Below are 219,918 nucleotides of genomic sequence, written 5' to 3'. Positions count from 1 at the left end.
CTATACAGTAGATCTAACCACACCATTAACCAATGGTGAAGTGGTCGATGTGACTGCAAAAGATGTTGCTGGCAATGAATCTGAACCTACTCAAGCAACAGCTGATGATACAACGGCACCAGATGCACCAACTGCTGAATTTAATCATGATGGCTCGGATTTAAGTGGAACGGCAGAACCAGGTTCAACAGTGACGGTTAAAGACCAAGGCGGCAACGTATTGGGTACAGCGGTTACCGATGAAAATGGTAATTATACTGTCGTGTTTACGGATTCGTTAAATGATGGAGAAGTTGTAGATGTGACTGCAAAAGATGTTGCTGGCAACGAATCTACTCCAACAGAAGTTACAGCACCAAATATTCCAGTTGATGCAGTAGACAATCTCGTAGAAGCAGGGGTTGATTTTGAGTATCCTGTTACAGAAACGACCTTAGACAACGCAATCTCTTATAATTGGCTCATTGGTTTCCTTGGAATAGTCATTGGTACAACGAGTGGTTCAACCCAATTCAGTGTTCAAGAAAATCAGATAGCTGATGTTACATTAGAAATCAAGTCAGGATCATGGGCATCATTCTTCGATAGTGTTGCAGTTAAAGTGTCTAAATTTGAGAATGGTTCATGGGTTGAAATTGGTAACAGTTCATCAGGCGGAATCTTTGACTTTATTGGAGTTTTTGGTCAAGTCGCTAAACTTGAATTACCTGGATTAGCAAGTGGACAATATAAAATAGATATGAGTAGCTTTAATGCTATCACTCTACCTGGTTTTATTGAGACTGATATTATTATCAAGTCTTATGACACTGCTCAGGATCCTATCATAACCAATGTAACTTCAGTTGGTGGTAATGTGATTACTGATACTGATGGTATTCATGGTCAGGATAATGTGCCTGCTGGTGCAATTATATCTGAAGTAGCTGGTCAAGCTATAACAGGTGAAACAACCATTGTTGGTAATTATGGCACACTAGTGATTAAACCAGATGGTAGTTACACGTATACACCAAACAGTGATGTTACAGTAATTGGTAAGACAGAAATGTTTGAATATACTGTGATAGATCCAGTAACGGGTAAATCTGATAATGCTAATTTAACTATTCAAATTGGTACAAATAGTAATGATGAAGCTATCTCAAAATTAGCTATTAATGCTGATGAATATTATGAGACAAGTGCCGGTGATGATATCTCTACAGCGAGTATTGGTGATGAAAACATTACGAGTACTGCTAGCCATGATGTTATTACGACTGGAGCTGGAGCAGATACCGTTATCTATAACTTACTGAACGTTGCAGATGCAACGGGTGGTAATGGTAAGGATGAGTGGACTGACTTCAATCTGGCACAAGGAGATAAAGTGGATGTTAGTGCACTATTAGATGGCGCTAATGCAGACAATATCGCTAATTATGTGTCTGTTACTTCTGATGGCGAGGGTAATACTTTGATTAGTATTGATCGTGATGGCACTGGAAATAACTATAACTCAACTGACCTTATTGTATTGAAAAATACAGATACAACACTGGATGAGTTATTAAATAATAATCAGCTTCTGTTCTAATTGATTGTTATTGATATAAGTATACAAATTGGAGAGAAGGCATAAGTGCCTTCTCTTTTTTGTTTTCTAAAAATGGTTGTCTTGTTTTGAAATGGATTAATCGTTATTTCACACAAAAGCCAATAAGTTTTATCTGTCTTTTAATATTGTATTCTATAGAAGTACTCGATTTACGAATATCATAAAGTTCTATAGATTCTGCAACTATTGGTCTAATAGCTTTAAGATATTTGGCTTTATAAAGTAAATTTTTACTTTTAGTATGCTATTTACCTGTTGGACTAAAGCATGTCTAAATTATTATATGAAAATCCATTATTTTATAGGTTGGATTTGACTTAATCGAAAAAAATAATACGAAAAACTAATCAGTTATCTCAGTGGATTATTATAACTAGGCATACTATCCAAGTTTAATTTAGAAGGTGTCAACTTAATTCTGTGCGGCATTGATTTAAATAATTATCACAATGAAAATAAGTCTTTTAATTAAGGTTCTTATCTTTAATTACTTTTCTTAACAAGATCTGAAATTCTTTTTTTTCTGCATTACTTTTATTTGATTTTTCTAGCGTTTCTAACAAAGTTTCTAATACCTGTGGGTCAAAATGAGAAGATCTTTGCTGACTTTCCTTCCAGCGGTACAGTTTCCAATTATTTAGATTAGAAATTCGTCGATCACTATTGCCAAGGTTCTCAAGAAAAGTACGCATAAAAAGTGTACCTTTTAGAAATTGATCATGAAAAACAAATTGACCGTCAGTATACTTTGTTTGTAGCAGCATAGGTGGTAGATCAAGTTGCCCATTAGATATATCAATAAGTGTAGTGAGTCGGCTCCATAATTGAGAAGTTTTATAGGTACGATTCAATATAAATTTGTCAAAGTTTTCTGGATTTTTAGGTAAACTTCTCTCTCCATAAGCGCCAACTTTTCCTTTTCTAATCAATCCTTCTGACCATGCCGCTAGGCTTTCTGTAAGCCAAGGCTGCTTAAACATTGTATATCCATAGCTGTAAAGATGAAATAGTTCATGGGCAACTGTAGAAGAGTTTGTAGTTAGATTCGGAATATTATTGCTAATTAATATAACTAATGCACATGCATTCTGCTTTAATGGATTATTGATATGTTGATGTGGCTCGTCATAAGCTAGACCGAGACCATTTAATTTTTGTATTTGTATATCAATATATCGGACTCTTTCTTTATAACGCGGGCTTTTTAACGGATCTTGATAACCTAGCAACGTCCAAGCTTTACGTATTGAATTTGCTTGAATCGCAATATTTTCAATATAATCGGGTACATTATTTTTGTTTTGATCTTCAGGAAATTCAAGGGCGTTTTCTCCAGATATTGTATAAAAAATGCGGAGATTTTTATTGCCATAATAGACATTGTCAAGTTGACTTACTGCAGAAGGACGACTAGCGCCGCAATCGGCTTTTGCACTGATGCAAAAGCCTAAATGAAGCATAGAGAATAATAAAATCAGACCTTTATTTGATGAAAGTTGCTTTATCATCGAATTGCTTCAAAAAGAGCTTGCCATTTTTGAGCAAATTGTTCTTGGTCTGTTAGCTGAGTACATGCATATGCAGCTTCACTAAAGTTTTGTCTCATTTGTTCATCTTTAAGTAAAGAAATAATTTTTTGAGCAAATAATGTTTCATTTTCAAATGGAATTAAGAAACCATTGATACCATCATTAATCATATCTGATGGGCCATAATCAATATTGTAACTAACAACTGGGCAGCCATGACATAAAGCTTCTAAAACTGCCATGCCAAAACCTTCTGACCGGCTTGAAAAAAGAAATAAACTTGCTTGATCGTATAAACTATCTGTATTTTCGTTATAGCCCATTAATTTAACATGATTATTTAACTGATAACTATCTATTTCATTTTGCAGAAAGGTCTGTTCGCCACCAAAACCATAAATATTTAAATACGCATTCGGTATTTCCTTTATAACCTCTTTAAATACTCGAATAAGGCTATCCAAGTTTTTTGCTTTGTCATAACGTGCTATGGTTAAACAGGATAAGGGATTGCGATCAGTAAATTTTACGTGCTTGATAGACTTCTCATAAATATGTGGAATAACGAATAATTTTTCATGTATCTCAAATCGTTGTTGAATATGTTCTTTTTGCCGTTCAGTTAAAATAACCAATGCATCCAGTTCATCGCTATGTTCAAAATAGCTACGGTAATGACGATTAATACTGGCTCGATAAATATCTGCCCCATTTAAATGAGTCGCATGGATTGTGCCAATAAAACGCATATTTTTTTGCTTGATGTGCCTCAGGGGTTCATAAAAATGAATGGCACGATCAATTAGAATATACATGAGATCATTTATATAGTTTTTCGATATTTTTGAAAACCAGTATTGAATGAGTTGGGACTCTAGATCAAATACCTCAGTGATAACACCATTTTCATCTAATAAAAAAATGTTTAAAAGGATATTCTTCTTTTTCTCATTTAATTGGTAATTCTTAATAATTACTGGATAGCCTTTAATATGAAAATATGTTTCGGTTATAACTGTTTGAGTTTCTAAACTTATAGTTTGAATACAACTAAGATGGCCATAGCTATCATAAATGAGCCGACCATTTTTTATACCTTGTTGAAATGTATTTACATAACGTAAAGTAGGTGAGTCCTTTTGTCTTATTTCATAAAGATAATTTTTATTATTTTTGTCATGAAGTCTTTGATTAAAAGTATCAAAAATCTGTGTGTTTGATATATTTTCATTGAACATTTTTTTATCATTTTTATGATATTTTTTTTCAGCTAGTCGTAAGGGGGTTCCTTGTAAATCTCCATATAAATTAAGGTAACCAATAGAGGATGGGGCAAGGTTGCTGGAAACTAAGTTCCAATAGTTTTGTGCCAAAGAACGATCATAATCAGTTGTAATAATGATTGGATCGATACCAAGTTTTTCATGAAGTATTTTTGCACGTTTTAATAGGGCAAAAACCAATCCATTTTTTTTTTCATCAATTTTAGGAAATAAAAAGAAATAATGATTTTTCATAATAGAATATTCTGTAATTTTTTGATTAATATCATATGTTTTCAATGTGGGTCGATTTTAATAAATCATTTTTTGTGAAAATTGGAGGAGTGTATTCCTTTAGCCCTACTAATTCGATTTTTTCTCTAAGAGAATCTATAAAAAAGTAAGGATGGTCAAACATTAATTCTTTTAAATCCTTTTTATGGAATCTCCACCATTTTAAAGTTTTTAATTTTTCAACAATATCATCACTAAATCTGGGTCTAATTATTCTTGCTGGATTTCCACCGACTATCATATAAGGTGCAACATCCTTAGTTACTACACTGTTAGATGCAATAATAGCACCATCACCGATGCTAATATTGCTCTTCAAAACGACATCAGCACCTATCCATACATCATTTCCAATAGTAACATTTCGTTTGGTTCGTTGAAGATGGGTTACCTTTAGAGGATCAGTACTATGATAATCTTCAGCATAAAAGTGAGGTGAAGTAGATATCCATTCGGGGAAATGGTGTGCTCCCATAATTTTAATATTGGTAGCTAGACTTGAGTAACGTCCAATAGAAACACCATAACCTAAATTTGAAGAAGAATAAGAAAATGCACCAATAGTACATAAATTTAAGATATTGCTGTAAAAATTATTATGCCCTTCAATTCTTAAATCATTGTTTAAGTTAATAAGCCTATTTGGATTTCTTTTTAAGAAGAGCATATTAATATTTAATGTCTGAAGTAATTTTTCTACTTTAAAAAATTCAATTTGAGTGGTTTCATTTGATAAAGCATCTTTATAATTTTTCATAGTTAATCCTTAAAGTGTAAGTAATAAGCAATATAACCAGACAAGTTATGTTCGTTGTCATCAATCCTTGTGCGAAAATTTTCTTGTCTAACAAAAAAACTATTTAAAATAATATTTGGCTTTTTGAAATACATCGCAATTTCTGGATAGAAATAACCAATTACCCGTTGATATTCTAATCTCGTATTTATAACATCACATAATTCAGAGAATTTTGATTTCTCGAATAGCTCATTACCTTCCTGATGAGGGAGTCGAGAAACCATTTTGTAAGAGGCCATAAGCATTTCGAGAAAAGTTCCTCTAGCCGTTCTTCGATTTTTATATCTTTTTAAATATGGTAAATAGTTTTGAATTCCAAATTCAAAATATTTTTTTTCAGGACATAATAGACTAAGCTCATTTGTACAATAGCTAAGCCAATGGTCATTATATTTCCAATAATCATTATCAATAAAATGCTCATACATAATTTTAACTGTTTTTAGTAATTCTTGATCATTATTTAATTGATATAGTCTCAAAAGGGCTAAAGCAGCTTCACCATCATAGTAAATTACTCTATATTCTTCTTTTACTTCTAATGAAGGATAATCTAAAATATGTATGGTCTTACCATTTGGCTTTATCATTTTTTTTATGCCATTGGCTAGCTTTTCGGTAAGTAATAAAAATTCAGTACTTCCTGTAACTTCCTGGTATTTAGTGAACATTAAAATTGCAGCTGCATTTGCACCTAATTTAATTTCAATGTTAGATTTATTTTGCTCGATAATAAATGCTGAAGATTGGTCCGTGGGGTATTTAATAAGATTTTTAATAGTATAGTTAATTCCTTTTTTGATTTTATCATAATTTATAAATTTTTCTGAAACTTCAAATGCTTCTAGTAAAGAGTATAAGGAAGTACAATGTCGAATACTATTATAACTGGTTAATCTTTCATTATTAGCAGGGATATATCCATAAATAAATTTTCCTGTTTCTTGATCAATTTGCGAATTTAAATATATACAATTATCTTTAATTATCTCCAATATACTTTGTCTTTTTTCACTATCATCAATAGTTCTAATACCATTATTTATATAGTCATAGTTTAATTCATAAAAATCTAAATTTTTAAAAAAAATACCTTTACTTCTAAATGTATAAATTAAATCTTGGTCTTTGATTTTTCTTCTAGAACTTATATTATATTTGTGCTTTAAATATTTATTTAAATTAATCTCATTAAATGAACTTGCTTTATCCCAAGTTTTCCCTTGAATAATTGCATTTCCATAAATTTCTTGTTCTAATAAAGCAATACTGAAATTTTCATCAAATGCAATGCCTTTTCTAAAGTAATTATTTAATTTTTCATCACTAATGATTTGTAAAAGATCTTTGAATTTTATTTTTTTTAAGTCGTGAACAATGTCAATTTTTAAGTAATTGGATATTTTGTTATTTTTTTCATAGATATTTTTTATATAATTTAGAGTTTTCTTAATTGCAATATCTGCATTTAATGGTGCAGTATTCCATACCTTAGCTCTGATATCATTTGATCCATAAGAAATAAAAACAATAATTTTATTATCCCTCTCTTCTTCCGTTAAGATTGTATCATTGTTATTAATTGTTTTTTTTAAAAAATAAGAAATTTTAGCACTAATTTGGTTTAGGTTATCTAGATGTGTGCTCATTTTAATCCTATATAAATTGTTTTCTAATTTGATGACTTTGTGAAATACAAATAATTATTGTATGCTTTATTTTTTTTTTCAATATGTTGTAAATTATAAATTTTTTATATTTCATATTGGTTTTAAAATTTATTTAAATCAATGTCTTAGTTTTAAAGTTGTATGTTGCTGATGATTGTTATTAAATTTTTTATGGTATGTTTTTAACCTATATATGATTAAAAGCATAGTTTTTATATTCTTAATTAAATATGGTTTTTAAGTTGGTATTAAGGTTCTCTTAATTAAGCTTATTTCTCTACACTTATATTGGATTATTTTAAAGAGGCTTTGTTACAAAAACTGATCTTCAAAGCATATTCATTAATATAATTATTCAGATGGATAAGCCTATACCTAAATCTATCGAATGATCAATTTTCTTTCTTATAGCTAAACTTTGCTAAAGAGATGAAATTTCTCGATCTGATTTGTTCGCAAAATTAGTGGTGTGCGCAACCAAAAGGCAGCAAGAACAAATTAAATCTACTCAAATATTGCTACTCTGTGCTGTCTTAATGATTAAATTATTATTCAAGTTATCTTGAGAAATGACCACGGGATTAGATAAAAGTATCATTCATTTTTTGTGGATTAAATTGGTTAGTCAGAAATTATTTTATCATCATGAAAATGATAAAGTAATATTGATATTGGTCACCCCAAAAGCATTGATTGACTTCATTAAAACTCATAGGTGATGGCGAAAGAAGACTAAGAAATAATAACCAGAATATCATCGGTAATGGCATAAAATCCATATGGGTATTGATGCTGAAAACCTGCAAATACTTATTGCTTAGCTTTGGACAAATAATCTTAGTGATTAACAGGCGCTCGGTAATCAACTTGATCCAATTCCATGAGATGATCGAATTGATTCAGACTATATAGATGGAGTTCATGATACATAACACTGTAGACAAGCAATTTTAGATGGCATGCTTCTGCTGTAATTTCACCCAAAAAAATGCCAAGCCTTAGGAAGACTTACATTAAGTGCAATGATCTACTCAAAACAGTCAAATACTTGAATCGAATAATATGGAATATTGTTGGGTACTATTATTTAAATTGGTCGAAACCAAGATGCAATGTATTAAATTATTTTAGCGATAAATTGTCAGCAAAGCATTTTTAAAGTTAGGTCAACGAAGTGCATGCTCCTATAACCATACTGAATAAATCTTCTGAATTAAGAATCTCATACCAAATTTTCAATTTATGTCTCAGGGCAACTTTAACTTTTAATTTTTTAATAATAGGATGATAATTAGTGGTGTTTACTTCTTTTTCTATATTTTGCAAAGTTTTAAGTTACTTTAAACTGTTTTAATTTTCTGTTAAGTAATTTTTAATGTTGTTTTTAGTATACTTTATTAAAGTATTTTAAAATTATATTTTAAATAATCGAGTATTTTTGTTCGAGTGTTTAAATAAATCTAATTAAACATTGTGTATTTAAAGATTTTTTTAATTTTGGCGTTGATTTTTAGTCAGTGTTAAAGTGTTTTTTTATTTAAATTATTTATTTTTAATGTGATTTATTTTTATCTTTGCAGTTTTTTTATATTGCTCTGATATTATATTTTTTAAGTTTTACACTATCTGAGCGTATTTTTGGGTAAAGGTAAAGACATTTCTTTTGTTTTATTTATATGTTTTAAAAAACATTAGATTTAATTCATATATTTAATATATTGCATCTTTAGAGAACTTTAGAATGTCCTTTCTTACGCCTCGTAAATTTTAATTATTCATCATGGTTAAAAATAAGCTAATAATATTATTGACTTATATGTTGTTTTTGTTTTTTTCTTAAGGGTTTTTTTGGTTTTTTTTGGTTTTTTTTTGATTGCTTTTGAAAATAATTTCGTCAGTTTTATACATTGTTTAAAAGAATAGTGTGATTTGTATCATGTTTTTTAAAAAACTTATATGCTAGTTTTATTGCGTTTATTTTTGTTACTTTTTGGTGTATTAATATGCGTACGTATGCCTATGTTAGAATTGAACCCAATGCAGAGTTTGAATCAGGTAAATTTCTTTCATTTTTTAACGAATATGGTTATAAAATCCAAAAAAATCGATTGGTTTTTGAGGAAGTTTCAGTTAATAAGTCAATAATTTTTAGAGATAAATTATTAAATTTGATTGATTATTCCTTAGAGGATGATGATTTGTTGGTAATAAAAAGTATTGATTGTTTAGGTAGCAGCTTTGAAGAAATCTTATCTATAACAGATAAAATTCATCAAAAAAAAATAAGATTAATTTGTTTAGACTACTCAAAAAGTGAGATCAATGGAGACATGAAAATTTTTTTTCTTCATTTCTTAAGGTTATGTTTTGAATTCGAAAAATTATTTAATTTTAATACTGAAAAACAAAATAAAATCGTTAAAAAAGTTGGAAGACCAGAAATTTTGACAAATGATCAAAAAAAACAAGTGCTTGAGCTATTTAAAAGAGGTGAGAGCGTTTATTCCCTTGCTAAACGGTTTACAGTGACTCGCACAGTTATACAAAGGATTTTAGATAAAGCAGCAAAAAAATAAATTTATTAAAAATATAGCCTTAATTATACCCGGTTTAAAAATAACGGGCTAATTAAATTTATGTTATTTAAAAATTTAAGCTCGTTATTCTATAATTTATAAACTTAATTTAAAAAGTATTTTCAGTAAAATAATATGATTTACAAAAAAGCAGAGTGATGGAGAGGAACTTATAATGATACAAACTAAAATGGATTCAGTGAACAAAGATTTTTTTTGGGAAAAATTCAAATTTTTGATTCACTATTGGCGCTTTACTTATTAGGAATGAGATGATGTGACATGTAACTAAAAAAGTAGCTATAAATTATTGCTCTACTATTTTGTAGTGGGTTAGCTTATGCAAATGATAATAATAGTGTTAAGAATCACTTTGATTTTGGTATCTATTCCTATGAGGAAAACTTTAAAATTCTGGATATAAACGATTGTAAAAAAGTATTGTGGCCAATTATTTTGGTCGCAATATTGGAAAATAATATTTTTCTGCAGATCTTATTGGATAAATTCAAGAGAGTGAAAACGAGTCGCAGATTTTTGTCTGCTTGCCTATAGGTTGGGCTTATGTCATTGACTTTGCGCTGTTAGATGTTACTTAGTTAGATCGCTTAAAGGGCTAATCCGAAAAGTAAGATGCTAACTGATTTAAATCAATTCCCATCTGAGATTTTTGCTAAAGAATATAGTCTTAATTGATTTATAAGGCTACTTTGTTTTATCTTCAGACTAATCACGAAATAGTTAGTATAAATGACGTGCTGTATTACTTTTAGGTCTGTATGTCTAATTCCATTTCAGAATTTTTTTCAGAAATATGCTCCATCAAAGTGCTTAATGATATAGCAACAACCGTTAAAAACGACGCTAAATCTGATACAATATCGCCAATTTTTGAATTCCCATTTTCCAGTTCAAGTACATATTTATAAATGTGTACATAACTGTGTACATATTGTAGATTTTTTATGTTTAAAGATGAATTAGCAGCGCAAGTCGCTCAGCGACGTACCTTCGCTATTATTTCCCACCCCGATGCTGGTAAAACCACAATGACAGAAAAACTGTTGTTGTGGGGTAAAGCAATCCAAGTTGCAGGTATGGTTAAAAGTCGAAAGTCTGACCGTTCTGCGACATCTGACTGGATGGAAATGGAAAAAGAGCGTGGTATTTCGATTACCACCTCAGTCATGCAGTTCCCTTATAAAAATCATGTCATCAATTTACTTGATACTCCAGGGCATGAAGATTTCTCTGAAGATACCTATCGTACTTTAACTGCCGTTGACTCAGCGTTGATGGTGATTGATGGTGCAAAAGGGGTCGAGGAACGGACCATCAAATTGATGGAAGTGTGTCGTATGCGCGATACCCCGATCATTTCTTTCGTCAACAAAATGGACCGTGAAATCCGTGAGCCATTAGAATTGCTTGATGAAATTGAAAGCGTGCTTAAAATCCGTTGTGTGCCGATTACTTGGCCATTGGGTATGGGGCGTGACTTCGCTGGTGTATATAACATCATTGAAAATAAGCTTTATGTATATAAAGCGGGTTTTGGTTCGACCATTACAGATATTGAAATCCGTGATGGATATGACTATCCAGACATTCGTGAAAAAGTCGGTGATCTGGCCTTTGCTTCATTTGAAGAGTCTTTAGAACTGGTGCAAATGGCGAATGATCCACTTGATCCAGCGGAGTTTTTAGCAGGGCGTCAAACCCCAGTACTGTTTGGTACCGCTTTGGGTAACTTTGCGGTTGACCATGTATTAAATGCATTTATTCAGTGGGCACCACAACCGAAAGCGCATCCAACACATGAACGTACTGTTGAAGCAACGGAAGAAGGCTTCAGTGGATTTGTATTTAAAATCCAAGCCAATATGGACCCAAAACACCGCGACCGTATTGCCTTCATGCGTATCTGTTCAGGTAAGTATGAGAAAGGTTTAAAGATGAATCATGTACGTCTTGGTAAAGATGTACGTATCAGTGATGCATTGACATTCCTTGCGGGTGAACGTGAGCAACTTGAAGAAGCTTGGCCTGGTGATATCATTGGTTTACATAACCACGGTACGATTCAGATTGGTGATACATTCACTTCTGGTGAAAAACTTCATTTTACGGGGATTCCACACTTTGCACCTGAAATGTTCCGCCGTGTACGCTTAAAAGATCCATTGAAATCTAAACAATTGCAAAAGGGTTTAAAAGAGCTTTCAGAAGAAGGTGCAACGCAGGTGTTTATGCCGCAAATCAACAATGACTTGATTGTTGGGGCTGTAGGTGTACTTCAGTTTGATGTAGTGGCATACCGTTTGAAAGAAGAATACAAAGTAGATTGTATTTATGAGCCAGTGAACATCAACACAGTGCGTTGGGTTTCTTGTGATGATGAAAAGAAATTTAATGAATTTAAGAAAAAGGCACATGACCAACTTTCTGTCGATGGTGGTGGGCATTTAACTTATCTCGCACCAAGCCGAGTAAATCTACAATTAATGCAAGAGCGTTATCCAGATATTCAATTCCGTTCTACACGTGAGCATTAAGTTCAGCTAACTTATTGCAAAATGTAAAAACAGCTTCCTTGTGAAGCTGTTTTTGTATCAAAATACAATGCTTTTTGTCCAAAGGGATTTATGCAGTGCAATTTTCAAAAAAAATAATTTCAGTGCTTTGCTTAAGTACAATGGTTTTGGTTGCATGTGATTCTAAAAAAGATCAGGACAAAGATGGTTCTGTATTCCAACCCAAACAAGAAGCCGCTGAAGTCTTACCTTATTTAAATATTCAAGAAACCAAAGCTGATTATGCCTTACCGTTTTGTGAAAAAAATAATTGCATTGAAATCGATATTCAAACCATTAAGACTCAAGACAACTGGTTAAATCAGTGGATTGCAAATAGTCAGTCCAACGTGATTCAGGCACAGATTGATTTAAAACAGAACATGACCTTACAACAGGCCATTAATGCTTTTGTCAAAAAATCAGATACTTGGCAAGAAGAATTCCCGAAAAATAAAGCGTTTGAACTGCATATGCAAACGCGTATGGCTTCACAACGTAATCAGTATGTTTTGTTGCAAGTTTCAGTCAATAGTTTACAAGCAGATGTCAGTATCAAAGAACGACAATACTTTTTTGTTGCTGACCGGAAATTGAAGAAAAGCTTAAGTATTTTAGATGTGATTGATGCCAAACATCAGAACCAACTGAATACTTGGGTCCAAGAAAAATATGCAGAATGGTTGGAAAAGCAAAATAGCGATGTGAAAAAGAATGCGCCTAAAAAGTTATATTGGGGACAAGCCGATTGGTTCTTTGATGGTGAAGGTGTTGGATTGCATTATCGCGCCAATGAAATTGTCGAAGATGGTACCCAGCTGGATATTTATTTGAGCAAAGAACAGACGCAAAAAATACTTAAGCCTGAAGTGTATCAACATATGTTCTAAGGTGTATCTTGATCATTCTGCCAATTTTAGCGGGATTTTAAAGCAGAGCGGTTAAGATTAGTTAGTCCTTGTTGAATTGACTCAGCGATCAATAAACTTGAGCCACTTATTGCATAACGCTTCAATTTTCATACAAATTTTGATTGAGGATTTGTATAGAGAAGAATAGGCTAATGAATATAGAGATTAAAAAATCTTGGCTTGATTCATTGGATAGGTTTGTGAAATGTTAAATCAAAAAAGTACTTTAGCGCTTTCAATTCTGGTGATCACTTTAGGGTTAACTGCATGTCAAAAATCTGACTCGAAAAAAGCAGAGCCAAAAGTTGATCAAAGTGCTGCATCTCAAGTGCCTGATACTTCAATGTTATTACAGGGCGATACAGAAAAAGTAAAATTGACATTACCTGAGTGTAATGGCAATACATGCCCTGAGTTTTCTATAGAAAGACTAAAAAGTAATCAGGCTTTTGTTGATGAAACGATTGATCAAGCGATTTTAGATAATCTGGATAAAATGCTGGATATCGCGCAATTGAGTAAAGCGAAAAAAGACGCAGATCAGCAACAAACGGCTTCACAAGCTTCAGCAAGTGAAGTGCAAGTCAATAAAACCCCTGTTCAGCAATTGCAAGAGCGTGTACAACCTTATGCAAATTCATTCCTTGAGATGGATAAAGAGCTTAAAACATTAGGGGCAAGTGGCCAGATCACGATTAGTTTAAGTCCTAAAATTTTAAACTCAGATAAACCTTTAGCGACGGTGGTATTAAATACTAGTAGTTATTTAGGCGGCGCACATGGGGCATCTGCGCAAACCTATTTTAACTTTGATTTGGTGAGTAAAAAACAAGTTGGCTTGGATCAAATCATTGAAGCCAATCAAAAAGCTAAATTTGAAAAATTGGCACATGATGCATTTAAAACTTGGGTTATCGATTCAAAACTTGCTGAAAGCGTCAATGAATATGAACAGGCGTGGAAGTTTACATTATCAGACAATTTCTATTTGGGTAAACAAGGTCTGATTTTACAATATGGTGAATATGATATCGGGCCTTATGTTGTTGGCTTACCGCGCTTGATGATTCCTTACGATCAGTTAAAAGGCGTGTTGAAAAGTCAATATTTCCCAGCGGAGATGCAAGTTGATCAGCCAAGCAGTTCTGCACCTGTTGCAAGTGGGAAAGCGAAATCCTAATGCCTTGGCCTTTGTTTGATACACATACACATTTTGATGTTCCTGATTTTGATCTGGATCGAGAACAATTGGCCTATCAAGCAAAAAAGGTAGGTGTAGAACATTTGATTTTGATTGGGTTTTTATATGAACGCTTTCAAGATTTGATTGACACTCAACAATTTTTAAATCAGTTAAATAATGCACCCCGAAGCCATCTTGCACCGGGGTTGCATCCCTTTTATATCGAACAACACCGCCTAGAGCATTTAAATGCTTTGGAAAATATACTGAAAACTGAAGCTTGTATTGCGGTTGGTGAAATAGGCTTGGACACGTTTCTTAAACAGCATAAACAAGCTGAAATTTTTCAAAAACAACAAGATTTTTTTTCAGCCCAAATTGAACTCGCCCAGCAATACGATAAGCCAATTCTTCTACATATTCGTAAGTCACATGCTGAAGTTCTTGCAATGTTGAAACAGCACCAGTTTAAACATGGTGGTATTGCACATGCTTTTAGTGGGGGGGTAGAAGAGGCGAAAGCCTTTATTAAATTAGGCTTTAAACTCGGTATCACAGGGCAAATTACCAATCCAAATGCGAAAAAACTGCATACAGTTGTACAAGCGGTTGGTGCGGAACATTTAGTACTAGAAACCGATTGTCCAGATATGACACCGTTGTGTTGCCAGACATCTGACCAGCAGCATACCCGTAATACGCCGGTGAATTTGCCTTTTGTCTTGACGGGTTTAGCTGAAAGCTTGGCAATTGAACGAACAACACTTGCAGGTGTATTGTGGAAAAACTCATATGAATGCTTACATTTACCGATGTAAATTTGAATAAAAATAACCAATCAACAACACCTAAAATAATTATTTGTCTTAGATTTAAAGAAGTACTCCAAGTAGCCAATAAGAAAGTCAACGCCAAGCTGGAGGTTTAACCAATGGCAAAATATGGTCATATCAATAGTTTAAATTCTTTGCAAAACTTAACTGTAGGGAATACAAATTATAAAATTTTTAGTTTAAATCAGGTTCAAGCGAGTTTAGGTGATATTTCAAAATTGCCTAAATCACTCAAAGTACTGCTGGAAAACTTACTCAGATTTGAAGATGATGTAACAGTGAGGCAAAGCGATATTCAAGCGATTGTCGATTGGCAGAACAATAAAACTTCAGATCAAGAAATCCAGTATCGCCCTGCACGAGTATTGATGCAAGATTTTACTGGTGTACCTGCTGTTGTAGATTTGGCTGCGATGCGTGCAGCTGTACAAAAAGCCAATAAAGATCCCAATTTAATTAATCCTTTATCTCCAGTAGATTTGGTCATTGATCACTCTGTGATGGTGGATCATTTTGGGACAGATCATGCGTTCGAAGAAAATGTTGAAATTGAGATGCAACGCAATGGAGAACGTTATCAATTCCTCCGTTGGGGGCAGTCTTCATTTAATAATTTTAGTGTGGTACCACCTGGAACAGGGATTTGTCACCAAGTCAATTTAGAATACCTAGCTCAAGCAGTGTGGCTGGGTGAAAGTGAGGGTGAGGTATTTGCATTTCCCGATACCTTAGTTGGTACAGATTCACACACCACGATGATTAATGGCTTAGGTGTATTGGGTTGGGGCGTGGGGGGGATTGAAGCCGAAGCGGCCATGCTTGGACAGCCGATTTCAATGCTGATTCCAGAAGTGATTGGTTTTAAATTGACAGGAAAATTGCGTGAAGGAATTACCGCAACGGATTTAGTTTTAACTATTACTCAGATGCTACGTAAAAAAGGCGTGGTGGGTAAATTTGTTGAATTTTATGGTGATGGGCTCGCATTTCTACCGCTTGCAGACCGTGCAACCATTGCCAATATGGCGCCCGAATATGGTGCAACATGTGGCTTTTTTCCGATTGATGAAATCACTCTAGGGTATATGCGTTTAACGGGTCGTAAAGAAGATCGTATTGCATTGGTTGAGGCTTATTGTAAAGAACAAGGCTTATGGCGTCATACTGGGGATGAACCTGTATTTACCGATGTGCTTGCATTGGATATGGGAACCGTTGTAGCAAGTGTTGCTGGCCCGAAACGTCCGCAAGATCGAGTGGCATTGCCTGATATCCCACAAACTTTTAGTGACTTAATGGCGCTGGATCTTAAGCCAGCTAAAGGTGAGGAAAAAGAACGTTTAGCCAATGAGGGTGGGGCCGGTAACGCCATTGATTCAAAACAATCTGCATTACAAAATGAAGAACCACATTGTGTGATTGACGGTAAACGCTACCCATTGACGGATGGGGATGTGGTGATTTCTGCGATTACCTCATGTACCAATACTTCTAATCCAAGTGTGATGTTGGCTGCGGGTTTGTTGGCAAAAAAAGCCATCGAAAAAGGCATTCAACGTAAGCCATGGGTGAAAAGCTCTCTAGCACCAGGCTCTAAAGTCGTAACCGATTATTTAGAAGCGGCAGGTTTGATGTCTTATTTAGACCAGTTGGGCTATAACCTGGTTGGTTATGGTTGTACCACATGTATTGGTAATTCAGGGCCATTACCCCAACCGATTGAAGATGCTATTCAGTGCCACGACCTGAATGTTGCATCGGTACTTTCAGGCAACCGAAACTTTGAAGGGCGGGTACATCCTTTGGTAAAAACCAATTGGCTAGCATCACCGCCTTTAGTGGTTGCATTTGGCTTATTGGGCACCATTCGTAGTGACATTACCAGCACAGCATTGGGGCATGATCAGCAAGGACAACCAGTATATTTAAAAGATATTTGGCCGAGTCAAATCGAGATTGATGAGGTGCTGCAAAAAGTCAATACAGCGATGTTCCATAAAGAATATGCGGCAGTTTTTGATGGTGATGAAAAATGGCAAGCAATTCAAATCCCTGACTCTGAAACCTATGAATGGGATGAAAACTCAACGTATATTCGTCATCCTCCATTCTTTGAAGGCATTGATCAACCCGCGAAACCAATTAAAAATATTCTCAATGCAAATATCTTGGCCGTTCTTGGCGACTCAGTCACAACAGATCATATTTCTCCTGCGGGGAATATCAAGAAAGACAGTCCAGCAGGTCGTTATCTAGAAGCGCAGGGTGTCGATCAAAAGGACTTTAACTCTTATGGATCTCGTCGTGGCAATCATGAAGTGATGATGCGAGGAACCTTTGCCAACATTCGTATCAAGAATGAAATGCTCAATGGTGAAGAGGGCGGCAATACCCTCTATATCCCGACAGATGAGAAGTTAGCCATTTACGATGCTGCGATGAAGTATCAGCAAGATGGTACGCCGTTGGTCATCATTGCAGGTAAGGAATATGGTACAGGCTCATCACGTGACTGGGCGGCGAAAGGCACCAATCTTTTAGGAGTAAAAGCGGTAATTACTGAAAGTTTTGAACGAATCCATCGTTCAAATCTTGTTGGTATGGGGGTTTTACCGTTGCAATTTGTGGATGGTCAAACTCGTCAATCACTCAACTTAACTGGGCGTGAGCAACTGTCGATTTATGGACTTTCTGATGACATACAACCACATGAAAGTTTAGATGTGGAGGTTAAACGTGTTGATGGTTCAATAGATCGTTTCAAAGTGTTATGCCGTATTGATACTTTGAATGAAGTGGAATATTTTAAAGCAGGTGGTATCTTGCATTATGTGCTGCGTAATTTAATCGCTTCATAGCCTAATCAATAAATCACGATTTATTTCAGTTCTCCAAGCCCTGTATAGAATGCAGGGCTTTTTTTATTTGTTTAAAAGAGAACTTGATGTTGATTTTTAAGGAAGTAGTGAATTTAATTGCCATATACCGAAGGAGTTAAAATAAAGTGAATCTGCTTCAAAAAACTCAGATGAGGAGCGTTTAGAGAGTTTGAATTTTTCCATATCCTCTTCAGCCCTGAATGTATCACCTTTTTTAAAATCAGGATCTTCGGCTAAAATATAAAGTAGAAATTGATTTAAGGTGAAACTGGCTTCATTGACACTAGACGAAATACAGCCATCTAGTTTTCCAAACTGATGCATGCCGCACGAATAAAGATATTCTTGATCAGAAACAACTGGTATAAATGCCTTAAAAATATCCAATAAATTCGTTGCAGAAAATTCGAGCCATTGTTTTTTGCTATGTGTAAGCCCTGCTGTTTCTATTTTTATACCTAATCCACCTGCCTTTAATAACGCTTGTCCAAGCTTAAAGGCATCTTGTACACTTTGAAAATGACCACCTTTGCATATGAGGTAGAGCACCATATTGTGCTGATCGATTTGATCGAGCTCATGGTCTGAAAAGCGTTGCATACTGAATAATCTGAATATACGACTTACTTCAGGATCATGATTATGTTCTTCAACTTCAACAAAATGATCAGAATACTGTGATGTCATGATCATCCCCGCATAAATATACCCAGTGTCGCATTCAAGCATGGCATGAACTAATTCCTGATGATTTTTCCATACCCCAGGAATGCATAAAATAATCTGTTGTGAATTTTGCATTGTTCGAACTTTTATATTTGTAAAGTTTGATCTTAGCATTGCAAATTTAATTTTTCATTTTCACTGCTTATTTTTGATAAAATGAGCTTGATTTTTTGAGCCTAGATTTGAACCATGACTGAACTTTTCCAAAATGATGAATATGAGCGCCGTTTTGCAGGTGTAGCCAAAATTTATGGAGAAGAGACATTCAATCACTATGAAAAAAGTCATGTCATGGTGATCGGTATTGGTGGGGTCGGCTCATGGGCGGTCGAAGCCTTAGCACGTACAGGGGTTGGCGAGTTAACACTGGTCGATATGGATTCAGTGGCTGCTTCAAATATCAACCGACAGCTGCCTGCAATGACTTCTACATTAGGTCATGAGAAAATTCAAGTGATGGCTGAACGTTGCCGTTCAATTAATCCTCGGATCAAGATCAATTTGATTGATGATTATCTCAGCCCTGAAAATGTGAAAGAAATTTTAGAAAATATTCCCGATATTATTTTAGATTGCATCGATGACGTTAAAGCAAAATTTGCACTCATGCTACATTGTCGTTTTAATAAAATTCCTTTGATTGTTTCGGGTGGGGCAGGTGGTAAGCTTGATCCTCTAAAAATTCGTGTTGCTGATTTATCTAAAACAGAACAAGATCCGATGCTTGCTAAATTGCGGAGTCAGTTGCGCGCCAAAGGCATTTGTAAGAAACCAAAAGAAAAATTTGGCATTACTTGTGTGTATTCAATTGATAATCCTTTTTCTAGTGCTGATGTGTGTGCAAGTGCAGGCTTGCGTTGTGGTGGATATGGCTCGGCTGTAGTGGTGACTTCTAGTTTTGCGATGGTCGCCGTTGCAGAAGTGTTGAAAAAGTTAGATCGGATCAAATTAAGTGCTTAGTATTTTTAAGTAAAAGTTTAGGTTCATTTAAAAATCATAAAAATTCAGTTAAATTAATCTGAAATAAACGCAATAACAGAGAACAATCAAAATGAGTTTTTTCAAAAAGTTATTTGGAAAGAAACAACAACAAATACAAATCAATCGAAACCGCTATGCTGAATTTTGGCAATGGTTTGAACAGCATCAAGAGGATTTTCACCGTATTGTGGATGAGTTAAATCAAGATACGATTCAGGCGGATTTCTTTGATAAATTATCGCCTGAATTGGCCAAAGTTCATGGTGGAATTTTTTTCCTTACCGGGATGCTTGATTCACAAACAGCTGAATTAATTTTAACGCCAGATGGTGTTGTGGCAAACATTGTATTTGTAGAGGAATTGGTGGCAGCAGCCCCTGAAATTCCCGGCTGGAAATTTACCGCACTTAAACCCGCAAGTGATATTCAGCAAACCAGTATTGGTATGCATGGTCATGAGTTTAGTCAAAAAACGCTATCGTTTTATTTAAAAGACCATGAAGAATATCCAGATGAAATTGATCTCGTGGTTGTGCATGATCAATATAATGAAGCTCAAAAAGCTGAATTCTTACAAGCAGTTTATATCTTTTTGGATAATTATTTGGGCGAATATGATTCGATTACAAAACTAGATCAAGTTTCGCTGCAATTCAGACAAGATGCTGAAAAAGAATTAATGCCTATCGATCGTTTAAAGAATATTTTAATTTTAAAGAACGGTGAAATTTCTCGCTTAGACAAAATAACTCGTTCAAGTACTGATGAAGATGAATATATCAGTTTGGAGGGGGAGACCAATGAAAGTTTGCCTTTGGTGGCGATCTTAAATAGTACCCTTTTAACATGGGATCAAAAGGCTTCTCACCCTTGGATGATGCTGGTTGAAATACCTTATGCTGGTCAGAACTCCAGTGGTATGCCATCTGCTACAGATTATGAGTTGCTTAACACGATTGAAGAAGAATTATTAAATGAGCTAAAAGATTTTGAAGGGTATTTAAATATTGGACGCGAAACGGGTAATAACTTAAGAACTATGTATTTTGCTTGTAAAGAGTTTAGAAAACCCGCCAAAGTTATAGATCAGGTGGTTGAAAAATATCAGAACAATTTTGAAATCGATGTCAGCCTATTTAAAGATAAATATTGGCGTTGTTTAAATAAGTTTGGTTGTTAACTATGCTGAAAAGTCGCTTGAAATGCTCTATAGCATTCAGACCATAAACATGGACAGCTTAGAGAATGAAATGGCTTTTTAATCGACCTATCCTCGATCTTAAAATAACCCTATTGGCGATCTTGTTGATTGGCGGGATTGCATATTACCTTTATTCAACGGTTCGTCATTTTCAGGCGGTCAACCAATTGGATGAAGCTAAAACAATAATGCGTGATATACAGAACTTGCTGGGCTGGTCAATCCTTCAACCTCAAGCAAATGCAATTCAAGTCTGTAATTTGCAAAATATCCAACAGATCAGCAAACAGGAAGAGTTTCAAAAGATCAAGCAACTGTTGGGCTGGGAGGTCAATATTCAACAACACAGCAAATATGTTGAAAGTATAAACATGTATGCAGCACCTGATTTACACGGCTGTATTATACGTGCTCATTTTCGAAAAGACGCCTTTGTGAGTGATGATCTTGCTGGCAAATATATTACTTACCAATATGATTTTAAAAAAAGCACCACAACATGCGTCACCAATATAAAAAAGTATGCTTTGGTGAAATCTTGCACGCGTTTGTAAAAAACATACTTTATCTGTTCAGCTCAATCAGTCCTGCAAATAAATAAACTCATGCTGTTGGGGCACTTTGCCTGTTTGTTTTGCGATAAAACCATCATAAAGATTGAGTAAAACAACAGCGCAAATAATACAAATAAAAACCAGTAATTGTTTGGATGTCCTCATACTATTTCTCTCTGATGTAAGTCGCTTTAAGTAAAGTCTAGTGAAATCAAACAATCTAATCTAATATAGAAAAAAGCAGAATTGATCTAATTTTGAGATGGATATGGCGACATTCAAACAATTTAATTATTTAATTAGAATTGTGGAAGAAGGTGGTTTTATTGCGGCTTCTGAAAAGTTGTTTATTGCCCAATCTGCTTTAAGTCGCCAGATTAAGCTTTTGGAGGACGAAGTAGGATTTGAAATTTTTGACCGCAGTGATAAAAAAATAAAACTCACCCAAGCCGGACAGTTCTTTTATGCTCAAATTAAAAATAATTTGCTTAACTTAGATCATATTATTGAAAATGCTAAAGATATTGCAGATGGAAAAAATCGACTCATCAAAATTGCACACTCAAGTAGCATTAGCATGAGCTTAGAAAAAGTCAAAATATTTGATCAAACCGCAAAGCATCTCAATGTTAATTTCGAAATCAACACCTTGTCATCTGAAGACCAAATTCTTGCACTGATGAAAGGAAATATTGATGTTGGTTTTATTCGCCCACCTGTTTTAAATCGCCTAGATGAGTTATATACAACCACGCTCTACCCTGAACCTTTATACGTTGCACTACATCAAAATCATATTTTAGCTTCAGAACGCAGTATCAAAATCCAACAGTTAAAGCATGAAAATTTTGTTTCTACACCACATGCAGAACGGGGAGGTTTAAGTTATTTGGTTGCAAACCTTTGCTTAAGTGCTGGTTTTTCTCCAAAGAAAGCGGCGGTTCAGTCCCGTAAAGTTTCACAATTGCAATTGGTGGCTGCTGAAATTGGAATTTGTATTGTTCCTGAAGAATTTAGACATATTCTACCTAAACAGGTACGACTGATTGCTTTGGATGCTGAAAATGCATGGTCTGCTGTTGTGATGGTCTGGAGTAAAAATGCAGATGGTGTCATTCAGCGATGTAATGAATACATGATCAAACAGTTTCAACGATTTTAAAGACCATCGTTTGATTGAAAAGATAGCTGTGGATTAAGACTGTATTGAATCGTAGAAATTTTCAGTCGTGATCAGACAGACTGTTCTCGAATATAATCTTCTGTTCGCTTCATGGCTTCTTTAATATTGATAATGGCATTTTCAACATCTGCAAATGTTTTGGCATTACCGCCACTTAAAGCTTGACGCCATTTACGAGCACCGGGAAGGTTTTGAAATAAGCCTAAAATATGGCGCGTAATAATCGATAGAGGTGCGCCTTCTTGCATACGTTTGGCAATATAAGGCAGCATTTGATCGATAATTTCAAAGCGATCAGGTAAGTCTAAGTTCCAGAGTTGACCTAATTCTGCCAAGAGGTAAGGGTTGTGATAAGCCTCACGCCCAATCATGACCCCATCAACATGCTTTAAATGTGCTTGAGTTTCAGCAAAAGTCTTAACCCCACCATTGATCTCAATCAGCAACTCAGGACGCTCTTGTTTTAAACGATAAACATCTTCGTAGCGTAGTGGTGGAACATCGCGGTTTTCTTTTGGTGATAAACCTTTAAGCAAGGCAATACGGGCATGTACGATAAAATTATCACATCCAGTTTTCGCAACTGTATCGACAAAATGTAGCATCTCTTCATAAGATTGCATGTCATCAATACCGATGCGGTGTTTTACAGTAACTGGAATATCAACTGCATTACGCATTTCAGCAATACATTCTGCAACCAAATCAGGCTCTGCCATTAAGCAGGCACCAATCTTATTGTTTTGCACGCGGTCACTTGGACAGCCCACATTTAAATTGATTTCGTCATAACCCCAGTCTTGAGCCATTTTGCTACACGTTGCAAGATCTTTAGGATTTGAACCACCGAGCTGTAGAACAATTGGATGTTCTTCATGGTTATAGTCCAAATGACGATTTGCTCCGCCATAGATGATGGCACCTGTGGTGACCATTTCTGTATAGAGGATAATATTGGGGTTAAACAAACGTGCAAAGAAACGATAGTCACGAGTTGTCCAATCCATCATCGGGGCGACCGAAATACGAGGCGTTAAAGATTGGAGCTCAGACATACAGTCAACCTGAAAAAGATAGAAAAAAAGCAAGTGCGGATTATACGTGCTTTATTTTAAAATCAATAGCCATACTCAAAAGATAGAATTTGTAAAACGAATTAAAATTTTGATTATGATGGTGATTTTTAAATGTGAGAAAGTAAGATTTATGGGGCTTGATTAAAGCGTTATCAACTTGGTGAAACCGCTTAAAAATAAAATTAGTGTGTTGGTAGAGCATATTGGTTGAACAAAATACGGTGTGGCTTAGCACTACAAGTACGCAATAACATGAGCTATAAATGCCCTAAATCTCTTGAACTCTCTATCATTTCATACAAAATACTGACGGAATAAAGCTGCTGCCAATATTCCTGCTGCAATCGCCAACAGCGGGTTTTTAAGCAGTAGCATAACGATCAATGTCGTCAGTAATGCTAATCGAGCGCCATGATCACCTTCAACCGCAATGGGGGCCAAAAGTGCAACCAATACAGATCCTGACATTGCGTTAATAAATCGCTGTAAACGATCACTAATAGGAACATAAGACATAATTAAAACACCACCCCAGCGAGTGGCTAATGTCACAACGGCCATAATAAAAATAATAATCAAGGGATAAGTAGTGCTAATTTCTAGGTTCATACCCGTTTCTCTTTCCAGAAAATTCCGACAATTCCGCCAAATAAGGCACCCACAACGACATGACTATTTTCTGGTAAGTACCAATAGGCTAGTAATGAACTACAGGCAGCGATTGCCCAGATGATGAGTATTCTGAGATTTTTTTGTCCACCCACAACCATCGCCAGTAGAAAACAAGCCATGACCATATCTAATCCCAGTAGTGCAGGATGATGAATGACATTACCAAAATAGAAACCCAGTCCTGTGCCTAAAACCCACGCGAGCCAAAGCGCAATGCCCCCTCCAAACAATAAGCCCATCCCTGATTCACCACGATTAAATGCTTGTAGTGAGAGTGCCCAATTGGCATCAGAAATAACCAGCAAGATACTGTATCGTTTGATGGGAGGCAGGTGACGTAACCAAGGATAAAGAGATGCGCCCATTAAAAGATGCCGAGCATTGATAAAGAAAACTGTGACTATTAAGGGAATCAGTGATATTTGCGCACCCCATAGTTCTAAAGTCGCAAATTGAGATGCTCCTGCAAAAACAAAGCTACTCATTAACATGATAGAGCTATTGTCTAGTCCAGTTTGCGTTGCAGCTAAGCCGAAAGCAGCCCCAAAAATCACCACGAAAGATGAAATTGGAAGAAGGCTTTTAAAGCCTGACCAAACTTGGGAATAACTTAAACTGTAAATATCTGGGTCAACATTCGACAAAATAATTTCCTTATCTTTTTAAATTTTCTAGTGAGCTATATACCTAATGATCGCTGATGAAAATTAGGGGAAATTCCTTCTTTTCTTAATAAATTATGGACTTAGAAAGTTAGAATGAAAAGCGCATAATTCTTACATATACTATTCGAAAATCGAATAATTTGGGGGTGATCATGAATCTACAAAATCTACAGATTGATTGGTTAAAATGTTTTGTCGCAGTTGTTGATACAGGTTCTCTTTCAAATGCAGCACCTGAGCTATACCGTTCACAGTCTGCTGTCAGTATGCAGTTAAAAAAACTGGAATGCGCTTTAAAATGCCAACTTTTAGTTCGAACGCATAGACAAATTCAACTCACTTCTGAAGGACAACTTCTTTTAGGTTATGCAAGACGGATACTTGATCTACACCATGAAACACAAATGGCTTTTAATGGAGAAGAGTTAACTGGTCGGATTAGACTTGGTGTACCCGATGATTATGCTGCTAAATATCTAACGCCTGTGCTTAAGCGTTTTGCACCACGTCATAGCGGCGTTGAAATAGAATTTATTTGTGAACAATCGACTTCATTGATCCCACGTATAGAAAATGGCGAGATTGATTTAGCTTTGATTTCAAGGGATAACCCCCGTCAAGGCACTTTATTGTTTCATGAGCCAATGGTGTGGGTAGGTTCTCCCCAATTTGAATTATGGCGTGAAGATCCGATACCTATTGCTGTTTATGAAAGTACCAGTTTAGCCAAAAAAAGTGCGATCAATTCGCTTGCATTGCAAGGTCGCCGTTATCGTGTGGTTTATAATAGTTCAAGTTTAATCGGGCAAATTGCAGCAGTTGAAAGTGGTTTGGCCGTCGCAGTTTTCACACAATGTAGCGCCCCTCAGCATTTAGAAATTTTGGGAGCGGAGCATAGACTAGGCCCATTAGCACCCATGGAAGCATCTGTATATAGAAGTAGAGCCTCGCTTAATTCAAAAGCGGTCGATCATTTATATGAACTGTTAATTAAGACATTAAGGCAATCCATTACCTATTAAGAAGGTTTTTATTTAGATATTTCACATAAACTTGAAAAAATCTATTTATAAAATTAATTTTTAAGTCTTGCCAATATTGGGGGGTAGTAATTTTAAAAGATACATTAAAAGCAATAGAGGAAAGCTTTTCTATTTGCAATCTTCGTTCATTGCAAGCAAGCCCATGCTTATCGCATGGGCATTTTTAATGTAAATGATCAGGGGCAGAACCCCCTGACCAACAACTCAGAACAGAAGTTCCGAGCTACTTTCAGCATGTTTTGACAATGAGCGTAGATCTGAACCAGAAGGCGCTTGATAAATTTTTAGCCCAAACTCAGGGATAATTGCCATCAGATGGTCAAATATATCAGACTGGATTGCCTCATAATCATTCCATACCGTTGTATTGGCAAATGCATAGATTTCCAGTGGTAATCCCTCACTCGTCGGTTGTAACTGACGGATAATTAAGGATTGGTTTTTAGCAATACCAGCATGTTGTTTTAAGTAGAACTCCACATAGGCCCGAAATGTTCCAATATTGGTTAAGCGGCGCTGGTTATAGACTGACTGATCTTCAAACTGCTGATTAAAGCTGTCCAGTTCAGATTGTTTATTATCCAAATACTGATCCAGTAACAGGAAAGCTTTTAATTTCTGTTGTTCTTCATGGGTAATAAAATGAATGCTGGTTTGATCAATAAAGATTGAGCGCTTGATTCGTCTCGCCCCCAACAATTTCATCCCACGCCAGTTTTTAAAGGTATCCGTGACCAACTTATTGGTGGGAATTGTGGTAAAGGTTTTATCAAAATTCTGTACAGTAATGGTATGTAAGGACATATCAATAACATCACCATCTGCATTTAATGTTGGCATTTCAATCCAATCACCGATACGAACCATATCGTAGGAAGAGATTTGCACCGACGCTACCAAGGACAGAATCGTATTTTGAAAAACTAGTAACAATACCGCTGCCATCGCACCAAAACCAGCAAGCAGGGTAAAAACATCTTTCTTTAAGAAAGTACCCAAGATTAGCAGACCACAAACGATAAACAGAATCAGCTTGATCAGTTGAAGATAGCCTTTGATGGGCTTATTCAGTGATTTTGGATTACGTTGATAAAGCAGATTGAAAACATTTAAAAGTTCACTGATGGCCAGTGCAATGGTCAGGAAGATAAAAGCCTGTGCAGCCATTTGTATCAGGCCAACCGCTTTTAAGGACAAATGTGGAACTGTGGAAATACCATTTAAAATAACAATGGCAGGAACAATATTCGCCACTCTGCGGATAACACTATGCTGAGAAAAAATTTCACTATGTGCAAACTTCATTTTTGAAATAAGTTTACGTATCCCACGAACAACAACTTGTTTTGCAATATAATTTGCGACAAAAGCGAAAAAAATTAGAATGAATAATGATGTTAGCATCTCTAGCCATGGATACTGATCAGACCATTCCTGAATATTCTTTAAGAAGGCAAATTTATCCAAAAGTACAACCTCAAAATAGCAGATACGCTATTGTATTGATTGTGAATGACAATAATTTATAAAAATACTTTTTAGCTACATTCGGGCATCAATTACTTACTCAACAAGATTGACAGACTCTCAGAAAGTCCAAGTGAGTAGGTGAAGATAAGTATGCAACCGTTGGGCATAGGTAAGCCCAGTTTCACGGATTACAATATGCCAATCAACAGTACTTTATTGAATACGATGGGATGCTCAGTTTTAATTTGTGAGACTCAATAGTGGCTGATTTTATCCGCAAGATTGGCAATACGGTTGAGACGGCAAGACTGTGCATCTAACATTTGTCCTTGTCCTTCGGTTTTTGGATCCCAATTACAATACTTGTCGGTATTTTCCCACCATGCTGCGATTTCATCCATCTGCCGGTCTTTTTTCACACTGTCTGGACGACTGATGATTTTGGCAAAGGCCTGTTGAACGCGGTTCTTATGTTGAGCATATTCTTGGTCCATACAGCTTTGCATTTCAAATGTTACTGCACCACTTTGTTTTATACATTGGCCATAACTGCTGCTTAATTTGGCATGAATATAAGAATCATCTGGAAGGGGACGAGACATTTCATCATCGGCAAAAGTTGCAAAAGGCAGAAGAAAGATGAACAACAATGTAATACTTTTAATTTTTTTCATATATTTAACCTTTAGTTTTATATTGATCTCGCTATGTGTTCTTGAATATCTCTATGCTTTAATTCGCATTATTGAAGTAAATTCAGATAGCGTTGCAATTGTGCAGTACGGCCTGCGATACGCTGTATATCATTAAGTTCAGTTTGCAAGTTGTCTGGCTGTGATTGACCATACAGCGTTGTTTCCAGTTCAGCATCACTTTGACGTGATTGTAGCCAAATGCGTTGCGATGCAACCAGTTTTGTTTTCTGGTTAGCATTCAAATGCGATTGTAATTTTTTATAGGTACTATTCAATCGCGCATCTTGACGTTTAGCCTCATCTTTTAGACAAGTTGCCTGTTCAATGATACCTTGGGCACTGTTGTCACAGTTTATAAAAGCTTGGCTTAATAAGTTTTCATTACCTATTGGCGCAGCGAAGACCAAACTTGAAAAAGTACATAAAAAACTAATCGGTAAGCATGCTAATCGTATTTTTTTCATAAGGGATAAGCTCTTGGTTGATCTATCAGGATGTATGTTATAGGCAAACTATTGTGCTGTATGATTGATTGAGGATCAATGTTCGCTACTGTGCGAGCTAAATAAAACTTTGCTTGAGTATCGTCAATCACGCTTTAGCAAAGACAAACAGGGTTATCATTTTGACCAAAGTGTACCAATTTTAAACTTGAATAATCATGGATATTTTTTCCAAAAAACATAGATTGCCCTGTACAAATTTCTTTAAAGCTCTAAAATTTATCTTCCGTATAATTCTGCTCCTCAACTATTTATTCATATAGCTTCAAGATAGTAACCCGTATATCCATTTAAATTAAAATTGTATACATCGCATTTTTTGAATTTTATAGAATAACCTGAGTTCGATATAAAAGTCTTGATGAAATATGATACTCGGAAACGTCATCCGCAACTGTCTGAGGCAGGATTTCATTCATAAAGTATTGTTTCTGTGATTTATTAAATGCATTGCTGGTCGTCGACGAGTTTTGCGGGTGACAATGGTTTTGCCTAGTTTTCCCAAAAGAAAAGTAGGGCAAGCCGCAGGCTGATCCTGAAATTCGATGAGAGTTAAACAAGACTCCGCCAAGATCATTTTTTTCAATAAGTTAAAGATATAGCTAGGTCAAACCCACGTTAGAATATTATTTGTATGAATATATTATGATCGGTTTTTTCACACAATAGTTACAGTGAATATTATTCAAATAGAATGATTTGGGTATCCGTTTTTTTATTAAAATAATAAGTCTCTTAAAAAATCAAAATCCCTCAAATTTTGAAGGATTGTGATTTTAGAATGCTTTAAATGGTCTGTGCTCTATTGAGATATAGACGATCTAGCAGAGAAAATAGTGCAGACCCCATAACCAGACATACACCAACAAGACAAGTCATGGTCCAACCTCCATGATGCCATGCATAAACCCCTAAAGCAGAACCACATGCACCACCTGTGAAATAGGCTGTCATATAGATAGAGTTAATCCGAGATTTCGCATCTGGGCGTAAACGGAAAATGATATTTTGATTGCTGGTATGAACCACAGCGAGTCCAAAGCTAATCAGGCCATACCCTAAAATATAACTGGTGAGGTACTTTCCACCGAAATAAAGCAGCGCCCAACTGATGATCATCAACGCTACCCCAATCCATGTCAGGATACTGGTATGTCCACGGTCTGCAATTTTACCAATTTTTGCAGTGGCTAAAGCACCAAATACCCCAATGATCGTTGCAACACCAACCAAAACATCAGGTAATTTAAACGGTTCAGAAGTTAGTAAAACAGCAATCGTTGAAAATAAAATACTCATGGCTGCAAATGCAAAGCCACCAATAATTGCACGATAGACTAAACGACGTTCTTCTTTTAACAGCACACCCATCGAGTAGAAAATTTTGCCATAACTCATTTTAAACACAGGTACATGCGGCAGACGTTTTTTCAATAAATAGGCAAGTATTAACATCAATACCGCACTAACAAAGTAAATCAGTTTCCAGTTAAACAGGTTAGACAACAAACCTGCAAGACTGGTGGAAAGCAATAACCCGACTAAAAGCCCACTCATTAAAAAGCCAACCACTTCACCTGTTTTTTCAGGTTTAACTGCCATTGTTGCAAGTGGGATCAAAACTTGAGCCGCAACTGAAAATAGACCTGTAATAATTGTGCCAACCCAAAGCATGGGTAAATTGACTGCAAAAGCACACATCAATAAACCAATCGCGGCACAAAACATTAACCAAGGAATAAATTTAATTTTATTGACAATGTCACCCATGGGTACAATGAATAAAAGACCAAGCGCATAAGACACTTGGGCAAAGGTCACTGTAAGCGCCACTTGTGATTCTGGCATGTTGAAATAGAGTTGAATCGAGTGAATCAGAGGCTGACTATAATAGTTTGCTCCTGCGCATAAACCACAGGCAATCGCCATCAGCCAAAGTAATGCTTTATTTTGGCTAATATCGAGTTGAGCATTCATAAAAATATCCTAGTTCTTGGAGTTACATACAATAGGCAGTTGCTTCAATTTCAATGAGCATTCCTTGTAAAGCAAGACACGGGACAGGAATCAGTGTACACGCAGGGAAAGGTTGATCTTTCCAAAGTTGTTGCATTTCCTGAATTAAAAACTGATGTTTTTTGGTACTGTGATCGACCACAAGCACTCTTAAAACAGCAATATCCAATAATGATGCATCAGCCGCTTGTAGGGCATGTTGCAGATTGACAAAAGCTTGATGAACTTGTTGTGCAAAATCTTGGGATAATTGTCCTTGTTGGTTTTCACCACCTTGTCCAGATATATGCAAAATACGCAAATAATGGCGTACTTCAGCCACATGACTATACGCAAATGCTGTTGGATTATAAAGTGTATTTGGGTTAATCATTTGGAACGATTTGATCTGCGTGGATTCTGATCTGGAATGCATAGATGACTCTTTTGATTGACTGGAAATTTCCGTCAGTATCAAAGCTCAAGTTAACTTAAGGTCAAGTAAAAAGACCAAGAAAAAACCGGAGCAACTGATCGTATTTATGAATGAACAGTCAAGGGGCTGTTAAACAAGAAAACTGTCATATAGAAAAGTGATCAGAAGAGAGGGCATGCAAGTGAAATATTGCTCAGTATTAAAAGTATATAGGTTGTTTATCTTTGCTTTGATACTCTTAGAAAATCCCAGTAAGCACTGACTAGGATTCGATAGAGGCATATCTTGTGCAATTTATTGGCTATTTTTTATATTCAATGTGCTGAAATGGCACTGTACTTTAAATAACTCAGTCATTAAATAACCTAGCCGTTAAATAATGAGTTGTGAATCTACAATCTTGCCCGTTTTCCCTAACCAAAATGGACGGTTGACTTCACCATGACCAAACCAGTCACATTGGTAAAGTGGGATGTGCAGTGGATCGAGATGTTCTTTCACAATCTCAACAATACTTTGCGGGACATTTTTTTGTGGGCATTGATAAAAATCACCCAAGACCAAAGCCTTTAAGTTTGAAGTATCAATACTTTGTAGGAGCTGAGTCAATGAACGTTCAATTCGATAATACGGTTCGCCTACATCTTCAATCAGTAAAACACTCGGCTGATTCAGTTTTAACGCAGACGGTGTGCCTTGTAAAGTACACAGTACAGTAAGATTCCCGCCTAAGATTTTAACATCTTCAATGTGCTGATCTTGAGCAAAACCATTTGCGCTGGATAAGGGATAATGACCGTGTTGGTTTATATCCGCTGATAACAGGCTAATGGTTTTTAAAGCATCATACGACAGGGAGCTATTGTCTAAATTTTTTACGGCAATTTCCTGAAATACAGGCGCATGTAAAGATTGTCCATGATGCATCGCGATATAGTTTAATAACACGGTGGTATCTGAATAGCCAATAATGGGTTTATTTAAAATCCACTCATCTAAAAATGGCAATAACATGGCAGCACCAGTACCACCACGACCACACCAAATTGCATCAATGTCTGGATCTATACATGCTTGTTTTAAATCTTGAATACGTTGTTCAACTGTACCTGCCAAATAGCGATGTTGTGAAAATACATGTTCACTTAAGCTGACTGTATGACCTAACTGTTCCAAATGCGACTGTGCCAACTGGATATTTTCAACATCTACACAGGCACTCGGCGATACAATTTTAAAATGCATATTCCTTCCAAGTTTCTGCACAATTTAGTGTGCAAGTTTCTTTTTAGACAAAGTAATCATCATGACACCGATGATATTCAGTAAACAACCAAACCATTGTATCGCATTCATATGCTCACCGAGCAAAGCCACAGCCAAAATAATGGTTAGGATCGGGCCAATCGAACCAATCATAGCTGCTTGTGCAGCACCTAAACGAGAAATACTTTGCGCGACCAAAATCGTCGGTAAAACCGTCACCAATAAGCCTAAGGCGATACCATACCAAATGACTTGTGTCGGAAGTTGAATTAGCAGTTGAATCGGCTGGGGAGTTGCAATGATAAAATGGGTTAGCGTACCAAAACATGCAATGCTTAATGCCAAACCAGTGTAATTCCATGAACCAAATTTTTGAATTAAACGCGGGGTCATGAGCAAATACGTCGCAAAACAGACCGCACTGGCAAAGACTAAACTCACGCCTAGCCAGAAATTTCCTTCATGGGGTACTGTACTTTGCTCTTGCAGCATCACAATCACTGTACCACCATAGCTTAATGCAATCGCTAGGATGGTTCTAAAGTTGAGTTTTTGCTTATAAATAAAGCTTGTGGCAATCACTGTCAGTGTTGGATAGAGAAATAAAATAATACGTTCTAACGAAGCACTGATATACATCAGACCAGCGAAGTCGAGCCAACTTGAAAGGTAATAGCCCATCAAACCAGCAGCAACTAAGAAGGCCCAGTCTTTTCCTGTCATATTTTTATTGTGATGGCGATTGAACCAACACAATAAAAGGAAAAAAGGCAGGGCACTTGCCATTCTCAATGCCATGAGCACGGTGCTGTCGACTAATGGCGATAATGCGTAAGCCTGTTTAATAAAAATAGCTTTGGTACTAAATAAGAAAGCCGCACCAAGTGCGAAAATCGAACCGAGTTGAGTACTGGATAACGAAAGTTTCATGAATTTGACTGCATTGACAATGTCGCTATACGACATGTAAATTTGAACAAGCAGTATAAATGTTGTTTTCAATCAGTGGAAATACAAAAAAAGAATGAATTGGCGCAATAAAAGGAATATAAAGCACAATTGCTTACTTAATTCTTTGTGGATTTAAGTGTCATTTAAAGAGATGTAAACAAAAAATGTATAAAAATCAATCTTGAAATTCTTGTTTATAAATTACTCAAATTCTATATGTTATTTTTTTGCACAAAAAAGGTGCAATATCACCATGACTGGTTCAAGCTGTTCGAGTATTATTAACTGACAAAATGGCAAATAAAAAAAAACTAAAATTTTTTGTAATTGCTTTAGGCTCGGGTCTAGTGTAATTCTAATGGTTATCCCAAGTACTTTTTTTTATTAATGAAATTAAAAAATGTTATAAAAACCGACTTACATTTTTGACGGAAAAAATGATAGAAAAGGCCAATATAAGCTGATAAAAAAACCATGTAATTTGTCAGAAAGGTCAATAGGGATGTTCTTTTTTGTGCTAAATCTATTGTTTTATGGAGTATTTAAACAGCAAGTTGGAATGCTTAAAAGTGAATCATACTGCTGTAAATGCCAATCGGTAGGGTAGGGTAAGCAGCTTAAAACATCCAGATAAGCTTAAAAAAACATCGTTTTTAAAAATTGGAGACAGGATATGTCAAAAAAACTGAGCAGGATAATGCAAGAAAAATACAGTAAATTAAATATAGGGTATGTCGCACAATTATATTTATGAATCATCAGTTCAAAATATGGGTATTTATTAAATAAATATTGGGTGGTATTTTAAAAAAGTTCAATTAGAATCCAAAAATTCATAACAACGCATCTGGGGGAAACATCGGGTTATTTACGATGTTTACTTGAAGAAAAATTAGCTTGAGGAACGCTCATGCAGATTGGAATCCCAAAAGAATCTGTCGTCGGTGAAAACCGCGTAGCCGCTACGCCAGAGACAGTAAAAAAGTTGATTAGTGCTGGTCATAGTATTGTCATTGAACGAGGCGCTGGTAAAAATGCGGCTTATATTGACAGTGCTTATGAACAAGTCGGCGCTAAAATTACAGATGATGCCTATACAGGTAGTCAAATTATTTTGAAAGTTCGTGCACCACAAGGTGAGGAAATTCAAAAGCTTGCCGCAGGAACAGCTGTGGTAGCAATGTTTGACCCATACCGTAATACTGAACTTGACCAATTTGCGTCACAACAAGTGTCTGCATTTGCGTTAGAGCTTTTGCCACGAACACTGTCTCGTGCGCAAAATATGGATGTATTGTCTTCTCAAGCCAACCTTGCAGGTTATAAGTCGGTGTTACTGGCCGCTGCGGAATATCAACGTATGTTCCCAATGCTGATGACCGCTGCAGGTACTGTAAAACCCGCTCGTATCGTGATTATGGGCGTGGGTGTCGCAGGTCTTCAAGCCATTGCAACTGCAAAACGCTTAGGCGCAGTTGTTGAAGCAACAGATTTACGCCCAACTGCACGTGACCAAGTCGAATCGCTTGGTGGTAAGTGGTTAGATGTACCGATGTCTGATGAAGAAAAACAAAAAGCTGCTGATGCCGCTAAAAATGGCTATGGCTGGATGCCAGGTGAGCAATATATTCAAGACCAAGCCATCATCGTAGATAAAGCCGTGTCAAATGCAGACATCGTGATTACCACTGCGTTGTTGCCAGGTCGTGATGCACCTCGCTTAATCAAAGCTGAAACTGTTGCCAAAATGAAACCGGGTTCAATCATCCTAGATATGGCGGTTGAATCAGGCGGGAACGTTGAAGGCTCTAAGAATGGTGAAAATGTTGTCACTGACAATGGCGTGACGATTTTAGGTATTCCAAATATTCCTTCTACAGTATCGACAGAAGCTTCGGCACTGTATGCACGTAATGTTTTCAATTTCGTAGAAACTTTGTTTAATCAAGAGAAAAACTTTGCGATCAATCAACAAGACGAAATTCAAAAAGCACTTCTAGTAACTCATGGCGGTCAAGTACTGCTGAAGCGTGGTTAAGGAGAGTCATCATGGTTGAAACTATTACTATTTTCGTCTTAGCCATCTTTGTTGGTTACTACGTGGTTTGGGGTGTAACACCTGCATTGCATACGCCGTTAATGGCAGTAACCAATGCATTGTCCTCAATTATCGTTGTGGGTGCGATGATACAAACTGTTGGAATTCCTGGTGTTGTAGAGGCAAGTGTACAATTCCAGTCCGTGAATGTTGTTAGTGTACTTGGTGCAATTGCAGTGTTCTTGGCAAGTATTAACATTTTTGGTGGCTTCGCAGTGACTGCACGTATGCTTGAAATGTTTAAGCCAAAACAAAAGAAAAAAGAGGGCTAATCTATGGAATTTATTCGAGAATATGCGGATTGGTTCTACCTTGTAGGTGCTGTCCTTTTCATCTTAACTTTACGTGGTCTTTCAGGTCCTAAAACTGCGATTGCTGGTAACCGTTACGGTATGATTGCCATGGCGATTGCAGTAATCACCACATTCTTTGTCGCAGATCATCCTGTTGTATGGATGATAGGTGGTGCCATGGTGTTGGGTGCAATTGTGGGTATTGCTCGTGCACGTACAGTTCCAATGACACAAATGCCAGAAACAGTGGCATTGATGCACTCACTTGTCGGTTTGGCTGCGGTACTGATTGCAATTGCTGCAATTTTACATAATAACCAACTGACTGCTTTGTTTGCTCAAAATGAATCTGCTTTAACGGCTGCTGGTGTACAGCATGCACATATGAGTAAAGTTCATTTATTTGAATTATTCGTCGGTTGTTTCGTAGGTGCGATTACCTTTACTGCATCTGTATTTGCTTATGGTAAGTTAGCTGCAAAGAAATGGGCAAAAACCATTTCAGGTGCTTGGGTTAAACCCGTTCAAGCGATTATTTTCCTCGCTATGCTGGCGTGTGGTGTGTACTTCTTTACCACAGGCAACATGCAAGCATTCTGGGCGATGACTGCACTGGCGCTGGCATTTGGTTGGGTTTGGATTGCACCAGTCGGTGGCGGTGATATGCCAGTTGTGGTTTCACTACTGAACTCATTCTCTGGTTGGGCTGCGGCAGGTATTGGTTTCACACTTGAAAACAACATGTTGATTGTTGCTGGTTCATTAGTGGGTTCATCAGGTGCGATTCTGTCTTACATCATGTGTAAAGCAATGAACCGTTCAATCATCAATGTATTGTTTGGTGGTGCGATGGGTGGTACGGCTGTAGCATCGGTTGATAAAGGTGAGCAAGTTCAACGTAATTACCGTTCTGGTTCTGCGGATGATGCGGGTTTCTTGATGTCAAATGCTGACAGCGTTGTGATTGTACCGGGTTATGGTATGGCGCAAGGTCGTGCACAAAACGCAGTGAAAGAATTGTGTGAAATCTTGAAAGAGCAAGGTGTAACAGTTCGTTTTGCAATCCATCCAGTTGCGGGTCGTATGCCTGGTCATATGAACGTATTGTTGGCGGAAGCTGATGTTGCTTATGAAGACATCTTGGAAATGGACGAGATCAACTCTGATTTCCCAGCGACTGATGTTGTACTGGTAATTGGTGCAAATGACGTTGTTAACCCTGCAGCTAAAGATGATCCAAGCTCACCAATTTATGGTATGCCGATTCTTGAAGCACATAAAGCACGTACCATTATGGTGATCAAGCGCTCTATGGCAACAGGTTATGCGGGTCTAGACAATGACTTATTCTACAATGATAAAACCATGATGATCTTTGGTGATGCCAAGAAAGTTGTTGAAGAGATGACGAAAGCAATCAATGGTGGTGGGCACTAAGCTGCTCTTGGATTAAATCCACCCCAACCCTCCTTTGAGAAAGGAGGGAGCCTAACCGCCTTCGGGCGGTTTTTTATTATTCACAGTTTGATGTTATGATTTTGATAAAAATCGACTGAATAAAAAATGATGAATCAACCATTTAAAATAATCTGTAACAGCTTAGGCATCTATTTGGCATTTTCCTTGTCTATAACGAATGCAGAAGTTTTTGAAATTCAAGATGGTTCGAAACACTATGATGCCGTAATTGATATTGCATGTGAAAAAGATGAATGTGGGGCTAAGGCCGAAGTAAAGCTATTAAAAAAGGGCAGTAAAGCGGTATTTCAAACATTTCACTCTGATGAGTTGACTATGTATTTAGACGAAAAGTTTAAACCGAGTGTCAATGTTATACAGCTTTATGGTGAACAAAGTCCTTTGATTTTTGATGATTTTAACTTCGATGGAACAGAAGACCTCGCGATTAGAAACGGTAATTATGGTTCTTATGGCGGTCCTGTGTATGACATTTATGTATTTAATCAAAGCAAGAATAAATTTGTTTTGAGTCAGGAACTGTCTGCACTCACTCAAGAAAATTTAGGCATGTTCGAGCTAGACAAAAAGCGCAAACGCATCATCGCCTTTAATAAAAGTGGCTGTTGCTACCATATTCGTTCTGAGTATCAAGTTGTACCTAGAAAAGGTTTATTGCTGGTTCGAGAGTTTATTGAGGATGCTACTTCACCAAGAGGTGATCAAGTTGAAGTCACAGATCGCAATCTGGTCAATGGAAAATGGAAGGAAAAGACCAAGTATTATCCAACTGCAAAATATTATGCTCAGTAGTCACAATTTACCTCGTATCGCTATTTTGTATTGACCTATAGCCAAACTCTACCTAATTGTTCATACACGTGACTTGCATCGAGTCATTGATCAGAAATGAAGCTTATATTTTTGTATGAACTTTTAGAAACTATTGGTTATCAATTGGTTTTTTGTGCTTTTGGATCCTAGATGGTTATCCTACCGTGGGGCGACATGGATGTCGTCGTTGGGTGAGGGTATATGAGCAAAAATAAAGCACTGCTTTGTTTGCAGCGCAAGAGCCCTGTTAAACGAAAGATTTTTGTCATCTTTGAAAAGTGAGGCATCGCCTGCACAAAGGTATTTAAACTTTGAATGTAAGATGTGGCATTGCAAGCTTTTTTATAATCAAAAAATTATTCTTCCATGCAATTGATTTAATTAAAAATATTAAATAAGAGATATTATATTCTTATGTATGAGTTTTTTGCTAGGTTGACTATAGCGTGATGCTAAATTGTGGGGCAGAGTAAGGTTTTATGAATAGAATGACTTCTTTTCGGTGTGATGTTAAATTTTAAGCATAAAAAAGCCCATCCAAAGATGAGCTTTTTCAATTAAAACTGAAACTTAATGAGGAATATGCTCTTCATCTTCAAATTCAGGTTTAACTTGTACGATAAAGTCTTGACGGTTAAGACCACGCCACAATGCAAATGCAGTACCGATATAGATTGAAGAATACGTACCTACAAATACACCAATAAACATAGCAACTGAGAACCAGTGTAGACCATCACCACCCAAGAACATCATTGCAAGTACAACCAGCAATAATGTCATCGAGGTATGAATGGTACGTTTTAAGGTTTCAGTTAACGCAATATTCACAATTTCTAACGGTGTCGCGCCACGAATCTTACGGAAGTTTTCACGGATACGATCCGATACAACAATGTTATCGTTTAACGAGAAGCCGATTAAGGCAAGAATAGCCGCTAAAACAGTAAGGTCAAATGGCCATTGCATCATTGCAAAAATACCAATCGTTACGATCACATCGTGCAGTAATGAAAGCACTGCACCAACTGCAAGTTTAAACTCGAAGCGAATGGTCACGTAGATCAGCATAAGTAGCATTGCAAGCGCTACAGCACCTGCAGAGCGTAAATATAGCTCATTACCGACTTGACCACCGACAGAGTCAACCTTATGAACAACGGCAGTGTTATTCGGCAGTTGAACCGCTTTGGTGATGGTATTACTTAAGTCTTCAACTTTAAGGTCTTGCGCTGGCATACGTACAATTAAGTCTTTATTTGAACCTAATGTTTGTACAACTGCATCTTTAAAGCCAGCTTTATCCAAATTGGAAATCACGTCTGCTGGTTTTGCCGCATATTGATAGTTCAATTCTGCAGAAACACCACCAGTAAAATCTAAACCAAGATTTAAGCCTTTGGTTGCAATAAAGAAGATACTTGCAATGGTCAAAAGGATTGAGATGATTGCCGCTGGTTTGGCAATCTTCATGAAATTAATTACATGCTCATCATCAGGGCGACCATATTTCTTTTTCGGTTGAGTCACATCAGTCATCTTCGATCTCCTATATGCTCAACTTATTCAAGTTACGTTTTCTGCCATACACCAATTGAACAATTGCACGTGTTACTGTAATTGCAGTAAACATTGAGCAAATAATACCAATCATCAGCGTTACAGCGAAGCCTTTGATCGGACCTGTACCAATTGCAAACAGAATAAATGCAACCAAGAATGTGGTTAAGTTTGAGTCGAGAATGGTGTTATAGGCTCGATCATAACCGGCAATAATGGCCTGTTTGGGCGAGGCCCCCCAGCGCATTTCTTCTCGTATTCGCTCACAGATCAGTACGTTGGCATCGACCGCCATACCAATGGTGATGACGATACCCGCAATACCTGGTAGGGTAAGTGAAGCCCCGATCCAAGACATGATGGTGAGAAGCATTGCCAAGTTAATCACTAATGCTACATCAGCAATTAAACCAAATAGACGGAAGAACACGATCATCCAGATTGCAACAAGCAGGAAACCAACTTGAGTTGATAATACGCCTTTGTCGATGTTCTCTTGTCCCAAACTTGGACCAACAACACGTTCTTCTACAAAGTACATTGGGGCAGCTAAAGCACCAGCACGTAGCATCAATGCAAGTTCAGCCGCTTCTTGAGGAGAATCTAAACCAGTAATACGGAAAGATGAACCTAAAACCGCTTGAATATTTGCAGCATTGATTACCACAGATTCAGTATATGGTGTACGAACTTCTGTCATAGCACCTGTAACTGGATCAGCAACAGAGGTGATTTTTTGTTTATTTTCAATAAACAAAACCGCCATACGTTTGCCAACAGCAGTACGGGTTGCATCTGACATCAACTTACCACCAGCAGTATCTAAAGTAATATTTACTTCAGCACCACCACTATCTTGGCTAAAACCACTTGATGCATTTTGTACACGTTCACCGGTAAGGATGCGACTGCGATTTAATAATAGTTCACGACCACTGTCCAAAGATTCGTAAGCAAAAACTTCAGTACCAGGCGGTAACGGTTGACCATTATATTTACCTGAGAAACGGTCAATATATTGATCATTTAAATCGGACACTAAACGGAATTCTAGGTTTGCAGTACGCCCTAAGACACGTTTAGCTTCAGCAGTATCTTGTACACCAGGCAGTTCAACCACAATACGATTGCTACCTTGACTTTGTACCAAAGCTTCAGCCACACCTAACTCATTAATACGGTTACGTAAGGTGGTTAAGTTTTGATTGAGTGCATAAGATTGAATGTCTTGCTTGGTCGCATCATTATAGGTCAACTTAAGCGTAGAACCTGTATCTGTTGCTAGAGCTTGTTGATTGAACTTATTCCCATCACGACGTAAAAAGTCCATTACCGCTGCACGGTCATCATTATTTGCAAACTGAATCGTAATGGTATTGTTGTTCAATGAAAGACTATTAAATTTAATCTTATTGTCACGGAACTCACGACGTAAGTCTGTTGCTGAGGTTTCCATACGTTGTGCAATAGCTTTGTCCATATCTACTTCAAGTAAGAAATGAACACCACCACGTAAGTCCAAACCAAGCTTCATTGGCTTAGCGCCAATTTTTTGCAACCACTCAGGTGTGGTTGGTGCAAGGTTTAATGCAACGGTATAGTTATCACCCAAACCTTTGCTGAGGACATCTTTTGCTTTTAACTGTGCTTCAGACGTATTTAAACGCAGAAGGGCAGCATTGTTAGTGAAGGTATTATCATGACTGCTAATATTTTCACTTTTTAAAATTTGCTCTGCTTTTTGTATGACAGACTGATCAATTGTGGTACCAGCCTTGGCACCAGAAATTTGAACAGCAGGTTCGTCAGGATACAAACTCGGCAGCGCATATAATGTACTGATTACTAGGACCACTAGAATCAATATATATTTCCATGCAGGGTAACGCATTCGCTTTCTTCTTAAAATGAAAAAGTCGTGCTAAGTGCACGACCGTTTTATGATTAAAGGTTATTTAATGTGCCTTCAGGGAGTACTGAAATAACACTTGCACGTTGAACTTTGACTTCATTGCCTTTACTTAATTCAACCACTGCAAAGTCGCCATCAATTTTTAGGATACGACCCATTAATCCACCTGCAAATACAACTTCACTGCCAACACCTAAGCTCTCGATTAACGTACGGTGTTCTTTTGCACGCTTAGCTTGAGGACGCCAGATCAGAAAATAAAAGATGGCAACAAATACCACAATCATTAATATGTTTGCCATCATGCCTGGGCCTTGTGCAGGCGCTGCTGCAGCGTGAGCAGAAGAAATAAATAAGCTCATTCTAATTTCCTAATGTTAAAAATTATCTGCCATTTTCATGGCTTTTAAATTGACTTGTTCAGCAATTTACCTTGTCTTGGGTTTCAGCGCAAATACTGTTGAATTAATCTTCAATTCAACTTTACATTGGGGCACTAATCAGCAGGACAAGCTGGAACTTCTAAACCGCGACGTTGATAGAAATCAGTCACGTATTCATCAAAAGTTCCCTGATCTAAAGCATCACGAATATCTTGGGTAAAACGTTGGTAATAACGTAAATTGTGGATCGTGCCCAACATAGAACCAAGCATTTCACCGCATTTTTCTAAATGGAATAAATAAGCACGGGTGAAGTTGCTACAGGTATAACAGTCACAATGTGGATCCAGTGGACTTTGATCATGACGATATTGGCTGTTACGAATTCGGACCAGACCATCAGTAACAAAATAATGACCATTACGTGCATTTCGAGTTGGCATCACACAGTCGAACATATCGACACCGCGACGAATTGCTTCAACGATATCTTCTGGTTTACCCACACCCATCAAATAACGTGGTTTATCTTCTGGCATTTTTGCAGGCAGGTAATCCAAAACTTTGATCATTTCTTCTTTGGGTTCACCTACAGATAAACCACCAATCGCAAAGCCATCAAAATCAATTTCTTTAAGACCGTTTAAAGACTCTTCACGAAGGTCTTCATACATTCCGCCTTGAATGATTCCAAACAATGCGTTTCTATTTTTTAAAACATCGTGATGCTGTGTTTTACAACGCTTCGCCCAACGTAATGACAGTTGAAGCGATTTCTGTGCTTCTTCATGGGTTGCTGGGTATGGCGTACATTCATCAAAAATCATCACAATATCTGAGTTCAATGTATGTTGAATGTCCATTGAAATTTCAGGAGATAAAAAGACTTTTGAACCATCGATAGGTGAGCGGAAAGTAACCCCTTCTTCTTTGATTTTACGCATAGCACCCAGACTGAATACTTGGAAGCCGCCTGAATCAGTAAGAATCGGTTTGCCCCATTTCATAAACTCATGCAAACCGCCGTGTTCACGGATAACATCTAGTCCAGGACGTAAGTAAAGGTGGAAGGTATTGCCTAAAATAATTTGTGCTTTGATATCTTCGATATCGCGTGGCAACATGCCTTTAACTGTGCCATAAGTTCCCACAGGCATGAACACAGGTGTTTCAATTACACCATGTTCTAAAGTTAAACGACCACGACGAGCACGCCCCGACTGACCTAATTTTTCAAACTTCATAAATAACCTAAATCTGGCGAAAAAACAGTTCGCTGATTGATAATTGCAAAAGGGGGCTATTTTCCCTGATTTTATGGTCGAATACCAGTCATGTTGTTTTTCATAATGTTAAATTTAAAATTATTGATTTAGCGCTGTGAACATCAATAGATTAATGCAAGAATCATTTTTTATAGTTGAATAATTATTGTTTGAATATCAAGGTATTATTTTTATGCAGTTAAAAAGCGAAGAGTGGTTCGCTTTTTTAACTTAGATTTGGACAAGATAGAAAATTAGTCTTTTGCCTTACGACCGATAATAATCAAGGCGATAATTCCCAGAATCATGATAAATATCCCATAATGATTCCAAAAATTACGTTGCATTTTATTTTCTTGGTATTCAGGATTTTTACCTAATGTTGCAATGACATCATCAGGCAATTCATAAAAAGTATCTGGCTCTGCATCAGTCATGCCGACCAAGGTGCAGTCCCAAGTTTTGACATCTGCCCATAAGACTCCAAAGTGACTACATTTATATCCTGCATTTAAACTTTTAAGATCATCATATTGACTTAATATTTCTTGTGGAAATGGTCCAACCTTAAACATTTCATCGCCTGTATTGAAAACTAACAGGCCTTTCGCTTGAGCAGGCGCTTGCCAGAGAAAACACAGACATAATATCATGAATAATTTTTTTAACATTTGATTTACTCCAATCTTTAGATTGTCTTTTTATTAAGTTGATCATTTTTAGTTGATCGTTTTGTTCTAAAAATAGTCATTTTTTAGCGGTTTGAAAATATCAGAAAATGATCGAAATGTCATTTTTTATGTTGAAAATAAACACAATTATGGCTAAATTTTTATTCAAATTTCCCTGTAGTGATTTAGGTAATATGTTTCGAGTCAACTATGCTCAATCGCCATAATCTATTCCTGATCATGGCTTTAAAGCTGACCCAAAAAAATTATTGAATTTATCAAACTGATTTAACACTTGTTCAACCTTGGCAATCCTTTGTTCTAAACTTCCTGTTAAAGCGATGTATGGAATCCGACGTTGTTTGAGATCTGCAATAATTTGTTGATGAAAAATAGCTCTTTTTTGTGGGCCACTACGATCCCAGGTGTCGTCATAAGCAATATCATCTTCACATAAGAAAAATAAGTCATAGCGCTGTGCATTTTCGAGTGCAAGTTGTTTGAGGTGCTCCGGTAGTCGGCCATGATAATCCATACAAAACATCGCTGTGGTTATCGCGTTGGTGTCTACAAATAAATAACAGTTTGCATCTAAAGTGGCCTGATCTTCGTAGGCGATATGACGATCTGCAATAATGTTGAAATCCTCAAAACCGATACGACGATCAACTTGGTAAGTTTCCCAATATTCACGCCCATATTCTGGGGCAAAAGTTGTTGCATACTTTTTCGCAAGTGCTTCAACTAAGGTAGACTTGCCTGTAGACATGGCACCAACAAAGACGACTTTGCTAATCAAATCTGCATAGACACAGTTGGGAATAAACTTCCGATTTTGGAAGGCATTTGCTCGAATCATTGTAGCGGAGATCGGCACCTGTAGACGTGGCTCATCCACTCTACGATCAATTGCATTGAGTGCCCTGCTGACATGCGTACCATAAAATTCACTACTATAAAAATGCGAAATTTTCACACCATTGAGCTTTTGAATGATGTAATTTTCTTGTTCTATTTCAAAAGCCCGATCATTGGAATAACCCTCAGGCCCATCCCATGCCTCAATCACATAAATTTGAGGAAATAAATCTCTGATCCATTGGGCGCGAATGTTCAAGGGAATGGTTGTAATTGAACTTTGATAGATCAATACATATAGCTCATCCACTTCCTGTAATGCTGTTTCAAATACATGTACATGCCCTGCATGTAAGGGGGCATATTTACCAAGTGTCAGTCCGATTTTTTTCATAGTTGTTAAATTCAATAGAATGAGTTTGAATGGTTTTGTGCAAGTTTATTCCAATTATAGTAACCATAGATGGCATTGATCAGAAAGGCCGACCACATCAATAACATCATTGCACCATCACCACTCCCATCAAGGGTTCGGATCGCCCACATTAAAATACTGAATATATTTAATGCAATATAGAACCACCATTGCTCTTTAAAACGCAGCAGCATCAAAATCGTTGCCGAGATTGCAAGAATATTGGTGGTTGCATCTATATAAGGCGTATTTTGAGTGGAAATTTGGGCAAGTAGGTAACCGAGTATAGCAATACAACCTATATTGCTCAGGATGATCAAAATCAAATAAGCATGCCGAAGGACATACGCCTGCTGTAATTGTTTTTCTTTGGTATGTTTCTGCCAAAGTAGCATGCCGATCAAAGCAGTTGGGACAAAGAACAAGAGATTCAGTCCCATTTCGCCATAAAGCCCGTTGTTATAGCAAATCCATGCATAAGCACAGCTATTGAATAAACCAAAACTATAATTGAGAATATTGCCTTTTGCTGCCAATACCACACAGAGAATTCCGCTGAGTAATACCACGAAATTAAACCATGTATCCTGTTGAACTAAGGTAATGATACAGCCGATGAAAATAAAACTAAAAAGCCAAACAATTTCAAATACATTCCAATTTTTGAAAAGAAGCCGAAAGGGTGAGGGAAAAAAGAGTTTCAACATAGGGTTTGTAATTCTAACGAATGCTGCTGGTGTTATTTGCTGGTAATTTATACCGGATTTAAATCTTACAGACAATTTGAAATTTCAGTTTAATCGTATGCAAGGACTGGATTGTTGCCTATTGTTTTTTACCAAGCCTTTTATATATGCATTATCATGATTCATTTTTATGTAGTTAATCAAGGGATGTTTGATCAAAGAATCTTCCCAACATTTCTTTGAGACTAGCATGTTTTTACCGCTACGTATTACCTTGCGAAACGATATTTTTCATCATTTAGAATAACTAAATTTCGTATTTCGTATTTCGTATTTCGTAGCTAGTATTGCTTAAAAAACACACGTAGTCGCAAACTTCGACGAATTGTCTACAGACCTTAGTTAAAATTAGGTTTGTAATCAAAATTCTGAGTGACCACATTGTCTGAAAATGGACGAATTGTTTTCTTTGCCAAAGTAATGGTATTGATCATATTGTTTGGAAAAATTTCGATGGTGTTATTAAATTCTTCAACATTACGGTTAAAGATGGTGATTGCTGCACCGACATTTTCATTTTGTTCTTGAATATCATCCATCATTTTTGCATACAAGGTATCCGCTTTGAGTTCAGGATAATTTTCAACCACCACATTTAAACTTTTCATTAAATCTTGATTGAGTTTTTCAACATGTTGCAGTTGAGAAACATCGGTATTGTTTAGATTTAGATTCAAAATTTGCTGACGTAACTCGGTCACTTTTTCTAAAGTTGATTTTTCAAACTGTGTATATTGCACCAAAGTTTGCTCTAAAGTTTCCAGTGTTTTTACTTTCTGGCGTTCAAAATTGGCAACCTCAGCCCATGCACGTTGTGTCGCATTGAAATAACGCACAATGTTATTTCTAACCAGAATACCCCAAACGATCAGAACAATAAAAATCCCAATAAATATGATTAAACCCATTTTGATTATTCCTTTTAATTTATGAAATCAAGTTTAGCATGCACTGTTTAAATTTTTCATATTCAGGCATGGTTAATGTTCTTAAATGTCCACGAAGTGCTGAAATATCCTGAAGCTTTTGTTTTTTACGACGAATGCGAAAGAGATCTTGATCTCCCATATAGCACAGCATATTTTCTTCAAAATGATAAACAATATCACCTGAATAGTGTTGAAAAAAATCACTTAATTTTAAGGTGATACTTGGACTAATGGTACGGGCAAGTTGATGTTGATCATAGCCAAAAATATATAAATTTTGATTGACCAGAATATCCGCAGTTTTCCATATTTGGGTATAGGGCGGAATAAATTCATGGTGTTTATTACTGGCAGCAAAGCCGAGGGCGGGTAATTGAAAAATAAAAGCGCCCCAGTGGTTTTTATGGGTTTCCTTAATTTTCTGTTTTTCACCCTGAGTATTGGGCAGTGAAAACTCATCGACATAATGATACTGAAACAACATCACATGATGTTCTTGTTCACCATCAAACCATTTGGTGGATGCAAATTGTTCAATCTCGTTCAACACATTGCCTTGCGAAAACAATGGAAAACTTTGTTTTAACTTGCTCATGACCAAAAAGGTATTGCTTGTTGTGGAGATATGACTTGGAGTTTTATTGAAATCTAATTCGTAGCGGAGAAACATCATGCGCTGTTCTAAAAAATTGATGACTTCATCAATTGGATCGCTTTGCTCATAAATTAAATAAGCACCAAAACAGCATAACAAGGCTGCTAATAGGCTCAGTGGATAGGGAATATAGTGATGAATCAGCCAACCAAAAAGTGCAGTCATTACCCCAATCATAAATAGCAGTCTGGGGATGAGGTTATGAAAAAATAATTCTCTACATTCTCCCCACGGATGTAACCCATCTAAAATATCTTGTGCAGATTGAGCCTGTTGTCCAATTTCCCAAAGCCGAGCGATATTGCGCATCACATGTTTATTTTTTCTTGTACGTAGGTGAAGTAATCGCTCAACGGTTTCTATAGGCATGGCAAATCATCATGATTAAAGGATATTAAAGTTCAAATTCCAGATTGATAAGTATGCGATAAATTATTGTATCGACAAAGTAAATTGTTTATTGTTCAACTTTATTTGTCTCATAATGGGGTTGGATTTCTTGTAGAATTGTGATCATTGAATCTTTTAGCTGTTCATAATTAGGCATGTTCATACTTTCAAGTTGTGCAGCTAAATCATGTACAGTTTGAACTTTATCGACTTGCATCTGCGGTTTGGTAATATCCGTTTTAAACAGCCAGCACAAAGTAGGGCGCTGGACTTGAACATAAAAATCACCTTTAAAATAAGTCATGGCTTGTTCAAGCATTAATACATGATTTGGTGTGAAAAATTTGGCAAGTTGCATTTCATTTGTACCACTTAATTGGTACTGATTGTCGAAACGAATATCCCCACTCGACCATTTTACGCCAAGACGGCAGGCTCGATTTTGTTTAGATGAAATGCTGATACCTTGAGCAGGGAAGTTCTCTAGGATGATCCCCCATAAATCATAATGACGATATTCAATCTTTTTCTTACCGTCTGAATCACGAGTTTCGACTTCATCCACATAATGATAATTAAACAGCATATATGGATAGTTGATACTGTTGATCTGCCAAGCGCCATAAATGCAATGACCAATGGTATTTTCATGATCCCCTAAACCAAATAACGGGAAATTATAGGGAGACTCAATATTTTCATCAAAGGCATTGGGATAGAAGCGAATTTGATATTTCACTTCTAGGTTCTTTTGATGAGTATCCTCAATCAATTGATTGAGGGCTTTTGTCGAAGTGCGCTTATAGAAAGCAAAAGCCACACTAGCGACTGTTGCTAGTAAGAGTATCGGGTGGGTAAAAATAGCCAGTACAAATAAGCCAATCGCAATCGCGATAAAAAGCCAAAAAGTATAATTTTGAATAGACAGACTCGGATCATCTTGCCAATTCTTTAAGCTTGTAATGATCTGTTCAAAATCTTGATTTGATGAGAGTAACTGATTGATCGCATGTATATTGTGCTGAGTCTTGCCATTGTTGGCGTGTTGTTGGCTAAAAGCATTTTGAATTTTTGTGAGTAAATCATTCATCTTTATTCATTATTGTGGCAAGTGCTTAGATGCCTGATTGTAACGAAAAAATGATTTTGAATGCAAAGTGTCGTGTTTAAACCACACTTTGCATATTGGTAGTCTGACTAAGCAATAACTTTTAAATAGGTTGCGCTTCGTTAGACCTTAGCCATTTGCGTTTTCAATCAACATTGCATCGCCATAACTAAAGAAACGATATTTGCTTGCAACAGCATGTTGATATGCGTTCATAATATTGTCACGGTTGGATAATGCAGATACCAACATTAACAAGGTAGATTCTGGTAAATGAAAGTTGGTGATCAAGCGATCAACCACACAGAACTGATACCCTGGATAGATAAAGATTTGTGTATCGCCTGTCCATGCGGCAATTTTTCCCCCAGACGCTTGCGCTGCACTTTCTAAGGCACGTGTTGCTGTCGTTCCGACGGCAATTACTTTGTTGCCACGTGCTTTGGTTTCTTGAATCAATTTTGCAGTTGCTTCAGGCACATCACACCATTCACTGTGCATGATGTGATTTTCGATCTGATCTGTGCGTACTGGTAAGAATGTTCCAGCACCCACATGCAAGGTTACAAAAGCTTTATTTACGCCTTTTTGCTCTAATTTTTCTAATAGGGCTTGGTCGAAATGCAAACTTGCTGTCGGTGCTGCTACGCTTGCCAATTTGGTTGGATCGTTAAACACGGTTTGATAGCGTTCTGTGTCAATGGCTTCTGCTTCACGGTTAAAGTAAGGCGGAATAGGTAGTTGTCCGTATAAATCTAAAACTTGCAAAATAGGCTGAGAAAATTCCACCACAAATAAGTTTTCATGACGCCCTGTTACCGTCACTTTAACTTCATCTTTGCCAATAAATAACTCAGCACCTGCTTTAGGCGAATTACTGGCTTTGATATGACAATGTGCAATGGTCTGATCAAAAATACGTTCAACCAAAACTTCAATAGCACCACCAGAGGCGCGTTTACCTTTTAAACGTGCTTTCATCACTTTGGTATCATTGAGTACCAATAAATCACCTTCATTGAATAAATCAAAAACATCGGTGAAGTGAAGATCTTGGTATGAACCCTCTGCATTGAGATGTAAAAGGCGAGAAGCGCTACGTGTTTCAAGTGGGTAGCGCGCAATGAGTTCGTCGGGAAGTTCGAAATTAAAATCGGAGAGTTGCATCATGAGGAAGAAAAACTGACATTTGGGATTTAAAAACTGCCGCTAGTATAGTCGTTTTTCAAATTAATGGCTGAAATTGATGTTTTATAATCCAAAAAAACCAGATCTGCCTTAAAATTAAACAAATGTGAAAACTTGTCGTTGACAAGAAAATGAAACGCGCTATTATACGCACACAACCTCTCCCGAGGTGGTGAAATTGGTAGACGCGGTGGACTCAAAATCCACTGTCAGCGATGACGTGTCGGTTCGAGTCCGACCCTCGGGACCATATATTATGAAAAGCCTTCAAGCATATTTAGACTTGAGGGCTTTTTTTATTGTTTGAAATTGGTGCTATCAGAACTTAAGAAATCAAATAAGAACATGAGTGCTTTAAAAAGAAAAAAACTGATTTTGATCAGTATGGACCAATTAATAGATTGGCATTTAAATGATGGTTTCGATGTTTAATTAAAATTACGTAATTTCTAGTGTTCCATCGCTCCCTCTTTAATGACGCATTTTTATAACAAGTATCAGTATGCGAGAAATAGCGCCTGATCACTTAACAACAACAGTTAAAATTTTTAATTTCAATCATTTAAAACTTAACCAAAGGTGTACATATTTCTTGCCTATAAGAAAATTAATTAATTATAGTTAAAAGTATTTTAAATAATTTGAAACTATTTTATTTTTTCTCGCTATTTCGAAAAATATCTAAATGATCTTTATGCAGGTTGTTCAGCAAAGAAGATTGGCTTTATTTAAGGAAAATCAAGGACACATCATGGGGATTCAGAAATCATAATCGGAGTAAAATTATAATGAATCTAAGTATTATGATCATCATTGGTTTAATCGTGTATTCGATAGCAGCCATGACTTATGTATACCGTTGGCGAGGAAATGTACGTTATGACTCACTCTCACAATATTTAAGAAAAAGTTGGCCTATATTTGCACCATTTAATTGTGTTCTGTATATGACGACACGCAGCTTTGCAAAAAAGCCAATATTAGATGCTGACTTTTTAGAAAATATTGAAGTACTTAGAGCCAATTGGATAATTATTAGAGATGAAGCAATAGCATTAGAGTCATCGGGTATATTTGAAGTGATCAAGACACCTGGAGCAGACGGTTATTATGATGTTGGTTTTCGCACTTTTTACAAACGTGGTTGGAGTAAATTTTACTTAAAATGGTACGGAACAACGCATGTTTCTGCGCAAAGATTATGTCCTAAGACATTGGAGTTACTTAATCAAGTTCCTGCTATTCGAGGTGCCATGTTTTCACTGTTACCGGCGGGTTCTGAACTGAGCTTACACGCTGATCCGATTGCTAGTAGCTTTAGGTATCATCTCGGTTTGGTGACGCCTAACTCTGAAACTTGTCAAATTAATATTGATGGACAAACTAGTACTTGGTTCAATGGTAAAGACTTTGTCTTTGATGAAACATATCCACATTTTGCATATAATACAGCGAATTCAGCGCGATTGATTCTGATGTGTGATGTTGATCGTCCAATGAACATATTTGGACGAATTTTTAACAGCGCTTATCGTATTCTTGTTAAAGGTACTGTTGTTCCAAATACACCTGAAGATAAAAGAGGGGTGTATAGTGCTATTTTTAAATTTTTTGCACCATTTAGACAGTATTCAATACAATTTCGTGAAAAGCATTTCAAAACTTATAAAATACTCAAATTCATTTTAAATATGAGCCTGCTATCCATCATTTTTATCGTCTTGTATGGGATGATCTATTTTTTCGAAATGCTTTTTTAAGGGATTAAAATAACTCATTTCCTCAATCATTTGAGAGATAACTTTAGTAAAGTTGTTGCTGAATTTCGCTATTTTGTCTTTGATCTTTGCAACCTCTCTGTCACTTATACATGCCAATAGCTTGATAAATACTTTATGGTTTGATTGCGATGATTTAAATTAGAGGTTTTTATCAAAAGCTTGGTTTTTTCTATTTAAATCATAAAAATATATAAAGCAGTAACTGATTGTGCATGTTAAATAAAATGTGAAATTTATCGAAAATTTCATCCCATTGTTTTTATTTGATTGTATTGCTGTTATATTGTTTTATGTGAACATTTGTAAGTGTTTCTCTAAAGCGATGTTTTCAAGTTTGTATGTGTTTGGAAGAAGTTGATATTTAAACGTTGGCGATTTAAATAACTAGCGTGTTAACTGAAAGTGCAAATGAGGTAAACATGAAATTAGAATTCTTAGAAGCTCATCAGACTGAACAGCTTAGTGCTTGTCAACTATCGTTGATTTTAGGTGTTTATACCACAGACAATAAAATTGAACGTTATTTACGTGTAGCTCGTGCTGTTCTCAATGTAGAAAATGCTTTTTTTACTTTTCATAATGAACCTTATATTTGGGTTGCCGATGAAAGTAGTGATTTTAAAGCAGCATCTATTGCTTGTAAATTGAGCTTATCACCATATTTTGGCAATCAGTGCATCATTTCAGAAATGCATAAAAATTATGAAAAATTCTCACAATATATGGTTGAAATTGGGATAAAACACCAACGTTTATTGTGCTACGATTTTAAGTTAGAAGATAACGACTCTATTGCACATGTTTATTTCTATGATAATAAAAAAACAACATTTACAAGCAAGCAACAGGCTTTATTAGAAGAACTTAGCTTAGGTTTGGTGACGATCTTAGAGCGTAAATCTGAATCCCAAGATTACTATGAGTTATATGAACAAGAACGCGCTTTAAATTTTAGTAAAACTAAGTTTTTCCAAGTTATTGCTCATGATTTACGTGCGCCTTTTCATGGATTGATTGGCTTCTCAGATGTCTTAGCAAACGAGCGTGAAACTTTGAGTGAAGAAGGTGTACAGGATATTGCAGATTATTTGCACGATACCTTGCAATCGACCTATTCCTTACTTGAAAACTTACTCAATTGGGCGATGGCAGAAGGTGGGCGCTTTGTTTATCACCCAATTAATTTTAAATTAAAACAGACCACAAAGATTGTTTACGATGTGCTTAAGCCTTTGGCAGTGAATAAAAATATACAACTGATTGAAAATGTTGCTGAAGATTTAAGTGTTTTTGCAGATATGAATATGGTGACCTCGGTGATTCAGAATTTGGTTTCGAATGCCTTGAAGTTTACCCGTACTGATGGTTCTGGAAAAGTTTCCATTGTTGCGCACCCAATAGGAAAAGATATAGAAATTATTATTCATGATACTGGTTTGGGAATGACTCAGTCGCAAATTGAGCAGCTGTTTGAACCACAGATCAAAGCCAGTATAAAAGGTACGATTGGGGAGCGAGGAACAGGATTAGGGCTGGTTCTATGTAAACGGTTTGTGGATCTCAATCATGGAAAAATCTCAGTAAGCTCTAAAACAGGTGAGGGAACGACTTTTATTGTTGCTTTACCTGCTGCAAAAAATACCCATCAAGCTTTGGTTTGTCCTGAAATCAAGCAAGATAAAATAAAAATTTCATAATTTTATATTTGAATAATTTAGATTGATTGTGAGTGGTGGTTTTTTGAGCTTTGTTTTTTAAGAAAAGTACAAAAACCTCCCTAAATGTAAAGCAAACTGCTATAAATAAGCTGATAAAACATAAGTACAGGCTTTTCAATGAACATTGAGCAATTGCAAAAAACATTACATGCAAGTCAGTATGCAGAACAAGTATTAAGTCTACATCAAGCCACTTTAGAACATGATTATGCAATTGATCAATTTCAACAATCGCTCAGTACAGCACAAATTCAACAACTCGTTTACGATCATTTAGTCAATATTCAAGATGAAAATACGTGGATGAAAGTCTTACGTATTCTTCGTGCACGCTTAATGTTTCGTTGGATTTGGCAAGATGCTAACCAACTGACCAATGTGGTGAAGTTGACACGAGAACTGTCTGATTTTGCAGATGCCTGTATCATTGCAGCAAAAGATTTTGCTCGGATTCCTTTGCTGGCAAAACATGGCGAACCGATAGGTTATAACGGCAAGCTTCAAGATTTGATCGTCATTGGGATGGGCAAGCTTGGGGCACAAGAGCTGAACTTATCTAGTGATATTGACCTGATTTTTGCCTTTGATGAGCAAGGAGAAAGCAATGGTCGTAAGTGTATTGATGTACAGCAATTTTGCATCTTGTGGGGGCAAAAGCTGATCTATTTATTAGATCATATTACTGCAGATGGTTTTGTATTTCGTGTGGATATGCGTCTACGTCCTTGGGGGGATGGTTCAGCACTGGCAATAAGTCATGTGGCTTTAGAAAAATATTTAAGTCAGCATGGGCGCGAGTGGGAACGTTATGCATGGATTAAGGCGCGTATTATCACAGGTGGACAAGACGGTGATAGTTTATTGGATATGACCCGCCCATTCGTTTTTCGTAAATATGTAGATTACACCGCTTTTGAAGCCATGCGTGAAATGAAAGCCATGATTGAACGTGAGGTGGCTCGGCGTAACATTGCAGACGATATTAAGCTGGGCGCAGGTGGTATTCGTGAAGTTGAATTTATTGTGCAGGTTTTTCAGCTGATTTATGGCGGAGCAAAATTAGAGTTACAAGACCGCCAATGCCTTGTTAGCCTAAAACATTTGGGTGAGGCGGGATTACTCGATCATCAATCCGTTGAGGATCTTGAAGAGGCTTATCTATTTTTACGACGTGTAGAGCATGCTATTCAAGCCTTGAATGACCAGCAAACACAATCTTTACCTACAGAACCTGAACTTCGTCAGCGAATAATTGATACCTTGGGTTTTGATGATTGGGCTGCTTTTATTGATTTTCTCAACCAAAAGCGCAGCAAGGTGACTTTCCAATTTGAGCATTTGATTAAAGAAAAAGGACTTGATTCTCCGATTGAAAGTTTTAGTCAGTTGGAAAGCCAGCTCAATGAGATCTTAGACCGTAATGCACAAAATCTGATTCATGAGTTTTGGTATGGTCATGCAATCAAGAAACTGCCTGCTAAAGCTGTACAGCGTTTAAAAGAATTTTGGCCGCATTTGGTTGAAGCAGTCCTACAGTCGAATAGTCCGCAAGTGGCTTTAATGCGATTGATGCCGTTGGTCGAATCTGTAATGCGCCGTACCGTGTATTTGGTGATGTTGATTGAAAGCAAAGGGGCGTTGCAACGTTTGGTCAAAATGGCGACAGTTAGTCCGTGGATTTGTGAGGAGTTGACTCATTATCCTGTTCTTCTGGATGAGTTTTTATCCATGGATTTTGAACTGCCTCGACGAGATTATTTGGAAGATTCGCTCCGCCAGCAATTACTGCGTATTGAAATCGATCAAGTTGAAGATCAAATGCGAGTATTGCGCTTATTTAAAAAATCCAATGTGCTTACCGTTGCTGCAAGCGATGTGCTGGCAGAAAGCCCGTTGATGAAAGTTTCGGATGCTTTAACAGATATTGCAGAAGTTTCTGTGATTGCAACATTAAACTTGGCTTATCAGACAGTTGCTAAGCGTCATGGTTATCCTGTCGATGCAGAAGGCCTGCGTTGTTCATTAGACCATATGGCCTATGCTGTGATTGGTTATGGCAAAGTAGGGGGCATTGAGCTAGGCTATGGTTCAGACCTCGATCTAGTTTTTATTCATTATATGGATGAACAAGCAGATACTGATGGTCAAAAGGCCATTAGTGGCTTTGAATTTGCCATGCGTGTTGCGCAAAAATTTATGTCTCTGATGACCACACAAACTTTAGATGGTCGAGTCTATGAAATTGATACCCGTTTACGCCCTTCTGGTGAAGCAGGCTTATTGGTCACCAGTTTAAAGGCATTTGAACAGTATCAACTCAAAAGTGCCTGGTTGTGGGAACATCAAGCAATTGTTCGAGCACGCTCAATTGCAGGTGAGCAAAGCTTAAGAGCAAAATTTGAAGAATTACGTTGTAGGGTTCTCACATTACCAAGAGAAGAAGAGACAGTTCGCAAAGAAGTCCTGAACATGCGTCAGAAGATGAAAGATCATTTGGGTTCCTCAAAAGATCAGAAAAAAGATGGAATTTTTCATCTAAAACAGGATGCAGGAGGTATCGTTGACATCGAATTTATGGCACAGTATGTCGTATTAGCCTGGAGTGGGACGAATCCTGATCTCGCCCATTATTCCGACAACGTACGAATCCTTGAAGATGCCGCAAAGGCAGGTTGCTTATCCAGCGACGATGTATCCGCATTGATTCAAGCTTATCTCAGTGAACGCGCCGAGAGCCACCGTTTGGCACTTGCAAATCATAATATGCAAGTGAGTGCTGCGGATTGGCACGATACCCGAGAGGTCGTTTGCAAGTTATGGCAAAGATTAATTGATCCAACAGCGAGTTTCGCTTTGGAAAGTGAATAATTGTGTAAAAATTTGGAGTGTGCGCCATGAATTTGGCTGATCGTGATGGTTTTATTTGGCAAGATGGACAAATGGTTGATTGGCGTGAAGCTAAAATTCACGTCTTAACTCATACATTACATTATAGTATGGGTGTTTTTGAGGGTGTCCGTGCTTATGAAACACCTAACGGTACTGCGATTTTCCGTCTCCAAGACCATACAAAACGTTTGTTAAATTCTGCAAAAATTTATCAAATGAAAGTTCCATTTGATCAAGCAACTCTTGAACAAGCTCAAATTGATGTTGTCCGTGAAAATAAATTGGCGTCATGCTATTTACGCCCAATTATTTTCATTGGTTCGGAAAAATTAGGTATCGCTGCAACTGATAATACCATTCATGCGACAGTTGCTGCATGGAGCTGGGGTGCTTACCTTGGCGATGAAGCAATGGCGAAAGGTATTCGTGTTAAAACCTCATCATTTACGCACCATCACCCTAACGTGACCATGTGTAAAGCCAAGGCTTCAGGTAACTATACTTTGTCTATTCTTGCACACCAAGAAGTGGCACATTCTGGTTATGATGAAGCAATGCTTATGGACCCTCAAGGGTATGTATGCCAAGGTTCAGGTGAAAATGTATTCTTAGTAAAAGATGGTGTATTACATACACCAGATATTGCTGGCGGGGCATTGGATGGGATTACGCGTCAAACGATTATCACCATTGCGAAAGATATGGGGATTGAAGTTGTTGAACGTCGTATTACCCGTGATGAATTCTATATTGGTGATGAAGCATTCTTTACTGGGACTGCTGCTGAAGTGACGCCGATCCGTGAATATGATGATCGTGAAATTGGTTCAGGCGCTCGTGGTCCGATTACTGAGAAGATTCAGAAAGCATTCTTTGATGCTGTTCAAGGTAAAGATCCAAAATATGCACATTGGCTGACTTATGTAAAATAAGTGGCTGCATGCAAAAAAAGGATTCCTAGAGGAATCCTTTTTTTGCTTAGATCTGGCTGTTGTAATAATTGAAAAAAAATTCCAAGGCTAAAATTTAGCTTTAAACTAAATAAAAGCCTTAATTAAACTTGATAAAAATCTCGATACCAATCTACGAATTGTTTAACACCATCTTCAACAGAGACCGATGGTTTGTATCCGACCATCTGTTCTAAAGCACTGCTATCCGCAAAAGTATCCGGCACATCACCTGGTTGTAATGGAAGTAATTCTAAAATTGCTTCTTTGCCTAAGGCTTTTTCAATAGCATGAATATATTCAATCAATTTTACTGGATTGTTGTTGCCGATATTGAAAATACGGAAAGGCGCATAACTGGTCGATGGATCAGGATTTTTGCTGTTCCAATTTGGATCAGGTTGCGCAATTTGATCACTTGAACGAATCACACCTTCCACAATATCTGAAATAAAAGTGAAGTCACGGGTATGGTTGCCGTGATTGAAAACAGGAATAGGTTGGTCTTCAATAATGTTCTTGGTGAACTTAAACAAAGCCATGTCTGGACGGCCCCAAGGACCATAGACAGTAAAAAAGCGTAAGCCTGTTGTTGGTAAATTGAAGAGATGGCTATAACTGTGCGCCATGAGTTCATTGGCACGTTTCGTTGCAGCATAGAACTGTACAGGATGGTTAACGCCATGTTTTTCACTAAATGGCATGGTGGTATTTGCACCATAAACACTACTGGTACTGGCATAAGTTAAATGTGGTGTTTTGGCATAACGGCATGCTTCAATAATATTGGTAAAGCCAATTAAATTACTTTCGACATAGCTCAATGGATTTTCTAATGAGTAACGGACACCAGCTTGTGCAGCCAAATGAATCACCCGATCAAATTGATGATCTTGAAAACATTGATCAACGATTGCTTTATCGGCAAGATTGGCATGAATAAAAGTGAATATTTGCTGGGTTTGTGCCGCCGTATCTTTGAGAACCGCTAATCGGGCTTGTTTTAATGCGGGGTCATAGTAATCATTCATATTGTCAAAGCCAACAACATCATCACCACGTTCTAAAAGTTTTTTTGCAACATTGAAGCCAATAAAACCTGCTGCACCTGTGACGAGGACTTTCATTCATCTGCTCCGAAAATATCTCGTGTATAGACTTTATCTAATACATCACTTAAGTCATTAGAAACCCGATTGGCAATAATCACGTCACTTTGCTGTTTAAATTGTACTAAATCATTGACGACTTTGGACTTAAAGAACTGGTCCTCTTGTAAAGTCGGTTCATAGACAATCACTTCAATACCCTTGGCTTTGATGCGTTTCATCACACCTTGGATTGCGGACGCTCTAAAATTATCTGAACCACTTTTCATCACTAGGCGATAAATACCAACTTTATTGGGGTTACGTGCAATCACCGAGTCTGCAATAAAGTCTTTACGCGTGCTGTTTGAGTCAACAATGGCTTGAATCAAATTACTTGGAACGTGATTATAGTTGGCTAAAAGTTGTTTGGTGTCTTTGGGTAGGCAATAGCCACCATAACCAAATGATGGATTATTATAGTGATTACCAATACGTTGATCTAAACAAACACCATCAATAATTTGATGAGTGTCTAAGCCAAAAATTTGCGCATAGGTATCCAGTTCATTGAAATAGGCAACGCGCATAGCGAGATAGGTATTGGCAAATAACTTAATTGCTTCAGCTTCAGTTGAATCGGTAAATAAAACAGGGCTGTCTTTTTTGATGGCCCCTTCGATCAATAAGTCAGCAAACAGTTTTGCCCGATCAGATTTTTCCCCAACAATAATGCGGGAAGGGTATAAATTGTCATGCAATGCCTTTCCTTCCCGTAAAAATTCTGGAGAAAAAATAATATTTTCAGTGTGAAATTTTTCTTTTAAACTCTTGGTGAAGCCGACAGGGACAGTTGATTTAATCACCATCACTGCATTGGGGTTGACCTCTAAGACTTGCTGAACTACGCTTTCGACACTTTGCGTATTAAAATAATTGGTTTTGGTGTCGTAATCCGTTGGTGTTGCAATAATCACAAAATCTGCATTGCAATACGCTGCTTGGTAATTTGTCGTAGCTGTAAAATTTAATGATTTTTCTTTTAAAAATAATGAAATATCCGCATCTTGAATGGGCGATATTTTATTGTTGAGCAAGTTAACCTTAGATTCTAAAATATCTACTGCAACAACTTCATGATGTTGTGCAAATATCATTGAATTGGATAAGCCAACGTAACCTGTTCCAGCGACTGCTATTTTCATAAAAACCTAATATAGAAAATGTGCTTGCAAAAGTTGTATTCAATTTCACAGCGCATTCATTCAAAAAAGATTGCTCAATAAAATATCGAACAATTAAAATGATCATGCTCAATGTGAATTGTTAACGCATCATAGCATATTCTCATGAAACAAATTGTTCAGCATATGCAATCGAATACAGTAACTTGGCGAGGGTAATGGTATGATATGGCGATTGCTCAGGTGGAAGATTGATGCATGCAGGTCAATGAATCAAATTTACAGTCGAATTTAGTTGAATCAGAACAGAATATCGTTTTGTGTATGAAGTGGGGCAGCAAGTATGGTGCTGAGTATGTCAATCGCCTATATAACATGGTGAAACGACATACCACAATTGATTTCCAAATGGTGTGTTTGACTGATCGTACGGAAGGTATTAATCCCGAAGTTCAATGCTTTCCAATTCCGCCATTAGCATTACCTGAAGGAAGTCCTGAGCGAGGATGGAATAAACTATCTACTTTTGAACCCAATTTATATGGTTTAAAAGGCAATTTATTATTTCTAGATCTTGATGTGGTCATTGTAGACAATATTGATGATTTCTTTACTTATCCCGGTGAATTTCTAATTATTCACGATTGGAAACGTCCTTGGCGTGTGACCGGAAATAGCTCAGTTTATCGTTTTAAGTTGGGCACCTTTCCTGAAATTTTGCCGTATTTTCGTGAAAACTTTAAAGAAATTAGTCATAAATTCCGAAATGAACAAGAGTATTTATCGTGGTATGTCGATCAGCAGCAAAAACTAAGCTACTGGCCAAAAGATTGGTGTAAGAGTTATAAATACCATTGCTTGCAAAAATTACCATTGGCTTATTTTAAGCCACCAGTAAAGCCACAAGATGCCAAAATTATTATTTTCCATGGGGAAATTAATCCACCTGATGCTGTGACTGGCGGTGGTGGTAAATGGTATCGTTATGTGTTGCCTTCAGACTGGATTAAAGACGCTTGGCAGTAATTTTATTTAGATCATTAGAAAATTTGAGAACAATATAGATGCAAAACCTTGATATCGTGATTGCTTGGGTCGATGGCAATGATGTTGAGTTAAAACGTAAACGTCATCAATACCTCACAGGTGGAGATGCCTCAGATGCTGTGAGCGATACACGTTTTGCTAGTAATGATGAGATCTATTACAACATTGCATCTATATTGAAGTATGTACCTTTTTGCCGTCATATTTTCATTGTTACAGATAATCAGCAGCCTGAATTTTTAAATGAATTTGCAACACAAGGTCTTTGTGATGCAAATAAAATTCGTGTCGTTGATCATCGTGAGATTTTTGCTGGTTATACGCAATTTCTACCCACGTTTAACACCCGGTCAATTGAAAGCATGTTATGGAATATTAACGGGCTTTCAGATTATTTTATCTACTTAAATGATGACTTCTTTTTCAATTCACCTGCTCAAATTGAAGATTTTCTTGAAGCCAATAAAATCGTCACCTATGGACACTGGAAAAGTTGTTTTAGTTACAAGGCTAAGCTGAAATATCGTCAGTTTTTAAATCGAAAATTTAATAAACCGATTCAACCTGGTCATGTGATTGCACAAATGCTGGGTGCTGATATTCTAGGCTTTAAAGAATTTTTTGAAATCCACCATTATCCACATTGCGTAGATCGTAAAATTTTAAGTGAATACTTATTGCATCATCCAGACCTATTAGAAACACAGATTAAATATAAATTTAGAAGTGTCGAACAGCTAAATCCGATTTCATTGATGAATCATTTAAAGATTCAAAAAAATGAAGCAGTTTTAAAATCTGATTTAGCTTTGGCTTATTTGAAGAATGCTGAAAGCTTACCTGAGTTTGTAGAAGCATTGAATCAAGGCAATATTAAATATGGTTGTATCCAAAGTTTAGATCAACTAAATTCTGAGAATGCTGAACAGGTACGTCTTAAAATGATCGATAAATTATATGATTATTTACCTAAATCAGTTATTTCAGCCAAAGTTTTATCGTAGGAAGCCCATCATGAAAGTTAAAACATATCTGATAAATTTAGATGGTAGTGATGAGCGACTTGCTCGCGCAACAGAACAGTTACAGGCGGTAAACTGGGAGTTTGAGCGTTTTTCTGCTTACGATGGACGTGGCAAAGGATTGTCATCTTTTCAGGATTATGATGATGCGTTGACGCAGCAAACTTTAGGAAGACGGTTACTCAATTCTGAGCTAGGGTGTTATCTCAGTCATTATGGCTGTGCTCAGAAATTTTTAGCAAGTGATGCAGATTATCTTGTTGTCCTAGAAGATGATATGAAAATTACAGCTGATTTCAAACAGTCTATGGATCAAGTTTTAAATTATTTAGATACGCATCCAGACTTAGACTGGTATCTGATTAATTTAGCCGCGAAGAAGAAAAAGTTAGCCAAAGACATTACTCAGTTTGATCACTATTCATTGTGGCACGCTTATTATTTTCCTATTCGTGGTTTGGGGTTAATTTGGTCACGAAAGGGTGCTGAGGCGTTTATTGCACAAGGTAAAACAATTGCGATGCCTGTTGATATCTTTTTCCAAACTTGGTTGAGTAAGAATGGAAAAGGATTAGGTGTTTGGCCTGCTTTTGTTCGTCCAGCAGGTTTGGACAGCGATATTTTAGGTACAGTTGCAACACAGGGAATATCTCGTAAAGAGAAAGAAAATCGTGACCATTCTTATGGTTTTAAGAAGCAAAAACGTATGTGGCGTGATCGGGTATATGCTCTTAAACATCTTTATTTTTAATTGTATTAAGATGTAATTGGATAATTGTTGGTTAAATATACTGTGTAAAATGTATTTTTATCAGTATTGCTTTAGGTAAACGTTGTGGATCTATTATATGAAAATTTTTAAAAAATTATTTTATTTAGCTAAATTTCATATGATGTACTATTATAAAATTAGACTTACCAATAAAAAAATTGATAATTATGCAGGACAGCTCATTTTTAATCCTGTTACTACTTCTATTGAGTTACCTAAAAAAATTTGGATTTATTGGGAAGGACGTTTCCCAGAGTTTGTAGAAAAATGTGTCGAAAATATTCGTGAAAAAAACCCATCTTATCAAGTATATGTACTTAACCCAAAAAATGTAAGTGAGTACAGTGATATTGATTTTTCTTTATTGAAGGATGCGACGCCTCAACAAAAGGCTGATCTACTCAGATTTGATCTTTTATATCAGCATGGTGGGATCTGGTTAGATGCCAGTATAATTCTTTATGATAATTTGGATTGGATTACTGAACTGATGCAAAATAATCAGACAGAATGTTTTTCTTATTACCGAAAAAAAAATACTACGAATATCGATTATCCAGTATTGGAGAATTGGTTATTGGCAAGTGTTAAAAAAAATGTTTTCTTTAAGCATTGGTATGATGAATTATATTTAGCAATTCAACAAACGCCTAAATGCTATGTACAAAATATTCAAAAAACTGAAAAAAATAGCAAAGATATTTTTCAAAGAATTAGTAATTTGGAATATTTAGTGGCTTATGTCGCATGTCAGAAAGTGCTCAGACGATCTTTCCCAAGCATTACTTTAATCGATTGTGATGAAAATGCCTTTTACTACCAAGTGAAAAATCGCTGGGTAAAAGAAAAGATTTTGATTGATATGGCAATTAATTATCCAGCTGAAGAATATCCTAAGTTAATAAAACTTGCAGGAAAAGAGCGTAATTATTTATGCCAATATTATGATAAAGGAATGTATTTTAAAGGATCTTTTATTGATTTTTAACTTAGAACTCATTCAATCATGTTAAAAAATAAGCTTTGATCTCTTTTCTGAAATCAAAGCTTATTTAGACTAAAATCCTAGCTGACCCAAATTTTTAACTAGTTTGAAGTAGATAAAAACTGTTTAAGTACTTTATATTTAGGCTGTTGAGTAAAATACTCTTCAGAGGACAATGAACCAAAAACAGATAAATGGCGACCATCCAAAGAGTAAGGAATACTTTCTTTTGCCATATGATTTGGTTTAAACAAATCTGCTTGAGTGAGCAATAACGTATTTGGATAGTGCTGAGTCGTATCTGTAATGAGCCGTGAAGCATTTTTTTGCTGTTTAGCTTTAACATTATCAAAATAACTATTTAGATTGAAATTTCGATGTAACCACAATGACCGTTTGTATAACATGCTAATGTTTGCATCAAATGCATAAGGCTCAGACATTACAATCACTTTCTTATGTGATTGATTCGCTAGTTCGAGCAAATTTTTAAAACTTTGTTCTTGATGCTGTTGCACAATATCGGACCAGCGACCTGCAAAAATTAATACACTATATCGATCTATATTGTTTTTTAAGTAATTTCGATTAATCATACATTGCTGGTAGGCCGTTGAATTCTTATCCCCTGTGAATTGATCATCCGTACTTGGATAACACCAATTTGTAGTAATTGCATGGATATTTAAGTTGAGTTTTTTACCCAGATAATGCCAAAAGGGAATATTATGTCCAGCAAAAGAATCACCAAATAAAAGTACTTTTTGAGCATCAGTTTGTTTCGATCCAATATGACATTCAAGTCCTTGTTGACCTACCTTAAGGCTGTGATCATCTTTAATATTATAAAAACACCAGCCATTGGAAACCTTTGGCATTTCAAGTTTTTCATTGTGTTTTAAATAGAGTGAATCGGCACGATTTTTTAAACCGTCTTTATTTATATATGAATAGAGTGTGGATGAAGAGATCAGGATGATAAAGAATAATAAATAGCAGTAATATACCTTAATACTGACTAAATATTTTCTTGAACTTTCAATATATTTATAGCTTAACCAGCCTAAAATAAAAGAGATCAGAATCCCTAGACTAATATTGACTATGTTTTTTTCAAAGAAAAAATATCCAAGTAAAAAGGCAACTGGCCAATGCCACAAATAAATAGAGTAAGAAGCACTGCCTATATTTTGAATAAATTTAAATTTGGTGAAAACTGAATTTTGTTGGTTAGCAATAAGAATAAGCATCGTTCCAATTACAGGAACTAATGCGTTATAACTTGGCCAGATTGTATCTTGACCAAACAGGACTAAGCTTAGTGCAATGAATGAAAAACCAACAAGTTCAAAAAAATATTTTATGGGTTGAGTTGGCGTATATGTTCTAAAATAATAATAAGCCAAGCCACCCGCAAGCAACTCCCAAGCACGAGAGGTGAGCTTAAAAAAAGCATAGATTGAGTCTTTAGAAGAGATATAAATTGAGAAGCTTAAAGATGAAATACATAATAAAATTAAAAATATTCCTAAGAATTTTTTATTTTGAATAATTTTAAAATATAAATAAACAAGAATAGGAAATAATATATAAAATTGCCATTCTACTGATAAAGACCATGTATGAAGTAAGGCCTTATCATGAGAACTTACTGCAAAATAATCACCTGCTTGACGATAATATAAGTCATTAGATAAAAAACTTAGACTATATTTTGCATCTTTAGCAAACAGTTTGAAGTCTTCTGGGATGAAAAAAAACCATCCGCAAATTGTCATGATTAAGATGACAAAGAAAAGTGCAGGAAAAATTCGTGTGATTCTTGCTAAATAAAAGTTTATAAAAGAAAAACTATTTTTTTCAAGGTTCTCAATAATGATTTTGGTCATTAGATAACCAGAAATAACAAAGAAAACATCGACACCTAAGAATCCAGCAGAAAATCCTGAAACCCCAAAATGGAATAGAACAACAAGTATTACAGCATAGGCGCGAAGCCCGTTGATATCATCACGGAAATTTTTGGTTTGCATATTAAAAACAAATTAAGAGCTAAGGTGAATCCAAAACTTTATAAAAGCTTTGGATCTAATTTCTCAAAAGACTCTATCGCACTTTTCAGTGAAAGATTGTAAACTTTAATATTCTGCTTGTTTAAATAGTGAGAAGCGGCCTCAAATGCTGGAAATATTTCCGTTAAGTATTGGTCAAGCATCGTTGGTTGTTTGTTACCGCTTTTTTCATAAAAACGTGGTTGATTAAAGTTATTCATATCTAAACCTGCTAAATAAATTTCTTCATAAGACAGAGAATAAATAATTTGTAATGCGACATATGACACTGTGAAATAATCAAAAATAGAATCACGAATATGCAGAGAGAATCCTTTACCATCTTCTAAATAAAAATAGTCTTGATGGGGATTAATAGTGAGACGGGGACCTAAAAATCGTTCAGTTACACCATCCGTAATCGTTTCAATGACTTTGATCTGACATTTAATTTGGTCAGGATTGATTCTTCTTAGAATGATGTCTAGACAGCGATGAGTGGTGAAAAAAGTACATTGACTTTGAAGTACTTTGAGTACTAAATCAAAACGATTTTTAGTAAAATTAAAGTCGATAATGACATAATATTTAAATTGAACATAGTCCAATGAGATTGAACCATTAATTCCGATATAATCTATATCTTGTCTTTTAAAAACATCTTCTGGGCATTTTTGAACGGAAGGACCAGTTGCAACCAGCATGCTTTTTTTACAAGAGCGTGTAGGCATAACTGAATTGTCAGCAATGAGTTTCTTACGAAAATACACCTGATCAATTCCACCAAGTTCATTCCTTTTAACGGAATAATAAGGCCAGTATTTACGATTATGTCGATGTGTTTTAGGATGGCTATGTTTATAAATAAATTTATAGATATTTCTTAAAACAAAATTTGAAAAGAATAATTGAATCGATTTTGGTGTTTTATGGTTCATATAGAGTCGTAATGAGAAAAGGATTGAAGATGGATAAAATGTCTATTCGACAATTTATCCATCTAAAGTAAATGTGGGCTTTTTAAATTTAGCTTTAATTTTTCGGATTTGCTTACTCAACCAATTGGTTTCTTGGTCTGGGCGAGTCACTTTATTCCCTTGGTAGTTAATTTGAGTTGCTTTTGAAAAAGTTCCAAAAGGTTCAATTAAATAATTTTCAGGTTTATAGCCAAGCTCTAGTGCTTCCGCATAATATTGATCAAATAACTCAACTAAATCTTGGCGAGGATGAGGCATTATTTTGCCATCAAACCAATGTTTTTGATTCGCTTTGGCAAGACGTGGAATTGCATATTTATGACTAAATTGAGTTCCCATGTCCGAGTAGTGTAATACTTTAATTTGTTCGATCGCTAAGTCTTCACCATCAATATTATTATAAGAATCTTGATAAGGTTCAACTAATTGAGGCTTGTCTTTGATAAGACGCATTAAATTTTTATGACTCTCTGGATTCGTGCGGATTTCATCAAGTGGTGGGAGGTATTGTTTGGCTTTCTCACAATCCCATACACAAGTACATAAACGCGCTGTACTTTTCCCGCCTTTAGCGATAACGATTGCATCATTATTCATAGGGTGTGACCAAAGTTCTGCAATATCACAGAGTACGACCACATCAGCATCCATATAAATTGCGCGACCTGTGAAATTACATAACTCAGGTATTGCCCAACGGAAACCAGAAAAAGGTGTTGCCCATTTTTCTGTAGACCATCCATTACCTGTTTCTTGGTCGCTATACCACGGACTATTTATGTCATGACTAAGTTGCATCCAAATAAATTCAACATTATGCTGTGTATGTTTACGAACACTATGTTCTAATACCATGAGTTGTTCAAGATCACAGTTATTTGGATCGCAACCTACAAAAATTTTAATGTTTTCACTAATCATTATTTATAGCCCCTAAATCACATTTATTAGAGTGGTGCCGTATAGTATATCGCTAAATGCGATTAATTTAAATGAACATTGATCTTTATCGTGGAGTCGATCTCAAAATTAAATTTATGAGTAATTGTTGTAAGAGTTTTTATGAAAAAATTTGTCATTAGTTTATCAACTGCTCAAGAGCGCCGTAAGCATATTGTAGCTGAATTTACAAAACAAGAAGTAGATTTTGAATTTTTTGATGCGATTACGCCTGTGAATATAGACATCGCGACATCTAAACTTGGCCTGGTCGGGTATACAACAGCTTTACACCAAAATGAAGTCGGTTGCTTGCTGAGCCATATGCTGTTATGGAAAAAAGCAATAGATGAGCAACTCGATTATATTGCAATATTTGAAGATGATATCTATTTAGGTGATCATGCAAAAGATTTTTTATTGGATGATGTATGGATTCCAAAAGAATGTTCTGTGATTAAGTTAGAGGTCTTTTATAAAAAAATTGGTGTAGCGTTAAAACAACATAATCTCTCGGCTCCCGATGCCCGTAAGCTATTGTTATTACGTGAAGCGCATATGGGATGTGGCGGATATATCATATCGCAAGATGTAGCAAAAAAATTGCTGAATTTTATTGTTGAATCGAAAGCATTAATCCCTGTGGATCATTTTTTGTTTAGAGAGTGCCCAGAGCTAGAAGTGTATCAGCTTAGCCCCGCATTGTGTATTCAGGATATGATATTGACGAATGGTAATACACAGTTTCCAAGTGCCTTGGAAGAAGTTAGAAATATTAGAAAAGGGAAGTATCTAAAAAAGAAAAAATTGAAATTTAGTGATAAATTGAAAAAAGAATGTTCAAGAGTTATTAGACAAATTCAAAAAATGATGATTAAGCTGGCAAAATTTAGACAAGGCATTCGGACTGTGAAAATAAAATTTCGTTGAAACTAATGTTTTAGCTGTTAATTTTTGAAGTTCTGTTTGGTGGACATGAATTTGCTTATTTATACAAATTCCTGCCACCCTCTAATTTCCTAAATCGTTTATAGCCCCATAAATACTGTTCAGGAGCAATACTAATCATTCGTTCCATTTCTTTATTCAAGGTATCGACTGAAAGCTGTAAATCTTTAGAATTAATATTTTGTGATAGTGCGGTAAAATGTAAATCAAAACCTGAGAAATCAGAGCGGCGAACACAAGTTAAACCCACGACGGAACATTGGGTTTTTGCAGCAAGCTTTGAAAGTAAAGTTGATGAAAATGCTTTTTGCCCATAAAACTCAGAATAAATACCGCCAGACTCTTTGGGGATATGGTCGGGAAGGATGGCAGTAAATCCACCTTGTTTTAAATGTTTAAATAAGGCCCGTACACCAGTATCATCAGTGGGTACTAATGTTGCATTTAAGCGTTGGCGAGACTCTAACATAAATCGATCTAAGTCTTTATCTCTACTTGGTTTATACATGATAACAGGATGAGTATGTTGGTTGATCCACGCATTCATGAGCTCCCATGCTCCAAAATGGGGTACCACACCAATACAGCCATTGGGATTCTTCAAGGCATTGAGAAAAATATCAGCATTATAAACCTGTTTAATTTGGGCTAAGGCGAATTCTGGAGAAGATCCCCAAATTTTAATTGACTCTGCATAAGTCATACATTGGCTTTTTAAACTGGCCTTAATCAGTTGATTGCGTTGTTGTTCATCAAGCTCGGGATACGCTGCTGTTAAATTCAATGCAGTGGTACGTTTTGCTGAAGAATTACTCATAAACAATAAATTCCCCACACCTCTAGCAATACTTTGTATCATCCCTAGAGGTAATCGAGAGAAAGTTTTAAGTAGCTTATACATTTAATTAATATTAGTCGCGATCAGCATTGCCTTTCAACACCAAATAAATTAGTGCTGAAATAATAAAGAAACCAGCAATAAAACTGCTCATGCTGAAATATAGAATACGTTGATAAGTATCTAAATTAAACAACTGATGGCTTAGGATATAACGCATAAATCCCCATTGAACCACTGAAAATACAATGATAATAATTGTATGACGAAGTACATTAGGTCGCATAGCCATAGGTTTTCACCTCAAAAGTTAACAGCGATAGTATGCCATTTATGAGAACTTATCTCAATTAGAACCTATCGAAATAAAATGCATATGAAAAACAGAAAACCCTGCATAAAGCAGGGTTTTTGATGAAACAATTAAAAATTATTTAGATTCTTCAGCTTTCGGTTTTTCGCGTAAACGAATACCCAAGTCACGCAATTGATTTGGTTCAACTGGTGCAGGTGCTTGAGTTAATGGACACTCAGCAGTTTTGGTTTTCGGGAAAGCAATCACGTCACGGATAGATGATGAACCTGTCATCAACATCACTAAACGGTCTAGACCGAATGCTAAACCACCATGAGGCGGTGCACCGAATTTTAAAGCATTTAATAAGAAACTGAATTTTTCTTCAGCTTCTTCTTCGCCAATACCTAAAGCTTCAAAAATTGCTTTTTGCATTTCTAAAGTGTAGATACGCAATGAACCACCACCGATTTCGGTACCATTCAATACCATATCGTAAGCAACAGAAAGTGCTGCACCAGGATTGCTTTTCACTTCTTCAACACTTGATTTTGGAAGTGTGAACGGGTGGTGAACAGATGTCCATTTACCATCATCAGTTTCTTCGAACATTGGGAAGTCTACGACCCAAAGTGGCGCCCACTCGGTTGTTGACATGTTCATGTCATGACCGATCTTGATACGTAAAGCACCCATTGCATCATTTACAACTTTGGCTTTATCTGCACCAAAGAATACGATGTCACCGTTTTCAGCACCAACACGCTTTAACAAATCAAGCACGATTGGTTCGATGAATTTAACGATTGGAGATTGAAGACCTTCGATGCCTTTTTCAAGTTCGTTGACTTTAATATAAGCTAAGCCTTTCGCCCCATAAATTCCAACGAATTTAGTGTATTCATCGATTTGGCTACGTGGCAATGAGCCTGCACCAGGTACACGAAGTGCCACAATACGACCTTTAGGATCTTTTGCTGGGCCTGCAAATACTTTGAACTCAACGTCTTGCATCATGTCCGCAACGTCTACAAGTTTCAAAGGAATACGTAAGTCTGGTTTGTCAGATGCATAATCACGCATTGCATCAGCATAAGTCATGCGTTGGAATTTGTCGAATTTCACACCAAGAAGTTCATTGAACATCTTAACGGTCATGCCTTCCATCAAATCCATAATATCGTCATCGTTTAAGAACGATGTTTCGATGTCGATTTGAGTAAATTCAGGTTGACGATCGGCACGTAAGTCTTCGTCACGGAAACATTTTGCGATTTGGTAATAACGATCTACACCACCAACCATCAACAATTGTTTAAACAATTGTGGTGATTGAGGGAGCGCATAAAAGCTACCATTTGAAACACGGCTAGGCACTAAATAGTCACGCGCACCTTCAGGTGTTGCACGTGTCAAAATGGGTGTTTCAACATCCAAGAAGCCGTTTTCATCTAAGTAGTTACGAATTAACGTGGTCACTTTAGAGCGGAAACGTAAACGGTCAATCATTTCTGGACGACGAATATCGAGGAAACGATATTTCAGACGGATTTCTTCAGAAATATTGGCATTTTCATCATTCAATGGGAATGGTGGAGTTTCAGATGCAGCAAGAACTTCGATTTCTTTACCTAAAACTTCGATTTGACCACTCACCATATTGGCATTTTCGGTGCCTTCATAGCGACGACGTACACGTCCTACAATTTTTAATACATATTCTGAACGTGCTTTATCCGCAGTTGCAAATGCTTCTGGAGTATCAGGATCGATGACGACTTGAACGAGACCATCACGATCACGCATATCAAGGAAAATCACTCCACCGTGGTCACGACGACGATGTACCCAGCCACAAAGCGTTACAGTCTGGTCAATTTGAGCTTCGGTTAAAGAACCGCAATAATGAGTTCGCATCATAGCGTTAAAAATCCAACTATATGGGTTAAGGAAGCGAGTACGTAAACAGCGCATCGCCTAAAAATGTAATGTGAGATTATGCCTCTTTGAGAGGTGAGTCACAAGGACTTGGGGCAAAAACTACCACATTGCAGAATAAATTTAAGCTAATTCCGAGAAAGTTTAAGTGACTCAATCGGCAAATAGAGCATCATTAAAAATATTTTTTATAATTTAAATAATGAAATAGTAGACAGCCAAAAGTAAAACAAAGAACAGAAGCTTGAGTAAAGGTTTTCATAAAGAAACCAATCAGTACATACAAATCAGTGTCTTGAGGAGCTAATCCTGTGATTTTGGCAATGTAAACATAATAAATGCAACCGCTAAAAAAAGAGGTTGTAAATAAGGCTATACAGAATATTTGTATTTTAGGATTTCGTATTTGATTGACTTTATATTTAAAAAAGTAATGTAACCCCATCCACATTAAAAACGGTAAAGCCACAACAGAACAGCCGATTTGTAGGACTTTATGCATAGGATAAATACGATCAAACATACTGACAGGTTGGGCTAAAAACTCTTTAAAAGCGAAAGTTCGAAAATCTAAATGGGTTAAACCGTCCCAAATAATATGAGTTGCTGTACCTAAGATAATCGCCAACACTATCCAAATTAGAAATTGAAAAAAATTTGAAAAAGAAGCAATGTTTAATGGTTTTTGAATGGCTAAAAACTTAAATAATAATGGGCGATATAAACTATACCAAAGCAAGCAGAACAATAATCCCACCAATAAATCTGGATAGATGATTCCTTTGAATTGATGATTTAAATAAATTTCAGTTTTAACCAATACTCTATACAAATCTGGTGTCATTGTGCCAATTGCGAGTGCAGCAATCGGTAAGCGATTTCCTGAAAGTTTGGACAAAGGCGGCGCTAAAATAGCATGTGAAAGTGTGAAGGGCATTAGGATATTAAAAAGTTAAGCAATGGTTTTGATCTGATTCTATATAAAAAGCCAAAGAGCAAATGTTTTTTATTGCAAAAATATTGAAATGTTATAATATAACGTAATCCAAAAATACTGAGCTTTGAGAGCATCCCATGTCTTTTACCAAAAGCGCCCTAACACTTTCCATTTCTGCAGTTATTTCAACTTCTATTTGGGCGGAAGATCAAATCAATACTGAAAAAAATCCACAACAATTAGAGACCATTACAGTTGTTGGGCATCCCTTGGTCCGTTCAAGCCAAGATTTTGGTGTTGCAGATGAAACTGTTTCACGTGAAAAACTACAACAGGCTGGCACGACCTTAGGCGAAGCACTCAAAGATGAACTAGGGATTTATTCCAATACATTTGGGGCTGGCTCAAGTCGTCCTGTAATTCGTGGGCAAGAGGGTGCGCGGGTTAAAGTGACTCAGAATGCAACAGAAACCATGGATGTTTCAAGTTTGTCACCAGATCATGCTGTCACTGTAGATCCGCAACTTGCACAAAAAATTGAAGTTATTCGTGGACCATCAACATTATTATATGGGGCTGGGTCTGTGGGTGGCTTAGTCAATGTGGTTGACAGCAAGATTCCGACAGCGATGCCTGAAAATGGTTATGAAGGCAATGTTGGTCTGCGTTATAACACGGGCAACGATGAAAAAATGGCAAATGCTGGGGTGACTGTTGGATTAGGTTCAAATGTTGCATTACGTGTAGAAGGTTTAAAACGTGATGCCAATGATTACATTACCCCGAACTATATCGTAACAGAAGAACATGGTGATCATGCACATAGTACAAAAGAGCGTCGAGTTGGCAATACATTTTCAGAGTCTGAAAATGTAAATGTGGGCTTATCTTGGATCGGTGAACGTGGTTTTGCGGGTGTGTCTTATAGCAACCGCCAAGATCAATACGGTTTACCTGGACATAGTCATGAATATGAGTCATGCCATTTACATGGTTTATCACTCCACTGTGGTGGGCACGATGATGATCATGCAGGCCATGACCATGATGAAGGACATGGACATGGGCATGGTGAGGAAGAGCATGATCATGCTGAAGCAGGGCCATGGATTGATATGAAAACAGAACGTTATGATTTTCGTTCTGAGCTCAATGAACCTTTTGCTGGCTTTAAAAAACTTCGTGCACAAGCAAGTTATACCGACTATCAACATGATGAAATTGAAGGAAGTACAGCAATGACAACCTTCAAGAGCAAAGGTTATGAAGGTCGTGTTGAGTTGTTACACAATCCGATTGCTGCTTGGGAAGGCGTGTGGGGTGTTCAAGCCAGCCAGCAAAAATTAGATATCACAGGTGAAGAAGCGGTTCTTGCGCCAAATAAAACCCAAAAATATAGTGTATTTGGCTTAGAGCATCGCCAATTTGGTGATTTTCATGTGGAATTAGGGACTCGTTTTGATCATCAAACAGTGGATGTTGATTCAGCTCAAAAAGACTTTGATGGTAATGCATTCTCATATTCTGGTGCTGTGAATTGGGCATTTGCACCAAATTACACGCTCTCTTTAACGGGTTCTCATCAAGAGCGATTGCCTTTAGCACAAGAACTTTATGCTGATGGAAAGCATTATGCGACCAATACTTATGAACTGGGCAATCAAGACTTAAATAAAGAGAAGTCAAACAATGTGGAATTAGGTCTTCATTATGACAATGACAAGTTGAGCTATCATGTACATGTCTATCAAAATTGGTTTGATAACTATATTTATGCCAAAACTTTGGATCAATACGAAAACTTCCGTTTGATCAAATACAGTCAAGATAAAGCCAAGTTCTACGGGACAGAAGGTGAAGTCGCTTATCAGTGGAATGATGTGTATAAAACCAGCCTGTTTGGTGACTATGTACGCGGTAAAATTGAAGATGAAAATGCACCACGTGTTCCTGCTGGTCGTTTAGGCGCTCGTGTAAATGCTGAGTTTGATGAGCGTTGGTCTGGTTTAGCAGAATATTCACATGTGTTTAACCAAGATAAATTTGCGTCTTATGAACAAGAAACCAAAGGTTATAACATGGTGAACCTAGGTGTTGCTTATCAATATCCTTTGGCCAACAAACAAGAAGCGAAAGTATTCTTTAAAGCCAACAACCTGTTGGACGAGAAGATTTATGAACACACTTCTTTCTTATCGAATATTCCACAAATTGGACGTAACTTTGTCATAGGTATGGACTATAAGTTCTAATTATTTGCAATCATTCACCAAATCGTTATTGAAAAATAAAGGAATTCGACCTAGGCTCTAAGGGTCTGCCAATACTTCATCTGTATTTGCGACAACGAGTGTTTTTTAGAGGATACAAGGCATGATCTATGAAATTTAGTGATCTAAATGAGTAGGTCATAACGATGTAGCATCAAAAAACACTCTAGTCCCTCAAGGGTTGTTGTTAAAATTATCTCAAACATCGTTATGAAACTTGAAAATAGTCTCGCTATTCTCTTCATTTCATGCCTCGTTTGCTCAATTTTAGCCGACAAAGCAAGTTATATATGAAATGTTGATAGATCCTAAATTGGTCTAGGTCTTTTCTTATGCGTATCTTCAATAAAATTCAAAACAAACTGAATTGGTCAAAACGTCGCTATTTCGGCATTATTATCGGCATATTGGCCTTAGGATATCTCTCATCTGCGATTTATCATGTTTATAAACCGCTTCCTAAAGGGCTGAATTTTACCGGACCATTGCGTCATGCCAATGTAAAATTTATTGCCGATGAAACTTATATTGATGCGCAAGGGAAGCAGCAACTTGATCAACATATCTTTGATCAAGTGTTACAGCTGATTAAGCAAGCCAAGACCACCATTGTGATCGATATGTTTCTATTTAACAGTGAAGTCGGCGATTCTAAAGTTCAGCAACGAGAATTAACCAAGCAATTAACCCAAGCCTTGATTAACGAAAAAATTGTAAACCCAAGCTTAGAAATTAAGTTTATTACCGATCCTATCAATTCTGTTTATGGTGGAATTCAGCCTGAACAATATCGTCAATTACGTTTAGGCGGTATTGATGTGATTGAAACGAATTTAACACCACTCCGCGCATCTAATCCTACTTGGTCTGGAATATGGTATTTATGTTGTCAGGATATTGGCAATAATCCAAATAAAGGCTGGCTGAATAATCCATTTGGTAAAGAAAAAATTACAGTCCGTAGTTATTTAAATTTATTTAATTTTAAAGCCAATCATCGTAAAACCATCGTGGTCGATACAGCGGAAGGTTGGAAAACCATCGTCACATCCGCCAATCCTCATGATGGTAGTTCACGTCACTCTAACATTGCATTAATGGTTGACGGGGCAACTGCAACAGATATTTTAAATACTGAACAAACCGTCGCGCATATGTCGGGAGGAGATACGCCTTTTGTTGCCTTTGGCAAACTACCTGAAAATCCGAATGATCCTCAGGTTCAAGTACTCACTGAAAAAGCAATTTATGATGCAGTCTTAAACATGTTGGCGTCAGCAAAAGCCAATGATCAAATTGATTTAGCCATGTTTTATTTGTCAGAGCGCCAAATTATTAAAGGTTTAGTTGCTGCCAAGCAACGTGGAGTGAAATTACGTATCTTGCTTGATCCCAATAAAGATGCATTTGGTCGTCAAAAAAATGGTATCCCAAACCGTCAAGTGGCTTCAGAGTTAAATGACGCAGGAATTGATGTGCGTTGGTGTAATACCCAAGGTGAGCAGTGCCATAGTAAGATGATCGTAAAGCATAATGCGCAATCTGCGGAAATGATTTTAGGTTCTGCCAACTTTACCGCACGTAATTTAAAAAATTATAATTTGGAAACTGATTTACGCGTGGTTGGCAATCCACAACAACAAGTCTTTATCGATGCTGAACAGTATTTTAATACGGCTTGGTCAAACTTAAATGGTCGTCAAATGAGTGTGGATTACAGCAAATACGCTGATGAGTCAAAACTTAAATACGGGGTTTACCATTTTATGGAATGGAGTGGTTTGTCGACGTTTTAGTATTTATTTTGCCTAGATTCCTTTATCAATGAGGGAGTCTAGGTGGATAAGAAAAAGATAAGCAGAGTTAGAGTAAATGATTGAAACAATAAAAATATACTTAAATATTTATCAGCAGTTGATAGAAAAGTTTATTGAAAAAGAACAATTATCGATTCAGCAAAAAGATTTAATTTTTAAATCGTTAGCCACTCAGGTTGACATTGACATGCTCTCTAAGTTTGAAACACTCAATCAAGTTGAAATACCAATTGAATATAAAAGATTTTTAACTGAAATTGGTAATGGTACAGGGGATACCTGGGAAAGTGCTGGGATAGGACCTGATCTGGGAATTTTAAAAGTAATATTCCATAAGGACCAATGTCTAATTTTGGGGGATATTTTAATTGACCTGCAAACACCATTTCCATTTGTCGATGCATATAATTTGGAAAATTGGGAGGAACTTGCTGAGCAGTTTAACCAGTGGTTAGAAAAGTATAATACTGAATTTAGAGATAAATTATTTCAGCGCATCGAACCAACAACCGAAGAGTTTGAAAGATTTATTCAGCATCATGGTGAAAATCCACGTGATCAGTATTATGAAAACTTTGAGCTCAATGGGATTTTGCCTATTTGTGGAATTGGTTGTGGTGAATATTATTTTTTAGTCATTACTGGACCATCAAAAGGTGAGATATGGATCGATTCTCGAGATCTATGGGGTGGGATTGCGCCTATATTGGATGAGAGTGGAAGTACACAAAAATTTGATAGTTGGTATTTCAATTGGTTGAAAGCAGAAGTACTGCATTTGCAAAATAAATTAAAAATATAAGTGAGTAAGAAGCTCAAGTCGATATTTGAGCTTCTTACCGCATAATTCTAAATTTTTGAGATTCATGTAGATTGAATTACTGCGGATTTGGTGGAACTAACTCATCCAAATCTTTATTTGAAATATGATCTAACTCATGTAAATCAGTTTTGATTTTCCATTGGCTTTCATCATCTACAGGTTTTGGGAGACGTGCCTCTAACCAGTCACACACCACATCAGGTGAAAAATCTGCATGGTTACATTGAATCACCCAAGCTAAAAATTGTTTCGCCTCACCATTCATATACGGAGGAGGAGATACGGGTAAAAACTGAGTCGGAAGACGTTCATTTTTAGAAATATAATTTAAAACGTGACCAAGTTCTTGCACAGTTTGCCAGGCTAAAGGGTGGTCAATATTGATTTGAAATTTAAACCACCATGCTTGTTTGCCATCTGAACCATAGCTATCAATAAATGCTTCTTGCACACTTGGGATTTTGCAAAAAAATTGATGTAAACGGTCAAAGCTCAGTTCAGCCACAATACAGCACTCATCAGATTAAAATTATATTTTATCAGATTGATGTCAGAATTTACTTAAGTTGATGTATAAACAATAAAGAAGATTAAATTTTGACTGCAATTCATCCATTATTTATCTTGAATGATATATTAAGCTGTTGTGTATACGTTCAAGTTTGGAGGTTGAAATGAAACAGATACTCAGTTTAAGTGTCTTGATGTTGATGCTTTCAGCAACTTCAACAATGACATGGGCAGACGCTAAAGATTGGGCGAATTATCGCAGTGTTGAGCGGCCTCAAAAGAAATATCCAACAACGACCTATAAATATACAGATCAATATGGCCGCCAAATGTCACAGGAGATTCCTGTTCGACCTCAATACCAGCATTCCTCAACGTACCCAAGTTATCCAAATAGGCCCTATCCGCATCCAAATGCCCCATATCCAAGTTACCCACCACAAAATGGTGTGACGATTATTTATAATCACCAGTTTCCAACTCAGACTGAGTATTCCGGTACTAGCTATGGTTATGTAAATGGAGAGGGCGGTCATATAGAAAGCTCACAATACACCTTAATTAGTGATTGGCGCCGTTATGGTTTACCTGATCCTCAGGTTGGTATGCATTGGATTTTCCAAAATGGTCGTTATTTACAAGTGCCTAATAATCGTTGAACATGATTTAAAAACGTCATTATGATCAATATGAATGCGTACAAGAGTTTTAACATATTAAAAAGCCCCTTCTCCTTGTTGTTTTGCGCTCCAATAAAGTATTGTTTTGATTTTGCTTAGGAAGAAGGGCTTAGGTTTAGATTAAGAGGAGAGGGGGCAGACTAAGCCAACTCATCGTCTTCTGGTCGCGGTGTTTTACCGTGTGGTAATGATTTTTCAGTGTGCTTATCACGAATAACAGAAGGATATGTCCAAGAAGCATATCTCACGATCAAAATTGCAATGGCTAAGATTAAAACTGACCCTGTGATAATCACTAAATCCATATCGGCTTTATGGTCATGCTGAATATCTGAAATTAGTAATCGCGTGAGTGCGGTGATTGCGATATAGATTAAGAAACGTACAGGCATGTGATTGGTCTTAAAATAGATCCCCACCATTGCGCCTAATTCCAAATAGATGAATAACAACAAAATATCATCAATACTGGCGTATTGTTTCATGGTTAAAATTTCAATAATTGTATGTACCGCTGACCAAGCGATCATACAGCCAATGATAAACAACGCAATATAATGAAATGCTTCTACTGCAATATTGCCCAATTTATCGAGGAGGTTTTCTATTTTTTCTATACGTGGATCTTTATTCATAACATCCTCCATTTGCGTGTGTTCTTTATCATTAAACACTATGCAAATTTCATGCACATGAAAAGTGAAGTAAAATGTTTATGGCGAATAAATAACAACTATTTAATTAAGAAATTGATCATTTCACCTGATTAGTCTATAGATAGATTATTTTCAATACAATTAAAGGAATAACAATGTATTTGTACCGACCAATTGGACTTTTTGAATATCAATTGATTGAAAAGAGTGGCTTTAAAAATTTCCCACCAAGATTGTATTGGCAACCTATTTTCTATCCTGTTTTAAATCAGAAGTATGCTGAAAAAATTGCTTTAGATTGGAATACCAAAGATCAAGCAAGTGGTTATATTGGCTATGTCACACGGTTTGAATTGAATGATGAGTATCTGGCTCAGTTTGAAGTACATACGGTTGGTGATGATTTTTGTCAGGAGTTATGGATCCCAGCTGAGCGACTAGACGAGTTTAATCAGCAAATTATAGGGGAAATTGAAGTGGTTAATATTTTTAAAGGTGAAGCTTTTACTGAAAATGCTGAATTACCTGAAATATTTAAAACCAGCCCAGATGGCTCGAAAGAGTATTAGGAAAAAACATGTATCTTCCTACTCATTTTAAACAAGAGAATCTCACTGAACTTTTCGATTTAATTGAACAGAATCCATTGGGAAGTTTGATGGTTACTTATGACGGTGAAATTGAAGCGAATCATATTCCTTTTGAATTGGATCGTTCAGCTGGCAAGTCTGGATTGTTACGTGGACATATCGCCAAAGCCAATCCTTTATTTAACTTGTTAGAACAGGTTGAATCGGCTTATGTGATTTTCCATGCTGAGCAAAGTTATATTTCACCGAGTTGGTATCCAGGAAAATTTGAGCATCATCGGGAAGTACCGACATGGAATTATCGTGTTGTGCATGTGAAGGGAACAATTCGAAAAATAGATGATGAAAAATATTTGCGGGGTATTTTGGCGCGATTGACACGTCAGCATGAAGCACCACAGATTGTACCTTGGAAAATGGGGGATGCGCCGAATGATTATATCGAAGAGCAATTAGAAAAAATTGTGGCGATTGAGATCGAAATAGATTCAATCTTAGGAAAATTTAAAGTCAGTCAAAATCGCAGTGCTGTGGATGCCACAAGTGCAGCAAATGCTTTGCAAACCCAAAATCCAGAGATGGCTGAATCAATTCGGAAGTTTTATCCAAAGTAAGATTTTCTGATGCAACTTGATTTATATTGCGGTCAACTTTTATAGCCACACGATATAATTTTTCTTAATTAATATTTTTAATTAAATCAACTGTATGGAAAAATAAAATTGTTTGAGTATAAAAAGCTTGCAATGTCACATCTTACAACCAAAGTTTAAATTGCTTTGCGTAGGCGATGCCAAACCTTGCGCTGCAAACAAAGCAGTGCTTTGTTTTTGCTCATGGGCGAGGGGTACGTCCTGTACTCCCACCCAACAGCGACATCCATGTCGCTCCACGGTAGGATAATCATCTAGGATTCAAAAGTACAAAATTGAATCGATAATCAACAGTTTCTAAAAGTTTATACAAAAACGTAAATTTCATTTCTGATCAATGACTTGATAGAAATTACTTGTATGAATAATTAGGTGGTTTGACTATAGAACAGTAAATGTTCTAAAAAAAAGCATTAGTTGTAAATAAAAAAACGCCCGAATGATCGGGCGTTTTAATGTCTTATTTCAGTTGATGATGAAATTAAGCCTGATTCGTAAAATAATCTTCACTGAAATTCATAATAACTTCTGCCCCTGCTTTGATTTTAGCAACACGTGCATTTAAATCAGGCAAGAGGCGTTGGATGAAGTAATGAGTCAATGCAAGTTTGTCTTGGTAGAATTGACCTTGCTTATTTTTTGCAGCATTGGCAATACGAGCAAACATATAAGAGAAGCTTAATAACCCAACGACATGTAAATACTCTACTGCCGCAGCATTTGCGAAATCAGCATTTTCTTTAGCCCGTTCTAAAATATGCTGCGTAATCATATCTACTTCAGTTGCAATATCTAAAGTCGCATCTTTAATGAAGTTTAAGTCTGTATCTAGACCATTGGCAAAATCACGGATTTCTTCAATATATTCAGCAATGAATTCACCATTACATTTAATTGTTTTACGACCAATTAAATCTTGTGACTGAACGCCATTGGTGCCTTCATAGATTTGTGCAATACGTAAGTCACGAACACATTGTTCCATACCCCATTCACGAATATAGCCATGGCCACCAAACACCATTTGCGCGTCAATCGTGGCATTAAAAGCTGTATCCGTTAAATAGGCTTTAGCAATTGGTGTTAATAACGCAACACGATTATTTGCCTTCGCTACAGCTTCAGGATCGGTTGAAAATTTAGTAATGTCAAGTTGTTGACCAACGTAAACAGCAAATGCACGAGAAGCTTCATTGTTGGCACGCGCATTGAGCAACATACGACGTACATCACCATGTACAAGGATGCTGTCAGCAGGTTTATTTGGTGATTTAACACCTGTTGCACTACGACCTTGTACACGATCAGTCGCATATTGTGCTGCATTTTGGTATGCATATTCAGAAGCACCTAGGCCCTGAATACCCATCGACAAACGTTCGTAATTCATCATCACGAACATCGCTGCTAGTCCTTCATTTTCTTTACCAACAAGGAAGCCTTTGGCTGCATCAAAGTTCATGACACATGTTGCAGACGCTTTGATTCCCATTTTGTGTTCAATTGAACCAGGACCCGCTGTATTACGTTCGCCCAATGAACCATCAGCATTAACAAGGAATTTAGGCACGATAAAGAGTGAGATCCCGCGTGAACCCGCAGGTGCATCAGGTGTTTTTGCTAAAACAAGGTGAATGATGTTGTCAGCAAGATCATGGTCACCACCAGTGATGAAGATTTTAGTACCAGTAATGTTGTACGTACCATCTTGGTTGCGTTCAGCTTTAGTTTTGATAATCCCTAAATCTGTACCTGCATGAGGTTCAGTTAAACACATCGTTCCAGACCATTCACCTGAATAGATTTTAGGTAAATAAGTTTCTTTCTGCTCTTGAGATGCATAGCTGTTTAACGCCATACCAGCACCGACAGAGAGAAGCGGGTAGAGCATGAATGATGGATTGGTAGCAAATAACATTTCATCTGCAAGTACAGTCAGCATTTTTGGCATTGCCTGGCCGCCCCATTCCTCTTCAGCACCTAGGCCAATCCAACCGCCTTCAGCATATTGTTGGAATGCTTCTTTAAAACCAGCAGGTGTCGTGACTTTGCCATTTTCATAATGAGCGCCTTCTTCATCACCTGTACGGTTTAAAGGAAGCGTAACATTTTGTGCAAATTTAGCCATTTCTTCTAAAATTGCTTCAGCCGTTGCCGCATCAACATGTGCAAGCTTTTCGTTGGCTTGCCAGAATTGCTCTGCATTGAAAACGTCATTCAGAATGAATTTCATATCTGCAAGTGGCGCATTATAAATTGGCATGTTCGTTCACCTGTTTATTGTTTGAATCTGTAGACTTAGATCAGTTTAACCAACAAACATGTATGTTGTTAGATGGTCTAAGTAAATAACGCTCTATTTATAAAGAAAAAGGACTGCCAAAGCTATGACCGTCCTTTCTCTATTTCTGCACTCTTGAGTACAGTTTTTTAAATGCCTAACTCGACATTCTAATTAGAATGCAAAGTCTTCTGCGTCTAATGACATCAATGGATCTAAGCCACCCGCGATCACGTCAACATGTGAGCGAACACGTGGTAAGATTTTCTTGAAGTAGAAACGCGCAGTCTTAATTTTTGCATTATAGAAGCCAGTTTCAGTAGAACCTTCAGCAAGCTTTTGTTGTGCAACAAGCGCCATGCGAGCCCATAAGAATGCAAGTGTTACATAACCAGAGAAGTATAGGTAGTCAACCGCAGCTGCGCCAACTTCATCCGGGTTTTGCATTGCTTTCATACCGATTTGCATGGTTAAATCACCCCACTCTTTGTTTAGAGCAGCAAGTGGTTCAACAAATTCTTTCAGTTCAGCATTGTCTTTGTTTGCTTCAGCAAATTTATGGATGATCTTGGTGAAGTCTTTCAACATTGCACCTTGCGTGCCCAATACTTTACGGCCTAACAAATCAAGTGCTTGGATTTCAGTTGTACCTTCGTATAAGCAAGAGATACGTGTATCACGTACAATTTGCTCCATACCATGTTCAGAAATAAAGCCGTGACCACCAAATACTTGTACACCGTGTTTCGCTGATTCAGAACCTGTTTCAGTTAAGAACGCTTTCGCAATTGGTGTTAATAATGACAAGATGTTGTCAGCAAATTTACGATCTTCTTCAGTGACACCTTGCTCTACGATATCTGCATATTGAGATAAGAAGTAAACCAATGCACGGCCACCTTCAGCAAATGCCTTTTGCGTCATCAACATGTTACGTACAGCTGGGTGAACAATGATTGGATCAGCTTCTTTCTCTGGTGCTTTAGGACCAGAAAGTGAGCGCATTGCTAAACGATCTTTCGCATATGCAAGTGCGCCTTGGAAAGATGATTCAGATGCTGTTAAACCTTGAACAGCAGTACCAATACGTGCAGTGTTCATAAAGGTAAACATTGCATGTAAACCACGGTTTTCAGGTCCAATCAAGAAACCTTTTGCGTTATCAAAATTGATCACACACGTTGCGTTACCGTGGATACCCATTTTGTGTTCAATTGAACCACAACGAACTGCATTACGGTCTGCAATAGAACCATCTGCATTTACATTGAACTTAGGTACGATGAATAACGAGATACCTTTAGTACCTTTAGGAGCACCTGGTAAACGCGCCAAGACGATGTGAACGATGTTCTCCGCCATATCGTGTTCACCAGCAGAGATAAAGATTTTCTCGCCAGAGATTGCATAGCTACCATCTGCTTGTGGCTCAGCTTTAGAACGGATAATCCCTAAGTCAGAACCTGCATGAGATTCTGTTAAGCACATAGTACCAGTCCACTCACCTGAAACAAGTTTAGGTAAATATGTTGCTTTTTGCTCAGCAGAACCATGATGCTCAATCGTACGAACCGCACCATGTGAAAGACCTGGGTACATACCCCACGCCCAGTTTGCCGCACCCACCATTTCAGAAATAGCTGTTGCTAAAGAACCAGGTAAACCTTGACCGCCATGCTCTTCTGGAACTGAAAGAGAAGGGAAGCCTAATTCTACATATTTGTCATAGGCTGCTTTAAAGCCTGTAGGTGTGGTGACTACACCATCATTCCATTTACAGCCTTCACTGTCACCGATTTGGTTAAGTGGAGATAATTCATTTTCACAGAAATCCGCGCCCGCTTCTAAATATTGATCAATCAATTCACGGCTTACGGTTTCTTGGAATGCAGGGAGTTTCGCGTAATGTTCTTCAGCATTTAATAACTCATGCAAAACGAAGTGCATATCACGTAAGGGTGCTTTGTATTGTGGCATATCGGTTTCCTCAATACTGGTTAAACCAGATTTATAATCTTCATAAATACGACGTGTGTCTTCTATAACACATATTTGTTCCGCTACATCGTGCAACATCTTATAGTGACGTACAAGTATTTCATGGTTAATTCTCTGTGACTGTAAAGTCAAAGAAAAAAGGCTTGAAAGCTGTAAGTATATTGAGTGTAAACACTTTTCATTGAAAAATAAGGATACAAATAGTCAAAATCGTAAAAACTTGTGTCCAATAAAATGCCAGTCAAAATATGCCTCTCAATGATTTAAACCAATAGACGAATTGCATGTTTTGTTGATGGTGATATTTTTATGGCAATCATTGACTCCAAAGCCGATCCACAATGTCTTCTACCGAATATTCAAAGTATCGTCCTGCTTGATCTTTATTACGTTGAAACAATTGATGTTTAAATGCTTTAAAATTGAGTTTTAAAAAGTTATAAAAATACCCGCCTGAGAAAATGGTGCGGAGGTAAAAAGCATTGATGAAATCATTTGCGTGTTGAGTATTAAAATCTGAGCTTTTAATCCGCTGGACAATTTCAGTAAGTTCTTGTTTTGAAATATTGTGGATGATTTTAGGCTCAGGTAGGCAAATATCAAAGCTTAAATTTTCAATACCTTCGGCTTCCCACCACTCCCAAAGTTCATATTGAGAAATGTCTTTACTGGTAATTTCTGTAAGTGTTTCACTGAGTTTTTGATATTCAAGCGAATCTTCATCACCAAACTCATCGCAATAGTCTATGTAATTGGTAATCAATTTGAACACAGTTGGATAAAGTTGTTGTGCTGTTTCAAAATCGGGTTCTATTTCTGTACGAAGTTTATTCATCGTTTACTATGTTTAAATGATCAAAAAGTTTTAATGATGCTATCAATAAGCGACAAGAAAAGCATAATTTCTAAAATGAAGTCGAGAAATGAGAAATTAAAGTTTTAAGCCCATTTTTACCAATTTATTTTATTCTTTCAGCAATTTACCTCTTTCTCTAGGATGACCTTCTAAATAAAAACAGTCGTTTATTTTTACTGGGAAGAGGAGGGTAAATTGGATGATTCAAACGGGTAGTCTAATTAAACTCGCCCACTGAGCGCTCTTTTGCCCAGTCACGTAAGATAAATTTTTGCAATTTACCTGTCGATGTTTTTGGAATCTCACAAATCACTACACTTTTAGGAACTTTAAAGCGTGCCAAATGCTGTTTACAGAATTCAATCACCTCTTCAGGTGTGGTCTCTGCACCTTGTTTAAGTTCTATAAAGGCACAAGGAACTTCTTGCCAACGCGGATCGGGTTGCGCAACCACTGCCGCTGTCATAATTGCAGGATGAGTATAAAGAACCTCTTCAACCTCTAAAGATGAGATATTTTCACCGCCTGAAATAATGATGTCTTTTGAACGGTCCATAATTTTTGCATAACCATCAGGTTGGCAAACCGCTAAATCACCGGTATGAAACCAGCCACCTTTAAAGGCTTCTTCTGTGGCTTTAGTATTTTTTAAATAGCCTTTCATGACGATGTTGCCACGGAACATGATTTCTCCCATGGTCTTGCCATCATTAGGCACAGGTTGCATCGTTTCAGCATCCAACACACGCATACCATCTTGTAATGGATAAGGTACACCTTGGCGCGAGTGTAGTTGAGCTTGCTCTTGAATAGACAGTTCACTCCAACCTGCTTGAGAGGCACATAATGCAGAAGGGCCATAAGTTTCAGTGAGACCATAGACATGATTGACTTGAATGCCGATATGATGCATTCCTTCAATAATTGCCGCAGGCGGTGCAGCCCCAGCCACCATTACTTCTACATGATGTTTAAATTTAATTTGTTGCTCTTTTGGAGTGTTGATCAACATTGAAAGGACAATCGGTGCACCACAGAAATAGTCAACTTTGTATTGATCAATGAGTTGATAAACCAACTTAGGATCAATTTTACGTAAACAGATATTGGTACCGCCATTGGCTGCAACAGTCCAAGCAAAACACCACCCATTGCAATGGAATAGCGGAAGTGTCCATAAATATTTACAACGTGGCGTCATACCGCAGGCAATGATGTTACTGGCAGCATTGATATAAGCGCCACGATGGTGATAAACCACTCCTTTTGGATTGCCTGTGGTCCCTGAGGTATAATTTAGACTAATCGCATCCCATTCATCCTGAGGTAAATGCCACTCAAAATCTGCATTGCCACCTTTTAGCCATTCCTCATATTCAATTTGACCAATACGCGCTGTAGCCTCATTATTTTCGTATTCCTCATCTGCAACATCAATGATATAGATTTGTTGATCAATAAGCGCTACAGCTTCTTTAGCTAAAGCCGCAAACTCTGGATCAACCAAAAGGACTTTGGTTTCAGCATGTTCTAACATAAATGCAATGGTTTTGGCATCTAAACGAGTATTGAGGGTATTTAAAACAGCGCTAGCCATGGGTACTGCAAAATGTGCTTCGACCATCGCAGGGATATTGGGTAAAAGAACAGAAACAGTATCGTTTTTTTGAATCCCAAGATTTTGTAATTGATGGGCAAATTGACGACAACGGGTATAGGTATCACGCCAAGAGATATGACGAGCGCCATGTACAATCGCATCTTGATTTGGATAAATGTAGGCTGCACGTTCTAGATAACGTAAAGGTGATAATGCTACAAAGTTTGCAGGGGTACGTGGTAATTGATCATAGGCACTAACCATGTTTAGCTCCATCTATATTTGTTCTAATTTCCGTGTTTAAAAGATATGCATAAGCCTGTAAGAATTCATTTAGGCTTTAGTCGAGTATTTCAGCTAAATATGCATCGTTAGACATCTTTACCATTGTTTAAATATTTTGTAATATTTAATTTATTGAATTAAATTAATATTTTGGACATTTGATGTAAATATTAATCCTGATTTTATTCAGAATCTTATTTAAAATCTCATCATTTAAATACGAATAACTGAACCCATCAGTTTCGCTTTTTTGTATTCCGTTGGCGAAGATCCAGTCCATTTTTTAAATGCACGACGAAATTCCCTTAACTCACTAAAACCAAGATTGAAACTGATTTCACTAATCGATTGATTTTCTTCAATCCACTGTTTGGCTTTTTTTTCTAAGACCAGTTGCTTTAATAACTGAAAATTTAGCCCCTCATTGAGTAGTAAACGCCGTAAATGACGTTCGCTAAAATGAAAATATTGCGCTGCTAGTTGCATATCAAAGCGTTCAGGTAGATGGCTTTCAATCAAATGTGCTAATACCTTTGCCAAACTGTGCTGATTCATTTGATCAAATTGTTTTAAAGCTTGATCACAAATCAGAATTGCGCTTTGATAATTGACAGGGCTATAGTTTTTGAGTCTTCTCGACAAGAGTGTTTTGTTAAATCTGATAATATTTTTAGTCGATTTAAAATAAATCGGACAATTGAAAATTCTTTTATAATCATTGAGGTATGCTGAATGATCGTAGCTAAGTTCCAGACTCACCAACTCATAGCTATCGTCTAGCATCATATTGACACAGGTAATAATACTGGCAAATACTTCATCACAGAAAAATGCTTTTAGCTCACCACAGTTACTTCGCTCAGAAAGTTCAATTTCACAATAATCATCAACAAGATTGACGGTTAAATCTAAGACACTACCTGAAATGGGATGATAGTGCAGTGCGGTCTCCAATGCTTCAGCTACTGTTTTGCAGGCTTGCATGGCAAAGCCCAAAATACCAATTGAAATCTGACCTTCACTACTGCCCAGCAATAAACCTAAATTTTGTTGCTGAGTATCTTTAACTGCGAGATGAATAACCTCACATAGTTCTGAAAAACCAACAAAACCATGCCCTTGGCGAATTTTTTCCAAATCTAAATTTTGTGCTGTAAACCAAATGTCATATTGCCAGTGTCGTTGTTCGGCATAATGAATCAAACTCGTCAATATCATTGGTGGAATATAAAATTGAGAATTGGCAATTTCCTTTTGCTGCAAGCTCATAAAGTCCGCTTCGCCCCCCATATTATTGTTGCTTTTACCCTAGTTGGTATCGCATATTTTTGATTAAGATTCAATCTACTTCTCGTGTTCGCTGATATAAAAAAGATAAAGGATGATCGCATATGTTTATGGTGGGGTGGGATAAGCAAGAAATAAACATTCAGCCGCAAGGTTATGCCATGTTTGGTTATGGTATGTGGTCGCATCGTGCTTATGAAAAGCGTACAGCTTTGTTTGCTCGATCATTTAGTATTCGTAGTTTAGCTTTAGAACAGCCGATTATTTTTTGTTGTCTGGATTTTGGTTGTATTACATATGCGATAAGAAGCGGCGTTGTTGAGCGCTTAAAGCAAAAATTTACAGACCAATTTAATGAACAGCATTTGGTATTGATGGCAACGCATACTCACTCTGGGCCAGGCGGTTGTGCGTATGAAGCGTTATATAATATGCCGACTCCGGGTTTTGTAGCAGAGCATCTCGAAACTGTGGTTAATGCGGTCATGCTCAGTATTTCCAATGCTATAGGCACAGAGAAAGAAACTGAAATTCGTTATCAATGTTGTCAATTTCCTCACGATATTCCTGTGGCATGGAATAGATCCTTGCAGGCTTATAATCGTAACCCAGATGTGATTCAAAGAACCGAAGCAGAAACTCATCTCGCCTTAAACCGTGAAATGCAATTAATAGGTTTTTATCGGGACGATCAATTATGTTCTTTTATTTCATTATTTGGGGTGCATGCAACATGTTTGAGTAGCCAACTCAAAGCACATGATGGTGATAATAAAGGCTATGCTTCGGCATTAAGTGAGCAATACTTATTAACACAAGGCATTCAACAACCTGTTGCAATTTTTGCACAAGCAACAGCAGGTGATGTATCGCCACATTTTCATGGTCCTAAACAAGATGCGATTCGCAAGAAAGTTAAGGGTGAAAAAGAATATCAATATGCTGAGCAAAATGGGCGTTTTCAAAGTGAAATTGCGCTTAAAGCACTGACTACACCGATTGAAAAAAATACCAACATAGTAATGGAAGCATGTTTACTCCAAGGTGGTATCGATGCTGTTTTATCCTATGTAGACCTGAGTCAAGTTGATGTGCCAAGTGAATTTAGTCAGAGGATCCAAGGGGCTAAAACCAGTGCAGCTTGTCATGGTGTCGGCTTCTTTGGGGGAACGCCTATAGATGGTAAGGGGACACCTAAAGCGATTCTTAAAGTGATGTCTTTACTGGCTAAGCGAGTACGTAAGCAACGTTTAGTAAACTCGAATTCTCCACATTACAGCAAATATAAAGCACTCTATGACTCACAATTCCCGAAAGAGATTGTTTTAGAAAGTCCTGACAATCAGTTGTTGGGTCAACATTTAGATTTTCCCCCAAGTATTTTTGATCCTTTAATTGCAGAAATGAATCGCCAAGTCAAAGCTGGTGCCATTCAAGATAGCCCACTGGTTCCGAGTGTTATTCCGCTACAGATAATCCAAATTGGTCAATTGGCCTTGATTTGTTGCCCCGGAGAAATAACTACAACAGCAGGGCAACGAGTGATTCAGACTGTGACAAAACAGTTTGCAATCTATCGGGGTATTTCAAAGGTTGGTTTGGTGTCTTATTGCAATGATTATATGGGCTATATCACCACCAATGAAGAATATCAGCAACAAGCTTATGAAGGTGCACATACCTTATATGGCCAATGGACACATGCTGCAATTCAGTACAAATTTTGGCAATTAGCAGCGCAGTTAAATCTAGATAAATCTCAACGCGAATATGATCAAGTCACACGCCCATCAACGATTCCACTACACGAAATAGAAAAAAGAACAAATCACGGCAATTTAAAAACTGCTGTACGCTAAAGGATGAGCATTATGAATCAGTTGATTAATCAAGCACCAAACAAGCACAAATCAAATCAGCAAAAATGGAACAATTGGTCGGGCTATCAACAGTCTCACCCTGAGCTGATTTTAAAGCCTGATAGTCTTGACGAGTTAAAACACATTGTCGAAACCCAAGCAAAGATTCGGGTGGTGGGAGCAGGTCATTCATTTACACCTTTGGTGTGTACTAATGCAACATTGCTGTCTTTGGATGGTCTTTCTGGTGTGGATCAAGTCAATACTGAATTTGCTCAAGCCAGTATTTGGGCGGGAACACGATTATTTAATTTAGGGCAATATTTAGAACCGATGCAACAGTCATTAATGCAACAGGGTGATATTGACCAGCAAAGTTTAGCTGGTGCTGTTTCAACAGGAACACATGGTACTGGCATAGGCTTATATTGCATTTCCGGTTATGTACAAGCATTTGAATTACTCACAGCATCAGGAGAAACACTTCATTGTAATCACCATGAAAATCCAGATATTTTTGCTGCAGGACGAGTGTCTTTAGGGAGTTTAGGGATTTTGACTAAAATCACCATGCAAAATAAACCACGTTATAAACTCAAAGAGCAAGTTAGACTGTGCGCGGTCCAAGACTTTATTCAAAATATTGACCAATGGAAAGCACAATATCGGCATATTGAGTGTTTTGCATTTTCTCATGCAGATAAGTTGATTTTAAAAACCTTAGATATTACTGAAGATGAGATTCAACCAAGAACTGAATCATGGCCATCTGAAGATGCGTTATTAACCTTATGTTGCGAGTTAACCAAATCTTTTCCGGCATTGAATCCAAAACTACAAAAGCTCTTAGGCGTTTTTATTAAGCCAAGCACATTTGTTGATTGGTCAGGCAAGATTTTCCCGACACCGCGTGAAACGAAATTTAATGAAATGGAATATCAGGTTCCAGTTGAATTGGGTGTGGAATGTTTGCAAGCTGTTCTAGCAGCGCTAAAAAACTCAAAAATACAAACCTTTTTCCCTGTGGAGTTTCGATTTGTCAAAGGTGATGATATTTGGTTGAGTCCGTTTTATCAGCGGGACTCTATTTCCATCTCAGTACACCAATATCATAAGCAAGCACCTAGACAATTATTTGATGAAGTTGAGTCGATTTTGCAACATTATCAGGGACGACCACATTGGGGGAAAATGCATAGTATGACAGCAACACAACTTCAGACCTTATACCCTAAGTGGGATGCCTTTATGCAGTTGCGAGAACGACTTGATCCAAGCGGAAAGTTTTTAAATCCTTATTTAGAAAAGCTATTCTTATCTGAATAATGGATAAAATTAAGTGAATGGGTAAAACTAAAATAGACCATAAAGGTAGACTATGAACAACTTTTTTGAGCAATTAAATCGTGATTTAAAACAGTCAAATGGTGCATTACCTCGATTAATTGTTGATGATCAGGCGCTTGAACAAAATCTACAGTACGTTGCCAAAAAGCTTAAATACGCTAGCCATTTGCAACCACGCCTCGTGGTAAAGTCTTTGGCATGCTTAGCATTATTAAAAAACATTAGTCTAAAGCTTTCGACTCAACGATTTATGCTATTTCACATGCCACAGCTTTCCCCCATCCTTGAGAACTTTTCGGATGCAGATGTATTGTTTGGGAAACCGATGCCTGTGAGTATAGTTCAGCATTTTTATGCGATGAATCAAAATTGCAGACAAGCCGATATACAATGGTTAATTGATTCTAAAGCACGTTTATTACAATATCTTGATGTTGCAAAACAGTTTAGTTTAAAGCTTAAAATCAATATTGAAATTGATGTGGGTTTACATCGCGGTGGTGTTCGTTCTGATTTTGCACTGATCGAAATATTAAGATTGATTGAGCAACATCCTGAGTATTTAGCACTTGCTGGCTTGATGGGGTATGATGCTCATGTGACGAAGCTGCCTTCAGTGATTAAAAAGATTGATGTTGCCTATCGAGATTCACAAGACATTTATCAAAATTATAAAAATATTATTCAACAGCAATTTCCACATTTATGGCGAGCTAATCTTTGTTTTAACGGTGGCGGTAGCCCTACATTTTACCTCCACGTGGAGCAAAGTGTCTGTAATGATCTTTCTTTTGGCTCTATGTTACTCAAACCAAGTGACTTTGACAGTGATGGTTTAAGTGTTTTACAAGCTGCACTATGGATTTCAACCCCTGTTTTAAAAGTGCTGCCATTTACCCAGTTACCTGGATTAGCCGTTTTAGATAAATTACCACATAGCTCTAAAGCCTTATTTGTGTATGGTGGATATTGGATGGCCCATTATGTTTATCCGCGGGGGATTCATCCGCATGCACTTTATGGGCGAAGTACCAATCAAGAAATGGTTAATGTGCCTAAAAATACTGAAATAGCTGTTGATGATTTTGTATTTTTAAGACCCACGCAAAGCGAAGCGATTATTCCTCAATTTCATAAATTATATTGTTATAAAAATCGAGATTTTGAAGCGTGGGAAACCTTAAGAGAGTAATTTGCTAAAAAGGGAGAGTCGATGGATAATCAAAAGTACAATTTAAATCAGAATAAAGAATAATTTTAAGACAAAGGTTTATAAATATGCTGTAAAGGTGTAAAATTTGACACACTTTTATTTTGTTCCACCGATTTTATCTTGAGGATTTTCCTCGATCATAATCTCGCGGTGACATGCTCCATTGTACGGGGCATCACTCCTTAAGGATTTTTAAATATGCCTATTATCACATTGCCAAATGGCGATCAAAAAAGTTTTGATCAAGCTGTTTCCGTTATGGAAGTTGCTCAAAGTATTGGACCTGGACTGGCTAAAAATACAGTTGCTGGGAAAGTAAATGGTCGCTTAGTCGATGCAAGTGATTTAATTACCGAAGACTCAACCTTACAAATCATTACTCCAAAAGATCAAGACGGTGTAGAAATTATTCGTCACTCTTGTGCACATTTGGTGGGTCATGCGGTAAAACAACTCTTCCCTGAAGCAAAAATGGTGATTGGCCCTGTCATTGAAGAAGGTTTCTACTATGACATCTGGATGCCCCGTCCATTTACTTTAGATGATATGGCTGCAATCGAAGCGCGCATGAAAAAGCTCATCGATCAGGATTATGATGTCATTAAAAAAATGACACCTCGTGATGATGTGATTGCTGAATTCACTGCACGTGGTGAAGATTATAAGTTACGTTTGATTGCTGACATGCCTGAAGAAACTCAAATGGGCTTGTACTATCATCAAGATTATTTAGATATGTGTCGTGGTCCACACGTACCGAATACCAAATTTTTAAAATCATTCAAATTGACTAAAATCTCTGGCGCATATTGGCGCGGTGATGCGAAGAATGAACAATTACAGCGTATTTATGGTACTGCTTGGGCAGACAAAAAAGAATTAGCAGCTTATATCAAGCGCATTGAAGAAGCTGAAAAGCGTGATCATCGTAAAATTGGTAAAGCTTTAGATTTATTCCATATGCAAGAAGAAGCGCCAGGTATGGTGTTTTGGCATGCCAATGGTTGGACGATCTACCAAGTGCTTGAACAATACATGCGTAAAGTTCAACAAGACAATGGCTACCAAGAGATTAAAACACCACAAATTGTAGACTTCACTTTGTGGGAAAAATCGGGTCATGCTGCCAACTATGCAGAAAATATGTTTACGACACATTCAGAAAGTCGTAACTATGCGGTAAAACCAATGAACTGCCCATGTCACGTTCAAGTGTTTAACCAAGGTTTAAAATCTTACCGTGATCTTCCAATTCGTTTGGCAGAGTTTGGTTCATGTCACCGAAATGAGCCATCAGGTTCGTTACACGGGATTATGCGTGTACGCGGCTTTACTCAAGATGATGCACATATTTTCTGTACAACTGAACAAATTGGTAAAGAAGTTGCAGACTTTATTAAACTGACTTTAGATGTTTATAAAGATTTTGGCTTTGAAGAAGTACAAATGAAATTGTCTACACGTCCTGAAAAACGTGTGGGTGCTGATGAACTTTGGGATGTTGCAGAAAAATCTTTAGCAGATGCTTTAGATGCTGCAAATCTTAAATGGGAAGAACAACCTGGTGAAGGTGCTTTCTACGGTCCAAAGATTGAATTTTCATTAAAAGACTGTTTAGGACGTATCTGGCAGTGCGGTACAATCCAGTGTGATTTTAACTTACCGTTACGTTTAGACGCTTCATATGTAACAGAAGATAACGATCGTGACCATCCTGTGATGTTACATCGTGCAATTCTTGGCAGTTTTGAACGTTTTATTGGTATACTAATTGAACACTACGCAGGCTTTATGCCACCATGGTTGGCTCCAATCCAAACATGTGTCATGAATATTACGGATTCTCAAGCGCAAGCTTGTGAGCAAGTCGTCGCAAAACTCAAAGAAAATGGAATTCGAGCAATTTCAGACTTGAGAAATGAGAAAATCGGCTTTAAGATTCGTGAGCGTACACTAGAGCGTATTCCATACTTATTGGTACTTGGAGATCGAGAAGTAGAGGAAGGGACTGTGAATGTTCGTACTCGCTCTGGAAAAAATTTAGGTACTATGTCAATAGACGCATTTATTGACCTAGTGAAAGCAGCCGTAGCCGAACGCGGCCGGTATATTGTGGAGTAAGAAAGATTAAACAGCCTGACCGTAACCAACAACAAGGTGCTAAAAGTAATCGTCCTGCATTAAATGATGAGATCAAAGCGAAAGATGTGCGTCTCGTTGCTGCAGATGGAGAGCAAAAAGGCATCGTTTCACTTGCTGAAGCTTTGCGTGCTGCTGAAGAGGTTGATCTTGATCTTGTTGAGATCGTGGCGAATGCAGAGCCACCTGTTTGTAAAATCATGGATTTCAACAAACATTTATTTGATCTGAAGCAAAAGCAAAAAGATGCGAAAAAGAAACAGCATCAAGTTCAAGTGAAAGAAATCAAGTTGCGCCCTGGTACAGACATTGGTGATTACAATGTTAAGTTGCGTGCTATTCTGAAGTTTCTTGAAGAAGGCAACAAAGTCAAAATTACTCTACGTTTCCGTGGTCGTGAAATGGCTCACCAACAGTTGGGTCTTGCACAATTGCAAAAAATTGAAGCAGACGTAGCAGAGTTTGGTATTGTTGAACAAGCACCAAAAATGGAAGGCCGTCAAATGGGTATGTTACTTGGACCTAAAAAGAAAAAGTAATTATTCATCTGTTAAAAAAGCACTGCATTAAGCAGTGCTTTTTTACGTTAAAATGGTAGTAAATCAATCTGAATCGAGTGGAATTGATATGTCATCTATCCAAAATTCAAATGAATTATCGAGTATTAACCAAAAAATTATTCAAGCAGGTGAGGTCTTGCCTGTGGTTAAATTAAAGGATGGTAGTGCTGTACAAACTGGTACAGTGGCAACCATGTTGCATAATATCAATCTGTATAACTCAGGTTTACGTGGAGAGATTGAGCAAGAACTGATACTCGCTATCCCTACCTTAGTGAAAGTCGGTTTATTTGACTTATTTAATCCCGATGAGTGGATATTGGGAAACAATGCTGGGCGTAAATTTGTGGGTGAAAAGGCCAAAACATATATAGATGCAATTGCTGAAGTAGATATTTGAAATTAGTATCATAATATGAGAACGTGCTGTATTTTATAAAATGCAATAACATAATTTTAGAATAGATTATTAGAATAATCTCTTTTTATAGCATACTGAATTAAGCAAATTCATGTTATAAAAGTAACCGATTAACGCAATAAAATTCAGAAAATACGTGAAAACGCAGAAGGATGAAATATGATTGATCTCTATTATTGGGGTACGCCCAATGGCCATAAAATTACCATTGCACTTGAAGAAATGGGTTTGGATTATCAGATTTTCCCCATCAACATCTTAGAGAATGACCAATTCCAGCCCGATTTTCTTCGTATCTCACCGAACAATAAAATTCCCGCTATTGTCGATCAAGATGGCCCAAATGGTGAGCCGATTTCAGTATTTGAGTCAGGCGCAATCTTGCAATATCTTGGTCGTAAAACAGGCCTGTATTATCCAAGCGATGAGCAAGATCGTGTTGAAGTTGAACAATGGTTAATGTGGCAAATGGGCGGGCTGGGGCCGATGTTAGGGCAAAACCATCATTTTGGTAAATTTGCTAAAGAAAAAATTCCTTATGCAATTGATCGTTATGTTACGGAAACTCAACGTTTGTATGGTGTTTTAAATAAGCAGCTCATTGGACAAAAATATGTGGCTGGTGAATATTCGATTGCAGATATGGCCATTTTACCGTGGGTATTACGCTATGAGTGGCAGCAAATAGAGCTAGAGGATTATCCTTATGTTAAAGAATATATTGAGCGTTTAACTGCGCGCCCAGCGATACAAAGAGCGCTATCAATAAAAGTGTGAAATGTATTTTATGTTAAGATGAGAAACCACGTAACGTGGTTTTTTATTTTTTAAATGATCGATTTTTGGATGGTTGGTAGGCTTTAGTCATGAAAGATTTCTTTTTGAACTTTACGAAAATATTAGAAACGAATCCAAAAATTTACTGGAGTATCATTGTTGGTATTGCCGGTTGTTTAATGCTCTATATTGCGGAAATTGTGCATATTCAAAATATTTTAGAGGAATTAAATGGTCAAGCGTCAGCCCTGATTAGAAGTGTGATAGACCCGATTGCGCAACGTTATCAATGGTCTCGGATTATCTTTATGTTATTGGCGATTATTTGGGCACATTTTCAGTATCGTAAAACAAAAAAAATGCTAGATTTAGGATGATTGAATTGTAAGTAGTAAATCCAACAAGGAGGTGAGTATGAAGCAAAACTTTGTTTGGCATTTCCTCATCTCTTTTGCCGTGATGCTAATCACAGCAATGCTTTGTAGCATCTTGCAGTATCACTCCGCATATGATTACTTCTGGTTTATTATTTTGAGCATCGTGAGTGTTTCAGGCTTAGTTTTTGCTATGGTCTTTGGCATTTTTCAAAATAAATTACAGCAAAGCATTTTGAATACCATGATCTTAGTCATTTTGCTTTCACTTTATTTTATTGTTTTATTCTACGGCTTTATTCATATCAAAATCGATTGGCAAGCGATTTCAGAGGGTAAAGCTCAACTCACATTGTTGCAGAAGTTTTTTAAATCAGACCTTTCATTTTGGTTGGCTTTTCTTGCTCCCTTTATCCTGTCATTCTTGACTTATACCTTAAAACCTAAACCCAACTTTAGCTAATTTTATGGCTTATTTTTTACTCTTCCTTTCAGCATTTGGTGCGGCTACTTTACTCCCGTTGCAGTCTGAAGCGGTATTGCTTGGATTATTGATACAAACCCAGCATTCTGCATATTTATTACTTGTTGTTGCAACGATTGGCAATGTTTTAGGCTCATGCGTGAATTGGTATTTGGGACTTAAAATCGAGCAGTTTAAAGATAAGAAATGGTTTCCTGTTTCTGAAAAGAATATGCTCAAAGCGGAAAAAATATATCAAAAGTATGGCTTTGGGTCTCTGTTATTAAGCTGGATACCTATTATCGGAGATCCAATCACACTGATTGCAGGGCTAATGAAAGAGAACTTTTGGCGTTTTCTTTTGATCGTAACCATTGCAAAAGCTGGTAGATATGTTTTTATCTATTTGGTGTATATCGGATTATTTTAATAAAAAGTTAGGGTCTGCTGGTAAGCCATTTATGAAATGTCAACAGACCCTAAAGACACAAAACTATCTTTAACCTTAAAAGACGCATCTTTATGAATTTATTTACATTCATTGATTTTAAATTGAATCGCATCATTGAAGCTGGATTGTTTATAGATCCATAAAGTCCGGTAAGAACGTTTTACATTGATTGATGCATGCTCTACGGCTGCAAGTACTTGTTGATCAAGTGCATTAATACCAGAACGTTGAGTTAGCTTAACTTGGGTAATTTCGCCTTGGTTATTGGCTTTAAATTTAAACTTTACTGTACGATCTTTATTCTTTAATAGTGATTGATTCAATGTAAGTTGTGGTTGTTTTAAATAAACAAAGGGAACCGACTTATCGAGTTGTTGTTTGTTCCAATTCTTTGAATTAAAACTATAGGTACATTGCTTAGCGCGCTGAACATGATCCGTTGCATTCTCTAGTGTTAAAGTAAATGTTTGATAACCGACTAAAGCAATGGCTTTTCCATTTTTTGAATAGGGTTTAACTTTTGCATTTTCCACAGCATCTACAAGTTTCTGATCCAATGCACGGATGCCTGTACTCTCTTGGATATCAGCATCTGTGACTTCACCAACATTATTGGCTTTTACACGAATGATCGCTGAACGATCTTGATCTTTTAATTCAGCGATTTGATAGTGAATTTGGGGAAATTTGACCCATTGTATACGTGTAGTTAAATGCTGAGGATCATTTTGTTCAGATTGCTCCCCTTTGACCTTTATTGTAGGAAGTTTATCCGCACTATAGCTATAGGTTGAAAGGCACAATAAACAAGTGGTAAAAAGAGCTTTATTCATAGGTTTGGCAATCCATGCAGTTTAATACGCATGAGAGTAGTTTAATTGCGCAAAGTATTTATCGAATTTTGTATTCTCGCAATAGAAAATGCACCCGAAGGTGCATTTTTTTACTGTTTTTTATTCAGCCAAACACATTACTCTTGGCCTTTGGTAATGTCTACATTAAATAAATCAGAGGTTTTTACCCAACTTATTGCGACGACGGCCAAGGTCATACATCCACCAAATACTGTGGCAGTGATTGTTCCTAAATATTTTGCAGCCAGCCCAGATTCAAATGCACCCAATTCATTACTCGATGAAACAAACATCCCATTCACTGCGGCGACACGGCCACGCATATTTTCAGGAGGGTAAACTTGTAAAATGGTTTGGCGTACAACCACTGAGATACTGTCACAAGCACCTGTCATAGCCAAAGCAAATAAAGAAAGCCATACGTTGCTTGAGAATGCAAAAATAATGGTAAACACCCCAAAACCTGCAACGGCAATCAGCATATTTCGCCAAGCATGATGTGTGGGTGGAAATTTGGTTAAAGCGATCATGGTTATTAACGCGCCAATAGAAGGGGCTGCACGTAAATAACCTAAACCTTCAGGTCCTACTTTAAGAATATCTTCTGCAAAAATAGGAAGTAGGGCAATCACACCACCAAACAAGACTGAAACCAAATCTAAAGATATGGCCCACAGTACAATTTTAGTTTTCCAGATAAAGCGAAAGCCTTCACTTAAACTGCCCCAAAGATTGTCTTGTTCCATGGTGGGAAAAGTACGCTTCTTTAACAAGTTAATCAGACAGAAGCAAATAAATAAAAGTACCGCTACCGAGAGTAAGCTGTTTTCACGACCGATTCCTGCCAGCATAAAACCACCCAGCATTGGGCCAATAATGACGCCACTTTGCCATCCAATCGTGGTCCATGTTGCACCATTGGCATACAGTTCACGAGGAATTAAAAATGGTTTTAACGAGGTTGCTGATGGATTGTAGAACCCCCGGATGGTACCCAAACCAAAAATAACCGCATAAATCCCCCAAGACAGTGTAGTCACACCAATTTGCCCATGATCATAACTGTGAAATAACCACCAAAGCACCAATGGCAAAGGGAAGGAGAAAAATAAGCAAACTTTCATAATGGTTTGTTTATTCAGCTTGTCTGCAAAATAACCACCCCAAAGCGACAGTGCAATAAACGGGATTGCTTCTGCTAGTCCAATCAGACCCAAGGTGAGTGGGTCTTTGGTAATTTGATAGAGTGAATAGGCAACAATAATTTCTTGAATTAGAATTGCGAGTGTTAAACAAAATTGATTGATGGTAACAATTGAGAAATCTCGATAGCGAAGCGCAGCAAAAGCATCCTGTGCAGGGGTCATAACTGTCCAGTTTTATCATGATGTGATGATTATAAAGATTTAATCCTGATTTTTCTTATAAAACTATGTGGAATTTATATCGAAAATTACATTGGAGAAATGTGAAATTGTTGGATGTTTTGCTTTTGTTTTGTACAGAGATGATTTAGAATATTGCCTCCCTTACCTGCAGGTCGTTGTCGCAATGGTGCGAACGTACCGAACAGGTGTTTAAAGAGGTTGTTATGGCTAAGTTAAAAACTCGCCGTGGTGCAGCTAAGCGTTTCAAAGCGACTGCTAACGGTTTCAAGCGTAAACAAGCGTTCAAACGCCACATTTTGACCAAAAAATCTGCTAAACGTATTCGTCAATTGCGCGGTTGTGTCATGGTTCACGTAAGTGACATGAATTCAGTTCGTCGTATGTGCCCATACATCTAAGGAGATTATAAATGGCTCGTGTAAAACGTGGTGTACAGGCTCATCGCCGTCATAAAAAAATTCTTGCTCGTGCTAAAGGTTACTATGGCGCGCGTTCACGTGTTTATCGTGTAGCGTTCCAAGCAGTAATTAAAGCAGGTCAATACGCTTACCGTGACCGTCGTCAAAAGAAACGTCAATTCCGTGCTTTATGGATTGCGCGTATCAATGCTGGTGCTCGTCAAAATGGTTTGTCGTACAGCCGTATGATCGATGGCTTGAAAAAAGCTCAAGTGATCATCGACCGTCGCGTACTTGCTGACATCGCTATGCATGACTCAGTTGCATTTGCTGCTTTAGCTGAAAAAGCTAAAGGCGCATTAGCTGCTTAATCATCTTTGATGATTAAAAAAAAGACCGCTTTTATAGCGGTCTTTTTTATACCTAAAAGTTTGTTTTCAGACTATTGCAGGAACTTTTAGAGCTGAGTTTCCTTTGAGTTTGATTGTTGAAATACAGCACTAATCATTGAAATTTCTGTTGAAGTAAAATCTGTCATTATGAATGCTCTAACTATTTTGTTATGGCATTGAATTGACTAAATTGTGAATCTAGTCTTATGCGTAAACAATATCATTTTCGCCAAGTTGGTGAAGACACTTATATTTGGGATGTACATCATCTAGTTGAACTAAGCCGAGACATCCCAATCGATGAAGTTCTATTGTCTAATATACAAGAACTCAATGAAGCGTATTGGTTTCCAGATACACATCCAACAACACAGCAAATGATTGAACATTTTCAATTGATACAGCAGGCAGATTTAAGTTATCCAATTATTCTATCTGCTGATGGCAAGGTGATGGATGGTATGCATCGTGTGGCAAAAGCAAAATTACTCAATCATCTTACGATTAAAGCCATCAGGTTTGAAATTACACCACCAGCAAATTTTATCAATATTGATGAGGATAATTTGGATTATGATGATTGAGCAGGCCTTGTGAATGATTTAAACAATCAAATAACTTTGCATACACATTACACAATATCAACGTGAAAGCATTATTGTTTTAGAAATAGCTCGCATAGAGTAGAACAATGAACAATAGAAAATGATGGAGCAGATATGCGTGTTGAGATTGAAGGTTTACAACAAGGTGCAATTGAAGTTGAGTTGCAATTATTACCCAGAGTTGGGGAAGTTTTAAAAGTGATGTATGGTGCAGATGCTGAAGTTAAAGGTGAAGTCACAGCAGTGGAGCATTATATCAATCAACATGCAAATGAACATAAAGTGATACTCACCATACGCCCCTTATTTTGATATACATCATCTAAAATGATTGAATCATGAGTGGGTTGTTGCGTGATTTAAAGTAGCTTGTTTGGCTACTTTTTATTTCTAGAGAGTTCTTAAATCTATGAAACGCATCAATGTCGTGGGGACTTCTGCGTCAGGAAAAACAACATTTTCAATAAAATTAGCTCAAAAATTAAAACTCATCTACATTGAAATGGATGATTTATTTTGGTTGGATGATTGGCAAGAGTCTACCGATACTATATTTTTTCAGAAAATTCAGACCAAATTAGATCAAGCTAAATCTGGCTTTGTCATCGATGGTAATTATACGCGAACCACGCATATCAAATGGCAAGATATCGATACCGTAATTTGGTTAGATATTCCTTTTTATATTAATCTTTACCAATCCATACAACGAGCTGTTCGTCGTGCTGTTTTTAGACACAGACTTTGGGAAAATTCCAATAATCGTGAAAGTTTTGGTAAAATGTTTAGTCGTGATTCGATTATTTGGTGGATGATTAAAACGCATCAAAAAAATCGTCAGCAATATATAACAATGATGAATGATCCTCAATATTCACATATTCGATTTATCCATTTAAAATCGCGAAAAGATATTGATCATTTTTTAGCGTCTATTTGATGCGTCATAACTCACTAGTGCCTCTAAATAGTTAACTTATCCTGCTATACCTTGTATTGATTGAATATATGTGTGTAGCTGATATCTTAAGTTGTGCTATAGACAGCTATGTTTTTACTTGGCATACAAAGTGATAAACATTTTAGATTTGGTCAGGGGTATGTGCAGTATTTTCACCCGTTGTCCGCATTCCTGTCGTTATGCGATAGATAAAAACATGTAAGATTAAGCAATATAAAGAGTTTTACCTAATTTTTTGAAGGGTATAAAGTTTGGTTTCGAGATAAGTCCCAATTAAATGAGGATGATATGATTCGATTAGCTGTTTTAGGTGGTGCTCAGTAGATTGCTGAAGTACATGTGCAAAGCTGGAATGAAACCTATACTGGTATGATTAAGCAAGAAATTATAGATCGTGCAAATATTGAAAAGCGAGTACAGCTTTGGCAAAAGATTTTTTCGCATCAAGATCACCATGTACTGGTATATGAGCAAGATGGTCAAATTGCTGGTTTTCTAAGTGGTTATTTCAATACAACGCATAATATCGCAGAAATTAATGCTTTATATTTATTAAAGAAAATTCAAAAACAAGGTATCTGTCGTAAGATGTTTGAGCACTTTTATCAATATGTACATGCTAAGCATTACCAATTTATTCGCTTGGGCGTGATCAATAAAAATCCAAGCCGTCATTTCTATGAGAAATTAGGGGGAAATGTACTTGGAGAGGAGATTCTTTCTGATTATGGTGATGGCATAACAGAAGTATCGTATCAGTGGGATATTAATCATAGGACAATAAAATGAGTGATTCTCAATTTTTAACAACTTTACAAGAACAAGTAAAGAACGGGCAAAAGTATAGTTATTTGTGTTTTTGGGGGCATAGTCAAAAGACTTCTGGAAAATTAGATAAGAGCTGTTTAAGCCAATGGTTTCCTGCAAAATTTGAAATTGATCATGTAAATTATCAAAGTACAGAACAATACATGATGGCTCAGAAAGCCAAATTATTTAATGACGAGGACATTTTTCAGAAAATTTTACAAACAGATGATCCTAAGAAAATAAAAGCATTAGGTCGTTTGGTCAAAAATTATCAAGATGATATTTGGATTGCTCATCGTTATGAAATTGTGGTTCAAGGTAATTTGGCTAAGTTTTCTCAAGACAATGATCTTAAAACGTTTCTACTGAGTAGCTCAGATCAAATCATCGTTGAAGCCTCACCTGTAGATCAAATTTGGGGGATTGGATTAGCCGCCGATCATGTAGATGCAACTGATCCATTAAAATGGAGAGGTCTGAATTTATTGGGTTTTGCCTTGATGGAAGTTCGAAAGCAACTTTAAAGTTGCTTTCTTTTAAAATTCAATTTATCAAATAGATAAGACATTATAGTCCAAAATAATAAGCGGCAAGGCAGATTAAAATGGTCACGATAATTAATGCAAAAACACCTGTTTTACCTGGTTTATGCTCAGAATTTACCTTGCTGTTAAACGCTTGACGCTGTTCAGTTTTGATATTTTCATGCGTGTCAAAGGGTGAAGCAATTTGTTTGGGTGTTAAGCGTGCAGATTTATAATGATTTGCAACTTTAACAATAAATTTTGATTTTAAATCTTCAACTTTTTGGAGGAAATGGCGCAAATTCATTTGCTCTTCAGGACTAATGATTTGCTCATTTTCATCATAGGGATGCTTTAATTTTGCAGAAATAAAACATTCTAATGCATCGATACGACAGAAGGTTTCGTGTGCGTAATCAGCTTGATAGTCAGTGGGTAACAGCGCAAGTTTAAGACTTGTATCTTCGGTGGTATATAGCGTTTCATCTAATCCATAATAAGGTAAATCTTTATTTACAGGTTCTGGAAAACCTTTAGCATATTGGGTATCGAACAATTCACTGTCTGTATAAACTTGAATATCATCCCAATTGGGTTGAACTAAATCTTGTTCAATTCGTTTAATTAATTTTGCATTCAGATCATATCGCCAAAAAATCTCGGTACGTAAATTGGGACGTTGCGTTTCAGGTGCTTCGTAATCATTGTCTGCGCTATACCATTCAGCCAATTCTTTACCAAAAATCCATGCGGTTTTCTTTTGTTGATCATGGCTAACAATAAAGTGGGGGATGGCTAACAGTTCAACATTGGCATTTGGATTTTGTTCATCATTTAAAATACTAGAGCTATGTAGACTGAGTCGATACACGCCTTGTTTCTTCAGTCCTTCAAGCCAAATCTGAAAATGCTGTGCCAATAGGTGCTGGTTGGTTAAATCACGGAAGCCAAAAGCATGCTGATTAAAAATGGCATGATTGACCCAACGAGAAAAACTAATCCCTTGAGTGAGATACTCATTGCCATAAGTGACGAGTGTAAGTTGACGTTTCCAGATTTGATCGAGTGCCATTTTTTATAGATCTCAGCGACATTAAATCCATTTTATACTTTTTATAAATCAAAGTTCTAGCATTTCAACAGGAATCAAACAGGGAAATATACAAATTATTTAGAATAAGTTGTGACTAATCGTATTTTTTGTAAAGCGGAAACTTCATTCGACTGCATAAAAACTGTTAGAATATAGAGTTATATTATTTTTCTAAAATATTGCTTTGAGAGTTACTATGTCACTGGAAGCCCTGACCACTGAAGCGCTCGCTGCGATTGCAGCAGCTCAAGACCTGACTACACTCGACCAAGTACGAGTGCAATTTACAGGGAAAAAAAGCCAGCTTGCGGAACAATCTAAGGCACTTGGTAAAATGGACCCTGAAGAGCGTAAAGTTCAGGGTGCTGCAATTCATGCAGTACGTGAAGCGATCAGCACAGCGTTGACTGAACGCCAAACTGAATTACAGAAAGCTGAATTAGAATTAAAGCTAGCAAGTGAAACAATCGATATTACTTTGCCTGGACGTGGGCAAGCTGTAGGAAGTATTCATCCTGTTACTCAGGTTCAAGAACGTATTTGTCAATTCTTTACCAAAGCGGGTTTTACTGTTGCGACAGGGCCAGAAGTTGAAGATGATTATCACAATTTTGAAGCATTGAATATTCCAGGACATCATCCTGCACGTGCGATGCATGATACGTTTTACTTTGATGCAAACCATTTGCTACGTACCCATACCTCAGGTGTACAAGTACGCACAATGGAAAACTCGCAACCACCGATTCGTATTGTTTGTCCAGGGCGTGTCTATCGCTGTGACTCAGATCAAACCCATTCTCCAATGTTTCATCAAATCGAAGGTTTATACGTTGCTGAAAATACCAGCTTCGCAGAATTAAAAGGTTTGTTGATTAATCTGCTAAATGAATTTTTTGAGAAAGATTTAAAAGTACGCTTCCGTCCGTCTTATTTCCCATTCACAGAGCCAAGTGCTGAGGTGGATATTATGGATGAGCGTGGCCGTTGGTTAGAGGTTTTGGGTTGCGGTATGGTGCATCCAAATGTTCTACAAGCTGCGGGTATTGATCCTGAAAAATACAAAGGCTTTGCATTTGGTCTTGGTGTAGAGCGTTTCGCAATGTTGCGTTATGGCATCAATGATTTGCGTATGTTTTACCAAAACGATGTGCGTTTTTTACGCCAATTTGCTTAACAAATTTATACCTCTCCCTGACCTCTCCTAATGAGGAGAGGGGATGTCCAAGATAACGAGACGAAGGGTTCTGCCTCTTTTTAAAAAAGAGTCAGAGAGGAATTCATAGATATTGAATATAGGTTTTAGAAATGAAAATTAGCGAAAATTGGCTTCGCACATGGGTCAACCCTGCAATTGATAGCGATACTTTGTCTGATCAACTGACCATGTTGGGACTCGAGGTTGATGAACTAGTTCCCGCAGCTAAATCATTTACAGGTGTGGTGATTGGTGAGGTTTTAACTGTTGTACAGCATCCTGATGCAGATCGTTTACGTGTCACCACGGTGAATATTGGCTCGGGCGAACCTTTGCAAATCGTATGCGGTGCACCAAATGTACGTGTTGGTATGAAAGCACCAGTTGCAACCATTGGTGCAGTACTCCCAGGTGATTTTAAAATTAAAAAAGGCAAACTTCGTGGTGTTGAATCACAAGGAATGCTCTGTGGCGCTTCAGAAATTGACCTTGAAGATAAAATTGATGGACTGTTAGAACTTCCTGCTGATGCACCTGTAGGCACAAATATTCGAGAATATTTAAATCTTGATGATCATGTTATCGATATCAGCATCACGCCAAACCGTGGTGATTGCTTTAGTATTCGTGGGGTAGCACGTGAAATTGGTGTAATTAACCAATTACCTGTAACCGCACCTGAGATTCAAGACGTTGCTGCTACGCTTGCTGACCAGAAGCAAGTTGTTGTGACAACGGATGGTTGTCCTCGTTACTTAGGCCGTGTAATTAAAAATGTAAATACCAAAGCACCTACGCCAGAGTGGATGGAGCAAGCTTTAGCACGTTCAGGTATTCGTCAACACAGTATTCTTGTTGATATTACCAACTATGTACTTATGGAACTTGGTCAACCGTTGCATGCGTTTGATGGTGATGAGGTTCAAGGTTCAGTGCATGTGCGTCAGGCAAGTGCAAATGAAAAGCTTGTTTTGTTAAATGAACAAGAAATTGAATTGACCGAAGATGTTATGGTGATTGCAGATGATGTAAAAGCATTGGCGATCGCAGGCATCATGGGTGGTTTGTCTTCATCTGTTACAGATGAAACCACTGAGATTTTCCTTGAGTCTGCATTCTTTGCACCATTACATATCGCAGGTCGTGCACGCCGTTATGGTTTGCATACAGATGCGTCACAACGCTATGAACGTGGTGTGGATTTTGAATTGCCTATGATTGCAATGCAACGCGCTTCACAATTGATTCAAGCCCTTGCAGGTGGTGATTTCGGTCCAATTACCGTATCTGAAAAAACTGAATTATTGCCTAAACGTGAAGCAATTGAATTGAATCAAGCGCAAGTCGATCAATTGCTAGGTTATCAAGTTCCTACTGTATTTATTACAGATGCACTGCAACGTTTAGGTTGTAATGTGACTGTAAAAGCTGAAGGTGAATGGATTGTTGTTCCCCCATCACACCGTTACGATATGGCAATTTATCAAGATTTAATTGAAGAAGTTGCGCGTATACATGGTTATGACAATATTCAAATTAGTCTGCCAGTGATTGATGTAAAACTTGCTCAACATCAGGATCAATTTGAACTGACTCAATTACGTCAAACGTTAGTAACACTCGGTTATCAAGAGGCAATTAGTTTTAGTTTTGCAGATTTAAAACTTGAAAAACAATTGAATTCACAAGTAAATCCATTGGCGCTTGCAAATCCCATTTCAAGTGACTTGGCGGTAATGCGTTCAACTCTTCTTTCAAGCTTAATTCCGTGTGTTCAGTACAATATCAATCGTCAACAAAGTCGTGTACGTTTCTTTGAGCTAGGGCTACGTTTTGATTATCAAAACGCGAAAAGTATAGAAGATTTGAAACAGATTCCAACTTTGGCTATGATTGCCGTAGGATCAAAACAAATTGAATCTTGGCATGGAAAAGCTCAAGTTATGGATTTCTTTGATCTCAAAGGCGAGGTCGAAGAAATTTTAGCAGCTGGACGTGTTCAAGTTGAATATGTTCGTTCTGATCGTGAATGGTTACATCCAGGTCAGTCTGCGGAAATTCTCGTGGATGGTAAATCAGTAGGTTATTTAGGTCGTCTACATCCATCTTTGGAAAATGCACTGGATTTGAGCACAACTTGGATCGCAGAGCTCGACCAATCGGCTGTTTTGCAAACTTATGTATCTAATTTTACAGAATTATCACGATTTCCATCGGTTAGACGTGATATTGCGCTTGTAATTAGTGATAAGATTAATGTTAGTGAAATTCAGCAACTTATCGAAAAAACGGGTGGAGAGCTTTTAGACTCTACTTGGTTATTTGATGTGTATACAGGGCAAGGTGTTGAACAAGGTAAACGCTCATTGGCATTTGCATTGTTATGGCAACATCCATCACGTACACTCGAAGATGCTGAGATTAAATCCGGTATGGATCATATTATTCAAGTGTTAGAAGACACTTATCAAGCGACATTGAGGGCCTCATGACAGCATTAACAAAAGCAGAAATGGCTGATCATTTAAGTGAGCTTACGAGTTTAAACCGTCGTGAAGCAAAACAAATGGTCGAGTTGTTCTTTGACGAGATTAGCCAAGCATTAATTGCAGGTGAACAAGTTAAACTTTCAGGTTTCGGAAATTTTGAGCTACGTGACAAACGTCAACGTCCAGGTCGAAATCCTAAAACTGGAGAAGAAATTCCAATCTCAGCACGCCGTGTTGTAACATTCCGTGCAGGTCAAAAATTTAGACAACGTGTGGGAACAGAACAAGAAGATTAATTGGTGCTCTTTATGTCGTAAGATGAAAGCTCTGTAATCTAAAAAGTTTTGTAAGATAAAAACCCTGAGCAATATGCTTGGGGTTTTTTTATTGCAAAAATAAATGCCGCTAGAGTTGTATAAACTAGCTTTGTTGGAATGATTGTGACAAGGATTGATATCGTTTTATCATAATATTAAATGATCAACTGGATTTTTACGTAGACGAAGTTTTAGTTAAAACAAGGCGGGGGAATGTGTTGCAATTGTTGATAAGCAAAGCTCTTATGGCTAATAACTTTAATCTGAGAAAACTCTAAGCGTCTTTGTAAAAACACAAATAAGTAAAAATATTATAGTGTTGGCTAAGATTATCCGATTAGATCGGTTATTTTAAAGGATGATAATAAAAGTAAAATATAGTTCTAAGGGATTCGTGTTAGTACGGTCTAAAGAGGTTTAACTTGAAGGTGATATGGCTTGTTTATGATTAATCCAATTTTAACAAAAAATATAGCAAAAAAAAGAGAACCTAAAAGGTTCTCTTTTCTTGATAACAATCTAAGCGATTATTATTGAGCAGCTGAAGCAGCAGCAGAAGCGTCTGCAGCAGCAGCAGTAGCATCAGATGCAGCAGCAGTAGCGTCAGCAGCAGCATCAGTAGCAGATGCAGCAGCAGCGTCAACAGCAGCAGTAGCTTCAGAAGCAGCTTCTACAGCTTGAGAAGCAGCAGCATTTGCGTCAGCAGCAGCTTCTTCAGTTTTTTTAGCACAACCAACGAAAGCTAAAGTAGTAGCAACTGCAGCAGCAATAGCGATTTTTTTGAATAACATGGCATCACTCTCATAAATTTAATTGAGACAAAAAACCCAAGTTAGCCTGTTTTTTGCTTTTTGCATGAGCAGTCTAACTGGTATGCGAATATGCTATCACTGCGCATTTTGAATTGCTACTGTTAATCTTAAAAAAACTGACCAAATTGATGAAAAAGTGATGTTTTTTTAACAGTATTTTACAATCAAGTTGCACTTTTAGATTGGTTTGTTGATAAATAAGCTATTAATAAATATAAAAAATATTGGTCCGTAATTTATATATTTAAATATTTGCAATGTTCTGTAACGTTGAGACTCGGTGATTGTATATTTATGTAAATAATGTCAACCAAATAAAAAGGCTACTATTAAAGTAGCCTTTTTAAATACTTATCGAATTAGTTTGCAGCTTTACGTTTCATTTGATCAAAGAAATCATCATTTGTTTTGGTTTCTTTCATTCGATCTAATAAGAATTCCATCGCCACTAATTCATCCATAGGATGAAGAAGTTTACGAAGAATCCATACTTTACGCAGATTTTCTTCGTTCATGAGACGCTCTTCACGACGCGTACCCGATTTTTTGATATTCATTGCTGGGAAGACGCGTTTTTCAGCAATACGGCGATCAAGAATGATTTCTTGGTTACCTGTACCTTTGAATTCTTCGTAGATCACTTCATCCATTTTACTGCCTGTTTCAATCAAGGCGGTAGAAATAATGGTGAGAGAACCGCCTTCTTCGATATTACGTGCAGCACCAAAGAAACGTTTAGGGCGTTCTAAGGCATGTGCATCAACACCGCCCGTAAGTACCTTGCCAGATGAAGGAACAACCGTGTTATAAGCACGTGCTAAACGTGTAATTGAGTCAAGTAAGATTACAACATCTTTTTTGTGCTCTACCAGACGTTTGGCTTTTTCAATCACCATTTCAGCAACTTGTACATGGCGAGCTGGAGATTCATCAAATGTTGATGCAACAACTTCACCACGCACAGTACGTTCCATTTCGGTCACTTCTTCAGGACGTTCGTCGATCAAAAGTACAATCAAGAAGCATTCAGGATTATTACGCACAATAGATTGAGCAATGTTCTGTAATAACATTGTTTTACCCGCTTTTGGCGGTGCTACGATAATTGAACGTTGACCTTTACCAATGGGTGCAACTAAGTCCACTACACGCGCTGTCAAATCTTCAGAAGAACCATTACCCAATTCCATAACCAATTGCTCAGTTGGGAAAAGTGGTGTGAGGTTTTCAAATAAAATTTTATTGCGTGAGTTTTCAGGAGTGTCATAGTTAATTTGATTAACTTTTAATAATGCAAAGTAGCGTTCACCTTCTTTAGGTGGGCGAATCGTACCTGTAATCGTATCACCCGTTCGTAGATTGAAACGACGAATTTGTGAAGGACTAACATAGATATCATCCGGACCTGCAAGATAAGAACCTGCAGCGGAACGTAAAAAGCCGAAACCATCAGACAAAATTTCAAGAACACCATCACCAAAAATTTCTTCGCCATTCATTGCATGGCGTTTGAGGATGGCAAAAATGATGTCTTGCTTACGATTACGAGCCATTCCTTCAAGGCCCATAAACTCAGCAATTTTAATGAGTTCGCCGATCGGTTTTTTCTTGAGTTCAGTTAAATTCATAAATGGTCAGATTGAATAAGGATGTGTGGAACACAGATAAAGAGAAAAGAAGCAAAAGTCGCCAGCAGTGTAATAGGTGAGTTGAAGTTGTATAGACACAAAAACAAACTCAGAATCTATGTAGTTCTTTCGAGGAGAAATATGTAAAACAATTTCTGTTGCCGAACGGCGATCTTATGTGTTGTCCTTTAAGAAACAGGAAGAGAATCCTAATGTTCCTTGAGCATGGAATATAAGTTAGATCAACAAGTTTGTCAAATTATAGTCGAAAAAAAATACGCTAGAAAATCAAGCGTATTTCTCATTTTCCTAGATTTATACAAATAATGTATAAATTCAGCAAATTAAATATTTTCTTCAATGAATGCAGTTAATTTAGATTTTGGCACTGCACCAATCTGTTGAGCAACAACTTCACCATTTTTAAACATCAATAACGCTGGAATGTTACGAATGTTATAGTTGACCGCAGTTGCTTCACATGCAGTCACATCAACTTTAACGATTTTAACTTTACCTTCAAATTCAGTTGAAAGTACTTCAAGAACGGGTGCAATCGCTTTACACGGTGCACACCAGCCAGCCCAGAAATCTACGATTACAGGGATATCAGATTGAAGTACATCTGCATCAAAGTTGTCATCAGTGGTATTTACGATATTGCCAGACATGGATTTTGCTCCAAAATATTTTAAAGATGAATCTATCTATGGATATAAGTATTACATAGTCATCTTTAACAATGTAGGGGGATGCTTAAATTTTCATTCTAATTTGTGAGTTTGTCCAATTGATGCTCACGATATTTACAATCGGATCTTTAGAAAATCAGTGAAACTGTCACATAATTGTCATATATGCTGAAAAAATAATGACTCATCAAATTGTCTAAATAAATGGCTTTTAAAAAGCGTGTATGTGAATTAATCTAAGCAACAATTCAGTATGAGTTTGTATAAATAATGTCTGATTTTTTGATTGATGAAGAATTACTTGCCGCGATTGATATGGGGTCAAATAGTTTCCATTTGGCAATTGCTCGTGTGGATCATGGTGAAGTTAAGAAAGTTGCTTCTATGTCAGAAAAGGTTCAGCTTGCGGCTGGATTAGATGAAAATAAAAACTTAACAGAAGCTGCACAGCAACGAGGCTTGGCTTGCTTAGCGCGTTTTGTTGGACGTTTAAGTTCAGTACAGCCCACTCGCCTCAGAATTGTAGCGACAAATGCGCTACGTCAAGCTAAAAATGGGCATGAATTTATTCAAAAAGCAGCTGAGATCCTGCCAAAACCCATCGAAATTATTGCGGGACGAGAAGAAGCCCGACTTATTTACTTGGGTGTATCGCATACTATGGTCAATAGTGGTCGTCGTCTGGTGATCGATATTGGTGGTGGATCTACTGAATTGATTATTGGTGAAGAGTTTGAGCCGATTCATACCGAATCTTTACAAATGGGCTGTGTTGCTTTTACTAAAGCCTATTTTGCCGAGGGCGATATTAATAGCAAGGCTTTTGATAAAGCTGTGGTTGCTGCACGAAAAGAATTGTCTTCGATTGCAAATACCTATAAAGCTGCGGGTTGGGATACTGTGGTCGGTTCTAGTGGAACCATCAAAGCGTGTCGTCAAATTGCTGTCAATATGGGCTGGAGTGATGAGCAAGAAAATCTTACTCGAGAAGGTTTAGAAAAGTTAAAAGATAAATTGCTGAAATTTAAAAATATTTCAGATATGGAGTTTGAAGGCTTAAAAGAAGACCGTCGAGCTGTATTACCTGCGGGTTTAGCGATCCTTTATGCTGTTTTTGAAGTCTTGAATATTGATAAGCTGGTATATTCTGATGGGGCATTACGTGAAGGTGTAATGTATGACTTATTAGGCCGTTTCCAACATGAAGATATTCGGGATCGTAGTGTACAGGCAATGATGGGACGCTATGGTGCAGATGCAAAACAAGCTGAGCGCGTCGTAGAAACAGCACAACATTTGTTTAATGCCGTGGCCAGTACATTAAATTTAAACAGTGATGATAGTGATCTTTTGCGTCGAGCTGCTTATTTGCATGAGATGGGCTTAGCCATTAGCCATAGTGGTTATCAAAAACACAGTGCTTACTTATTACAACATTCAGACATTCCTGGTTTTTCACAAATTGATCAAAACCATTTGTCACATTTGGTCGCTCATCATCGTCGTAAATTGCGAGTAGATGCCAAAGTAGAAGTGCTAAAAGTGGGCGGCAACAAGCTTGTGTACTTGTGTTTGTTACTCCGTCTTGCTGTTTTACTGAATCATAGTCGTAGCGATGAGATGCTTCCTGCCATTGAATTGGCGGTAGAGAATGAGCAACAATGGCAACTCAGCGTTTCTGGTGATGCCAAACAATGGCCATTGCTGGTTGCAGATTTGCATGATGAGCAAGTGCAATTTAAGCATTGGGACATTGAATTGAATATTCAGTCGGAACAGTTTATCGATTAACTTAAAGGTTTTGTGATGATGGAATGATCAATCATTTCATATCACTTAAACCTAAACTTCCGATGCGTAATCCATCGGTGAATTAGGGATAATACTCGACTTATGAAAAATAAAGCTGCTCAATCTCAAGCTTGGAAAACGGTTCAAATTGCACGTCACCCTGAGCGTCCGCAATTTTTGGATTACGTAGGCGAAATCTTTACTGAATTTGATACCTTGCATGGTGATCGTCTATATGGTGATGATGGTGCAATGGTGGGTGGTTTGGCCCGTTTTAACGGTCTACCAGTGATGGTTGTGGGTCAACACCGTGGTCGTAGTACGCGTGAAAAATTACAGCATAACTTTGGGATGTGTAATCCTGAAGGGTACAGAAAGTCTCAACGCTTACTTGATATGGCGGAACGCTTTAACCTTCCTGTATTTACTTTTATCGATACGATGGGGGCATACCCTGGTATTGGTGCTGAAGAGCGTGGTCAAGCGGAAGCAATTGCAACAAGTTTGGCGCAACTTTCAAGCCTTAAAGTGCCAGTGATTGCGACAGTTTTGGGTGAAGGCGGTTCTGGTGGTGCTTTGGGGATTGGTGTTGCTGATCGCGTCATTATGCTTTCGCACAGTATCTATTCTGTGATTTCTCCTGAGGGTTGTGCATCGATTCTATGGAAAACTGCGGATAAAGCTGAACAAGCCAGTGAAGCACTTGCATTAACTGCCAATAAACTGAAAGAAATTGGCATTGTTGAATATGTGGTTGATGAGGGTGATGGCGCTCATTTGCATCCTTTTGAGGTTATGGAAAAACTTAAGGATGTGTTAAAACAAGCGCTTGATGAATTACAGCCAATGACTGCGGAAGAACGATGCGAAGCACGTTATCAACGTTTAATGAAGTTTGGCAGCAACAATTTAGGTCTTGCTTCTTAAAACAGTATTCTCAATTTCCTGAAGATACCCGTTTCTTAATCGGATGTAGCGGCGGTATGGATTCCATGCTATTGCTACATCTGATGGCACAGCTTTTTCCTGAGCGAATTCGTGCAATTTATGTCAACCATCAACTGCAAAAAGTCAGTGATGAGTGGGCTGATTTTGTTGCTCAACAATGTACAACGCTTAATATTCCTTATATTCTTCAGCCAGTTCAAGTCGCTCAAGGCAATCTTGAGAATCAAGCACGTGAAGTGCGTTATCAGGCTTATTTTCAGCATATAGATAAAAATGAGGTATTGGTTCTTGCTCACCATCAGCAAGATCAGGCCGAAACGTTAATGTTACGCTTGTTGTCAGGTGCGGGGGTTACAGGTCTATCAGCAATGCAATCCATCGATCAGCGCGATCAATTGCTGATCTGGCGGCCTTTACTTGATACTTCCCGTGAGCAGATTTGCCAATGGGTTGAGCAACTGAAAATCGATTATGTGGATGATCCTTCTAATTTAGATATACATTATGACCGTGCATGGTGTAGACATGAACTTTGGCATATTTTGCAAAGTCGTTATCCTAAAATGCAGCAAGCATTGGCACGTACTAGCTATTTAATGCAAGATGCTGATGAAATTCTCAATGAGGTAGTACAGCAGGATTTAAAGTTCTGTGGTCATCCTACACAATTGGATTTAGCCAAATTGGCATCACTTTCCCCTGCTAGACAGCGGCAACTTCTCTCAATGTGGATGAAAGGTGAAGGGACATATCGCCCAGCTTTGGACATGGTGCAAAGGCTACAAGATGAGGTAATTGAATCTAAGACAGATGCGCAAGCCGCTTTACATTGGAATCATTTTTATTATTTACGCTATCAAAATCAGCTTTACCGAATTGAGCAAAACCAATATTTAGCGTCAAAATCTAAACAATTGCCTCAAGAACAGGAAGTTCAATTTCAGCTTCATCAACAACTACAATTCACATCTGGTGTGTTTCAGATCGAAAGCTCTAAAATGGGCCTGGCTTTTGCACTGTTCAATCATAAGCTAACATTAAAGCCGCGTTTAGGTGGTGAAAAAATTCATCTTTATGGCAGAGTAGGTGCTTGGCCTTTGAAAAAAGCTATTCAAGAAGCACATATTTTTCCGTGGATGCGTCATACAATTCAAATATTAAGTGTAGATAATGTTATGCTTGGTGTGTTTACACCAAATGGTTTTTGGTTGGCGCAATCTGAATATTGTGAAGTGGGTGGATGGCAACCAAATTTAATCTCTGAGTTAAAAAACTAAGGTCGAGCGTGATTCATGAGTGCAGCGTTAAATTGTAATATTACTTTTATTGGTGGTGGGAATATGGCACAAGCCCTAATCGGTGGCTTGTTGAGTCGTGGATTACCTGCAACACGTATTACAGTTTCTGACCCCTTTGAAAATATTCGACAATTGCTACAAGAAAAAGATGTGCATGTGACTGACGATAATATCGCAGCAATTAAAAACGCCGATATCGTTGTTTTTGCTGTAAAACCTCAAGTTTTGGGTGGAGTGCTTAAACCATTAAAAGGTTTACTCGAAGATAAATTATTGATCTCAATTGTTGCAGGTGCTGAAATTCAAACAATTTCAGACTTAACGGGTAGTGAGCGTATTGTTCGTGTTATGCCGAATACACCTGCTTTGGTTCAAACTGGTGCACATGGTATTTTTGCTCAAGAAGAGGTCAGTGTTAAAGACCGCGAATTGGCAACACAAGTACTTGCTTCGACAGGTTTAACGATCTGGGTGACTTCTGAAGCGCAAATTGATGCTGTGACTGCTGTTTCTGGTTCAGGCCCTGCATATTTCTTCTATATGATGGAAAGCATGATTCGCGCTGGAAAAAATATGGGTTTAGATGAAAAGGTTGCGACCGCTTTAACTTTACAGACAGCACTTGGTGCAGCACAAATGGCAATTACCAGCTCAAATGCGCCATCGGAATTGCGTAAAAATGTGACTTCTCCAAACGGTACTACACAAGCTGCTTTAGAAGTATTTGATCGTGCTCAAATTTCTCAAAATATTCAGACAGCTTTAGCTGCTGCGCAGAAGCGTAGTCAGGAACTGGCTCAAGAATTAAGTGACAGCATTAAATAATTATTGATTTTTAGGAACGTTCCAGTATGGGTGCAAATTCTGCGCAAATTTTTGGCATTATTATTAACGTAGCGATTTTGCTCGTATTCTTTCGTTTTTTAATGCAATTGGCCATGGTGAGTCCATACAATCCAGTGGTGATGTCGACAGTCAAAGCGACAAAAATTGTGGATATGTTTGGTCGAATTTTTCCGCCTTTAGCCAAAGGGCGAGTAAATACAGCTGCATTAGTTTTGCTGGTGGTGTTATATCTGCTTAAGATTTTTGGAATGATGTACTTGCAAGGTGCAATACCTAATAGTCCTGTACATTTGATCATTCTAACTTTTGTAACCATGATCCAAGACCTGATTCGTTTTTGTCGCTATTTAATTTTTGCGACCATTATTCTTAGTTGGGTGGTGATGTTTACCCAGTCGAGATCACCTTATATTGAAGTGATTCAAGAGCTTGCCGAGCCATTATTGGCGCCGTTCCGCCGTATCATGCCAAATATGGGAATGATTGATCTTTCTCCAATTCTAGCGATTTTGGCATTGATCATTGCTGAAAAAGTTATGGATTATGCTGCGATTGCGTTGTTAACAGGCCTTTAACTTACCAGTTTAAATAGCAAAAGGACTCAATAGAGTCCTTTTTTTGTGAGTATTAAAAATATAATATTGAGTATGTTTTCAACAAAAGATGATCTCTCCCTAACTTTTTCTAGAAAGTTAGGGAATAGTCTAAAGGCTTAATGTGCTTCACCCCAATTCTTGCCTTGACCGACTTCAACAACTAAAGGTACCGATAAGGTAACGACCTTTTGCATCACATCTTTAATCTGTGCAGCCAATTTATCTGCAATAGCCTCATCAACTTCAAACACCAATTCATCGTGTACTTGAAGTAAAAGTTTCGCCTGATTTTGAGGTAAGATTTTATTGACTTCAATCATCGCCATTTTAATAATTTCAGCAGCAGAGCCTTGGAGTGGGGCATTAATCGCAGCACGTTCCGCACCTTTACGCACCATCATATTTCGAGCATCAATATCTGGTGTATATAAGCGACGACCTGTAATGGTTTCTACAAAACCTTGTTCCAGTGCGACTTGGCGGGTACGTTGCATATACTCATAGATACCCGGATAACGGTGGAAGTATTGCTTAATATAGTTTTGCGATTCTTCACGAGTAAAGCCCAGTTGACGAATCAAACCAAACTCAGACATACCGTACAATAAACCAAAGTTAACAGCTTTCGCTTGGCGGCGTTGATCAGAGGTCACATTTTCTAGCGCGACACCCAAGACCTCAGATGCTGTACGACGGTGTACATCTTGCCCATTTTGAAAAGCATCAACTAAAGCATCATCTTGTGAGAAATGCGCCATTAAACGTAATTCAATTTGTGAATAATCGGCTGCCAAAAGTACACGACCTTGAGGTGCGATAAAGGCTTTACGAATCTGACGACCAATTTCCTCACGTATCGGAATGTTCTGTAGGTTTGGATCGGTTGATGACAAGCGTCCTGTTGCTGTTAATGCTTGATGGTAACTGGTATGGACGCGGTGGGTATCGGGATTGGCTTGTTTCACTAAGGCTTCGGTATAGGTACTTCTAAGCTTAGTTAAACCACGATACTCAATGATTAGTTCAGTAATTGGATGATCGATTTTTTCTAAAACTGCTTCAGAGGTACTGTATTGTCCCGTTGCGGTTTTTTTGCCACCTTTTAAGCCTAATTTTTCAAATAAAACTTCACCGACTTGTTTGGGTGAACCGACATTAAAAGATTCGCCTGCAATTTCGATAATTTGATTTTCAAGATTTTGAATGGTATTGGCAAAGTCTACACTGAGCTGATCCAAGAAGCTTAGATCAAGTTCTATCCCATTTTCTTCCATGGTTGCCAAAACACTGGCTACAGGCATTTCAATGTGATGTAAAATATTGATCAGTTCAGGAATTTCTTTCAGCTTACGTTCCAGAACTTCATATAGGCGGTATGTGACATGTGCATCTTCTGCTGCATAATGTCCAGCGGTTTCAATCTCGATTTGATTAAAGGTCTTTTGTTTTGCACCTTTACCTGCAACTTGTTCAAAAGTTGTGGTCAAATGGCTCAGATAAACGCGCGCAACATCATCCATACCATGGCGTGTTGTCACTGCATTCAATACATAAGAGGCCAGCATGGTGTCAAAATACCAACCTTGTAAATGAATACCGTGATTTTCAAAAATATGCGCATCATATTTTAAATGATGTCCAATTTTTTCAATACTTGGATCTTCAAGAATCGGTTTGATTTGCTGAATAATCGCATCGCGATTGAGTTGCTCAGGAGCACCTTCATAATCATGTGCTAAGGGGATGTAATAAGCATCATTGGCATCAAAAGCTACTGAAAAACCAACCATTTCAGCAATACGATAATCTAAGCTTGTGGTTTCAGTGTCAATTGCAAAACGTTTTTCTGTGCTTAAGCGTTGGAAGAGCTTATCCCATGCTTCTTGACTTAAAATAGTATGATAAGTGGCTTCACCAAGACGGTCATCAACACTTGAACTTGTGGCTTGATCTGTAATTTCACTTTCAACAGGTTGTTCGGTTTTACTAATACTTTGAGTTGTTTGTTTATAGGCGGGGCTATTTGGATTATTGGGATGATCAAGCGATTGTAATTGATTACGGAATTCAAGTTCAGTATACAAACTACGCAATGCTTCAACATCAGGTTCACACAGCTTTAAATCATCATAGGTCAAACTTAAATCGAGATCGATAACAATACTTGCTAATTGATGATCAAGCGTAATTCCTTCAACATTGTCTTTTAAACTTTGTCCAACTTTACCTTTGATATTATCAACATTTTCCAAAATACCAGCAATCGTACCATACTCATTTAACAGTTTAGCGGCAGTTTTTGCACCTACACCCGGTACGCCACGAATACCATCAGAGGCATCACCCATTAAGGTTAAATAATCAATAATTTGATCTGGGCGGACGCCAAATTTTTCGATTACACCATCGACATCCATCGGTTTGTCTTTAAAACTGTCTTCAAGGGTAACCTTATCAGTGACCAACTGGGCCATGTCTTTATCACCCGTAGAAATCAAAACTTGATGACCAGCTTTTTCAGCACGTTTTGCCAAGGTTCCAATAATGTCATCAGCTTCAGCACCAGGAAGCGTATGTAATGGAATACCTAAAGCACGGATCAAGGCATGCAAATAAGGAATTTGTTGTGACAATTCTTCTGGCATGCTTGGACGGTCACCTTTATATATCGGTGACAGCACATGACGAAAGGTGGGTTCAGGTGTGTCAAAAATAACCGCCATATGTGTTGGTTGCACACGACGCATCAGTTTTTGAATTGCAGAAATTGCCCCACGAATCGCATTGGTCTGTAATCCAGTTGATGTGGTTAAAGGTGGGAGTGCATGAAAAGCACGAAATAAAAAGTATGACCCATCGACCAATACAAATGGTGGCATTGATATTTTCCTAATTCAAATAACCGCTTTATTGTACGTGATTTTTTACGCTTGCGAAGATGCAACAGTCATCCTTGTGTTACTGAATATCTGATGAATTCACATAATCATTAAGCAAGGCTGTTGTATTATCGAGTTACTCAGGATCGAGAAAGATGAAATATGCTCAAAGGGCAGAGTGAAATTCGTATCATTTGGTTAATGATGTTGATCATTATTGCAGTCAGTGCATGGTTTTTGGATGCACGAATATTGACATACATCAGTGGTTTAGCATTTGTCATGAGTGTGATGCAGTATGTTGATGCGATTCAAGATCCATTGCAAGAGATTGCACAGCAGACATTATTTCCATTACAAAGCACTTCAAAAGTGCCTTTGTATATTTCTTCGATTGTTGCTGTTGTAGGGCTAACACTGCATTTGAGCTGGATGGTTGGTTTAGGTCTCACAGCTTGGATTTTCTTTTTCTTACGCTGGTTACGCCGTTTAGAGCGTTATTTAACTCAAGTACAATTACAAATTCAACATTTGAACTTTTCAGAACATACATCCCCAGATTTAAACCATCCGCTATCGATTAAACAAAGTATAGCGATGAATAAAGACTCTTCCCTGAACTTAATGGGACAAATTCGCCAATGGATTTTTCAAGGAAATCCTGTTTTAAAAGTTGCGATCTTGGTTTTGGTGATTGGCATTGTGTTATTGCTACGTTTTGCGACAGAGCATTGGCAATTAAGTTTAGCAGTCAAACTTTCAATCGTTGCTTTGTCCAGTGGAGCAATCACCACATTGGGTGTGTTGCTACAAAATAAAAATCGTAGTTTTGCCTTAGCAATAGAGGGGTTGGGGCTTGCTGGATTATTTTTAACCTTATTCTTTGCCTATTACAATCAGTTGCTTCCGAGTCTTTATCTGGCAAGTTTATGTTTTGCTGTAATTATGGCATTGACACTGAGTTTAAGCTTAAAGCAGCAAAGCGTGGAATTGGCATTGATGGCAGTCCTTATCGCATATATTGCGCCATTTACGTTGCCTGTGCGAAATGCAACGGTAGCAGAACTGATAGCTTATTATTTAGTGATTAACATTGCAATTGCTGTACTTAGTACCTTAAGACCTTGGAAATATTTAAATCAGATCGGATTTTTAGTGACAGTCATCATTGGTGGTGGTTATGCGTTCTATTATGGGTATAGTCAAGAAAAACAGTTACTCACGATACTCATTTTTGCACATCTCTCCGTATTCATTTGGCTTGGTTTTCGATTCAGTCAATTGATCGCCAAACAGGACCTGGAGCAATTTAAACTTAAACCCAGTTTAGATGTTGCGTTGATTTTTGGGGCACCGATAATTGGCTATTTATTTATATATTTAATGTATTTTCACCAAGAGCTTATCCTTGCTGGATTTAGCCTTGGTTTTGCTGTGGTGTTTGCAGGAATTTACCAACTTTCTAAACGTAATCAATCTATTCAACTGATTTCTCAAAGTTATTTTAGTTTGGCATTGATCTTTATTGCTTTAATTCCACCGATTCTTCTGCATGGTCAGTGGAGCGTGGTGGGTTGGGCTGTTGAAGGCTTATGTATTTTTGGCTTTGCTTTATATCGACAATCAGTGATCAGTCGTTATATGGCGATAGCCTTGTTGATTGTTGCAGGTTGTTCAAGCCTTTATTACTTATTTGAATTGCCTGATTTTCCAACCACGATGTATTGGTGCTTAAGTTTAAGCTATATCGCTGTGGTGTTATTGGCAAATAGTCGTGATGATTTTCGCAAACAGATCAGTTCAGTAACGACCTTGTTTTTAAGCCTGCTGATGATTTCTGCAACCACGATGATTCTTGCATTATTGCTTGATCACCTAGAGGGAGAAAATCGATATATATACACTGTATTGATTGTGGTTGTCGCTTATCTGTTGATGAATGAATTGATGTTGTGGCTAAAGGCTCGATCAACATGGTTGATTTCAAAATGGATTGGGGTAATTCCTGTCTATGTATTTACACTCATTTTATTATTGGATATTAGTAAAGATGGCATGTTGCTATGGACTAGTGATATTGAACGATGGGGGATCGCAGTTTCAGGTTTAGTGCTAGCGGCAGTATGGTTAAGACCTGCAAAAGGGATACAGTTTGAAAGTGAATGGCTAAGTTTAGGTGTTTTAGTTAGTTTAAGTCTAAGCAGTCTTAGCTTGATTGCAACGATGCCTTATATCAGCGTAGTCATTTTACCTTTAGTGTTTTGTGGATGGTGTTTCTTTCAGAAAAAATCAGAATGGACGATGTTCTGGCAGACGCGAAGTAGTTTATTACTGATGCTGATTTGGATGATTTGTTCTCAGCTATTTTCACAGCAAGCATTTCAAGGATATTTATTACCAATCTTAAATCCATTTGATTTGGTTAGTATCGCCATGTTAATTGGTTTTTTCTGGATGCTGTATCTTCAATTTAAGCAAGGTATAAAGCAGGGAATAGACCATGGGATACTTGCTGTTCTGTGTGTTTTAAGTTTGTTGTGGCTGAGTAGCTATATCATTTTAAGAGCTTTACATGTGTATTTTGCTACACCTTATAATCAACTTAGTCTATGGCAAGATGCCACTACACAACTGAGCTTAACCTTGCTTTGGGTGAGCTTAGCTTTTATCGCAATGAGCTTTGCCAGTCGTAAGTTTTTACGTCCTTTATGGATTTTAGGGGGGAGTATTTTGGTGATTGTCACCTTAAAATTGGTGCTATTTGATTTATCACATATTGGAACATTAACTCGAGTGGTTTCTTTCTTGGGGGCGGGTTTTGTGATGCTGATTATTGCTTATATTGCCCCGATTCCTGATCAGAAAAATTTAAATCATTAATTATGGATTGAGTGATAATTTAGGTTGTTCAGTTGAAAGCAAAATAAAAGAGGCATTTACTATATAGTAAATGCCTCTTTTTAAGTTTAAGTATTGAGATACTTAAAGAATTTCAATTGCTAGAGCAGTCGCTTCACCACCACCAATACAAAGGGCCGCAATCCCTTTTTTACCGCCAGTACGTTTTAAAGCATGAATTAAGGTCAAAATAATGCGCGAACCTGTAGAACCAACAGGATGACCTAGGGCACATGCACCACCGTGAATGTTGACTTTTTCAGCGTCCAGTTTAAATTCATCGATTGGGCACATAGTGACCATCGCAAATGCTTCATTGATTTCCCATAAATCAACATCTTGAACATCCCAACCGGTTTTATTCAGGACCTTTTGGATTGCACCTACAGGAGCAATGGTAAACTCAGATGGATGCTGTGAGTTTGAAGCATATGCAACAATTTTTGCTAATGGTTGGAGCCCTTTTGCAGCAGCATGATCCGCAGAAGTTAATACAAGTGCAGATGCGCCATCTGAAATTGAGCTGGCATTCGCAGCCGTGATAGTTCCATCTTTGGCAAATGCAGGACGTAAGGTAGGAATTTTTTCGATATTGGCATTAAATGGTTGTTCATCTTGATCAATAATAACATCGCCTTTACGGCTTGAAACCGTCACAGAAACGATTTCATCTTTAAACCAACCTTCAGTAATAGCTTTTTGTGCACGCTGTAAAGAACGAATCGCAAAATCATCCATTTGTTGACGTGTATAGCCTTTTGTATTTGCCATATCTTGTGCAAATGAACCCATTAGGCGACCCGTTTCAGCATCTTCTAAACCATCAAAGAACATATGGTCTTTTACTTCACCGTGTCCCATGCGATATCCGCTGCGGGCTTTAGGAAGAAGATACGGTGCATTGGTCATAGATTCCATTCCGCCAGCAACAATGACGTCTGCCGAACCTGCTTTGATCGAATCCGCAGCTTGCATGACTGCTTTCATCCCTGAACCGCACAGTTTGTTAATGGTTACAGCACCCGTTGTATCAGGTAAGCCAGCTTTGCGCATCGCTTGACGTGCAGGACCTTGTTTTAAACCAGCAGGTAATACACACCCCATAATGACTTCTTGTACATCGTTTGGTTGTAATCCAGCACGGGCAATGGCTTCTTTAATTGTCGCAGCACCTAAGTCAGGTGCAGTCAAACTGGTCAGACTTCCTTGAAAACCACCCATAGCTGTACGGGCACCATTAACAATTACGATGTCAGTCATTGTTCTATCTCCAAATGATTATTCTGTGAATATATCCAAAACCTAAGCAGTATATAAAAAATAGTGTAAGAATAAAGTCTAGGTATTGAATATATGCTGACCGTAGAGAACAGTTTTTAACATTCGGGTCGTGGTCCTAAATTTATAGCTCCCATTCGTCCGATTTTGTATCGTTTATTATTTTCGACATCATATTGACTGCAATAATAGAAACTTCCAGGTGAACCTCTGGGTAGGCCAGTATCACCTTGTAAAGTTAACGCATCTCTACTGCTTGCACTTCCAATCCAGCTCAGTGTGCCATATTTAATTTTATTTTCAGTTTTTAGGAGTATGTGGTCTCCAGCATCAACCTGTTTATTTTTATTTTTATCTGTAAAAATAAGTAATCCTTTATTCCATTTGTCTTTTTCACATTGAATTAAATCTTCAGATGAACAAATGACCACAGTTGTATGTCGGACCAAAGCTTGACTTCTTGCATAAGAAACATGTTGCTGTATTTGTGCTGAAACAGCCCTAATCTCTTGTTTCTGCATCCAATTATGATAATGCGGTAAGCAGATTAAGCTGATAATTGCAATAATACAGATTATGGTAATTAGTTCGAATAAGGTAAGACCTTGCTCTTTACAATAAAAATACATCATTAGGTCTTCTGTTAAGTCTTGTTTTTTATTTGAAAAATAATGATTTTTCTATTAAATTTAATTGAAATGTTAACGTAGTAAAATATTTATTACTATCGGTTTCTTTTACTGCTAAAATGCATGTAGCAAAAAGATAAGCGATCCACGCAAAAAAATTGAGTAAAATGTTACCGAATTACAACGGAAATTGTAAGTAATTTTGTCAATAATTTACTTGATTAAAGTTATCAAGCACTTGGAAAAAGCCTCAAGTGTTTGTATGATTCAACGTGAGTAGCTTAAAAATAATACTGGGGTATTAAAATTTATCTCAGGATAGCCAATAAATTTTAGGCTAAGCTTGAACAACAATTGTTATCTCTGGAGGATATCCATGAAATTGAGTCGTATCGCACTTGCTATGCTTGTTGCTGCTCCATTCGCTGCTGCTAATGCTGGTGTAACTGTTACACCTTTACTACTTGGTTACACTTTCCAAGACTCTCAACACAACAATGGTGGTGATAAAGGCGAGTTAACTAACGGCCCTGAATTACAAGACGATTTATTCGTTGGTGCTGCACTTGGTGTAGAACTTACTCCATGGTTAGGTTTTGAAGCTGAATATAACCAAGTTAAAGGTGACCTTGACGGTACTGGCGTAGCTGGTTCTGAATACAAGCAAACTCAAATCAACGGTAACTTTTATGCTACTTCTGATTTGATCACTAAAAACTATGACAGCAAAATCAAACCGTATGTATTGTTAGGTGCTGGTCATTACAAGTATAAACTTGATGACATGTCTTACCATAACAACGAAGAAGGTACTTTAGGTAATGCTGGTGTTGGTGCTTTCTGGCGCTTAAACGATGCTTTATCTCTTCGTACTGAAGCTCGTGGTACTTATAACTTTGACGAAAAATTCTGGAACTATACTGCTCTTGCAGGTCTTAACGTAGTTCTTGGTGGTCACTTGAAGCCTGCTGCTCCTGTAGTAGAAGTTGCTCCAGTGGTTCCAGTTGCTCCAACTCCAGTTGAACCAGCTCCACAAGTTCTTACTGAAGATTTGAACATGGAACTTCGTGTGTTCTTTGATACAAACAAATCAAACATCAAAGATCAATACAAGCCAGAAGTTGCTAAAGTTGCTGATGCGTTAACTACATTCCCGAATGCGACTGCTCGTATTGAAGGTCATACAGATAACACTGGTCCACGTAAGTTAAACGAACGTTTATCTTTAGCTCGTGCTAACTCTGTTAAATCAGCGCTTGTAAGCGAGTACAACATTGATGCATCTCGTTTGTCTACTCAAGGTTTCGCTTGGGATCAACCGATTGCTGACAACAAAACTAAAGAAGGTCGTGCTATGAACCGTCGTGTATTCGCGACAATCACTGGTAGCCGTACTGTAACTAAATAATCCTTTATTTAGTGAATAAAAAAGCGACTCAATTGAGTCGCTTTTTTATTTAAAGTCCTTATAATTATAGAATATTTAAATAAAACTGAATCAGAAATTAATAATTACAGGTTAACGATGAAATATATCATTTTAGGACTGGTACTCATGGCATTAAATGCCTGTACGTCGACATCAATAAATCCAAATCGTGTCTCAATCCAAAAACAATATCCAAATGAAGTGAAGTCATTGAAAAATGGGCTGTCTATATATTTTCAACCGAAATCGATAGATATTGAAGCTGAGTATAAACCCGCTTTGTCTGTTGCTTCAAAATTATTGAAAGACAATAAAAATTTTGTTCTCTACATTGAAGGTCATACAGACAGTACAGGCTCTTTGGCTACAAATAATAAAGTATCGTTAACACGCGCAAATATTGTGAAAGATTTTCTATTAAATGAATATCAAGTGAATCCAGAGCAATTGATTACACTTGGTTTAGGACCAATAAAGCCAATTGCTGATAATAAAACGGCAGAAGGTCGAGTAAAAAATAGACGGGTAACAGTGACTTTAAAAATTAAGTAATTTTGATAAAGCATCATAATTCAATTTTATAACGTTATAATTGTTGATTGTGATTTCTACAAGTTTGAAAATTGAATGAGTGTACAACTGCCTAAAGCCTTATTAGACCTAGAATCAAATTGCGGTATTTTTGCTGTTTGGATGTTATTGCAAAATTACTCAATTCAGTTAGATACTCAACAGCTGGTTAAACTTTGTCATCACGATGCAGAAGATGGTACTTTTACGATTGGCTTAGCTGTTGGGTTGAAAAAATTAGGTTTTGATCTCGCTTTTTATACAGATGAAGACTCAAATATTCATGAAAAAGAAATAGTCCGTTATCAAGACGCGAAAAGGTTAGAGTTGCAGATCAGTCCAGCGCTAAGCTATGAAGAAATTCAAGACTATACTGAACAAGGGTGCAATATCATTGTTTTTTATGACACTTTAGAAGGCATTGGAAATCATTCGTTGGTTTATTCGATAAATGATCAGGAAATTTGTTTCTATGATAATTTTGAAGCCATGCCGAAAGCGGTCTTTGAGCAACAACGGCTAGCTGAGGGAATCTGTCAGCAAGTGATTGTGATTTATCCCGATATTCCACCTGTACGTTATTGTTAATCCAATTAAAAATGTGAATCTCAGTAAATCGAAATTTACTGAGATTTGTGATAAAAATTGAGGGCTATTTCGGCTTTAGCCTTTAATACACAATACTTGTTTTAGTGTATGGACCACATCAATCAAATCATTTTGATTGGCCATAACTTGATGAATATCCTTGTAGGCACTTGGAATCTCATCAACCACACCTTTATCTTTACGGCACTCAATGCCTGCTGTTTGTGCAATTAAATCTTGCTGATTAAACAAATGCTTGGCTTTAGAGCGACTCATTTTACGTCCTGCGCCATGTGAGCATGAACAAAACGAATCTGGATTACCTTTGCCTTTAACAATAAAAGATTGCGCGCCCATTGAACCGGGGATAATCCCATATTCATCGAGCCCTGCACGAATTGCACCTTTACGTGTAACAAAGACATCTTCACCAAAGTGAAGTTCTTTCTGTACATAATTATGATGACAATTAATCGCTTCTTTGGTCATTTGAAAACTTGGTAATAAAGGGCGGATCGCTTCTAAAATTAAACGCATCATCTCACGTCGGTTTTCAAAAGCATATTCTTGTGCCCATTCTACAGCTTCCACATAATCATCGAAATTCGTTGATCCTTCTGCAAAGTAGCTCAAGTCTTTATCAGGCACGTGACCAAAACGATGCTGCGCTTCTTTCTTGGCACGTTCGATAAAGTAAGTACCAATCACATTCCCTAAGCCACGACTACCTGAATGTAGCATGATCCAGATATCTTCATTTTCATCAAAACACAATTCAATAAAGTGATTACCACCACCCAGGGTACCGAGTTGCTTTTGCCATGTAACATCAAAACTGCGCAACATACGTTTTAAAGCAGGGTGTTTATCTGTAATTCGCTGGAGCTTTTTATCTAAGGGTGAAAGTGTAGAAGCCTTGGCTTTGATTTGTTTGTGCATTTCAAAGCCGACAGGTACTTTTCTTTCAATAGCATTGCGTAAAGTACTTAAATTATCGGGCAACTGGGATGCTTTTAGACTAAGTCTTAATGCATTCATACCGCAACCGATATCCACGCCAACCGCAGCAGGAATGATGGCATTCTTGGTTGGAATAACACTTCCCACTGTTGCACCTTTACCTAAATGTACATCTGGCATGACTGCGATATGCGAATGAATAAATTGTAATTGTGCCATTTTTCGCAATTGCGTTAAGCTTTCTTCATCCACATCTTTTGTATAAATTTTTACAGGAACGCCATATTCTGCTTTGGCGTTTAAAATCATTTGTATGCTCATTTTTTTTCTCGAAGCAAATTTTTTATTGTCCGAAGGTGGTTAAAATTCTATTGTCAAAGCAATGATCTATTCAGATTTTAAAGACAATAAAAAAACCTAGCGAATGCTAGGTTTGACTGACATTCGGACACTTTGATTAATTCAGTGCCCGTGAGTAGACGACTGCTTAATCTTACTTTAAAGTTTTCTCAAATTGATGCATGTCGTACTCCTATATTTTTTGATTTAAAATCAAGGGTGAAAATTCTGATTGAACACTATCCAATGGGCATCATTCTATAAATAAAAAAAACTTTGTCAATAAAACATAGTAAATTAATTTTTAATTCAGGTGGAATTACTTATGTAAAAATAATAAAGCAGCTAAAAAGCTGCTTTATTCATATCAAATGATTTACTCTTTTTCGACTTGAATCGGTTGTACATCCATTTGATCATAAGCAATCAATTTGGATTTGTGTTTCCATTTATAACCAAGCCAAATAACAAGGAACAAGGGAATACTAATATAAGTAGACAATACACTCATCCATTTTCCATCAAGCACAGCTTCTGCATTTTGACCAAGAATAATAATGGCACAAAGAACAAATGCAAACCACGGACCAAAAGGAAAGAATTTTGCACGATAAGCTAAATCTTCAAGTTGATAACCTTGTGCTAAATAGCCTTTACGGAAGCGATAATGTGAGATTGCGATACCTAACCAGACAATAAATCCGCACATACCTGACATGTTTAACAACCATGTAAACACGACACTTTCACCAATAAAGGTGGTTAAGAAGCACAGTGCTGCAATTGCAGTGGTTGCATACAGTGCATTCATGGGTACACCGCGAAGATCGAGTTTAGAGAAAACTCGTGGTGCTTTACCTTCACGTGCCATATCGAACAACATACGTGTTGATGAATACATACCTGAGTTACCAGCAGACATAATTGCAGTCAAAATCACGGCATTCATTAAGCCCGCTGCAAATGCTAAACCTGCTTTTTCATATAACAGGGTAAATGGTGACAGGGTAATGTTTCCATCACCTTCCGCAGCAAGTGCAAGGTTTGGATCTGTATACGCAACCAATGTACCAATAATAAAGATACACAAGATATAAAATAAAAGAATACGCCAAAAGATTTGTTTAATGGCGATAGGGATGGTTTTTTTCGGATCTTTAGATTCACCCGCTGCAACGCCTACCATCTCTGTTCCTTGGAAAGAGAATCCAGCGATCATTGCCACACCGACTAAGGCTTGAAAACCACCGACAAATGGCGCTTCACCAACAGTCCAATTTTTGCTAATTGAATCTGTTGGATCTAACATGATTTTACCAATCATGAATAAGCCAATGACAATAAAGAAGATGATGGCAATCACTTTAACCAGTGAAAATAAAAATTCACTTTCACCAAAACCTTTTACAGTTAATGCATTGATAAAGAAGATAATCGCAAGGAATAGCGCACTCCACCAAAATCCAGGGATATCGGGAAACCAAAATTTCATGATGAATTGAACGGCAACCAATTCAAATGCAACAGTAATGGCCCAGTTATACCAGTAGTTCCAGCCCAGTGCGAAACCAAAACCTTCTTCTACATATTTATTACCATAGGTAAAGAATGCACCTGATGTTGGATTATGGGTTGCAAGTTCACCTAAACTGGTCATCAAGAAATAAATCATGATACCAATCAGAACATAAGCAAGTAATGCACCACCAGGACCAGCTGTGGCAATCGTTTGACCAGAAGCAAGGAATAACCCTGTACCAATAGAACCGCCAATGGCGATCATGTTTAAATGTCGTGCTCCTAGCTTCCGCTGGAGTTGTTGGGGATGATCTGTTTCGCTCATCGTTATTCCTTACTACTTTTTTGAGTGTTGGCGAACAGCACTTTAAAGCCTTGTTGATCTGCTTTAGTCGTACATTGACTAAAACTCTGCTCAATGAGTAATGGGTAATTTAGGAAGCGGTTTGCCACAATCCATAATTCACCACCTGATTTTAAATGTCGTCTAGCAGTTTTACATAACGTTTCACTGGCATTGTAATCTGTTTGAATACCTTGGTGAAATGGAGGATTACTCACAATCGCATGTAAGAACAATGGTGCATCCTCAATCCCTGTGACTGCTTTTATTTCAAGTTGTTCTAAAGGTAAATTATTTTTTTCAAAGGTCATTCGTGTTGATGCTAAAGCAAAAGCATCGACATCTAAAGCAAAAATGCGATTTTTCGGATTAAGTTTACTGAGATAAGCACTGATGACGCCAGCACCACAGCCAAAGTCTGCAATTTTTCCAGAAGTGACCTGCTTGAGATAAGGTAAAAGAACCCCAGTTCCAATATCGAGACGATTTTGGCTAAACACACCCGGAAGTGCACAAATGCTAAGTTCTCCAGCAGGTGTTGGAACATTATAGACATGCGCCCATTCTGCTAATGGTTTTGCAGTTACAGTTTTATCTGTAGTGAGTTGCCACATTTGACAATGACGTGCACTATCAAGCTTGATGGCTTGACCATAAGGTTGGAGTTGCTTTGCTGCGCGTTCTACACCACCTTTTTTCTCTCCAACTAAGAAAATCGAAGCACCAACGGCTAAACGACTGACTAAATTGTGCAATATATAGTTGAGTAGTTCTTTTGACTTTGGAACAAAAACAACAGCTTGATCAAATTCAGCTTCTGGCAGGTCAGTACCAAAATGTACCTTTGCCTGCTGATTCTGAAAATATTGAAACTCATTGTAATTCCAAGTCCAAATGCTTGCTTCGATGTTATGAGCTAAATTTGAAAGTAGATCATCCTTTGCTGCATTTACAAATAGCACGCGTCCAGAAAGGTAGTCATGCTGTCGAATGACAACTTCGCTTTTTGGCTCCATATTCACCATCCATCAATAAAAATTAGAGCAATGCCCAGTCTAAGCTGGGCATTATAAAGAATAGATTTATTATTTTTTAGTTTCGGGTAAAACTAAATTCAAAATTAATGCAGCGAGTCCGCCAGTTGCGACACCGGAACTAAAAATATTACGCGGTAATTCTGGTAAATGTTCCAAAATTTGAGGAACTTGTGCAACGCCTAAACCGAGACCTAAAGAGATAGCAATAATTAGTAGTGCACGACGGTCAAGCTGAATTCCCGATAAAATGTTAATGCCTGAAGCAGCAACCGCGCCAAACATCACCATAACTGCACCACCTAGTACTGCTTGTGGTACCGCCTGAATGATACCAGCCACAGCAGGGAATAACCCCAGAATGATAAGTAGGATTGCAATCCAAATCCCAACAAAACGGCTTGCAACACCTGTCAACTGAATCACTCCGTTATTTTGTGCAAATACAGAACTTGGGAATGTATTAAAGATCCCTGCAAGGAATGAGTTGGCACCATTGACCAATACACCACCTTTAATTCGTTCCATCCACACTGGGCCATCTACAGGCTGATTTGAAATTTTAGAGGTTGCGGTGACATCGCCAATTGCTTCTAATGACGTGACAAGATAAATAAACGCCATAGGAATAAATAAGCTCCATGAAAAGCTAATTCCAAAATGCATTGGTGTCGGAATTTGAATCAATGGGGCATCTTTTAAACCAGAAAAATCCAAATAGCCCATAAAGCCCGCAAGAATATAGCCGATCACTAAAGCAATGAGAATTGCAGAACTTTTCACCCAAACTACTTTGAAGCGATTGAGAAGAACGATAATTGCCAACACTGTACATGACATAATGAGATTGTCGGCACTGGCAAACGTATGACTTTCCATGGCTTGGTAGCCACCGCCCATGCTGATTAAGCCTTCTTTAATTAAGGTTAAACCAATTAACAGCACCACAATTCCTGTAACCAATGGTGTGATCAACTTTTTTACCCAAGGTAAAATACGAGAAACACCCATTTCAATAAATGAGCCTGCAATGACCACACCAAAAATAGATGCCATAACTGCTTCTACTGGTGTGCCGGCAGCAACCATGGCAGAACCAATCCCAATCATTGGACCAATAAAGTTAAAACTTGTACCTTGAACAATCAGTAGCCCTGCACCAAATGGTCCAATTTTTTTACATTGTAAGAATGTTGCCACTCCAGAAATCACCAATGACATGGAAAGAATCATATTGGTATCTTGAGGAGAAACACCTAAAGCTAAACAAATCAGTAAACCGGGTGTTACAATTGGAACAATAATCGCAAGTAAATGTTGCAAAGCCGCAAAAAAAGCGATGAGTGGTTTTGGGCGATCATCTAGACCATAAACAAGATCGATTTGAGCCTGTTTCTGATTGGGAGAGGGGTTATAATTGGACATGGCACAGCAATTGGAAGTGGCAAGATGGCGCTATTCTAATCGCTTTACACACTATTACAAAATAAAAAGCCTGCTGTAGTGAAAAAAACTTGTAACTGTCAATAAACTGTCACTACTAAAAGTTAAGATTTTTCTGTATAATTTGCCCTCAAATTTAAAGCGTATCGAATTTACATGTCTGATATTAAAACTCTCCGTAATATTGCCATCATCGCGCACGTCGACCATGGTAAAACGACTCTTGTCGACAAACTTTTACAACAATCAGGTGCACTCGGTGACCGCGCGGGTGAGATTGAGCGTGTTATGGATTCGAATGCGCTTGAGTCTGAACGCGGTATTACCATTCTTGCAAAAAACACTGCGATCAAATGGTTAGACAAGCGTACAAATACTGAATACCGCATCAACATCGTCGACACCCCAGGACATGCTGACTTTGGTGGTGAAGTAGAACGTGTAATGTCTATGGTTGACTGCGTACTTCTTCTTGTCGATTCACAAGAAGGCCCAATGCCACAAACTCGCTTTGTAACACAAAAAGCGTTTGCTCGTGGTTTGAAGCCAATTGTTATCATCAACAAAGTAGATAAGCCAAGCGCTCGTCCAGACTGGGTTATCGATCAAGTATTTGATTTGTTCGATAACTTAGGCGGTAGTGATGAACAGTTAGACTTCCCAATCGTATATGCTTCTGGCTTACGTGGTGTTGCTGGTCCTTCTCCTGAAGAATTAGCGGAAGATATGACACCGTTGTTCGAAACAATCGTAGATATCGTTGAACCACCAGCAGTTGATATTGATGGTCCATTCCAAATGCAAATTTCATCACTTGACTATAATAGTTTCGTGGGTGTAATTGGTGTTGGCCGTATTCAACGTGGTTCAGTAAAAACCAATACACCAGTGACTGTGATCGATAAAGATGGCAAGACACGTAATGGTCGTATCTTGAAAATTATGGGTTACCATGGTTTAGAGCGTGTAGATGTAGATTCTGCTCAAGCGGGTGATATCGTATGTATCACTGGTTTAGATGCATTGAACATTTCTGACACAATCTGTGATCCTAAAAATGTTGAAGCATTACCTGCATTGTCTGTAGATGAACCTACAGTTTCGATGACGTTCCAAGTAAACAACTCACCGTTTGCTGGTAAAGAAGGTAAATTTGTAACTTCACGTAATATCCGTGAGCGTTTAGATCGCGAATTGATCCATAACGTTGCTTTACGTGTTGAAGATACTGACAGTCCAGACCGTTTCAAAGTTTCTGGTCGTGGTGAACTTCACCTTTCAGTATTGATTGAAACAATGCGTCGTGAAGGCTTCGAGATGGGTGTTTCTCGTCCGCAAGTGATCATGAAAGAAGTGGATGGCGAAACTCAAGAACCATACGAAAACGTTACTTTTGATGTTGAAGAACAACATCAAGGTTCTGTTATGGAACAAATGGGTAACCGTAAAGGTGAGTTGACCAATATGGAAGTTGACGGTAAAGGCCGTATCCGTATTGAAGCAACTGTTCCATCACGTGGTTTGATTGGTTTCCGTTCTGAATTCTTAACCATTACCTCTGGTACTGGTATCATGACTTCTAGCTTCTCGCATTATGGGCCTGCTAAACAAGGTGCAGTTGCGAAACGTCAAAACGGTGTGTTGATCTCAATGGTTAACGGTACTTGCTTAGCGTTTGCATTGTTCACTTTACAAGACCGTGGTCGTCTATTTGCTGAACCACAGTTAGAAGTTTATGAAGGTATGATCGTGGGTATGAACTCTCGTTCAGACGACATGACTGTGAACCCAACGAAAGCGAAACAGTTAACTAATATGCGTGCATCTGGTACAGATGAAGCGTTAACGTTAACACCTGCAATTAAATTCACGCTTGAACAAGCATTAGAATTTATTGAAGATGACGAATTAGTTGAAGTAACACCTAAATCAGTTCGTATTCGTAAAAAATTCTTAACTGAAAATGAACGTAAACGTGCTTCACGTGGCTAAGCGTTCAAACTGGAAATAATTTAATTTCTAGAAAAAAAACCGCAATTTTTTAATAAATTGCGGTTTTTTTATATAAATGTAAAAGGATATTGGTTTTTAATAAAAAGCGAGTAAATTAGGCGGAAATATATGTTGAAACATAATGTATACTTCGTCACATAAAAAATACGCAAAATCGGCGTGGAGTTAAAGTATGAGTATTCTTTCAGAGTTCAGAGAATTTGCCATTAAAGGCAATATGATGGATTTGGCAATTGGTGTCATCATTGGTGGTGCTTTCAATAAAATTATCGACTCATTAGTGAAAGACGTGATTATGCCTTTAATCACAGTGATTACGGGTGGTGGTGTTGATTTTACTCAAAAATTTGTCGTACTGGGCGATAACCCAAATAACCTTTCATCATTGGATGAATTGACCAAAGCTGGGATTAACGTACTAACCTATGGTAATTTCATCACAATTGTATTGAACTTCCTGATCTTAATGTGGGTGGTTTTCTTGTTGGTTAAATTCCTCAATAAAATTCGTAAACCTGCTGAAGAAGCGCCTGCTGCTACACCAGAAGATATTGCATTACTGCGTGAAATTCGTGATGAATTAAAGAAACGCCCTGAAGCTTAATCTTCATCAAATTGATTCAAATTACAGTATTTTAATATGTCTAAAGCCTGATAAAGCTATTAAATCATTGTAAAAGAGTTGAATGAAACGGTACGATCAAGTACCGTTTTTTATGCAAGCAAGAAAATAGAGATGGGGCTGATGAAAAAAAACATAGGGATTATGGCAATACTTATCAGTTTGTATGCATGTTCAGAGCATCCAAAAGAGCAGCAATCCGCTGATACTCCAACATCTACGCAAGCGGACCAAAGCCGACCTGCTAGTGGTTTAACTTTTAATGAAATGCCAAATGAAGATACCCGCTACGTCACTATAGAAACCGACTCGGTAGATGAAAATGAAACATTACTGTTGGCACTACAAACACGTTTATTAAAAGCCAATTTTGAGTTTATAGAAAAAGACAGTGGTAGCTCTTGGTCTGAAAATGATTGTTCTCTGAATAGGGTGATTCAAGTAAAAGGTGAGGGCATCCGCTCTTATAAGGCAATCAGTAAAGTTAAGTTAGGTGATGAAAAACAATATCGCCCAGATTTTGTTTTGCTGGTTTTTGCTTTTAAGGATGAACAGCTTGCTGAGCAAAGTTTTCAAATGCTTAAGTCTGCTGTCTATTCAGCTGGGGGTTACTGTAATGGTAAATCTCCTGAAACCATCGTTAGAAATGGTAATGAAATATTTTACTTTACCACTCGCGAAGAAGCATTTAGATCATATATTGATGATTATGCGAAGTTTATCCATGAGTTTAAACCTGAGCAAATTGATTCAAAAATATAGGATGGTTTAAAGTGACTAGAACAGCTCAGATTTTTATTGTTTTGGCGAGTTTTCTAATCTATGGATGCCAAGCCCAAGTTAAAGTTGATGAAAATTTTATTAAGCAGTTCAGCCCAGAAATACGCCCTCAAGTGATCTCGATATGTGAACAATATGATTCTAATGATCAGGTTCAAGGGATTTATTTTAGTCGCTATGCATTTGGTTTATATACCTTTATTGGAATAAAAAACAACAGATTTGAAATATTAAGCTTTGATGATGTCAAGTACTCTCCTATAGATGAAGTTTCAGATATTGAATTGCAAACGGGTCAATATATAAAACGAAATGACCAAATCATTTTAAAAACGGAAAAATTGAATAAGTCAGACCCCTTGGCAAATCAAAGTGCAGATTTTGAAAACTTTATATATTTGCAAAACGCTCAGAGTGCATTTTTAATTAAAGATATTGAGGATGTAGCCAGTTCAATGTCATGGTCACAAACGATGGGAAGTGCACGTTCACAATTTAAGAAGATTCATTGTCATATTCAGGATTATCATCATTATAAAGGTGATGAAGAACCATCACCATCTTATCAAGCATTACCTGAACGCTTTAAAGCGCTTGTGTTTGAGCAACCTTTGCATTTGACAATAAAGTCTGCGGAAGACATTTCTAAGTCATTAGAGCGAAATGATGATTCCGAAACAGTAATAGAGCAAACAGTTCAAATTCTAAGTGGAAATACTCAGAAGTTATTTATGAATCAGCCAATCTGTATTATTCAAGGGCAAGGAAAAGGATTGTATGGATACATAAATCAACCGAGTCAGCCCCTTACTAAGGCATGGATGAGTTTTGAGCGAGGTGCGAGTATGGGAATTGCCAGACAAGGGGATATCATTTCAACTTCATACCAAGAATGTAAATCTTTAAACTAAAAATCCATGCGAAATTTAATCTCAACCAAGTGAAAGCCGAATTGGCTTTTTACTGGACCATGAAGTACACGTTCAGCAGCGGTAAATACAAGTTTATCAATCACAGGAACAAGCTGTCCTTTTTTTACTTCGCCCAGTTCACCACCACGTTTTGCTGAATTACATGTGGAATGCTGTTTGGCCACTTTGGCAAAATCAGCACCATCATGGATCTTCTTCTTGAGTTGTTCAGCCAAGTCCTTATCTTTGACGAGAATATGTCGAACGATTGCAGTTTTCATTTACTCTTTCCTCGTGGTTTTTGGGGGATGCTCTTCGCGATCTTTAATGGCTGGCATTGTGGGCAAAACACACTGGCTCTTTGTCCTAACTTTAAATTTTCTAAAGTTGTTTCACAGTTAATGCACATCTCACCCGCACGTCCATAAGCCAATAAGGTCTGCTGAAAGTAGCCATTCTCACCCATGGCATTGCTATAGTCTCTTAAGGTTGACCCACCCAAATCAATCGCTTGCTTTAAAATTCGTTTAATTTCGATGACCAATTTTTGAATTTGCGCTTTCGTCAAACTCGAAGCAGGCTGTGCAGGGTGAATCCCTAAATTAAATAAGCTTTCAGTTGCGTAAATATTACCTACACCCACAACAATATGATTATCCATGATTGCAACTTTTGTGCCGACATTTTTATTTTTAAACTTTTCTGCTAAATATTCGGCATGAAATTCATCACTCAATGGTTCAGGCCCTAAAGTATCAATCAATTTTGTTTGGCTTTCCTCATTCAGCCAAATGATACAACCAAAGCGTCGGGGATCATGATAGCGCAGCTGTGTGTCTTCAAATTGAATGATCAGATGGTCATGCTTTCTAAGCGCTTCATGTTCATCACAGATTCTAAAACTCCCTGACATACCCAAGTGCCATAACATGCTATGGGTTTCAAACTCTGCCAAAATATATTTTGAACGACGTGTTAAGCGAACGAGTTTCTGACCTTGAAGTTGTTGAATATCTTCGGGAATTGGCCAGCGTAACCGTGACTCACGTACTTGAACATGAAGAACTTTCTGGTCAATCAGGGGGAGTAAACTGTTTTTTGTTGTTTCAACTTCTGGTAATTCAGGCATGCACTTGTCACATTGGTGTGAGGACTGAATATTGTATGCAAGAATTGGATTGCATTAAAGGGCGGTTCTGTTGAGCCTACGACTTTAGGTTGAAATTATAGAGATGATCGTTGAATAAGATTGAAATGTTATTTCTAAGCCATTGTTATATAATATAAAGTTTATTAATAAAATAAAGTTTTCCAATTGATAAAAAATATCTGATAGTTATATGTAAAAAAATGTGTAAATTTCTAGTGAATTGTTTGCTGAAATAATTCTTTTTATCTCGATATTTCAGGAAAAATAGTCATTTTAAAGCTGGAACTTTCTATTAAATTTAGACAGTTAAAGTGATTGAGAGTTGGCTGGTTTATCTTTATTCGTTTTGTTCCTGATTAGGCTTTCCCATGAAAAAAATTGCTTATCCTTTATTGGCAATCTCTGTATATAGCATAATGTCTTTTGCCTCAGCTGAAGATGCGTTTAATTTACATGGCTCGACCATGACGGGTGACTGGAATGGGAGTCGGACTGAATTTGCAGAAAAGGGAATCAAATTTGATGGCACGATTGCCATGGACAGTTCATATCTCGCTGAGGGTGGTTATGATGCGCACCAAGCGCCAACATTTGCGACACAATTCGGACTGGGTACAACTTTAGATATGGGGAAGCTGGCGGGTTGGAATGATGTGACTATTCGTGCTTTAGTTACAGCACGTCAAGGTGAAAGTACTTCACTCAGAGGTATCCAAGCACCAGATGCACCTCAGTGGGCAAACTCGCAAGCCAATTGGGGCCGTGGTAATTCGGGGAGCCGTCTAAGCGAATTATATATAGAAAAGAATTTTAAGGATCAAGGACTAAGCTTGCGTTTAGGTCGTATGGGTTTAGGTACTGAATTCAATACCATGGCTTGTGATTTCCAAGGCAATGCATTTTGTGCAGCACAGATGGGGAAATGGCAAGGTAAGCTTTGGTATAACACACCAGTCTCACAATGGGGCGCACGCTTAAAATATCACATCAATCCTGAACTATTTGCACAAGTGGGGGTGTTTGAATACAACCCTGATAATGCTTTAGAGCGACAAGGCTGGAATTTGGATACAAAGCATGCCGATGGTGTAAATATTCTGTCTGAAGTGGTGTGGTCACCTAAGCAGGGTGTGAATGATTTACCAGGCAGTTATCGTATTGGTACGCTATACAATACTGCTGATGAGGCTCAAAATCAGTACGATGTTGCTTATAAAGCAGGAACTAAGGCTGAAGATCGTACATACGGCGGTTGGTTTGCGTTTGAACAGCAGTTGACTTCAACTGGGATAGGAAAACGTGGTTTACACAGTTTTGGTAACTTCACCATTCATGATCGTACGACGACAGCCGTAAATGATTCACAGCAACTTGGTCTAAAATACTATGGTCTGTTTGATAGTCAACCAAACGATATTCTAGGTCTAGCTGTAAATCGAGTACATTTGAACGATCGGTATACTAACTATGTGAATAGTGCTCGTTCAGGAACAAATTTAAAACAGTTGAATGAAGATGCAGAGTATAATGTTGAGTTGAACTACTCATATTACCCTGCCAAATGGTTCATGCTTCGTCCTTTAGTGCAGTATGTGGTACATCCTGGTGCAACCAATCAGGTGGACAATGCATTTGTCGTTGGCTTGGGGTCTAAAATTATTTTTTAATACAACTCGAGGACACCTTTATGCAAAGAGTGAAACATCTAAAAATTAATACAACACTACTTTGCTTAACGGTATGTATCACACAGAGCTTATATGCTGAAGTGGAATCTCAAGATTCCACTCAGCAGCATTCTACTCAGCAACTTCCAACCATCAAAATTGAAGCTACACGTTCTGATACCAACATATTAAATACCCCGGCATCGGTATATAGAGTCGATCAACAACAAAATCAAAATAATATTGGGGTAAACCTCACTGAAACACTCAAGGGAATCCCAGGGTTACAGCTCAATAATCGTGAAAATTATGCCCAAGACTTACAACTGTCTATGCGCGGTTTTGGCGCACGCTCAACTTTTGGAGTCCGTGGGATACGTCTTTATGTCGATGGGATTCCTGCGACGATGCCAGACGGACAAGGCCAAACTTCAAATATTGATTTAACGAGTTTAGATCATATTGAAGTGCTAGGTGGGCCATTTTCATCACTGTATGGAAACTCCTCTGGGGGCACGATTCTCACCACGACCAAAGAAGGAACAGGCCGTGATTCGGTAGAGTTAGGTTATTCAGGTGGAAGTAACAATAAAGGCCGTGCTGACATCACCTTACAAGGTGGTGCAGATAAAGCCAATGAACCAAGCTATGTGATCAGTTCTTCTTATTTTGATACTGATGGCTATCGTGATCACAGTGCCGCAAGAAAAGTGTTGAGCAATGCCAAACTCACGTGGGACTTAGATGATGGTTCTAAGATCAATTGGCTGATCAATCATGTGGATATTTCCGCTGATGATCCACAAGGTTTGACACGCGAGCAATGGAAGCAAAATCCTAAACAGGTCAATGACAGTAAAAATATCTATGACGTTCGTAAAGATATTAATCAAACACAAACAGGTATCAATTGGACTAAGCCCCTGAATGATCATCAAGAGCTTTATAGTATGGCTTATATTGGTCATCGTGAAGTGACTCAATACCAGTCCATTCCAAGTTCTGCTCAAAAGAATCCACGTCATGCTGGTGGGGTGATTGATTTCGAACGAGACTTTTATGGCACTGATTTACGTTGGACTGGCAAAGACTTATTACCGAATACACGGATCAGTGTAGGCGTGGCTTATGATGCAATGAATGAAGACCGCCAAGGGTATGAGAATTTTAATGCCAATGGCCAATATGGGGTAAAAGGCAACTTGCGCCGTGATGAACGAAATACTTTATGGAATTTAGATCCTTATCTTCAGGCATCTTGGCAGTTTTTGCCGACTGTACGTCTAGATACAGGGTTACGCTATAGCAATGTTCATTATGAGTCAAAAGATCACTATATTATTGGTTTGAATGGCGATGATAGTGGTCAAACCGATTATAACAAATTGCTTCCATCGGCTGCTTTGACATGGGAAATTACTCCTGAGATCAGCAGTTATCTCAGTTATGCTAAAGGCTTTGAAACACCAACCTTTACCGAAATGGCCTATCCAACACAAGGCACGGCAGGGATTAATTTTGCGCTTAAACCTTCAACCAGTGATAACTATGAGCTTGGTTTAAAAGCACAAAATCGCCTAGGTAATTTTACTGCTGCAGTTTTCCAAAGTAATACTCAAGATGATATCGTTTCTGCGGGGACACTCAATGGACGTGCAACCTATCAAAATGCAGATAAAACACTGCGCCAAGGTGTAGAGCTGTCATGGAATAAAAAGCTGTGGAAGAATTTAACGGCTCAAGCTAGTTATAGCTTGCTTGATGCTACATTTGATGCAGACATTCCCAACAGTGATCCTAAAAAAGTCATCCAAAGTGGCAATTACATTCCTGGTATTGCAAAAAATCAAGCCTTTGTATCTTTAGGTTGGTTGCCTGAGCAGGGCTTTAACGCAGGTGTGGATGTTCGTTATATGGATAAAATCTATGTAGACGATCTCAATACAGATACTGCACCAAGTTATACAGTAACCAGTATGAATGTAGGTTATATCTGGAAAAACAATGATTGGAAAGTGCGTAGTTTTGCTCGAGTCGATAATTTATTCGATAAAAATTATGTTGGTTCAGTCATTGTAAATGATGGTAATAGTCGATTCTTTGAACCTGCTGATGGTATTAACTGGAGTGCAGGACTCAGTATCACTAAACAGTTCTAATTCATTGGGAAAATAATTTATGTCTGCTCAACCAAAGTTATTTGAATCTATTCAATTTGGTTCACTCTCCCTCAGCAATAAAATTATTATTGCACCAATGTGTCAATACTCAGCAACAGATCAGGGTGAAGTGACTTATTGGCATGAACAACAATGGGCAAGTTACGCTTTGTCAGGTGCGAGCTTATGTATTATTGAGGCGACAGCGGTTCAAGCCGAAGGGCGGATCAGTTATGCTGATGTGGGACTTTGGAATGATACCCAACGAGATCAAATCAAAGCTTTACTCAATAAGGTAAAAAGCATTGCTCCAACACCTTTTGCTATTCAGCTTGCGCATGCAGGTCGTAAAGCTTCGACTGAAAAGCCTTGGTTGGTGAAGCAGGGGAAAGGTCAGATTACGCCTGACCATGAACACGGATGGCAAACTGTATCAGCCAGCGGTATTGCTTTTAGCCCAAATGATATTACACCACATGAATTAACCATTGATGAAATTAAAACAATTATTCAAGACTTTGCGCAAGCGGCGATTCGTGCAGTAGATGCTGGTTTTTCATTGATTGAAATTCATGCGGCGCATGGGTATTTACTACATCAATTTATGTCACCACTGTCTAACCAGCGAACTGATGAATTTGGTGGAAGTTTTGAAAATCGTATTCGTTTTACATTAGAAGTTTTTCAAGCCATTCGAGCAGTTGTGCCAACTGACTACCCTGTAGGTGTACGTATTTCTGCAACTGACTGGATGGATGCAGAAAATAGCTGGAATGTTGAATCAAGCATTGGCTTATCAAAAGCTTTAGCGCAACTTGGTGCTGCTTATATCCATGTATCTTCTGCGGGATTGCATATTCAACAAGATATTAAAGTGGCTGCAAATTACCAAGTGCCTTTTGCAAATGCGATTAAAAAGCAGGTGAATATTCCTGTAATAACAGTGGGCTTAATTACCGAAGCCGAGCAAGCTGAACAGATTCTTCAAGATGCTGAAGCAGATGCAATTGCATTGGCAAGAGCGATTTTATATGACCCACGCTGGCCTTGGCATGCTGCAGCAAAATTGGGTGCAAAAATCTCGATTGCACCACAATATTTACGTTGTCAGCCGCATGGAATCAAAGATCTGTTCTCAGCATATTGATGGCATAACAGTTTTGATTCACTCATTATTCTTTAAACGTATTTAAACTTAATAAAGATATATTCTAGGATATATCTTTATTTGTATGATCTGGAAAAGGAACGGCTTGAATGATTTTTTCGGTAATTTTTCCAGTATTTTTCCTGTTATTTTTGGGTTTTATATCTGTCAAAATCCAATTGATCTCTAAAGAGCAAATTACTGCAATTGGTGCTTTTGTAATCAAAATTGCATTGCCTGCTTTATTACTTCATGCACTGGCTGCAAAAGATTTACATGAGATTTGGTATCCTGCCTATTTCTTTGTTTATACAGGGGTTACTTTTACTCTATTTATTTTGGCCTTTATTTTAGGGCAAAAGCTTTTTAACAATCATTTTACCCATGCTTCTGTGTTTTCACTTGGCGCATCAATGTCCAATACTGGGTTACTGGGCGCAGCAATTTTGACTTTGCTGATGGGTAGTGAAGCCATGATTTATATTTCACTGATTGTTATCATTGAAAGCGTATTTCTTGTACCGCTGATGTTAACCTTGGCAGAAATAGGGCGACAAAGACAAGCCAATTTAGCCGCTATTTTAAAAACAACATTTCTGACTTTATTAAAAAATCCATTGTTCTTGTCAGTGATGATTGGCATGAGCTGTGCGATCTTCGAAATTCAAATTCCACATGTATTAGACCAAGTATTTGCCTTGTTAGGTCAGACTGCCTCACCTTTAGCATTATTTATTATTGGTGGTGGAATGGTTGGGATTACGATTCAATCACTTAATCTACAAACCATTTATTTGGTGGTTTCTAAAAATATCTGTATGCCGATATTGGTCTATTTAGGCTTGACTCATTTAACCGACTTGGATCAAAAGATGATTTATGCAGGTACCTTGATTGCTGCTTTGCCTATGCCCTCTATATTTGGAATTTTTGGGCAAGTCTATGGTTTAAATGAAAAAGCACTGACACCATTGATGATTAGTACTTTACTGAGTTTTATTGTGGTGAGTGTTTTGATTGGTGTTTGGTGGTAAAAAAATACTCTCTTGCGAGAGTATTTTTTTAAGAGCTGCTTATTTTTTTGCTGGTGCTTTGGGAGCAGGTGTTTTGCCTTTTTCAGCAATTAGTTTGTTTACAACATCCAAAGACTCTTTTGCCTTAGGCACATTATTTTTAGCAAGTTCTGAGAAAATCTTTTGTGCTTCTGGCAGATTTTGATCAATGATATTGCCATTAGTCAGCATATTTCCGACAGCCATCAATGCTGGAATATATCCTTTTTTAGCTAAATCTTGGATTGATTTTAAACCTTGATTAACTGCTGATGCATTTTTCTTCTTTAAGCCATCGGTGATGTCATACAGCGCTTTCGCATGAATTGCAGGTGCAAAATCTTTTTTCACTAAAGGATCAAGTTTTTGTAAGCCGAGTTTATCAGATGCAGGTGTACCTTCAGAAAATAATAAAACAGCCAATTCCACGGTAGCATCATCAAATCCTTGAGCAGAGGACTTCTCTAAGTATTCACGGACTTTCTTTTCATCTTTGGCTAAGCCCAATTGACCTACTGCATAGCTTTGCGCCAAGACATAGCTTGCAACAGAATAGCCTTTTGCTGAAGCATCTTGATAATATTTCAAAGCTTTCTTATCGTCTTTGGTTGTACCTTGTCCCGTTTGGGTTAAATAGCCTAAGTTATATAATGCTTGCGCATTGCCAGCCTTTGCAAGACGTTCAAGTTCTTGATACGCCGCAGGATAGTTTTTTGCTTGAATTAGCTCTTGTGCTTTGGCAAATGTAGGGTCAATGTTCGCTTTAGCTGTATCTGCTGCAAATGCAGAAATACATGAAAAGCTGAGTAGTGTAGCGAATAGAATTTTTTTCATTTTGACGATATACCTTGTTTTAATTTCAACATAATTCCATTTATGGTGTGAGAACATTGTTGAGGACGTTTTTATCATAATTTGAAAATTATAAATGTAAACATGCCTATTGTATAAGTTAGTGTATTTAAATTTTAATTTATTTATAAATAAGAAAGAATTAAGGATATTTTAACAACATTAAAGCCTAGAGAAATTTTTTATTCTCTAGGCTGTGGGCTGTTATTTTACTGCTTTGAGGAGTAATTCAATTTCGCCTGCTTCACGTGCCCCTGAAATACGGGTGCCATCTTGTAAGAAGAATGTTGGTGTACCATCGACTTCGAGTGATTTTGCTAAAGCAATATTTTTCTCAATTGGGGTCGTACATGACTTGTTTGAATTCGGTTGTTTCTTGTCAATTAAATAGTCTTCCCACGCTTGGTACTGGTTTTTAGAGCACCAGATTTGCTGTGAAATACTTTCAGCATTTGGATGTAAACGGGTGATTGGGTATAAAAATAAGTAAACGGTTAGGTTGTCGATATTTTTTAATTCTTTTTCAAGATGTTGGCAATATGGACAGTCAGGATCACTAAATACGTAGATTACACGTTCACCTTTACCTTTGACATGCTTAATGGCTTGTTTCAAAGGTAATGATTTTACATCAATACTTTTTAGCGCTTGCATACGTTCTTCGGTCAGATTTTTTTGTTCTTTAAGATCAATTAAATTGCCGACAAAGAAATACTTTGCTTCTTCATTGGTATAAACAATACGCCCACCCATATAGACTTCATAAACATCTTTAATTGGTGAGTTTTGTACCGATTTCACCTGAATCTCAGGATATTTGGTTTTTAAGTTTTGCTGTAAAGTCTGAATATCTGCATGTGCAGAAGAAAAGTTAAAAAGACCCAAAGTCAGAAGAGATAACCAGATTTTCATGTTAAAGCTCAAAATAATAATGTGGATATTGTGCACTCAATAAAGATCAAAAATATATTGAGATCATGTAATTGCCAATGCGATATTCAGTTGATACCACGCTTAATTTCGTATTGTATTCTGGATACCATGGCGTGTTAACTCATTTCTGAGTTGTTGGATATATTGATTTAATTCTACTTGTGAGTCACTCCGTAAGCGTAATTGCGTACTAAAATTAAAGATTCTGCTGCGTTTTCCATTACGCTGTAAAATTTGAAAGTGCCCAATATGACTACCATTCGCTGTTGTCCTATGGGTACTAAATTCAACGCATGTGACCTGATCTAATGGGTAAGAGGTCATCATCAAATTACTGACGATCAGTTTATGATTGCGTATATAAAATGGGGAAAAATTTAAATTAAACCGTTTAAATATCCACATCAGCATACTCAAAAATGCTATGAAAATGATTGGAACCAACAAGCCCCAATATTTGTCTGAGCGGTTAGTTGTCTCTACTTCGAGTAATTCTACATGTTTGGCTTCAACCATTTTTTGCTCTTCAATCCATTGTCGAATATCGTCAGTGCGTGGTTGAGTTCTCAGTAAATTTTGAATCGTTTGTGGGTCGCGAATATGATAAATCGTGGCCTTAACCAGTTGGCTATTTCCTAACTGATCAAAATAGTAAAATGCATTGCCATTTTTCCATACACTGCCATAGTTGTAATTTACATCCCCAAGTTTTTGCCATGTGGAATGAAGTGGCTCAGCTAATTTTAGAATATGGGTGGATTTGGAAGAGGCTGACCCTTTATTGCTGCGATATTCACTGGCTTGTAGATAGAGAAGCTGTGTGCCATCAGAAAAAATCAGCGGTGCGATTTCTTTAAATGCTTTGCCTAAAAATGGACTATCACCTGCGCGACGCATTTTTTTCTTATTCAGATCAAAATAATAAATCCCTGTGTCGTTATAAAACAAAGCATGGTTAATATGATCGCCATGTTTGCTTAAGAGATGATAAGGCGCATATTGAGGATCAAAGGCAAATTCGTTGACATAGACCATACCATCGACAGGATTGAGCAAATAATATTGGTTATTTAAACCGTCTATTTCAATACTATAAAGCTTTCCATTGTCTTTTAAATCGAGCAGGGTGTTATTGTAATAGACGTTTTTTCCATCCGCTCGATAGGCATAGTTACGTTCACCTAAGACAAGTTTGAGTTGGTCTGGATTGGCTCCTGAAAGTAATTTCCCTTGAAAATAGGTGAATGTCCCATTACTTGCCGTATCATTTCCGGAATTGACACGATAAGGCAGATTGCCTGATCCAAGTTTAAAATAGGGGTAGAGATAACTTTGTGGTTTTGAAGCTAGGGCAAAATTTTGTTGCATGATTTGCCATACTTCTCGAAGCGCACTTAAATCTTTATTTCGTTCGGTGGAGGGGGAGCAATACCAAGTGTCTTTTCCAGCAGTAAAATAACCATCCCCAATAGTTTTCACCTGTTGAGGTTGCACACCCTTTAGGATGATATTGCCACAATAGACATGCAGTTTATCTGCACCTAGTTGTCGGTATTGGTAATTATCATTGGGTAAATAAAAACTTTGAACATCTGCTTCTGGGATCAAATAATCACCATTGCTGGGTACAGCGGCATAGATTTGGTTGTTATATTTTTGAAATATTCCCAGTTTTTCTGTAGTCGCCGTAAAAGGAATTTCATCTGAATTTGAGTCAGAAAATCTAAATATAAAACTAAAGCTGAATAGAAGCGCGCATATCACCAAGATAAGCGTGAAGGTTTTAAGGATAGAAAATACTTTTAGTGGATTCTGCATCATTTATTTTATTGTTAAATATTGATCGGGTTGAGTTATGGCAATTTAAGGTTGTTTCGTCATCATTTTGATTATGAATTGGTCATACAGATTGATGGCAAGGTCTTTAGCATTTAAGGCAAATAGGGTTGCATAGCCTCTGTTAAAGTTTCAATTAACTCTTCATCCATATAGTGATAATCGTCTGGAATATCCAATACCATGACTTTTTTATGTTGTAACTGGTTGGGGAATTTCTCTTTGATATTTTGTTTATGTTTTTGCTCCATGACAAAAATCATATCTGCCCACGCAATATCTTTGGTAGAAATACGATGTTTGGCGTGTTTACTTGTTCCAGCAGAACGTGTGGAAATGCCATAGCCCACTGCAAAGACACGCTCGGCAGTGGGGCTACGCCATTGGTTACGACTACAAATAAAAAGGGTGTTCAATGAGCAGTCTTCCAAAAATCATATTGTGCTTGTTTTCGTCTTTTGGCAGAAGAAATACGTGGATATTCAATTCTTAATTGTTTAGAACGAGATCTTTTTAACGATCTGTTCCAAAGTAATTTCCAGTCTTTTTCTGGTTTCCAAAGGCTTGAAGTATGTCTGCAATCTCGACCACGGTGTAAATAATTTACCTTACGTCTCCAAGCGCGATTGCGGTTTAATTCATTTTCAAAATATTGTTGTGTAATGTCCATAGATAAAACTCATGAGTTGATCGGGTTCAGCAGCCGCGATAACACATGATTGGGCTATTTTATAAGTATTTATCGGGTTAAACAAGCCGAATGATTTTGATAATGTTTATTTAGGGCCATTTTAAAGGCAATGAAAAGGGTATAATTCTGGCTAAATAGAACGTGTGAGTAGATGATGTTTATAAAAGGCATTAGACGTAATTATGACAAAGTCAGCCAAGATGACAGTATTGCCGATGAAGATAAGATAGATGCCTTATTGATCAAACTGGGTGGTGAGTTTCTTGTCAGTAAGGATGACCGTGTTTATATTTTTGAAAAAGATGGTCAAACGGCCAAGTTTGATGCAAAACATGCACGGGCATTTCACTTTAAAGATTATTTGTGTAAAGACATGAATAAATTATTTCATGGGTTTTAATATCCATTGAAAATTAGTGAACTGTTCAATTGGGCTATAAAAATATTTTAAGCACTTGGATGAGCCCTCTACCTCTGTATTGATGGTGGTTAGGGCTTTCTAAAGTAATAATTTTTGATGTTGTCATTGTTTATTTTCTTAGTTCTGTTTTTTGATGCGCTGTGTGCCATAAAACGAGAGTGAATGCATTAATCCACTACAACAATACTTTCGGCGTTTGGCTAAAAACAATATAAGATAATGGCTTGTATCTAGATGGTCTTTGTATTTTTCTAGCAAAATTATTTGACTATATACTCGTGCTTCAAGTTATATAATATAAAAAAGAAGGCTGTTTTTGCTAAGATTAATCGAGACGTATCTATGATGAAAGTACTGTCAATCTTATTCATAAGTTTAGTTTGTTCAATGGGGATTTTAGCCCAACAGCCAAATCTTGTGCCTCATCAGGTAAACTTAAAAAATGGGAAGCGCTTTTCTTTAAATCTTCCCGTAAATTACGAAATTATTCCAGCGGCTGAGGGCTTAAAGCGAGTTCGTTTTTTTAGTAAAGCTCCCGATGGCAGAATGTTTGTAACAGATATGCACGATTTGACTGATAATAAAAAAGGCATCGTTTATATTTTGGATGAATGGAACCCTGAAACGGGAAAATTCGGCAAAATTATTCCTTATATGACGGGGTTGAAGAATCCTAATTCAGTTCAATTTTATACAGACTCTTCAGGACAAGATTGGTTGTATTTAGCGGAAACTAATCAACTGACCCGACGAAAATTTACCAAAGGTGAAATTAAACCAACCGATAAAGCCGAAGTTTTAGTGACTTTTCCTGACTACGGTTTAAGTTATAAATATGGTGGTTGGCATCTAACGCGAACAATTGCTGTGGGTGGGAACGGGAAAATTTATGTTTCTGTCGGCTCAAGCTGCAATGCTTGTACCGAGAAAGAAAAAGTTCGGGCAACAGTATTAGAAATGAATCCCGATGGTTCGCAACAAAAGATTTTTGCTACAGGGTTACGCAATGCAGTCGGTTTGAAATGGGTTGGTAATTTTTTATTTGCCACCAATCAAGGTGTGGATCATTTGGGTAAAAATAAGCCTGATGAAACTTTTTATGCACTCAAACGTGATGCAGATTATGGCTGGGCTTCATGTTATTCGTCGAATGGAAAAATTTTGGCAGATCCAAAATTTAAACGTCCGTCAGCTTGCAAAAATGTATTGCCTCCTTATGCCTATTTCCCATCGCATTCATCTGCACTTGGTTTTGACTATTTTGATCATCCCGATACGGATGACACCATCAAAAATTCTTTTTTAGTTGCTTTACATGGTTCTACCGATGCCACAATTGGTCATGGCTATAAAATTGTCATTATGCGTAAAGGGAAAAAACTACAGACATTTATGGATGGTTTTTTAGTGGGCAAAAATATCTATGGTCGCCCTTGTGATATTTATCGAGTAGATGAAAATTCATTTTATTTCTCTGATGATAAGAGCGGTGTGATTTATTATGTTCGGCAAAAAGCATCTTCCTAAATTTTGAACTTTTCTAAAAATTTAGGCGTTAGTTAAAAGAACATGGCTGAGAATAAAAAATTCAGGTGAAAGTAAAAATATAAATTGTCGATAAATCTTTGGAAGCCGTACTAGATTAGCAAAGTATTCATCTATGAAAATGAAGCTAACCTATTACTATTGTTAAAGTTGTTGTAATTGACTTAATCATTTAATTCTCTTAATAAACCTACAGGGTTGTAGGTTTATTATTGTAATCAACTTTGAGAAATTACTGCGGTCTCGCCACATCACCACTTAAGCTTTCAGGTAATGCTAAAACAGTGACATCTAACTCTTCTAAGGCATCAGGACGGGCAACCACAAGCGCAATATAACCATTTTCAAATGCTGCACTGTTTACTACTTGAACACCTTTATTCAATTGTTTAGCTTGAGCAGGGGCAGGACCTGTACCTTGAATGACATGTAACCATGCTTTTGGTTTTGCCTTAAACCAGAGGCGTGCAATCACTTCCTGACCAAGATAACAGCCTTTGTCATAATTGATTCCTTCACGTTGGTGTAAGCGTAATTCTTGTGGTTGAAATACATGTTCAATTGCTTGATTTATATAAGCTTGACCAGTTTGAATTGCAGCAATTTCCCATACTGAAATATTGGTTTCTGTAGCAGAAAAATCAGTCGTTGAACCATTCAATGTTGGAAAAACTTGTCCAGTTTCTTCAAGCTTCATTTTAGAAAAAGCGCCGTATTTTTTAATATGTTTGGCAAATTCTTCGGCTTGATCTTGAGTCGTAACAATCTCTAAATGTTCAGGATTAATTTTTTTAAGCCATAAGCCAAAATGGATACGACCTTTAAGATCACAAATCGCAGTGTATTGGGTGATATTTTCAGCCAAAGCTTCAACGTTTACAGTCACTTGACCTTGTAGAAATTTGATTGCATCAACACCAATCAAGGTAAATGAGGAGAAAGCTAGATCGCTCATGAATTGCTCGCTTATCTTAAATCTAATACTAAAGAATTAATGTTATTTTCCGCTATTTTTCAAAAAAAAGCAGATTTAGTGCAAATATTTTAATGAAGTTGTTACTAAATATTTCAAAAACCCCTGTTTTTATATCTAAGCTTATGAAATATAAACGATTTGGGAAATGGGTTTTCGACAGTGTACTATGCCAATCATTAGACACGCAGTACAAAATGATGCAAGAGGCACAAAACTAATGAATAACAACTATCGTAAACCACTGCAAGGTACCCAGCTCGAATACTTCGATGTGCGTCAAGCCGTAGAAGACATCCAGCAAGGCGCATATGCAAAACTTCCATACACTTCAAAAGTATTGGCTGAACAGCTGGTACGCCGTTGTGATCGAGCCATTCTCGAACAGTCTTTAAAAGAACTGATTAACCGTAAACAAGACCATGATTTTCCTTGGTATCCAGCACGTGTGGTATGTCATGACATCCTTGGGCAGACAGCATTAGTCGACCTTGCAGGTTTACGTGATGCGATTGCAGATCAAGGCGGTGACCCTGCTAAAGTTAATCCTGTTGTACCAACACAGTTGATCGTTGACCACTCATTGGCGGTGGAATACGGTGGCTTTGATCCAGATGCATTTGAAAAAAACCGTGCTGTAGAAGACCGTCGTAATGAAGACCGTTTTCACTTTATTGAATGGACCAAAACAGCATTTGAAAATGTCGATGTGATCCCAGCAGGGAATGGCATCATGCACCAAATCAACTTGGAGAAAATGTCTCCAGTGATTCAAAACCGTGAAGGTATCGCATTTCCAGATACTTGTGTCGGTACCGATTCACATACGCCACATACAGATGCGTTGGGTGTAATTTCTATCGGTGTTGGTGGTTTGGAAGCTGAAAATGTCATGCTGGGTCGTGCATCTTGGATGCGTCTTCCAGACATAATTGGTGTGGAATTGGTGGGACAGCGTAAAGCGGGTATCACGGCAACAGATATCGTTTTAGCGCTGACAGAATTCTTGCGTAAAGAACGTGTAGTGGGTGCATATTTAGAATTCTTTGGTGAAGGTGCGGACAGTATGTCTGTAGGAGATCGTGCAACGATTTCCAATATGACTCCAGAATATGGCGCAACTGCGGCAATGTTCTATATCGACCAGAACACCATTGATTATTTAACCTTGACTGGTCGTGAATCAGACCAAATCAAATTGGTGGAAAGTTATGCCAAAGAAATTGGTCTTTGGGCATCGGATATGCAACAGGCAGAATATCCTCGCGTACTTCGTTTCGATCTTTCAACGGTAACACGTAATATTGCAGGTCCATCAAACCCACATGCACGTGTATCAACAGCAGATTTAAAAGAGAAAGGTATTGCAGGCGTAGTTGAAAACCGTACTGATGGTTTAATGCCTGATGGTGCAATCATTATTGCTGCGATTACCTCTTGTACCAATACCTCAAACCCTCGTAATACAGTTGCTGCGGGTTTGTTGGCGCGTAAAGCAAATGAATTGGGCTTAGTGCGTAAACCTTGGGTGAAATCATCATTTGCACCAGGTTCTAAAGCTGCTGCACTTTACCTTGAAGAAGCTGGTGTACTGGAAGATTTAGAAAAGCTTGGTTTTGGTATCGTGGCCTACGCATGTACGACGTGTAACGGTATGTCTGGTGCTTTAGATCCAAAGATTCAGCAAGAAATTATTGATCGTGATTTGTATGCCACTGCGGTACTTTCAGGTAACCGTAACTTTGATGGTCGTATTCATCCTTATGCAAAACAAGCATTCTTGGCTTCACCCCCATTGGTGGTGGCTTATGCAATTGCAGGCACAATTCGTTTTGATATTGAAACGGATTCATTGGGCAATGACAAAGACGGTAATCCAGTTTACCTAAAAGATGTTTGGCCATCGGATGCTGAAATTGATGCGCTGGTGAAAGAATCTGTAAAACCTGAACAGTTCCGTAAAGTGTATATCCCGATGTTTGATTTAGGTGTGACAGAAAAATCAGAAAGTCCGTTATATGATTGGCGTCCGCAAAGTACTTATATCCGCCGTCCACCGTATTGGGAAGGGGCTTTGGCTGCACCACGTACATTGTCAAATATGCGTCCACTTGCGATCTTACCTGACAACATTACCACGGATCATTTGTCACCATCGAATGCAATTATGATGGATTCGGCAGCGGGTGAATATCTGCATAAAATGGGCGTACCTGAAGAAGACTTTAACTCGTATGCAACGCATCGTGGTGACCATTTAACTGCGCAACGTGCAACTTTTGCCAACCCAAAACTGTTTAATGAAATGGTGGTTCGTTCAGACGGTACCATTAAGCAAGGTTCTAAAGCGCGTGTTGAGCCAGAAGGCGAAGTGATGCGTATGTGGGAAGCGATTGAGATTTATATGAATCGTAAGCAACCACTGATCATCATTGCTGGTAAGGATTATGGTCAAGGCTCTAGCCGTGACTGGGCTGCGAAAGGTGTTCGTCTTGCTGGGGTTGAAGCGATTGTGGCTGAAGGCTTTGAACGTATCCACCGTACTAACCTTGTTGGTATGGGAGTGTTACCACTTGAGTTTAAAGCGGGCACCGACCGTAAAACCTTAAAGCTTGATGGTACTGAGCTGTATAGTGTGATTGGTAATATTGCACCACGTACAGACTTAACTTTGGTGATTGAGCGTGCCACGGTTGATGGTAAGAGTGAAGTGATTGAAGTTCCTGTAACTTGTCGTTTGGATACTGAAGAAGAAGTGCATGTGTATGAAGCGGGTGGGGTATTACAACGCTTTGCACAGGATTTCTTGGAAGGGCAAGTGGCTTAATTGAATTCTATTCTTTAAATCCTCCCCCAACCCTCCTTTGAAAAAGGAGGGAGTTCTTCTCTTTTTAAAGATGAGAAGTATTACTTCGCAAGGGGGGCGATTAAGGAAAAAAGGAATTGAAATTGTTGAAAAAAATCCCTACTGTTCAGTGGGGTTTTTATTTGGGGAATAAAATGTCTTTATTACGAAAAACTCAAAGTGATACGGTAAATTCTGATGAATCAATCACAGCTGAGCGTCTTTTAAACGTATTGTCACAGATGCCTGATGATTTTTATGAGGAAGAAAGAACAGATGAACCACCTCAAGAAAGAGAAGAGCTTTAAATGGTTTGCGCTATTTAATGATTAAGCAGTAGCTCTCAAAAACCATAAATTTTTCTTTTGAAATCATTTCTTGCAAAAATGACACCATCATTTTTAGAAATAGACAGTAGACATACATCAAAATATGGCTATACTTTATTCACCATTTCTAAAACCTATGGAGAACAAAAATGGTTACTGCTGGCGAAAAACCCGGAACAGGCTTCTATTTTTGTGTCCAATGCGGACATCGCACTTACTTAGAAATTGGTACAGATCGTTTACCCCAGTGTACCAAATGCCTTGGCAATCAATTTAAAAAATAAGATTGCTAAGCCGCACAGATAAAACAGATACTCCCTGTTTTAAGCAAAAGCCCTATCCAGTGATAGGGCTTTTTGTTAATTTAATAATAGTTGAAAAGATAACGAGAAAAAGGCAGATAAATCATTATGGAAACAATCCTGAGTCTATGTATTGGCATTGGTTTAAGTGCCGCCTGCGGTTTTCGTGTATTTGTACCGTTATTGGTGATGAGTGTTGCATCACTGATGGGCTGGTTTGAGCCAATGAAAGGTTTTGAGTGGTTAGCGATACCATCGGTATGTATTGGCTTAGCTGTCGCAACCATTTGTGAAATTGGTGCGTACTATATTCCTTGGGTCGACAATGCTTTAGATACTATTGCCACGCCAGCAGCGATGGTGGCTGGAACATTGACCACCATGGCGGTCAGTACAGGTGAAATGTCACAGTTTGCAAGCTGGGCGGCTGCGATTATCGTTGGTGGTGGTACAGCAACAGCCGTACAAATGGGCACGGTTGCGGTTCGTGGTGTATCTACTGCAACGACAGGCGGAATAGCCAATCCTTTGGTGTCTACAGGTGAGTGGATTGGGGCAATCGTGGTATCGGTATTATCACTTATCGTTCCTGTATTGGTGGTGATTGTTGGTATTATTTTGATGGTGCTAGCGGTTCGCTGGTTAAGAAAGAAAAAACAAGAAAGCGTTGTTCATCCATTGTAGTTAGTGTGTTTTAGCATTTGTGAAACAAGTGTTTATCAAGATTCAAAGAGGATAATGACTCAATTCAATTGGGTTGAGTCATTAAATTGGATTAAGTGTTTTCTGTTTTTTGACATAAAATTTGATTCACTCTAAATCGAATACAAAGACAAATTTCCCCAACAATAAATCAATAAAAGAGAGATTGATTTTTGCACCTTAAAGGCATACTTTTGTTATGGGATTGATAAAAACATCGTTTTTATGGATTTAATCTCAAGGTCTTTTTAAGAGTATTGGGGGAAACTTTTATGATGGACAAATTTATTATCAATGTAAATGCGCAAGTCAATGGTGTATACGAGGTACACAATGCAAGCAAATCTTGTGAGCATTTACCTAAGGCGGAAAATCAAAATCTACTGGGATTTTTTGCGACAAGTGAGCTGGCAATTAAACGAGCAAAGATGAATTGGCCTCGTGAAAAAATCAAAGGATGTATTTGCTGTTGTTAAGAAGCTCATAGCCTTTAACCATCACCAATTTTACCTGCAGTTCCATCTTTATGTGGTGGAACTGCATAACATTAAAAGGAATAGAGCGTATATCTATTCAATTGAAATGTATATTTTAAACGTCAATTGTTTGAAGTCACGATGAAAGCTTATGCTGACTCATCGTTTTAAAAATAACTTGGGGATTAAAAGTATGCTGATACTTTTTACTGTTTGATATAAAAATAGAAAAATTAATAAAAACTTCATCAATAAATAATCTGATTTTTGTGATGTGTATTTGATAAAAAGTAATAAATTTTAATGATTTAACATAAATATTTGTTTTAAAACAAAAATATAAATGCTATTAATAGCTCATAATATAAACATCACATGGATAGGTGAGAACAATGAGAAAGTTCGAGATCGAGATCAATTTGCCTGCACAAGATATCGTATCATTTGAGGCAGAGGACATTGAGCAAATTCATGCAAAATTTTATGCGATCAATTGGCGCCGTTTATTCCTGACGCAGGGGCAAGTTGAAAATTCTGATATTTCCTTTGCTGTACAGGACACGGAGACAGAACTTTATTTACATATCCAGTTAAATACACACTCGAGTAAAGCAGACCCTGTTTTTCAGATCGATAGCAATATTCAACTGGTTGTTGAAAGTAAAGAATTTTTGGGGCTTTTAACACGTAAAAAGAAATATGATGTGGTGTATAAAAACTTAAACCAATCACAAGTTTCAGAACAGCTCAGCTTATTCCTAAACGATCAAATCGACGAGATGACAGAACAATATCGACAATTGATGCATAAAAAAATGCTACAAGAGCATCGTTTGGCATAACGACTAGAGATTGACATCTTCTATATAAAATAAGGAAGCTTGAGCTTCCTTCTTGATCTGTAAAAAAGAATAAACGGGCTTGATTGTTTGACCAAGAGATAAAATATACCTAGTGCATATAAAAATTAAATATAGTGATAAATTTTACAATTTGTAATTTAAAATCAATGATTAATTTATAATTTTTTGATTGGAGTCGCTATTAATTTTAAAGAGTGTTGTTACACTACAAATAGATTTTAAGGGTATGCGTTATAAAATAATGAACAAGTTTGAAATTCAAATTCAGTATCCTAATCACGCCGATGAGCGTGAGATGGAGCAAGAGAGCGATTTAGACATTGCTGAGATATTGGCGAAATTTGAAAGTATCAGTTGGCGCCGTCAACGCGTTTTGCAATTACAATTGGATGGTCGAAACACTATTTTTACAGTGTTGAACTCAGCGTCAGAAGCATTTTTAAAAATTACATTAAATGCTTATGCAAAAAGTGAGAATTTTGAATTTAAGATAGAAAGCAATATCAAATTGATTTTCCCACAACGCGAATTGTTTGGCTTGATGACACGAAAAAATAAAGAAGTATTTGCAATTAAACACAGTACACTTGAACAGGTAAAAGCGAGTTTAACTGCATTTTTAAATCAGGATACCCAAGGCTTGGAAGATATTTTGCGTGATAGTAAAACAACCTCGCTAAAAGATGTGCCTTAAGTTAGCAGATTAAAGCGTGTGATCATTGAAATAGAATGACTAAAATGCAAATTTATAAATTTGCATTTTTTTTTAAATTTATGCAATAAAAAATCATTAAATAAGCTTTGTTGAAAAATTTTCTTTATTAAGTAACTTTTAAAGGAAAATTTTCCTAAAAAATAAAAAAATTAATCTATCTTAGGAAAATAATCCCGAGTCGATTTGGCTAATATTTATCTCAAGGATGTAAGGGATCGAAAAGAGTAGATTGCTGCCAGTTGCGTACAACGTGAGTGCAGTACTTACCCACAAGGTCTCGATTCGGCTTAGGACGCTATAAACCATAAGTTTATAGGCAATAGGATTAAAACTTACCAAGTTTTAATAGTTGAAGTAAACCAGAGTTGTTTTCCCACTCATCCTGAAAAATTCGATAAAAATAATGTGAAAATCTCAAATTAGATTCATCAATTAAGCCTATTCAAAACATCAGAAAAATACATTAAAGCAAAATGATTTCATCTCAGCATCCCATTAAAATAAGTTCTATACTTTATTCAAATAATGAAAGATATTGAAACCAAACAATGATAAAGAGTAGTGTAATGAATGATAAAAATGAAAATCATATTTGCTTAATATGTAATCAAACTTTTTCACATGCGAATGTTGTTCCGCTCGGGGCTATACGTAAGGTTATTACTGAAGAAATTGCACGAGATTTTCCCAATTGGTCTGCGCAGGATTATATTTGTAAATTAGATTTAACCAAATATCGTATGCAGTATGTGCAATCTTTGCTTCAATCGGAGCAGGGGGAGGTGTCAAACCTAGAGTATGAAGTGCTTAATAGTATGCAACAGCATGAATTAATAACAAAAAATACTGAAACACAACTTGAAAAAAAATGGACCATTGGGGAAAGGCTCGCAGATAAAATTGCAACTTTTGGCGGAAGTTGGACGTTTTTAATTTGTTTTATGCTCTTTTTAGTTGTTTGGATTTTATTAAACACAGTTGTGATCGTAAAACAACCTACTGATCCTTATCCGTTTATTCTATTAAATCTTATTTTATCTTGTCTTGCTGCAGTACAAGCACCAATTATTATGATGAGTCAAAACCGTCAAGAAGCCAAAGATCGTATACGCTCCCAAAATGATTATCAAGTCAATTTAAAAGCTGAATTAGAAATCCGTCATTTACATGAAAAAATAGATCATTTACTTATTCATCAGTGGGATAAACTGGCAAAAATTCAGGAAATTCAATTGGATTTATTATCAGAAATGAATAAAAGAGAAGTAAAAAAAGGCGAGTGAAAGATTAAAAATACAGAAAAAGCTTTTGAGCGTTACGGCTCTTTTGAGTTGGTGGCTTTGTTGATAAGAACAGAAATATATTCTCGATTTTTTAAATGAGTTTGCAATAAAAAATCATTTTAGAAATATAAAAGATAAAAAATCCTTAGATTGTGATTGATTTTGGAAAATAATTCTAAATTTCACGAGAAAATCTTAATCTTAGGAAAATAATTCCGAACCGATTTCGTTAATATTTATCTCAAGGATGTAAGGGATCGAAAAGAGTAGATTGCTACCAGTTACGTACAACGTGAGTGTAGTACTTACCCACAAGGTCTCGATTCGGCTTAGGACGCTATAAATCAGAAGTTTATAGGCAATAGGATTAAAACTTACAAAGTTTTAATAGTTGAAGTAAACCAGAGTTGTTTTCCCGCTCATCCTGAAAAATTCCATGAAAATTATACCGTAAAATTCCATTTATTTGATCTCATTAACTTACCGACAAAGCAATTAAGAAATTATCAATAAGAAGCTAAAAATCATACAGATTGTTAAGATGCCGCAGTATAGGTATGCATTAATGTACCGACCTAGAGCAAGCCATAAATGGCAATTCATACAATTATATGAATAGAGATAAGTTTCAATATTTTATTCGCTCACGGCAGAATTTTAATCTGTAATTATTTCATTACTTAAATAACTTCTTTTGGGGATTCCATTAGTAGATCTGCTGCAAGTGAATACTGATCAATAGCCTATAAATATTTTACTTCTAATGTGGTGATTAAGGTTTCTAAGAGCAATAACACATCGGCTTTCTTGCGTGCATCAATAAAAAACACAGGTAAATTTAGATCGCGTTCCATCAACCATTGACGGTATTGGTGCGTTGGCTTATTCATATCATCATCGATATGGGTGACTCCAATCACAATGTTTTCACCATACTGTTTAAAAATATTGAGGTAGTATTCAAGTTCATCTAAGGGTGTTGCTAAGCTATGATCAATCAACAAAATCGTACCAATCGCGCCTTTGCATATCACGCCCCACATAAAGTCAAAGCGACCTTGTCCTGGTGTGCCATACAGCCCAACTTTACTGCCATCATCAAGGGTTACTTCGCCATAATCGATTCCCACGGTTGTGTTTAGTTTTTTATGGCTACGATCATCGGTGTTAAATGCTTCTGTTGCTAATACAGGTATTTCTGATAAAGATTTAATCGCTTCAGTTTTACCTGCCCCCATTGAACCAGCAAAAACAATTTTGTACTTCTGAATAATCATCGTAGATTTATCCCTTAAAATTTAAATCGATTTTTTAATTTGTTAAAAAAGCTTTTTAAAATCCCTTTTTCTTCCGTTTGCTCAGTATCACTTGGTGTTTTATCAAATCGACTTTCTTTTGCTGAAATCAGTTCAGCGTTATGGATGGCTAAATTCGCAGCAACAAAGTGTTGCACGGTTGCGACTGGAATGTTGAGTTTGTCTGAGACATGTTGGATTTCTGCCCCAGAAATAAAGCATGCACTTAGTTGTAGCAGTAATTTCTTATCCAACTCATTGGGTTGAATCCAAAATTTGAGACGATAATATTTATCAGCTGCAGGTACAGTAATTAAATTGGGATTTTTCCAAATCAGGTTAAATAACCAATTTTCTAAATTGAATTGTCGTTTACGTGAAACTTTTATAAAATCCGCAGTGACTGCTGCCGTATAGTGTATCGAGCGATCTGTTTGGTATTCTTCACGAGTTGCTTCAAGCCATGCCAGATGCGCATGATGGTCGATAATCGCAATCGTGCCGAGATGATCATTTAAAATGACTTTACGACTGTCGTGATGGAAAAGCGCTGCAAAAAAATCAATTTCTTTGATTTCAAGTTGATCATCAGCTTCATCATCTGAAATTTGGCTAAGTTCAGATTGTTCTATTTCAGTCTTATGCAGTAATTTGATGTTGACCCAGTTTTTCAGTGTGAATTCGTCATAAATAGGGATGCAGAGTAAATTATCTTCAGCACTTTCTTTATGTTCACTATGTTTTGAAATTTTCAAATAAGGAATATTTTTATTTTGGATAATATTCTGGATATTATTGTTTTCAAAAAACTGCTCATTGATCAAAATACAATTTATATTTTGATCTGAAACACTTGTCCAATTTATACCAATATTGGTTGGTAAAATTTTTCTAAGCCTTATTTTAAGATCGTCAGAGGTGGTTAAACCTAAGCCTGAAATTGCGATATTGATACATTGATTGTTCATAATATCACTTATCTAATATTAAAAAATTAAAGTGTAAACTGTTTTTTAACGGTCGTAATTAGTTTAAGTTAACGCTAGATTTGTTCTTTTTCCAGTAAAATCATTTTTTTAATGTTTAATTGCTTGGCATTTAATCAGTATATTTCTTACATTATTATCCTCCTGTGTAAACTGTTAATTTTTCTTAAAGTTTAGAGAGTTTCATTGCTTTAAATTAACATTAGTTATTATAAAAAATCTATCTCAAAGTTAAATAAATTGCTTAGTTATTTTTATCAGTAAAAGCTTAACTTAATAGTGAATTAAATATTTATTATGTTTGTGCATGTTTTATCATTTATAATATTATTACTGTGATTTTAATCACATGAAATGATTAAAATTACTTAAGTATTTTTTACATGAAAAAAAGCGATCATTTCGATCGCTTTTTATAATTTTTGATTATCAAACTAAATTAAGCAAAAAGCTTTGTCGCTGCTTCAAAAAGAATATATAAAACCACAAGTGCTACCACAGGTTCTGCAATTTTAGCCCAGGTTGGATTTGCGGTTTCGGTTACTATGACTTCTTTGTGATCAGCATGAAGATCTACTTTTTGAACATTGACCATTTGATTAAACTCCTTCATCGTTTCATCTAATGATATCTCTTCTTCAGGCACAGGTTGAGAGCCAATCAGTTCGGTTAGTTCGTTTGTTGACCAAACCCAATCTTTTGCCTGACCCGATAGGTGCTCAATTTGCCCCATCACCAATTCTCGAAGACCTCGCTTACCTAAACTTCCTGCTGTTTCAAGTTGCTTTAATTCAGCAAGCTGTAGTTCAAGAATTTCCGTTGTTACAGGTTCAAGTATAGATTTATCTAAACTGGATTTATTCTGAGTAGAGGTGGTGAGGTGTCGAGAAATTTCTTGGCTGTATAACTGATCTTGCGAAAGAATTTCTTGATATAAAGCATCATCATCCTTACGCCATAGCGTAATGAGTTTACCCAAGGTTAAAGCATTGAGTTCTTCAATATGTGCAATACGTTGGGCAGGCTCTAATTGAGATAATAGCTGAGGCTTTTGAATCTTTATCTGCTCAGCAAAGTATTGTACGAGATCAAAAGCCATTCAGTTCTCCTTGTTCTATTCTAAAATTCTTAAACTTGGTTTTTTCTTTGGTGCCTCAGTTTTAGTTTCTACTTCTTCACTTGTATTTGATTCTAAAACATCTTCATCAATTTGCACATTGGCATATTCATCTGGATCAAAGAATAATCCTTGTCCATTTTCACGTGCATACAAGCCTAATACCGCATTTATAGGCACATAAATATCTTTGGATGCGCCGCTAAAACGAGCAGAGAAGGTAATTGCTTCATTGGTCATATTTAACATATGTACAGAATGTGGTGCGATGTTCAATACAATTTGTCCATCTTGTACAAATTGTTGTGGTACATCGGTATAGGGTTTAGTTGCGTCAACAAGTAAGTATGGCGTTAAATTGTTGTCGCAAATCCATTCATATATTGCGCGTGCAAGGTATGGTCGAGTTGGGGTTAAGTTCAATTCTTGTTCAGACATTAAAAAATACTCTATTGATTTGCGATCTAGAATTTTGCCAAAAATTCACTATATCTGTTTTTCTCTTTAAAAGTCATCGACTTTAAAAAAGCAGGGCGGCTAAAAATCCGTTGGCAATATAATAAAATTGGACGAGATTGCTGTTTCGGTAATTCAATTCCCATATGTTTTAACCGTATGAAAATTGGCGCTAACATGCAATCTAAAATTGTAAAGTTTTCAGACATAAAATAAGGATAATGTTGAAACAGTGGGGTCAGGGATACCAAAGTATCTTTTAATTGTTTTTGTGCATTCTTTTTTGCAGCTTCATTAAGTGTATCTGGGTGGCGTAGCATAATGTCTGCAAGTTTAAGCCAATCTTGTTCAAAGCGCCAAATATACTGTCTTTGCTCTGCGCGTGGTGCTGGGGCATCCGCATAAAGTTTGTTCTGTCGATAACGGTCATCTAAGTATTCAGAAATAATACTAGTATTAAACAGCTTTAAATCGTTTTCAATCAGCATAGGTAGTTGATTATATGGATTTAAACTGGCTAAATCTTCATCATCTTCTTCGACAATGATTAAGGTATGTTTAATTTGTTTTTCTGCAAGAAGAAATCTAATCCAATGTGAACGAAAGTCATCCTCGTGGCTATACAATGTAATCCCTTGTTGAGGCGCATTTTCGACAGGCATATTCCAAAAACTAAGTGAAGTGAATAGAGTAGAATACTAAAAATAGACAATAAAATCATCTTAACTTTAATAAGCTTATGGTGGGTATTGCTATCAAATAGATAGGAAACAAGGATAAACCTATGAATTTAATAAATAAGCACAGTAAATTGGCGTTGGCATTGCTGTTAATGATGGGTATTTCAAATACATATGCAAAGAAGCAACCTTTGGATACTCAAGTACAAGAAACTGCCACTGAAGCAATCGAAGCTGCAGGAGCAGAAGTGGCTGGAGAAGGAACCTTATGTAGTGCTGATGAGGCCTGTGATGTTGCGTCTGCTGCTTCTGAAGAAGAAATGTATGGTGGGATCAAACAAGAATATGTCGTAAAAGGTTGTAAGGTGACGATCTACAATGATGGACCCGTGAAAATGGTCAATGTAAAGACCGATAAGCCGTGTAATGCACCGCTTCCGAAAGATCATAAGTTCTCTAAGGAAACTCGAACTTATCAGGAAAATGGCTGTACGATTACAGAATCAAAAGCTGCCGATGGGATTTCTGACGCTGTCATGGACTGCTCTAAACGAGATAAAACAAAATAACTTCAAATAGTTAACCCATAAAAAAACCTCGGCAAATGCCGAGGTTTTTTGTCCGATTCGGTAAACGAATTAACGTTTAGAGAATTGAGGACGTTTACGAGCTTTACGTAAACCAAGTTTCTTACGTTCAACTTCACGAGCATCACGAGTAACGAAACCAGCTTGACGAAGAGCAGGTTTTAAAGTCTCATCAGAAGCGATCAATGCACGAGTAATACCGTGACGGATAGCGCCTGCTTGACCACCGATACCACCACCAGCAACAGTGATGTAAAGGTCAAATTTTTCAGTAACTTCTAAAAGCTCAAGTGGTTGACGAACAACCATACGAGCAGTTTCACGACCGAAATACTGTTCAAGAGTGCGGTTGTTGATTACGAGTTTACCAGTACCAGCTGATAGGAAAACACGTGCAGTTGCGGTCTTACGGCGACCTGTACCATAGTTAGTAGCCATGTGCTGTATCCCTTAGATGTCCAAAACTTGTGGCTGTTGAGCAGTATGAGGATGCTCAGTACCAGCGTACACTTTCATTTTCTTGATCATCGCGTAACCAAGAGGACCTTTTGGCAACATGCCTTTTACAGCACGTTCGAAGATTTCTTCTGGTTTGTGAGCAACTAATTTTTCAAAATTAGTTTCACGAATACCACCAGGGAAACCAGTGTGGCGATAGTATTTCTTATCAAGTGATTTTTTACCAGTCACTTGTACTTGTTCAGCATTGATCACAACGATGTAGTCACCAGTGTCAACGTGAGGCGTATAAGAAGTTTTGTGTTTACCGCGTAAACGACGAGCGATTTCAGTCGCAAGGCGACCTAAAGTTTTGCCAGAAGCATCAACAACATACCAGTCGTGTTGAACTTCAGCTGGCTTAGCGCTGAGAGTTTTCATTAAACCACTACCTATTATAGTTGGTTTGGACTATGGAATCTGTCCAAACAAAAAGGAGTGCGAATTCTATCTGAAAAGAGTTAGAGTCGCAATTGAAATATTGAATTTCAAGCGCATCATTATATTGATAAACGTAGCCAAAAGCAAAGCTTAGTTTGGATAAAATGTTGTAAGGTTTTCTGATTTATATTGGAATTGTGACAGACTTTATGAATAATAAAAGTGATATAAAGAAAATAAGTCAGGCAAAAATGAAAATAATAAATTCAATAAAATTCCTTCTACTGATAGTGGGTGGAGGCAACTTAAACCTTAGTTTTGCTCAAGCTGATTTTCTGGATTAGGCCTCATCTTTACCGAAACTTCATCCAAGTGCTCCTGTGCATTATCAAAATCAAGCTGATCTTGGAGACAGGATTATCTCTGTTCAATGGATGACGGTTGATTTTAGTGAAGAAATTCAATCCGCATATCCTTGCCAAGCGGTTGGATTACTTATTCAAACGCAACATATCCCTATTGGTGAGGAGGTTGATGCTGTCGTGCAATGGGGGGATGATGATGATAAAAGCCGAAGTGGCGAATATACAGTCTATGGAAAAGTTGAATCAGACCATCGAGTCAGAATAATCTTTGATCAACATATTGCCCCATCCAAGTGTGGGAAAGAGGTTGAATCGATGTATGATTTCTCTGAGATTGATCAACAGCAAGCTCAACCAGAAACTCGGCCAGCGTCTAAAAGTCAGCTCTAAAGCATTTTAAGTTTCCATCATCTAAGTCTGATGAAATATAAAAATTGTTTGCAATGGTCTTATATAGGTGGTTTGAGAAATATTTTTGGTTCATTTTTTACGTGATTTAGTTATATTCGATATAAAAAATGAACTTGAATTGGAAATGATAATTTAGAACCGATGTATACTGTCTATGCAAGGTCTATTAAAAGAGTTCTAGATGCTTCCTTTATATATAACCAGTGGTGAGCCTGCTGGCATTGGCCCAGATATTTGTTTAGATTTGGCAGATCGTATTGATGATCGTCCAGTTGTTGTATTGGCTGATATCAATATGTTGAGGGATCGTGCCAAAATTTTAAACAAAAGTGTTCAGCTCATTGAGTATAAAGGACAGACGGAGCGTTTGGCTCAAGGTCAAGTCTATATTGAACATGTTCCTTTAGCTGTAGATGTTATTTTAGGGGAGTTAAACCCACAAAACTCTGCATATGTGATCGAGCAATTGCGTCGAACTGCGTACTATGCGATGCGCGGGCTGAGTGTTGGTGTTGCTACAGCGCCAGTACAAAAGTCAATTATCAATGATGCAGGGATCCACTTCAGTGGCCATACAGAATATTACCAAGAGTTTGCGGGTGTGGAGCGTGTGGTTATGATGCTTGCAACAAAAACGTTAAGAGTCGCTTTAGTGACCACCCATTTACCATTGCGGGATGTTGCAGATGCCATTACCAAACAACGTCTCCATCAGGTGATTGATATTCTGATTCATGATTTAAAAACAAAATTTAAAATTAATCATCCGCGTATTTTGGTGTGTGGTTTAAATCCTCATGCAGGTGAAGGTGGTTATTTAGGTCATGAAGAAATTGATACGATTAATCCTGTACTTGAAAGTTATCGAGCGCAAGGCATAGACATGAGTTTAAGTATGCCTGCTGATACTTTATTTACTGTGGATCATTTAAAAGGTACTGATGCTGTTTTAGCGATGTATCACGATCAGGGGTTACCTGTGTTAAAATCGCAGGGATTTGGCGAAGCCATTAATATTACTTTAGGTTTACCTTTTATTCGGACCTCGGTCGATCATGGTACTGCGCTCTCCCTTGCAGGTACAGGCCTTGCAAAAAGTTCAAGTTTGCATGTCGCTGTCGATTTAGCACTTGATCTAGCTCGTTCGAATTAAGTTGTGAACAACCTTATTTATCACGTTGGATATTTTTTATGTATCAAATTAATGCCTTAAACCCAAAAGATGAAGGGCATCATACGCGCAAGCGTTTTGGACAAAACTTCTTACATGACCAACGTGTGATTGCCAAAATTGTTCGTTCTGTCGCCCCGCGAGCAGGAGAAAATATTGTTGAAATTGGGCCAGGTTTAGCTGCTTTAACTTCGCCTTTAAATGGTGAATGTGATGCTTTGACTGTGCTAGAGCTGGATCGTGACTTGGCAGCAGGCTTACCGGGTCGAGTACCACATCCTGAACGTCTAACTATCATTGAAACTGATGCATTAAAATATGATTTTACTGAATTATTTCAGGAAGGTCGTCCTTTACGTGTAGTCGGAAACCTACCTTATAATATTTCAACACCTTTGCTTTTTCATCTCTTGGAATTTGGTGACAAAGTCAAAGACATGCATTTTATGTTGCAAAAAGAAGTGGTTGATCGTATTACAGCATCTCCAAACACCAAAGAGTATGGTCGTTTGTCAGTCATGATTCAATACTTTTGCAAACCTACTTTCTTGTTTGAAGTACCACCGGGATCATTCAATCCACCACCAAAAGTAACGTCTGCGGTATTTCGTTTAGAGCCATATGCAACTAAACCGATTGTTGCTAAAAGTGAAAAAGCTTTGGCACGTTTAGTATCGCATGTGTTTACACAACGCCGAAAAACATTACGTAATAGCTTAAAAGGCATGTTGGTTGAAGACGGTTTTGAAAATGCTGGTGTAGATCCAATGGCACGTCCAGAAACCTTAACATTGGCTCAGTTTGTTGCATTATCTGACCAAATGGTGGCTTAAATGGCACTGGAAAAAGTTAGATATAATTATGTGATTGGCGACGTACAAGGGTGTTTTGAAGCACTGAAAGCACTACTCAAAGAAATCCAATTCGATGCTGATCAAGATTTTATTTGGTTTGCGGGCGATTTAATCGCCCGTGGTGAAAATTCAGTGGGTGCAATACGTTTTATCAAAAAATTATGCGAACAAGGCAATGCTGCAACAGTCCTTGGTAATCATGATTTAAATCTGCTGGCGGTTGCACGTGGGATTAAAAAGCTTAAAGAAAAAGACCATATTGCTGATGTCATTCATGCTTTAGAAAGTGATGAATTGGTTGATTGGTTACGTAAACAGCCTTTGTGCTTATTTCCCAATGAAAAGACGATTTTGACTCATGCGGGTATTCCGAATATTTGGGATGCGGAAAAGACCGTAGCGTTGGCCAAAGAAGTGGAAGCAGTCTTAGCGCATGATGACTTTACTGTGCTTGATTCATTTCTGAAAGAGATGTATGGCACTGAGCCAGATTTATGGGTAGATGATTTACAAGGTCATGCTCGCTTACGCTGTATTACCAATTATTTAACCCGTATGCGTTTGACCGATGCCCAAGGTCGTTTAGAGTTTAGCTTTAAAGATGCTTTAGATGAGCCGATGCCAGTCGGTTTTCAGCCATGGTTCAAATTTGAATCGCAGACAGCAAAAACTCATCAGATCGTTTTTGGACATTGGGCAGCGTTGCAAGGTGAGCGCATCAATGCTCAAATCCAAAATGTCGATGGTGGGTGTGTTTGGGGGCATCAACTGCTGGCTTATCGACTAGAGGATCAAAAACTTTTCAGTGTAGATAACCCTTTTTTTTGATATGAATAAAGCCACAAGATGTGGCTTTTATTTTTGGCAATGTCACGAGATTCAAGCATAATGTCAATGCGCCATTTTAAATGATTTTAATCTTTTAACTGGCGAATTCATCTACCAATTGAAAAGTAAATTATTCTTGTCGAATCCAAGTCTGACTTCGACCAATGAGTGAAATACCAAGATAGCCACGTAAGGTCAGGCGGTTTCCACTTGCATTTAAGCGGGCTTTACCGTGATAAATTTTTCCTCCGCGAGGATCCAAAACTTCGCCACCAATATAGTTGTTTGGGTTATTTGGATCAGCTTTTAACTTTTGTAAAATGGTTAAGCCAATAATCGGTTTATTGGTAAAGGGTGCGGGGCAATTGCGGCATTGTGTTAAAACCGTTTCACCGGGTGCTGGAAAATCTTTAATGATTTTACCGACATAAGTATCATCTTTTTGTTTCTCGATTTGAATATGTGCACGCACATAACCTGTTTTATCATCGACAGTGCGCCATGTGCCAGTAATGTCAGCTGCATGTGTCCAGCTGATCATTCCCAGTAGCATACAACTGAAAATTCCTTTTTTCATAAGCATACCTATTTTCTTTTAAGTTTAAATGTTGTGATCTGTGAATAAGGCCTTATTCACGAATCCAAGTTTGACTACGGCCGAGTGCAGACACTCCAACATAACCTCTTAACATCAAGCGATTACCGTTTGAGTTGAGTTTGGCTTTCATGGAATAAATTTTACCTGTAAGTGGATCGATAATTTTTCCACCGACATAGTCTTCATCACTGGTTTGTTTGAGATTTTTAAGAACATCCATACCTAAAATGGGTTTATTGGTATAAGGCGCTGGACAGTCTATACAGGTTTCTTTTGGGGTATAACCAGGACGCGGGGTAATTTTGATGATTTTACCAGTATATGTGCCATTGGCTTCTTTGCGTATTTCAAGCACAGCTTTAGATGAGCCAGTTTTATCATCGATATTTTTCCAAATACCAGTGATATCTTTTGCCATACTGCTACAGCTTAAAACAGAAAATAATGTCCCTAAGATGAACTTATTAAACCTCATTTATTGATTCCTTATCAAAATGGGGGAAAGAATAGTTCATCTTAAGCTGAATAATTACTCTAGGCAATCATGTGAAAAGTAAAATAAATCACATTTATTTTATAAAAAGTATAAAAGTTGGCAACCAGATGGCTGTGAACACCGCATTTACTGCCATTCCAAAGGCTGCATAACGACCTGCAACCGCTCCACGTTGCCAAGCTTGGGCCGTTCCGATGGCATGTGCAGCCAGTCCTAAAGCCAAGCCAGATGCGCGTTCATCATTAATATTACGTAAAATAATCGATGAAAATGCTGCCCCAATCACGCCCGATAAAATTACGATCAAAATCACTAATGTGACTGGTGAGTGCAGTAAAGTTGCAATATTAATTGCAATTGGCGTTGTCACAGCACGTGTGGCAAAGGCCATAATGGTCGGTTCTGACATATGCAGTAAATAAGCTAAGCTCATAGGTAATGCAACAGCACTGATACTGGCAAAGACCAAGATCCCTACGACAGATTTCAGTGGTAAATCATCATAACGCATTGCGGCTAATGGAATAGCCAATGCCACAGTGACATAACCGAGTAGGTGGCTAAATAGACCATTCATATCGGTATTGTATTTTTCGTAAGGAATTTTAAAGATCATTAAAATTCCAATCACAAAAAACATGCCAATAACCAGAAGCGGAATTTGAGGAAAGCGTTTATTAATTGGTTTCGCTGCCAAGTAGGCAATTAGTGTGATTAAAAAACCAGTGATTACACTTAACATATCAGCCTCCTATAGCCACTTCTTCGCCATTTTTGCATAAATCCAGAGTGGAATCAGTGTACTGACAAACATCACAACCAAGAATAAGGGGATTTCTTTTCCCATACTGACCAGCATGATTAATGAACCCGCACATATCGGTAGGAAAGCAAATCCACTTTCTCTCATTAATTTATTGTTGGTATCGACCAGACGGGCAGGGATTTTCTTGAATCTACGCCATAAAACCAACACAAATAGTAGGCTGAGTAGACCTGTTAAATTGCCCAATTCAGGATGATTAAATTGTGACATCACTAACACAGAAGCTTCACGAAAGAAGATGATAAGTCCTATTGTGAAGATCCATGCTTGCCAATCGATACCTTTTAACTGATCCATGTGTGTTTATTTATAAAAATTGATCTTTCACGTTTTAACCGATTTAGCGCTTTATTTCAAACTCTTCTAACGGTCTTTTAAATTGCTCTGCCTTATTTCCAAGTATTTCAACGAGTGGTATATGTGCCTGATTGATGAGCTGTTCCAGTTTTTGTGGTGCCATGGCAACCACCAATTGTAGGTTGCCTTCATCGTCATAATGTTCAGATTCGATGACGTTAAGATCGTAAAGTTGATTTTTTAACTTACCATAAGCGGGTTTTAATTGTAGTTCAAAACGTTGAATTTGGCCCATCAAACATTCATGTACCGCTTTACGTAACAGGTCTAAACCTTGTTGTGTATGGGCTGAAACATAAACACGCTCAGGTTGGTGCGGTTTGGCATAAATGATTTTGGCTTCTTCTCCGCTTTGATCGATCTTGTTATAAACTCTTAATATTGGAACATCTGCGCCAATTTCATTTAACACCGTTTCTACGGCATCAATTTGTTCCATGACATCAGGACTACTCGAATCGATGATATGTAGCAGTAAAGTGGCTTCTAAAGTTTCTTCCAAAGTTGCCTTAAAGGATTCGACTAAAGAATGAGCTAGATTGCGCACAAAACCAACAGTGTCTGCAAGAACAAGCGTGCCAATACCATCCCAATCTAAACGGCGTAAGGTTGGGTCAAGTGTGGCAAATAATTGATCTGCTGCATAAACATCACTATTTGCCAAAATATTAAAAAGTGTTGATTTGCCTGCGTTGGTATAACCGACTAAAGACACAGTTGGAATATTGGCTTTTTGGCGAGCAGCACGGCCTTGAATACGTGTTTTTCGGACTTTTTCTAGACGATCTTTGAGCTGTTCCATACGGATGCGTAATAGACGTCGATCTGTTTCAAGTAAGGTTTCACCTGGTCCACGTAGACCAATACCACCTTTCTGACTGTCTAGATTGCTACGACTGCGGACTAAACGTGATGAAAGGTGATCTAACTGAGCCAATTCAACTTGTAGTTTACCTTCATGGGTACGGGCACGTTGCGCAAAAATATCAAGAATCAAACCTGTACGGTCGATCACACGACATTTTAAAATACGTTCTAAATTGCGTTCCTGAGCGGGCGATAGTGCTTGGTCAAAAATGACCAATTCCACTTCATCTGCCTCAACTTGCTCAGCAATTTCTTCTGCTTTACCTGAACCAATAAAAAACTTAGGGTCGGGTTTAATCCGTTGTACGCTTAAATGCTCTAATATATCCGCGCCCGCAGATTTAGCCAGTAATCGAAATTCTTCTGCATCAAGATCTTCTAAGATTTGAACATTCACACTGACTAAAATGGTTTTTTCACCACCTTGATTTTGATCAAAGTATTCCACAGATTGTAAAACTCAGACATTAGATTAGAAAAATCATTCTAAAGGATATTCTGTGTTAAATCCTTAGCCGTATGCAAAGTATTGGAATAAATTTATAACCATTTGAATTTGTTTTAAAATGTTTATTTATATTTCTCTAGTGATTTTTTAGATGTTCTGAAAAAGCTAGCTGCGTGATTGATACTCCATCTTCTTATAATTTAGGATTGTGCTTATCTGAATATTCATTTAGCAAAGTTAATCAGGGTTAATGTCATCTATGATGAATGCAAGTTGGTTTAGATATGTATACAATAGTGCCAGTTTAATATGAAATACATTTTGTTTAGTGAATATCTATGACTCAACAACAAGCAATCAAAAAGTCAAAACCATCGAAATTAAGCGCTTTATCTAAAGTCTTTTTGTACAGTAAAAAACTGGTATCAGGAACATCTGCTGTTGCAGAAGGCTTTTATCTGGTTTACCGCCATCAACTCTATAAAGATCCCAATAATCCTAAAAATACCCGTTATGTTCAATATTTTTGTCGCCGGCTAAGTGAAGTATTTAATGTTGATGTACGTGTACATGGCGATATTCCTCGTGAACCTGCATTGTGGGTGAGTAACCATATTTCATGGTTGGATATTGCTGTTTTAGGTTCTGGGGCAAGGGTATTCTTTTTAGCGAAAGCTGAAATTGAAAAATGGCCAGTTTTTGGCAATTTGGCTAAAGGTGGTGGAACCCTATTTATTAAACGTGGTTCAGGGGATTCGGTGCGTATTCGAGAGCAAATCGCTGAGTTCTTAAGTAAAGATATTCCAGTTTTGTTTTTCCCTGAAGCAACGACCACCGATGGTTCAAAAGTCAAAAAAGTACATGGTCGGATCTTAGGTGCAGCGATTGAAGCTAAGAAACCCGTACAAGTGTGTGTGATTTGCTATGTAAATCAACATGGGAAATTAGATACCGTGGTGCCTTTTATTGGCGAAACCACATTTGTTGAACATGTTCAAGCTGTGCTGGAAATGCCAAAGGTTGTGGCGCATCTCAAAACCTTTCCTGCGATTGCAACAGAAGGGCATACAGTTGAAAGCCTGACTCAACAAGTGCAAGTGATGATGCAAAAAGGCTTGGAAGATCTACAGAAAGAAGTCCTAACAGATTGACGATCTATTCAAAATGATGTTTCTGACTGTTTTGAATAGCTCAAAAGCTGTCTGCAAGAGTGTGTAGGTTTATAAAATATCTTTATTTTTTATCAGAATAGATAATCATGATTTTTACTCAGCAAGCCAACATATTTGTCTCAGGAGCAGAGTCACAACGAGGATTGTTCGAAAAAGCAAAAAATAATAAGTGAGGACGATTGATTCTAGATTCAAAAATACAGTGAATGCATTATTGTTTCTCAACGATTTTACCAGAGATGGCTATCGCATTTGTCGGCATGGATGCCGCCGTTGGTCAAGGGCGATAAGGATTGCCCCTTTGACAAACTTGAGCAAAAACAAAGCACGGCTTTGTTTGCAGCGTAAGTTTTGGCATTGCCCGAGAAAAGTAGAGCATCGCTTATGCAAATTGATCGAAACTTTTCTCAAAATATAAGGCAGTGAATACACCTTATATTATGCAATTTTTCATGAATTGTATTACTTTGCTTATTCAGTGCTTATACCATATCTATGAAACTATTCAGGATTACATAAAGCCCTCAATCGGCAACCAAGAAATCACCTTAATTCCTGCTTTTTGCCACCACTTCATTTTTGGTTCTTTTCTTAAAGTGACAATACCTTGAGGTGTTTCTTTGAGCCAATTGATTTTATTCTGTGAATCTAGAACCAACTTATAAGCATATTTTTTTAAATTATCGTCCATGGTTTTATGTACAGCAATTGCCAACGGTGGACTGTTGATAATGACGCCAATTTCAGTATTTAAGTTGGCTGAACGTGGGTCGAAATTAAATGAACCAATAAATACTTGCTTATTATCCACAGCCATCAGTTTGGCATGCAAGCTAGAACGGCTTAAGCCCTTTAAACTGACTTTGGCTTTCTTTGAGATTTCTTCTGAATTTGCATAGAGATTCTCCTCAGAAACGGCAGGCAGGAACTCATAAAGCTCGACACCATTTTTTAATAAGTTATCTCGATATTTTGCATAAAATGCATGCACCAATGCGACATCATTGGCTTTAAATGAATTGGTCAGGATACGTACTTTGACGCCCTCATCTGCCAGCTCAACCAGTTTCTTTGCGCCTTTTTTTTGCGGAACAAAATAAGCAGAGATCAGATCGACATTTTGAGTTGGGATATCTAAGCGTTTCACCATTTGGAAGTTGAGATGCTGTTCTTTTTTTGCCTTGGCCTGAATTTTATCAGGGGCATCTTTGACCACCTCTGCTTTGACCCAATCAAGTTGAATATTCTGATTGAGCCACTGATCAAAAGCATGCGTACGATTACTTAAATTTAAATAATTTTGAACCGTAATTTCTTGGTAATGGTGGGTTAATTGTTCTTTTAGGCTGTCATAACGTAAGGTGTAGGTACTGTGATTGACAATATTTCTTACCGGATAAGCATAGCTATGATTCCAATATTCATCAAAAGAATGGGTAATATCATCTACCGCTTGGCCTACAAGCATGACATCAACATCTGAAAATTGATAATTGTCACTAACATTGTAATATTGATTACTCATATTACGTCCGCCAATTAATGAAATCTGATTATCAGCAGTAAATGTTTTATTATGCATACGACGATTAATACGTTTTAAATCCAGCACCATATCGATTGGACGAATACTTCTAAAACGGTAAGGGTTAAATAATTTTACTTCTATGTTTGGGTGTTGATCTAAGGCGAGATAAACCCCTTCCATTTGTTTAGCATTATTATCATCGATCAGTAAACGAACTTTAACACCGCGATCTGCGGCTTCAATAATTTTGTATAAAGCCAATGAGCCAATTTTGTCATTGTCCCAAATGTAATATTGCAAATCTAATGTTTTTTGTGCTTTTTCAATCAAATTGATGCGTGCTGCGATTGCTTCCAGCGGATCATACAGAACGTGATAACCAGTTAACTCTGGATTTTGCGCTTTTAATGGGGAAATAATTTGTGCTAAAGGGGTGTCTTTGGTTTCTATATCGTAAGCATATTCGGGTTTAATATTTTCTTGTCGAGGTAGAGTTGAACAGGCAGAAAGGCTGAGTAAGAGGCAAGAACCGATCATCACCCAAAATTTTGACACATGGTGATTGTGAGCTTTTTGCTGTAATTGGGTATTACGATTGATCGTTCTTTGCATAATATTTTCTAAGATTTCTCAGAGCTAGAGTATAATTGCCTGAGGATATATTGACAATTCATTGATGTTTGCTGAAATGCAATCCATTTATGAAATGCCAATATCCCCTTTTCAAAAGATAAATAGAGAGATGACAAGTACATACACAGTACTTGAGAGATTGAATATGTTTCCAACCCTAACCGTTACATCAATTTTTTATCTCTGCTTCATTGTGCTTGCAATATGGGGAATGAGCCAAGCATGGTTAAGTCAATCTAGAACTGAAACGATCCATCCTTTTAAGTCTTTCGTCCATTTACTCGCATTCTACCTATCTTATTTATTAATTCCGTTGTTATTTTTTAGCATTTATGCAGGTTACATCGGAAAATTCTCATTACATGAAAGTATTTTTGTTTTTTTGCTCAGTGCATTACTGATTTATGCTCGTTTTATTGAACCACATACAGTTCATGTTCAGCATATAGGTTATTGTTTGGGACAAGAGAAAACATTTACTCAACCGATTAAAGTTGCGCTGCTTGCTGATTTACATATCGGACTATTTTCTGGACATGAGCGTCAGCTGAAAACAATTGTCAAAAAAATTAATTTAGCTCAACCTGATTTTGTTGTAGTTGCGGGAGATTGGACCTATGAGCCTGAAAATAAATTGGTTGAAGAGTTGGCGATCTTAAAAGAGATTGAAGCTCCTATTTATTCAGTGAATGGCAATCATGATGAGCAATATCCGGGACCACCGATTCAAGGGTTATTGGCAAAAGCTTTAGCAGCCAATAATGTTATGGATATTGAAGGTAAAATTGTTGAATTTGATGATTTTCGTTTAATCGGTGTGGGTGATTTATGGGCAGGTAAAGCGGATATGCGCTATATGCCTGACTTACCTCAAGACAAACCGTGGTTAATTTTGTCACATAACCCCGATACGGTAGATATGGTTCCGCAATTACCTACACGTCCGCTGATGCTGTCTGGGCATACACATGGCGGGCAAGTTGAATTGCCGTGGTTGACCAGCTATGTGATGAAAAAAGTGTCTATCCTCGGTCATAAACGTGGTTTATATCAGCATGAAAATGCCGATGTATTTGTCAGTGTCGGTACCGGTATGGTGGGTGTACCTTTTCGGTTTAGAGTACCACCAACTATTGATATTATTGAGCTGAGTTAATTTTCATACTGATCAATCATGTTTTAAAATCGTAAAAGGCTGCAATCCCAATCAAAACAAGAAACCCAATCAATAACAGCATGCTGCTGGATATATTCTGATGACTCAAGTCTTCCACCCCTGAGGTTTGAACCGAAGCGTAAGTAGGGCTTGTTGAATCATAAGATGAAGACTTTGCTTGTGATGAGGTATTTTGCGTCTGTCCTTGTATAAAGTTTTCGGCAAATTTGGATAAAGCATCTGGTTGAGTCAAATCGATTTGGAATTGTTTTTTGATCTCTTGCCAGTCGGGATGTTGATCATTGATTTCAATGGTTTTACCATCCTGATGGGGCATTTTCACCGTACTAGATGAAAAGTTGAATTGAAAAGATTTGCTTTCATTTTTTATATTTGGTATTTCGCCCGATAAAATTTGAGGGTTTGCTTTAAAAGCATGAAACGCATCGGGTGATTCATGTAGGATGCGGACTAAATTTTGTGCTGCGGTAGGATCTAGTTGAAGTTGTGCAATAAGGAATTGTTCTGTTGGTTCTATTTAATGGTATTTAAGTAGATCAAGCAATGCTTGTAATTATATTTGATTCAATGGATAGATGCTTACCCCGAATAATTTAAGTGATCAGAACAAGAGCTTTTAGTCGAAAGGCTTTCTTTTGACTGTTTTAAACTTTATTAGACATTTTGCATTGCATATTCAATCTTATTGCTGTGTTAAATTTTATCGCGGCGTTGCATTTTATTGCTTGATAAAAAATTGATATGCAAGCACAGCAACAATCGCAATAACAATAAGCATAAAAATAGGTAAGCCTTTTTTCTGGGTTTGATCTTCAATACCGACCGGTTGTGTTGTCACGCTGGATGGGCGGGGAATTGAATGAATATTATGTGTCGAATTGACAGCGCTATCACGTGCTTTGGCTTTCATTGCAGCAATGTAGTCAGCAGCCGAATCATATGTTTCACCTTGCGTAAAATGATGCATAATTTCATTCCAGTCAGGATGATGTTCATTTATCAACACTTTTTGATGATCTTGATCTAACACATAGATTTCGCCAGTTTCAAAATTCGACTGAATTGCCTTATAGCGTGGATGCTGACTATCATAAAAATCATCATCGAACTGAAATTGATTGATTGCTAAATGAGGATTTTCAGTGAGCTGTTCTACAAAGTCTTTGGAATCTTTTAGCCCAAGGTTTGAATTTTCCATGACCAGTTTAATCGCTTCAATTTTACGATTTTGTTGAATCAGGACAAGAATGTCTTGTTGTGGAGTTTGCAAGTGTATATCACGAGAAATAACACTTTGGGCAGTATCTGAAAATGCAAAGTCGTATGAGTTTTCTGTCAGGTTTTCTACATAATCCTTCGCGTCTTTCAAGCCTAAGTCTGAGTAGTCTTTGACCCATTTAACTGCTTCAACTTTACGACCTTGTTGAATCAGTAAAAGAATTTCTTGTCGTTGTTGTTGGCTAAAGTCTGGCATCATGCACCTGTCATTATTAGTTTAATCGTCAATGAATATAGGTTAACAATAGATATGAGTTTTATTAATCATAGAATTAATTCAATTTTTATTACAAATTGACGTCAAATAAAAGTAGTAATTTGTGTGCGAATGGGCAATATTTTAAAACTGTCGTAAAACTTTGATATTGTAAACTCATAATATTTATAACCTTAAAAGAGGGCTTAGCCATGACTCGTGATTTTGAAAAATTCCCAGAAGATGATAACGGTAATCTACTTTGGCAAATGCACGAAGATGGTGATGATTTGGAAGAGGTACATGAAATCGAGTTTTCTGTGTATTTTAAAACACAAGAACTTGCTGAAAAATGTGCAATTTATCTTTTACACGAAGAGCAAAAAGTTTCACTGTATTTGGACGAAGAAGTACAGCCAAATGAATGGGTGATTACAATTTATGTTCATCTTCTTCCAGACTACGAAGACATTGTGGATTTAGAGCAATGGTTTACTAAAATTGCTGAGCAGTTTGAAGGTGAGTATGATGGTTGGGGATGCACAACCTATATATTTGATGATGAAGACGATGAGGAATAGATGACTGATATTGTTTTAAAAGCATATCCTTGTTGATCTGCTTTTTTAAGTTTCAGACTACTCAAACCATACATATGAAAGCTTTATACAGCGCTAAACTTGATTTTCAACAAGAATAATAGTCAAGGATATGAGTATGAGTAACACGGTAAAATTGCATCGCGTTTTTAGTGCACCACCAGAGCGAGTCTATAAAGCATTCTTAGACCCAGACGCGATTGTAAAATGGATGCCACCCCATGGATTTACCGCAAAACTTTACCAAATGGATGCGAAAGTTGGCGGTTCTTATCGGATGTCTTTTACCAATTTTTCTACAGGTTCAACTCATTCATTTGGTGGAACTTACGCGGAGCTTATTCCAAACCAGCGCATACGATATTTTGATCGCTTTGATAATCCCGAATTAGCTGGAGATATTGAAGTGATCATTGAAATAAAAGGGGTGCTTGTCGGAACTGAAGTCAATATTACCCAGTCAGGCATCCCCAAAGTGATTCCTGTTGAAGCCTGTTACTTGGGATGGCAAGAGTCTTTGCAGTTACTTGGGTTATTGGTCAATCCAACCATTCCAGACCAATAAAATAGTGCTAGTGAAATAATGAAAATAATCGTTTTCGAGAGCAAATGGTGCACCGCTATCCTCAACAATAAGTGGGCAATTCAATCATCGATTGTCTAGATTGCGTAAGCAAGTATAAGATAGTGCTATGTTTTTAGTGCAACAGCTAAGGTGGGGCGTGCATATTTATTGTTACTCCAGTATTACCTTGTGAAAGGATATTTCTCATTATTTAGAATCACTTCGGTTAAGTACAACTCCAGTTTGGAAAAATAATGACGATTTATAGTAAGCGGATTTATGATGCTGTTTCAGAAACAGATGGTAAAAGGATTCTCGTTGATCGCTTATGGCCACGCGGTATCAAAAAAGAAGATGCTAAGATTGACTTATGGCCAAAAGACGTTACACCATCTAATCAACTGAGAAAATGGTATCACGAGGATATAGAAAGCCGTTGGGATGAATTTCAAAAACGATATCGGGTTGAATTATCTCAGGTTACAGTATCGTTAGATGAATTGCGGAAACTTACAGCACAAGGTCCTATAACCTTATTAACGGCGACCAAAAATCAAGGTCGAAATCATGTCAGTGTTTTGCTGGATGTGTTAAATCCTAAAGCTTAGTTTAATGATCGCGGTTGATTTTTAAATTATTCCTTATATTTATTATGGTTTTTAAGTTGATGAAAAATCTTAAAATGCTATGATTGTGATTTGATCCTAAGCTGAGCTTATTATGTCGTTGCCCCATTGTCCGAAATGTAATTCAGAATACACCTATCAAGATAGTGATTTATTGATTTGCCCAGAATGTAGCTATGAATGGAAAGATGGTGAGCAAGTAACAGCAGATGACAACGTGACGATTAAAGATGCTGTTGGAAATATCTTGGCAGATGGCGACTCAGTGACGGTGATTAAAGATTTAAAAATTAAAGGTTCTTCTTCAGTGGTCAAGGTAGGAACGAAAGTCAAAAGTATTCGGTTACTTGTAGACAGTAATGATGGTCATGATATTGATTGTAAAATCGATGGGATTGGTCCAATGAAATTGAAATCAGAATTTGTGAAAAAAGCTTAATTTCTTAGGCTCATACATGATCACAGTATAATGACTGTGATCATTTTTAGTAGCTATCATTTTCTCGAATAATAATTTTTGAGGTTAGTTCTGCTTTGGAGCGAACGCCCAACTTTTTCATTAAATTTGCTTTATGTACTTCTATGGTCCGGTGTGATAGCTCTAATTTCCGGGCAATTTCTTTACAGGTAAACCCATTGACAATCAATTGGGTAATTTCAGATTCACGTTTTGTGAGTTTTTGCTTAGAAGATAACACCTGATCTTTTCGTTCAAAATGCCAGACCATTAATTTAAATGGATCTTCAGGCGTCAATGTTTGCCCATGAGTATGTGTCCAAAAGATTTCGCCATTTTTGTGCTGCATAAAACGCTGATCGGAATAGTAATGGCTTTTTTTTAACAGTAAACTTTGTAATGCATCATTGCCAACTTTTTCATAATCCTCAAGGCTAGGAAAAATTTTCACAATAGATTGCTCGATCAATTCCCCACGTTCATAGCCAAACAAAGTGGCAAATGCAGAATTCATTTCCATCATATGTCTATAACTTAATACAACGATCGGTGCAGGGCTAAAATCAAATGCGATTTTATTATAGTTCATAATAAGCATCCTTACTTAGTATAATAATAAATATAGCGAGCTAGATGGAAATAACAAGTATTAAACCGTTATTTTTTTATAATATGATGAAAATTAAATAGATTATTTTTATATGACTATGTATATAAATTTAGTATTTTAAATACTATGCAATGTATCACATTTTTTATATTTAACTTTAGTCTATATTTAGGTTTTTAATATAACTAGTTGTATTTGCTTTATTTGTTTTATTTTTAAAACTACTTAAGTAATTAAGGGTGTTGACTGAAAAAAGCAATTGATTCACATTGATGATGAGAAGCCTGTAGGTTATTTAGAATTTTTTATCAAAATAAATCAATATTAATCTTGGCTGCTTATTTTAACTTGTTTATGTAAAAAGAATGAGCTCACCTTAATTAATATAATCAGGATAGATTATCTCTAAGGTGATGAATGGATGACAATACTAAAAATTGGGCGAGGTAGCGATGGAGCACATACAAGGATCAGGTCCTCAACAACAGAAAAAATCTTCACACCGTTTAGCAGGTATATCCAGCATGGTGGGAACGACAATTGAATGGTATGACTTTTTTATTTACGGTGCAGCCGCAGCGTTGATTTTCAATAAATTGTTTTTCCCAAATCTTGATCCATTAACAGGCGTACTGGCTGCATTTGCCACATACGCAGTTGGTTTTATAGGACGTCCGTTGGGAGGTATTATCTTTGGTCATTTCGGGGACAAAATTGGTCGAAAAACAATGTTGCTCACTACCCTGATTATGATGGGGATTCCTACCGTTTTAATTGGCCTATTGCCAACCTACGAAAGTATTGGATATTGGGCGACCTTTTTTCTGGTGATTTTACGCTTTGTTCAAGGTATGGCAATGGGTGGCGAGTGGGGTGGTGCCGTGTTGATGGCTGTGGAGCATGCACCTGAAGGCGGTAAAGGCTTTTGGGGGAGTTTACCGCAAGCGAGTGCCGGTGGTGGTTTAATGTTGGCCTCTATCGCACTGGGGTTGGTTTCACTTTTACCCGAAGCAAGTCTATTTAGTTGGGGCTGGCGTTTGCCTTTCCTTGCCAGCATTTTATTGTTAGGTGTGGGGTGGTATATCCGTGTCAAAGTACCTGAGTCACCAGATTTTGAAAAAGTAAAACAACAAGCACAAGAAGTTAAAGTTCCAGCAATGCAGGTCTTTAAAAATCATCCGCGTGAATTACTCACGATTATCTTTGCCCGTGCTGCTGAAAATGCATGGTTCTATATTGCTTCAACTTTTGCCTTAGCCTATACCACAACCAAGTTAGGTATTCCTCGCCAAGATATTTTGTTTGCAACGATTTGTGGTGCAGGCTTAATCATGGTGATGACGCCATTGTGTGGACATCTATCCGACAAAGTGGGGCAGCGGAATATGTTTATGTTTGGTCTAGTGGTCCTTGCATTGTATTGCTATCCGTTCTTTAGCATGCTGGATACCAAAGATCCTGTGTTGGTCTGGACCGCAATTGTTTTAGCAATCGGCGTGGTGTTTCCGATTATGTATGCGCCACAGTCTCAGTTGTTTGCTCGACAGTTCCCTGCCGAAATTCGCTACAGTGGCATCTCGATTTCAGTTCAATTTGCAGGCGTGTTAGGCGGTGGATTAGCGCCATTGATCGCCACCAAACTACTCAGTATTGGTAATGGTAGTCCTCATTTGATTGTTATCTACATCGTAAGTATGGCGATTTTCGCAATCTTCTGTAGCTTGTTTATGAAGCGTGATGATCTCAGCCTAGCGCGACATCATAAAACGGTTAAAAGCAAATTGTCTGTTTAGAGTAGATGATTGATTTAAAGAAAATCATTGCAATCAATGATCAAATTTACAACACTTAATTTTTAGGAATAAATATGAATATTTCCTTTATTGGTCTTGGGAATATGGGGCTTCCTATGGCTAAAAATTTGCTCAGTGCACAGTGGAAGGTGACAGGCTTAGATTTATCCCCCGAGGCTGTTGCAGCATTTAAATCCTTGGGTGGTGTAGCCGTAGATCACAAGCACGTTCTTCAAGATGCAGATGTTGTGATCACCATGTTACCCAACTCAGAAAGTGTCAGAAATTTTTATCTTGGTGATCAAGGTATTTTAAAAAGTTTAAAAAAGGGTTCGTTGATTATTGATTGTTCGTCGATTGCAGCTTTAACAAGCCGAGAAGTCTCAAAGTTTGCAGAATCTATGGGAGTCGACTGTGTAGATGCACCTGTTTCAGGTGGAACTTTAGCTGCCCAAGCAGCAAGCTTGACCTTTATGGTGGGTGGTTCAAAGCTGCAGTTTGAGCGAGCGAAATCTATTTTAGAGAAAATGGGTAAAAATATTTTTCATGCTGGAGAACATGGTGCAGGGCAGATTGCCAAAGCCAGTAATAACATGCTGCTGGCAATCAATATGATTGGTACCAGTGAAGCTTTGAATCTGGCAATGCGACATGGTTTAGATCCCAAAGTCATGTCTGAGATTATTCAAAACAGTTCCGGGGCAAATTGGTGTGTGGAGAAATATAATCCTGTCCCAGATGTTTTGGAAAATGTGCCTTCAAGTCAAGGTTATATTGCGGGCTTTATGACCGATTTAATGTTGAAAGATTTGGGATTATCCCTAGATGCAGCATCCGAAGTCGATGCACAGGTGAGTTTAGGAACATTGGCTCAAACGATTTATAGTAAGCATAGTCAAAGTGGTCATGGAAAGACCGACTTCAGTAGCATTTTTAATTTAGTTTCAGTCGCAACGTGAAGGAAAAATCAGGATGAGTACTTTAATCGGACATTATATTTCAGGTCGTCATATCACAGAAACTCAACATTCAGGCCCAGTATTTAATCCCTCTACAGGTGAAGAAATAGCACGTTGTGCTTATGGCGATGCAACAGTGATTGATACTGCCGTAAAAGCTGCGACATCAGCAAATGCAAAAAAATGGGCAAAAGCTTCACATGCTACACGCTTGCAAGTTCTTTTTAAATTACGTGAGTTAATGATTACCAAAACATCTGAATTAGCAGAAATCATTGGTCGTGAACATGGCAAAACTATTGCCGATGCGATCGGTGAAATTGGCCGTGCGATTGAAGGAATTGAATTTGCTTGTAATGCCCTACAGATTACTAAGGGCGAATATGCACGTAATGTTGCTGGCGACATCGATGTGTTTTCTGTACGTGTTCCTGTGGGTGTGGTGGGTTGTATTACCCCGTTTAATTTTCCCATCATGATTCCTGCTGTTATGATGGCAATGGCTGTGTCTGTGGGTAATTCAATTGTTTGGAAACCATCTGAAAAAGTGCCTTCGGCTGCATTATTTTTTGCAGAGTTATGGAAAGAAGCTGGTCTTCCAGATGATGTATTTAATGTTGTACAAGGGGATAAAACCGCAGTCGATGCATTACTTGAACATCCTGAAATCGCAGCTGTGAGCTTTGTGGGTTCTACACAGATTGGTGAATATGTTTACCAAAAAGGCACCTCACATAACAAACGTGTTGCCGCATTTACAGGCGGGAAAAATCACATGGTGGTGATGCCTGATGCCGATCTTGAAGCGGCTGCAAATGCCTTTGTTTCAGCAGGGTTTGGATCAGCAAGTCAACGTTGTATGGCGGTGTCATTGCTCATTCCCGTCGGTGCTGAAACGGCAGATCGCTTACGTCAACGTATCGTGGAAAAAATCAATGCATTGAAAGTTGGCGCATATAATGATCCAACTGCAGATTTTGGTGCGGTGATTAGTGCGCAATCGCAACAGTCTGTTTTAAAGGCGATTGATCAATGTATTGCAGATGGTGCTGAGTTGGTATTAGATGGTCGTGATTTTAAACATCCAGAGTATTCAAATGGCTATTATATTGGGCCAACTCTATTTGATTATTTGTCTACAGATATGGATTTTTATCAACAAGAGGTTTTTGGCCCAGCGCGAGGAATTTTACGCGTCAATAGTTTAGATGAGGCAATTGCTGTGACCAATAGCCATGAATATGGCAATGGTTCGGTGATTTTTACCCGTGATGGAAAGTCAGCACATCGCTTCTTTATGGAAGTTGAGTCGGGCATGATTGGTGTTAATGTGCCTGTACCACTCCCAGTGAGTTATTTTAACTTTGGTGGTTTGCGACGTTCAAAATTTGGTGAGTCGCATTTATATGGTCCAGATGCCGCTCGTTTCTATACGAAGTTAAAATCTGTTTCACAAAAATGGCCTGATCCTGAAGAACAAGATCAAGCCATTTCTTTGGCATTTAAAATCACTTAATTGATTGAATGCTTATGATCAGCCAGCAGATGCTGGCTTGTTTAGATGTGAGTGAAAGTCAGATATATTGAGTATTGTGTTCTTTATAATGTTGCACTATGAATAAAACGTCTTGAAACATTGCATAGATCAAGGGCTCAAAGCTGCAAGTCGATTGTACTGTGCAGCTTTGTTCATCCCTTAAATATTATTGGCTTGCTGCAATTCCGATTTTTTTAACATTTAATCGTTGTGCGGCTGCCATCACCATTGCTACATCCTTATATTCAGTGAGTTTATCTGGCTGGACTTTAATCGGATCTTGATCTGATTTCTGTGCAACACCAGCAAATAAAACGTCTAGCGCTTGTTTATTTTCAACAGCTTGATCATTCCAAAAGATTTTACCTTGAGGGTCAATACGTAAGGTGACTGGCTCAGGTGGCTTCTCATTGGTAGGTGGTGGTGCACCATTGGGCAAGTCAATATTGATCGCATTATTTGGAATTGGGATGGTGATAATAAACATAATCAACAACACCAACATCACATCAATAAGTGGTGTCATATTGACATCTAACATCACCTCATCATCGTCTTTATTGGCACCGACATTCATAGCCATAAGCTGTTCCTTTTCTCGATTATGGTGCGGCAACTGGTGTCGTGACAAAAGCGATTTTGCCGATACCTGCTTGCTTGGTAGCACTGATTACTTCATCAATCGCTTCAAATTTTGTTACTTGATCACCACGAATATGTACTTCTGGTTGTGGGCGTTTTGCTGCTTCAGCCTGTAAACGATTGATCAATGTATTTTTATCTGCGATATACTTTTCGTTCCAAAAAATATCCCCCGCTTTATTGACAGCGATTTGCACATTAATTGGTTTAGTGACATAAGGTGTATTTTTTTCCTCAGGCAATTTGACTGGAACCGTGTGAATTGCAACAGGGACAGTGATTAAAAATATAATCAGTAAAACCAGCATAATATCCACCAAAGGTGTGGTATTAATCGCAGAAATCACATCATCTTCGTCACTGTCTGAATTGACTGTCATGCTCATAACTGATCCCTCATTTATTTAGCATCACTACTGTTTTTGATCTCACCACTGAGTAAAACAGTATGTAAGTCAGAACCAAAAGTACGTACATTATCTAATACTGCTTTATTGCGGCGGGTGAGCCAGTTATAACCAAGTACCGCAGGCACTGCTACAGCGAGACCGATTGCTGTCATGATCAGTGCTTCGCCTACAGGTCCAGCAACTTTATCAATAGAGGCCTGACCCGAAATCCCAATTGCAGTAAGTGCATGATAGATTCCCCAAACTGTACCGAATAAACCTACGAATGGTGCGGTAGAACCAACCGTTGCAAGAAATGCTAAACCACCACTTAAGTGGCTTTGAATTTTATCAATTGCCCGTTGAATCGACATTGTGACCCAAGTGTTAAAGTCGATACGCTCAAGTAGGTTTCCACCATGTTTTTTGGTTGAGTTAATGCCTTTTTCAGCAATAAAACGGTAGGCACTTGCTTCGCCTAGTGTTCCCGCAGCGCCGTCAATTGATGCAGCATCCCAAAATTTGGCTTCAACCTCTTTACCCTGACGTTTAATTTTTGCCTGCTGAATAAACTTGGTTACCATGATGTACCATGTTCCTATCGACATCAGGACCAAGATAAATAGGGTTGATTTAGCAACAATATCACCTTCGCGCCATAGTGCTTCTAAACCGTAAGGGTTGTGTACAGCTTGTGTTGTTGCTGGTTTAGGTGGTGGTGTATGGGCTTCACTTGTTGTTGTATTTGTTGCCGTTATAGTCGCAGGTCTTGCAGTGGTTTCTTCTGCAAATACACCAGATACAGGCAGTAGGGTGCTTACAGTTAAAATGCCAACTGAAGCAAATAGTCGTACAGATTTGAGCGCTTTATTCATCATTTATCTCCAAATTTTTATTTAATTGATTAATTCAATACAAATTCATAAGGTATGTCATACCAAGAATCTTGAGGTTCACCATTCTTTAATGCAGGTTTAAACTTACATAAACTAAAAGCTTTCGAGGCAGCTTTATCTAAGCTTTTACTCCCACTCGATTTTTTTACTTTGGCCTCTTTAACCTTTCCATCACTACCCACAAATACCGAAATAAGGACCTCACCTTGTTCTTCGTTTTGTAAAGATTCACGTGGGTAATCAGGGGTTTTACAACCCGCTTCTCCACTCGACACACCGCGTGTTTCACCTGTTGGTTTTGCTTTTGCAGGCTCAGGTTTTGGTGTTGTTTCTAGCTTTTGCGTCGGGGTTGGTGTCGGCTCAGGACTTTCTGAGGTCTTAGGCGTTGCTGTGGGTGTAGCCGGCTGCTTTGGTGTTGCTGTCGGTTTTTCCATTGGTTTTTCAGTCGGCTTTGGATCTGGCGTTTTCAAAACTTTCTGCACCAACTTTGGTAGTTCTGGTGGTTTTTCAATGGGTTTAGGTTTTTCTGGTTCAGGTTTTTTGTCCTGAATAATCAGTAATTCAACAGGTTCATCCGCTGGTTTTTCAACTGTTTTAGATAAACCCGTAATCAAGCCATAGAGAATGATTAGATGCAGTAAGATGACTGCTCCAATCCCGATCAGGCGTTTGGAAGAATTATTTTCTAATTCTGAAAAATTCTTGCCCATTGCTACTCCTGAAATGAGAGACAAACAATAAATAGTAAAAGAGAGACGATAAAAAATTCTGTTCAATTCTTTTGTTTGGCTAAGTGAATGAATCAATTACGCAAACACCATGACAAGGCTTAGATAATGTTTGCGAAATGCCCAATTAGAATTTGTAAGTTGCTCTGACGTAATATGCGCGACCTGTTGGGTCTGCATAGCTAGAGTCATAACCGTATTGGAAGTTATCAGTCACGTTGGATGCAGGTGGATCTTGGTCAAAAATATTTTTGATCCCGCCAGTGAGTTCTAAGTTCTTAAATCCGCTATAAGTGCCCGCAATGTTATAAAGGATGTAATCACTGACTCGATGGTTATCATATTTGGCTTCACCAATAGAATTTGAGTCTTTATAACCACGGCTAAACTGTTGCTCAAAGATCATTTTCCAGTTGTCATAACTCCAATTGACATTGGCAACATGTTTCCAGCGAGAATAGACTTGCTGGTTATAATAGCTACCTGTACGGCTGACCCATTCCCCGCCTTTTTCTTCTTGTTTGTCATATTTGATGACATAGGTTCCATCAATACCAAAACCAAAACGCCCTGTTTTAGTTACAGGCGTGAGATAGTTCAAACTTAAATCAACTCCTTGGGTTTTAATTCCACCCATATTGATCAAAGTGGTACTCACATATTTGATCCGCCCATCTGCATCACGGACAAATAAACTTGAATATTTGCTTGGGTCAGCAAAAATAATTGAATCGGTAATTGCATCAATCAGGTTGTCTACTTTGATGTTGTAGTAATCTGCTGTAAATACTAGATTTTTGATTGGCTCAAACACCAGTCCAGCAGTATAAGATGTTGACTCTTCAGCTTTTAAGTCGGGATTCCCACCTTGCATACGCTTAAATTGGACATTACATTCAGTTTGGTATTGTGGTGAAGTTGCAGTACCACCGGGGCAGAGTACAGGGTCATTGTATTTCGAACCTGTAAAGGTTTGGCTTTGCGGTGAGTTGATGTCATATAAGCTGGGTGCACGAAAACCTGTGCTGTATGAGGTACGGAACATCAATTGCTTTAACGGTTCCCAACGTAAAGCAACTTTTGGATTGAAGGTATCGCCAAAATCACTATAGTCATCATAACGTGCTGCGAGCTGCGCTTCTAAATTGGCTAAAATCGGGATATGTAATTCTGTGAATACTGCAGATATATCTCGATCACCCTTACTCACAGGTTTATCTGGATCTATACCGCTACCAGGCACTTGTCTGACGATCTCAGCATTAATTTTTTGATCCCAATTTTGTTTGGTAAAACTACCACCTAAGGCAAATCCAACGTCACCCGCAGGCAGTGTATAGATTGGACGAGATACAGTGACATCAAAAGAGGTTGAGTCTAAGCTGGCTTTATTGGTATCCCCATTGACTTCAAAAGATTTCCAAATATTAGCATCGGCTGAAGGGCCAAATGGATTGAGTGAACCGTCGTTTAAAGCAGCTTGAACTTTACTTTGATTGAGGTAACCCGCATTAAAGCTATCGGTTGCTTCACTTTTTGCATAGGTTAAGCCTGCATTGATATCCCAACCATAGGCTTCACCCTCAATTCCTGCAAATGCACGATGTGAGTCATTGGTTGTTTTGCCTGAACGGTTTCCCCCTTGTGAACGCAGATAGAGTTGTAAATCTCCATTGCTGAGTCCATTCACTGCGGGGACAATACCTTTGCCTGGATAATATTGACTTGTCGAAGGAAGCGTGACTGAACGGCTATATACATCAGGCGCAATCGAAGTAGTAACTTCGTTACGTGAGAAGATATATTCTCCAATCAGATTAAATTTATCTGAAAGTTTAAAGGTTCCGCGGCCAAGTGCTGAAATTGTTTCAACTTCTGGAGTAATTCCAATCAGTGCTTGGGTATTGAGATAACATAAGCCGCCATCTGCAGCGACATTTGGTGTGTTATTACAATTTGTATTGCCGTATGGATTTGCCAAAATATTGTTTTTGGGATCAAAAATATTTGCTGGGAAAGCATTTGCTGAGCTGGCATCTAAACCGAGCTCAGGAATTACACCACCACGGCGACTGATCTTGCGGTCTTTTGCCATGATATTGTTGCTTCTACGATAATCGACCACACCGTAAACATTAAAGCCTTGTTCATCTAGATTGCCATAGCCCCCAAAGATGGAAATATCTTGTTTATCACCACCACTGGCTTCGGGCTGAGTCGCTCCCACACTGATGTTGAGACCTTCAAAGGATTTTTTGGTAATAAAATTGATGACACCACCAATTGCATCGGCACCATAAACCGCTGATGCGCCATCACGGAGGACTTCGATACGTTCAACCATTGCCATTGGAATAATATTAAGGTTGGTGGTTGATGTACTAAATGGGCTATAAGCCAGACGACGACCATTCAATAAGACCAGAGTTTTATCTGTGCCTAATCCACGTAAATTGGCTGATGAACCCTCGGTATTACTTGCACCCACATTTTGAGATGTAGAAAAACCAGCTTGGTTAGAACTGACTTTGGTCAGTGCTTCTTCGACAGTGGTTACCCCTTGTTTGGCTAGATCTTCACCTTTAATAATCGTAATGGGTGAAGCACTTTGAGCTGCAACACCTTTAATTGAAGACCCTGTAACTGTGACTTTGGCTACTTTTGTTGGCTGTGTTTTTTCTTCAGTTTCTGCTGCATGCGCTAGCGAAAGCCACATCATACTTAGACTAAGCGTACTCAACTTTAGTAAGGTTTTCCCCATCGTTGGCGATCCCACAGTGCAAACATTTTTGTTTACTTTCATATTTTCAGACATCCGTTTTTTTTTGTACTTAGCGATATTGCTGCATTGCTTTCTAGCAATTCAAGTGCCAACTATCTAATTATATGTTTTAAAAATATACAAAAAAATGATAAGAATTTACGTGACTAGTGTTTAATCTCCTTATTCATCCGTGACTTGATGGTAGAAAAATAAGTTTGGAAGTCGTCTTAATTAATGTTAATACAATATGAAGTTGTGATTAAAAAACACGCTGATGGCTTTAATTATTCTTTATATTTATTTGTTATTTAAAGACTTTAACTATATCTAATGAATCGTATAACTATTAATTATGACTTTGTTTTTGGTATTAATTATTTTAAATCAAAAGATTAAGTGAATATTTATAGTGTTTGATAAAATAAGTGATCAATTTTGGAACGTGTGTGTACTTAAATTGTGCATTATGAGTAGTTCTGATAAATGATATCTGAATTTAATATTTAGGTTGGGGTGGAAGATGACGATAGGATGTCAATCATAGATATTCATAGAATTAATGTGATTTTATTACGGTAAAAATAAATAAAATTTAGATGGGGTAATCGTAGTGGCATGATATTCGCTTTGCATTTAATACTGTTATATCGTTCAATTTTTCACTATTGTTAATTTAACGTTCTGGTTCGGCACCAAAGCAGTAATCTACAGGATGATGGTGTTGCCAGTATTCTGTTTAAATAATTTGATGAATAAAAATACATAGGTGTGAATTTGGAATTCAAGCTTTTACAATTTGCGTTGTTGGTCGGTGCAATGAGTTACGGGGAAATGGCGATTGCGAAAACGCCTGCACAACCGAATAAAATCCTGAATTTGGCTTTTGAAGCACCAGATGATGGTTTCGATATGGTGAAAACCTATAATTTCTATAGTGGGAATATTGCAGAGGCGATATTTGAACCTTTATTAAAATATGATTATCTGGCTCGTCCTGTGGTATTGGTGCCCAATACGGCACAAGCATTGCCAAAAATAGAACAAGAGGGCAAGGTCTATACTTTTAAAATTAAGCCAGGCATTTATTTTACCGATGATGCTGCGTTTAAAGGCAAACGACGTGAGCTGACTGCTCAGGATTATATTTACTCTATTCAACGTGTGAGTGATCCGAAAAACCATTCGCCTACCTATTCTTTTATTGATGGCAAAATTCAAGGTTTAGAGCAAGTAGTTGCCAATGCGAAAAAGACAGGCAAGTTTAATTATGATGCGCCCATTTCAGGGCTTAAAGCTTTAGACAAATACACTCTACAATTCACCTTAACCCGTGCAGATTATAATTTCCCTTATATTTTGGCCTATGTCACTTTTAGCGGAACAGCGCGTGAAGTTGTTGAGTTTTATGGTGATCGTATCGGGCAGCATCCTGTAGGTACAGGTGCTTACCAACTGAGTAAATACGTGCCACGTAGTAAAATTGAGCTGGTGGCAAACCCTGACTATCGTGGCTTTATTTGGAATTATAAATCGACAGGTACGGCATGGGATAACCAACTTGTCAAAGAGATGTCGGGTAAAAAAATGCCTCAAGTCGGTAAGGTTGTCGTGAGTATTATTGAGGAAGAACAGTCAAGGTGGTTGGCGTTTAAGTCAGGCCAATTGGATTTTGACAAATTAACCTCAAATGCGGTTCCTCAGGCTTTAAACGGCACACAATTAAAACCAGAACTTAAACAACAGGGCATTCAACATTTTCCCAATAAAGACCCTGAAATCACCTATACCATGTTCAATATGAAAGATCCGATTGTGGGAGGTTATAGTCTAGACAAAATAGCGCTACGTCGAGCCATTACGCTGGCATACAACCAACAAGAAGCGATTAAGCAACTTTATAAAGGTCAAGCGGTTAGGGCTGAAATGTTGGTGCCAGATGGGGTGCAAGGGCACAATGCTCAATATAGAAGTAGTATTGCCTATAACCCGTTATTGGCCAATAAATTACTGGATCGATTTGGTTATAAGAAAGGCAAAGATGGTTATCGAACTTTACCCAACGGGCAGCCGTTTACCCTGAAATATAATACGGAAAATAGCTCAAGCTCAGTCATTCATTCTGAGTTATGGAAGAAAAACTTAGATGCTATTGGAGTGCGTGTAGAATTTAAGGTCAGTAATTTTGCCGATAACTTAAAAGAAGCCATGCAGTGTAAACATATGATTTGGGGTGGGGCATGGATTGCTGATTTTCCTGAAGGAGAAAATTTTGCCCAATTGCTTTATGGTCCGAACTCAGGCAAAGGAAATTTAAGTTGCTATCAATCTAAAGCTTATGATGCACTGTATCAGCAAGCTTTAACTTTACCGCCACAACAACGAACGCCATTTTATGAAAAAATCAGTCGGCAGATAGAGGCAGATAACCCTTGGATTATTCATAGTACCCGTATTCGTAATTGGCTGTTGCAACCACAAGTTCAAGGCTATAAAGCACATCCAATGATCAATACCGTTTGGCAATACCTTGATGTTCAGCCAGCTAAAAAATAACCTGATGAAGTTGAATAAAATGATGAAGGATGATTTAAATCAAAAGTTAAAGCAGATTGGGGTTAGTGCATTATTGGGGGGCATGCTCCTGACAGTCACAATGAATGTATTTGCCAAAAGTCCAGCGGATCCAAATAAAGTTTTACGTTATGTTTTCCCAGTTGCAGAAACGGGTTTTGACCCAGCAGGTACCCAAGATCTTTATTCTGCACATGTACATAATTCAATATTTGAAGGCTTATATACCTATGATTATTTGGCATCACCCGCCAAATTAGTACCACGTACCGCGGTGGGCCTGCCTGAAGTCAGTGCTGATGGTTTAACCTATACTTTTAAAATTCAAAAAGGTATTTATTTTGCCAAAGATCCTGTATTTAAAGGCAAAGCCCGTGAATTAACCGCGCAAGACTATGTTTATTCTTATAAGCGTTTGTTAGACCCAAGTTTGCACTCGCCCAATAGTTGGTTGTTTGATGACAAAATTCTAGGCATGGACAAAGTGCTTGAGCAAGCTAAAAAAACAGGGAAGTTTAATTATGATCTATCAGTTGCAGGGCTTCAGGCGACAGATCGTTATACCTTGGTGATTAAACTGAAACAAGTTGATCAAAACTTCCCAATGCTGTTGGCACATCAACCAGCTGGCGCAGTTGCACGAGAAGTGATTGAACATTATCGTGATCGGTCTGGTTTTGCCATGGCACATCCTGTGGGAACAGGTCCCTATGTCTTGACAAAATGGACACCCGGCTCACGGATTATCCTGAAAGCCAATCCAGATTATCGTGGTTATATTTGGGATTTCAAAGCATCCACACCAGAAGATCAAAAAATTGTAGATGCCATGAAAGGCAAAAAAATGCCGCAAATCGGTGTGGTCGATATTCAAGTGATGGAAGAATCACAATCACGCTGGTTATCATTTAGTAAAGATGAAACTGATTTATTTGTGTTGGATGGTGATCTCAGTGTTCAAGCCATCCAAGACGGTCAGCTTAAACCCGAACTTGCCAAAAAAGGGATTCAACTTTCCCGTATTGCCGATCCTTCAATTGATTATTATTACTGGAATATGCAAAACCCTGTTGTTGGTGGTTTGAGTAAAGAAAAAATTGCTTTACGTCGTGCCATGGCAATGGCCTTTTCACCTGATAATCAAATTAAGATTTTGATGAAAGGTGATGCGCAACGATTACAATTCCCCATTCCTTATGGAGTGATTGGGCATGATCCAAACTATAAAACCAGTATTCCTTATTCCGTCAAAGCCGCCAATTTACTGTTAGATCGTTATCATTATAAGGTTGCTGCCGATGGTTGGCGTACCTTGCCGAATGGTAAACCTTTGCTAATTGAATTAACTGTTTATGGAAATAGTACACGTAGTCAGCAAAGTGCTGAATTTTGGAAAAAGACTTTAGACAATATCAAGGTCAAAATGACCACCAAATCCTTGCCTTTTGCGGAAGGTTTAAAAGCAGAAAAACAATGTAAAACCATGTTTAAGGGATCAGCTTGGATTGCAGATTATCCCGATGCAGATAACTTTATGCAGCTATTTTATGGAAAGAATATCCATTCAACCAATAGTGCCTGCATGAAAATTCCTGAATATGATCGCTTATATGAACAAACGCAAAAATTGAAACCGGGTCCTGAGCGTGATGCTTTATACCATAAGATGGCGCGAATATTAGAAGTGTATATGCCGGTACAAATGGCATCGACCCGTTATCGCAATGCTTTGGCGCAACCGCGTGTCATTGGCTTTAAAAAGCATCCGATTATTCCATCGGAATGGATGTATTTTGATATGAAAAAATAAACTCTATCAAAAGCTTAAAAATAAACAGATTGAAATTTGAAAATGAATAAATGAAAGATTGGAGAAAATGAAAATGAAGCGATTTAAATTAACTACACTCTGTATGTTGTCAATGGGTATGGGGCAATGGGCCTTTGCAGAAACTGAGCGCAGTACTTTACCCAAGTTTCAGGCCAAAGATATCCCTGCCCAATGTGATGCAAAAATTACAGACGTTAAAACCAAGTTGGCTGAATTTGCCAAAGTTAAACTCAAAAATAATGCACCTGCTGGAGCAGTATTGGCAAAGTGGGATGAAATTTTTGCAGAGTTTGAAGATTTTTATGGACCAATTAATTTAGCCAGTAATGTTGACCCAAGCGCGGATTTACGTAAAGCCGCAGAAGACTGTGAAGTTAAAATCAGTCAGTTTCAAACTGAAGTGTATCAAGATGGAAAGCTTTATCAGCAAATTAAAAAAATCAAAGCCAGTGATGAGATTGACCGTAAATATCGCCAAGATATTTTAGATGGTTTTGAAGATACAGGGGTACAACTTCCCGCAGAAAAACAAGCACGTTTAAAAGTGATTTTAGATGAATTGACCAAGATTCAACAAGAATATGCCCGTAACATTCGAGACAATCCTGAAAAATTAGAATTTACTCCAGCCGAATTAAAAGGCTTACCAGAAAGCTATATTGCCAATCTAAAGAAAAATGAAAAAGGCAATTACCTGTTGGGTTTTGACTACCCAGAATACCGTCCTTTTATGGAATTGGCAGACAGTGATGATGCGCGTAAACGTTATCAAATTGCTTATACCCGCCGTGGTACTGAAAAGAATTTAGTGTTGCTTAAACAAGCGATTGATTTACGGCATGAACTTGCACAATTATTCGGTAAAGCCAGTTATGCCGATTGGGCATTGAAAAATCGTATGGCCAAAAATCCTGAAACGGTCAATAAATTCCTCAATGAGGTACATAGTACGGTTGCGCCATTAGAGAAAAAAGAAGTGCAAACACTGCGTGAATTTAAGGCTAAAACCTTAAATATTCCTGTGGAAAAAGCGGAAATTAACCGTTGGAGTGAGGGCTATTGGAGCGAAAAATTACGCCAAGAAAAGTACAAAATTGACCAAGAAAAAATGCGGGAATATTTCCCGACCCAAGCATCACAAGATTGGTTATTTGCAATTTCTTCAAATCTATATGGGATTGAATTTAAGCCTGCCAAGGTTGATGTCTGGCAAGATGAAGTTGAATATTACGATGTAACAGATCAGAAAACAGGTCAGCTTTTAGGTGGTTTATATATCGATAAATTTCCACGTGAAGGAAAGTATGGTCATGCAGCGGTGTGGGGCGTTAAGGGGGGCAGTACCCTAACCCAGCGTAAACCGATTTCAGCCTTAGTCACCAACTTTAACCGTAAAGGTTTAAACAGTGATGAACTGGAAACCTTTGTACATGAGTTTGGGCATGCTTTACACGGAATTTTATCAAACACCCGTTATGCCTCACAATCTGGCACCTCAGTCGAGCGAGATTTTGTTGAAGCACCGTCACAGATGTATGAAGAATGGGCACGCCGTAAAGAAACGCTGTCGACCTTAGCCAATTATTGCAAACCCGCCTGTCCGCGTGTCGACGATGAATTGATTGGCAAATTAAAAGCCGTTAAAAACTACGGTCGTGGCTTATTTTATTCTCGTCAAACTTTATATGCGCAATACGATATGGCACTGCATACCGCAGATGCTTTAAAAACCCAGCCTTTAGAGGTATGGAAAAAACTCGAAAATCAAACCGCCTTAGGGTATGTGCCAACTACAGAATTCCCAGGGCAATTTGGTCATATTATGGGCGGATACCAAGTCGGCTATTATGGCTATATGTGGTCTGAAGTGATGGCCTTAGACATGCTTTCTGCTTTTGGCGATAACTTAAATAATCCAGAGGTTGGAGCACGTTATCGTAAAGCAATTTTGTCACAAGGTGGACAAAAGAAAGCAGAGCAGTTGGTGGTTGATTTCTTGGGCAGAGAACCGGATAACAAGGCATTCTTTCAAGAAATTACCGGTCAACGTGATTAAAAGGAATTAGAACTATGCTGGCATATATCACGCGCCGTATATGGCAAATGATTCCCACCATGTTGGGAGTCGTGTTGCTGATTTTCTTTCTATTTAACTGGGTAGGCGGAGATCCTGCTTATATCCTTGCTGGAAAAATGGCAAATCCTGAACAGATTGAAAATATTCGTCAGCAACTTGGGGTAGACCAACCATATTACGTTCAATTGTGGATTTTTATTAAGCAAATCCTGACTTTTGATTATGGCAATAGTTGGAGTACTGGGGAATCAGTTTCAAACATTATTCTGACCCGTTTGGGTCCATCACTGACCATCATCATTCCACTGACAATTTTACAAACTGTAATTTCAATCATTCTGGCTTTGGCTGTTGCTTCGGTACGTGGTTCGCTGACGGATCGTATGGTGATGTTGTTATGTACCATTGGGATGTCGATCAGTATTTTGGTCTATATCATCGTATTTCAATACGGTCTAGCCTATAAGCTGGGATGGTTCCCTGTACAAGGTTGGAGCGATAGTCTCAGTGAAAATCTATTGCAATACGCACTATTGCCAATCTTAATCATGTTGGTGGTGAGTATTGCACCGACTTTACGTCTATACCGTAGCTTTGTCTTAGATGAAGTCAATCAGGACTATGTGCGTACTGCACGGGCAAAAGGGGTCGGTGAGGGACGTATTTTGGGCGTGCATGTGCTGCGTAATGCATCTATTCCGATTATTACCGATGTGATGTCGAGCCTGCCAGCGTTATTGATTGGAGCATTTTTAATTGAGCGATTTTTTGGTATTCCGGGGATTGGACGAGAAGTCATTATTGCAGTAGAACGAAGCGACTTTCCAGTGATTAAAGCAATCACCGTATATGTTGCTGCTGCGACCATGATTTTTAACCTCATTGCCGATTTGATTTATAAAGTGGTTGATCCACGCGTACAGTTGAAGTAGGTGGGATGATGCTCGGAATTTTATCTAAAAAAGTAGACGTCCAAGACCAACAGACTTCTCCTGGTTTATGGCGATTGGCGATGCGACGTTTAAAAGCAGATCGTATTGCTATGTTGTCGTTATTGGTGTTGCTGTGTTATTTCATCATATTGGTACTCTCCATGACGGGTGTGATTGCATCAAATTGGAATAAAGAAGTCGCCGTGAGTTATGCGCCACCTACATTTATAGGGGCAGATCAAAACACGCAAGATTCTGAAAAAAAAGCCACACCTGTAGCAGCTTTACCTGAAAATCCTGTTGATCCTTTAAAAGATGTGATCAAAGAACTAAATACTGAAATTGCAACAGAACAAACTTCAGGTGGTGAGATTGACTACTACGGTATTCAAGATCCGCTTGCAGAAGATATGAAAGCCATTGATCAGCAATTGGGTGGGCATTTACTTGATCAGCAAAGCGAACTCAAACAAACCTTGCCTTTTGGTGCTGATAAATGGGGACAGGATGTAGTACTAAAAACCATTAAAGGTGCAGAAACGTCTATTATTGTGGGCTTGATCTCGGCATTGCTGGCAGTGGTAATCGGCACATTCTTAGGGGCAATCGCTGGTTATTTTGGTGGTTGGGTCGATGATGTTCTGAACTGGTTTTATAACATTTTTACCTCGATACCTTATCTATTGTTGGTGTTGGCGATTGCTGCTGTACTGCAACAAAAGGGTATTCTTTCCATTGTTTTAATTCTTGGATTAACGGGTTGGACGGGGGTATTTCGTTTAATTCGTGCCGAATATATGAAACATAATTCACGCGAGTATGTACTGGCAGCCAAAGCAATTGGTGTCAGTAATACCCAAAGGATGTTCGTGCATATTTTCCCAAATGTAAGTCATATTGCTTTGGTTCAGATGTCGATCTTGGTGGTTGCATTTATTAAGTCTGAAGTAATTCTAAGCTTCTTGGGCTTTGGTGTACCTGTGGGAGTGGTGTCATGGGGTAGTATGTTGAATGAAGCACAAAGTGAGCTAATTTTAGGCAAATGGTGGCAATTGGTGGCAGCTTCAGTAGCGATGGCCGTGCTTGTGACCGCATTTTCAATGTTTACAGATGCATTGCGTGATGCATTAGACCCTAAACTAAAATAAGGAGCATAAAGATGTCAGAACAACAAGCGACACCTCCTGTGCTACTCAGTGTTGAAAATCTGAGTGTGAGTTTTAAGGGTGAAAATAAGCAATTTATTGAAACTGTAAAAGGCATTTCATTTCAGATTCCTACCAATACCACCGTGGCCTTGGTTGGCGAATCTGGCAGTGGCAAATCTGTAACTTCCCTAGCAACCATGGGTTTATTACCTAAAGGCCAATCTCGTATTGCTGAAAACAGTAAAATTCTTTTTGAAGGCAAAGATTTACTCAGTTTAAACAGCAAACAAATGCGTGCAATATGTGGTAAAGACATTGCCATGATTTTTCAGGAACCGATGTCATCACTTAATCCTGTGTTTACGGTGGGTGATCAAATTGCTGAAATTATGCGTATTCATTTAAACATGAGGCGTAAACAAGCCCGACAACGCACTTTGGAGTTACTCACTGAAGTTGGAATTCCATCCCCTGAAAGCAAGATTGATGCTTATCCCAGTCAACTGTCTGGCGGTCAACAGCAACGGGTCATGATTGCCATGGCAATCGCCTGTGAACCTAAATTACTGATTGCTGATGAACCGACCACAGCATTAGATGTCACCATCCAAAAACAAATATTGGATTTATTGGAGGCTTTACGTAAGCGCCGTCAAATGTCGATGTTGTTTATTACCCATGACTTGGCATTGGTGAGTGAAATTGCTGATGAAGTGATTGTGATGCGTCATGGTGAAATTCGTGAACAAGGTTTAGCAAAGGCTGTTTTAGAACAGCCACAAGATGCCTATACCAAAGCATTATTATTATGCCGTCCGCAACTTTCGCATCGTCCATATCGCTTACCAGTCATTAGTGATTTTATGCAAGTTCAAGATGTACCTGAGACTGAGGCGGTGAGTTTGCCTGAGGTGGATTTTGCGGAGCGTAAGCGCGGCCTTATTGGCGGTGAAGAAATTATTTTAGATGTACGTGATTTAAAAAAATCATTTTTTAGTCGTAAAGGGCTATTTGGCAAAGATGAATTTCAGGCAGTCAAAGGGGCATCCTTCCAACTGGCGAAAGGTAAAACTTTAGGGCTCGTCGGGGAGTCTGGCTCAGGTAAAACCACCATTGGTTTATTGTTGATGCGCTTGCAACAAGCTTCTGGTGGCCAAGCTTTGTTTCAAGGTAAAGATATTTTGGCAATGTCTGAAAAAGAGTTTGCCCAGTATCAACGTAAGATTCAAATTATCTTTCAGAATCCTTATGCCTCACTTAATCCGCGTTTTACCGTGGGGCAAATTTTGATGGAACCGATGCAAGTTCATAAAATTGGCGCAAATGATACTGAACGTAAAAAGATGGCTTTGGAATTACTGGAAAGAGTAAGCTTACCTGCGCAAGCCTTTGATCGTTATCCGCATGAGTTTTCTGGGGGGCAACGTCAACGTATTGCAATAGCACGCTGTTTAACTTTAAAACCTGAAATTTTAATCTGTGATGAATCAGTCTCGGCACTTGATGTATCGGTTCAAGCACAAGTCCTGAACTTACTTCAAGATCTGCAAGATGAATTTGGCTTAAGTTATATTTTTATCTCACATGATTTGTCTGTGGTGAAATATATTTCGGATCAAATTATGGTGATGAACCACGGTGATATCGTTGAAATCGCCAATTCGGATGAGTTGTATCAGTCACCACAGCATGACTATACCAAACGCTTATTGAGTTCAATTCCGCAAGGAACCAGACAGGTGATTTAGATTTTTACTGTGTAAAAAGCCACTCGATTGAGTGGCTTTTTAGGGTCAATAAATAAGTGTTAAAGACTTAGAATTTTTTAAAACCTTTTGTCACAACAAACGGTTTTTTCTTTTCAGGTTGTTCGCTACGTTCTTGGCGATCTGAACGATCTAAACGTTCGTTTGGATTATAGCGACCTTCTGAACGGTTACGGTTTTGTTGATTGCCATAACGGTTTTCAGAACGGTTGCTATTAAAACTATTACCACGGTTGTCCGCACGGTCATTGTTGTAGCTGTTGCCACCAGAACGTGCTTTATTAAAGCGGTTGTCTGAGCGTTCATTGCGATTGTCAGTACGGTTTTCAGTGCGGTTTTGACCATATTGGTTTGCACTTGGCTGAGAATCACGACGATCATTTTGATGGTTGTGAGCTTCTTCACCTTCGCTATCACGACGTTGTTGACGCAGGAATCCACCACGACGCGCAGCCATAGGTTTGTCTTGCATACGTTCGGTACGACGTTTTGCCATACCAAATAAACCTGTACCTTGACGTGGTTTAAGTTCAACAGCTTTGGTTAAATTATCGATATCAGTTTTATCAAGTTCCATCCAACGACCTGTACGAAGTTCACGAGGCAAAATCACAGTGCCGTAACGAGTACGGAGCAAGCGACTTACTTTTAGACCTTGTGATTCAAAAATACGGCGAACCTCACGGTTACGACCTTCTTTTACAACGACTTGGTACCAGCGATTGATTCCTTCACCACCAATTTCTGAGAAAGATTCAAATTTTGCTGGACCATCATCTAAAACAACGCCATTTGTCATGTTGTTTTTGATTTGAGGCGTTACTTCACCCATGACTCGAACTGCATATTCACGTTCGATTTCATTTGAGGGATGCATTAAACGATTGGCAAGTTCACCATCATTTGTAAAAAGTAATAAACCTGTTGAGTTGATATCTAGACGACCTACCATCACCCAACGGTCATTGGAAATCGGGGGTAAGTTATCAAACACAGTCGGGCGAGATTCTGGGTCATTACGAGAACAGATTTCACCTTCAGGTTTGTAGTAAATCAATACACGACGACGAATTTCGTCTTCAATTTGGAACTGAACTTTACGACCATCGATGCGAAGCTCATCACCTGGTTCAATACGTTCGCCCACTTGAGCAACCTGCCCATTGACACTTACACGACCAGCGGCAATGACCTCTTCCATATAACGGCGAGAGCCCAAACCCACTCGTGCGAGTACCTTTTGCAATTTTTCACTCATGACAGCATAACCTTAGAAATAATCATCAACAGTGCACCTATTTAAGACTTGGCAGCTTGCGCATCCAAAATCATAAAAGCTTCCTTGGCATCCTGTAGGGGAGGCAATTGATCTAAAGACACTAGACCAAAAGCATTTAAAAATTGTGGCGTTGTCACTAACAACGCGGGTCTACCTGGGAGTTCTCGGTAACCAGATTCTTTAATCCAGTTCCAATCAAACAAAGTCCTGAGTATTTGACTATTATTTGTAACCCCTCGTATTTGCTCAATATCAGCACGGGTTACTGGCTGATGATAAGCGATCACTGCAACAGTTTCTAACAGTGATGGCGATAATCGAGTCGGTCGATCTGGCCAAACTTGCGCAATCACGTTGCGGTATTTTGCCCGCACTTGAAAACGATAACCTTGAGCTGTTTCGACAAGTTCGATTGAACGACCATGTTGTAACACAGACAATTGCTGTAAATACTGTTGCAACTGTTGTTTAGAATACTGATTTTGAAATGCTTCTCTTAAGCGAGCAAGCGATACAGGGGCATCACTTGCAAAGATAATCGCTTCAAGTTGCATCAGAACTTCGTGATGTAATTCATCAACATTAAAGGCATTATTTTGATCAATGGTCATGCCGTTGCTCCTTGAATTGCAAGCGGGGCTTCAACACCAGAAGAAATAATTTGGACTTTTTGCTGACGAGTCAGCTCCAAGATTGCCATAAATGTAACCACCATGCCCATTCGACCTTGGTTTGGCTTGAGTAATTCTTGGAAACTGAGAACTTCTCCAGATTCAATCATATATTCGATATAAGCAATGCGTTCTTCAAGAAGTACAGGTTCTTGTTCAATCTTATGGGTTACGGGTTCAGGACGGTTAAAAATGCAATATAAGGCATCTTTTAGCATCTCAACGTCATAACCTTCATACACTTTTGGAATATGACCAATCGCAATATGTGTCGCAAAAGTGTCTCGGTCTAAAACTGGCATCTGGCCTAAACGTTCAGCTGCTTTTTTAATCCGTAAATAGGTTTCTAAGCGATCGATTAGTTCCTGTTTTGGATCTTTTTCAATATGAATAGTTTTTGGTTTTGGCAATAACAAGCGAGATTTTAAATCTGCCAATAATGCTGCCATCACCATATAGTCTGCGGTTAGCTCGATATTTAACGATTTCATACTGTCCATATAAGACAAATATTGTGTTGCAATCGGAGCAATATCTAACTGTAAAAGATCGAAACCATTTTTTTGAATCAGATAAATTAAAAAGTCGAGTGGTCCTTCGAAATGTTCAAGCAGAATTTCGAATGCAGCAGGAGGAATATATAAATCCTCTGGAATTTCTTCTTGCCATTCATCCAATACACGGATGTTGGAAATGGATTCCATAGGATGCTGAGTTGCTTGAGTCATTACAGTTTATTAGCCACGCGAATTTTCAAAGGCATGTTTTATTCGTGTTACCACTCAATAGGCACATAGGAGAGGGTGGTGACGAATTACAAAAAGATATTTGGCTTATTTTAATGGAAAAGTTAAGAGGAATACATTGTTTAATTATAAAAACCATAAAAAAACCTGAAAATAAATAGGGAATATTTTGTTTTATGATGATTAAACTAAGCTAAGTTTATAATTTTTAATGTAAATTTTTATATGTTTTTAATAGAAAATTTATCCATATTTTAATAGCATAATGTGAAGTGGATCAACTTTATATGTTGGGTGGGTTTGAATACTAAGGAGCTTTGTTACTTAGGACTGTCTATAAAGGCTGAGATAGAAATATAATTTTCAATTAATAAAACTGTATTTAAAATGAATTGAGTAAAGGAAATATTCTGTATGAGTACAATTGATTTCAAAGCAGTTCAAATATGAATATCAATAAATATTGAAGTAAGTAGCTAATAAAAAATTGAACGGAATTTTAAAAATTATTAAGTAAAAATTAATAGAATAATGTTATTAAGTTGATTTTTATAGTTATATACTTAAAGATATATATTAATTATTAAGATTATGTATAAAAAATATGTCTAACAATATTTACTCTGCTTTGGAGCAGCTTGGATTATCAGCACAAAAACGTGCGATCCACGTACAATTTTCTAATTCGGCATTGAGCCAACAAGTATTCCTACAACGTATTGATGGAACACATCAAATCAATGAAGGTGTTCGGCTTCAGCTCATCTGTCTTTCAACGTCAGCAAACATTCCTTTAAAAAGCTTTATTGGAACGCAAGCTGCAATTGATATTGTCACAGATAAATCTGAATTAACCCGTATTTCAGGAATTGTGACCCAAGCCGATATTGGCGCATCTGATGGTTCTCTTACCATCTATCGTTTGACTGTAGAAGACCCAACAGCACTTTGGAAACACCGTAGAAACTCTAGAGTATTTATGAATAAGTCGGTTGTGGATGTGATCCAGACCGTGTTCCAAGAATGGGTACAGCGCAGCCCACTATTTGCTTCAAGTCTGACATTAGATAAGAGTGGACTGAGCAAAGACTATGATGTGCGCCCATTCATTATGCAAGCATCTGAAAGTGATTTTGACTTCCTGACCCGTTTGATGAGAAGTGAAGGGATTAACTGGTTGATCGATGAAGCTCAGCTTAAAGTATCGAGCTCAACAGAACAAATTCAAGCACAGAAGCTTCGTTTAATCGATGACAATTCACAATTTAGTGCCTTAGAACGCCGCAATATTCGCTTCCATAGAAGCAGCGCCGTAGAAAAAACTGATTCAATTACCAATTTTATTGGTCAGCGTTCCATTCAACCGACTTCGGTGCATATCCAACGTTGGCAAGCTGATGTATTGGATATTGATGAAGGCGCTGGCAGTGTCCAAAGTAAACACAGCCATAGTGAAAATTATGACAATGCCAGTTTAGCTTTAGAACAAGCATGGCACTTTAGCCCTGCATGGATTCAAGACTTGAATGGCGAAGATGGTGCCACGCCATCGGGCAATAGTCAGATTGAAAAGTTTAACCAAAACCTCAGCAACTATTATGATTCACAAGCCAAACAATTTACAGCAACGTCAACTGTGCGCGATGCACATGTTGGTTATTGGTTTGAACTGAATGAACATCCTGAGATAGATCAACACTCAGGTGCAGACAAAGAATTTTTAATCACGGCTAAAAGCTTTTATAACCAAAATAACTTACCTAAAGATCTCACCGATCAAGTCACCGCTTTAGTCCAACAAAGCAATTGGCAAACAAGTCAAATCACCAGCAACACGAGTGATGAACGTCAAGCCAGTAATTTAACCATTCAACGTCGTAATATCAGCACGGTTCCAGCCTATAACCCATTACAACACCGACCGATTGCATCACCACAACGGGCCAAAGTAGTAGGGCCAAGTGGAGAAGAAATTCATGTCGATGAATGGGGGCGTATCAAAGTTCGCTTCCTGTTTAGCCGTAATGAAGACAATACCCATGATGGCGGTGCGGGTTCTAATGACAATGACACAGATTCAGCTTGGGTCGATGTCCTGACCCCATGGGCAGGTGAAGGCTATGGGGCACGATTCTTACCGAGAATCGGTGAAATTGTTGTGATTGATTTCTTTGATGGCAACATTGACCGTCCATTTGTGGTTGGGCGTATCCATGAAGCACAACGTCATCCAAGCAAGTTTGATGACAAAGGCAAACTGCCTGATACCAAGAAACTGGCAGGAATCAAAAGCCGAGAGTATCAAGGCAGTGGCTACAATCAACTGAGGTTTGACGATACTACTGGCCAAATCAGCAGTCAGTTACAGAGCAGTCATGGGATGAGTCAACTCAACCTCGGTAATTTAAGTCATCCCAAAGAGACAGACACCAGCGAAGGACGAGGTGAAGGCTTTGAGCTGAGAACTGACCAGTGGGGTGCAGTAAGAGCAGGACAAGGTTTACTACTGAGTACTTATGCTCAGGATTCTGCTTCGGGCAATCACCTTGATGTGACAGCAGGCAAAAATCAATTAGAAAGTAGTCTGAATAACTCTAAAGCATTGAGTGATATTGCCAAGAACCAAAAGACTGATCCTTTAGAAAACTTAGATCATTTGAAATCGTTTATTTCTGCTTTGGAAAAAGATGACTCAGATGAAGCTAAGAACCAAGCCGAGGCGTTTAAACAGGCGTTAATGATATTGGCTTCACCAAACTCAATTGCGCTTACCAGTAATGAAGATATTCATCTTTCAGCAGATGGGCAAATTAGTCATAGCGCAGGCGACAGTATTAATCTAAGCACTCAAAAGAGCTTCTTAGCGCATGTACAAAACAAGATCAGTTTGTTTGCAGCACAAGAAGGCGCAAGGTTATTTGCAGGAAAAGGTAAAGTTGAAATTCAAGCTCAGGGTGATGGTGCTGATGTCATTGCACGTAAAGACATCCAAATTACTTCAACTGAAGATGCAGTTTATATCATAAGCCCTAAAGAGATTCGACTGGTTGGGGACACTTCTGAGGTAAGGATCAATGGTTCAGGTGTGTTTGCGACAACATCAGGATTGTTTGAGGTGAAGTCGGGGCAGCAGAAGTTTGAAGGAGGAGTACATGTACCTAATTTTAAAGTAAGTTTACCAACACCTAGAACACTTTACAGTAATAAAATTGATTATAACTGGAGTGACAATATTGGTAATGACAAGGAAATTTTTGTTCTAAATAAACATAATAATTATTTAATAAAATCTAAAATTGATAAATTGAATGATAAAAATAATATGAGTTCTTTACGCTTTTATACACCTGAAGAAACTGATTTTATTGCATTAGGGTTTGATTCATCATATGTTTCTTTAGTGCAAAAACGATTAGATGGAGAAAATATAGATGAATTATTAGATGAAGCATTATCGAACGGTGATGATGTTTATTCTGAAGAGGATTTTTAGTAATGTCTGAATTAAAAACAATTACAGTAAAATTCTTTGATAGTTCTGGGAAATATGTAGTCAATTTAAGTGTCAAATCTAAATATAAGGGGTCATCTAAAGAGAATCTTCAGAAAACGAATTCGCATGGCTTGTTTGTATTTCAAGCTTCACCAAATAGAACGATTGAAATTCTTGTTCAACCACCTAATCAGCAAAGTTATACTGTTTTTAAAACAATCAATTCTTCTGTAATATCATCTGAAGATAATCCTATTAGAATTCAATTGCCAAAGACGATTGACGAATATAAACAAAGCAATAGGTCTTCTACGAACAAAGGAATAGTTAGTACTTTATTTAAAGTTGTTGATAGTAATGGAAAAGTTATGGTTAATTTTCCGATTCAATCTAGACCAAAAGGAAAAGGAAACTCTCCAGATAAATATACAAATAGCCAAGGAATAGTAGAAGTTCTATCATCTGCGAATCGAGATATTGAAGTTTTAGTACTTACATCAACTGATCAATTTCAGCTTAAGTTTTCTGGGAACTCAGGAAATGGGATAAAGCAACCAATATTACTCAAACTAAATGAACCATATGATCGCTTTAAAGGTGTTACATTAATAAAAGTATTAGATAAATCAGGACAGCGTTATGCAGTTAATGATGTCGATGTTGAGATGATTTTTAACAATAATCAAAAAAAGAATCTTAAAGTTAAAAATGGACAATTAAAGTTAATTAACTGGGTTGGTCAAAAAATTAAATTAATCATTTTAAAACCAGATGGAACTCCTTTAGATTCTGTTAGCTTTATGGTCAGAAGAGTTAAAGAGGAATTTATTGATTTACAATTAAGTGTAGATATTTTGAATGGAAGAACAGCAACAAATGATCCTAATATTCCTAGACGTATAGAGGATAGTATTTCAGGAGAAATAATTTCTTTAAGCTTTTTTAAGGAGGTATATGGTTCTCGAAAGTTATTTTGGAAAGAAGGAATGAACGGTAAACCGACACAGAATACAACTCCTGAACAATTTGTACTCGCCTTAAATAAGGGATTACTAAAATATAAAATGACAGACAAGCTTATGCTTTGTCATTTTCTTGCTCAGATCTACCATGAATGTGATCATTTTTATACATTAATCGAGTATGCGAGTGGGAGAGATTACGACATTTCAACTTTTCCTCCATCTGTATGTGATATTCCAAAAAGTAGAGCGTGTAGAAGGCGTAAACAAATAATAAAAGAAGGTAATACTACGCCGGGTGATGGACCAAAATATAGAGGGCGAGGTTTAATTCAATTAACGTGGAAAAGTGCATATATTTTATATAAAAACTATTCAGGACTTGATGTGGTAACAAATCCGGATTTACTTTGTAACGATCTTTTTCATGCTGTTGAAAGTGCTGTATGGGCTTTTAATGAATTTAAAAATGCGGATAATTTGGTTCGGAAAGGATATAGTGACTTAAATGGGACTTATACCAATTCTCATCATTTACAAGTTGTAGATAAAGTAAGCAGAAGGATTAATGGTGGTACAGTAGGTTTAGCTGAGCGGAAAAGTTTATTTTTGAAAATATTAAGAGAAGTTGAGAAAAGAAATGGGTTTAAGTAAAAAAATCTTTTTAACAGTAGCTCTTTTATGTCCACCACTAACTTTTGCTGATAGTGATAGCCTAGTAAAGGATAATCATAAAGTTTATTTTAAACAGGGTTCCCTGAAAATTTTCCTATTTGATGATGCTAATTATTGTTTTGATAAAGATGCTTTTTCTGTGGAGAGTTTAACGAATGATAAAAGGAAATATTTGTTTGTAAACTATACAGATGATTGCAATCCTAGTGGAAAGTATCAAATATTCGATATATCAAATAATAAAGCTCATAAGTTTTATTTGAGTCCATTATACGATCCAGAAGTTATAAATGATAAAAAACAAATTATTGAAAGGTTTAAAGATGGTTCTATAAGTTACACACGTATATACAAGTTGAAAAATGATAGATATTCTTTGCAAGAAGAACTAAAAACATTAAGTGATAATCTTAACCTAAGTGTTATTTATTATAATAAATCAACTATTTACTCTCTAAAAGACAATTCAAATCAAACAGTAAAAAATATAAAAATAAATTTACCTAAAGTGTTTTTTCTTGATAAAAATTATATAAAAACAAAGGCTTATATTGTAAAAAATGATAAAGTAACAATAAAGAATATTATTAAAAATAGTGACTCATTATACCTTCATGTTGAATATTATGGAAAAACTAAGACAACAGAAGGATATATTAAATTATCTGATATTTTTTAGGAGTTTAGTCATAATTACGTTTGGGATTCATCATCAAAAAATATTTACCATAACCATATAATTTTAATTGATATTTATCGAGCTGGCTGCTTTTAAGAAATTTAATATTTATAAAGAGGCTATTAAATGATGAGTATAAGTCATTATTAGATGATGATTTTTTGCCAACGGCAGTTACCCAACAGTCCAACAATAGAAAAACTTAACTGATCAATCTAAAAAATACTTTCGATCTTCATTTCTTCTCAATTTCCTAATCTAAGCAATAAGCTAAATAGCAACCAACACAATAAAGCCCAACACATTGGCAATCAGATCAGTTTGTTTATATACACTTTTAACAGCATTTTTGATTACTCATCTATTGAGTTTTGATCAAACATCCAAGCCTCACAATCCATTTATTCATGTTACTCACTCTTAAACATGAATTTGGTTCACTTTTTTGTGAAATTATATCATTTTTATTCATGTGCGGATTGCGGTATAAATTACACCAAGCGCTTCACGATAGACAAAATTATCGTTGATTCTGAATTGAACGACTAAGTACAAATCAGAAAATACGGAAAATACTATTGACTGGATAGATCCAAAGATAAATTGGATGGTTCAGAAAGAGCATGAAAAAAATTCAGGTTTATTTCAGAAAATAGGGTATCAGATCATCATGAGTAAAGATTTTACATTTACGATTAAGAGCATTAGTTTCGACGAAAACTATCATCCCTCTAATAATACGCGTATCACAACCAACTTTGCCAATTTAGCAAGAGGTGAGAGTCGCCATGACAATCTGCGCAATACCCTAACGATGATTGACAATCGTTTTAATGCCTTAGCGCATTGGGATAATCCAGAAGCAGATCGTTATTCTGTTGAGTTAGAAATCATTTCAGTTGATATTGATATCGAAGGCAACGGTGAGACTTTCCCTACGATTGAAATATTGAAAACCAATATTGTTGATCACAAAAATAATCAACGTATTGAAGGTATTGTGGGCAACAATTTTTCTTCTTATGTGCGTGATTATGATTTTAGTGTATTGCTGTTAGAACATAATAAAAATAAAGATCAATTTAGCCTGCCAGAAAACTATGGCGAGCTTCATGGGAAGATTTTCAACGCATTTGTAAATTCAAATGCGTATAAAGAAAACTTTAAAAAATCACCTGTGATTTGTCTTAGTGTTTCAAGTAGCAAGGTGTATCACCGTACTGCAAATGTGCATCCAGTATTGGGTGTTGAATATCTACAAGATGAATATTCGTTAACAGATGAATACTTCGGAAAAATGGGTTTGCAGGTTCGTTATTTTATGCCGCCTAATAGTGTTGCGCCTTTGGCATTTTACTTCCGTGGTGATTTGTTGAGTGATTACACTAACCTTGAGTTGATCGGTACTATTAGCACCATGGAAACTTTCCAGAAGATTTACCGACCTGAGATTTACAACGCAAATTCTGTGGCAGGTAAATCTTACCAACCAAGTTTAAAGCATCAGGATTATTCACTAACTCGTATTGTGTATGACCGAGAAGAGCGTGGCCAGTTGGCGATTAAGCAAGGGAAATTTACTGAAGAGCAGTTCATCAAGCCATACAAACATATCCTTGAGCAGTGGTCTGCAAATTACGTTGCTTAATTTACCTAGATAGACAAGATTATTGATTATGAAAATATTATTACCAACTTCAACTGCTGGCAGCTTACCAAAACCTTCTTGGCTTGCTGAGCCTGAAAAACTTTGGTCACCTTGGAAATTACAAGATGAGCAATTAATTGAAGGCAAACAAGATGCTTTACGCTTGTCATTGCAAGAGCAACAACACGCTGGGATCGATATTGTCAGTGATGGTGAACAAACGCGCCAACACTTTGTCACCACCTTTATTGAACATCTGAATGGTGTTGATTTTGAGAAACGTGAGACTGTACGCATTCGTAATCGCTATGATGCAAGCGTACCAACTGTTGTCGGTGCGGTATCTCGTCAAAAGCCTGTTTTTGTTGATGATGCCAAGTTTTTACGTCAACAAACCAATCAACCGATTAAATGGGCGTTGCCTGGTCCAATGACCATGATTGATACGTTGTATGATGCGCATTATAAAAGTCGTGAAAAACTTGCTTGGGAATTTGCCAAAATCCTCAATGAAGAAGCCAAAGAGTTAGAAGCTGCGGGTGTGGATATTATCCAATTTGATGAACCTGCATTTAATGTGTTTTTTGATGAAGTCAACGACTGGGGTGTTGCGACGTTAGAAAGAGCGCTTGAAGGGCTTAAATGTGAAACTGCGGTGCATATTTGCTATGGCTATGGTATCAAAGCCAATACAGATTGGAAAAAGACTTTAGGTTCAGAATGGCGCCAATATGAAGAAGCATTCCCTAAACTTCAACAATCTAAAATTGATATCGTGTCTTTAGAATGCCAAAACTCTCGTGTGCCAATGGATCTGATCGAATTGATTCGTGGTAAGAAAGTAATGGTTGGTGCTATTGATGTGGCAACCAATACCATTGAGACAGCAGAAGAAGTTGCCAACACATTACGAAAAGCACTTCAGTTTGTCGATGCGGATAAGCTTTATCCATCGACTAACTGTGGTATGGCTCCTTTATCTCGTGAAGTTGCAAGAGGCAAACTTAATGCTTTAAGTGCTGGCGCAGAAATCGTTCGTCAAGAACTTAGCCGCTAGTATTCAACGATATTGTGGTGTAAAAAGGGTGACCTGTTTGGGTGAATGGATATCCAAGACCCAACTGGAAACCCTGATCACAATTTAGAGAACGTCAGTTCTACTGAGAAACTCATCCAGATGCAGTGCCTACATGACGGAATAGCAGGGTAATGCTAAATCTAAAAAAGTACGGTTCAATTTAGGAACAATGAAATGATTGAAGCAACAGACTTTAGAAATGCAATGTCTTTGTTGACCAGTGCAGTCAGTGTCATTACCACGACAGGTTTGTCTGGTCGTTATGGATTTACTGCGTCTGCCGTATGTAGTGTGACGGATTCGCCTCCGACTTTATTGGTCTGTATGAATAAAGCGGCGAGTTCGCATGTGCATTTTGTTGAAAATAAAATTTTAACTGTAAATGTTTTAAGTGCACATCATCAGCATATTTCTAAAGCGTTTTCGTCTAAATTAAGCCCAGAAGAACGATTTAAACATGGCGTTTGGACAGAATTAGAAACTGGCGCACCGGTTTTAGATGATGCTTTGGTGAATTTTGATTGTGAGATTGAGCAAATTCAGGAAGTTGGAACACATACGATTTTTATTTGTCGTATCGTGGCGATTCAACAAAGTGAACATGATCAAAGCTTAGTTTATTTTAATCGTTCTTATCATCATGTTGGGCAGACCGAGGTTGCTTAAAGCCAGTTTGCTTTTGCGTTTACCCCTTATGCCAGAGCTAAAAAATAATAAGGCGTGTTGATCTGTTGAATTGACCGAATAGGCTTGTTTAAAGCAATCATAATCAATTATTTAATTACTTGAAAAATAATAATAATTTTAATTTTTTGCACAAAATATGACATTGACACCCTAAAAATCTCCGATTATTCTTTGCTGGCTGGCCTACATTGCCAGTCGGTTTTAGCAGACCGCTGCCTAAGTGCATTGAAAAAACTTGTTTTTTTGATGTAGACTCGTTCGTCCCCCTTTTGTTGCGGTTGGACGGGAGGGGGACACCTTCGGGTGTACTGATTCTTAGGTTCAGTCTGCTAACCCTCTTTCGTTCTGCCACCATAATTTTTATACATTGGCAGAATTTTGAATTGTTCAGGAGTTGGCCATGTATTTTATTCATACCCCATCAGATTAGTGTTTAGTACGGTTGAACAGCCTTTGGGTTTTTTGGCATTGGCTGGTTATACCTCAAAATATCAACAATAAAACTTGAGATTCATTCTGGTTACCTTTTGAAGCCGTTGCATGCTTTTTTGCTTATAACAAGATCGAGAGTGACTTTATCTTATTTAATTAAAAAAATGATTTATATGGAAAATATATGTCAAATTTATATATTTCATTTCTAGCTTTAAGGGTGCTCGAGTCCTCCCGAAAACTCTTTAATACATACGGTTTTCATCATGTCGGGATAAACCGTATTGTTGAATCTGCTAAAACTACCAAAGCAACGTTTTATAAATACTTTCATTCTAAAGAAAGTTTGATTGAGAGGAGTTTAACCTTTCAAAAAGCCACATTGAAAGAAGAAGTGTTTGTGCTAATTTATAGGCGGAAAGACCTTACCGTTTTTGAAAAACTTAAGCGAATTTTCTTTTTACATGCCGATGTTGAAGGGCTGTACCATTTATTATTTAAGGCTATTTTTGAAATTGAAAAACGCTATCCCAATGCTTATCAAATCGTGGTTGAATACCGAAGCTGGTTAATTGATGAAATTTATAAATTGCTTTTAACCAGCAATGTGAATGCCTCAAAACAAGATGCACATATGTTTTTGTTTGTGATTGATGGGGCAATGGTTCAGCTTCAGGGTGAAAATAGTGTGGATGATCGAGAAAGGTTAGTGGGGTGTTTTTTGGATGGGTTGGGGTCGCCATTTTAGATTTTGTGTAAATAATATTTAAAATCATTTCATTATTTATTAATAAATTCTCTGTATGCATTTAAGATAATAAGTTAGTGAAACTGAAAGGCTGTTTTTTGTACGACAAATTTTGTCGTTGAACTGGAATTTTCATCCTATAAAAATGTGCTTAATGTTAATATTTCAGAACTAACTTTACTAAAACTTAAAAGAGGAAAATATGTCTAATAATGTATGGACAACAACGATTATGTTTGATGAAAACTATCGGGTATTTGAGTTAACTTTTCCAGGGTTATTTGATTATCCAGAGTTTAATAAACTAAACAGGGCAGAAGCAACAGCAGAAGAAAAAGAGAAAAAAAAAGAAATGACTCAAAAGAGTATAGAAATAATTAAACGATATCATAAAGGTGAAAGGCTAGACCCTGCTAATGTACCGACTATTTTGTATGCACATGGTTTTAGTAAAACAGTTAAATTACCCAGTTTTTTCCGTACCCAAGATGGCTTTGTTATTCTTACTGAAGAGTGCGCCAATGTACTAAAAAAGTTTCGTTTAGGAGGAAATGCACTCTACCCTTTATCTTTTTTTGATATTCAGCTCAATGAGTTGGTAAATGATCTAACCTATTATTTTTTCAATATTACCGAATTAAGAAGTTATTTACGTCCTGAATATTGCACAGAAGAATTAACAAAATATAGAAATACTCGACATAACGGTTATCAACTTTTTGAGTTATACCATGCGGACTATGCAGATCATGCTATTGCCATAAAAAAAGAGGCTGTTGAATGCGATATTGATTTATGGAGAGATCCTGAGCTTGATAATTCAATTTTTATGTCTGATGAACTTAAGAAAGCTTTAGATGAAGCTCAATTGAGTGATGCATGGCAATTATTTTTATGTGATCTTAAATAAAAACAATTAGAAAATAAAAAATTAGGAACAATACATATGGCTTCTTCACCTTCTTTCCAAGTCCACCATATTTTACCCGTTGAACTCTTTAATAGTGAATTTAAGAAAGAATTAAATGATCTTTTAGGGAGTGATACATCACAAGTTACAGATAAAACCTATAAGAATACAGCTTTACAATCATTTAATAATCGAATTGCTTTATATTCTGATGCTGATCGTGCAGAGATGGCTAAAGCTTTACAAGACAGTGGACACCCTATATCTGAGATTCCGATTGGTGCATCACAGCATTATACTCAGCATCCTGAATATAATAAGGCTGTTAAACAATGGGTTAAAGAAATTATTATTGATGGTGATTTAACGGTCGATCAAAAAAAACTAGCAATTATTGATTTGCAGGTAACTCTTAGAGAAGGGTTGGTTAGTGGTGAAATTATCTTAAATGGCGATAAAGACATTGCTAAACAAAGTATCAATAATTATTTAGATCAACATGCCATAACGGTAGAGCAATTAAAAAATGCCGATTCAGAGCGTTTTAAACAGGCAGAAACACGATTAGAAACATTTGCTGAAAATGACATAAAATATGCAAAAGTGGCAAATGAAACTGTAACAGTTAATAACGAAGGTAAGACAAGTGCTGGAAATGTGGAGTTTACCAAAACAGCTATAGCTGAAGCTATTGAGATTATAAAAAACCAATCTTACGATTCAATTCCTTTAACGGAAGCGATGAGAAATGATTTGGAAAAATTAATTAATGGGGATCGTAGTCTTAGTGACACTAATAAAAAAATAATTATAGAAAACTATACCCATGCTAAAGCTTATGTAAATGGTATTACAGATAAGCCACCTTCTGGTGTTTATGAAAAGTTGGTGAATTCATCTGCTGATCTCAATCAAAATGAACAAAAAACAAATCAACTCACAGAATCCTTAAAAAATAATGCACTTTCTGACACTGAAAAATCAAATATCCAAAATGAAATTTCTAGGCTACAAGCAGAAAAAGTCATTATTGATGCAGAAATTACAAAAATTCAGGGAACTAAAGAATCTATAATAGTAGATACAAAGATTGGTACTAAGTTTGGATCACAAGGTGGATATGTCAATGTGGATTTACAACCGCTAGCAGATGCTTTAGATAAATCAATGCGTGTTGTAAATGGAGCTATTGAAACGATTCGACAAGATACACAGCAAATTATTAAAAATAACATGCTACAAGTCGAAAATGGGCAAATTAAACTTAATCCTGAAATGGCGAACAATTTAGGAAAATATTTAAGTGACAGCTTGATTGGTGGAAAGGTTGGCGCAAGTGTTATGGCAGCCGATTTTCTGAATAATACCTTTGAAGGATTAGTTGTTGGTCTAGAGACTGGTAATTGGAAACCATTTCAAGAACAAGCACAAGAATATGGACCTCAAGCCGTCATTGGAACAGTCATATTTGCTGCTGGGGCAGAGTTAGTGCCTGTGATCGCTGGGTTGCTTGGTGTTCCAGTATTGGGCGAGGTGGTTTTAGCGGGTATTCTCTTATACGGTGCTTATCAGGGAGGGAAAGCTGTAGGGGAACTTTTATATAAACTTTATAATCATATTGCTGAAAATGGTATCGACTTACCTTTTGGGTTAGATAAATTATTCGATCCAAATAATATTTCAAAATGGGTTGATGACGTAACTCCTGATTTTATAAAAGATTGGTTTGGTCTAAACCGTGAAGGGCATCATTACTACTATGACCCTCTTATCTTGGATTTAGATGGCGATGGTATTGAAACAGTTGCACACAATAAGCTGAATGGTGCATTGTTTGATAATGATGCTGATGGGCTTAAGACTGCTACGGGTTGGGTAAGTCCACATGATGGATTACTGGTTTTAGACCGTAATGGAGATGGTATCATTAATGATGGCACAGAAGTCTTTGGTGATAACACAAGTCTTAAAAATGGTGAAAAAGCGAAACATGGATTTGATGCTTTAGCTGATTTAGATACAGATAAGAATGGAAAAGTTGATGCTACGGACGAAGATTTTAATAAACTGAAAGTTTGGAGAGATCTAAATCAAGATGGTAAAAGCCAAGAAAATGAATTGTTTAGTCTAACCGATTTAGGGATTAAGTCTTTAAATGTAAATTATAAGGATACAAATACAACTTTGGCAGGAAACAACATCCTTACTCAAGTTGGCTCTTATGAGAAAATGGATGGCACTACCCATACTATGGGAGATGTTAATTTTAGTTTTGATTCAATTTATAGTGAGTTCACAAATAAAGTAGAAGTAAGCAAAGAAATCGAAGATCTGCCAGATTTAAAAGGGTATGGTCGAGTTCGTGATCTCCACGAAGCAATGGCTCAATCATCTAATCTCGAACAACTTGTAAGACAGTATGAGTCTGCACAAACAACGGAAGCACAAAGAGAATTATTACCTGCCATATTAAAAGCATGGGCTAAAACTGATCCTTCATACCATGAATATACAGAAGGATTATGGGAGTCAATGGTAAGTTCGAATGGGCAAGGTGTAGGTATTGCTGGTGGAAACAGAGGCCCAACGATTAGTTTTGATAAGGTTGATCCAGCAACTCAATCTGCTTTTAATGCAGCTAAATCTAAAGTTGGTGTTATTGATTCCTTTATGGGAACTAAGACAGAAAAGCTTTTTTATATCCGCGAAGACGATATTATCAAGACAACTAAAGCAATTAATAATATTTATGATGATATTACTTTCTCTATTTATAAAGGTCTTTATGGGCAAACTGCAATTTATCAGAATTATGCTGATCAAATAGAAAAAGAATGGATTTTAAAAGATAACGGTGACATTGGATATATTCAGAATTTTAAAAATGTTGAGCCATTATTTGAGACAAAATTCTCATCTGATACTAAGAATACTTTTATTGAATTAATTGAATTTACTGATCATATTTCGAATGTGTATAGTGATATTCCTAAGAAAGGATTCGATGGTCTTCAATCACTTATTTTTGAGAATTATGAAAAATTTGATGATAGTACATTAGTTGAAATCAATAGTTTCCTTGCTAAATATTCAACAGCATTTGTATATCTTGCTGGCACTAATGGTATAGATGTTATAAATGGAACATCTAAGTCAGAAATCCTGTTAGGTGGTGCAGGTGATGATACTCTAAATGGTGCTGATGGGGTTGATACACTATCTGGAGGTTCAGGTAATGACAAGCTTTATGGTGGTTCAGGTGCAGACACTTTAATTGGTGGAACGGGGAATGACTATTTAGATGGAGGGTATCAAGGTGATACCTACATCTTCTCGAAAGGACATGGTCAAGATACAGTTTCAGATTATAGTGCAGGCCTAGTAGGTGAAGACATTCTGAAGTTCACTGATGTTAACTTTGCAGATGTTAAATTCACAAAAG

General features: G+C 37.4%; 194 protein-coding genes, 1 tRNA gene and 1 pseudogene. 108 read left to right on the top strand and 88 right to left on the bottom strand.

What is annotated here, in order from left to right; genetic code table 11:
• Nucleotides 1-1,579, top strand: a 1,579-nt coding sequence (locus WFN33_RS12480; protein ID WP_336953450.1) for a type I secretion C-terminal target domain-containing protein, incomplete at its 5' end; no start/stop codon positions are given.
• Between the two features lie 485 nt (nucleotides 1,580-2,064).
• Here WFN33_RS12480 and WFN33_RS12475 read toward each other — a convergent pair.
• From WFN33_RS12475 to WFN33_RS12460, 4 genes are read right to left on the bottom strand one after another with little or no spacing between them, the layout of a single operon-like run.
• Nucleotides 2,065-3,108, bottom strand: a complete 1,044-nt coding sequence (locus WFN33_RS12475; RefSeq protein WP_336953449.1) for a peptidase MA family protein — start codon at nucleotides 3,106-3,108, stop codon at nucleotides 2,065-2,067.
• Entirely contained in the window at nucleotides 3,105-4,646 is a 1,542-nt protein-coding gene (locus WFN33_RS12470) for a glycosyltransferase (protein ID WP_336953448.1), read from the bottom strand. The genes WFN33_RS12475 and WFN33_RS12470 overlap by 4 nt, the downstream gene beginning before the upstream one ends.
• 31 nt (nucleotides 4,647-4,677) lie before the next feature.
• Nucleotides 4,678-5,442 carry a CatB-related O-acetyltransferase gene (locus WFN33_RS12465; RefSeq protein ID WP_336953447.1) on the bottom strand — a complete coding sequence of 255 codons (765 nt, stop codon included), beginning with the start codon at nucleotides 5,440-5,442 and terminating at the stop codon, nucleotides 4,678-4,680.
• Between the two features lie 2 nt (nucleotides 5,443-5,444).
• Nucleotides 5,445-7,133 (bottom strand): hypothetical protein, encoded by a 1,689-nt coding sequence (locus WFN33_RS12460; protein WP_336953446.1) that lies wholly within the window; start codon nucleotides 7,131-7,133, stop codon nucleotides 5,445-5,447.
• A gap of 2,024 nt (nucleotides 7,134-9,157) precedes the next feature.
• On the opposite strand from WFN33_RS12460, the gene WFN33_RS12455 reads away from it, so the two are divergent.
• The 6 genes from WFN33_RS12455 (at nucleotide 9,158) to acnA (ending at nucleotide 18,088) form a co-directional block, all read left to right on the top strand.
• Complete coding sequence (locus WFN33_RS12455) at nucleotides 9,158-9,730, top strand: recombinase family protein (RefSeq protein WP_336953445.1); 573 nt, start codon at nucleotides 9,158-9,160, stop codon at nucleotides 9,728-9,730.
• A gap of 965 nt (nucleotides 9,731-10,695) precedes the next feature.
• On the top strand, nucleotides 10,696-12,285 hold the full coding sequence (locus WFN33_RS12450) for a peptide chain release factor 3 (RefSeq protein ID WP_336953444.1): 1,590 nt from the start codon (nucleotides 10,696-10,698) through the stop codon (nucleotides 12,283-12,285).
• Nucleotides 12,286-12,425: 140 nt separating this feature from the next.
• On the top strand, nucleotides 12,426-13,193 hold the full coding sequence (locus WFN33_RS12445) for a hypothetical protein (RefSeq protein WP_336953456.1): 768 nt from the start codon (nucleotides 12,426-12,428) through the stop codon (nucleotides 13,191-13,193).
• Between the two features lie 226 nt (nucleotides 13,194-13,419).
• Nucleotides 13,420-14,394 (top strand): RsiV family protein, encoded by a 975-nt coding sequence (locus tag WFN33_RS12440; RefSeq protein WP_336953443.1) that lies wholly within the window; start codon nucleotides 13,420-13,422, stop codon nucleotides 14,392-14,394.
• A complete protein-coding gene (locus WFN33_RS12435; protein ID WP_336953442.1) occupies nucleotides 14,394-15,215 on the top strand; it encodes a TatD family hydrolase in 822 nt (273 codons plus the stop codon). Before WFN33_RS12440 ends, WFN33_RS12435 begins: the two co-directional genes overlap by 1 nt.
• A gap of 113 nt (nucleotides 15,216-15,328) precedes the next feature.
• Entirely contained in the window at nucleotides 15,329-18,088 is a 2,760-nt protein-coding gene (gene acnA / locus WFN33_RS12430) for an aconitate hydratase AcnA (protein WP_336953441.1), read from the top strand.
• A gap of 96 nt (nucleotides 18,089-18,184) precedes the next feature.
• On the opposite strand, the gene WFN33_RS12425 is transcribed toward acnA, so the two are convergent.
• Nucleotides 18,185-18,910, bottom strand: a complete 726-nt coding sequence (locus WFN33_RS12425; protein ID WP_336953440.1) for a DUF4261 domain-containing protein — start codon at nucleotides 18,908-18,910, stop codon at nucleotides 18,185-18,187.
• Between the two features lie 114 nt (nucleotides 18,911-19,024).
• Here WFN33_RS12425 and WFN33_RS12420 point away from each other — a divergent pair, with 114 nt between their 5' ends.
• The 3 genes from WFN33_RS12420 (at nucleotide 19,025) to WFN33_RS12410 (ending at nucleotide 21,571) form a co-directional block, all read left to right on the top strand.
• On the top strand, nucleotides 19,025-19,795 hold the full coding sequence (locus tag WFN33_RS12420; RefSeq protein ID WP_336953439.1) for a tRNA threonylcarbamoyladenosine dehydratase: 771 nt from the start codon (nucleotides 19,025-19,027) through the stop codon (nucleotides 19,793-19,795).
• Between the two features lie 91 nt (nucleotides 19,796-19,886).
• Nucleotides 19,887-20,996 carry a DUF695 domain-containing protein gene (locus WFN33_RS12415; RefSeq protein WP_336953438.1) on the top strand — a complete coding sequence of 370 codons (1,110 nt, stop codon included), beginning with the start codon at nucleotides 19,887-19,889 and terminating at the stop codon, nucleotides 20,994-20,996.
• A gap of 65 nt (nucleotides 20,997-21,061) precedes the next feature.
• A complete protein-coding gene (locus WFN33_RS12410) occupies nucleotides 21,062-21,571 on the top strand; it encodes a hypothetical protein (RefSeq protein ID WP_336953437.1) in 510 nt (169 codons plus the stop codon).
• Between the two features lie 27 nt (nucleotides 21,572-21,598).
• Here the strand turns inward: WFN33_RS12410 and WFN33_RS12405 are convergent, their stop codons facing one another.
• Nucleotides 21,599-21,736, bottom strand: coding sequence for a hypothetical protein (locus WFN33_RS12405; RefSeq protein ID WP_336953436.1), 138 nt, complete (start codon nucleotides 21,734-21,736; stop codon nucleotides 21,599-21,601).
• A 103-nt stretch (nucleotides 21,737-21,839) separates the two neighbouring features.
• Between WFN33_RS12405 and WFN33_RS12400 the strand changes: the two genes are divergently transcribed.
• Nucleotides 21,840-22,733 carry a LysR family transcriptional regulator gene (locus WFN33_RS12400; protein WP_336953435.1) on the top strand — a complete coding sequence of 298 codons (894 nt, stop codon included), beginning with the start codon at nucleotides 21,840-21,842 and terminating at the stop codon, nucleotides 22,731-22,733.
• Nucleotides 22,734-22,804: 71 nt separating this feature from the next.
• Here WFN33_RS12400 and dusA read toward each other — a convergent pair whose 3' ends face one another.
• From dusA to WFN33_RS12385, 3 genes are all read right to left on the bottom strand, one after another.
• Entirely contained in the window at nucleotides 22,805-23,809 is a 1,005-nt protein-coding gene (gene dusA, locus WFN33_RS12395) for a tRNA dihydrouridine(20/20a) synthase DusA (RefSeq protein ID WP_336953434.1), read from the bottom strand.
• 315 nt (nucleotides 23,810-24,124) lie between these two features.
• On the bottom strand, nucleotides 24,125-24,439 hold the full coding sequence (locus WFN33_RS12390) for an AzlD family protein (protein WP_336953433.1): 315 nt from the start codon (nucleotides 24,437-24,439) through the stop codon (nucleotides 24,125-24,127).
• Nucleotides 24,436-25,146 (bottom strand): AzlC family ABC transporter permease, encoded by a 711-nt coding sequence (locus WFN33_RS12385; RefSeq protein ID WP_336953432.1) that lies wholly within the window; start codon nucleotides 25,144-25,146, stop codon nucleotides 24,436-24,438. Before WFN33_RS12385 ends, WFN33_RS12390 begins: the two co-directional genes overlap by 4 nt.
• Before the next feature lie 173 nt (nucleotides 25,147-25,319).
• Here WFN33_RS12385 and WFN33_RS12380 point away from each other — a divergent pair, with 173 nt between their 5' ends.
• Nucleotides 25,320-26,189 (top strand): LysR family transcriptional regulator, encoded by an 870-nt coding sequence (locus WFN33_RS12380; protein ID WP_336953431.1) that lies wholly within the window; start codon nucleotides 25,320-25,322, stop codon nucleotides 26,187-26,189.
• Nucleotides 26,190-26,414: 225 nt separating this feature from the next.
• On the opposite strand, the gene WFN33_RS12375 is transcribed toward WFN33_RS12380, so the two are convergent.
• From WFN33_RS12375 to WFN33_RS12345, 7 genes are all read right to left on the bottom strand, one after another.
• Nucleotides 26,415-27,677 (bottom strand): mechanosensitive ion channel family protein, encoded by a 1,263-nt coding sequence (locus WFN33_RS12375; protein ID WP_336953430.1) that lies wholly within the window; start codon nucleotides 27,675-27,677, stop codon nucleotides 26,415-26,417.
• A 257-nt stretch (nucleotides 27,678-27,934) separates the two neighbouring features.
• Nucleotides 27,935-28,354 carry a hypothetical protein gene (locus tag WFN33_RS12370; protein ID WP_336953429.1) on the bottom strand — a complete coding sequence of 140 codons (420 nt, stop codon included), beginning with the start codon at nucleotides 28,352-28,354 and terminating at the stop codon, nucleotides 27,935-27,937.
• A 68-nt stretch (nucleotides 28,355-28,422) separates the two neighbouring features.
• A complete protein-coding gene (locus WFN33_RS12365; protein ID WP_336953428.1) occupies nucleotides 28,423-28,839 on the bottom strand; it encodes a lysozyme inhibitor LprI family protein in 417 nt (138 codons plus the stop codon).
• 825 nt (nucleotides 28,840-29,664) lie between these two features.
• Nucleotides 29,665-30,855: an MFS transporter gene (locus tag WFN33_RS12360; protein WP_239046468.1), complete on the bottom strand. Its 1,191-nt coding sequence runs from the start codon at nucleotides 30,853-30,855 to the stop codon at nucleotides 29,665-29,667.
• 22 nt (nucleotides 30,856-30,877) lie between these two features.
• Nucleotides 30,878-31,309 carry a RidA family protein gene (locus WFN33_RS12355; RefSeq protein ID WP_336953427.1) on the bottom strand — a complete coding sequence of 144 codons (432 nt, stop codon included), beginning with the start codon at nucleotides 31,307-31,309 and terminating at the stop codon, nucleotides 30,878-30,880.
• Nucleotides 31,310-31,681: 372 nt separating this feature from the next.
• The gene (locus tag WFN33_RS12350; RefSeq protein WP_336953426.1) at nucleotides 31,682-32,554 is read right to left on the bottom strand and encodes a S66 peptidase family protein; all 873 of its coding nucleotides are present in this window, start codon (nucleotides 32,552-32,554) and stop codon (nucleotides 31,682-31,684) included.
• A gap of 24 nt (nucleotides 32,555-32,578) precedes the next feature.
• Nucleotides 32,579-33,505, bottom strand: coding sequence for a DMT family transporter (locus WFN33_RS12345; protein ID WP_336953425.1), 927 nt, complete (start codon nucleotides 33,503-33,505; stop codon nucleotides 32,579-32,581).
• A 931-nt stretch (nucleotides 33,506-34,436) separates the two neighbouring features.
• Here WFN33_RS12345 and WFN33_RS12340 point away from each other — a divergent pair.
• The 4 genes from WFN33_RS12340 (at nucleotide 34,437) to WFN33_RS12325 (ending at nucleotide 38,188) form a co-directional block, all read left to right on the top strand.
• Nucleotides 34,437-35,564, top strand: coding sequence for a Re/Si-specific NAD(P)(+) transhydrogenase subunit alpha (locus tag WFN33_RS12340; protein WP_336953424.1), 1,128 nt, complete (start codon nucleotides 34,437-34,439; stop codon nucleotides 35,562-35,564).
• Between the two features lie 11 nt (nucleotides 35,565-35,575).
• The gene (locus WFN33_RS12335; protein WP_336953423.1) at nucleotides 35,576-35,896 is read left to right on the top strand and encodes a proton-translocating transhydrogenase family protein; all 321 of its coding nucleotides are present in this window, start codon (nucleotides 35,576-35,578) and stop codon (nucleotides 35,894-35,896) included.
• A 3-nt stretch (nucleotides 35,897-35,899) separates the two neighbouring features.
• Nucleotides 35,900-37,354, top strand: a complete 1,455-nt coding sequence (locus WFN33_RS12330) for an NAD(P)(+) transhydrogenase (Re/Si-specific) subunit beta (protein WP_151801647.1) — start codon at nucleotides 35,900-35,902, stop codon at nucleotides 37,352-37,354.
• A gap of 126 nt (nucleotides 37,355-37,480) precedes the next feature.
• Complete coding sequence (locus tag WFN33_RS12325) at nucleotides 37,481-38,188, top strand: FG-GAP repeat protein (protein ID WP_336953422.1); 708 nt, start codon at nucleotides 37,481-37,483, stop codon at nucleotides 38,186-38,188.
• 591 nt (nucleotides 38,189-38,779) lie between these two features.
• Here the strand turns inward: WFN33_RS12325 and secF are convergent.
• The 11 genes from secF to queA all read right to left on the bottom strand — a co-directional run bounded on the left by secF (nucleotide 38,780) and on the right by queA (nucleotide 50,268).
• Nucleotides 38,780-39,748, bottom strand: coding sequence for a protein translocase subunit SecF (secF, locus tag WFN33_RS12320; RefSeq protein ID WP_004723159.1), 969 nt, complete (start codon nucleotides 39,746-39,748; stop codon nucleotides 38,780-38,782).
• Between the two features lie 10 nt (nucleotides 39,749-39,758).
• Nucleotides 39,759-41,660, bottom strand: coding sequence for a protein translocase subunit SecD (gene secD, locus WFN33_RS12315; RefSeq protein ID WP_336953421.1), 1,902 nt, complete (start codon nucleotides 41,658-41,660; stop codon nucleotides 39,759-39,761).
• Between the two features lie 53 nt (nucleotides 41,661-41,713).
• Entirely contained in the window at nucleotides 41,714-42,043 is a 330-nt protein-coding gene (yajC, locus tag WFN33_RS12310; protein WP_336953420.1) for a preprotein translocase subunit YajC, read from the bottom strand.
• Nucleotides 42,044-42,177: 134 nt separating this feature from the next.
• A complete protein-coding gene (gene tgt / locus WFN33_RS12305) occupies nucleotides 42,178-43,308 on the bottom strand; it encodes a tRNA guanosine(34) transglycosylase Tgt (protein ID WP_336953419.1) in 1,131 nt (376 codons plus the stop codon).
• A 275-nt stretch (nucleotides 43,309-43,583) separates the two neighbouring features.
• Complete coding sequence (locus WFN33_RS12300) at nucleotides 43,584-44,000, bottom strand: hypothetical protein (RefSeq protein WP_336953418.1); 417 nt, start codon at nucleotides 43,998-44,000, stop codon at nucleotides 43,584-43,586.
• A 238-nt stretch (nucleotides 44,001-44,238) separates the two neighbouring features.
• On the bottom strand, nucleotides 44,239-45,252 hold the full coding sequence (locus WFN33_RS12295) for an AAA family ATPase (RefSeq protein WP_336953417.1): 1,014 nt from the start codon (nucleotides 45,250-45,252) through the stop codon (nucleotides 44,239-44,241).
• 11 nt (nucleotides 45,253-45,263) lie between these two features.
• Entirely contained in the window at nucleotides 45,264-45,980 is a 717-nt protein-coding gene (pnuC, locus tag WFN33_RS12290) for a nicotinamide riboside transporter PnuC (protein WP_336953416.1), read from the bottom strand.
• A 377-nt stretch (nucleotides 45,981-46,357) separates the two neighbouring features.
• On the bottom strand, nucleotides 46,358-46,927 hold the full coding sequence (locus WFN33_RS12285; protein WP_336953415.1) for a LemA family protein: 570 nt from the start codon (nucleotides 46,925-46,927) through the stop codon (nucleotides 46,358-46,360).
• A 19-nt stretch (nucleotides 46,928-46,946) separates the two neighbouring features.
• The gene (locus tag WFN33_RS12280; RefSeq protein WP_336953414.1) at nucleotides 46,947-47,972 is read right to left on the bottom strand and encodes a hypothetical protein; all 1,026 of its coding nucleotides are present in this window, start codon (nucleotides 47,970-47,972) and stop codon (nucleotides 46,947-46,949) included.
• Between the two features lie 88 nt (nucleotides 47,973-48,060).
• Nucleotides 48,061-49,083, bottom strand: a complete 1,023-nt coding sequence (locus WFN33_RS12275; protein ID WP_336953413.1) for a hypothetical protein — start codon at nucleotides 49,081-49,083, stop codon at nucleotides 48,061-48,063.
• Between the two features lie 147 nt (nucleotides 49,084-49,230).
• Entirely contained in the window at nucleotides 49,231-50,268 is a 1,038-nt protein-coding gene (gene queA / locus WFN33_RS12270; RefSeq protein ID WP_336953455.1) for a tRNA preQ1(34) S-adenosylmethionine ribosyltransferase-isomerase QueA, read from the bottom strand.
• 184 nt (nucleotides 50,269-50,452) lie between these two features.
• On the opposite strand from queA, the gene WFN33_RS12265 reads away from it, so the two are divergent.
• The 5 genes from WFN33_RS12265 (at nucleotide 50,453) to WFN33_RS12245 (ending at nucleotide 57,609) form a co-directional block, all read left to right on the top strand.
• A tRNA-Leu gene (locus WFN33_RS12265) sits at nucleotides 50,453-50,539 on the top strand.
• A 538-nt stretch (nucleotides 50,540-51,077) separates the two neighbouring features.
• The gene (locus tag WFN33_RS12260) at nucleotides 51,078-52,049 is read left to right on the top strand and encodes an aspartyl/asparaginyl beta-hydroxylase domain-containing protein (RefSeq protein ID WP_336953412.1); all 972 of its coding nucleotides are present in this window, start codon (nucleotides 51,078-51,080) and stop codon (nucleotides 52,047-52,049) included.
• A gap of 440 nt (nucleotides 52,050-52,489) precedes the next feature.
• Nucleotides 52,490-53,767 (top strand): sensor histidine kinase, encoded by a 1,278-nt coding sequence (locus tag WFN33_RS12255; RefSeq protein ID WP_336953411.1) that lies wholly within the window; start codon nucleotides 52,490-52,492, stop codon nucleotides 53,765-53,767.
• 138 nt (nucleotides 53,768-53,905) lie between these two features.
• Nucleotides 53,906-56,656: a bifunctional [glutamate--ammonia ligase]-adenylyl-L-tyrosine phosphorylase/[glutamate--ammonia-ligase] adenylyltransferase gene (gene glnE, locus WFN33_RS12250; protein WP_336953410.1), complete on the top strand. Its 2,751-nt coding sequence runs from the start codon at nucleotides 53,906-53,908 to the stop codon at nucleotides 56,654-56,656.
• Between the two features lie 26 nt (nucleotides 56,657-56,682).
• Entirely contained in the window at nucleotides 56,683-57,609 is a 927-nt protein-coding gene (locus WFN33_RS12245; protein WP_004723137.1) for a branched-chain amino acid transaminase, read from the top strand.
• A 122-nt stretch (nucleotides 57,610-57,731) separates the two neighbouring features.
• Here the strand turns inward: WFN33_RS12245 and WFN33_RS12240 are convergent, their stop codons facing one another.
• A complete protein-coding gene (locus tag WFN33_RS12240; RefSeq protein WP_336953409.1) occupies nucleotides 57,732-58,754 on the bottom strand; it encodes an NAD-dependent epimerase in 1,023 nt (340 codons plus the stop codon).
• On the bottom strand, nucleotides 58,751-59,920 hold the full coding sequence (locus WFN33_RS12235; RefSeq protein ID WP_336953408.1) for a nucleotide sugar dehydrogenase: 1,170 nt from the start codon (nucleotides 59,918-59,920) through the stop codon (nucleotides 58,751-58,753). Before WFN33_RS12235 ends, WFN33_RS12240 begins: the two co-directional genes overlap by 4 nt.
• 237 nt (nucleotides 59,921-60,157) lie before the next feature.
• On the opposite strand from WFN33_RS12235, the gene WFN33_RS12230 reads away from it, so the two are divergent.
• The 4 genes from WFN33_RS12230 (at nucleotide 60,158) to WFN33_RS12215 (ending at nucleotide 63,728) form a co-directional block, all read left to right on the top strand.
• Nucleotides 60,158-60,925, top strand: coding sequence for a glycosyltransferase (locus tag WFN33_RS12230; RefSeq protein WP_336953407.1), 768 nt, complete (start codon nucleotides 60,158-60,160; stop codon nucleotides 60,923-60,925).
• A gap of 38 nt (nucleotides 60,926-60,963) precedes the next feature.
• Nucleotides 60,964-61,950: a Stealth CR1 domain-containing protein gene (locus tag WFN33_RS12225; RefSeq protein ID WP_336953406.1), complete on the top strand. Its 987-nt coding sequence runs from the start codon at nucleotides 60,964-60,966 to the stop codon at nucleotides 61,948-61,950.
• Between the two features lie 10 nt (nucleotides 61,951-61,960).
• Nucleotides 61,961-62,719, top strand: a complete 759-nt coding sequence (locus WFN33_RS12220) for a glycosyltransferase family 25 protein (RefSeq protein ID WP_336953405.1) — start codon at nucleotides 61,961-61,963, stop codon at nucleotides 62,717-62,719.
• A 97-nt stretch (nucleotides 62,720-62,816) separates the two neighbouring features.
• A complete protein-coding gene (locus WFN33_RS12215; protein ID WP_336953404.1) occupies nucleotides 62,817-63,728 on the top strand; it encodes a glycosyltransferase family 32 protein in 912 nt (303 codons plus the stop codon).
• Between the two features lie 98 nt (nucleotides 63,729-63,826).
• Here the strand turns inward: WFN33_RS12215 and WFN33_RS12210 are convergent, their stop codons facing one another.
• Genes WFN33_RS12210 through WFN33_RS12200 form a run of 3 tightly spaced genes read right to left on the bottom strand, consistent with a single transcriptional unit; the run spans nucleotide 63,827 to nucleotide 67,674 of the window.
• On the bottom strand, nucleotides 63,827-65,758 hold the full coding sequence (locus WFN33_RS12210; protein WP_336953403.1) for an acyltransferase family protein: 1,932 nt from the start codon (nucleotides 65,756-65,758) through the stop codon (nucleotides 63,827-63,829).
• 38 nt (nucleotides 65,759-65,796) lie between these two features.
• A complete protein-coding gene (locus tag WFN33_RS12205; RefSeq protein WP_419359071.1) occupies nucleotides 65,797-66,714 on the bottom strand; it encodes a lipopolysaccharide biosynthesis protein in 918 nt (305 codons plus the stop codon).
• 54 nt (nucleotides 66,715-66,768) lie between these two features.
• Entirely contained in the window at nucleotides 66,769-67,674 is a 906-nt protein-coding gene (locus WFN33_RS12200; protein ID WP_336953402.1) for a glycosyltransferase, read from the bottom strand.
• Nucleotides 67,675-67,815: 141 nt separating this feature from the next.
• Between WFN33_RS12200 and WFN33_RS12195 the strand changes: the two genes are divergently transcribed.
• Nucleotides 67,816-68,622 (top strand): glycosyltransferase family 25 protein, encoded by an 807-nt coding sequence (locus WFN33_RS12195; RefSeq protein WP_336953401.1) that lies wholly within the window; start codon nucleotides 67,816-67,818, stop codon nucleotides 68,620-68,622.
• Between the two features lie 55 nt (nucleotides 68,623-68,677).
• Here WFN33_RS12195 and WFN33_RS12190 read toward each other — a convergent pair whose 3' ends face one another.
• From WFN33_RS12190 to WFN33_RS12175, 4 genes are all read right to left on the bottom strand, one after another.
• Nucleotides 68,678-69,541, bottom strand: coding sequence for a lysophospholipid acyltransferase family protein (locus tag WFN33_RS12190; RefSeq protein ID WP_336953400.1), 864 nt, complete (start codon nucleotides 69,539-69,541; stop codon nucleotides 68,678-68,680).
• Nucleotides 69,542-69,551: 10 nt separating this feature from the next.
• Nucleotides 69,552-69,770 carry a hypothetical protein gene (locus tag WFN33_RS12185; protein WP_004723114.1) on the bottom strand — a complete coding sequence of 73 codons (219 nt, stop codon included), beginning with the start codon at nucleotides 69,768-69,770 and terminating at the stop codon, nucleotides 69,552-69,554.
• Nucleotides 69,771-69,908: 138 nt separating this feature from the next.
• Nucleotides 69,909-71,693 carry an aspartate--tRNA ligase gene (gene aspS, locus WFN33_RS12180; RefSeq protein ID WP_336953399.1) on the bottom strand — a complete coding sequence of 595 codons (1,785 nt, stop codon included), beginning with the start codon at nucleotides 71,691-71,693 and terminating at the stop codon, nucleotides 69,909-69,911.
• Between the two features lie 193 nt (nucleotides 71,694-71,886).
• The gene (locus WFN33_RS12175; RefSeq protein WP_336953398.1) at nucleotides 71,887-72,648 is read right to left on the bottom strand and encodes a DUF4184 family protein; all 762 of its coding nucleotides are present in this window, start codon (nucleotides 72,646-72,648) and stop codon (nucleotides 71,887-71,889) included.
• A gap of 137 nt (nucleotides 72,649-72,785) precedes the next feature.
• Here WFN33_RS12175 and znuD point away from each other — a divergent pair, with 137 nt between their 5' ends.
• The 3 genes from znuD to WFN33_RS12160 all read left to right on the top strand — a co-directional run bounded on the left by znuD (nucleotide 72,786) and on the right by WFN33_RS12160 (nucleotide 77,537).
• Nucleotides 72,786-74,900, top strand: coding sequence for a zinc piracy TonB-dependent receptor ZnuD (gene znuD, locus WFN33_RS12170; protein WP_336953397.1), 2,115 nt, complete (start codon nucleotides 72,786-72,788; stop codon nucleotides 74,898-74,900).
• A 350-nt stretch (nucleotides 74,901-75,250) separates the two neighbouring features.
• The gene (locus WFN33_RS12165; RefSeq protein WP_336953396.1) at nucleotides 75,251-76,714 is read left to right on the top strand and encodes a phospholipase D family protein; all 1,464 of its coding nucleotides are present in this window, start codon (nucleotides 75,251-75,253) and stop codon (nucleotides 76,712-76,714) included.
• A gap of 76 nt (nucleotides 76,715-76,790) precedes the next feature.
• Nucleotides 76,791-77,537, top strand: a complete 747-nt coding sequence (locus tag WFN33_RS12160; protein WP_336953395.1) for a hypothetical protein — start codon at nucleotides 76,791-76,793, stop codon at nucleotides 77,535-77,537.
• 76 nt (nucleotides 77,538-77,613) lie between these two features.
• On the opposite strand, the gene WFN33_RS12155 is transcribed toward WFN33_RS12160, so the two are convergent.
• Nucleotides 77,614-78,063: a hypothetical protein gene (locus WFN33_RS12155; protein WP_336953394.1), complete on the bottom strand. Its 450-nt coding sequence runs from the start codon at nucleotides 78,061-78,063 to the stop codon at nucleotides 77,614-77,616.
• Between the two features lie 169 nt (nucleotides 78,064-78,232).
• Between WFN33_RS12155 and WFN33_RS12150 the strand changes: the two genes are divergently transcribed.
• Entirely contained in the window at nucleotides 78,233-78,727 is a 495-nt protein-coding gene (locus tag WFN33_RS12150; RefSeq protein WP_336953393.1) for an RcnB family protein, read from the top strand.
• 161 nt (nucleotides 78,728-78,888) lie between these two features.
• Here WFN33_RS12150 and WFN33_RS12145 read toward each other — a convergent pair whose 3' ends face one another.
• A complete protein-coding gene (locus WFN33_RS12145; RefSeq protein WP_336953392.1) occupies nucleotides 78,889-79,383 on the bottom strand; it encodes a phosphate-starvation-inducible protein PsiE in 495 nt (164 codons plus the stop codon).
• Between the two features lie 176 nt (nucleotides 79,384-79,559).
• On the opposite strand from WFN33_RS12145, the gene WFN33_RS12140 reads away from it, so the two are divergent.
• Nucleotides 79,560-79,973 (top strand): ADP-ribosylation/crystallin J1, encoded by a 414-nt coding sequence (locus tag WFN33_RS12140; protein WP_336953391.1) that lies wholly within the window; start codon nucleotides 79,560-79,562, stop codon nucleotides 79,971-79,973.
• A gap of 8 nt (nucleotides 79,974-79,981) precedes the next feature.
• Complete coding sequence (locus WFN33_RS12135) at nucleotides 79,982-80,608, top strand: FMN-binding negative transcriptional regulator (protein ID WP_336953390.1); 627 nt, start codon at nucleotides 79,982-79,984, stop codon at nucleotides 80,606-80,608.
• Nucleotides 80,609-81,128: 520 nt separating this feature from the next.
• On the opposite strand, the gene WFN33_RS12130 is transcribed toward WFN33_RS12135, so the two are convergent.
• The 5 genes from WFN33_RS12130 to WFN33_RS12110 all read right to left on the bottom strand — a co-directional run bounded on the left by WFN33_RS12130 (nucleotide 81,129) and on the right by WFN33_RS12110 (nucleotide 88,936).
• Nucleotides 81,129-82,910 carry an acyl-CoA dehydrogenase C-terminal domain-containing protein gene (locus WFN33_RS12130; protein ID WP_336953389.1) on the bottom strand — a complete coding sequence of 594 codons (1,782 nt, stop codon included), beginning with the start codon at nucleotides 82,908-82,910 and terminating at the stop codon, nucleotides 81,129-81,131.
• Between the two features lie 192 nt (nucleotides 82,911-83,102).
• Nucleotides 83,103-84,905 (bottom strand): acyl-CoA dehydrogenase C-terminal domain-containing protein, encoded by a 1,803-nt coding sequence (locus WFN33_RS12125; RefSeq protein ID WP_336953453.1) that lies wholly within the window; start codon nucleotides 84,903-84,905, stop codon nucleotides 83,103-83,105.
• A 337-nt stretch (nucleotides 84,906-85,242) separates the two neighbouring features.
• Entirely contained in the window at nucleotides 85,243-85,761 is a 519-nt protein-coding gene (locus WFN33_RS12120; protein ID WP_336953388.1) for a hypothetical protein, read from the bottom strand.
• Between the two features lie 238 nt (nucleotides 85,762-85,999).
• Nucleotides 86,000-87,646, bottom strand: a complete 1,647-nt coding sequence (locus WFN33_RS12115; RefSeq protein WP_336953387.1) for an acyl-CoA synthetase — start codon at nucleotides 87,644-87,646, stop codon at nucleotides 86,000-86,002.
• A gap of 234 nt (nucleotides 87,647-87,880) precedes the next feature.
• Nucleotides 87,881-88,936 carry an AraC family transcriptional regulator gene (locus tag WFN33_RS12110; protein WP_336953386.1) on the bottom strand — a complete coding sequence of 352 codons (1,056 nt, stop codon included), beginning with the start codon at nucleotides 88,934-88,936 and terminating at the stop codon, nucleotides 87,881-87,883.
• A gap of 122 nt (nucleotides 88,937-89,058) precedes the next feature.
• Between WFN33_RS12110 and WFN33_RS12105 the strand changes: the two genes are divergently transcribed.
• From WFN33_RS12105 to WFN33_RS12060, 10 genes are all read left to right on the top strand, one after another.
• Nucleotides 89,059-90,813: a neutral/alkaline non-lysosomal ceramidase N-terminal domain-containing protein gene (locus WFN33_RS12105; RefSeq protein WP_336953385.1), complete on the top strand. Its 1,755-nt coding sequence runs from the start codon at nucleotides 89,059-89,061 to the stop codon at nucleotides 90,811-90,813.
• Between the two features lie 12 nt (nucleotides 90,814-90,825).
• On the top strand, nucleotides 90,826-92,139 hold the full coding sequence (locus WFN33_RS12100; protein WP_336953384.1) for a D-arabinono-1,4-lactone oxidase: 1,314 nt from the start codon (nucleotides 90,826-90,828) through the stop codon (nucleotides 92,137-92,139).
• 52 nt (nucleotides 92,140-92,191) lie between these two features.
• Nucleotides 92,192-93,352 carry an alanine racemase gene (locus tag WFN33_RS12095; RefSeq protein ID WP_336953383.1) on the top strand — a complete coding sequence of 387 codons (1,161 nt, stop codon included), beginning with the start codon at nucleotides 92,192-92,194 and terminating at the stop codon, nucleotides 93,350-93,352.
• A 219-nt stretch (nucleotides 93,353-93,571) separates the two neighbouring features.
• Nucleotides 93,572-95,494, top strand: a complete 1,923-nt coding sequence (thrS, locus tag WFN33_RS12090) for a threonine--tRNA ligase (protein WP_336953382.1) — start codon at nucleotides 93,572-93,574, stop codon at nucleotides 95,492-95,494.
• Between the two features lie 5 nt (nucleotides 95,495-95,499).
• Nucleotides 95,500-96,051: a translation initiation factor IF-3 gene (gene infC, locus WFN33_RS12085; RefSeq protein WP_336953452.1), complete on the top strand. Its 552-nt coding sequence runs from the start codon at nucleotides 95,500-95,502 to the stop codon at nucleotides 96,049-96,051.
• 88 nt (nucleotides 96,052-96,139) lie between these two features.
• Nucleotides 96,140-96,472, top strand: a complete 333-nt coding sequence (locus WFN33_RS12080) for a DUF7709 family protein (RefSeq protein ID WP_336953381.1) — start codon at nucleotides 96,140-96,142, stop codon at nucleotides 96,470-96,472.
• A gap of 180 nt (nucleotides 96,473-96,652) precedes the next feature.
• Nucleotides 96,653-97,270, top strand: a complete 618-nt coding sequence (locus tag WFN33_RS12075; RefSeq protein WP_336953380.1) for a glutathione S-transferase N-terminal domain-containing protein — start codon at nucleotides 96,653-96,655, stop codon at nucleotides 97,268-97,270.
• Nucleotides 97,271-97,359: 89 nt separating this feature from the next.
• Nucleotides 97,360-97,647: a hypothetical protein gene (locus WFN33_RS12070; RefSeq protein WP_336953379.1), complete on the top strand. Its 288-nt coding sequence runs from the start codon at nucleotides 97,360-97,362 to the stop codon at nucleotides 97,645-97,647.
• A gap of 37 nt (nucleotides 97,648-97,684) precedes the next feature.
• Nucleotides 97,685-98,107 carry a hypothetical protein gene (locus WFN33_RS12065; RefSeq protein WP_336953378.1) on the top strand — a complete coding sequence of 141 codons (423 nt, stop codon included), beginning with the start codon at nucleotides 97,685-97,687 and terminating at the stop codon, nucleotides 98,105-98,107.
• Between the two features lie 4 nt (nucleotides 98,108-98,111).
• Entirely contained in the window at nucleotides 98,112-98,537 is a 426-nt protein-coding gene (locus tag WFN33_RS12060) for a YqaA family protein (RefSeq protein WP_336953377.1), read from the top strand.
• Nucleotides 98,538-98,635: 98 nt separating this feature from the next.
• Here the strand turns inward: WFN33_RS12060 and WFN33_RS12055 are convergent, their stop codons facing one another.
• Together WFN33_RS12055 and WFN33_RS12050 are read right to left on the bottom strand one after the other, a co-directional pair.
• Complete coding sequence (locus tag WFN33_RS12055) at nucleotides 98,636-99,391, bottom strand: energy transducer TonB family protein (RefSeq protein ID WP_336953376.1); 756 nt, start codon at nucleotides 99,389-99,391, stop codon at nucleotides 98,636-98,638.
• 137 nt (nucleotides 99,392-99,528) lie between these two features.
• Nucleotides 99,529-100,779 carry an MFS transporter gene (locus WFN33_RS12050; RefSeq protein ID WP_336953375.1) on the bottom strand — a complete coding sequence of 417 codons (1,251 nt, stop codon included), beginning with the start codon at nucleotides 100,777-100,779 and terminating at the stop codon, nucleotides 99,529-99,531.
• 224 nt (nucleotides 100,780-101,003) lie between these two features.
• On the opposite strand from WFN33_RS12050, the gene rpmI reads away from it, so the two are divergent.
• The 7 genes from rpmI (at nucleotide 101,004) to WFN33_RS12015 (ending at nucleotide 104,490) form a co-directional block, all read left to right on the top strand.
• A complete protein-coding gene (gene rpmI, locus WFN33_RS12045) occupies nucleotides 101,004-101,198 on the top strand; it encodes a 50S ribosomal protein L35 (protein WP_002054552.1) in 195 nt (64 codons plus the stop codon).
• An 11-nt stretch (nucleotides 101,199-101,209) separates the two neighbouring features.
• On the top strand, nucleotides 101,210-101,569 hold the full coding sequence (gene rplT, locus WFN33_RS12040) for a 50S ribosomal protein L20 (RefSeq protein ID WP_004723060.1): 360 nt from the start codon (nucleotides 101,210-101,212) through the stop codon (nucleotides 101,567-101,569).
• A gap of 227 nt (nucleotides 101,570-101,796) precedes the next feature.
• Complete coding sequence (locus tag WFN33_RS12035) at nucleotides 101,797-102,174, top strand: hypothetical protein (RefSeq protein WP_336953374.1); 378 nt, start codon at nucleotides 101,797-101,799, stop codon at nucleotides 102,172-102,174.
• Nucleotides 102,175-102,309: 135 nt separating this feature from the next.
• On the top strand, nucleotides 102,310-102,507 hold the full coding sequence (locus WFN33_RS12030) for a hypothetical protein (RefSeq protein WP_336953373.1): 198 nt from the start codon (nucleotides 102,310-102,312) through the stop codon (nucleotides 102,505-102,507).
• Between the two features lie 97 nt (nucleotides 102,508-102,604).
• Nucleotides 102,605-103,135: an adenylate kinase gene (locus WFN33_RS12025; RefSeq protein ID WP_336953372.1), complete on the top strand. Its 531-nt coding sequence runs from the start codon at nucleotides 102,605-102,607 to the stop codon at nucleotides 103,133-103,135.
• Between the two features lie 345 nt (nucleotides 103,136-103,480).
• Complete coding sequence (locus WFN33_RS12020; protein ID WP_336953451.1) at nucleotides 103,481-103,945, top strand: GNAT family N-acetyltransferase; 465 nt, start codon at nucleotides 103,481-103,483, stop codon at nucleotides 103,943-103,945.
• Nucleotides 103,942-104,490: an NADAR family protein gene (locus WFN33_RS12015; RefSeq protein ID WP_336953371.1), complete on the top strand. Its 549-nt coding sequence runs from the start codon at nucleotides 103,942-103,944 to the stop codon at nucleotides 104,488-104,490. The genes WFN33_RS12020 and WFN33_RS12015 overlap by 4 nt, the downstream gene beginning before the upstream one ends.
• A 43-nt stretch (nucleotides 104,491-104,533) precedes the next feature.
• On the opposite strand, the gene WFN33_RS12010 is transcribed toward WFN33_RS12015, so the two are convergent.
• Nucleotides 104,534-105,562 carry a hypothetical protein gene (locus WFN33_RS12010; RefSeq protein WP_336953370.1) on the bottom strand — a complete coding sequence of 343 codons (1,029 nt, stop codon included), beginning with the start codon at nucleotides 105,560-105,562 and terminating at the stop codon, nucleotides 104,534-104,536.
• Nucleotides 105,563-105,779: 217 nt separating this feature from the next.
• Between WFN33_RS12010 and pheS the strand changes: the two genes are divergently transcribed.
• The 3 genes from pheS (at nucleotide 105,780) to WFN33_RS11995 (ending at nucleotide 109,566) form a co-directional block, all read left to right on the top strand.
• Entirely contained in the window at nucleotides 105,780-106,760 is a 981-nt protein-coding gene (gene pheS / locus WFN33_RS12005) for a phenylalanine--tRNA ligase subunit alpha (protein WP_336953369.1), read from the top strand.
• Nucleotides 106,761-106,891: 131 nt separating this feature from the next.
• Nucleotides 106,892-109,273 carry a phenylalanine--tRNA ligase subunit beta gene (pheT, locus tag WFN33_RS12000; protein ID WP_336953368.1) on the top strand — a complete coding sequence of 794 codons (2,382 nt, stop codon included), beginning with the start codon at nucleotides 106,892-106,894 and terminating at the stop codon, nucleotides 109,271-109,273.
• Entirely contained in the window at nucleotides 109,270-109,566 is a 297-nt protein-coding gene (locus tag WFN33_RS11995; RefSeq protein ID WP_004723042.1) for an integration host factor subunit alpha, read from the top strand. The genes pheT and WFN33_RS11995 overlap by 4 nt, the downstream gene beginning before the upstream one ends.
• 551 nt (nucleotides 109,567-110,117) lie before the next feature.
• Here the strand turns inward: WFN33_RS11995 and WFN33_RS11990 are convergent.
• The 3 genes from WFN33_RS11990 to trxA form a co-directional block, all read right to left on the bottom strand.
• Nucleotides 110,118-110,378 carry a hypothetical protein gene (locus WFN33_RS11990; RefSeq protein ID WP_034609976.1) on the bottom strand — a complete coding sequence of 87 codons (261 nt, stop codon included), beginning with the start codon at nucleotides 110,376-110,378 and terminating at the stop codon, nucleotides 110,118-110,120.
• Nucleotides 110,379-110,758: 380 nt separating this feature from the next.
• Nucleotides 110,759-112,027 carry a transcription termination factor Rho gene (gene rho / locus WFN33_RS11985; RefSeq protein WP_336953367.1) on the bottom strand — a complete coding sequence of 423 codons (1,269 nt, stop codon included), beginning with the start codon at nucleotides 112,025-112,027 and terminating at the stop codon, nucleotides 110,759-110,761.
• 344 nt (nucleotides 112,028-112,371) lie between these two features.
• Nucleotides 112,372-112,698: a thioredoxin gene (gene trxA / locus WFN33_RS11980; RefSeq protein ID WP_004723035.1), complete on the bottom strand. Its 327-nt coding sequence runs from the start codon at nucleotides 112,696-112,698 to the stop codon at nucleotides 112,372-112,374.
• A 291-nt stretch (nucleotides 112,699-112,989) separates the two neighbouring features.
• Between trxA and ppx the strand changes: the two genes are divergently transcribed.
• The 5 genes from ppx to WFN33_RS11955 all read left to right on the top strand — a co-directional run bounded on the left by ppx (nucleotide 112,990) and on the right by WFN33_RS11955 (nucleotide 118,177).
• On the top strand, nucleotides 112,990-114,510 hold the full coding sequence (gene ppx / locus WFN33_RS11975; protein ID WP_336953366.1) for an exopolyphosphatase: 1,521 nt from the start codon (nucleotides 112,990-112,992) through the stop codon (nucleotides 114,508-114,510).
• 102 nt (nucleotides 114,511-114,612) lie between these two features.
• Nucleotides 114,613-115,437 carry an acetyl-CoA carboxylase carboxyltransferase subunit alpha gene (locus WFN33_RS11970; RefSeq protein ID WP_336953365.1) on the top strand — a complete coding sequence of 275 codons (825 nt, stop codon included), beginning with the start codon at nucleotides 114,613-114,615 and terminating at the stop codon, nucleotides 115,435-115,437.
• On the top strand, nucleotides 115,374-116,735 hold the full coding sequence (gene tilS / locus WFN33_RS11965; RefSeq protein WP_336953364.1) for a tRNA lysidine(34) synthetase TilS: 1,362 nt from the start codon (nucleotides 115,374-115,376) through the stop codon (nucleotides 116,733-116,735). The genes WFN33_RS11970 and tilS overlap by 64 nt, the downstream gene beginning before the upstream one ends.
• Before the next feature lie 15 nt (nucleotides 116,736-116,750).
• Complete coding sequence (proC, locus tag WFN33_RS11960) at nucleotides 116,751-117,581, top strand: pyrroline-5-carboxylate reductase (protein WP_336953363.1); 831 nt, start codon at nucleotides 116,751-116,753, stop codon at nucleotides 117,579-117,581.
• Nucleotides 117,582-117,607: 26 nt separating this feature from the next.
• Nucleotides 117,608-118,177, top strand: a complete 570-nt coding sequence (locus WFN33_RS11955) for a YggT family protein (RefSeq protein ID WP_004723028.1) — start codon at nucleotides 117,608-117,610, stop codon at nucleotides 118,175-118,177.
• Nucleotides 118,178-118,314: 137 nt separating this feature from the next.
• On the opposite strand, the gene polA is transcribed toward WFN33_RS11955, so the two are convergent.
• Nucleotides 118,315-121,077, bottom strand: coding sequence for a DNA polymerase I (gene polA, locus WFN33_RS11950; RefSeq protein WP_336953362.1), 2,763 nt, complete (start codon nucleotides 121,075-121,077; stop codon nucleotides 118,315-118,317).
• A gap of 162 nt (nucleotides 121,078-121,239) precedes the next feature.
• Between polA and WFN33_RS11945 the strand changes: the two genes are divergently transcribed.
• Entirely contained in the window at nucleotides 121,240-123,957 is a 2,718-nt protein-coding gene (locus tag WFN33_RS11945; RefSeq protein ID WP_336953361.1) for a DUF2339 domain-containing protein, read from the top strand.
• A gap of 102 nt (nucleotides 123,958-124,059) precedes the next feature.
• On the opposite strand, the gene WFN33_RS11940 is transcribed toward WFN33_RS11945, so the two are convergent.
• Both WFN33_RS11940 and WFN33_RS11935 read right to left on the bottom strand, forming a co-directional pair.
• On the bottom strand, nucleotides 124,060-125,235 hold the full coding sequence (locus WFN33_RS11940; protein ID WP_336953360.1) for a thiolase family protein: 1,176 nt from the start codon (nucleotides 125,233-125,235) through the stop codon (nucleotides 124,060-124,062).
• A 116-nt stretch (nucleotides 125,236-125,351) separates the two neighbouring features.
• The gene (locus WFN33_RS11935) at nucleotides 125,352-125,774 is read right to left on the bottom strand and encodes a GspH/FimT family protein (protein WP_336953359.1); all 423 of its coding nucleotides are present in this window, start codon (nucleotides 125,772-125,774) and stop codon (nucleotides 125,352-125,354) included.
• Nucleotides 125,775-126,258: 484 nt separating this feature from the next.
• On the opposite strand from WFN33_RS11935, the gene omp38 reads away from it, so the two are divergent.
• From omp38 to WFN33_RS11920, 3 genes are all read left to right on the top strand, one after another.
• The gene (gene omp38 / locus WFN33_RS11930; RefSeq protein ID WP_056514838.1) at nucleotides 126,259-127,290 is read left to right on the top strand and encodes an outer membrane protein Omp38; all 1,032 of its coding nucleotides are present in this window, start codon (nucleotides 126,259-126,261) and stop codon (nucleotides 127,288-127,290) included.
• A gap of 117 nt (nucleotides 127,291-127,407) precedes the next feature.
• Nucleotides 127,408-127,863, top strand: a complete 456-nt coding sequence (locus WFN33_RS11925) for an OmpA family protein (RefSeq protein ID WP_336953358.1) — start codon at nucleotides 127,408-127,410, stop codon at nucleotides 127,861-127,863.
• Between the two features lie 75 nt (nucleotides 127,864-127,938).
• The gene (locus WFN33_RS11920; RefSeq protein WP_336953357.1) at nucleotides 127,939-128,469 is read left to right on the top strand and encodes a cysteine peptidase family C39 domain-containing protein; all 531 of its coding nucleotides are present in this window, start codon (nucleotides 127,939-127,941) and stop codon (nucleotides 128,467-128,469) included.
• Nucleotides 128,470-128,544: 75 nt separating this feature from the next.
• Here WFN33_RS11920 and WFN33_RS11915 read toward each other — a convergent pair whose 3' ends face one another.
• The 4 genes from WFN33_RS11915 to WFN33_RS11900 form a co-directional block, all read right to left on the bottom strand.
• A complete protein-coding gene (locus tag WFN33_RS11915) occupies nucleotides 128,545-129,750 on the bottom strand; it encodes an RtcB family protein (RefSeq protein WP_336953356.1) in 1,206 nt (401 codons plus the stop codon).
• A gap of 394 nt (nucleotides 129,751-130,144) precedes the next feature.
• A complete protein-coding gene (locus WFN33_RS11910) occupies nucleotides 130,145-131,611 on the bottom strand; it encodes an amino acid permease (protein WP_336953355.1) in 1,467 nt (488 codons plus the stop codon).
• Between the two features lie 2 nt (nucleotides 131,612-131,613).
• A complete protein-coding gene (locus WFN33_RS11905; RefSeq protein WP_336953354.1) occupies nucleotides 131,614-132,645 on the bottom strand; it encodes a class I SAM-dependent methyltransferase in 1,032 nt (343 codons plus the stop codon).
• 69 nt (nucleotides 132,646-132,714) lie between these two features.
• Nucleotides 132,715-134,088, bottom strand: coding sequence for a uracil-xanthine permease family protein (locus WFN33_RS11900; protein ID WP_336953353.1), 1,374 nt, complete (start codon nucleotides 134,086-134,088; stop codon nucleotides 132,715-132,717).
• A gap of 174 nt (nucleotides 134,089-134,262) precedes the next feature.
• On the opposite strand from WFN33_RS11900, the gene typA reads away from it, so the two are divergent.
• The 4 genes from typA to WFN33_RS11880 all read left to right on the top strand — a co-directional run bounded on the left by typA (nucleotide 134,263) and on the right by WFN33_RS11880 (nucleotide 138,432).
• Nucleotides 134,263-136,098 carry a translational GTPase TypA gene (gene typA / locus WFN33_RS11895; RefSeq protein ID WP_336953352.1) on the top strand — a complete coding sequence of 612 codons (1,836 nt, stop codon included), beginning with the start codon at nucleotides 134,263-134,265 and terminating at the stop codon, nucleotides 136,096-136,098.
• Between the two features lie 193 nt (nucleotides 136,099-136,291).
• Nucleotides 136,292-136,723, top strand: coding sequence for a large conductance mechanosensitive channel protein MscL (gene mscL, locus WFN33_RS11890; protein ID WP_004723003.1), 432 nt, complete (start codon nucleotides 136,292-136,294; stop codon nucleotides 136,721-136,723).
• Nucleotides 136,724-136,864: 141 nt separating this feature from the next.
• Entirely contained in the window at nucleotides 136,865-137,503 is a 639-nt protein-coding gene (locus WFN33_RS11885; protein ID WP_336953351.1) for a hypothetical protein, read from the top strand.
• Nucleotides 137,504-137,514: 11 nt separating this feature from the next.
• A complete protein-coding gene (locus WFN33_RS11880; RefSeq protein WP_336953350.1) occupies nucleotides 137,515-138,432 on the top strand; it encodes a hypothetical protein in 918 nt (305 codons plus the stop codon).
• On the opposite strand, the gene WFN33_RS11875 is transcribed toward WFN33_RS11880, so the two are convergent.
• A complete protein-coding gene (locus WFN33_RS11875) occupies nucleotides 138,429-138,713 on the bottom strand; it encodes a peptidylprolyl isomerase (protein WP_004819160.1) in 285 nt (94 codons plus the stop codon). The two genes, WFN33_RS11880 and WFN33_RS11875, sit on opposite strands and share 4 nt — an antisense overlap.
• A complete protein-coding gene (mutM, locus tag WFN33_RS11870; protein WP_336953349.1) occupies nucleotides 138,710-139,561 on the bottom strand; it encodes a bifunctional DNA-formamidopyrimidine glycosylase/DNA-(apurinic or apyrimidinic site) lyase in 852 nt (283 codons plus the stop codon). Before mutM ends, WFN33_RS11875 begins: the two co-directional genes overlap by 4 nt.
• A 389-nt stretch (nucleotides 139,562-139,950) precedes the next feature.
• On the opposite strand from mutM, the gene WFN33_RS11865 reads away from it, so the two are divergent.
• The 4 genes from WFN33_RS11865 to WFN33_RS11850 all read left to right on the top strand — a co-directional run bounded on the left by WFN33_RS11865 (nucleotide 139,951) and on the right by WFN33_RS11850 (nucleotide 145,589).
• Nucleotides 139,951-141,249, top strand: coding sequence for a carbohydrate porin (locus WFN33_RS11865; protein ID WP_336953348.1), 1,299 nt, complete (start codon nucleotides 139,951-139,953; stop codon nucleotides 141,247-141,249).
• A gap of 20 nt (nucleotides 141,250-141,269) precedes the next feature.
• Nucleotides 141,270-143,408: a TonB-dependent receptor gene (locus WFN33_RS11860; protein WP_336953347.1), complete on the top strand. Its 2,139-nt coding sequence runs from the start codon at nucleotides 141,270-141,272 to the stop codon at nucleotides 143,406-143,408.
• A 19-nt stretch (nucleotides 143,409-143,427) separates the two neighbouring features.
• Entirely contained in the window at nucleotides 143,428-144,555 is a 1,128-nt protein-coding gene (locus tag WFN33_RS11855) for an NADH:flavin oxidoreductase/NADH oxidase (protein ID WP_336953346.1), read from the top strand.
• A 110-nt stretch (nucleotides 144,556-144,665) separates the two neighbouring features.
• Nucleotides 144,666-145,589 carry an AEC family transporter gene (locus WFN33_RS11850; RefSeq protein ID WP_336953345.1) on the top strand — a complete coding sequence of 308 codons (924 nt, stop codon included), beginning with the start codon at nucleotides 144,666-144,668 and terminating at the stop codon, nucleotides 145,587-145,589.
• A gap of 39 nt (nucleotides 145,590-145,628) precedes the next feature.
• On the opposite strand, the gene WFN33_RS11845 is transcribed toward WFN33_RS11850, so the two are convergent.
• The 5 genes from WFN33_RS11845 to WFN33_RS11825 all read right to left on the bottom strand — a co-directional run bounded on the left by WFN33_RS11845 (nucleotide 145,629) and on the right by WFN33_RS11825 (nucleotide 149,898).
• Entirely contained in the window at nucleotides 145,629-146,441 is an 813-nt protein-coding gene (locus WFN33_RS11845) for a tetratricopeptide repeat protein (RefSeq protein ID WP_336953344.1), read from the bottom strand.
• 222 nt (nucleotides 146,442-146,663) lie between these two features.
• Nucleotides 146,664-147,371 (bottom strand): DsbC family protein, encoded by a 708-nt coding sequence (locus WFN33_RS11840; protein ID WP_336953343.1) that lies wholly within the window; start codon nucleotides 147,369-147,371, stop codon nucleotides 146,664-146,666.
• Nucleotides 147,372-147,473: 102 nt separating this feature from the next.
• Nucleotides 147,474-149,213, bottom strand: coding sequence for a DKNYY domain-containing protein (locus tag WFN33_RS11835; RefSeq protein WP_336953342.1), 1,740 nt, complete (start codon nucleotides 149,211-149,213; stop codon nucleotides 147,474-147,476).
• Between the two features lie 110 nt (nucleotides 149,214-149,323).
• A complete protein-coding gene (locus tag WFN33_RS11830; RefSeq protein WP_336953341.1) occupies nucleotides 149,324-149,644 on the bottom strand; it encodes a low molecular weight protein tyrosine phosphatase family protein in 321 nt (106 codons plus the stop codon).
• Nucleotides 149,641-149,898: a hypothetical protein gene (locus tag WFN33_RS11825; protein WP_336953340.1), complete on the bottom strand. Its 258-nt coding sequence runs from the start codon at nucleotides 149,896-149,898 to the stop codon at nucleotides 149,641-149,643. Before WFN33_RS11825 ends, WFN33_RS11830 begins: the two co-directional genes overlap by 4 nt.
• A 175-nt stretch (nucleotides 149,899-150,073) precedes the next feature.
• Here WFN33_RS11825 and WFN33_RS11820 point away from each other — a divergent pair, with 175 nt between their 5' ends.
• Nucleotides 150,074-150,319 (top strand): hypothetical protein, encoded by a 246-nt coding sequence (locus WFN33_RS11820; protein WP_004722984.1) that lies wholly within the window; start codon nucleotides 150,074-150,076, stop codon nucleotides 150,317-150,319.
• A 363-nt stretch (nucleotides 150,320-150,682) separates the two neighbouring features.
• Nucleotides 150,683-151,867 (top strand): PQQ-dependent sugar dehydrogenase, encoded by a 1,185-nt coding sequence (locus tag WFN33_RS11815; RefSeq protein ID WP_336953339.1) that lies wholly within the window; start codon nucleotides 150,683-150,685, stop codon nucleotides 151,865-151,867.
• 250 nt (nucleotides 151,868-152,117) lie between these two features.
• Here the strand turns inward: WFN33_RS11815 and ygfZ are convergent, their stop codons facing one another.
• On the bottom strand, nucleotides 152,118-152,840 hold the full coding sequence (gene ygfZ, locus WFN33_RS11810) for a CAF17-like 4Fe-4S cluster assembly/insertion protein YgfZ (RefSeq protein WP_336953338.1): 723 nt from the start codon (nucleotides 152,838-152,840) through the stop codon (nucleotides 152,118-152,120).
• Between the two features lie 238 nt (nucleotides 152,841-153,078).
• Here ygfZ and acnD point away from each other — a divergent pair, with 238 nt between their 5' ends.
• The 8 genes from acnD to WFN33_RS11770 all read left to right on the top strand — a co-directional run bounded on the left by acnD (nucleotide 153,079) and on the right by WFN33_RS11770 (nucleotide 160,373).
• Nucleotides 153,079-155,685 carry a Fe/S-dependent 2-methylisocitrate dehydratase AcnD gene (acnD, locus tag WFN33_RS11805; RefSeq protein WP_336953337.1) on the top strand — a complete coding sequence of 869 codons (2,607 nt, stop codon included), beginning with the start codon at nucleotides 153,079-153,081 and terminating at the stop codon, nucleotides 155,683-155,685.
• Between the two features lie 173 nt (nucleotides 155,686-155,858).
• Nucleotides 155,859-156,011, top strand: a complete 153-nt coding sequence (locus WFN33_RS11800) for a hypothetical protein (protein WP_171287899.1) — start codon at nucleotides 155,859-155,861, stop codon at nucleotides 156,009-156,011.
• 170 nt (nucleotides 156,012-156,181) lie between these two features.
• Complete coding sequence (locus WFN33_RS11795) at nucleotides 156,182-156,316, top strand: zinc ribbon-containing protein (RefSeq protein ID WP_004722968.1); 135 nt, start codon at nucleotides 156,182-156,184, stop codon at nucleotides 156,314-156,316.
• A 126-nt stretch (nucleotides 156,317-156,442) separates the two neighbouring features.
• Complete coding sequence (locus tag WFN33_RS11790) at nucleotides 156,443-157,018, top strand: DUF4126 domain-containing protein (protein WP_151956807.1); 576 nt, start codon at nucleotides 156,443-156,445, stop codon at nucleotides 157,016-157,018.
• 290 nt (nucleotides 157,019-157,308) lie between these two features.
• Nucleotides 157,309-157,512, top strand: coding sequence for a hypothetical protein (locus WFN33_RS11785; protein WP_336953336.1), 204 nt, complete (start codon nucleotides 157,309-157,311; stop codon nucleotides 157,510-157,512).
• 392 nt (nucleotides 157,513-157,904) lie between these two features.
• A complete protein-coding gene (locus WFN33_RS11780) occupies nucleotides 157,905-158,354 on the top strand; it encodes a hypothetical protein (protein ID WP_336953335.1) in 450 nt (149 codons plus the stop codon).
• A 247-nt stretch (nucleotides 158,355-158,601) separates the two neighbouring features.
• Nucleotides 158,602-159,069, top strand: coding sequence for a hypothetical protein (locus WFN33_RS11775; RefSeq protein WP_336953333.1), 468 nt, complete (start codon nucleotides 158,602-158,604; stop codon nucleotides 159,067-159,069).
• A gap of 587 nt (nucleotides 159,070-159,656) precedes the next feature.
• Nucleotides 159,657-160,373, top strand: coding sequence for a DUF1003 domain-containing protein (locus tag WFN33_RS11770; protein WP_336953332.1), 717 nt, complete (start codon nucleotides 159,657-159,659; stop codon nucleotides 160,371-160,373).
• A 743-nt stretch (nucleotides 160,374-161,116) separates the two neighbouring features.
• Here the strand turns inward: WFN33_RS11770 and WFN33_RS11765 are convergent.
• The 5 genes from WFN33_RS11765 to WFN33_RS11745 form a co-directional block, all read right to left on the bottom strand.
• Complete coding sequence (locus tag WFN33_RS11765; protein ID WP_336953331.1) at nucleotides 161,117-161,650, bottom strand: GTP-binding protein; 534 nt, start codon at nucleotides 161,648-161,650, stop codon at nucleotides 161,117-161,119.
• A gap of 14 nt (nucleotides 161,651-161,664) precedes the next feature.
• The gene (locus tag WFN33_RS11760; RefSeq protein ID WP_336953329.1) at nucleotides 161,665-162,636 is read right to left on the bottom strand and encodes a hypothetical protein; all 972 of its coding nucleotides are present in this window, start codon (nucleotides 162,634-162,636) and stop codon (nucleotides 161,665-161,667) included.
• Nucleotides 162,637-163,093: 457 nt separating this feature from the next.
• Nucleotides 163,094-163,753, bottom strand: coding sequence for a hypothetical protein (locus WFN33_RS11755; RefSeq protein WP_336953328.1), 660 nt, complete (start codon nucleotides 163,751-163,753; stop codon nucleotides 163,094-163,096).
• Between the two features lie 15 nt (nucleotides 163,754-163,768).
• Complete coding sequence (locus WFN33_RS11750) at nucleotides 163,769-164,209, bottom strand: ClpXP protease specificity-enhancing factor (RefSeq protein WP_004722950.1); 441 nt, start codon at nucleotides 164,207-164,209, stop codon at nucleotides 163,769-163,771.
• Between the two features lie 26 nt (nucleotides 164,210-164,235).
• Nucleotides 164,236-164,889: a glutathione S-transferase N-terminal domain-containing protein gene (locus tag WFN33_RS11745; protein WP_004722947.1), complete on the bottom strand. Its 654-nt coding sequence runs from the start codon at nucleotides 164,887-164,889 to the stop codon at nucleotides 164,236-164,238.
• Between the two features lie 122 nt (nucleotides 164,890-165,011).
• On the opposite strand from WFN33_RS11745, the gene WFN33_RS11740 reads away from it, so the two are divergent.
• Nucleotides 165,012-165,476 (top strand): hypothetical protein, encoded by a 465-nt coding sequence (locus WFN33_RS11740; RefSeq protein ID WP_336953326.1) that lies wholly within the window; start codon nucleotides 165,012-165,014, stop codon nucleotides 165,474-165,476.
• Nucleotides 165,477-165,545: 69 nt separating this feature from the next.
• Here WFN33_RS11740 and rpsI read toward each other — a convergent pair whose 3' ends face one another.
• Nucleotides 165,546-165,932, bottom strand: a complete 387-nt coding sequence (gene rpsI / locus WFN33_RS11735) for a 30S ribosomal protein S9 (protein WP_004647927.1) — start codon at nucleotides 165,930-165,932, stop codon at nucleotides 165,546-165,548.
• Between the two features lie 12 nt (nucleotides 165,933-165,944).
• Nucleotides 165,945-166,373: a 50S ribosomal protein L13 gene (gene rplM, locus WFN33_RS11730; RefSeq protein ID WP_004722943.1), complete on the bottom strand. Its 429-nt coding sequence runs from the start codon at nucleotides 166,371-166,373 to the stop codon at nucleotides 165,945-165,947.
• Between the two features lie 380 nt (nucleotides 166,374-166,753).
• Here rplM and WFN33_RS11725 point away from each other — a divergent pair, with 380 nt between their 5' ends.
• The 4 genes from WFN33_RS11725 to WFN33_RS11710 all read left to right on the top strand — a co-directional run bounded on the left by WFN33_RS11725 (nucleotide 166,754) and on the right by WFN33_RS11710 (nucleotide 170,002).
• Complete coding sequence (locus WFN33_RS11725) at nucleotides 166,754-167,128, top strand: hypothetical protein (protein WP_336953324.1); 375 nt, start codon at nucleotides 166,754-166,756, stop codon at nucleotides 167,126-167,128.
• Nucleotides 167,129-167,330: 202 nt separating this feature from the next.
• A complete protein-coding gene (gene pdxA, locus WFN33_RS11720; protein WP_336953321.1) occupies nucleotides 167,331-168,302 on the top strand; it encodes a 4-hydroxythreonine-4-phosphate dehydrogenase PdxA in 972 nt (323 codons plus the stop codon).
• A 38-nt stretch (nucleotides 168,303-168,340) separates the two neighbouring features.
• Complete coding sequence (gene rsmA, locus WFN33_RS11715; protein ID WP_336953320.1) at nucleotides 168,341-169,153, top strand: 16S rRNA (adenine(1518)-N(6)/adenine(1519)-N(6))-dimethyltransferase RsmA; 813 nt, start codon at nucleotides 168,341-168,343, stop codon at nucleotides 169,151-169,153.
• On the top strand, nucleotides 169,154-170,002 hold the full coding sequence (locus WFN33_RS11710) for a symmetrical bis(5'-nucleosyl)-tetraphosphatase (protein WP_336953318.1): 849 nt from the start codon (nucleotides 169,154-169,156) through the stop codon (nucleotides 170,000-170,002).
• A 130-nt stretch (nucleotides 170,003-170,132) separates the two neighbouring features.
• Here the strand turns inward: WFN33_RS11710 and WFN33_RS11705 are convergent, their stop codons facing one another.
• The 5 genes from WFN33_RS11705 to hflX all read right to left on the bottom strand — a co-directional run bounded on the left by WFN33_RS11705 (nucleotide 170,133) and on the right by hflX (nucleotide 173,594).
• Nucleotides 170,133-170,579, bottom strand: coding sequence for a DUF2147 domain-containing protein (locus WFN33_RS11705; RefSeq protein WP_336953316.1), 447 nt, complete (start codon nucleotides 170,577-170,579; stop codon nucleotides 170,133-170,135).
• Nucleotides 170,580-170,631: 52 nt separating this feature from the next.
• Nucleotides 170,632-171,075 carry a DUF2147 domain-containing protein gene (locus tag WFN33_RS11700; RefSeq protein WP_336953314.1) on the bottom strand — a complete coding sequence of 148 codons (444 nt, stop codon included), beginning with the start codon at nucleotides 171,073-171,075 and terminating at the stop codon, nucleotides 170,632-170,634.
• A gap of 94 nt (nucleotides 171,076-171,169) precedes the next feature.
• A complete protein-coding gene (locus tag WFN33_RS11695; RefSeq protein WP_336953312.1) occupies nucleotides 171,170-171,838 on the bottom strand; it encodes an LrgB family protein in 669 nt (222 codons plus the stop codon).
• A gap of 9 nt (nucleotides 171,839-171,847) precedes the next feature.
• Complete coding sequence (locus tag WFN33_RS11690; protein ID WP_034610058.1) at nucleotides 171,848-172,219, bottom strand: hypothetical protein; 372 nt, start codon at nucleotides 172,217-172,219, stop codon at nucleotides 171,848-171,850.
• A 43-nt stretch (nucleotides 172,220-172,262) separates the two neighbouring features.
• The gene (hflX, locus tag WFN33_RS11685; protein WP_336953311.1) at nucleotides 172,263-173,594 is read right to left on the bottom strand and encodes a ribosome rescue GTPase HflX; all 1,332 of its coding nucleotides are present in this window, start codon (nucleotides 173,592-173,594) and stop codon (nucleotides 172,263-172,265) included.
• A gap of 338 nt (nucleotides 173,595-173,932) precedes the next feature.
• Between hflX and WFN33_RS11680 the strand changes: the two genes are divergently transcribed.
• A complete protein-coding gene (locus WFN33_RS11680; RefSeq protein ID WP_336953310.1) occupies nucleotides 173,933-174,745 on the top strand; it encodes a lysophospholipid acyltransferase family protein in 813 nt (270 codons plus the stop codon).
• Nucleotides 174,746-175,277: 532 nt separating this feature from the next.
• Here WFN33_RS11680 and WFN33_RS11675 read toward each other — a convergent pair.
• Nucleotides 175,278-176,906, bottom strand: a complete 1,629-nt coding sequence (locus tag WFN33_RS11675) for a phospholipase D family protein (protein WP_336953309.1) — start codon at nucleotides 176,904-176,906, stop codon at nucleotides 175,278-175,280.
• A 166-nt stretch (nucleotides 176,907-177,072) separates the two neighbouring features.
• On the opposite strand from WFN33_RS11675, the gene WFN33_RS11670 reads away from it, so the two are divergent.
• Nucleotides 177,073-178,083 (top strand): metallophosphoesterase, encoded by a 1,011-nt coding sequence (locus WFN33_RS11670; RefSeq protein ID WP_336953308.1) that lies wholly within the window; start codon nucleotides 177,073-177,075, stop codon nucleotides 178,081-178,083.
• Between the two features lie 16 nt (nucleotides 178,084-178,099).
• On the opposite strand, the gene WFN33_RS11665 is transcribed toward WFN33_RS11670, so the two are convergent.
• Both WFN33_RS11665 and WFN33_RS11660 read right to left on the bottom strand, forming a co-directional pair.
• Nucleotides 178,100-178,420, bottom strand: a complete 321-nt coding sequence (locus WFN33_RS11665) for a hypothetical protein (RefSeq protein WP_336953306.1) — start codon at nucleotides 178,418-178,420, stop codon at nucleotides 178,100-178,102.
• Between the two features lie 402 nt (nucleotides 178,421-178,822).
• Nucleotides 178,823-179,581 (bottom strand): 50S ribosomal protein L7/L12, encoded by a 759-nt coding sequence (locus WFN33_RS11660; RefSeq protein ID WP_336953305.1) that lies wholly within the window; start codon nucleotides 179,579-179,581, stop codon nucleotides 178,823-178,825.
• A gap of 209 nt (nucleotides 179,582-179,790) precedes the next feature.
• Here WFN33_RS11660 and WFN33_RS11655 point away from each other — a divergent pair, with 209 nt between their 5' ends.
• The 4 genes from WFN33_RS11655 (at nucleotide 179,791) to WFN33_RS11640 (ending at nucleotide 181,807) form a co-directional block, all read left to right on the top strand.
• The gene (locus WFN33_RS11655; protein WP_336953304.1) at nucleotides 179,791-180,159 is read left to right on the top strand and encodes a ribonuclease E inhibitor RraB; all 369 of its coding nucleotides are present in this window, start codon (nucleotides 179,791-179,793) and stop codon (nucleotides 180,157-180,159) included.
• Nucleotides 180,160-180,295: 136 nt separating this feature from the next.
• A complete protein-coding gene (locus tag WFN33_RS11650) occupies nucleotides 180,296-180,742 on the top strand; it encodes an SRPBCC family protein (RefSeq protein WP_336953303.1) in 447 nt (148 codons plus the stop codon).
• A gap of 254 nt (nucleotides 180,743-180,996) precedes the next feature.
• Nucleotides 180,997-181,350: a DUF488 domain-containing protein gene (locus tag WFN33_RS11645; RefSeq protein ID WP_336953301.1), complete on the top strand. Its 354-nt coding sequence runs from the start codon at nucleotides 180,997-180,999 to the stop codon at nucleotides 181,348-181,350.
• Nucleotides 181,351-181,462: 112 nt separating this feature from the next.
• The gene (locus WFN33_RS11640) at nucleotides 181,463-181,807 is read left to right on the top strand and encodes a zinc ribbon domain-containing protein YjdM (RefSeq protein WP_336953300.1); all 345 of its coding nucleotides are present in this window, start codon (nucleotides 181,463-181,465) and stop codon (nucleotides 181,805-181,807) included.
• A gap of 46 nt (nucleotides 181,808-181,853) precedes the next feature.
• Here the strand turns inward: WFN33_RS11640 and WFN33_RS11635 are convergent, their stop codons facing one another.
• On the bottom strand, nucleotides 181,854-182,414 hold the full coding sequence (locus WFN33_RS11635) for a LuxR C-terminal-related transcriptional regulator (RefSeq protein ID WP_336953299.1): 561 nt from the start codon (nucleotides 182,412-182,414) through the stop codon (nucleotides 181,854-181,856).
• Nucleotides 182,415-182,887: 473 nt separating this feature from the next.
• Between WFN33_RS11635 and WFN33_RS11630 the strand changes: the two genes are divergently transcribed.
• The 3 genes from WFN33_RS11630 to WFN33_RS11620 all read left to right on the top strand — a co-directional run bounded on the left by WFN33_RS11630 (nucleotide 182,888) and on the right by WFN33_RS11620 (nucleotide 186,703).
• Nucleotides 182,888-184,228, top strand: coding sequence for an MFS transporter (locus WFN33_RS11630; protein WP_336953298.1), 1,341 nt, complete (start codon nucleotides 182,888-182,890; stop codon nucleotides 184,226-184,228).
• A 74-nt stretch (nucleotides 184,229-184,302) separates the two neighbouring features.
• Nucleotides 184,303-185,187, top strand: coding sequence for a 3-hydroxyisobutyrate dehydrogenase (gene mmsB, locus WFN33_RS11625; protein WP_336953297.1), 885 nt, complete (start codon nucleotides 184,303-184,305; stop codon nucleotides 185,185-185,187).
• 13 nt (nucleotides 185,188-185,200) lie between these two features.
• Entirely contained in the window at nucleotides 185,201-186,703 is a 1,503-nt protein-coding gene (locus WFN33_RS11620; protein WP_336953296.1) for a CoA-acylating methylmalonate-semialdehyde dehydrogenase, read from the top strand.
• Between the two features lie 187 nt (nucleotides 186,704-186,890).
• Here the strand turns inward: WFN33_RS11620 and WFN33_RS11615 are convergent, their stop codons facing one another.
• The 5 genes from WFN33_RS11615 to WFN33_RS11595 all read right to left on the bottom strand — a co-directional run bounded on the left by WFN33_RS11615 (nucleotide 186,891) and on the right by WFN33_RS11595 (nucleotide 192,182).
• A complete protein-coding gene (locus tag WFN33_RS11615) occupies nucleotides 186,891-187,307 on the bottom strand; it encodes an ExbD/TolR family protein (RefSeq protein ID WP_336953295.1) in 417 nt (138 codons plus the stop codon).
• Between the two features lie 19 nt (nucleotides 187,308-187,326).
• Entirely contained in the window at nucleotides 187,327-187,752 is a 426-nt protein-coding gene (locus WFN33_RS11610; protein ID WP_336953294.1) for an ExbD/TolR family protein, read from the bottom strand.
• A 14-nt stretch (nucleotides 187,753-187,766) separates the two neighbouring features.
• The gene (locus WFN33_RS11605) at nucleotides 187,767-188,633 is read right to left on the bottom strand and encodes a MotA/TolQ/ExbB proton channel family protein (protein ID WP_336953292.1); all 867 of its coding nucleotides are present in this window, start codon (nucleotides 188,631-188,633) and stop codon (nucleotides 187,767-187,769) included.
• A gap of 26 nt (nucleotides 188,634-188,659) precedes the next feature.
• Nucleotides 188,660-189,361 (bottom strand): TonB family protein, encoded by a 702-nt coding sequence (locus WFN33_RS11600; protein ID WP_336953291.1) that lies wholly within the window; start codon nucleotides 189,359-189,361, stop codon nucleotides 188,660-188,662.
• 145 nt (nucleotides 189,362-189,506) lie between these two features.
• Nucleotides 189,507-192,182 carry a TonB-dependent receptor gene (locus tag WFN33_RS11595; RefSeq protein WP_336953290.1) on the bottom strand — a complete coding sequence of 892 codons (2,676 nt, stop codon included), beginning with the start codon at nucleotides 192,180-192,182 and terminating at the stop codon, nucleotides 189,507-189,509.
• A 723-nt stretch (nucleotides 192,183-192,905) separates the two neighbouring features.
• On the opposite strand from WFN33_RS11595, the gene WFN33_RS11590 reads away from it, so the two are divergent.
• From WFN33_RS11590 to WFN33_RS11565, 6 genes are all read left to right on the top strand, one after another.
• Entirely contained in the window at nucleotides 192,906-194,696 is a 1,791-nt protein-coding gene (locus tag WFN33_RS11590) for an ABC transporter substrate-binding protein (RefSeq protein ID WP_419820733.1), read from the top strand.
• An 82-nt stretch (nucleotides 194,697-194,778) separates the two neighbouring features.
• Nucleotides 194,779-196,524 carry an ABC transporter substrate-binding protein gene (locus WFN33_RS11585; protein ID WP_419820732.1) on the top strand — a complete coding sequence of 582 codons (1,746 nt, stop codon included), beginning with the start codon at nucleotides 194,779-194,781 and terminating at the stop codon, nucleotides 196,522-196,524.
• Nucleotides 196,525-196,591: 67 nt separating this feature from the next.
• Complete coding sequence (locus WFN33_RS11580; protein ID WP_336953287.1) at nucleotides 196,592-198,601, top strand: M3 family metallopeptidase; 2,010 nt, start codon at nucleotides 196,592-196,594, stop codon at nucleotides 198,599-198,601.
• A gap of 14 nt (nucleotides 198,602-198,615) precedes the next feature.
• Nucleotides 198,616-199,554 carry an ABC transporter permease gene (locus WFN33_RS11575; protein WP_004722891.1) on the top strand — a complete coding sequence of 313 codons (939 nt, stop codon included), beginning with the start codon at nucleotides 198,616-198,618 and terminating at the stop codon, nucleotides 199,552-199,554.
• A gap of 8 nt (nucleotides 199,555-199,562) precedes the next feature.
• Nucleotides 199,563-200,702, top strand: coding sequence for an ABC transporter permease (locus WFN33_RS11570; protein WP_336953285.1), 1,140 nt, complete (start codon nucleotides 199,563-199,565; stop codon nucleotides 200,700-200,702).
• Nucleotides 200,703-200,713: 11 nt separating this feature from the next.
• Nucleotides 200,714-202,450: an ABC transporter ATP-binding protein gene (locus tag WFN33_RS11565; RefSeq protein WP_336953284.1), complete on the top strand. Its 1,737-nt coding sequence runs from the start codon at nucleotides 200,714-200,716 to the stop codon at nucleotides 202,448-202,450.
• A 382-nt stretch (nucleotides 202,451-202,832) separates the two neighbouring features.
• Here WFN33_RS11565 and rluB read toward each other — a convergent pair.
• From rluB to WFN33_RS11550, 3 genes and pseudogenes are all read right to left on the bottom strand, one after another.
• Nucleotides 202,833-203,726 (bottom strand): annotated as a pseudogene (gene rluB, locus WFN33_RS11560) (23S rRNA pseudouridine(2605) synthase RluB); the annotation flags it as partial.
• A gap of 41 nt (nucleotides 203,727-203,767) precedes the next feature.
• Nucleotides 203,768-204,358, bottom strand: coding sequence for an SMC-Scp complex subunit ScpB (gene scpB, locus WFN33_RS11555; RefSeq protein WP_336953283.1), 591 nt, complete (start codon nucleotides 204,356-204,358; stop codon nucleotides 203,768-203,770).
• Nucleotides 204,355-205,146, bottom strand: a complete 792-nt coding sequence (locus WFN33_RS11550; protein ID WP_336953281.1) for a segregation and condensation protein A — start codon at nucleotides 205,144-205,146, stop codon at nucleotides 204,355-204,357. The genes scpB and WFN33_RS11550 overlap by 4 nt, the downstream gene beginning before the upstream one ends.
• 622 nt (nucleotides 205,147-205,768) lie before the next feature.
• On the opposite strand from WFN33_RS11550, the gene WFN33_RS11545 reads away from it, so the two are divergent.
• The 9 genes from WFN33_RS11545 to WFN33_RS11505 form a co-directional block, all read left to right on the top strand.
• A complete protein-coding gene (locus WFN33_RS11545; RefSeq protein ID WP_336953279.1) occupies nucleotides 205,769-208,657 on the top strand; it encodes a type VI secretion system Vgr family protein in 2,889 nt (962 codons plus the stop codon).
• Between the two features lie 2 nt (nucleotides 208,658-208,659).
• A complete protein-coding gene (locus WFN33_RS11540) occupies nucleotides 208,660-210,273 on the top strand; it encodes a glycoside hydrolase family 19 protein (RefSeq protein ID WP_336953277.1) in 1,614 nt (537 codons plus the stop codon).
• Nucleotides 210,260-210,973: a hypothetical protein gene (locus WFN33_RS11535; protein ID WP_336953276.1), complete on the top strand. Its 714-nt coding sequence runs from the start codon at nucleotides 210,260-210,262 to the stop codon at nucleotides 210,971-210,973. Before WFN33_RS11540 ends, WFN33_RS11535 begins: the two co-directional genes overlap by 14 nt.
• Nucleotides 210,974-211,643: 670 nt before the next feature.
• Nucleotides 211,644-212,621 (top strand): DUF1852 domain-containing protein, encoded by a 978-nt coding sequence (locus WFN33_RS11530; RefSeq protein ID WP_034610135.1) that lies wholly within the window; start codon nucleotides 211,644-211,646, stop codon nucleotides 212,619-212,621.
• Nucleotides 212,622-212,649: 28 nt separating this feature from the next.
• Nucleotides 212,650-213,678 carry a methionine synthase gene (locus tag WFN33_RS11525; protein WP_336953273.1) on the top strand — a complete coding sequence of 343 codons (1,029 nt, stop codon included), beginning with the start codon at nucleotides 212,650-212,652 and terminating at the stop codon, nucleotides 213,676-213,678.
• Between the two features lie 195 nt (nucleotides 213,679-213,873).
• Nucleotides 213,874-214,365: a flavin reductase gene (locus WFN33_RS11520; RefSeq protein ID WP_004722874.1), complete on the top strand. Its 492-nt coding sequence runs from the start codon at nucleotides 213,874-213,876 to the stop codon at nucleotides 214,363-214,365.
• Nucleotides 214,366-215,002: 637 nt separating this feature from the next.
• Nucleotides 215,003-215,566, top strand: a complete 564-nt coding sequence (locus tag WFN33_RS11515; RefSeq protein ID WP_336953271.1) for a TetR/AcrR family transcriptional regulator — start codon at nucleotides 215,003-215,005, stop codon at nucleotides 215,564-215,566.
• A gap of 202 nt (nucleotides 215,567-215,768) precedes the next feature.
• Nucleotides 215,769-216,476 (top strand): hypothetical protein, encoded by a 708-nt coding sequence (locus tag WFN33_RS11510; protein ID WP_336953269.1) that lies wholly within the window; start codon nucleotides 215,769-215,771, stop codon nucleotides 216,474-216,476.
• Nucleotides 216,477-216,512: 36 nt separating this feature from the next.
• Nucleotides 216,513-219,918, top strand: a 3,406-nt coding sequence (locus WFN33_RS11505; protein ID WP_442892799.1) for an AHH domain-containing protein, incomplete at its 3' end; no start/stop codon positions are given.

The sequence above is a fragment of the Acinetobacter sp. AS167 genome (assembly GCF_037152175.1).
Taxonomy (GTDB): Bacteria; Pseudomonadota; Gammaproteobacteria; order Pseudomonadales; family Moraxellaceae; genus Acinetobacter.
Note: the sequence above shows the minus strand (reverse complement) of the source record. Positions and strands in the feature narration are given on the sequence as shown.

Bases quoted from the DNA above. Each gene is read 5' to 3' on its own strand.
- WFN33_RS12475 (WP_336953449.1), bottom strand. From the start codon at position 3,108: ATGATAAAGCAACTTTCATCAAATAAAGGTCTGATTTTATTATTCTCT.
- WFN33_RS12470 (WP_336953448.1), bottom strand. From the start codon at position 4,646: ATGAAAAATCATTATTTCTTTTTATTTCCTAAAATTGATGAAAAAAAA.
- WFN33_RS12465 (WP_336953447.1), bottom strand. From the start codon at position 5,442: ATGAAAAATTATAAAGATGCTTTATCAAATGAAACCACTCAAATTGAA.
- WFN33_RS12460 (WP_336953446.1), bottom strand. From the start codon at position 7,133: ATGAGCACACATCTAGATAACCTAAACCAAATTAGTGCTAAAATTTCT.
- WFN33_RS12455 (WP_336953445.1), top strand. From the start codon at position 9,158: ATGCGTACGTATGCCTATGTTAGAATTGAACCCAATGCAGAGTTTGAA.
- WFN33_RS12450 (WP_336953444.1), top strand. From the start codon at position 10,696: ATGTTTAAAGATGAATTAGCAGCGCAAGTCGCTCAGCGACGTACCTTC.
- WFN33_RS12445 (WP_336953456.1), top strand. From the start codon at position 12,426: ATGGTTTTGGTTGCATGTGATTCTAAAAAAGATCAGGACAAAGATGGT.
- WFN33_RS12440 (WP_336953443.1), top strand. From the start codon at position 13,420: ATGTTAAATCAAAAAAGTACTTTAGCGCTTTCAATTCTGGTGATCACT.
- WFN33_RS12435 (WP_336953442.1), top strand. From the start codon at position 14,394: ATGCCTTGGCCTTTGTTTGATACACATACACATTTTGATGTTCCTGAT.
- acnA (WP_336953441.1), top strand. From the start codon at position 15,329: ATGGCAAAATATGGTCATATCAATAGTTTAAATTCTTTGCAAAACTTA.
- WFN33_RS12425 (WP_336953440.1), bottom strand. From the start codon at position 18,910: ATGCAAAATTCACAACAGATTATTTTATGCATTCCTGGGGTATGGAAA.
- WFN33_RS12420 (WP_336953439.1), top strand. From the start codon at position 19,025: ATGACTGAACTTTTCCAAAATGATGAATATGAGCGCCGTTTTGCAGGT.
- WFN33_RS12415 (WP_336953438.1), top strand. From the start codon at position 19,887: ATGAGTTTTTTCAAAAAGTTATTTGGAAAGAAACAACAACAAATACAA.
- WFN33_RS12410 (WP_336953437.1), top strand. From the start codon at position 21,062: ATGAAATGGCTTTTTAATCGACCTATCCTCGATCTTAAAATAACCCTA.
- WFN33_RS12405 (WP_336953436.1), bottom strand. From the start codon at position 21,736: ATGAGGACATCCAAACAATTACTGGTTTTTATTTGTATTATTTGCGCT.
- WFN33_RS12400 (WP_336953435.1), top strand. From the start codon at position 21,840: ATGGCGACATTCAAACAATTTAATTATTTAATTAGAATTGTGGAAGAA.
- dusA (WP_336953434.1), bottom strand. From the start codon at position 23,809: ATGTCTGAGCTCCAATCTTTAACGCCTCGTATTTCGGTCGCCCCGATG.
- WFN33_RS12390 (WP_336953433.1), bottom strand. From the start codon at position 24,439: ATGAACCTAGAAATTAGCACTACTTATCCCTTGATTATTATTTTTATT.
- WFN33_RS12380 (WP_336953431.1), top strand. From the start codon at position 25,320: ATGAATCTACAAAATCTACAGATTGATTGGTTAAAATGTTTTGTCGCA.
- WFN33_RS12370 (WP_336953429.1), bottom strand. From the start codon at position 28,354: ATGAAAAAAATTAAAAGTATTACATTGTTGTTCATCTTTCTTCTGCCT.
- WFN33_RS12365 (WP_336953428.1), bottom strand. From the start codon at position 28,839: ATGAAAAAAATACGATTAGCATGCTTACCGATTAGTTTTTTATGTACT.
- WFN33_RS12360 (WP_239046468.1), bottom strand. From the start codon at position 30,855: ATGAATGCTCAACTCGATATTAGCCAAAATAAAGCATTACTTTGGCTG.
- WFN33_RS12355 (WP_336953427.1), bottom strand. From the start codon at position 31,309: ATGCATTCCAGATCAGAATCCACGCAGATCAAATCGTTCCAAATGATT.
- WFN33_RS12350 (WP_336953426.1), bottom strand. From the start codon at position 32,554: ATGCATTTTAAAATTGTATCGCCGAGTGCCTGTGTAGATGTTGAAAAT.
- WFN33_RS12345 (WP_336953425.1), bottom strand. From the start codon at position 33,505: ATGAAACTTTCGTTATCCAGTACTCAACTCGGTTCGATTTTCGCACTT.
- WFN33_RS12340 (WP_336953424.1), top strand. From the start codon at position 34,437: ATGCAGATTGGAATCCCAAAAGAATCTGTCGTCGGTGAAAACCGCGTA.
- WFN33_RS12335 (WP_336953423.1), top strand. From the start codon at position 35,576: ATGGTTGAAACTATTACTATTTTCGTCTTAGCCATCTTTGTTGGTTAC.
- WFN33_RS12330 (WP_151801647.1), top strand. From the start codon at position 35,900: ATGGAATTTATTCGAGAATATGCGGATTGGTTCTACCTTGTAGGTGCT.
- WFN33_RS12325 (WP_336953422.1), top strand. From the start codon at position 37,481: ATGATGAATCAACCATTTAAAATAATCTGTAACAGCTTAGGCATCTAT.
- secF (WP_004723159.1), bottom strand. From the start codon at position 39,748: ATGACTGATGTGACTCAACCGAAAAAGAAATATGGTCGCCCTGATGAT.
- secD (WP_336953421.1), bottom strand. From the start codon at position 41,660: ATGCGTTACCCTGCATGGAAATATATATTGATTCTAGTGGTCCTAGTA.
- yajC (WP_336953420.1), bottom strand. From the start codon at position 42,043: ATGAGCTTATTTATTTCTTCTGCTCACGCTGCAGCAGCGCCTGCACAA.
- tgt (WP_336953419.1), bottom strand. From the start codon at position 43,308: ATGAAGTTTGAAAAATTAGGTCAGTCGGGGCGTGCTCGTCGTGGTCGT.
- WFN33_RS12300 (WP_336953418.1), bottom strand. From the start codon at position 44,000: ATGTTAAAAAAATTATTCATGATATTATGTCTGTGTTTTCTCTGGCAA.
- WFN33_RS12295 (WP_336953417.1), bottom strand. From the start codon at position 45,252: ATGAAAAAAATCGGACTGACACTTGGTAAATATGCCCCCTTACATGCA.
- pnuC (WP_336953416.1), bottom strand. From the start codon at position 45,980: ATGTTGAAACTCTTTTTTCCCTCACCCTTTCGGCTTCTTTTCAAAAAT.
- WFN33_RS12285 (WP_336953415.1), bottom strand. From the start codon at position 46,927: ATGGGTTTAATCATATTTATTGGGATTTTTATTGTTCTGATCGTTTGG.
- WFN33_RS12280 (WP_336953414.1), bottom strand. From the start codon at position 47,972: ATGCCTATAGAAACCGTTGAGCGATTACTTCACCTACGTACAAGAAAA.
- WFN33_RS12275 (WP_336953413.1), bottom strand. From the start codon at position 49,083: ATGAATGATTTACTCACAAAAATTCAAAATGCTTTTAGCCAACAACAC.
- queA (WP_336953455.1), bottom strand. From the start codon at position 50,268: ATGCAACTCTCCGATTTTAATTTCGAACTTCCCGACGAACTCATTGCG.
- WFN33_RS12260 (WP_336953412.1), top strand. From the start codon at position 51,078: ATGAATCTAAGTATTATGATCATCATTGGTTTAATCGTGTATTCGATA.
- WFN33_RS12255 (WP_336953411.1), top strand. From the start codon at position 52,490: ATGAAATTAGAATTCTTAGAAGCTCATCAGACTGAACAGCTTAGTGCT.
- glnE (WP_336953410.1), top strand. From the start codon at position 53,906: ATGAACATTGAGCAATTGCAAAAAACATTACATGCAAGTCAGTATGCA.
- WFN33_RS12245 (WP_004723137.1), top strand. From the start codon at position 56,683: ATGAATTTGGCTGATCGTGATGGTTTTATTTGGCAAGATGGACAAATG.
- WFN33_RS12240 (WP_336953409.1), bottom strand. From the start codon at position 58,754: ATGAAAGTCCTCGTCACAGGTGCAGCAGGTTTTATTGGCTTCAATGTT.
- WFN33_RS12235 (WP_336953408.1), bottom strand. From the start codon at position 59,920: ATGAAAATAGCAGTCGCTGGAACAGGTTACGTTGGCTTATCCAATTCA.
- WFN33_RS12230 (WP_336953407.1), top strand. From the start codon at position 60,158: ATGCAGGTCAATGAATCAAATTTACAGTCGAATTTAGTTGAATCAGAA.
- WFN33_RS12225 (WP_336953406.1), top strand. From the start codon at position 60,964: ATGCAAAACCTTGATATCGTGATTGCTTGGGTCGATGGCAATGATGTT.
- WFN33_RS12220 (WP_336953405.1), top strand. From the start codon at position 61,961: ATGAAAGTTAAAACATATCTGATAAATTTAGATGGTAGTGATGAGCGA.
- WFN33_RS12215 (WP_336953404.1), top strand. From the start codon at position 62,817: ATGAAAATTTTTAAAAAATTATTTTATTTAGCTAAATTTCATATGATG.
- WFN33_RS12210 (WP_336953403.1), bottom strand. From the start codon at position 65,758: ATGCAAACCAAAAATTTCCGTGATGATATCAACGGGCTTCGCGCCTAT.
- WFN33_RS12205 (WP_419359071.1), bottom strand. From the start codon at position 66,714: ATGAACCATAAAACACCAAAATCGATTCAATTATTCTTTTCAAATTTT.
- WFN33_RS12200 (WP_336953402.1), bottom strand. From the start codon at position 67,674: ATGATTAGTGAAAACATTAAAATTTTTGTAGGTTGCGATCCAAATAAC.
- WFN33_RS12195 (WP_336953401.1), top strand. From the start codon at position 67,816: ATGAAAAAATTTGTCATTAGTTTATCAACTGCTCAAGAGCGCCGTAAG.
- WFN33_RS12190 (WP_336953400.1), bottom strand. From the start codon at position 69,541: ATGTATAAGCTACTTAAAACTTTCTCTCGATTACCTCTAGGGATGATA.
- WFN33_RS12185 (WP_004723114.1), bottom strand. From the start codon at position 69,770: ATGGCTATGCGACCTAATGTACTTCGTCATACAATTATTATCATTGTA.
- aspS (WP_336953399.1), bottom strand. From the start codon at position 71,693: ATGATGCGAACTCATTATTGCGGTTCTTTAACCGAAGCTCAAATTGAC.
- WFN33_RS12175 (WP_336953398.1), bottom strand. From the start codon at position 72,648: ATGCCCTTCACACTTTCACATGCTATTTTAGCGCCGCCTTTGTCCAAA.
- znuD (WP_336953397.1), top strand. From the start codon at position 72,786: ATGTCTTTTACCAAAAGCGCCCTAACACTTTCCATTTCTGCAGTTATT.
- WFN33_RS12165 (WP_336953396.1), top strand. From the start codon at position 75,251: ATGCGTATCTTCAATAAAATTCAAAACAAACTGAATTGGTCAAAACGT.
- WFN33_RS12160 (WP_336953395.1), top strand. From the start codon at position 76,791: ATGATTGAAACAATAAAAATATACTTAAATATTTATCAGCAGTTGATA.
- WFN33_RS12150 (WP_336953393.1), top strand. From the start codon at position 78,233: ATGAAACAGATACTCAGTTTAAGTGTCTTGATGTTGATGCTTTCAGCA.
- WFN33_RS12145 (WP_336953392.1), bottom strand. From the start codon at position 79,383: ATGAATAAAGATCCACGTATAGAAAAAATAGAAAACCTCCTCGATAAA.
- WFN33_RS12140 (WP_336953391.1), top strand. From the start codon at position 79,560: ATGTATTTGTACCGACCAATTGGACTTTTTGAATATCAATTGATTGAA.
- WFN33_RS12135 (WP_336953390.1), top strand. From the start codon at position 79,982: ATGTATCTTCCTACTCATTTTAAACAAGAGAATCTCACTGAACTTTTC.
- WFN33_RS12130 (WP_336953389.1), bottom strand. From the start codon at position 82,910: ATGCCAATTTATAATGCGCCACTTGCAGATATGAAATTCATTCTGAAT.
- WFN33_RS12125 (WP_336953453.1), bottom strand. From the start codon at position 84,905: ATGCCACAATACAAAGCACCCTTACGTGATATGCACTTCGTTTTGCAT.
- WFN33_RS12120 (WP_336953388.1), bottom strand. From the start codon at position 85,761: ATGAATAAACTTCGTACAGAAATAGAACCCGATTTTGAAACAGCACAA.
- WFN33_RS12115 (WP_336953387.1), bottom strand. From the start codon at position 87,646: ATGGTTAGTGCCTATGATCAATTACCACGTACCCCTGCAAACTTTGTA.
- WFN33_RS12110 (WP_336953386.1), bottom strand. From the start codon at position 88,936: ATGAGCTTGCAGCAAAAGGAAATTGCCAATTCTCAATTTTATATTCCA.
- WFN33_RS12105 (WP_336953385.1), top strand. From the start codon at position 89,059: ATGTTTATGGTGGGGTGGGATAAGCAAGAAATAAACATTCAGCCGCAA.
- WFN33_RS12100 (WP_336953384.1), top strand. From the start codon at position 90,826: ATGAATCAGTTGATTAATCAAGCACCAAACAAGCACAAATCAAATCAG.
- WFN33_RS12095 (WP_336953383.1), top strand. From the start codon at position 92,192: ATGAACAACTTTTTTGAGCAATTAAATCGTGATTTAAAACAGTCAAAT.
- thrS (WP_336953382.1), top strand. From the start codon at position 93,572: ATGCCTATTATCACATTGCCAAATGGCGATCAAAAAAGTTTTGATCAA.
- WFN33_RS12080 (WP_336953381.1), top strand. From the start codon at position 96,140: ATGTCATCTATCCAAAATTCAAATGAATTATCGAGTATTAACCAAAAA.
- WFN33_RS12075 (WP_336953380.1), top strand. From the start codon at position 96,653: ATGATTGATCTCTATTATTGGGGTACGCCCAATGGCCATAAAATTACC.
- WFN33_RS12070 (WP_336953379.1), top strand. From the start codon at position 97,360: ATGAAAGATTTCTTTTTGAACTTTACGAAAATATTAGAAACGAATCCA.
- WFN33_RS12065 (WP_336953378.1), top strand. From the start codon at position 97,685: ATGAAGCAAAACTTTGTTTGGCATTTCCTCATCTCTTTTGCCGTGATG.
- WFN33_RS12060 (WP_336953377.1), top strand. From the start codon at position 98,112: ATGGCTTATTTTTTACTCTTCCTTTCAGCATTTGGTGCGGCTACTTTA.
- WFN33_RS12055 (WP_336953376.1), bottom strand. From the start codon at position 99,391: ATGAATAAAGCTCTTTTTACCACTTGTTTATTGTGCCTTTCAACCTAT.
- WFN33_RS12050 (WP_336953375.1), bottom strand. From the start codon at position 100,779: ATGACCCCTGCACAGGATGCTTTTGCTGCGCTTCGCTATCGAGATTTC.
- rpmI (WP_002054552.1), top strand. From the start codon at position 101,004: ATGGCTAAGTTAAAAACTCGCCGTGGTGCAGCTAAGCGTTTCAAAGCG.
- rplT (WP_004723060.1), top strand. From the start codon at position 101,210: ATGGCTCGTGTAAAACGTGGTGTACAGGCTCATCGCCGTCATAAAAAA.
- WFN33_RS12035 (WP_336953374.1), top strand. From the start codon at position 101,797: ATGCGTAAACAATATCATTTTCGCCAAGTTGGTGAAGACACTTATATT.
- WFN33_RS12030 (WP_336953373.1), top strand. From the start codon at position 102,310: ATGCGTGTTGAGATTGAAGGTTTACAACAAGGTGCAATTGAAGTTGAG.
- WFN33_RS12025 (WP_336953372.1), top strand. From the start codon at position 102,605: ATGAAACGCATCAATGTCGTGGGGACTTCTGCGTCAGGAAAAACAACA.
- WFN33_RS12015 (WP_336953371.1), top strand. From the start codon at position 103,942: ATGAGTGATTCTCAATTTTTAACAACTTTACAAGAACAAGTAAAGAAC.
- WFN33_RS12010 (WP_336953370.1), bottom strand. From the start codon at position 105,562: ATGGCACTCGATCAAATCTGGAAACGTCAACTTACACTCGTCACTTAT.
- pheS (WP_336953369.1), top strand. From the start codon at position 105,780: ATGTCACTGGAAGCCCTGACCACTGAAGCGCTCGCTGCGATTGCAGCA.
- pheT (WP_336953368.1), top strand. From the start codon at position 106,892: ATGAAAATTAGCGAAAATTGGCTTCGCACATGGGTCAACCCTGCAATT.
- WFN33_RS11995 (WP_004723042.1), top strand. From the start codon at position 109,270: ATGACAGCATTAACAAAAGCAGAAATGGCTGATCATTTAAGTGAGCTT.
- WFN33_RS11990 (WP_034609976.1), bottom strand. From the start codon at position 110,378: ATGTTATTCAAAAAAATCGCTATTGCTGCTGCAGTTGCTACTACTTTA.
- rho (WP_336953367.1), bottom strand. From the start codon at position 112,027: ATGAATTTAACTGAACTCAAGAAAAAACCGATCGGCGAACTCATTAAA.
- trxA (WP_004723035.1), bottom strand. From the start codon at position 112,698: ATGTCTGGCAATATCGTAAATACCACTGATGACAACTTTGATGCAGAT.
- ppx (WP_336953366.1), top strand. From the start codon at position 112,990: ATGTCTGATTTTTTGATTGATGAAGAATTACTTGCCGCGATTGATATG.
- WFN33_RS11970 (WP_336953365.1), top strand. From the start codon at position 114,613: ATGAAAAATAAAGCTGCTCAATCTCAAGCTTGGAAAACGGTTCAAATT.
- tilS (WP_336953364.1), top strand. From the start codon at position 115,374: ATGCGAAGCACGTTATCAACGTTTAATGAAGTTTGGCAGCAACAATTT.
- proC (WP_336953363.1), top strand. From the start codon at position 116,751: ATGAGTGCAGCGTTAAATTGTAATATTACTTTTATTGGTGGTGGGAAT.
- WFN33_RS11955 (WP_004723028.1), top strand. From the start codon at position 117,608: ATGGGTGCAAATTCTGCGCAAATTTTTGGCATTATTATTAACGTAGCG.
- polA (WP_336953362.1), bottom strand. From the start codon at position 121,077: ATGCCACCATTTGTATTGGTCGATGGGTCATACTTTTTATTTCGTGCT.
- WFN33_RS11945 (WP_336953361.1), top strand. From the start codon at position 121,240: ATGCTCAAAGGGCAGAGTGAAATTCGTATCATTTGGTTAATGATGTTG.
- WFN33_RS11940 (WP_336953360.1), bottom strand. From the start codon at position 125,235: ATGACTGACATCGTAATTGTTAATGGTGCCCGTACAGCTATGGGTGGT.
- WFN33_RS11935 (WP_336953359.1), bottom strand. From the start codon at position 125,774: ATGCAGAAACAAGAGATTAGGGCTGTTTCAGCACAAATACAGCAACAT.
- omp38 (WP_056514838.1), top strand. From the start codon at position 126,259: ATGAAATTGAGTCGTATCGCACTTGCTATGCTTGTTGCTGCTCCATTC.
- WFN33_RS11925 (WP_336953358.1), top strand. From the start codon at position 127,408: ATGAAATATATCATTTTAGGACTGGTACTCATGGCATTAAATGCCTGT.
- WFN33_RS11920 (WP_336953357.1), top strand. From the start codon at position 127,939: ATGAGTGTACAACTGCCTAAAGCCTTATTAGACCTAGAATCAAATTGC.
- WFN33_RS11915 (WP_336953356.1), bottom strand. From the start codon at position 129,750: ATGAGCATACAAATGATTTTAAACGCCAAAGCAGAATATGGCGTTCCT.
- WFN33_RS11910 (WP_336953355.1), bottom strand. From the start codon at position 131,611: ATGAGCGAAACAGATCATCCCCAACAACTCCAGCGGAAGCTAGGAGCA.
- WFN33_RS11905 (WP_336953354.1), bottom strand. From the start codon at position 132,645: ATGGAGCCAAAAAGCGAAGTTGTCATTCGACAGCATGACTACCTTTCT.
- WFN33_RS11900 (WP_336953353.1), bottom strand. From the start codon at position 134,088: ATGTCCAATTATAACCCCTCTCCCAATCAGAAACAGGCTCAAATCGAT.
- typA (WP_336953352.1), top strand. From the start codon at position 134,263: ATGTCTGATATTAAAACTCTCCGTAATATTGCCATCATCGCGCACGTC.
- mscL (WP_004723003.1), top strand. From the start codon at position 136,292: ATGAGTATTCTTTCAGAGTTCAGAGAATTTGCCATTAAAGGCAATATG.
- WFN33_RS11885 (WP_336953351.1), top strand. From the start codon at position 136,865: ATGAAAAAAAACATAGGGATTATGGCAATACTTATCAGTTTGTATGCA.
- WFN33_RS11875 (WP_004819160.1), bottom strand. From the start codon at position 138,713: ATGAAAACTGCAATCGTTCGACATATTCTCGTCAAAGATAAGGACTTG.
- mutM (WP_336953349.1), bottom strand. From the start codon at position 139,561: ATGCCTGAATTACCAGAAGTTGAAACAACAAAAAACAGTTTACTCCCC.
- WFN33_RS11865 (WP_336953348.1), top strand. From the start codon at position 139,951: ATGAAAAAAATTGCTTATCCTTTATTGGCAATCTCTGTATATAGCATA.
- WFN33_RS11860 (WP_336953347.1), top strand. From the start codon at position 141,270: ATGCAAAGAGTGAAACATCTAAAAATTAATACAACACTACTTTGCTTA.
- WFN33_RS11855 (WP_336953346.1), top strand. From the start codon at position 143,428: ATGTCTGCTCAACCAAAGTTATTTGAATCTATTCAATTTGGTTCACTC.
- WFN33_RS11850 (WP_336953345.1), top strand. From the start codon at position 144,666: ATGATTTTTTCGGTAATTTTTCCAGTATTTTTCCTGTTATTTTTGGGT.
- WFN33_RS11845 (WP_336953344.1), bottom strand. From the start codon at position 146,441: ATGAAAAAAATTCTATTCGCTACACTACTCAGCTTTTCATGTATTTCT.
- WFN33_RS11840 (WP_336953343.1), bottom strand. From the start codon at position 147,371: ATGAAAATCTGGTTATCTCTTCTGACTTTGGGTCTTTTTAACTTTTCT.
- WFN33_RS11835 (WP_336953342.1), bottom strand. From the start codon at position 149,213: ATGATGCAGAATCCACTAAAAGTATTTTCTATCCTTAAAACCTTCACG.
- WFN33_RS11825 (WP_336953340.1), bottom strand. From the start codon at position 149,898: ATGGACATTACACAACAATATTTTGAAAATGAATTAAACCGCAATCGC.
- WFN33_RS11820 (WP_004722984.1), top strand. From the start codon at position 150,074: ATGTTTATAAAAGGCATTAGACGTAATTATGACAAAGTCAGCCAAGAT.
- WFN33_RS11815 (WP_336953339.1), top strand. From the start codon at position 150,683: ATGATGAAAGTACTGTCAATCTTATTCATAAGTTTAGTTTGTTCAATG.
- ygfZ (WP_336953338.1), bottom strand. From the start codon at position 152,840: ATGAGCGATCTAGCTTTCTCCTCATTTACCTTGATTGGTGTTGATGCA.
- acnD (WP_336953337.1), top strand. From the start codon at position 153,079: ATGAATAACAACTATCGTAAACCACTGCAAGGTACCCAGCTCGAATAC.
- WFN33_RS11800 (WP_171287899.1), top strand. From the start codon at position 155,859: ATGTCTTTATTACGAAAAACTCAAAGTGATACGGTAAATTCTGATGAA.
- WFN33_RS11795 (WP_004722968.1), top strand. From the start codon at position 156,182: ATGGTTACTGCTGGCGAAAAACCCGGAACAGGCTTCTATTTTTGTGTC.
- WFN33_RS11790 (WP_151956807.1), top strand. From the start codon at position 156,443: ATGGAAACAATCCTGAGTCTATGTATTGGCATTGGTTTAAGTGCCGCC.
- WFN33_RS11785 (WP_336953336.1), top strand. From the start codon at position 157,309: ATGATGGACAAATTTATTATCAATGTAAATGCGCAAGTCAATGGTGTA.
- WFN33_RS11780 (WP_336953335.1), top strand. From the start codon at position 157,905: ATGAGAAAGTTCGAGATCGAGATCAATTTGCCTGCACAAGATATCGTA.
- WFN33_RS11775 (WP_336953333.1), top strand. From the start codon at position 158,602: ATGCGTTATAAAATAATGAACAAGTTTGAAATTCAAATTCAGTATCCT.
- WFN33_RS11770 (WP_336953332.1), top strand. From the start codon at position 159,657: ATGAATGATAAAAATGAAAATCATATTTGCTTAATATGTAATCAAACT.
- WFN33_RS11765 (WP_336953331.1), bottom strand. From the start codon at position 161,650: ATGATTATTCAGAAGTACAAAATTGTTTTTGCTGGTTCAATGGGGGCA.
- WFN33_RS11760 (WP_336953329.1), bottom strand. From the start codon at position 162,636: ATGAACAATCAATGTATCAATATCGCAATTTCAGGCTTAGGTTTAACC.
- WFN33_RS11755 (WP_336953328.1), bottom strand. From the start codon at position 163,753: ATGGCTTTTGATCTCGTACAATACTTTGCTGAGCAGATAAAGATTCAA.
- WFN33_RS11750 (WP_004722950.1), bottom strand. From the start codon at position 164,209: ATGTCTGAACAAGAATTGAACTTAACCCCAACTCGACCATACCTTGCA.
- WFN33_RS11745 (WP_004722947.1), bottom strand. From the start codon at position 164,889: ATGCCTGTCGAAAATGCGCCTCAACAAGGGATTACATTGTATAGCCAC.
- WFN33_RS11740 (WP_336953326.1), top strand. From the start codon at position 165,012: ATGAATTTAATAAATAAGCACAGTAAATTGGCGTTGGCATTGCTGTTA.
- rpsI (WP_004647927.1), bottom strand. From the start codon at position 165,932: ATGGCTACTAACTATGGTACAGGTCGCCGTAAGACCGCAACTGCACGT.
- rplM (WP_004722943.1), bottom strand. From the start codon at position 166,373: ATGAAAACTCTCAGCGCTAAGCCAGCTGAAGTTCAACACGACTGGTAT.
- pdxA (WP_336953321.1), top strand. From the start codon at position 167,331: ATGCTTCCTTTATATATAACCAGTGGTGAGCCTGCTGGCATTGGCCCA.
- rsmA (WP_336953320.1), top strand. From the start codon at position 168,341: ATGTATCAAATTAATGCCTTAAACCCAAAAGATGAAGGGCATCATACG.
- WFN33_RS11710 (WP_336953318.1), top strand. From the start codon at position 169,154: ATGGCACTGGAAAAAGTTAGATATAATTATGTGATTGGCGACGTACAA.
- WFN33_RS11705 (WP_336953316.1), bottom strand. From the start codon at position 170,579: ATGAAAAAAGGAATTTTCAGTTGTATGCTACTGGGAATGATCAGCTGG.
- WFN33_RS11700 (WP_336953314.1), bottom strand. From the start codon at position 171,075: ATGAGGTTTAATAAGTTCATCTTAGGGACATTATTTTCTGTTTTAAGC.
- WFN33_RS11695 (WP_336953312.1), bottom strand. From the start codon at position 171,838: ATGTTAAGTGTAATCACTGGTTTTTTAATCACACTAATTGCCTACTTG.
- WFN33_RS11690 (WP_034610058.1), bottom strand. From the start codon at position 172,219: ATGGATCAGTTAAAAGGTATCGATTGGCAAGCATGGATCTTCACAATA.
- WFN33_RS11680 (WP_336953310.1), top strand. From the start codon at position 173,933: ATGACTCAACAACAAGCAATCAAAAAGTCAAAACCATCGAAATTAAGC.
- WFN33_RS11675 (WP_336953309.1), bottom strand. From the start codon at position 176,906: ATGCAAAGAACGATCAATCGTAATACCCAATTACAGCAAAAAGCTCAC.
- WFN33_RS11670 (WP_336953308.1), top strand. From the start codon at position 177,073: ATGTTTCCAACCCTAACCGTTACATCAATTTTTTATCTCTGCTTCATT.
- WFN33_RS11665 (WP_336953306.1), bottom strand. From the start codon at position 178,420: ATGCCCCATCAGGATGGTAAAACCATTGAAATCAATGATCAACATCCC.
- WFN33_RS11660 (WP_336953305.1), bottom strand. From the start codon at position 179,581: ATGATGCCAGACTTTAGCCAACAACAACGACAAGAAATTCTTTTACTG.
- WFN33_RS11655 (WP_336953304.1), top strand. From the start codon at position 179,791: ATGACTCGTGATTTTGAAAAATTCCCAGAAGATGATAACGGTAATCTA.
- WFN33_RS11650 (WP_336953303.1), top strand. From the start codon at position 180,296: ATGAGTAACACGGTAAAATTGCATCGCGTTTTTAGTGCACCACCAGAG.
- WFN33_RS11645 (WP_336953301.1), top strand. From the start codon at position 180,997: ATGACGATTTATAGTAAGCGGATTTATGATGCTGTTTCAGAAACAGAT.
- WFN33_RS11640 (WP_336953300.1), top strand. From the start codon at position 181,463: ATGTCGTTGCCCCATTGTCCGAAATGTAATTCAGAATACACCTATCAA.
- WFN33_RS11635 (WP_336953299.1), bottom strand. From the start codon at position 182,414: ATGAACTATAATAAAATCGCATTTGATTTTAGCCCTGCACCGATCGTT.
- WFN33_RS11630 (WP_336953298.1), top strand. From the start codon at position 182,888: ATGGAGCACATACAAGGATCAGGTCCTCAACAACAGAAAAAATCTTCA.
- mmsB (WP_336953297.1), top strand. From the start codon at position 184,303: ATGAATATTTCCTTTATTGGTCTTGGGAATATGGGGCTTCCTATGGCT.
- WFN33_RS11620 (WP_336953296.1), top strand. From the start codon at position 185,201: ATGAGTACTTTAATCGGACATTATATTTCAGGTCGTCATATCACAGAA.
- WFN33_RS11615 (WP_336953295.1), bottom strand. From the start codon at position 187,307: ATGGCTATGAATGTCGGTGCCAATAAAGACGATGATGAGGTGATGTTA.
- WFN33_RS11610 (WP_336953294.1), bottom strand. From the start codon at position 187,752: ATGAGCATGACAGTCAATTCAGACAGTGACGAAGATGATGTGATTTCT.
- WFN33_RS11605 (WP_336953292.1), bottom strand. From the start codon at position 188,633: ATGATGAATAAAGCGCTCAAATCTGTACGACTATTTGCTTCAGTTGGC.
- WFN33_RS11600 (WP_336953291.1), bottom strand. From the start codon at position 189,361: ATGGGCAAGAATTTTTCAGAATTAGAAAATAATTCTTCCAAACGCCTG.
- WFN33_RS11595 (WP_336953290.1), bottom strand. From the start codon at position 192,182: ATGAAAGTAAACAAAAATGTTTGCACTGTGGGATCGCCAACGATGGGG.
- WFN33_RS11585 (WP_419820732.1), top strand. From the start codon at position 194,779: ATGCTCCTGACAGTCACAATGAATGTATTTGCCAAAAGTCCAGCGGAT.
- WFN33_RS11580 (WP_336953287.1), top strand. From the start codon at position 196,592: ATGAAAATGAAGCGATTTAAATTAACTACACTCTGTATGTTGTCAATG.
- WFN33_RS11575 (WP_004722891.1), top strand. From the start codon at position 198,616: ATGCTGGCATATATCACGCGCCGTATATGGCAAATGATTCCCACCATG.
- WFN33_RS11570 (WP_336953285.1), top strand. From the start codon at position 199,563: ATGCTCGGAATTTTATCTAAAAAAGTAGACGTCCAAGACCAACAGACT.
- WFN33_RS11565 (WP_336953284.1), top strand. From the start codon at position 200,714: ATGTCAGAACAACAAGCGACACCTCCTGTGCTACTCAGTGTTGAAAAT.
- scpB (WP_336953283.1), bottom strand. From the start codon at position 204,358: ATGACCATTGATCAAAATAATGCCTTTAATGTTGATGAATTACATCAC.
- WFN33_RS11550 (WP_336953281.1), bottom strand. From the start codon at position 205,146: ATGACTCAAGCAACTCAGCATCCTATGGAATCCATTTCCAACATCCGT.
- WFN33_RS11545 (WP_336953279.1), top strand. From the start codon at position 205,769: ATGTCTAACAATATTTACTCTGCTTTGGAGCAGCTTGGATTATCAGCA.
- WFN33_RS11540 (WP_336953277.1), top strand. From the start codon at position 208,660: ATGTCTGAATTAAAAACAATTACAGTAAAATTCTTTGATAGTTCTGGG.
- WFN33_RS11535 (WP_336953276.1), top strand. From the start codon at position 210,260: ATGGGTTTAAGTAAAAAAATCTTTTTAACAGTAGCTCTTTTATGTCCA.
- WFN33_RS11530 (WP_034610135.1), top strand. From the start codon at position 211,644: ATGAGTAAAGATTTTACATTTACGATTAAGAGCATTAGTTTCGACGAA.
- WFN33_RS11525 (WP_336953273.1), top strand. From the start codon at position 212,650: ATGAAAATATTATTACCAACTTCAACTGCTGGCAGCTTACCAAAACCT.
- WFN33_RS11520 (WP_004722874.1), top strand. From the start codon at position 213,874: ATGATTGAAGCAACAGACTTTAGAAATGCAATGTCTTTGTTGACCAGT.
- WFN33_RS11515 (WP_336953271.1), top strand. From the start codon at position 215,003: ATGTCAAATTTATATATTTCATTTCTAGCTTTAAGGGTGCTCGAGTCC.
- WFN33_RS11510 (WP_336953269.1), top strand. From the start codon at position 215,769: ATGTCTAATAATGTATGGACAACAACGATTATGTTTGATGAAAACTAT.